Genomic DNA, 224208 nt, shown 5'->3' with positions numbered 1-224208 from the left:
AACGCGGCGCAAAGGCACATCCGTGACGGGGGCCGTCTGGACCCGGCGGTCGTCCTTCAAGAGCGCAGGGCAGGGTGCGGTCGCCCAGCCGTGGGATTGACGCCAAAAGTCCGCGCGCATAGGGGTGGCCGGGATGTCTGAGCACCTCGCGCGTGGGCCCCGACAGCACGGTTTCCCCGGCATAAAGCACCTGCACCCGGTCGCAGACCCGCGCGATAACCCCAAGGTCGTGGCTGACATAGACCATGGCCATGTTGCGTGCAGCAGCTAATTCTCTCAGTAATTCAAGGATATGTGCCTGCGTGGTGACGTCGAGGCCAGTGGTGGGCTCATCCAGCATTAGCGCATCGGGCTCACCGGCGAGGGCCATGGCTATGGCCACGCGCTGTTGCTGACCGCCAGATAGTTCATGCGGATAGCGGCGCAGAATTGCTTTGGGGTCTGGCAGCCGGACCTGAGTCAACAGATCCAAGGCGCGCTCGGCATGAGAACTCGTCGGCATGGAGCAATGCAGCTGCAATGCCTCGTGAATCTGTCGCCCGATGCGCAGGGTCGGGGTCAGCGCTTGACCTGAGTTTTGAGGAATGAGGCCAAGCTGACCGCCGCGAATCTTGGACAACTCGTGAGATGTACGAGCGAACATATCCGCCCCGTCATAGATCACCTCACCAGAAATTTTCTGCAGCCCGTGTTTGAGATAGCCCATGGCTGCAAGGGCCAAAGTGCTTTTGCCCGAGCCACTTTCGCCGACGATGCCAATACTTTCGCCGCGGCAAACGGTCAGATCGACCTCATGCAAGACCGGAAGAAGCGCCCCGGAGCGGCCCCGGAACCCGATACAAAGTTTGCGAATGTCGATCAGGGGGGGGCTGGTCATGTCACACCACCGCCTTGCGGCTCTGATCGAGGCCGAGAGTTTTCGCAAGAGCGTCTGCGGTCAGGTTGATGCCAATGATCAGGCTGGAGAGGGCCACAACTGGTGCGATTACGCCCCACGGGGCCAACGACATATAGACTCGCGCGTCCGAAACCATCAGCCCCCAGTCGGGACGTGGAGGGGCGACCCCAAAGCCGAGAAACGACAGGGCGGAGAAGCCTAGGAGCATCCAGGACCAACGCATCGCGCCCTCAACCAGCAGAGCATCGGCGACATTGGGCCAAAGTTCGCGGCGTACGATGTCCAAGGGGCGATGTCCCCGCGCTCGGGCGGCAGAAATGAAATCGCGGGCGACCACCTCATGCGCGGCTGCGCGGGCGACGCGGATCACGGGTATCCCAAAGAAAAACGCTAATGTGGGCATTAAGACCTCGCCGCCGCTGCCAAATACGGTGATGAGCACCAAGAGGGGCAGGATGCCGGGCAGGGCGAGGAAGGCATCGACGAGGCGCATGGCGACCTCATCCGTCCAGCCACCGCGCAGGCCGAGGTAGACTCCCAGAAGGCCGCCCCAGATCATCGCGATGGGGGTGGCGATGCCGGTGACCAAGAGAGCCTCGCGACCGCCTAAGAGCACGCGGGTCAGAACATCACGCCCGAGATGATCTGTGCCCAACCAATGCTCGGACGAGGGGCCAGAAAGTGTCTGAAGCGCGTTCATCTCTTTGTAATCAAAGGGAACTATCCAAGGACTGATGAACGCTAATAGAAGGTGACAGACGACCAGCGTGAACCCGATTGCCCCGGAAGGGCGCGCAATCATATTGCGCAAGATCGCGGCAGTGCGGGTCATCCCTGCCTCATGCGGTGGCTGCGCAGGCGGGGGTTGAGGGCGAGGCTGAGGATGTCGGCGATGAGGTTGATGGCGACGTAGGTCGCGGCCACGATCATGGTGATTGCCTGCACGACAGGCAGGTCGCGGCCTGAAATGGCATCCACCAACAACCGGCCAAGTCCCGGATAATTAAAGACAACTTCGACCACGACCACCCCACCCAAGAGCCAAGCAACGGTCAGGGCGATGATGTTGATGGCGGGCAGGAGGGCGTTGGGAAGGGCATGACGAAAGACGATCTGCCAGTAGGGAACACCTTTGAGGGTGGCCATCTGAACATAGTCGCTGGCCATGGCGTCGATCACCGAGGAGCGCACCATGCGCATGATATGGGCCACCATCAACATCGTCAAAACCACCGCCGCGAGGATGAATTCAGGAAAGAATTCAAGGGGTTGCGCATCAGCAGGGGTCAGGACAATGGCTGGAACCCAACCCAGCCAGATGGCGAAAATCAGGATCAGAAGGGTGGCGGCGACGAATTCGGGGATGGTCATGGCAAAGATCGCGCCGGTGGAAAACAGCAGGTCTATCCACGTGTCACGGCGCAGCCCGGCGACGGTACCAAGAAAAATAGACAAGGGAATTCCAACACTTAGCGCCCCTGCGGCCAAGAGAAAGGAGTTGCGCACGCGGTAGCCGACGAGGTCGGTGATGCTATCCTGACCATTGGCGGACAAACCGAAGTCACCCTGTAGGGCGGCGCCTGCCCAAGACAGGTAGCGGCTCAGGGCGGGGCTGTTTAACCCAATGATTTCACGACATTTTTCCAGAGCTTCGCCGTGGGCGTCGCGTTCAAGAATGGCGGTGCAGGCGTCGCCGGGCAAGGCCTCGACGCCGAGAAAGATGATCACCGAGACGAGCCAAACTGTGACAAGTCCAAGCGCCAACCGCTTGAAAATCATAGAAAACATCTGTCCTGTTCCCCTGAAACAGGTCACGGTCCCCTGCCTGTGCCTGAGCGCAGACTAGACCAGCGCCTGTGCCTGCGTCGAGCGTTTCTTGGGCTAGGGCGGTGTACATCCTGTGCCTTTTGTACGCGCGTTATGTACACAGGATCGGATGGGTTGGAATTTCTGTGGTTTTTGCAGGTTCAGAGCATGGATCGAGGCGTTTGGACCGGCCTGTCACATTTTCGAGTATGGGCTGTGAAGGGGGAGTGAACGGGAGGAGATCGAGGGATTCCCATCGTTGGGATACCGAGTTAGACGCCGAGGTATTGATCGGTGATCTCTGGTGTCAGGTCCGTAAAACCGCCCTGCCAGACGGTGCGTCCTTTTTCGAGGATCACGGCGCTGTCGGCGACGCGCCCGAGTTCGCGGATGGATTTGTCGATCACCAAGAGCGCCATACCGGTTTCGGATTTGAGGCGGGCCAATGCCGCCCAGATTTCCTGACGCACCACCGGGGCCAGCCCTTCGGTTGCCTCGTCGAGGATGAGGAGGCGGGGATTGGTCATCAGCGCCCGGCCAATCGCCAGCATCTGCTGTTCGCCGCCCGAGAGGGAGGCGGCGATTTGTTCCTGACGTTCGGCCAGACGCGGAAAGAGGCGGGTCACGGCGGCCATATCCCATGCGCCGGGGCGGGCGGCGGCGATCAGGTTCTCGCGCACGGTGAGGCTGGCAAAGCAGCGCCGCCCCTCGGGGACAAGGCCGATGCCCGCGCGCGCGGCGCGGTGGGCGGGCATACCGCTGAGGTCACGCCCGGCAAAACTGGCGGTGCCGCCGCTCTGGCGCAGGAGGCGGCAGATCACCTTGACGGTGGTGGATTTGCCCATGCCGTTGCGGCCCATGAGGGCAACAACCTCGCCCTCGCTGACAGAGAGGCTTACATCGAAGAGCGCCTGACTTGCGCCGTAAGAGGCGGTGATCTGGGTGAGGGACAGGAGCGTCATGGCGCGACCTCGTCGCTGTCGTCACCAAGATAGGCGCTGCGCACCTCGGGGTCGCGGCGGATCTCGTCCACGGTGCCGGTGGCGATGATCTGGCCGTAAACCAGCACGCTGATCCGGTCGGCGAGGGCAAAGACCGCGTCCATGTCATGCTCGACCAGCAGGATCGGGGCCTCGGCGCGCAATTTGTCGAGAAGCGCTGTCAGCGCGCGGGTACCATCCGCGCCAAGACCGGCCATCGGTTCATCCATGAGGAACGCGCGGGGGCGCAGGGTGAGGGCGATGGCCACCTCCAATTGGCGGCGTTGGCCGTGCGACAGCTCGGCGCAGCGGGTGTTGCGGGCGTCAATCAGGCCGACGGTATCCAAGGCCGCTTCGGCGCGGGCGCGCAGATCGGCGTCGCGCAAGACGGGGCGCAGAAAGCGCACCACATCGCCGCGTTGCCCAAGTGCGCCAAGGATGGCGTTTTGCAGCACGGTATAGTCCATCGGCAGGGCGGAAATCTGGAACGTGCGCGCCATGCCAAGCCGCGCGCGTGCGGCCGTATCAAGGGCGGTCACGTCCTGCCCGGCAAAGAGGATGCGGCCTGCATCGGGGCGGAGTGCGCCCGCAATCTGGGCGATGAGGGTGGATTTGCCCGCGCCATTGGGGCCGATCAGGGCGTGAATTTCGCCCAGTTTGAGATCGAGCGTGATGTCGCGACTGGCGGTGAGTGCGCCAAAGCTCTTGGTCAAACCGCGGATATCAAGAATGGGATCAGTCATGCGGCTGTCCCCGTCCGGCGAGGAGCCCGAAAAGCCCGCCGCGCGCGAAAAGCACGGTGCCAAGGAGGATGGCCCCGAGGTAGATGTGCCAATAGTCGCTAAGCCCGCCCAAGCTGTGTTCGAGCAGGATGAAGAGCGCGGCCCCGGCGACCGGGCCAAAGACGCGGCCGACACCGCCCAGGATCACGAAAACCATGATCTCGCCCGAGGTCTGCCAAGAGAACATCACCGGGCTGACAAAGCGGTTGAGATCGGCAAAGAGCGCGCCTGCAAGCCCGGTGATCGCCCCTGAGAGCGTGAAGGCGATGAGATAGAGGCGGTAGGGGCGTTGGCCAATCGCGGCAACGCGCGCCTCGTTCTGCCGCGCCGCGCCCAGCATCAGGCCAAAGTTTGAGCGGGCAAGGCGGGCGGTAAAGACAAGGATCAGCGCCAAAAGGCCATAGCAGAGCGCGAAGAACTGGATCGGGTCCATCGTGTTGAGACCCGGAAAGCCGTTGCGGACATAGATCGAGAGGCCATCCTCGCCGCCGTATGCGGGCCAAGAGATCGCGAAATAATAGAACATCTGCGAAAAGGCCAAGGTGATCATGATGAAATAGACCCCCGTGGTGCGCAGGGAGAGCGCGCCGACGGCGAGGGCGGCAAGGGCCGAGGTGAGCGTGGCGATGATCCAGATCACCGGCATGGATTTGGTGCCGGGAATTGTCAGGGGCCAGTCGGTGACGCTGGTGTAGGTCTGGGCGTGAAAGGCGAGGATGCCCATGGCATAGCCGCCCAGCCCGAAGAAGAGCGCGTGGCCAAAGCTCACCAGGCCGCCAAAGCCGAGGGCGATGTTGAGGCCGACACCGGCGATGGCGAGGATCACCGCGCGGGTGGTGAGGGTGATGAGGAAGGGCTCGTCCGTGGCCCAAGCCCAGAGCGGGATCAGCAAGAGGAGCGCCATGAGGGCGGCGTTGAGCGCGCGTTCGCGGGTCATGTCGCGGCCCCGAAGAGGCCACGGGGGCGAAAGATCAGAACGCCCGCCATGAGGATATAGATCGCCATCGAGGCGAGAGAGGCGCCGACCGAATTGGCCGCCGCCGGGTCCATGAAGGTGGCGAAGAAGGTTGGAAGAAGGGCGCGGCCCATTGTGTCGGTCAGACCCACGAGGAGCGCCCCGACAAAGGCCCCCTTGATCGAGCCGATGCCGCCGATCACGATGACGACGAAGGCGAGGATCAGCACCGGCTCGCCCATGCCCACCTGCACCGATTGAATGGCTCCGATCAGGGCGCCGGCAAGGCCCGCGAGCGCCGCGCCAAGGGCGAAGACCAGCGTGTAGAGCGCCGAGATGTTGACGCCGAGGGCGGCGATCATCTCGCGGTCATTCTCGCCTGCGCGGATGCGGATGCCGAGGCGGGTTTTAGAGATCATGGCAAAGAGGGCGGCGGCGATCACGAGGCCTGCGCCGATCATGGCAAGGCGGTAGCGCGAATAGTCGATGCCAAACGGCAGGCGCAGCGTGCCGGAGAGCCAGTCGGGCGTGTCAAGATAGAGCGGGAAAGAGCCAAAGACCCAGCGGGTGCCCTCGGAGAGGATGAGGATGAGGGCAAAGGTGGCCAGGACCTGATCGAGGTGGTCGCGGTCGTAGAGGCGGCGGATGACGAGAAGCTCGATCAGCACGCCTGCGAGCGCCGCAGCGGCAAGGCTGGCGGCGAGGGCCAAGAGGAACGAGCCGGTCAGCCCAGCGACCCAAGCGGCGGCAAAAGCACCGATCATGTAGAGCGAGCCATGCGCCAGATTGATCAGCCCCATCACGCCGAAGATGAGCGTGAGCCCGGCCGCCATCAGGAACAGCATCACCCCGAATTGCAGCCCGTTGAGGGCCTGTTCGATGAGCAGGACGGTGGGCATGGTGTGGGTCAGCCCTTGGGTTTGAGGCCGATGCGGCGGCCGATGCCATCGGGGCGGGGCAGGGCGGCATGCGCCTCGGCCATGGCAGCCACGCGGGCGGCGACATCCTCGGGCATGGGCACGACGCGCGGGCCGTTCAGATCCACATGCAGCGTCAGCCCCTCGCCGGTGGCGGCAATCCAGCCGTCGCTGTGATAGAGTTGCTGAAAGAAGTGAAAGCGTTTGCCGTCATGGTCGAGCAGATAAAAGCTGCTGCGCAACTGGTCGCCCAGTTTTACCTCGCGCAGATAGCGGATGTGGAACTCGGCGCTGAAGGTGGTGAGGTTGCGGGTGGCGCGGTAGGCGGGGCCAAAGCCCATTTCCTCGAACGCCTCATCGGCGCAGCGGTCAAAGAGCACGGTGTAATAGCCCATGTTCATATGACCGTTATAGTCGATCCAGCCCTCTTCGACCGGGTGGAAAGCGGAGAGGAAAGGCTGGGCGTCGGGCATTTGACCTCCGGGCGTTGGGGTTTGCGGGTCTTTTAGGGGATTTGCGGCGGCAAAGGCAATGGGATGGGGCGTCTGGCGGTTTCGTGATTTGGATTTCAGGGCGGCGTGCTTAGGTGTGAGGAAAGTTGGATCAGCAGGGGAGATGCGCGATGATCACACGGCGGAGCGTTTTGGCAGGGGCGGTTCTGGTCGCGGCGGGGGCCGGGGCCTATCTGGTCTGGGGACGGGGCGGGTTCGAGGAACTGGCGGCGGCCCCGGTTTTTGCCACGGAGGGTGTCGCGCTGGGCGGCACCGATCCGGTGGGGTATTTCAGCGAGGGGCGCCCGGTGGCGGGATCGCCTGCGCATAGCTTTGACTGGAATGGGGCGACATGGCATTTCGCCAGCGCCGAGAACCGCGACACCTTTGCCGCCGACCCCGCCCGCTACGCGCCGCAATATGGCGGGTTTTGCGCCTGGGCGGTGGCGGAGAAGGGCAAGCTCTACTCCACGCAGCCGGAGAATTGGGCGATTGTGGAGGGCAAGCTCTATCTCAACTTCAACGACGACATTCAGGAGAAGTGGCAAGCGGATGTGCCGGGGTTCATCGCCCGTGGGGATGAAAGGTGGCCTGAGGTGTTGAAGGGGGAGGGGTGAAGGGTGGGCATCAATCTGGTTGGATGCGGTACAGCACCAGTAGTCTAGACTGCGGTTCACTGGCTGGAGTAGCCTTTCGGTTTTCCGAAAGGCTAACTTGTGTATCATGCCAAAACAATTCCTTGCGGGGGAAAAGCTCACCGCTCGTAAGTTTTGGCTGCTGTGGCCTTGTACTACCTGAAAAACCCCAAGTGTACTTAGTCAACGGGTAGCTAGCACACTCTTAATATCGCTCGCAGCCGTTGATAAAGTGACGGAAACCCCTGCTGCCTCAAGCATATTGCGCGCCTCAATGTAAGCACTGTACCGACGACGATCCTCCGTTTCGGGCGCGCGTATCGGAAAGAGGACAGACCCACGAATTACCCCAGATTGCCGAAGTCTTCGAACAGCATAACTCCACTTGTTTCCGTGTTCGATGATGCTTTCTGGTCTCTCTTGCTTCAGAGATATTGGCTTAATTACGTCGTGGGCTGCGTCCCCCTGCATTTCCACGAATGGGAAACGAGCTTGGTAGACGCCGTCGCGAAGGCGCATCTCAGCGTAACGATCCGAAAGGCCTAGAAACTTCAGACTGCCACGAACTTCCTTCTCCATAATTTGCTCAACATATTGGGGTGTCGCAAAATCGCGATCTACATAATATCGATACAGCCGCTCTAATTCCGAGCTAGCATCTTTAGCTAAGACCATTCGAACTTCACTAAATCTAATCACTCCCTCTTTCTTTCGAGTAAGCTCATGGAGAAGAAGATTAGTAAGGCTCCGCTCCTCAAAGTTCAAAGCAAGCTGCTTGCGATCTCGCGTCGTCGCCGCCCTCATTCTCGTTAGTTCTTCGCAAAGATTTCTGACAGCGGACTGATAGACCTTTGGGTAAGCCTCGGCAAAGAATGCCGTAATTCTTCTGTATTTTTTTCTCTGAACCTTGAAATCGAAATAGTTCAGGCTTGGGGAGATCAGGACTATGCCGATATTCGCAAATTCACCGGTCTCACTAAACGGCGCGAAGCGTACGATGGTATACAGGAGCGTGTCCATGCTAAGCATTCCATCCATTCGGGTCACACAGCCGATCAAGCTGCGCATGCATTCCCTCAAAGTCCAGCTGAGCCTCGATACTCATCATTTCGTCACTATACAACCATTGTTCGGGTATTCCCTCAACGATCTCCTTCCAACCACTAAGTGCTGCTTGAAAAGATCGTGAGTAGTGAGTCCGCAATTCTGGGCTCGCCAAGATGCTCTCTAGGTCGTCCCTAAACACGTGGTTAGACCGGAGTACTTCAAGCGTAACTGTAGAATCGAAAGCCAAATTGTGATCGAGAACTACTAGGGTGTCTCGCTCTACGTCCCAGAAGAGATTAGGATTACCACCATATTCAGTAAGTACCCGGTCGCCGTTGCAAATCCAGTAGTCAAACGCAACGACGTCGCGTCGTGCAGGCAAGGGTACCTTTTGCGCTCGTGATAGGTCTATTTCCATCAAGCTGGGTACTCTCTTAGAGGCAAAGAGCACGCCGAACCCTAGATCGTTGCGCAGATCGCTTAGATCGCCAATATTGGGAATTCTCGGTAGCTTAGCCAACTCGAAGTCGGGGATTGGGAGCCCAAGAGCATGTCCCAAATGAGCGCAAACTAGCTCACTCACTAATCCCTGCGGCGTAAGGTTACGTCCCTTCACATAGTAAAACTCGCCATCGCTCAAGCGACATAATCGAGGTCGCGTCACCCCATCGCCCGCTATAGTGGTCGGCTCTATGATTATCAGCATTCGGTATCTGGTCTCACAATGCGACATAAATCTGCGCTGACGTAGGTAGCAGTTTAGACCACGCGCTTATAGGTAACAGTGTGATCTCATTGTCAGCATTTGTTTACAGAAATCGAAAAAGCAACGCCAGTCTGCCGGAGTTTCAACTAGCTCACAATAGGTTATGGCGACTGATTCTCCGTTCACCTTAACGCTTTGGAGTTTGATTAGCTTTCCTTTGAAAGACTAACTGCGATAAAGTCCGTTTGAGTTATGCAATATTGGCGTCTATACGCTATCCGCAGTTTACTACAAACGCAGAAACTCCGTCACATCCTGCGCTCACCACCATCATTCCCGCCTTACTAGTCTACCACTCACGCCCACGGACCCCGCCCCCTCCGCTCGCCTGCCATTTCGCGCAGGGCGCGGATGCGGTTGGCGGGGTTGGGGTGGGTGGAGAAGAGCCGGTCATGGGCATGGGCGTGCAGCGGGTTGATGATGAACATATGCGCCGTGGCGGGGTTGCGCTCGGCGGTGTCGTTGTCGATGCGCTGGGCCAGCCCTGAGATTTTCTCGAGCGCCGAGGCGAGCCAGAGCGGGTTGCCGCAGATGTCGGCACCGATGCGGTCGGCCTCGTATTCGCGGCTGCGGCTGATGGCCATTTGCACGAGACCTGCGGCCATGGGGGCGAGGATCATCAGCGCCAGCGTGCCAATCAGCCCCATGCCATTGTTGCGGTTGCCGCCGAAGAACATCGCGAAATTGGCGAGCATGGAGATGGCCCCTGCGAAGGTGGCGGTCACGGTCATGATGGTGGTGTCGTGGTTGCGGATATGGGCCAGCTCATGCGCCATGACGGCGGCGATTTCCTCGCGGCTGAGGTTGCGTAGGAGGCCGGTGGTGGCGGCGACGGCGGAATTGGCCGGGTTGCGCCCGGTGGCGAAGGCGTTGGGCTGATCATTGTCGAGGATATAGACCGCGGGGCGCGGCATGCCGGCGGCGTCGGCCATGTCATGCACCATCTGGGTGAGCGCCGCGCCTTCTGGCCCCGAGGCGGGGCGGGCGTTGTGCATGCGCAGCACCATGCGGTCGGAATTCCACCACGCAAAGGCGTTCATGGCAAGGGCAAACACCAAGGCGATCATCGCCCCGCCCATGCCGCCCAAAAGCGCGCCGATGCCCAGAAAGAGCGCGGTCATCGCCGCCATCAAAATGCCTGTGCGCAGATAGCCCATCGGATCATCCCCCGTGATATACCGAGGCAATATGGGGGTTTCTCGGAGGCTTGCAAGCGGGAGATCCTTGGATCCGGGGTGGGCATGCTGTTGAAAGGGGCTGGTCCCGCGCGGGCGAGCGGCTAGGATGCGGGCATGATCATTTCGCCCGGCCGCAATTATATCTTTGTGCATATCCCCAAGACCGGCGGCACCGCGCTGGCGCTGGCGCTGGAGGGGCGCGCGCAAGCGGAGGATATTCTGATCGGGGATACGCCCAAGGCGCACCGCAGGCGGGCGCGGCTGGCGGGCGTGCAAGCGCGCGGACGCTTGTGGAAACATGCGACACTGGCCGATATCGACGGGCTGGTGAGCGCCGAGACGGTGGCGGATGCGTTTACCTTTACACTGGTGCGCAACCCGTGGGATCGGATGGTAAGCTATTACCATTGGCTGCGCGGGCAGGATTTCGAGCATTCGGCGGTGGATCTGGCGAAAACCCATGATTTCGCGGGATTTCTGGCGGTGCCCGAGACACAGGCCGCACTGCGGGCCAACCCCGCACGACGCTATATGACGGCGGCGGATGGGCAGGAACAGTGCCGTCTCTATATCCGGCTGGAGCATTTGGAGGCGGATGCAGCCCCGCTCTGGGCGCATCTGGGATTTACGCTTGCGGTGGGGCGCGCCAATGCCTCGGAGCGGGGGCATTACCGCGACTATTACGGCAGCCGCGAGGTTGGGATCGTGGCGGAGTGCGCGGCTGAGGATATCGCGCGATTCGGCTATGAGTTCTGACGCGATGTGACAGTTCCGTGAGATTGCGAGCGTCGCATGTGCTAATCCGACAGCTTTGGCTGGGTTGTTCACCACGTCGCAACGGTGCCTTTTTCCTGCCTGAATCCGAGCAAAAACGGGTCATGTTAACCATGACTTAGTCACTCTATCGGAGTGTTGGACTGTCGGACAGGCAGGCCTATGGGTACAAGTTTGAGAGGGACCGGGACCGGGATGCTGGGCTGGATTGGCATGGGCGCAGGCAGGGCTGCCACGGAGCAGATGGCAGAGCCGTCTGGCGTGAGAAGCGGCCTTTTGAGCGGGACGCGGGTGGCCACGGGACATGGCTGGCGTCCGGTTCAAGCCCTCTGTACGGGAGATCTGGTCGTGACCTTTGATGCGGGTGTGCAGCCCCTCACCAGTGTTGTGCGGCATCCGCTCTGGACCGGCGAAAGCGCCTGTCCACCGCGATTTTGGCCGCTGGAGTTGTCGCGTGGGGTGCTGGGCAATCGCGCGCCGCTGCGGATCATGCCACATCAGGCGGTGATGATCGAGAGCGATCTGGCCGAGACACTCTGGGGCGATCCCTTTGCACTTTTGCCCGGTGCGGCGCTTGACGCGATGCCCGGTGTTGACCGGGTGCCGCCTGATCCGGGAGCGGAGGTGGTTCTATTGCAGTTCGAGACCGAGCAGGTGGTGTTTGCCGAGCATGGTCTGATGGTGCTGTGTCCGTCCTCACGCGATCTGCTGGCGTATGCGCTGGGCCCAGAGCAGGTGTCTTATGACGTCTTGTCCCTCGTCGAGGCGCGGGGGCTGGTGCTGGCCATGGCCCGGATCGGCGCGCTTGGGCATCCGGTGAGCGAGTCCTCAGAGCGCGGATATATGACGGTCTGAACGAAGCTGGGACGATTGGCCCTTGGCAGGCGGTGCGGCGCAGAGTTTGATGGGGGCAGACCACCGACGCCCGAGAGGAGGCCCGCCATGACCGATCCGCGCAGCTATGCAAGACCTGAGGGCGGATTGCCGTCGCAAAGCCAGCTCTTGAGCGACCGCGCGGTCTTTACCGAGGCCTATGCCGTGATCCCACGCGGGGTGATGCGGGATATTGTGACAAGCTATTTGCCGCATTGGGAGAAAACCCGCCTCTGGGTGATCGCGCGGCCAATGACCGGCTTTGCCGAGACTTTTTCGCATTATGTGGTGGAGGTGGCACCGGGAGGCGGCAGCACGCGCCCCGAGCCCGATGCGGAGGCGCAAGGCGTGCTCTTTGTGACGCAGGGGGCGGTGCGGCTGACGATTGGCGGCGCGGTCTATGACATGGGGCCGGGCGGCTATGCTTATCTGCCGCCGGGGTGCGATTGGCAGTTGGAGGGGCACGGGGATGTGCCGACGGTGTTTCACTGGATCCGCAAGGCCTATGAGGCGGTCGAGGGCATCGCGCCGCCGGAGGCCTTTGTCACCAATGAGCGGGAGGTTGCGCCGACGCCGATGCCCGATTGCGGTGGTGTCTGGGCCACGACGCGCTTTGTCGATCCGAGCGATATGCGGCATGACATGCATGTGACCATCGTGACCTTGCAGCCCGGTGGCGTCATCCCGTTTATGGAGACGCATGTGATGGAGCATGGGCTCTATGTGCTGGAGGGCAAGGCGGTCTACCGGCTCAACCGGGATTGGGTCGAGGTTGAAGCGGGCGATTACATGTGGCTACGCGCCTTTTGTCCGCAGGCCTGTTATGCGGGCGGGCCGGGGCCGTTTCGCTATCTGCTCTACAAGGATGTCAATCGGCATATGGCGCTGTGAAGCGGGGGCGCTGCCCCCGGATCCCCGGAGTATTGGCGGAACGGTGAGAGGCGGGCGCGGGCATATAATTTGATCAAATTATGTTTCGGGGCTGGTCTTTCCCAAAGCGGCGCAGCAATGTCAGGGGTGTTGACCTGTCTGCTGGGAGGGCACCATGTCTGAGGACCGCATTCGTATTGCCATCAACGGGTTTGGCCGGATTGGCCGCACCATCCTGCGTATCCTGATGCGCGAGGGGGTGGCGTTTGATCTGGTCTGCATCAACGATATCGAGCCGCTCGAGACCTGTGCCTATCTCTTTCAATATGACAGCGTGTTTGGTCCCTGGCCCGGCGTGGTCACAACGCGGCCCGGTGTTCTGGTGGTGGATGGGCAGGAGATTCCGTTTCATGCGGCGCGCGATCTGAGCACGCTGGATTTGAGTGGCGTCGATCTTGTGCTGGAATGCACCGGCATGGGTGGCACGCGCGCCGTGGCCGAGCGGGGCTTGCAGGCGGGGGCGCGGGCGGTTCTGGTCTCTGGTCCGTCGGCGGAGGCGGATGTGACGGTGGTGATCGGGGCCAATGAGTGCGATCTGGGCGATCACCGGATCATTTCAAATGCGTCCTGCACCACCAATGCGCTGGCCCCCTTGGCGCGGATCTTGGATGCGGCCTATGGCATTGTCAGCGGGCAGATGACGACGGTGCATTGCTATACCGGCAGTCAGCCCACGGTGGACAAGCCGCGCGATGCGCCCGAGCGCAGCCGTGCCGCCGCCCTGTCGATGGTGCCCACCACGACGAGCGCGCAGCATCAGACGGGGTTGGTTCTGCCCGGTCTCAAGGGGCGGATCGAGGCGCGGGCCATCCGGGTGCCGGTGGCGAGCGTGTCCTGCATTGATCTGGTGGTTCAATTGCGCGCGGATGTGACGGTGGAGGGGGTCAATTCCCATTTGCAAGAGGCGGCGGGGCGGCATGGCTGGCTGGGCTGGACCGAGGCACCGCTGGTGTCGTCAGACCTGCGCGCGCGCCCCGAGAGCCTGATCGTGGCAGGGCCGCAGACCTCGGTTTCGGTCGGCGGTTTGCTGCGGGTCTTTGGCTGGTATGACAATGAGTGGGGATTTTCCTGCCGCATGCTGGATATGGCGCGGCTGATCGGGCGGCGGGGCTAAACCGCCGCCCTTAGTTCATTTCCGCAAGCTGACGTTGGCAAATCCCATGGCGCGCAGGCGGTCGGCCCCGGCGTTGAGTTGCGATTGCGAGGCGAAGGGACCGGCCAGCACGAGGGTGAGCGCACGCCCGTCGCGGGTGACAGTACCGCGCCGCGCCGGAAGGCCGCTGCGCGCGATGCGCTGGGCCGCAGCCTGTGCCTGCGCGGGATCGGCAAAGAGACCGGCCTGCGCGTAGCGGTGGCTGGGCGTGCTCTGGCGTTCTGTGGCAGGCGTTGAGCGGGTCGAGACCGTGGCGCGGGGGGTGGGTTGAGGGGTCCGCTCTGCCAACTGCTGGCGTGTCATCGGGGCTGGGACATAGCGCCCTTGGGTGGCGACGGTGACACCGGCTGCGCGCTGCGCCTCAAAGCTCGTGTAGGGCGGTTGCAGGCCGGGATACTGGTGGATCACATCGGCCCCGGTGCGACGGTCAATGAGGCGCTGCGGCACGGTGTTGGTTCACATCACAAGCATCTGCTCGCGCCCCTCGAAGGTCTGATGCGCGCGGTAAGGATTGAGGCGGTCATCCTCCCACACCGGCTGCATGCCTTGGGGCACGGAGACCCCGGCCAAGCTGGCCTGCTGGCTGGCATAGACGCGGGCTGGGGCGATGCGGGTATAGGGCGGCACGGTTTCGGGCGTGGCCGGGGTGCCGGGACGGGGGGCTGCTGCGACGAGCGTGCGACTGGACGTGCTGCGGTTGGAATAGGTCACATGCGGCGACCCCTGCGGGCCGCACCGCACGGGCGAACCCTTGTGCTGCACTGTGTAGGCGGCGGAGACCCCGGTAAGATTGGCACAGGCGCTGCGTGCGGGATCGGGTTGGGTGACGCGGATCGCGCGGCTCGGTGATTGTGCTGGGGCGGGTGTTCTGATGGCTACCGGGCGCGGGTCAGCCTCGGGGCGCAGCGCATTGAGCGGGGCACCGGCGGCGACAGCCCGCGGAGCAGGAGCCTGAACGGCTGTAACGCGGCGCACAGGCTGGGCTGTGGCCACAGGTGCCGGTTGACGGATCACGCGCGGGGTGGGGGCGGAGGCCGGTGCCGCGGCGGTGGCGCGAGGCACTGGGGCCGGTTGGACGGGGGCCGTCGGTTGCGAGCGAGGTGCGGCCTGCGCTACGGGTTGAGCAGGGGCCGGGGCGGCCGCCTGAACGCTGGGCGCAAGGCTGGGCTGGAAGCCGCAGAGCTGATCGCGACCGCGGGTCATGCGTGGCACCCATGTGACATTGCCCGCAACGCCCGCGCGCACATAGACACACCCGGCGCTGTCGACATATTGCCGCCCCTGGTAGCTGGACGGGGGGAACTCTGCGGGTTCCGAAGCGCTGCGCAGGGTCTGTGCGGATAGGTCGCCCGCGCCAAGCAGGGCGACGGTCGAGGCCAGCATGGCAAGTCGTTGAAATCTCATTGTGCCCCCAAGATCAATTCAGGGCAGGTTGCCTTATTTTTGCTATTTAGTAAACAGTGATTGGCTTATTTAGTGCCAAACATGCGGTCACCCGCATCCCCTAGTCCGGGCAGAATATAACCCTTGTCATTCAAGCGCTTGTCGAGTGCTGCGGTGACGACGGGCACGTCGGGATGCGCCTCTTGCATGCGCGCCACGCCTTCGGGAGCGGCGAGAAGGCAGAGAAAGCGGATGTCGCGGGCGCCTGCCTCTTTGAGCATGGTCACGGCGGCGGCAGAGGAATTGCCGGTGGCCAGCATCGGATCAACCACGATCGAGAGGCGTTCGCCAAGCTGCTCGGGCACTTTGAAGTAGTATTTGACGGGCTGAAGCGTGGCCTCGTCACGGTAGAGCCCGACAAAGCCGACGCGGGCGGAGGGGATCAGTTCCAACATGCCGTCAAGCAGGCCATTGCCCGCGCGCAGGATCGAGATGAGTGCCAGTTTGCGCCCGGCAAGGACCGGCGCGTCCATTTCCATCAACGGCGTGTCGATGGCACGGGTGGTCATCGGCAATTCGCGGGTGATCTCATAGGCGAGAAGCTGGCTGATTTCGCGTAGAAGCTGGCGAAAGACGGCGGTGGAGGTTTCCTTTTGCCGCATCAGGGTCAGCTTGTGCTGCACGAGCGGGTGATCGACGATGGTGAGATTCGGAAACATGGCGGGCCTCTTGTGCTGCGGTGATGACCGTCATTCCAGAAAATGCGGTCAAGGGCAACGCCGTGGTTTGCGGTGTGCAATCGGGATTGCGCGGCCCGGCACGGCGGTGCAAGCTCGGGCTTGAAAAATAACGGGGGCATGGTATGAGCATGCCGTAGCGGTAGTTTAACATTAAACTATTTTTATCCGCAGGGAGATGAGGACCATGACCGACAGCCACAAGGAAGCCACCCGTCAGGCGGCGCTGGATTATCACGCGCTGCCCCGCCCCGGCAAACTGGAGATTCGGGCGACGAAACCGATGGCCAATGGCCGCGATCTGTCGCGCGCTTATAGTCCCGGCGTGGCGGAGGCCTGTCTGGAGATCAAGGCCGATCCGGCGGCGGCCTCGCTCTACACCACGCGCGGCAATCTGGTGGCGGTGGTAACGAATGGCTCTGCGGTGCTTGGTTTGGGCAATATCGGGGCATTGGCGTCCAAGCCGGTGATGGAGGGTAAGGCGGTTCTCTTCAAGAAATTCGCCAATATCGACTGCTTTGATATCGAAGTGAACGAGAGTGACCCGGAAAAGCTGGCGGCAATTGTCTGTTCGCTGGAGCCGACCTTTGGCGCGATCAATCTGGAGGACATCAAGGCGCCGGATTGTTTCATCGTTGAACGAATTTGCCGCGAGCGGATGAATATCCCCGTGTTCCATGACGATCAGCATGGCACGGCCATTGTGGTGGGCGCAGCGGCGACCAATGCGCTGCATGTGGCGGGCAAGACATTTGAAGAGATCAAGGTCGTCTCGACCGGCGGCGGGGCGGCGGGCATTGCCTGTCTCAACATGCTGCTGAAACTGGGTGTGAAGCGCGAGAATATCTGGCTCTGCGATGTGCATGGCGTCGTGCATGTGGGCCGTGAGATCGAGATGAACCCGGAAAAGGCGGCCTTTGCGCAGGTGACGGACCTGCGGACGCTGGGCGAGGTGATTGGCGGGGCGGATCTGTTCCTTGGGCTGTCGGGGCCCAATATCATGACGCCCGAGATGGTCACGGCAATGGCCAAGCGGCCCATCGTTTTTGCTCTGGCCAACCCGAACCCCGAGATCATGCCCGATCTGGCGCGCGCGGCGGTGCCGGATGCGATCATTGCCACGGGGCGGTCGGATTTCCCCAATCAGGTGAATAACGTGCTGTGTTTCCCGTTTATTTTCCGAGGCGCGCTCGACGTGGGCGCGACCGAGATCAATGACGCGATGCAGGTGGCCTGTGTGCAGGGGATCGCCGAATTGGCGCGCGCCTCGACCAGTGCAGAGGCGGCGGCGGCCTATCACGGTGAGCAGATGACATTCGGCGCGGATTATCTGATCCCCAAACCGTTTGATCCGCGCCTGTCGGGTGTTGTTTCGACCGCTGTGGCGCGGGCTGCGATGGAGAGCGGCGTGGCGGCGCGGCCGATGGCGGATCTGGAGGCCTATAAGGCGGGTCTGGACGCCAGCAAGTTTAAATCGGCGCTCCTGATGCGGCCAGTATTTCAGGCGGCGTCAACAGCGTCGCGGCGCATTGTCTTTGCCGAGGGCGAGGATGAGCGGGTCTTGCGCGCGGCGCAGGCGATTTTGGAGGAAACCACCGAACAGCCGATCCTGATCGGGCGTCCCGAGGTGATTGCGCGGCGGTGTGAGCGGGCGGGTCTCTCGATCCGGCCCGAGCGGGATTTCAACATCGTCAACCCGCAGGACGACCCGCGCTATCGCGACTATTGGGAAACCTATCACGGGCTTATGGCGCGCAAAGGCGTGACGCCGGATCTGGCGCGGGCGATCATGCGCACGAACACGACCGCGATTGGCGCGGTGATGGTGCATCGCAATGAGGCCGATAGCCTCATCTGTGGCACCTTTGGCGAATTCCGCTGGCACATGAAGTATGTCAATCAGGTGTTGCAAGATGAAAGCCGCCGCCCGCATGGTGCATTGAGCATGATGATCCTGGAAGATGGGCCGCTGTTCATTGCCGATACCCATGTGCGGGTGACGCCGAACGCGGCGCAACTGGCCGAGACCGCGATTGGTGCGGCGCGGCATGTGCGGCGGTTTGGGATCGCGCCCAAGGTGGCGTTCTGTTCGCAGTCCCTATTCGGCAATCAGCCGGATGAGGGGGCAGAACGGTTGCGGCAGGCGATTGCGCTCTTGGATGAGGCACCGCGTGATTTCGTCTATGAAGGCGAAATGACGATTGATGCGGCGCTTGATCCCGATCTGCGCGAGCGCCTCTTGCCGGGTAACCGGATGCAGGGGGCGGCAAACGTGCTCATCTTTGCCTATGCCGATGCTGCGTCGGGCGTGCGCAATATTCTCAAGATGAAGGCCGGGGGTCTGGAAGTGGGACCGATCCTGATGGGGATGGGCAACCGCGCGCATATCGTCACGCCGTCGATCACCGCGCGGGGGTTGCTCAACATGGCGGCCATTGCGGGGACGCCGGTGGCGCATTACGGGTAGAATCAGGGTTTGCAGATAAAATCTTTGCAGGTTTGCAAAGGTGGCAACATTTTACGCCAAGCTGAACAGAATAAGCCGCTTTGCAAAAATTTGCAGGGCGGTTTTTGTCTATTCTGCAAAATTTCTGCGGCCTTCTGTCCCGTGCCCCTGCATGATGCTTGCTCCAAGGCAGGGTGATCCGTAACACATATCCAACGGATCGGAGGAGGATACCATGGGATACACTGAGGTTTACGAGCGGTCGCTTGCAGATCCTGAAGGCTTTTGGATGGAGGCGGCGGAGGCGATTGATTGGGTGAAGAAGCCCAGCAAGGCGCTGTTTGACGAGGCGGCCCCGATTTATGAGTGGTACAAGGACGCTGAGGTCAACGCCTGCTGGAATGCCGTTGACCGGCATGTGGCGGCGGGGCGTGGCGCGCAGACCGCGATCATCCATGACAGCCCGGTGACGGGCATCAAGCAAAAGATCAACTATTCGCAATTGCGCAGCCGCGTGGCGCGGCTGGCCGGGGCGCTGCGGGCCCGGGGTGTGGAGAAGGGCGACCGCGTCATCATCTATATGCCGATGGTGCCCGAGGCATTGGAGGCGATGCTGGCTTGCGCGCGGCTGGGCGCGGTGCATTCGGTGGTGTTCGGCGGGTTTGCTGCGCATGAATTGGCGGTGCGGATCGACGATTGCACGCCCAAAGCCATTATCGGCGCGTCCTGCGGGATCGAACCGGGGCGGGTGGTGCATTACAAGCCGCTCCTCGATGGGGCGATTGAACAGGCCAAGCACAAGCCCGAATTTTGCGTGATTTTCCAGCGCGAGGAAGAGGTGGCCAAGCTGATCGAGGGGCGCGATTTCGATTGGCACGCGTTCCAATACGGTGTGGAACCGGCGGACTGTGTGCCGGTATCGGGGGATCATCCGGCCTATATTCTCTATACCTCTGGGACCACCGGCGCGCCCAAGGGCGTGGTGCGGGCCACGGCGGGGCATCTGGTGGCGCTCAACTGGTCGATGAAGAACATCTATAACGTGAATCCCGGCGAGGTGTTCTGGGCCGCGTCCGATGTGGGCTGGGTCGTGGGGCACAGCTATATCTGTTACGGGCCGCTGATCCATGGCAACACGACCATCGTGTTCGAGGGCAAGCCGGTGGGCACGCCGGATGCCGGCACGTTCTGGCGGGTGATTTCCGAGCATAAGGTGCGCAGTTTCTTTACCGCGCCGACAGCACTCCGGGCGATCAAGCGCGATGATCCCAAGGGGGAATTGATCGGGAATTACGACATTTCGCAATTGCGCGCGCTCTATCTGGCAGGGGAGCGGGCGGACCCCGATACGATCGAATGGGCGCAGAAGGTGATGCAGGTGCCGGTCTATGACCATTGGTGGCAGACTGAGACCGGCTGGGCGATTGCGGGGAATCCTGCGGGGATGCAGGCGCTGCCGGTCAAGATCGGATCGCCGACGGTGGCGATGCCGGGCTATGACGTGTGCATTCTGGACGAGGGCGGACATGAGGTGGCACCTGGCGCCTTGGGGGCTATTGCGGTGAAACTGCCGCTGCCGCCGGGGACATTGCCGACGCTGTGGAATGCCGAAGGCCGGTATCGCAAATCCTATCTGACCACCTTTCCCGGCTATTACGAGACCGGGGATGCCGGGATGAAGGACGAGGATGGATACCTCTGGATCATGGCGCGCACCGATGACGTGATCAACGTGGCGGGGCATCGTCTGAGCACTGGGGCGATGGAGGAGGTTCTGGCAGGGCACCCCGATGTGGCCGAATGTGCCGTGATCGGGGCTGCGGATGCGCTCAAAGGACAGACACCTGTGGGATTTCTCTGCCTGAACACCGGATCGGACCGGGATCGTGCCGAGGTGGTCCGCGAAGTCGTGACGCGGGTTCGTGATCAGATCGGGCCGGTGGCGGCCTTCAAGCTCGCGGTTGTGGTGGAGCGTTTGCCCAAGACCCGTTCAGGAAAAATCCTGCGCGGCATCATGGTCAAGATCGCGGATGGCCAAGACTATAAGATGCCAGCAACGATCGACGATCCATTGATTCTGGATGAGATCAAGAGCGCCTTGCAAAGCATTGGTTTGGCAAAATAATACGCTGAAAAATGAGGGTTCCGGAGGAAGCCGGAACCCTCATCCCCCAGAAGGGACATCTGGAAGAAATGCTGTCTGGCGCGGCGCACTCACAAACGCTAGGCCAGACAGCGAGACCGGTCAAAAATTGCCCGACATGAAGATCAGGCGGCACTAGACCGGTGCGTCCCGCCAAAAGGGTAAGGGATTGCGATATGAAAAGGGCTTGGGACACCCCTACACGCAGGACACATTCACTGTATTGCAGGGATTGCGTCAAGCTGCTGTGATGCATCTCACAGTGCCTAAAAAAAGAGAGGTCGCGTAGATGATTTCGAGAGCCGAACAAAGGCAGGCGACGGAGGAGCTGGTTGGGCTTCTGGAGCAGCATGGCCGGGCGGTGGAGTTCAAACGCGGTCAGATGATCTATACCACCGGGGCTGATGATACCTCGATGATGCTGATCACAAAGGGTCGGGTCGAGATCAGCCGAAGCTCCCTAGAGGGACGGCGGTCGATCCTGACGCATTTGGGACCGGGGGATATGCTGGGGGAATTGGCGGCGCTGGACGGTGGGCCGCGCAGTGCTGACGCGGTGGCGGCAACCGGGGTCCGGGGACGGGTTCTGGCGCGGCCGCAGGTGTTGCAGCTTTTGCAGGATCACCCGGACGCGGCGATTGATGTGATCGGCATGCTCTGTCGGAGGCTCCGCGAGACCTCTGGCATGTATACGGCGCATATGCTGGCGGATGGGCAGGCCCGTCTGGCGCGGCTCTTGTTGCATCTTTCGGAGAAATGGGGCGAGGTGTTGCCGGGGGGCAAGCTCCGGTTGGCCGAGCGGTTTTCTCAATCTGATCTGGGGGATCTGGTGGGCCTGTCGCGGGAAAGTGTGAACCGTCAGATCCGCGAGTGGGAGCAGGTCGGGCTGATCGAGCGGCAGGGCCAAGGGATTGTGCTCTGCGATCCTGCAGCCTTGGCGCAAGCGGCGGAGACGGCGGAATGAAACGGATTTTGGCGGTCCTGATATGGCTTATGGCCGGGCCGGGCGTGGCACAGGAGGATGGCATGCTGGACTACACCCCACCCCCCGCGGACAGTTGGCGCTATTTCAGCGATCAAGTGATGGGTGGCGTATCGACGGGGCGCGCAGAGGTCCAAGGCCCGGAGGGTGCGCGTTATGTGCGGCTTACGGGAGAGGTGAGCACCGCCAACCGGGGCGGGTTCATTCAGGTGCGCGGCGAACTCGAGACCCCCTTGCCGGAGGGCGCGCAGGGTGTCGTGGTGCGCGTCAGGGGAAATGGCGAGGGCTATTTCATCCATCTGCGCACACGGGGCACGATGTTGCCGTGGCAGTATTATCAGGCACCCATCCCAAGTGGTCTGGCCTGGCAAGAGGTCCGCGTGCCCTTTACGGCCTTTCGCGCCTCTGGGGCAATGTTAAGGGATGTGCCGCGTGCCGAGACGGTCAAGAGTCTTGCTGCGGTTGCCTATGGGCGGGATCATCAGGCCGATTTGTCGTTTCAGTGGATCGGGATCTATTGATCGCTTTTTTATGATTATCTGGGGATAACTCGGGGCTAAATGCCATCGAAAATCATATTATGTAAACTGTTCTCGCAGAAGCCGCTCTTCCAGCCCATGTCCGGGATCGAAGAGAATGCGATGTTTGATGCTGGTTTCTGAGCGGATTTCGACCCAGAGTACGTTCTCTACCCAGCGGCTGTCGGCATCGGCCATCACCGGCCGCTTGTCCGGATCGACCACGTCAAAACGGACCAAGGCCGTCTTGGGAAGGAGCGCGCCGCGCCAGCGGCGTGGGCGGAAAGCGGCCACCGCCGTCAGCGCCAGCACATCCGAGCCGATGGGCAAGATCGGGCCATGGGCACTGTAGTTGTAGGCGGTAGACCCGGCCGGCGTCGCGACGAGCGCGCCGTCGCAAACGAGTTCCTCCAGACGCAGCCGCCCGTCGATGGTGATGCGCAACTTGGCAGCTTGAGGGCCTGCGCGCAGGAGCGAGACCTCATTGATCGCCAGGGCCTCGTGCAGGGTGCCATCGCAGGATTCGGCGCGCATGGAGAGGGGGTTGATCACCTCTTCCGCCGCGGCGACGAGGCGGTCGATCAAGTCCGTCTCGCTGTATTCATTCATCAAAAACCCGACGGTGCCACGATTCATCCCGTAGACCGGAATGTCGAGCGCCTGAGTGCGGTGCAACGTGTGCAGCATGAACCCATCGCCGCCAAGCGCCACGATCACATCCGCCTCGACCTCGGGAACCTGTCCAAATCGGCCTGCAAGCGTGGCGCGCGCCGTCTGGGCGATGGGCATCTCGCTGGCGACAAAGGCGATCTTGCGGGGCATGGGGTGTCCTGTTTCCAAAAGGCGATGGCGTGCGGCGGATCGAACCACAATTCCCCTGCCAAGACCAGCCATGCCGGTGATACAGGTGAAATCGTCGCTTTACATTCTTTCAAACCGGACGAGTTTCCTTTAGGAAAATGACCAATTCACCAATTTTTGGAGTTGCCCCAATGCCCCATGACGGACACCAGCCTGTTGCAGATCAAGGCTTTTTCACCGAATCCCTGTCGTCGCGCGATCCCGACCTCTTTGGCGCGATCCGCTCTGAACTGGGTCGGCAGCGTGACGAGATCGAGCTGATCGCGTCCGAGAACATCGTCTCTGCCGCCGTGATGGAAGCGCAGGGCAGCGTGATGACCAACAAATACGCCGAAGGATATCCCGGCAAGCGCTATTACGGCGGCTGCCAATATGTTGATATCGCGGAAAATCTGGCGATTGAACGGGCTTGCGCGCTGTTTGGTTGTAGCTTTGCCAACGTCCAGCCGAATTCCGGCTCTCAGGCCAATCAGGGCGTGTTCACGGCCCTCTTGCAGCCGGGTGATACGATCCTTGGCATGAGTCTTGATGCGGGCGGCCACCTGACCCACGGGGCGGCGCCGAACCAATCGGGCAAATGGTTCAACGCCATTCAATACGGGGTACGCAAACAGGATAACCTGATTGATTATGATCAGGTGCAGGCGTTGGCGACCGAGCATCAGCCCAAGCTGATCATCGCGGGCGGTTCGGCCATTCCGCGGCAGATCAACTTTGCCCGGATGCGCGAGATTGCCGATAGCGTTGGGGCCTATCTGCTTGTGGATATGGCACATTTTGCCGGTCTGGTGGCCGCGAAAGAGCATCCGAGCCCGTTCCCGCATGCGCATGTGGCCACGACAACGACGCATAAGACGCTGCGCGGGCCGCGCGGTGGCATGATCCTGACCAATGACGAGGGGCTGGCCAAGAAATTCAACTCGGCGATCTTCCCCGGTATTCAGGGCGGGCCGCTGATGCATGTGATCGCGGCCAAGGCGGTGGCCTTTGGCGAGGCGCTGCGTCCTGAATTCAAGTCGTATATTCAACAGGTAATCCGCAACGCGCAGGCGCTGAGCGACCAGTTGATCAAGGGCGGTCTGGACACGGTCACGCATGGCACCGACACGCATGTGTTGCTGGTGGACCTGCGGCCCAAAGGCGTGAAGGGCAATGACACCGAAAAGGCACTGGGCCGGGCGCATATCACCTGCAACAAGAACGGCGTGCCGTTTGATCCGGAAAAACCCACTGTAACCAGTGGGATACGGCTTGGCTCTCCGGCGGGGACGACGCGCGGCTTTGGCGAGGCGGAATTCCGGCAGATCGCGGATTGGATCATCGAGGTGGTCGATGGGCTGGCGGCCAATGGCGCCGAGGGCAATGCTGCGGTCGAAGCCAAGGTGAAGGCCGAGGTCGAGGCGCTCTGCAAGCGGTTCCCGATCTATCCGAATCTCTGAATCCAGATCACGATCCTGCCCCGCGTGAACGATGGTTTGCGCGGGGTTTTTATTTGAAATTCAGATATTTGCAGTCTGTGTTTAAATCACACCTTGCCAGCGGAGCAAGGCGTAGATCAACCCGGCGAGGACCATCAGATTTAGTAGCATCCCGCCCACGAGGCGGAGGATGGCGGTTCTGCGCGCCTCTTCGGGGTTGAGGCCGTCGAGATGGCTGTGCAGGTCAATGAAGGCGGCATTGACCTGTGCCATGTCGAGAACGCGGGCGAGTTTGGGATGGGCCATCCAATCCTGTGCGCCCAAAATGACGGCTGCGGCGCGGCGCGGGCGGCGGGGTAAGCGCCGTCCAGCGTGACGCAACTGACGCTCAAGCGTGGGTCCACGCAGGCGCATCTTGTCGCTCAGAGCCTTTTGAAGCTCGGAGACTTTCCCTTGAAATTGTTGTGTATCAATCACTTGGGTGTTCCTTTTGATGTAGTTTAATGGGTCTGCGCCGCGCAAGCAATAGGGCTGGAATCCGGGCTGAGGGGGCGGTATTCAAAGGTATGTTGAACCTGATTGAACATGGCACGCCAACAGAGCGGCCGGGATTGGTGATTGTGCACGGGCTCTATGGGTCGGCGCGCAATTGGGGTGTGATCGCCAAGCGGCTGTCGGACAGTCGTCATGTGGTCGCCGTTGACATGAGGAACCATGGGTCAAGCCCTTGGTTTGAAACGCATTCCTATCAGGATATGGCAAATGATCTGGCTGAGGTGATCGCGAGCCTGACGGGGCCATATGATGTGCTGGGCCATTCCATGGGCGGCAAGGCGGCGATGGTGTTGGCGGTGACGCAACCGGTGTTGGTGAACCGGCTGATCGTGGCAGATATAGCGCCTGTCGCCTATGGGCATAGCCAGATGCAGTACATCGAGGCGATGAAATCCGTTGATCTGACCCATGTCGAGCGACGTTCGGATGCGGCGGCGCAATTGCAAGGCGTGGTGGATAATCCCGCCTTGGTGCCGTTCTTTCTTCAGGCGTTGGATGTGGCGGAGAAGCGGTGGTTGCTGAACCTCGACACGCTGGCGCGTGAGATGCCGAAGATCCTTGGGTTTCCTGATATATCAGGAACTTACGCGGGAAAGGTGATGTTTCTGACCGGGGCGGAGTCGGCGTATGTCACGCGAGAGCACCGTGACCGGATCAAGGCGCTGTTTCCAGCGGCGCAGTTCGCCAAGATCCCCGGCGCGGGTCATTGGCTGCATGCCGAGAAGCCGCGCGAGTTCGAGGCGGCGGTGCGGACCTGGCTGGGGTGAGTCGTACGGTTGTGCGGTCAAACCGTACGATCCAGACCTAGCGCAGCTCGTAAAGCTTTTTGGTGACGATATAGGTCACGGGAAAGGCCGCGATAAATCCCAGAAGGGCGGCGATCAGGATGGGATATAACGTGTCATATCCCATGGTAAGGGCGGCTATGACAGCCGAGCCGGACAGGGTGGAGCCGATGAAGAGATGCAGGATGAGGCCAAGGCGCAGCATGGGCAGACTTTCTATGATGTTGCTTTAACCTCATAGTAACGGTGACGTGTCTAGATGGCCTTGATCTGTGTCACAGGCTGGGTTCGGACATGAAAAAACCCGCCGGTGGATTGACCGGCGGGTTTCGGTAGGATGGTTCGCGGAAGCGACCGCTGTTATTCCTGTTGCCCCATGAACATGAGGAGGAACTGGAACATGTTGAGGAAGCTGATGTAGAGGCTCAGCGCTCCGTCATAGGCGGCCTTGTCCAGCCATTCCTGATCACCCTGAGCGGCATGCGCCACATAGGTGCTCTTGATCGACTGTGTGTAGAAGGCGGTGAGGCCTGCGAAGATCAAAAGGCCGATGGCCGAGATGGCGAACATGACAGCCGGGCTTTGCAGGAAGATGTTGATTACCATCACCACAATGAGACCGATCACGCCCATGATGAGGAACGATCCCCAGCCGGAGATGTCCTTTTTGGTGGTGTAGCCATAGAGCGACAGGCCCGCGAAGGCGATGGCGGTCACGATGAAGGTCTGCGCGATCGAAAAGCTGGTGAAAACCAGAAAGATCGAGCTCATCGAGATGCCGATCAGCGCCGCAAAGGCGAAGAAGCCAAGCTGCACGGCGGCAGCGGAGCCGCGCTGCAGGAGCGCGCCCCAGCCGAGAAAGATGAAGGCGAGCGGGGCCAGCATCACCACCCATTTGAGCGGCGAGAGGTAAAGAGCGGCGCCGAGGCCCGACAGCATCGTGCCGTTGGGCAATTGAGCGGCCGCAGCCGAGGGATCGGTCGTCACGGCAAGCCCCGCGATGGCCCATGCCGCCAGCGCAGTGATGAGCATGCCAACGGACATCGTGCCGTAGACCTTGTTCATGTGCGCGCGCAGGCCCGCGTCAATCTGGGCGGTGCGCGTGCCCGTCGCCGTCCGGATCGTGTTAAACTCTGCCATGTAACCCTCCGATATGTGAATGGCCGTCCCGGTTCCGGGACATTGCCAGTAATATCGGGTGCCACCCCCCACATTTCAAGCGTTTATGACTGTTTTCGACAGGTTTTCTGCGGGGGGCTGGCGTTGGCTGGTTGGCGGGGGTGTTTCTGGCTGTTTTGCGACGCGGTTTTGACCTGACGCGGTGGGTCGAAGCTGTGCATTTTTCGGGGTCTGGTCCGATCCTGCACGGCCGCGTCAAGCCTGTCCTCGGGGCCAGAGCGGCCCTGCTCAGCAATGCAGCCGACGGGGCAAATCCCAGAAGGCGCGGTCGGCTTCGCGCAAGGCCGCCTCGCGGGTCAGGCCAATGTCCCGAAGGGCTGCGTCGTCGAGGTAACGCAGGACGCGGCGCTGATGCCAAACCGCCAGCATATCCGCAAAACGCAGGCTCACTCTGGGGAGGGCGGCGCGAAGGGCGGGGGTGTTGCTGTGAAAGGTCATGGTTTTTCCTTTCCCTTTGGTGATGTGAGGGCGGGTTTGCATTTCTGATATTGATCTTTTGCCACGATTGGTTCAATTTTGAAAATGAATGTTTGATCATCATATCATCAAGGACTGTGATGAATGCGAAATCTGGATATCACGACATTGCGCTCTTTGGTCGCGGTCGCCGATCAAGGCGGCGTGACGCGGGCGGCGACCGCGTTGAACCTCACGCAATCGGCGGTGTCGATGCAAATCAAGCGGCTCGAAGAGATGCTGGATCTGACGCTGTTTGACCGGGCCAATCGGCGGGTCTCGCTGACTGCCTCGGGCGAGCAATTGGTGGGGTATGCGCGGCGGATGCTCGATCTCAATGATGAGGTGGTGGGACGCTTGACCGAAGAGACCTTTGAAGGGGAACTGGCGCTTGGGGTGCCGCATGACATCGTCTATCCGGTGGTGCCACGGGTTCTCAAGCAGTTCAACGCAGCCTATCCGCGGGTCAAGGTGAACCTGCGCTCGTCGAGCACGATCAAGCTGCGCGAAGCCTTGGCGCGGGGTGAGGTGGATGTGATCCTGACCACCGAAGAAGGTCTGGGCGAGGGAGGGGAGACGCTGACCGAAATGATGCTGCGCTGGACGGGGGCGCAGGCGGGTGTGTCGTGGAAACGTCGCCCGCTGCGGCTGGCGTTCTGTCGTCAATGCATTTTCCGGCCGATCGTGCTGCGCAAACTGGACGCGGCAGGCGTCGATTGGGAGATGGCCGTTGATTCCGAGGATGATCGCGCGGTCGAGGCGTTGGTGAGCGCCGATCTGGCGGTGGGCGCGTTGCTGGAGGACAGCATTCCGCCGCATCTCGAGGCGATCCATCCCGGCGGGGCGCTGCCTGAGCTCGGGGTGCAGAAGATCAATCTCTATGCGCGGGCGGGCCGTGACGAGGTGCGGTGTGCCTTGATGCGGATGCTGCGGCAGGGATTCGGGGCGCTGACGCCGCCGGTTCTCAGTCCAGTGTGATGACGACCTTGCCGGTGGATTTGCGCGTGCGCAGCAGATCGAGCGCCTCTGCGGTCTGTTCGAGCGGCAGCAGGTGCGAGACATGCGGGCTGAGGAGCCCTTGGGCATACCAGTCAAAGAGGGTCGCAAGGCTATTTGTCACCACCTCGGGACGGAATTTGAGATAGCCGCCCCAGTAGAGGCCCATCACGCTGATATTCTTGACCAAGAGGTGATTTGCGGGGATTTGCGGCACCTCGCCAGAGGCAAAGCCGATGGTGAGAATGCGGGCCTCGGGGTTGCAGGCGCGAAAGGCGGCCTTGAAGTGATCGCCACCGACCGGGTCATAGACCACATCGACGCCTCCCAAGACGCGGCACGTCTCGCGGATGTCCTGAGTCGCGGCGTCGATCAGGTGGTCGGCCCCAGCCCGTTTCGCCACGGCGAGTTTGTCTGCGCCGCGCGCGCAGGCGATGACACGCGCGCCCATTTGCTTGCCGATCTCGACTGCGGTCAGACCCACGCCCCCGGCGGCCCCCAGAACAAGCAGGGTCTCGCCCGGTTGCAGATGCGCCTTGTGATCCAGCGCGACATGGCTGGTGCCATAGGCCACCTGAAAGGCCGCGGCGTCGGCAAAGGTCATGCTGTCGGGCAGAGGCACGGCGCGGGCGGCCGGAAAACAGCCATACTCCGCCAACCCGCCCTGACCGGCGAAGACCGCGACGCGGGTGCCGGGAGCGGGGCCGCGCGTGTCAGGGCCGAGCGCCTCGACCGTGCCGGCCACCTCCATCCCGAGGGTGAAGGGGGGCTCTGGCGTGTCCTGATACGCGCCCTTGATCATCAAGAGATCCGCGAAATTGAGCCCGCAGGCGGCAATTCGCAGGGCAAGCTCGCCCGATTTCGGGAGCGGGCGTGGGAGGGTGGTCAGGGCTGGTTCTGCGCCTCGGGCGGGGATCTGATAAGCGCGCATGTCGGACCCTTGTGATTCTGGCGTTGCGGGGTAATTCTAAGCGGGTTGGTTAGACGAATTCGATTCGGGCTGTCAAATCGCCTGAGGTTTCAGGAGGCGCGACCGTATTTACCCTGTGCAATTGGGTAGGCGCCCGCTTAGATTGAGTTTCTTTCGTATAGGTCACGCAAATGGATAGCGATATTTCTTGAATTTTAACACCATCTTGGTAAGTTCTGCCACACGCCGCTGGGATGCGTGGCGTGATTTCCGAGATCCCGGTCCCGGTTTGTCAGAATTACGGTAAATCTCAGAGTAGTTAAAAAGGAACATTAAATGCCGCACCCCGTTGATGTGCACGTCGGAAAACGCATTCGTCACCGCCGCTGGCTGGTGGGAATGACCCAGCAGCAGCTGGCCGAGAGTGTGGGAATTAAATTTCAACAGATTCAGAAGTACGAAACCGGCGCGAACCGCGTCAGCGCGTCACGGCTTTGGGATATCGCAGAATCACTTGATGTGACGATCAGCTTTTTCTTTGAAGGGCTGGATCAGGATGGTGGTGTGGAGCGCGAGAAAAGCGATCCGGCACGTGCCGACCTGATGGGAGACAAGGAAGCGCTCGATCTGGTGCGGTCTTATTACGCCATTCCCGAGAACCAGCGCCGCCGCCTATTTGACCTTGCTCGGGTGTTGAGCGAGGTGGCTTGAGCCTGACCGGCCCAGGGTCTATCCCTCTGCGCATGCGGTAGGAAAGGCGGGCCGGAATGGACAAGACAGATATCGTCAGGACAGCCCATGCGGTGGCAGATGCCGCGCGCGGGGCTGTCCTGCCGTTTTTTCGCAGTGCCGATCTGACGGCGGAGAACAAGCTGCCCGAAGGGCGGTTCGATCCGGTGACGGAGGGCGACCGCGCAACCGAGCGGGCGATGCGCGAAGTTCTGGGGCGATTGCGTCCGCAGGATGGAATCCTTGGCGAAGAATATGGCGCGGTTGAGGGCACGAGCGGCCTGACCTGGGTGCTTGATCCGATTGACGGCACGCGGGCGTTCATGTCCGGGTCTCCGACCTGGGGCGTGTTGATCGCGGTGTCCGATGCGAGCGGCCCGATTTACGGCATCATCGACCAACCCTATATCGGCGAGCGGTTTGAGGGTGGTTGGGGCGCGGCGCGGATGACCGGGCCGATGGGCACACGGGATTTACGGGTGCTGGGCGCGCGGCCCTTGTCCGAGGCGATCGTCTTTACCACATTCCCGGAATTGGGCAGCCCGGCTGAGGCGGCAGGCTTTGCCGAAGTTGCAAGCCACGCGAAGTTGACGCGCTATGGGCTTGATTGCTATGCCTATTCTCTGGTTGCGGCGGGGCATGTTGATCTGGTGATCGAGGCCGGGCTGGCGCCGTATGACATTCAGGCGCCGATTGCGGTGATCGAGGCGGCGGGCGGCATTGTCACCGACTGGCAGGGCGGTCCGGCGCATCAGGGCGGGCGGGTGATTGCCGCCGCCGGGCGCGTGCAGCATGAGGCGGCGCTGGCGATACTGTCGCAGGTGGTGTGACGGAGGGGGATGCGCTCGCTTTCAAAATCGCCGGGGCGTGTTGCGCTCCATCGAAAACACGCCCGGGGCGATGTAACCCCGATCAGACGTAACCTGCTCCAGGCCGCGGGACGGCCCAGCGACCGCGCGGCTGGGTGCTGGCGCTGGACCCTTGCCGCCCACATATACCGCCTTGCCCGCCACCCAAACCCCCGCAATGGCGCGGTCGTCGCCCATCATGAGGGTGGGAAAGAGCGCCTCCCATAGGTCGTCCGCCCGCGCGCTGCGTTGGGCAATCGCGGGGGTTGAGGCGAGATCGAGGGCGACGAGGTCGGCCTCCATGCCGGGGGCTATATTGCCGATCTTTGACCCCATGTGCAGCGCTTCGGCTGAGCCTGCGGTGGCGAGCCAGAGAAGCTGGGCGGGGTGCAGCGCCGTGCCGGTCAATTGCCCGATTTCATAGGCGGCGGCCATGGTGCGCAGCATCGAAAAGGAGGAGCCGCCGCCGGTGTCGGTGGCCAGGCCGATGCGCTGGCCTTCGGCCTTGCGGGCTGCGAGGTCGAAAAGGCCCGAACCGATGAAGGTGTTGGAGGTCGGGCAATGGATCAGCGCCGCGCCCATCTCGCGCAGGCGGTCGCGCTCGCGCGCTTCAAGGTGGATGGCGTGGCCATAGAGCCCGCGCGCCCCCAAGAGGCCGTGCGATTCGTAGGTGTCGAGATAGTCGCGCGCCTCTGGGTAGAGGGATTTGACCCATGCAACCTCGTCGGTCTGTTCAGAGAGGTGGGTTTGCATCAGGCAATCGGGATATTCCGACCAGAGCGCGCCCAAGGCGGCGAGTTGCGCTGGTGTCGAGGTGGGCGAAAACCGGGGCGTGATGGCGTAAGAGAGCCGGTCCACCCCATGCCAGCGCGCGAGCAGCGTCTTGCTGTCATCATAGGCCGATTGCGCCGTGTCGCGCAGGCCGGGCGGCGCGTTGCGGTCCATGCAGGTCTTGCCCGCCACGGCGCGCAGGCCGCGCGTCTGGGCCGCCTCGAAAAAGGCGGTCACGCTGGCGGGGTGGATGGTGCAAAAGCTGGCGCAGGTGGTGGTGCCATGGGCGAGGGTCAGATCAAGATAGCGAGCCGCGATATCAGCGGCATAGGCGGGATCAGACAGGCGCATTTCCTCGGGGAAGGTATAGGTATTCAGCCAGTCGATCAGGCGTTTGCCCCAACTGGCGATGATCGCGGTCTGGGGGTAGTGCACATGCGCATCGACAAAACCTGCGGTGATCAGGTGATTGCCCATGTCGGTCCGGGCCGCGTCAGGCGCCTGCGCGTGCAGAGCCTGTGCGGTGCCGAGGGCGGTGATCCGGCCCTTCTCGATCAACAAGGCCTCGTGCAGACGGGCGGCATCAGTGGGGCCCCCGGCCTCGAAGGGCGAGCGGTCAAAGCTGAGGATGTGACCGGTGATCAGCGTTCTGGGCGGCATGTGACCCCTTTTGGTGACGGATTGCGCAAGCCGGAGGATAAGCGGGGACACGGTCGGGGTAAATCGGCCCATTGTGATTGTTTTCTGTAAAGCGGTTCTTTAATCCTGCCCGCGACTGTGACGGGCAAGGGGGCGATATGGCGGACGACGAGGACGATCTGGCCCCCGAGGCGGAACAGGAAGAGGATGATCAACCCCTAACGCGGTCTTTGATTGCGCGGATCATGTATGCGGTCGAAACGCAGGACCGCGAGATGCTCTGGGCCGAGATGGAGCCGCTGCACGCGGCTGATATCGCCGATCTTCTGGAGCAGAGCAACGCCTATGACCGGCGGCGGTTGATCGAGCTCTACGGGCAGGAGTTCGACGGGGATATCCTGTCGGAGCTGGACGAGTCGATCCGCGAAGAGGTGATGGGCCTCTTGACGCCGCAAGTGCTCGCCGATGCCGTGCGCGAGCTCGATTCGGATGACGTGGTCGATCTGGTCGAAGATCTGGAGGATCAGCAGCAAGAGGCGATTCTGAGCGTCCTTGAGGACAGCGACCGGATCGCGGTGCAGCAATCTCTGACCTTTCCGGAATATTCCGCTGGCCGTCTGATGCAGCGCGAAGTGGTGATGGCGCCGGAGCATTGGAGCGTCGGCGACGCGATTGACTACATGCGCCATGCCGAGGAATTGCCGGAACAGTTCTATCATATCGTTCTGGTCGATCCCCGGCTGCATCCGGTGGGCAATGTGACCCTCGGGCGGATCATGGCCTCGCGCCGGGATGTGCCGCTGAAGGACATTGTGGAAGAGACATTTCACACCATTCCGGTCACGCGCTATGACGGCGACGTGGCCTATATGTTCAACCAGTATCACCTGATTTCAGCGCCGGTGGTCGATGAGGACGGGCGGCTGGTGGGGGTCATCACCATTGATGACGCCATGGCCGTGCTGGATGAGGAGCATGAAGAGGATATCATGCGGCTGGCCGGGGTCGGCGAGGGCGGGATCAACGATTCGGTGATCGAGACCTCCAAGCAGCGGGTGCCGTGGCTGGCGGTTAACCTCGGGACGGCGATTCTGGCCTCGCTGGTGATTGCGCAATTTGAGTTGGCGATTTCGCAACTGGTGGCGCTGGCGGTCTTGATGCCGATTGTGGCCTCGATGGGGGGCAATGCCGGAACGCAGAGCCTGACCGTGGCTGTGCGCGCGCTGGCGACCAAGGATCTCACGGTATCAAACGTCTGGCGGGTGTTGCGCCGAGAAGTGCTGGTGGGGTTGATCAACGGGGTGATTTTCGCCCTGGTGATGGGTGCTGTCGGGATGATCTGGTTTGGCGGGCCGGAGCTGGGCTATGTGATTGCCGCCGCCATGGTGATCAATCTGGTGGTGGCCGGGCTGGCCGGGGCCGCGATTCCGGTTGTGATGGACAGATTGGGCTTTGACCCGGCGCTGGGCTCTGGCACATTTGTGACCACGGTGACGGATGTGGTGGGCTTTTTTGCATTTCTGGGGCTGGCAACGGTGTTTCTCTTATGAACGACCTGGCAGAGGTGAAGGCGGCGGCGCGCAAGGCAGCGTTTGCGCGGCGGGCCGAGGCGCATGCTGCGCGTCTGCCCGGTGTGGCAGCGCTCTTGTCGGGGGTATTGGCGGGTTATCGGGGGGTGGCTGTATCGGGCTATTTGCCGATCCGCAGCGAGATCGACCCGCGCGCCGCAATGGAAGAGGCGGCGACGCATGGGCCCGTCGTGGTGCCGGTGATCATGGGGGCGGGATTGCCGCTCCGGTTCTCGCGCTGGGTGCCGGGCTGCGCGCTGCGCGAGGGACCGTTTGGGGCCATGGTGCCGGAGGTGGATGATTTCGTCGAGCCGGAGATCCTGATCGTGCCGCTGGTGGCCTTTGATCGCAGCGGCGGGCGTTTGGGCTATGGCGGTGGCTTTTATGACCGCACGCTCGAGATGTTGCGCGCGCGGCGGGCAACGCTGGCGATCGGCTTTGCTTATGGTGCGCAGGAATCGGGGGGGCTTCCGCTGGAGCCGACCGATCAGCCACTTGATATGGTGGTGACAGAGGCTGAGGTGATCGCGTTTGGCCCAAGAGCATGAATATAACGCCCGTGTGGTCTGGACCGGCAACCGGGGCGAGGGCACGGCGCATTACAAGGGCTACGACCGGACGTGGAATGTGGAGACGCGCGGCAAGCCGGTGATCCAGTGCTCGAACGATCCGCTGCTGGGGGGCAATCCCGCGCTGCACAATCCGGAAGATATGTTGATATCGGCGCTGAGCGCCTGTCACATGCTGTGGTTCCTGCATCTGGCGAGTGACGCGGGCATTGCCGTACAATCCTATGAGGATGATCCCATTGCCATCGGGGAGACCGAGAGCACCGGGGCGAGCCGATTTCTGCGGGCCACGCTGCGGCCCCGGATCGCGGTGCCGGCGGGGACGGATCTGAGCCGGGCCGATGCGCTGCATGGGCAGGTGCATGCGGTCTGCTTTATCGCACGGTCGGTGAATTTTCCGGTGACCTACGCGGCGCGCTACCGGGTTCTGGCGTGAGTGGAATTGTCTGTGTCGGATTCGGGCTTGCGCGCAGATTGAGCGCGCGGTTAGGCTGATCCTGTCATGGTGCCATGCCGTCAGCATTACAGTGCTCTCGGGATGGAGAATTGGGAAGCCGGTGCAACTCCGGCGCTGCCCCCGCAACGGTAAGGGAGGGCGTTTCGGCGTTATGCCACTGGGCGACAATGCTCGGGAAGGTGCCGCGACGCGAGGGTCATCCGGCCCGCCATCCAAGCCCGGAAACCAGCCTTGGCGTGACGTCGAATCGCGGGGTGCGATGCGGGCGTGTGCGCCTCGGGCCGATGATCTGTGGCGCCATGTCCCTTGCCCCCCGCCCCATCCGGCCCGGGGTGTGGCCGGGGAGAGCAGCAAGATGACTTTTGTCCTGATCATGGATGGGCTGGAGAGCAGCCAAGCGACCGGGCCGCAGGCGATGCAGGCCGCGCGCATGGGTTTTTTGCAATGGGCCTGTGCAGTCGAGGGGCCGATTACGGCGCAGATGGCACGGGCGGCATTGGAGAGCCCGGCGGCACGGCAGGCTGAAAGTGCGGCAGCGCGTGCCTTTGTCGGGTTTTTACAGGAGGCCAGCCGGACGTGTCTGGCCTTGCCGATGCGGCGGGGCCGGGCACGGGTTCTTCACTGAGGCCGGTGGGGCGGACGGGCGCTGCGCGGTGGCGCTTCGCGCCTTGAGTCCGCGCTTGGGCGTTGGGACCAACGTCAGCAAGAGGCTAAGCCTTGCTTTTATCGTGCCGGTTCAAGGGAAACGCTGTCTTGCGTCCGCGCAATAAAAAACGGCGGCACCAGGGAGGAGGAGGGGTGCCGCCGTTTCCTATACGTCCGGCCCAGGGAGGAGGAGAGGGCCATTCGCAAAACGAAGGGACTGGATGGTCCCGATTTGACGGCCCCAGGCATCAGGGAGGAGGAGAGACGCCCGTGACCGTAACAGATACCCCAGGGAGGAGGAGGGGGGTATCTGATCTCTTATTACGACCGGTGGCCGTAAACTGTTTCATGTGCAACGCGAAGAATTTCACTACGGTGCAGGCCCAGATCGGCGAGGTCATGTGTGCTGAGTTGCGACAGCTCATTGACCGTGCGGCGATAAGTGCGGTAATTTGCGATACGCTGCATTGCAGCATAGACTGCGGCACTCAGATCCTCGCCGAGAACGGCGGCGGCAGAGCGGCGGATGTCAATCGAGGTAGCCATGTCTTCGGGTCCTTGCGGATTTTATCGTGTTCAAGTTCGGCGCTGTTCGTTTCGCCTTTGTTGATCCCAAGATACGCTTTTGCTGCGGCTGCACAATACCCCGCATAAGCAATGCTGCTATGCAGCAAATGCATAAGAAGAAAGTGACCTAAGGTTAAGCAAATGAAGCATTTTTTAGGCAGTTTAAAAACTGCTCTTGCCTTGGTTGCATAGAGCGGCGCTGATGTCGCCAATGGTAAAGGAACGAACATGACCGATATTCGCGCGGAACTCGAAGCGAGGCTTGACAGGCTGGAGTTGCCGGACGGCGGCAGTCTGATGTCACGGGACATGGTGCGCGCGTTGGTGGTCGAGGCGGGCGAGGTGCGCTTTGTCATCGAGGCGCCCAACCCCGAGATGGCCCGCAAAATGGAGCCGGTGCGCGCCGCCGCCGAGCGCGCCGCCATGAGCCTGCCAGGGGTCAGCCGTGCCACCGTGGTTCTGACGGCGCAGGCCGCGCCGCCCTCGCTCAAGCTGGGCCAGCATCCCAAAGGGGGCAATGCGTCGATCCGGCCCGAGGGGATTGCGACATTGCTCGCGGTGGCCAGTGGCAAGGGCGGTGTCGGCAAATCCACCGTGGCCTCTAACCTTGCGGTGGCGCTGGCGCGGCAGGGGCGGCGCGTGGGGTTGCTCGATGCCGATATTCATGGGCCAAGCCAGCCGCGCATGATGGGGCTGACAGGGCGACCGCAAAGCCCGGATGGCACACGGATCATTCCGCTGGAGGCGCATGGCGTCAAGGTGATGTCGATCGGGCTGATGCTCGACCCCGCCAAGGCGGTGATCTGGCGGGGGCCGATGCTGATGGGGGCGCTGCAACAGATGTTGGCGCAGGTGGACTGGGGCGATCTGGATGTGTTGATCGTCGATCTGCCGCCGGGCACGGGCGATGTGCAACTGACGCTGAGCCAGCGGGCGCGTCCCGATGGGGCGATCATCGTCTCGACGCCGCAGGATGTGGCGCTCCTCGATGCGCGCAAGGCGATGGATATGTTCCGCACGCTGGAGGTGCCGATTCTGGGCATGATCGAGAATATGTCCTTCTTCACATGTCCTGATTGCGGGCATGAGGCGCATGTCTTTGGGCATGGTGGGGTGCGCAGGGAGGCGGAGGGTCTTGGCCTGCCGCTGTTGGCAGCCTTGCCGATTGATCTGGAAACCCGGTCGGCAGGCGATGCGGGCTGTCCGGTGGCGGCGGGTGACAGCGCGGCGGCGCAGGCCTATGGCGCGTTGGCGCTGCGACTGATCCGCGAAGGCCGGGGCTGAGGGGCGGCCGGGGGCGTTGCCCCCGAGGCCGCCACGGTATGTCAGGCCAAATGAGGCGGGAGTCAGTCGCTGATCGGCGTGGCCACCAATCCGAGGCGACGGGCGCTGTCTAGGGAGAGCGTGTCACTGTCGAGACCGAGCGGGATCTGATAGCGCCGGATCGCCGCGCGGGTGCGCGGGTCCATACGGGCAGTGACGGGACCGCTGTAGAGGCTGCGTGCGGCGAGGGCGCGCTGCACCGAGGCGATGAAGTCAGGCGTCTGCACATCGGCGCAGGGGGTTTCATACCAAGTGGTCACGCGCTCTTGCAGGATGGCCTGCCGGGTGACGGTGGCATAGGTGGCGGGGCTCAGGATCTTGCCCGAGGCATCGGTTTCAGCGGGGGACAGCTGCACCTGTTCGGTGACGGTCTCGATCACTGCGGGCGTATCCTTTTTGCCCCAGCAGGTGCCGGGGGCGGCCCCCGGCGGGGCCTCTGCCCCGACGTTTGATCCGCTCGCGTTGGGGGCCACGGTCTGACACGCCGCGAGGGACAGGGCCAAGGCGAGGCATGAGAGTGTGGGGCGGATCATCTGCGGAGGGCCTCGTGGGCAATGTTCGCCTGAGTCTAGCCGGTTTGACCTGGGGGGGAAAGCGGGCTGTCGGGATCGGCCAGGAGGTCGAGCAGGGCCGAGATATCCTCGATCTCTTCGGCCACCACATGGGTCACACCGGCCTGTCGTTCCACCCGGCCGGTCACGCGCAGCATGCGTCCGGCGATGACCGCACGGCGAAACCGCTCGAACACCTTGCGCCAGATCACGACATTGACCACGCCGGTTTCATCCTCGAGCGTGACAAAGACCACACCGCGCGCTGTGCCGGGGCGTTGGCGCACCAGAACCAGACCCGCCACGGTGATGCGCGCGCCCGAGGCGACCTCTGACAGGCGGGCGGCGATGAGGGCGGAAGGTGGGCGGGGAATGGCGGGCATTAAACTTTTGACCATTCTTCGAGCTTATACAATAGTACTTAATTCAAGCGCTGTATAACATAAATAATCTTTATGCACACACTCTCAATAAAAATCCTATGTCGCAGGTTAGCGACTAAAGTACTTTAGTACATACGATTGTTTAGGAATGTAAAAGCGATAAGATCGTCAAGTTCGTGAGGCTGTGCGTTTCTCAGACTCCTTATATCCAGGGGTGCTGATGGCATCCTTTATTGAAAGTAAATTGCCTTTTAGCCTAAGCAGGCTGGAAAACTCTTCTAAAAAAACACCAGGTATTGTTTTGACTGTATCCATGTCAATGAAGATCGCAGGCGTATCACTACGAGAAATCAGGTCATCCATAGCGTTCTGATAGCTCCTGGCAATTTGAATCGCTTCAGCAAACCCATCGCCAAAATCGGCTTCTCGGTTAAAAATAGATCTTACAACTGCCAATGGATTTCGAACGCAGACGACAAAGACTGGATTACGCAAGGTGCTTATAAGTTCAGGAACATACTCTGTGGCGCGGGGCAGTTTAAAGCCCCAGCGAGTGTTCTGCTGATTTCTTCTTTTTATGAGTTCCTTATAAGCGGGGCGCTCCGGAAGTTGTACTTGCATGAGGAACTTTGCTGGAACGGCGTGCAGCATTTCCTTGTCTTCATAGTTGTGAGGTCCTAGGTCGTCTCCTATGAAATAGCCAAGATTGAAAAGGGTATAGCTAACTATCGAGGTGCCCCCCCTCGGTGCGCCGCAAACAACAAGAGTCTCCGATCCGATCCTCTTGTGCATCTCGTCCGGCTGAAGCACGAACATCGTCCGCAACGGCAGAATTTTGACATTCACTAGAGCTGATTGCATCATTAGATATCTACTTTGAGCTGTATGAAGTGTCGTCATACTTAGATACCAAGATGCTTTCAAGAAAGACCAAAACCACGAGCTTGTGATGGCCCCCGTAACAACGTTCAGAATAGCCGAGAAGTCTCGAATTCTTCTCTTTCTACTGAGCAAAATGGGCCCTCTAAGCTGAGGCCGGTTTTTCACGATTTGCGTCTGATCGCTCGAGGTTTCGCGCCCGGATCCCTATCGCCTTGGCCCGAAATTGCTCTATGGTGCGCGCACAGAGGCATTCCGATGCCAACGCCCTTTTCATTCAGACCACAGGCGCGCGCCGATGCCCGTTGTGACCTTTCATGTCGGCATGCCGAAATGCGCGACAACAACGATCCAGAGTTTTCTGGCGGAGCGGGCCGAGTGGTTGGCGGCACGGGGGGGGGCAGGTCTATGAGCACCATCCCGAGGACCGCACGCGCAATCAGGGCAATGCGGCGCAACTGGCTGCTTTTTGTGCGGCGCGCGATCTGGCGCGGATGGAGGCCCATCTGGGGTATTTCCTGAGGTCGGGGCGCGATGTGCTCTTGAGCAGCGAGATCCTGTTTGATTTGTGGCGTGAGGACGGGTTCGTGCCGCTGCGTGAGGCGGTCGCGCAGTTGGGCTATGACCTGCGGGTGGTGGTCTATCTCAAGCGGCAGGATCTATGGATCGAGAGCGATTTCAAACAGCATGTGAAGGGGCGGAGTGACTGGGTCGGACCGTTCGAGGACTTGCTCGAACGGCGCGTCACGCGGGGCACGTTGGATTATCACAAGCTCCTCATGCAGTGGGCGATGCAGGTGGGGCGGGAGGCGATGACCGTGGTGCCGCTCACCCCGTCGCAGCCGCAGGGCTATGCGATCGAGCGGTTTCTGGAGGTGATCGGGCTGGCACCGCCTGAGAGTGGTCTGGACATCCCGCGCCAGAATGTGAGCCCGCCCGCGGCGGTGATCGAGGCGGCCCGCCACATCAAGGCCGCGCTGATCGGGCAGGGTCTTGGGACCGAAGAGAGAGCCGCCGTGATGGCCGGGTTCTTTGCGGTGTCAGAGGCGCTGACGGGGGCGGAACGGGATGCCGGCGCTCTGAGTCCGGTCGAGCGGCGGGCGTTGCTGGACCGTTGTGCGCCGTCCAATGCTGCCTTGGCGCGCGCGTTTCTGGGGGGCGTTGCGCCGTTTGAGAACCCGGACCCGGATGCGAGCGTGGATTGGGTGCCTCTGTCGGAGCGGGCGCTGGATGTTCTATCCGGATGCGTGGCGCGGTCGCTGATACGTCGCGAGCCGGAGGCCGGGGGGCCATCGCTCTTGGGGCGGCTTTCGGGTTTCCTGCGACGCTGAGGACCGCGGCAATTCTGCAATTCTTTTCTGACGCAAGTGCAAATTGGGCTGGTCTCAGCCGGGGGCCTTGATTAGGTAGTCCGCAAAAGCGACGCAATGGAGTGAGCCCAGACATGGCTAAAATCACCTATATCGAGCATAATGGCACCCGGCATGAGGTCGAGGTGGCCAATGGCCTGACCGTGATGGAAGGCGCGCGCGACAACAATATCCCCGGCATCGAGGCCGATTGCGGCGGGGCCTGCGCCTGTTCCACCTGTCACGTCTATGTCGATCCGAGTTGGGTGGGCAAGCTGCCCGCCAAGGATGACATGGAAGAGGATATGCTCGATTTCGCCTATCAACCAGATCCTGAGCGGTCGCGGCTGACCTGTCAGTTGAAGGTGACGGACGCGCTGAATGGTCTGGTTGTGCAGATGCCGGAAAAGCAGATCTGATCTACCCGGGGCGGGCGCAACGCCCCCTACCGGCTGTCTCTCAGGGAGCGCGCCAACCAAAAGCGTCGATCCGGCGGTTATGGGCGCGGTGACGAGCGCGTGCGTGATCGCCTCAACGGCGGCTCTGTGTTGACGAGACCGTGATATGCGGCACCCAAGGGTGGATTGACGTAACATGTTGATCATCCTAGGATTCGGCGCATAAGAAGTGTTGCGAGTGGTGGCTGAATGCTTGGTTTGCTTTTGGTGGCGATGGGGGTTCTGGGCGCGTCCTTTGTCATCAGTGATGACAGTCACTCTGATACGGTTTCCAATGAGGTTCCGCCCGACGAGGACAACGTCGGAGAGGAAGTTCCCCCCATAACAATCCCTGAAGACCCTGACGAGGAAGAGCCGGTCGTAGATGGCCCACGCCAATTCGGCATGGTGGCGCTTTCACGTCAGCTTGAGGACGATGCAGGCACGCCGTTTGACGATGTGATCGCGATTGACAGCGGGTTCGCCCGAAATCCGTCAGGCGCAGGATTGGTGCCGGTTTTCAATTCCGTAGACGCCGGGGCGGGCAATGATCGCCTCTACGTATCCGGCGGCACGGGTATCGGGGGTGAGGGCGACGATACGATTTCACTGTTTGAGGGTCAGAGCCCCATTCAGTTTTCAGGCACCGAGTTCGAGGACTTGCCGGGAGTGCAGCCTGTTGCACTGGGGGGGGCTGGCAATGATCTGATCGAGACGTTCGTTGGGGGCGTTGGTGTGGTCGACGCGGGCGAGGGCAATGACACCGTTGATGTCTATTCAGACAGGTCCGGAGACGGTGTTGATGTGACCTTAGGCGATGGCGATGATCTCATCCGGTATTTTTCCAGTAGGAGCCCGGGCGGCGTGATTGCCCAACTGCATGATTTCAATCCGGCCGAAGACAGGATCGAGATCGTTCGGGATATTGCCGAGGGTTCGGTTCTTGGGGAGATGACCGGATTTGGAGTGACAATTACCCCCGGCACCGGGGAAGAGCCATCTGTTCTGGCGGTTACTGTCACTCATGCCGATCCCGCACTCCCTCCTGAGGTTTACCGCTATTTCGCTGAAGGGCTGGAGGCGACACAGGCGGACGAGATTCGGATCGGCTTTGTCGATGACTTGGGAGAGGAAGATGGGACGCTAATCGAACCTCTGCGCGACGGCAGCGATCTTGTGTTCACCCTTCGGTCCGAGGATTTGGCAACCCTTTCGGCGCAGACGCTTGACGTGTCCGGACAGGACGGAAATCCGCTCGCGGATATTACCCGTGTCGTGCTGAATATTGATGAGACTATAGAGGGCACATTCGAGGTTCACGATAGCGGACTCTTTATAAGGCATACGGGCTTTGGGGATGGGATCACCTCGCACTTCCGGCATGTCGTGTTTAGTCCGGCAGAGCTTGACGGGGCAACCGTGACCGAGGTGAAGCTGGCGGATGCGCCCTTTACGTTTTTGTCGATAGACGGACCCCCAGAGTACGTAGCGGATGGTCTGCTCGATCTTCCGCAATTCTTGGCACCAAACGTCGAAGTCGTTCGGTTATTCAGAGGTGAACGTCTTACGGATACGTTCCATCCCGAGAATGAGCGGAACACGGTCAATGATATAGAGATTGTGATCAACCGAGTGGCGCTTTCGTAGGCTGTGACCTCTGGAAACGTGGGATTTCGTTTCGGGTTGGCACCCGAGCAAATGCCCGCTTAGAGCACTGCGCGCTGCATGGTGATCGAGGTGGGGCGGTCATATCCGGGATGGGCGGTTTCGCCGGTTTTGACAAAGCCCATTTTGGCAAAGGCCCGGTGGTTTTCCACCAGTTCCACGCGGACCTGCAATTCCACCGCGTTGTGGCCGAGGGCACGGGCGCGGTCCATGGCGTGATCCACCAGCAGCGCAGCCAGACCTTGCCCGCGCCACGCTGCATCGACGGCGAGTTTGCCCAGATAGAGGCAATCTGATTTTGGGGTCAGGAAAACGCAGGCCACGGGTGGGGTACCGATGATCCAAACCTCGCCATCGCGGCAGTGCTGGTCGATGGTTTCTGCGGTCAGACGGTGCATGGAGGAGGGCGGGTCGATCCGGCCCTCCATCTGCGCAAAGCTGCGGCGGATGAGATCGAGGATCGCCTCGGCCTGCCCGCTGCCGGGTTGCACCCGGACCGGGGCCGTGTCGATGGTCATTTCAGCGCGCGCCAGCCGATGTCGCGGCGGCAAAAGCCCTCGGGCCAGTCGATGCGGTCGACCATGGCATAGGCGCGGTCTGCGGCCTCGCGCAGCGTGGTGCCACGGGCCGTGGCGGCCAGAACGCGTCCCCCCGTCGCGGTGATCTGCCCATCGGCGCGGGTGGTGCCTGCGTGAAAGACCATGTGAAAGCTGTCCTCGGGGCACGCCTCCAGCCCTTTGATCACGCTGCCTTTTTCGTAATCTCCGGGATAGCCCTGCGCGGCCAGAACGACCGTCAGGGCGTGATCCTCGGCCCAAGTGACGGAAATATCGCCCAACCGCCCTTCGGACGTGGCGAGCAGGAGGTCGAGCGCCTGCGCGCCCAAGCGCATCATCAGAACCTGACATTCGGGATCGCCAAAGCGGCAGTTGTATTCGACAAGTCGGGCTGCGCCGTCCTTGATCATAAGCCCGACGAAGAGCACGCCTTGATAGGGCGTGCCGCGCCGCGCCATTTCGGCCAAGGTGGGGCGGACGATCTGATCGAGCGCCTGTTGGGTCACGGCGTCGGTCATCACCGGCGCAGGGGAATAGGCCCCCATGCCGCCGGTATTGGGGCCGGTGTCGCCCTCGCCCACGCGCTTGTGGTCCTGTGCCGTGCCGATGGGCAGGGCGGTTTCGCCGTCGCAGAGGACGAAAAAGCTGGCCTCCTCACCGTCCATGAATTCCTCGATCACCACCTCTGCCCCGGCGTTGCCAAACTCGCCGCTGAACATGTCGTCAAGGGCGGCGAGGGCCTCCTCCTCGGTCATGGCGACGATCACGCCCTTGCCGGCGGCCAGACCGTCGGCCTTGACCACGATGGGGGCACCCTGGGCCGTGACATAGGCGCGGGCGGCGGCGAGCTCGGTGAAATGGGCATAGGCGGCGGTGGGCGCGTTTGCGGCGTCGCAGATGGCTTTGGTAAAGCTCTTGGAGGCCTCAAGCCGGGCGGCGGCGGCGGAGGGGCCAAAGACCAGCAACCCGGCGTCGCGCAGGCGGTCGGCCACGCCTGCGGCAAGCGGGGCCTCGGGGCCGATGATCACGAAATCAATCGCCTCTGCCTCGCAAAAGCCCGCGATGGCCCCGCCGTCGAGGATGTCTAGCGCGGCACATTCGGCAATTTCGGCGATGCCGGCATTGCCTGGCGCCACGATCAGCCGGTCGCATTTGGGGTTTTGCAGCACGGCCCATGCGAGCGCGTGTTCCCGCCCGCCCGATCCAAGGATGAGAATGTTCATGGCGGCAACTCCTGCTTGGCCTCGGTTGGTCCGCGTTCTAAGGTGGCGGGCAGCCAGACACAAGGCAGGAGGGGTGCGCGCATGTCCGATCTGATCGACGATCCCGAAGAGGGGGGCAATGCCCCGGAATTTTCCGTCTCGGACCTGTCGGGGGCGATCAAGCGGATGATCGAGGGCGAGTTTTCCCATGTCCGCGTGCGCGGCGAATTGGGGCGCATCTCGCGGCCCCGGTCGGGGCATATCTATCTGGATCTCAAGGACGATTCTGCGGTTCTGGCGGGGATCATCTGGAAGGGGGTGGCGACGCGATTGGCCGTGCAGCCCGAAGAGGGGATGGAAGTGGTCGCCACGGGGCGGCTGACCACCTTTCCCGGTCAATCGCGCTATCAGATCATCATCGAGGATATGAAACCGGCGGGCATGGGCGCGCTGATGGCGATGCTGGAAAAGCGCAAGGCGGCGCTGGCGGCCGAAGGGCTGTTCGCCCCGGAGCGCAAGCAGGCGCTGCCCTATCTGCCGGATATCATCGGGGTTGTGACCTCGCCCTCGGGTGCGGTGATCCGGGATATTCTGCACCGGCTGCGCGACCGTTTTCCGCGCAAGGTACTGATCTGGCCTGTGGCTGTGCAGGGTGACAAATGTGCTGTTGAGGTGGCGCGGGCGATCCGGGGGTTCAATGCGATGACGCCGGGTGGCGCGCTGCCGCGCCCCGATTTGATCATCGTGGCGCGGGGCGGTGGATCGGTCGAGGATCTCTGGGGCTTCAACGAGGAAATCGTGGTGCGGGCGGCGGCGGAAAGTGCGATTCCGCTGATTTCCGCGGTGGGCCATGAGACCGACACGACGCTGATTGATTTTGCATCTGACAAGCGCGCGCCCACGCCCACGGCGGCGGCGGAACTGGCGGTGCCGGTGCGGCTGGATTTGCTGGCCTGGGTCGAGGGGCAGGGCGCGCGGCTGAGCCATGCCCTCAGCCAAGGGGTGAGTTTGCGCGGTCAGCGGTTGCGCGATCTGGCGCGGGCCTTGCCGCGCGCGGAGGTGTTGCTTGACGCGCCACGGCAACGGCTGGATGCGTTGGGCGAGCGCCTGCCTGCGGCGCTGATCCGGTCGGTGCAGGTGCGGCGGGTGCATTTGTCGGAGACAGCGGGGGCGTTGCGCCCGGCGCTCTTGCGGCGTGCGGTCGAGGGGGATCAGCGGCGGTTGCAGGCGACGGCGGCGCGGCTCAATGTGCATGCGCTGAACCGCGATATTGCGCAGAAGCGGCGCGATCTGGACCGGGTTTCGGTGCGGTTTTCGGATGCGGCGGGGCGTCAGGTGCAAGGCTGGCAGGATCGGCTTGCGGCGTTGGACCGCTTGCGTGAGACGCTGGGATACAAGGCCACGCTCAAGCGCGGCTATGCAGTCGTGCGCGGCGATGGGGCGGTTGTGACGACACGCAAGGCTGCGGCGGGGGCGGCGGCGCTGGAGATCGAGTTTGCCGATGGGATGCTGGATGTGTCGGGCACCGGACCTGCGGTGTCAGTCCCGAAGGTCAAGCCCAAGACGCCGCCTGAGGGGCAGGGGAGTTTGTTTTGAGCCAGTGGACGCTCTGCGCTAACTTTCCATCCAGATTGTCACTGGCCCGTCATTGACCAAAGACACTTTCATATCCGCCCCGAACTGACCCAGTTTGGTGGGAATACGCTGCTCAGCAAACTGTTGTGCGAAATGCAGATAGAGCTGATGGCCGGTCTCCGGGTCCGCCGCCGTGGAAAAACCGGGCCGATTGCCGCGCGAGGTATCGGCAGCAAGCGTGAACTGGCTGATGACCAGAACGCTGCCGCCGATGTCGATCAAAGAGCGGTTCATCTTGCCCGCCTCATCGGGGAAGATCCGCAGCTTGGCAACCTTGGCCGCCAGCCGTTCCGCGTTGGCCTGCGTATCGCCCTGCATGGCGCAGACAAGGATCAAAAGACCCCGCCCGCATCGGCCAATGGTCTCGCCATCGACCGCGACGGAGGCCTCGGAAACACGTTGCAAAAGGGCGCGCATAAGGAACCTCCGGGGGCAGCGGCACTCAGCCGCGCAGATCGAGCACCTCGTCCAATCCCGCCCGGCTGGTGCGGAATTTATTGGCGGGGTGGTCCACATCGGGCAAGCCAAAGGAAATCGCGCAGAGAATCAGGCGGCTGTCAGGCAGGGCGAAATGCGTGCGGATCATCGGCGCATAGGCCGCGACGGAGGCCTGCGCAATGGTGGCGATGCCAAGCGCCGAAGCCGCCAGCATGAAGGCCGTGATAAAGCCGCCGGTGTCCATTGCGCCGTAAGCGCCGAGCGCCTTTTCGGAATGGATGAGCGCCACATGTGGCGCGCCAAAGAGGTGGTAATTCTGCATGGATTGTTCGGCGCGTGCGGCGCGGTCGTTGCGGGCGATGCCTGCGGCCTCGTAGAGTTGCAACCCGCACTCCATTCGTCGCGCGCCATGCGCCCCCGGATAGCTCTCGGGCCAAGGCAGGTCAGGGGCAGGGCGGTCACGTTGCACCGCGTCTAGCAGGGCTGCGCGAAAGCGGTCGGTTTCCGCGCCCTGCGTCACGGTGATCTGCCACGGCTGGGCGTTGCACCAAGAGGGCGCTCGGCCTGCGGCGGCGACGATCTGGCGGATTTTGTCCTCGGGCACCGGATCAGGCCGGAAGGCGCGACAGGAATGACGGGCGTGCAAAAGGTCGTTGAGTGTTTCGAGTCCGTCTGTCATTCAGCGATGTCCTTGCCCGGCCATGATATTCAAGGCACGCGGCCCTGAACGATGATCATAGGGCGAGTTTTGCGGGTTATCCATGCCCCAGCGGGCGAATTTCCGCTGGTCGTGCCCTATAATACGCCTTGTTCAAGGGCGATGACATAGCCCACAGCGCCCGCGATGATCGCGCCGAGGAGCACGGCGAATGTGATCTTCCAGAAGGACCATGGGCGCTCGCCCTGCACACGCCCGGTGCGACCGTTGACGACGAAGCGGTAGGTTTGGCCACGGTATTTATAGGCTGCGAGCCAGACGGGCAGCAGGATGTGTTTGAAGGTGACGGCGCTGATCTCGGTGTTGATTTCGTGGATTTGCTGGCGGTCGCCGCCGATGTCAAAGCGCACGTCGCGGGCGATGATCGCATCCATACGGGTGCGCGCCTCGGTGAAACCGATGTCCAGATCGACGCTATAGCCCTCGGCGCGGAAGCCTGCGAGGAATTCCGGGTTATAGGGTTCGAGAGCGGCCAGATCCCACGGCTCCAGCGCCTCGGTGAAGCGTTTGGGCAGGGATTTGGAGGCGAGCACGAGCATGTCATCAAAAAACCGCGAGACCCGGCCCGAGGCGGGAGTCCAGCGGATTTTGGGCACTTGCACCGTCTGGCGTTTGCCGTCGCGGATCACGGTTTGGGTGACGTAATAGACCGTGCCGCGTTCGCCCCGGTAGGAGGATTTGGTGTCGGCGTCGTAGGTCCAGTAGGGCACATAGATGCCCTGCATGCGGCGGCCCTTGCGGGCGTAATCCTGAAGCCCGTTCGGCGCGAACCAGAGGCGGCCGAGCCAGCCGGTCATGGCCTTTCGCGCGGTCGCCTCGTCGAGCGCGAAGGGCAGGAGCGCGCGAGGTTTGATATGGCGCTGGGTGCCGGTGTCGGTGACGACCGGCGAGGCACAGAAGGGGCATTCGGCGGCGTGGGTGTCGGAGCCAAGTTCAACCTGCGCGCCGCAACTGGTGCAGGTGGTGGTGCGGACCTCCTCCATCTCCTGCGCGGGGAGTTGATCGCGCAGAGCGCGGTCAAAGTCCAACTCCTTGATGCCGCCTTGCCAGGGAGCGTTGCCCGCAATCGGATGGATGTCGCCGCAGTGATCACAGATCAGGTGGTTCGCGCCGGGATCATAGCGGTAATCCGCACCACAGCTGACGCAGGGAAAGCGGTGCTGGGTTTCGGTCTCTGCTGGCTCGGGGGGGGGCGTATTTTGCATGGGGCTCATAGAATGGGATGCACGGCGCGTGGGGTAATGCGGCGCAATGCCCCATCACCCAGTGCAGTATGGCGCCAGAGGTTGAAGGTGGCGTGCAGCGCCGAGGCGGCCAGAAGTGCCAAGAGCAGTTTGCGCGCCTCGGGGCCGGGGAGGGATTGGCCAAGGGCCTCGGCGGCAAGAGCCAGAGCGCCCCACGCGAGCAGCGCATAGAGTGCGCGGTGCAGCCACGGGTGCAGGGTGCGAAACGCGCCATCGAGTTTTGGGCCCGGTCCGTTCAAGAGGCCAAACGCCAGCGCCAGCGCACACATGCTGAGCGCTGAGAGGCTGTAGGCGACGGAGAGCCAGATCGTGGCCCCGCCATCGCCCAGCACAAAGAGCAACAGCATCAGGTTGAGCCAGTGCAGCGTGATTGTGGCGCGGCGGCGCATGCGGTCACAGACCCGGCGGGGGCGGGGGCATCACGGTGAAGAGTTGTGCCAGTTCGGCCACGTCTTCGGCCCGTTTCCAGCCGTCCTGGCCTGCGGTCCAGACATGGCTTTCGCGGGTGAGCTTGCCGTCAGTAACCATCCGGCCCATGGATGCCTTGGAATAGGGGCCGTGGGTCTGGCCGTTTTCAGCGATGTGCCAGACGTGTTCAACGGGTGGTGGCGGGGGTGGGGTCTGGGCTGCGGCGGCCGGGGTGCCTTGGCGTGCGCCCCATGGCCCGTCCTGTGCGAGGTTCTGCGCCATGGCCATACCCATGCCCATGCCAAGCCCCGCGCCGATGCCTGCGCCGCCGGAGGGGTTCTTGGCCGCGGCGGTCATGGCCTCTGCGGCGGAATACTGGGTGAATTTGCCCAAATCGCCGGCGATGCCCATCGAGGTGCGTTTGTCGAGCGCGGCTTCGACCTCGGGGGGGAGCGAAATGTTTTCGATGTAGAACTCGGGGATTGTGAGGCCGTATTCCGCGACGATGGCGGAAATCTCGCCTGCGACCAGCTTGCCCAGATCGGCGGTGTTGGCGGCCATGTCCAGCACCGGGATGCCGGAGCCTGCGATAATCCGCGAAAATGCCTGCACGATGATGTTGCGGATCTGAAAGCTGATCTCATCCATGGTGAATTCGCCGTCGGTGCCGACGATTTCGGAGAGGAACTTGGCGGCGTCGGCCACGCGCACCGTGTAGGTGCCAAAGGCCCGGATGCGCGTGGGGCCGAATTCGGGATCGCGCAGCATGATGGGGTTCTTGGTGCCCCATTTGAGGTTGTTGAACCGGGTGGTCGAGACGAAATAGATCTCGGATTTGAAGGGGGATTTGAAGCCGTGATCCCAATGTTGCAAGGAGGTCATGATGGGCATGTTGTTGGTCTCGAGCATGTAGAGACCGGGGGTGAAGACATCGGCCAACTGCCCTTCGTGCACGAACACGGCGGCCTGCCCTTCGCGGACAGTGAGTTTCGCGCCGTATTTGATCTCGTGGCCTTCGCGCTCGAATCGCCAGACCATCGTGTCGCGGGTGTCGTCGGTCCAGTGGATGACGTCGATGAACTGGCCGGAGAGGAAATCGAAGATGGGCATCGGGATACTCCTGTAGTCGGGGATCAGACCGGCCCGCCAGACCGCGCATCGAGCAGACGGCGCAGGATGGGGCGGGCCTCGTCGGGGGACATGCCGGGTTTAAGATCGGGGTGATAGAGCAGCCAGAGCAGCTCTTCGTCATGGCTGGTGAGCAGGGCAAATTCGTCGTCGTCATTGAAGATCGAGGGGCGCGCGGCTGGGCTGTCATCGGCGAGGCCAAGTCCCTGTGCCAATTCTTCGTGAACGCAGGACTGGCGCATCAGAGGGGGATGTTCGGCGCGGATGAGGGCAATTGCGCGGCGATAGGTATGATCCGCGCCCTGACCGGAAAAGGCCACCACGAGGCAGTGAATCGAGCGCGGCATGTCGCGGAAGATGGCGAGGGTGCTGGGGCCGGCCTCGGGGGCGAGTTGGCGGATGCGGGCGAGCGTGGTGTCGCGGTCATCCTCGCCCACAAAGAGAACGTGGAAATTGGGGCTGCCCGCGCTGGTGCTGATCGGGTGGCGGGTGACGCGCGCCAGCCGCGCGGCATAATCGGCGACAAGACGGCGGTCTTCGGCACGCTGGTCCTCGGAGACGGACGCGCCGAATTCGACATTGATGCGGACTGGCCCCATCCATTTGCGCAGGCCTCCGGCGCGCCCGGTGGAGGGGCGATAGCCCGCGCCCTGCTGGTATTCGTCGTAAAACGCGATGCGCTCGAAATTGCGCAGGATGTCGGTGTCCGTAAAGGGCGTGTCTGGCCCGCCACCGTCACGGCGCAGGAGACCGCGGCTGAGAAGGTCCGTCTCGACGCGTTGGTAATAGGCGGCAAGCGCCTGACTGTCGGCGGAGGGGCCGGAGCCCGTGGTGGGCGGGAGCGCCGTGGGGCGCGCCGCCGGACGCGCCGACATCGAGGGGGCGGAGGGCATGTCGCAGGCGGCAAGCGCCGTCAGCGCCAGTCCCATGACCCCCCATTTCAAACGGACAGCGTGCATGCCTCTGACTTAGCTCTTGGGCACCGAGGTGCCTGCGGTATCGCCGATGCCGTCGCGGCGGGACTTGGCGGAGGCCAGCGTGTCGCGCAATTCGGCCTCCATCTTCTTGAGCTCTTCCTCGGCCTTGGCGCGTTTAGCCTTGCCCTCGTCGGCGATTTGCAGGCTCTCCTGAATGGTGCCGATGAGATCGGCATTGGCCTGCTTTACCGCCTCAATGTCGAACACGCCGCGTTCCATTTCCTGCCTGATCATCTTGTTGCTCTCGCGCAGGTTCTTGGCGTTGGCGGTCAGCAGTTCGTTGGTAAGGTCATTGGCGTCGCGCACCGCCGCCGCGGCCTCTGCCGAGCGCTGGATCGTGACGGCCTGTGCCAGTTGGGTTTCCCAGAGCGGCACGGTGTTGACGAGGGTCGAGTTGATCTTGGTCACGAGCGATTTGTCGTTCTCCTGCACCAGACGAATCGATGGCAGGGATTGCATCGTCACCTGACGGGTGAGTTTGAGATCATGCACCCGGCGTTCCAGATCGTCGCGGGCGGCGCGCAGATCGCGGAGTTCCTGCGCCTTCATCACCTGATCATTCTCTGGCGCGGCCTGAACGGCGGCCTCGGCGGCGGGGATGTCGTTGGTGTCGATATCCTTGAGCTTGGCCTCGCCCGCTGCGATGTAGAGGGCGAGTTCGTCGTAGAAGGCCAGTGTCTTCTCATAGAGCATGTCGAGGGATTTGATATCCTTCAGGAGCGTATGTTCATGCGCCAGAAGGTCATCGGTGATCTTGTCGATCTGGCCCTGTACCTGCTCGAACCGGGCTGTGAATTTGGCGAAGGGGGCGGCACGGCCCAGCAGTTTTTCCCACCACGACCGTTCGCGGCGCACGTCGAGTTCCGAGACGGCAAAGCCGCGAATCGTGGTGACGATGCCGCGCAGGCTGTCGCCTGCCGGTCCCACATCCTTGTTCCGCACGCCCTGCAGCATGGCTTGGGAAATCTCTTGCAATTCGGCCTGCGCGGCAGAGCCGAAGGACACGATCGACTGGGTGTCGTCCATGTCGATTTCAGCCATGCGGCGCGTGATTTCGGCGCTGGCGGGGGCGTCGGCCTGATCCAGTGTCACGATGGCATTGGCATCGGTGGGAACAGGGAGGATCGCGCGGTTGACGGCCTCGACATCCTTGAGGGCGGCTTCGGCCTTCTGACGGGTGGTCTCTGACATGTGATCGGTCCTTTTACGCTAAATCTTTGGGTTCAAGGTGGACGCCCTCGCGCTCGAGCCGGTCACGCAGCACTTCGATTTCGATATCGAGATCGGTGGTGCTGTCGAGCATCAGCGCACGGGTCTTGGCGGTGAAATTCTGTTCGAGATCGGACAGGAGCGCGAGGTATTTGTCGCGCGCCTGTGGGTTCGGGGCACGGGCGTGCAGGTCGGCGAACTTGACCGTCGCGTCGCGGGCGCCCATCAGGTAGACGCCCAGATATTTGCGCGCCGCCGTGAGATCGCGGGGGTCATCCTCGACCGTGCGCAGCATATCGCGCACGATGGTCTGGAACCGCTCGAGCCGGGTTTCCGCCTGCCGGTCGCCCGCGCGTTTGAGGGCGTCGGACATAGCGCGCAGATAATCCTCGGCCTGATCTACGACGCGGGCGACGCGGTCGCTCTGGAAGGTGTCGACGCCCTCCATGCCCTTGTCCTTAAGGGGGTCGAGGCCAAAGGCGAAGCTGTGCAGGACCGTGCCGAGGATGGCGTAAATGAGCGGCTCCAAGAGACCGCCGTTGCTGGCATAACCCGCTAGGCCAAGGCCCAGCCCGGTGAGACCGGAGGCAAAGATCTTGCGCGGGATGGCGGGACGGCGAGCGATCTTGCGGGCCTCATAAGCCTCTTGCGCCAGAATACCCTCGCGGGTGAGCCAAGCCGCCAAGAGGAGCGCGCCCAAGGCGCCAAGGTTCAGGGCAAGCTCGACCGGACCGGAGGTGAAGGCGCGGGCGGCCAGAGGCAGAGGTGCAAAAAACAAGAGGTTGACGCGCCCACCGGCACGGGTGCGTCGCGCGCCGCGAAATCCGCCAGCTTGGGGGGCCGGCGTGTCTTTGCCGTCGGGGCTATACTTGCCGCCAAAACGCTGCGCCATCACACGCCCCCCGTGGCGGCGACGAAGAGGGTCAGCGCCACCAGCAGGAAAAACGCCAGTTTCTGAAGTCCTGTGTCACTCATGGCGCCCCCGCGACCGGTTTCAGCTGTCTGAGCTTGAACTTAGGCGATGGGGGCCGGGCATGCTAGGGGGAAGATTTCCGTCAGCGGTGCAGGAGAGGGCGGGACAGGAGTATTTCGACCAGAAAAACACGCAAGCTCACACCCCGATGTCAGGGCCAAGGCACATCAGAGGGGCGTCTGAGCGTTTGACTTCGTAAAGCTCTGACATGCTTTGATCCCCGGAAAAACGCGCGATGAGGCCACGATCCGTGCGCTCAAAGCTCCAGCATTGCGGATCGGGGCGGTTGTCATAGACAAAACAGATCAGGCCGCTGTCTTCGTACCAGCGCCCGTCCTGACAATCGCCATCGAGAAAGGACCAGCGCACACGGCGGTCGGGCAGATATTCCTCGCCGCCATAGGGCGCGCCGCCAGCGCCATAATAAAAGGTCTGGCCACGCGTATAGGCATCAAATTCAGCGGCGGACATTTGTGCCGCAACCGGGTGGGCAAGGCCAGTGAGGGCCGCAAGAAGGATCAAGCCACGCATGGGCGTCAGCCTGCCAGATCGCGCACGGTGCCGCTAGGGGATTCGCGCCAGCCTGCGGCGCGAGGGTCCATGATGCGCCGCCAGAGCGGCGGGACGAGGGCCAGCACGGCCATCACCGGCAGCGACTGCGGCAGGATCGGCATGGTCTGGCGGTTGAGTTGCAGCGCGGGATAGGGGCGCTGGGGCGTGACATGGTGATCGGAATGGCGCGGTGCATTGAGCGTCATCGCCGCCGACATCACATGCGGTGCGTTCCAGGAATGCTGCGGGCCAACCGGCTCCAGACGGCCCTCGGGGGTGCGGGCGCGGTGCAGGCCGTAGTGTTGCACATAGTCGGACAGGAGGATCTGGATCTGCGCATAGCCCGCGATAAAGAAAAGTGCGGCCACACCAGAGGCGCCGAATTGGGCGGCGGTGACAAGGAGGAGGGCCAGAGCGCCGCCAAGATAGGCCGCATAGGGGTGTTGCCAAAGCGGGCGGTCGCCTTGGAGGCGCGACTCGGCGCGCAGTCCGGCGACGAAGCCGCCGGGCCAAGCACGCGCGGCGTAGCGGTAGAATCCTTCGCCGGGGCGGGCGCTGCTGGGGTCCTCGGCGCTTGCGACATGGATGTGGTGGACGCGCAGATGGGCGCTGGCGTGGTGGCCAAAGAGCAGCGAGGTATAGATGAGCCGCCCGAGGCGGCGTTTGGCGCGGGCGCTGCGGTGGATGAGGTCATGCGCCACGGGATGCGAGATCTGGCCGGTGGTGAGCCCTGCGGACATCGCCACCAAGGCGCGCTCCAGCGCGGTGAGATCGTTCTGACCCGAAACAGCCCAGAGGGACAGGGCCAATACCGCGAAATGCCCCAGGCCGAGGGCCACAAGGAGCCAGTCTGCGGCCGGAAATTCGGCGTCGGGATCAGGGTTGCCGGGCTGTCGGGCGATCAGGCGGTCGAGCGTAAAGACCATCACGGTGATATAGCCCAAGGCCAACCCGCCCCAGACACCGCCCCAGAGCGCGGCGCAGGCGGTGAGGATCAGCGGCAGACTGGCGGCGAGCGAAAAGAGCGGCATGGTGTGTTCCCGGTTTTGTCACAGTCTAATCCCGGGTAGAGGCCGCGCACAGGGTTTCCTTGCTGCACCCCGCCGCATTTCACGCGCCGATCAACGCGAATGGTGGTGCAAATGTCGTTTTTGAGGGCTCTGCCCCCAGCTCGGCCCGCTAGGTTCGGGCGCAACAGGGAAAGAGGATGATCGCAATGGCATTGGATGATCGCAAAGGCGTCTGGAAATCTGGGAACGGCAAAGGTCGTCGCACGCCAAAGGGTCGGCAGTTGGAGGATGGTGCTTGGGCTGAGGTTCAGGCGCTCTTGGGCGAGGGACCGCGGCGGCGCGACCTCTTGATCGAGTATCTGCACCTTATTCAGGACCAGTTCGGACATCTTTCTGCGGCGCATTTGCGGGCCTTGGCCGAAGAAATGCGTCTGTCCCAGGCCGAAGTTTATGAAGTTGCAAGTTTCTATGCGCATTTTGACGTGATCCGCGAAGGCGAGACCCCGCCGCCCGCGCTCACGATCCGGGTTTGCGATTCGCTGAGTTGCGAATTGGCCGGGGCGCAGGCTTTGAAATCGGCTCTGGAAGACGGGGTTGATCCGGGCCAAGTCCGCATTTTGCGCGCGCCCTGCATGGGGCGGTGTGATACTGCGCCGGTGGTCGAATTGGGCCACCATCATATCGACCACGCCACGCCCGAGAGTGTTCTTGCGGCGGTGGCGGCAGGCGATACCCACGCGCATGTGCCAGATTACGAGGGATTTGAGGCGTACCGTGCCGCAGGTGGTTATGCCACGCTGGCGGATCTGCGGGCCGTCGCCAATGCCGACGCAGAATTCGAGCGCGTGCAGCAGACGTTGCTTGATGCCGGGTTGCGGGGTCTGGGCGGGGCGGGTTTTCCGTCAGGGCGCAAATGGGGTTTTGTGCGGGCCGAGGCCGGTCCGCGTTATCTGGCCGTGAATGGCGATGAGGGCGAGCCGGGCACGTTCAAGGACCGCTATTACCTCGAGCGGCAGCCGCATCTTTTCCTTGAGGGGATGCTGATTGCCGCCTGGGCCGTGGCGGCGGAGCGGTGCTTTATCTATATGCGTGATGAATATCCGGCGGTGTTGGAGATTCTTGCGACCGAGATTGCCGCACTTGAAGCGGCGGGGCTGATCGCGGCTGGCTATGTCGAACTGCGCCGGGGCGCGGGTGCCTATATCTGCGGCGAAGAAAGCGCGATGATCGAATCGATCGAGGGCAACCGCGGTCTGCCGCGCCATCGGCCGCCGTTTGTGGCGCAAGTGGGCATTTTCAACCGCCCGACGCTGGTCAACAACGTCGAAACGCTGCTCTGGGTCACACGCATCCTGCGCGAAGGGCCAGAAATCCTGAATTCGGTCGAGCTTAATGGCCGCAAGGGTCTGCGCTCCTATTCGGTCTCGGGGCGCGTCAAGAACCCCGGCGTTCATCTGTTGCCCGCAGGCTCGACCATTACCGATATCATCGCGGCGGCGGGGGGCATGCTGGATGGCCATACGTTCAAGGCGTATCAGCCGGGCGGGCCGTCCTCGGGTCTCTTGCCTGCGGCGATGAACGATATTCCTCTCGATTTTGACACGTTGCAACCGCATGGCAGCTTTATCGGGTCGGCGGCGGTGGTCGTGCTCTCGGACCATGACCGGGCGCGGGATGCGGCGCTGAACATGCTGCGGTTCTTTGAGGATGAGAGCTGTGGGCAATGCACGCCGTGCCGGGTGGGCTGTGAAAAGGCGGTCAAGCTGATGCAGGCCGACACCTGGGATCAGCCACTCTTGGCAGAGCTGTGCACGGCGATGGCTGATGCGAGCATCTGCGGGCTGGGACAGGCTGCGCCCAATCCCATTCGCTTGACGATGAAGCATTTCGCCGACGAAATCTGAGCCAAGCGCAGGCTTCCATCTCCCTTCGATCCGCATTAGGTCAGGACTGACACGCGGATCGGAGGGCGCATGGCGTTTTTCTCGAAACTCAAGGAACGGTTGTTCAAATCCTCTTCCAAGCTCGAAGAGGGGTTGGAGGCGATTGTAGACGAGGGGCGCGTAGAGGAGCCGACACCCACGGTTCCCGCGCCCGACCCCGAGCCGGACCCGGCGCCGCCGGGGATTCCGCCGCGACCGCAGGAAGTGCCTGCGCCGCCGCCGCAGGAGGCCCCTGTCGATCCTGGTCCCCAAGAGGTGCCGCCCCTGCCGTCCGGGGGCGTTGCCCCGGCGGTGCCGATGGAAATCCCCGCTGACCTGCCCGAAGCCGCGCCGCGTGCCGGGTTTCTCGGGCGTATTCTGGGCCGGGGCGCAGGAGAGGTCGCGCCGCGCCGTGTGCTTGACGATGCGATGCTCGAGAGCCTTGAGGAATTGCTGATCGGTGCGGATATGGGCGTGGATACGGCGCTGCGCGTCACGGCGAATATGGCCGAGGGGCGCATGGGCAAGCGGCTCTCGACGCAGGAGATCAAGGAATTGCTGGCGCAGGAGATCGCGCGGATCATGGAGCCGGTGGCGCGCCCCATGCCGATTTACGCCAAACGTCCGCAGGTGGTGCTGGTGGTTGGCGTCAATGGCTCGGGCAAGACCACGACACTCGGCAAGCTCGCGGCACAGTTCAAATCGGCGGGCAAATCGGTGGTGATCGCTGCGGGGGACACGTTTCGCGCAGCCGCAGTCGAGCAGCTTCAGGTCTGGGGCGAGCGGGCGGGCGTGCCCGTGATGACCGCGCCTGAGGGATCGGACCCTGCCAGCCTCGCCTATGACGCGATGACCCGCGCCGAGGCGGAGGGGGCGGATCTCTTGATGATCGACACCGCCGGACGATTGCAGAATCGCGCCGACCTGATGGAGGAACTGGCCAAGATCGTGCGCGTGATCCGAAAGAAAGACCCAAGTGCGCCGCATAACACGTTGCTCGTGCTCGACGCCACGACCGGGCAAAATGCGCTGAGCCAGGTCGCGACATTCCAGAAACTCGCCGATGTCTCGGGGCTGATCATGACCAAGCTCGACGGCACCGCGCGGGGTGGTGTGTTGGTCGCGCTGGCGGATAAGTTCGGCCTGCCGATCCATGCCATCGGGGTGGGCGAGCAGATTGACGATCTGGCCCCGTTCGATCCGCAGGAGTTTGCAGCAGCTTTGACCGGCCTCGACGCGCGATGACGTTTAGGACGGTCCCGCGCCGACAGAGCGCGCCGCGTTACTTTTCGACCAGTCTGACCACATACAGCACCAGCAAAACGATGGCCGTTGCCATGGCTGCGAGGGGCATCTGTCCGGAGCCGCAGGCAAGACCGATGGCCCCTGCGAGCCACATCGACGCGCCGGTGGTGATGTTATGGACATGGCCCCGTGAGGTGAAAATGGTTCCGGCGGCCAGAAAGGCGACCCCGGCGGTCACGGCCTCTACCAGACGCAGGGGGTCGACGCGCAGGGCGTCTTGTGCCCCGAAAGAGAGGGTGGCCAATTGCTGGCTGACCAGAATGAAGAGGCAGGCCGCGATCGACACCAGCATATGCGTCCGCAGGCCTGCGGGCTTGTGTTTGCTTTCCCGCTCAGCCCCAATCGCCCCGCCAAGCACGAGTGCGGCAATCATCCGGGTTGCGGCGACCAATGGCGACACGGTGCTGAACGTGCCCGAAAGCTCTTGGAGAATGATGTCGATCATGAGTTGGTCGATGCCACCTTGCTGTACGTTTGTCTCAAAGTTTAGCATGATCCGCTCCGGTGATGCGAGACATGCGATATGAGTGCCTGGCTGATTTCGCTCGAGGGGACCGAGGCCGGTCACCATCTCGCGATGATGTTGGCATTGGCGGCGGCGCTCTTGCATGCGGTGTTTGGCGCGTTGCAGAAGGGGCGGCACGATCCCTGGCTCAGCCGGGGGGCGATAGATGCTAGCTATGCCGTCATGGCTGCGCCTTTGGCCCTCTTTGTCGTGCCTTGGCCCGAGGCGCATATGTGGCCGATCTTTGCGGGCGCGGTGGTGATCCATATTGGCTATAAGGTGTTGCAGGCGATGGCCTATACCAAGGGCGCCTATACCGTGGTTTACCCGGTGGTGCGGGGCACCGGGCCACTCTTCACCGTGATCGGGGCCTATGCGATTTTCGGAGAGGTGTTCACGCCGGTGCAATGGCTGGGCGTGGCGGTGCTCCTCTGTGGCATCTACGGGCTGGCGGTCTATAACCTGCGCACGCTCACGCTCAACCGCGATACCATGCCGCTGGCGCTGGGTCTGGCGGTGGCGACGGGGCTGTTCGTGGCGTTTTACACCACCTATGATGCCTATGGTATCCGGGCCGCCGCTGATCCGTTCACATTCCTGGCGTGGTTCTTTTTTCTCGACGGTCTAACGATCCCGCCGTTTGCCTATCTACGTTGGCGCAACCTGCCAGAGAGGCCAACGGTGGGACCGTTGATGCTTCGTGGGGTCGCGGGCGGGGTGGTGGCGTTCTTCTCTTTTGGGTCGATCATGCTGGCCACGCGCCTTGACAAGGTGGGCGAAGCGGCGGTGTTGCGCGAGACGTCGACGGTGTTCGCGGCTCTCATCGGGTGGCTGGTTCTCAAGGAAACGGTGGGACCGCGACGTATTGCGCTCATGGCCTTGATCGCCGCAGGGGCGGTCATAGTTGAGATGGGCGGCTGAATGCGGCACAAGCCGAAGGACAGACAGGAGCGATGATTGAGATGAATGACACGCAGCCGCCCAAATGGGCCAAGCCGGTGCTGGAATTTGGCCCGGTTCTGGGCTTCTTCGCCGCCTATCTCTGGCTGAAGGACCGGGTCTTTATGATTGGCGGCACAGAGTATGAGGGGTTCATTGTTGTCACGGCCGGGTTTATTCCGGTGTTCCTGATCTCGATGGGCCTTTTGTGGCGGCTGACGGGCCATCTGAGCCGGATGCAGGTGGTCACGGCGGTGCTGATCGTGGTGTTTGGCGGACTCAGCGTCTGGTTCAACGATCCACGGTTCTTCAAGATGAAACCGACGATGATCTATCTGCTGTTCGGTGGAGTGTTGGGATATGGGCTGATGCGTGGGCGCTCATATCTGCAATATGTGATGGAAGGGGTGATGCCGCTGACCGATGCCGGCTGGATGATTCTTACCCGCCGCTTGATGCTGTTTTTCTTTGGCTTGGCGGTGCTGAATGAGGCGATCTGGCGCACACAGACCGAAGAAATCTGGGTCTATTTCAAGACCTTTGGCCTGACGGCGGCAATATTTCTGTTCTTCATGGCGCAAGGCGCGCTGTTTCGGGATCATTCCTCTGAGGAGGACGACAAGAGCGCATAGATCCTGCGGCAGGGCGGTCCGGACAGGGCCGCCCCAAAAAGTGGGTCAGGCGTAGAACAGATCCTTGAAGACATGGTAAGCGATGTCTTCGCGGCGCAGACCCATACGGGCCAGTTCTGCGTCGGATTTCGCTTCGAGTGCCTCGATCCGGTTGCGCCGAGAGGTCACGGCAGCCTGTGCCTCGAGCCCGCGCACCAGTGCAGCCGTGAATCGCTTCCAGACTTCGCGCAGCGGCGATGCGGAAACGTTTGTTGTGATATTCGCCATTGGAAACCTCACTTGAATTGTGTTTGGTTTCCTCCCTGCCGTGAACATAGGTCAGTGGGGTTGACGTGACCACCACTGAAAAGGAATGGCCGGATTGCAACGGATGCATCCCGGCCTGATTCGTTCAGTCAGGTTTTACCTTGGTCGCGGGGACTGGCATCGCGGGCGGGGTTGACGGTGTGCGCGGACGCTTGGGCGATGTTGGTTCGGCAGGCGACGCGGTCGTGGCCGCCGGGGCAGGCTGAGGTGCTTGCGCTTTGACAGGCTGCGGTGCGGCTTTGGCCTCGGTCACCGGTTCCTTGACGGGCGCAGATGGCGTCGCAGTCTTGGGCGTCGGGGCAGGTGCCGCGACTGCTGCCTTTGGGGCGGCTGCCGGTGTCGGAGCCGGCGCCGGTGTCGGTGCGGTCACGGGCGTTGGGGTTTTGGCCACGGGGGCAGGGGCTACGGGGGCAGGGGCGGCTTTTGCCTCGGGAACTGGGGCGGGTTTCGGCGCTGCAACCACGGCTTGTTTCTTCGCGGCGGTCTTGGCCCGTTTGGCGGGACGCGGTTTTGCGGGGGATTTTGCCGCCTTTGCTTCTGATTTTGGCGCCTCTGTTTTGGCCGGAGCGGCAGGTATTGCGGCCTTGTCGGCCATCCCCCGCGCGAAGGGCCCCGCCTTTAAGGCAGCCTCGCCAAAGATCTGCGCCACGCGCAGCTGTTTTTCGATCATGTATCCGGTGAAGCGGATTCCGGCGGCGGAGAGTTTCAGCGGAAGGTCAGGAGCAAGCATGGTTTCGTCCCTTTCAACAGGTGCGCGCCTACGCTTAGCGCAGACGGATGACAGAATATAACGCGCGCATCGCTGCGTTGCAGCAATTTGACTGTAGGTCAAATCACAATCGTGGCGCTACGCGGATTTCTGCTTAAATTATCGCCATCCTGCCTGATTTCCGCGCTTATCGCCCGTGAATCAGCGTCTGAAACAATTTTGGATCGAGACTTTGCGCGGCAAAGGTCTCGCCCTCGGTCAGAACGCTGACGGCATCATGGCTGTGCAAGCTCTCTTGATGGCTGGCGATAATGCGGAAATCCCCGATGCGGGGATCGGAGAGCAACTGTTCACAAAAGAGGCGTGCCGCATCCTCGACAAAGATCGGATTGGCGGCGTTCAACTCGGCAAAGGCCTGTTCATCCTCTCGCTTGACCATCACTTGCGTCTCGGTTGGGACGGCGCGACGGGCCAATTCAATCAGATCCTCGAACCAGAGGCAGTCGTTTTCGATCAGCTCGACCGAAATCCTCGCAACCGAGCGCTGAGAATGGGGTGTCGCAAGCTGGCCGCGTGCAGAGCGCGCATGTTCGCTGAGTTCCAGCGAGCAGGGGCAGGTTGAGGAGTAGACGTAATCGAGATGCATGAACTTGCGCTTGATCCCGGCGGATTCGACCAGTTCCATTGCGATGTCGTAATATTGAAAGCCCTCCAGACCCGAGCGCAGCGAGCGCACCTTGGCCGGGTAGGAGAGGCGCATTTGCAGGCGCGCATCGACCGACTCGAGATCGGTGATGTAATCAGCCAAAGCGGCCTCCATCACCTCGGCGCTGAAGGTTTTTTCGGCATGTTTGTAGAAACTGCGCATGATCCGGGACATGTTGATGCCCTTTTTGCCCGCATCTAGGCTGACCGTGCCCGTGACCGAGGTCTCGAGCGTCAAGTCGCCATTGTCGCGGGTATGGTAACGGATCGGCAGGCGGAAATTGGAGATCCCCACATGTTGCAACTGCTGTCTCGTGCCGCGAATAAGCGACGCCGGGCCGTTTTGCAGGTCGGGCAGCGTGGCAAGATAGGCCGGATTGGTCGCGAAATCCTCGGGGTAGTCGCGCGCAAGAAGCGGGTAATTCGACAGCTCGCCCGAGGGCAGGAGCCGCGCGATTGCCGGGTCGAGATCGGCCACTTCTTCGGGGGAGGCAGCGCGTGCCCAATCCCGCAAAAGCGCAAGCGCTTCCTTAGCCTCGTCCCGATCCGGTGCAGGCTTCATCTCAGACGGATGCACATTCATCGCAAAACTTCCCTTCAGCTCTGCCAGACCCTTACATATAGCGTTTTGACAGGAATTGCTATTATCGTAGGGATTTACGCCAAATGCGGCAAAGCGGATCATTCAAGCCCCGGAAATAGCTGAAAAACTTTTCGCTCTCAGCCTGCGGCCTCCAAGGCATTGCGAATGTCGTCGATCAGATCCCCGCAATCTTCCAGCCCGACGCTCAATCGGACAAGGCCCGGTGTGATACCGAGCGCCGTCTTCTGGTCGGCAGGCAGGCGTTGGTGCGTGGTGGTGGCGGGGTGGGTCACGATGGATTTCGCATCGCCCAGATTGTTCGAGATGATCACGATGTCCAGCGCGTTGAGGAAGCGGAAGGCCGCCTCTTGCCCGCCCTTGAGGTCGAGCGCCAGAACCGTGCCGCCTTCGCCCATCTGCGCGCGCACCAGGGCGTGCTGAGGATGGTCAGACAGACCCGGATAGATCACCCGCGCCAGGCGCGCATCGCCCTGCAAGGCCTCGGCAATCGTCTGTGCGCTCGCGGCCTGTGCGCGCACGCGCAGGTCGATTGTCTCGAGCCCCTTGAGCATGACCCAAGCGGTGAAGGGCGACATCGAGCCGCCGGTGTGTTTCATGTAGGGTTCAACCGTGCCACGGATAAAATCGCGCGTGCCAAGGATCACCCCGCCCAGCGTGCGGCCTTGCCCGTCGATATGCTTGGTCGCGGAATAGATGACCACATCCGCGCCCTGTTCGATGGCGCGGGAAAACACCGGCGTGGCAAAGACATTGTCCACGAGCACAAGCGCGCCCGCTGCGTGGGCCAAATCCGCCACCGCGCGGATATCCACCACGTCGAGCGTGGGGTTAGAGATGGTCTCGAAGAATACCGCCTTGGTGCCGGGCCGGATGGCTGCGCGCCACTCCTCCAGATTGGTGCCGTCCACGAATGTGACCTCGACCCCAAAGCGGGTCAGGATTTCCTCGAGCACATAAAGACAGGAGCCGAAAAGGGCGCGGGCGGACACCACATGGTCGCCTGCGCGCAGCATCGACGTGAGCGCGCCCGAGACAGCCGCCATGCCGCTTGCGGTGGCAAAGGCATCCTCGGCGCCCTCGAGCGCTGCGATCCGGTCCTCGAACATCGCCACGGTGGGGTTGCCATAGCGGGCATAGATGAACTCATCCGCGCCCGCCTTGATGAACCGCGCCTCTGCCGCCTCGGCGGTGTCATAGACAAACCCTTGGGTGAGGAAGATCGCCTCGCTCACCTCGTTATACTGGCTGCGTCGCGTGCCGCCATGCACCAGTTTGGTGCGCTTTTGCCAAGTCTCGCTCATATCCAACCTCCGGGCAGCCCGCCCATGAAAAAAGCCCCGACGCGGTCAAGCGAAAGGGGCCTTTCATCCTGACCTTTTAGCGGTTTGTTTAACGTGGCCCGCAATCCGGTAACAAATCGCCACAGGCGCGCATTACTCCTGCGCGCGGGCGTCGTCAACTCTGTCACGCAGGTTTCATGCAAGCGTCACCTTAGCGACGTATGCGTCGGTTACCCCACACCCACAACATCTAGTGGGATGAGGGACATGCCGCTGATCCATGTGAATGCGGGGCCGATGGGCCCGATGGTGCATGACGGGCCGGGTGATCTCGGCTCTGTCCTGTCCGGTCTCACGGTGGGAGATGGCCCCGTGATCGTGATGGTGCATGGCTTCAAATACGCGCCCAACCACGCCACGGAATGCCCGCATCGCCATATTTTTTCGCTCGCACCGGAGCGCACCTGTTTCAAGGTGCGCAGTTGGCCTGCCGGGTTGGGATTTGGCGCGGGCGCGCCTGATGAAGGGTTGGGCATCGGGTTTGGCTGGCAGGCGCGTGGCCATATCTGGGGGGCCTATGCCGCAGCGGCTGAGGCGGGTCGCCACCTGGCGCAGGTGATTGAGATGTGTCGCGCCATTGCCCCGGAGCGGCCCGTTCACGCGGTGGCGCATTCGCTGGGCGCGCGGGTCGTCCTCTCGGCGCTGGGGCATTTGCAGGCGGGGGCGTTGAGCCGGGTGATCCTGTTGGCAGGGGCGGAATTTGGTCAGCGCGCGGCAGAGGCGCTCGACACGCCTGCGGGGCGCTGGGCGGAGGTGATCAACATCACCAGCCGCGAGAATGATTTTTACGATTTCCTGTTGGAATGTCTCATTGCCCCGCCCAAACGCGGGGACCGGAGTCTGGGCCTTGCGCTGCCCGGAGGCGCCAATGTGCTGAACCTGCAGATGGATCATTCCGGCACATTGGCGGCGCTGGAGCGTGCGGGATTTGCCATAGCGCCTGCAACAGCGCGCATCTGTCACTGGTCGCCCTATACTCGGCCCGGTGTCTTTGGCCTATATAACAGCCTGTTGCGCCGTGGCCCAGATTTGTCGCTTGGCGCGCTCCGGGCGGCGCTGCCTTGCGTAATCGAACCGCGCTGGTCGCGCCTTCTGACCCTGCCAGAGATACGCCTGCCCTTGCCAATGGGGCGCAAACCGTCATTCTGATCCGGGACAACGCTCAGGAGAATGACCGATGCCCGCCCCGATTGACCTCTATTACTGGCCCACGCCGAATGGCTGGAAAGTTTCCATCGCCCTCGAGGAAATGGAACTGCCGTATCGCTGTCACCTGATTGATATTGGTGCGGGCGATCAGCACGCCCCTGAGTATCTGAAAATCTCGCCCAACAATCGTATCCCCGCCATCACCGACCCCGAGGGGCCGGACGGCGCGCCGATCCATATTTTCGAATCCGGTGCGATCCTGCAATATCTGGCGCGCAAGACCGGGCAGTTTTATGGCGTGAGCATGCGCGACCACATCGCGGTCGATCAATGGCTGATGTGGCAGATGGGCGGTGTCGGGCCGATGGCCGGACAGGCGCATCATTTCCTGAAGTTCGCCAAGGACGATATCCCCTATGCCAAGGATCGCTACCGGGCGGAGGTGGCGCGGCTTTACGGTGTGCTCGACCGGCAATTGGCGCGGCATGACTTTGTTGCCGGTGATTTCTATTCCATCGCCGATATGGCGCTCTGGGGCTGGTGCTCGCTCTGGGAGGGGCAACAACAGACGCTGGAGGACAAGCCGCATTTCGCCCGCTGGCTCGAGCGTGTGGGGGCGCGGGAGGGGGTCCGGCGCGGGCGGGCATTACATGCCGACAAGCGACGTGATCCGACCGCGAAGCCGTGAGTCGCAGGCGGCTATTGGGGTGGGCGAGGCCGAGTTGATGGGAATGCTGCAATGCAGCAACACTTTGCGCGGCATTCAACAGGGCACGCGATTTTTGCGATCTGATGCGGTATCCTGTGCAGAGGGAGGGGACCTGTCTGATCCAAGAAAGGGAACCCCATGGCCGAAAGCGACCTGACAACCCGGTTCATGCCCGCCCAATGGCGGCGCGATCTGGATCTTTTTCTGGTGGAACGCGCCGCCGGGATGAATGGCTATCTCTTGGCGCGCCAGAGGCTTGCGAGTGTGGCCCATCTCCAGAGCCTGAGCGAGTCGGAACTGGCGAGCATGGGCCTGAGCCGCGGTGATATATCGAGCTTTGTGTTCGAGGACATTCTGCCGGAGTGAGAGGGCCGCGCAAGCGCTGATCCAGCTTGACAGTCTGAGTGGCAACGGCCAACTCTGCGCCTCATGTTCGATATGCGACCCGTGGGATATCTCGTTGGCCTGATGGTCATGGCCATGGGCCTGACCATGGCGTTGCCGCTTTTGGTGGATATCGCCGAAGGGCGGGAACATTGGCCGGTGTTTGCCGAGAGCATGATCGTGACCTGCCTGATGGGGGGGCTCGTGGCGGTGGCCTGCAAAAATTCGATGGATCAGGGGCTGACGATCCAACAGGCGTTTTTGCTGACCACGCTGGTCTGGGTGGCGCTGCCGCTTTTTGGCGCGCTACCGTTCATTCTAGGCGAGACCGATCTCGATTTCATCGACGCGTTTTTCGAGGCGATGTCAGGGATGACGACGACCGGCGCGACGGTGATTGCCGGGCTTGATACCCTGCCCAAGGGTCTCTTGCTCTGGCGGGGCATCCTGCAATGGCTGGGCGGTCTGGGGATCGTGATCGTGGCGCTGGTATTCCTGCCCGAGATGCGGGTGGGGGGGATGCAGTTCTTTCGCGCCGAGGGGTTTGATACCTTTGGCAAGGCGCTGCCGCGCACCATCGACATCTCGAAAGGGGTGCTCAACATTTATCTGGGGCTGACGGCGGTCTGCACACTGACGTATTTGACGCTGGGAATGGGGGCGTTCGATGCGACAGTGCATGCGTTGACCACCGTGTCCACTGGCGGTTTCTCGTCTTATGATGTGTCTTTCGGAGCGTTTCCAGGGGCCCCGCAATACGCCTGCGTTCTGTTTATGATCCTTGCCAGTCTGCCCTTTGTGCGAATGATGCAGGGGGTGCATGGCAATCTGGAACCGATCTATCGCGACACGCAGGTGCGCACCTATCTCCGGTGGCTGTTCTATGCGTTTGCTTTGGTGGCGGTCTATGATTTCCTGATGAATGGCCGGATGAGTGAAGAAAGCCTGCGGGAGCGGTTGTTCAACGTGGTCTCGATTTTCTCTGGCACCGGATATGGCGACGGCGACGTGACGGCCTGGGGCAATTTTCCGTTTGTTGTGTTGATCGCGGTTGGCGCGATTGGCGGCTGCACGGGGTCCACGGGCTGTTCCATCAAGATTTTCCGCTACCAGCTCATGTTGCGGGCTCTGGGGCAGCAGGCGCGTCGAATCTTCAACCCATCGAGTGTGATGGTGCTGCGCCATGAGGGGCGAAAGGTGGAAGATGAGGTTTTGCAATCGGTGATGCTCCTCTTCACCGTCTATATCCTGTCGCTGGGTTTCTTTTCGGTGGCTCTGGAACTCACGGGGTTGACCCTGATGGAATCGGTCACAGGGGCCTGGACCTCGATCTTCAACGTCGGTCCCGCCTTTGGTCAGAGTGTGGGGGCGACTGGATCGCTCTCGGCTTTTCCCGATGCGGCCAAGGTATTGATGATTCTTGCCATGTTGATGGGGCGGTTGGAGATTCTGGCCGTCATCGTGCTCATTCTGCCGTCATTCTGGCGTCCCTGATATTCTGACCTGATAAGGAGCCTGAGATGGCTGAGAAATCCGTTGAGTTTCGTGCGCAGGCACCCTTGGGGGCGCAGATCAGCCACATGCTGAAATCACGCGGCGTTGAGGTGATCTTTGGTATTCCGGGGGTGCATAATCAGGAAATGTATCGCGGGATCGAAGAGGCCGGGATCACGCATGTTTTGGCGCGGCATGAACAAGGCGCGGGGTTCATGGCCGATGGCTATGCGCGGGCCACGGGCCAGCCGGGGGTGGCCTATGTGATCACCGGGCCGGGGCTGTGCAATATCCTGACGCCGCTGGGGCAGGCGTGGTCGGACAGCGTGCCGGTGCTGGTGCTGTCGTCCTGTCTGGACGAGACGGCGGCGCAGCAAGGGCAGTTGCACCAGATGCGCGATCAGCGGGCGGCGGCGGGCTGTGTCTGTGAATGGAGCGAAGAGGCGCGGGATGCGGCCAGTGCCTATCGGTTGATCGACCGCGCCTTGGTCGAGTTTGCCACCCGGCGCGGGCGCCCCCGGCATATTCAGGTGCCGATTGCGGCGCTGGAGGGAATGGCCGAGGCCGCCCCGGCGGCGGTGCCGTTGGATCATACGCCAGCGCTGGCCGCTGAGGTGGCGGCGGAGGTGGCCGAGGCGCTGACGCACGCGCGCAAGCCGCTGCTCATTCTGGGCGGCGGGGCTGTGAAAAGTGCCGCGGACTGGCGCGAGATTGCCACTCGTCTGGGGGCTGCGACCTTTACCAGCTATGCCGGGCGCGGGATCATGGGGGCTCAAGCGCCGCTCGATTTCGGGGCCTATCTGGCGCGGCCTGACAGTGCGTCGGTCATCGCTGAGGCCGATCTTGTGCTGGTGGTGGGAAGCGAGCTGTCGCAGAACGATCTGTGGCGGGAAGATTTGGGGCATCGTGCGCCGCTCATCCGGGTGGATATCGACGCGAGCGTTCTGGGTGGGGCTGTATCGGGAGATCGCCGGATTCTCGCGGATGCGGGCGCGCTCGGGCGGGCGCTCTTGACGCTTGACCTCGGGTCTCGCGGCGGTTGGCGGGCTGAAGATATCGCGTCCGCGCGGGCGCGGTGGCGGGCCGAGAGCGATGCGGAGCGACCGGGGATTGCCAGCATTTGCGATACCTTGCGCGCAGCATTGCCCGAGGACACGATGATCTATTCGGACATGACGCAATTCGCCTATGTCGCCAAGGAGGTCTGGCCAATGACGCGGCCCGGTCACTGGCACCATCCCACCGGCTTTGGCACGCTGGGCTATGCGCTGCCGGCGGCGATTGGCGGGGCGATGGCGCGGCGGGGATTGCCTACGGTCGCAATCGCGGGCGATTACGGGTTTCAGTATACGGTGCAGGAGTTGGGCACGGCGGTCGAGCAGGGGCTCGCCCTGCCAATTCTGGTCTGGGACAATACCAAGCTGAAAGAGATCGAGGACAGCATGGTGCGCGCGCAGATCGCGCCCAATGCGGTCAAGGCGCATAATCCGGATTTCTGCGCCCTTGCGCGGGCTTACGGCGCTTATGCCGAGGCCCCGCAGAGTGCCACCGAGTTGCAAGAGGCGGTACAGGCGGCTCTGCGCGCGGACCGCCCCACGCTCATTCACATGACGCCAGTTCTGTCGGCGCGGGGTCAGTAAACATCTCCGCGACCGGTGACGGAAATATAGGCCGGACAGCCGGGCCGGGCGGTGTTGATGATGAGATACCAGACGGTTTCACCGGGTCGCCCCGTGCGGGAGTATTCGCACCCCGAGGGGTGGGTCCACCATTGGCCCTGATGGCCGGCGGGGGGCATGACGCTGCTTTTGCCGACCTTGATTTTAGTGGCGCGGCCGACTTTCTTTGAGACATCCGCCTGCGCGGCCCCGGTCAGACCGAGCGTAATGGCAGTGACAAGCGACAGGATGGTTCTCATGGTATGGGCTCCAATTGACGAGGGCGTTTGGCTGTTGCGGCCAAGACTGCTGTGTTTGGGTCTTGAGTTCACCGCCTCGCAGGGGCGCGTTGGCGTCAAGACCATGTCAAAAGAACGGCCCTCAATTAGAATTATTCCCAAAATCCGGGCTTTCTGGAGTCTGGCGTCGTGGATATTTCGTAAGGAATTGAATTTAATGTAATAGTATCAGGCGGGATGGGGCGACCTGGAGCGATAGATCGACCGCTGTCCGCCGTTTTTGTGGCGGGTTCAGACATGTCATGGCCGCAAGGCGCGGCTATGCGGCTGGTGCCCCTTAGGCTATCCGTCCGGTTGCTAAAACGAGGCTTAGCCGTGCTGTGCCGGGTGTTTTTGAGGTCACAACATCCGTGCCTTTCAGATCGCACTCTGCGGAATGGCACGCGTAATGCGCTCTGGTGGCGTCATTTCTCGACGTGCCGTGTGACGATGTGGTCTCTTTTGTGAAGGGCCAAGAAAAATCAATGCCTTGCAAGATTTAAATGGCAGCCCGTAGGGGAGTCGAACCCCTCTTTTCAGGTTGAAAACCTGACGTCCTAACCGATAGACGAACGGGCCATGCCTTGGCGTGACGCGTAACTAGGCAAAAGCGGCGGGGGGTGCAAGAGGGATTCTGCAAAAACTTGGTGCGGTTTTCAGAAAATTTCCTGAGCCTTGCGGCACATGCCGTTGATTGGCGTGTCTCAGGCTGGCGCGGCGTCTTCTAGGCGAAGTTGCACGGTTTGGCGCCCGCCCCAGGTGTTGATGTCCAACCGGCCCGCAAGATGAAAGCGCGCGCCGCCATGGGCCAGCAGGGCAGGTCCCAGCGGCCCATCGAGTGCGCCAAAGCAGATGGCGTCAAGGCTGGCACCCATGCCGTCACCAAAGCGCAGTTTGAGATGGGCACCGCTCAGGGCCTTGGCAAAGGTGATCTGGCAATCGGGAAAGACATAGCGGGGGCCGGACGCGCCTGCGCCAAAGGGACCGGCGGCTTCGATCCGCTCGACCAGTTCGACGGTGGCGGCACCGGGCATCAAGAGACCGTCGAGCCGCAGATCGGCGGGGCCGTTTTGGCCTGCGCCCTGTTTGGCAAGCAACTCCGAGAGCCGCGCCATGGCCGCCTCTAGCCGGTCGCGGGCCACTGTAAGACCCGCCGCCATCTTGTGCCCACCGCCCTTGATCAAGAGCCCTTCGCTGGCCAGTCGTTGAATGGCGGCTCCGAGATCCACGCCCGAGACGGAGCGACCAGAGCCTTTGCCTTCGTCGCCGTCCAGCCCGATGACGATCGCGGGGCGGTTTGATACTTCCTTGAGACGGCTGGCGACGATGCCGACAACGCCCGGATGCCAGCCTTCGCCTGCGGCCCAGACGAGGGGGGCATCCAGCCCGCGTTCCTCGGCCTGTGCAAGGGCCGCGGCGCGCACCAGTGCTTCGACGTCGCGTCGCTCGGTGTTGAGTTGATCCAGACGTTCGGCCATGGCGCGGGCCTCTGAGGCATTGTCACAGGCGAGGAGGCGTGCACCAAGGTCCGCCTTGCCGATCCGCCCCCCGGCATTGACACGTGGCCCCAGAAGAAAGCCCAAGTGATAGGCATTGGGCGCGGTGTCCATCCGGGCGACATCTGCCAGCGCGACAAGGCCCGGACGATCGCGGCGCGCCATGATACGCAGGCCTTGGCGTACAAACGCGCGATTGACGCCGATGAGCGGCGCCACATCGGCCACGGTGGCCAGTGCCACCAGATCGAGCATCGCCATAAGGTCCGGCCCCTGTGCGCCGCTCTCGCGCAGTTGACGACCGGCCTCGACCAGCATCAGAAAGACCACCCCGGCGGCGCAGAGATGCGCCAGATCGCCGCTCTCGTCCTGTCGGTTTGGATTGACCACGGCCAGTGCAGGGGGCAGCGTCTCACCGCCCAGATGGTGATCGAGCACGACCACATCAGCGCCCTTTGCGGCGGCAATGGCCTCATGGCTCAGGGTGCCGCAATCAACGCAGACGATCAGATCATGGCGCGACGCCAGATCGGTCATGGCAGGGACATTCGGGCCATAGCCCTCGTCGATGCGGTCGGGGATATAAAGGGTGGGGGTGGGCGCCTGCATCTGGCGCAGCCAGTCGATCAGCAGCGCGGCAGAGGTGCCGCCATCGACATCGTAATCGGCAAAGATCGCAATCCGTTCGCCAGCCTTGACGGCCTTGAGAAAGCGCGCGGCGGCGCTCTCCATATCGCGCAGGGACCGCGGATCGGGCAAGAGATCGCGGAGGGCGGGGCTGAGATAGGCTTCGGCATCTTCCTCTGCCACGCCCAGCCGCGCCAGCGTCTGGCAGAGCGGGCGGGGCAAGGTGGTCGTCTGTGCCATCGCCTCGGCAAGACGGTCGGTTTCCACGCCCGGACCAATCCAGCGGCGCCTGGTCAGCGACTGTTCAACTCCGAGAAAGGCCGGTCCCATACGCGCCTCCTCTCATTCGTCTGGCGTTAAATACCTCGGGGCTGCGGGGGCAGCGCCCGCGCCTCTTTTGTGTTCAGTCCCGCTTGCTGCGATAGATCATGCGCCGCACTGATCCGGTGCGCGAGCGCATCAGCAGGGTCTCGGTTTCGACATAGCCGGGACGACGTTTGACACCCGAGAGGATTGAGCCGTCGGTGACGCCAGTTGCGGCAAAGATCACATCGGATGTCACCATCTCGTCGCGGGAATAGATGCGGTCGAAATCGGTGATCCCGGCCTTGGCGGCGCGGGCGCGTTCATCTTCGTTGCGAAACACAAGACGGCCCCACATTTGCCCGCCCATGCATTTGAGCGCAGACGCGGCCAGCACGCCCTCGGGCGCGCCACCGGTGCCCATGTACATGTCGATGCCGGTGCGATCAGCTTCGGCGCAATGGATCACGCCCGCCACATCGCCATCGGGGATCAGGAACACGGCGGCCCCGGTGCTGCGCAATTCGTCGATCATTTCCTGATGGCGCGGGCGTTCCAGCACGCAGACGGTGATTTCGGACGGCCGGCAGCCGCGCGCGGCGGCCAGCGCCTCGACCCGCTCGCGGGGGCTCATGGCGAGGGAGACGACATTCTCGGGATAGCCCGGCCCGATGGCCAGCTTGTCCATATAGGTGTCCGGGGCATGCAGCAGCGTGCCGCGCGGGGCCATGGCGATGACGGTCAGGGCATTGGGCATGGCCTTGGCGGTCAGGGTGGTGCCTTCGAGCGGATCGAGGGCGATATCGACGCCGGGGCCGTCGCCGGTGCCAACTTCCTCGCCGATGAAGAGCATCGGGGCCTCGTCCCGCTCGCCTTCACCGATCACCACAACGCCCTTGATGGCCAGAATATTGAGTTGTTCGCGCATGGCATTGACGGCGGCCTGATCGGCGGCCTTTTCATCACCGCGCCCGATGAGGTCCGCACAGGCGAGTGCAGCCTGTTCGGCCACACGCGCGAGGCCGAGTGAGAGCATGCGGTCGTTGAAGGCGGTATCAGAGGTCATGGAACGGTCCTTGTAAATCGGGTCAAATCAGCATTAGCGCCGGTCTGTCTGGCGCACAAGTCTGGCGGGCGGGCCGCGTCAGACGGTTTCGATGCGCAGCGCCACCGGGTCGCCCGACAGAACGTCAAGGCGGCTGATGGCGCTCAGGGCTGTCTCCAGTGCGTCGCGCGTGGTCTTGTGGGTGACGATCAGAACCGGCGCTGTGGTGGCGTCATGGCGATACTGGCGCATGCGGTCGATGGAAATGCCTGCCTCGCCCAGACAGGTTGCGACTTTGGCCAAGGCGCCGGGTTTGTCGATCAGCGACATGCGCATGTAGTAGGGCGCGGGGGTGGCGCTTGCGGCCGTCTGACAGCGGGCGAGACTGGACGCGGGTTGACCGAAGGTCGGCAGACGAAAGCCGCGCGCGATGTCCATGACATCGCCCATCACGGCGCTCGCCGTGGGGCCCATGCCCGCGCCGGGACCACGCAGCACGATCTGCTCGACATTGTCGCCTTCGAGCACGACCATATTGGTGCCGCCTTCCAGTTGGCCAAGGGGGCTCGTATCGGGCACGAGGCAGGGCGACATGCGCTGTTCGAGGCCGCGCCCGGTCATCTGCGCCACACCTAAGAGCTTGATGCGATAGCCCATGTCGGCGGCGTGGCGAATATCCTCGATGGTGATTTTCTCGATTCCTTCCAGCGTCACACCGTCGAAATTCACCTGACAGCCAAAGGCGATGGATGCGAGCAGCGCAAGTTTGTGACCAGCGTCGATACCGCCCACATCAAGCGTCGGATCGGCCTCGAGATAGCCGAGTTTGGCGGCCTCGTCGAAGACCTCTGCGTAGGGCAGGCCTGCCGATTGCATGCGGGTCAGGATATAGTTGCAGGTGCCGTTCATGACGCCCATGACGCGGGTGATGTCATTGCCCGCCAGACCTTCGGTCAGCGCCTTGATGACGGGGATGCCGCCCGCGACAGCGGCCTCGAACCGGATCACGCAGCCTGCATTTTCGGCGGCCAGCGCCAGCGCCTGTCCGTGATGTGCGAGCATCGCCTTGTTGGCGGTGACGACATCCTTGCCAGCGCCGATCGCCGCCTCGGTCGCGGCCTTGGCGGGGCCATCCGAGCCGCCCATGAGTTCCAGAAACACATCCACATCGTCGCGTTTGGCAAGAGCCACGGGATCATCTTCCCAGGCGTAATCGCTGAGGGTGACGCCGCGATCCTTGTCACGGGTGCGGGCCGAGACAGCGGTGATGACCACGGGGCGACCGGCGCGGGCGGCCAGAAGATCGGCCTTTTGCCGGATGATCCGCACGACGCCGGTGCCGACCGTGCCCAATCCGGCGATGCCAAGGCGCAGGGGTGTGTTCATGGGGCTCTCCGATCGTCGCTGTGCAAGGATTGAGCCGCGATGTAACGGGTTCGGCGGTCCCTTGCAACGCGGCTTGCGGCGGTGGGTGCGTGGTTTTTCAGTTGGTGACGCCGGATTGCATGCGGCTTTGTGTCGTGGGGTCGACCACGCCACCCTTGAGCCGTTGCGCCCGTGCCCGCAACCCGGCGCTGCGTTGATCCAGATCCGAGGCGGTTTCGGGTGTGATCCGGTTCGTAGTGCCCTGGTCTGTGATCTGTTCAGCGGGGATCAGATCGGGATATGCGGCACTCCGTGTGCCGTTGCGCAGGGCGGCATCAAGAGGCAACAGATCACTACATCCGGCGATGAGGCTGGCGATCAAGGGCAGCGTGACGAGAGCGGGGCGTATGCGCATGCGGGCCGGAGTCCTTGTGCCGACAGGTGTCGCTGTCTTGCCATTCTTTAGGGGTAAAGGGCAAGCGGGGCTTTGATCTGAACAGATGTTCAGTTAAAGCCATGCTATGGCACGAACCCAAGGCTCTCATTCTGACATCACGGGACCGCGTGTGCGCGAGGCGGCTTTGCATCTCTTTGCGCGGCATGGCTATGCCGCGGTCTCGATGCGGCAGATTGCGGCAGCGGTGGGGGTGCAGGCGGGCGCGCTCTATAATTACACACCGGATAAGCAAACGCTGCTGTTTGACCTGATGCGCGGGCATATGGAGGACCTGCTGGTCGCCTGGGATGCGGCGGTGCCTATCGGCGACGCAATGGCGGCTCTGGAGGCGTTCACGCGGTTTCACATCCGCTTCAACACCAGCCGGGCGGATGCGGTCTTTGTCTCATACATGGAGTTACGCAATCTGGAGCCCGCGAATTTCGAAGTGATCGAGGGGCTGCGGCGGGACTATGAGACCCGGCTTGAGGCGGTGTTACGGCGGGGAACCGAGGCGGGCGTGATGGTGGTCGCCGAGCCACGGATCGCCAGCATGGCGCTGATTGCCATGCTGACGGGGGTCAATACCTGGTATCGCGAACAAGGGCGGTTGTCGCTCGCGGAGGTCGAGGCGGTGTATTGGGACATGGTGCGGCGGTCGGTGCTGGGATGAGGGGGGCGCTTGGTGCGCCAAGGGGCGCTCGAAACGCTCTTTGTCCACCCCCCCCCGCGCGGCTTGTCGCTTGGCGTAAAGGCCCCTTCGCCTTTCCCCCGCGTCTCACTTGATGAAAGACCCCTCGCGCAATTCGCGCATCGCCTGACGCAATTCGTCCTGCGTGTTCATCACGATGGGTCCGTGCCAGGCCACGGGCTCTTGGATCGGCGCGCCGGAGACCAGCAAGAACCGCACGCCCTCTTCTCCCGCCTGAACGGTGACCCTGTCGCCGGTGCCAAAGCGGATCAGCGTGCGGTCGCCGGAGTGGTCGCGGATGTGGACCTCTTGCCCCGCCACTTCCTTTTCCAGAAGGACGCCGGTCGGTTTCGAGGCATCGGCAAAGGCGCCAGCACCCTCGAACACATAGGCAAAGCTGCGCCGGTAGGTATCAACCGGAAAGGTCTTTCTGATCCCGGCAGGCACCGAGATGTCGAGATATTGCGGATCGGCGGCGATGCCGTCGACCGGGCCGCGCTGCCCCCAGAAATCCCCCACGATCACCCGCACACGGGTGCCGTCATCGTCCGTGATCTCGGGGATCTCCCCGGATTTCACGTCCTGATAACGGGGGGCGGTCATTTTTTGCGCAGCGGGCAAGTTGGCCCAGAGTTGAAAGCCGTGCATTTGCCCCTGCGCGTTGCCGCGTGGCATTTCCTGATGCAGGATGCCCGATCCGGCGGTCATCCATTGCACATCGCCCGCGCCCAAGCTGCCCTGATTGCCCAAGCTGTCGCCATGCGCGACCTCGCCTTGGAGCACATAGGTAATGGTTTCGATGCCGCGATGCGGATGCCACGGGAAACCCGCTGCATAGTGTGCAGGATCATCGTTGCGGAAATCGTCGAACAAGAGGAACGGATCGAGTTCGCTGGGGTCTTGAAAGCCGAAGGCGCGGTGCAGATGCACGCCCGCCCCTTCCAGAGTCGGGGTTGCTTGGCGGTGTTCCAAAACGGGTCTGATGGACATGATAGGTCTCCTTTGGGCTAACATATAGGAGCGGATCTGGCCGGTGGAACGGTCCGATCTGTTCACCTGTGAACCGCGGCTGTGCAATTTGCGTGCGCCCCTCTCGCCACGGGGAGCGATCCGGGGTAAAGGCGAGCGCAAAGGGAGAGATTGTATGCAGGATGACGAGGTATTGGCGGCGCTTGGGGCCTCCGCGGGTCGGCGGATGTTAGGCGTCGGCTCGGTCGCGGGTCTGGGGCTGACCCTGCTTTATCTGGCACTGGTGCAGTCGCCCAGCCTTGGCTGGCAGGTGTTTATGGTCGGGTTTGGTGGAACTTGCGTTTTTCTGGCAGAGCGGATGTGGCGCGCGACGGCGCAATGGCTTGTGCTGACGCGCGAAGGTTTGCGCGACAATACAGGGCGCATGATTGCCCCGATCGAGCATATTCGCTCGGTTGAGCGCGGCGTTTTCGCATTCAAACCGTCAAATGGATTCACGATCAAGCTCACGCAGAAAGCCCCGGCGGCTTGGCAGCCGGGGCTATGGTGGCGTACCGGGCGGAGTGTTGGCGTGGGAGGTGTCACCTCTGGTACGCCAGCGAAATTCATGGCCGAGCAGATCCATGAGCTTCTGACCAAACGGGCGCCATCCTGACGCGCCCAGGCGGTTCGGTGAGAGGCCCGGGCGCATGTGCTGTTGTCGGCTGCTGTTGTCGGCTGCAGGATCGCGCCTGAAGAGCAGCGCGGCTAAGTCAGACAGGGCCTTACGAGGCGGTGCAAACGCCCTCATAGCAGAGCTGAGCCGCAAAGCGGAGTGGCACGAACATGCGCGTCTTGATCTCTGTCCCTGCGGAGAGACCGGTTGTGACGACGGGATCGTATTCTGAAAGGGTCTCGACCAGAATGATTTCTTGGCCGTCGATCATGTTCGGAAGAGTAGCATGCGCGTTGCGGACATCATCGTCGCTCAACGGATTGAGCGACCCTGTGCCGCGTACTTCGGACCATCTGAGCTCGAATTCGTCGATACTGTTGTCTGCGTCAAAGTGGTAGCGGACCACTGTCACCCGCACCTGATTTGCACCCGTGTCATTGGTTATCAAGTCGAATAGCACCTTGACGTTGTTCATGTACGTCGCGTTGACGACTGCCGTTTCACGGGACAGCATATCGGCAACGGTGTAGGTCGCCTTTTCGCGCACACTCTGATAGCGGAACATCTCGTAATATTCATAGCTGAACGTGAGGCCCATGAAGAGGAATGGGAACATGACGACCGTTTCCATGGCCACCGTGCCACATTCACGCTGCCAGAAGCGGCGCAGGAAATTAAGAGCAGGACGCATACCCATCAGATTGGCTCCTGAACAAATGCGGTCGTCGCGATGAGTGCGGCTTGACCGCCGCTACCGTTGTTGATCAACTGGCTGCCCAAAACATTCGCCGGGAACAAGGGGTTGTATTTGAGGCAGGCGCGCAAAAGCATGAGTTCGTTCTGCTGGCCGGGTACGAATTCACGCACAGGTTTGGCGGGTTCGGCCTGATCCGTGCAATCGGCGCTCTGATCGAGGGCGCTGAAGTTGCGGATATCCGCAGGCCGCATTTCCAGCTGCAGGTTGCTTGCGCAATCGTTTATGATGATCGTGTTGTCGCAAATGATCTGTTTGATATCGTCGTGCTGAGGGGCCGTCCCGGTGCCGAGACGTACCTCGCGCACGGCCATATCCAGGCCCCGCTCGAGGAAGGTCGCGCGCATCGTGACAAATCCCAACTCGATCGAAAAGATCATGATCCCAAGGAAGAAGGGGGCCACCAGCACGAACTCAAGTGATGCGGTTCCACGTTCGTCGCGCCGGAACCGGCGGAGGATATCTTTGAATGCACGGGTCATTGGGTCAACCTCAATTGCTTCACATTGGCCGCGATGGCGCTGAAGGCACTGCCGATATTCACTGTAGTGGCATTGTAGTGATGGTTGATCGATGTGGCACATTTCTGGATCTTGTCAGCGCCGGTCGGCTGGCTGCCCATCTCGAAGGCAATGGTATAGATTACGATCCCGTTGGATTTGGCCGCGTCGCAAATGTCATCCAGACGCTCGTCCTTGTCGCTCCGGTCGATCGGATTGTTGAGGTAGTCGTTCCAAGGGCCCGTGCTGCCGGTTTTATTCCGGTAAAAGCGCGTCGACATGAGACCCCAAGCGGTTTCCCAGCTCAGACGCTCGCTGTCAATGAAGCCGGGCAGGGTCTCTTCATCGTAATTGTTGAATGTGGACCAAGAAACGTCGCCTCCGTCGGTGACGTTGAACATGCGGCTGTCCGAAGGGCGGCGCAGGTAATAGCTGACCTGTTCCTCACCTGTAGGGGCATATTCGCATGTGTACCCACTATAGTTGCAGTAGGCTTGGTATTGCGACCCATACCAACGGCGATGGTCATAGTTCCGCTGGAGGTAGAGGAACTGCATTTCTTCATAGGTAAGTTTGAAAAGATCCGAGTTCGGACCGCGATACGAGTTGCTGAAGCGGTAGGAATTGTCATTGGCCCCGTCACCCATCAGCACGATAACCTTGAGCGTGTCGCTCTGGTTGAAAACCGCTGGCATGTTGGTCAGCGCGGGTTCGACCAGCGAATAGGTCAGGATCGTCCCATCGTCTTGTGGCAACTGGACTTCTTCTTGCAGGCTCTGGACAACCGGTACGAAGGCAGGATCAAGGAGCGCCGCCGACCATTTGACGCCCTCGTCATTTGACGTACTGCCGCCCGCCTCGAGCGCGTTGATCTTGGCATGCAGGGCGGCTTTGGTGGTCGCATAGGGCAGGATATTGAAGTAATCCTGAGTATAGCAGGACTGGTAATAGGTATCGTCGAAGTCTGTCAGTGGTGTTGTCGTCAGATCGCGAAAAGTCGTGCCCTCGCGGGAGGTATAGATCAACTGATTATAGGCCGTATTGGGATTAATCGTGGTTGTGTCGAAATCATCGTCCTGCAGTTCGATGCAGGAGGAATACAAATGGGTTTTGTTGACCGTGAGCGCCTCGAAAATTTCTTTCGAGGGTGTCACGCCCCAACTGAACGGGACCACCGAGATCACCGCGTCATTCGGTTCCGTGCTGTCGAGAATGGAGTCGACGAACTTTATGGCGGCGGGCCTGAGCGCGTCGATGCGTGAGCCCATCATGGAACCCGACACGTCGAGCGCCATGGCAATTTCAAGTTTGGGGATCGTCACCTCGGCGGTGGAATTCCCGGCGGATTCCAGGGTATCGACCCCGGCGAGACGCATGAGATAGGTGTCGAGGGTCTGGGATGCGCGTGCTGTGACCTTGGACGAGTTGAGGCGGATATCAATATCGCCTTCCTGCTCGGCCGCAAGGTAGTCGGCCTGTCCGGATTTGTCGAAGTAGTCTTCGATCACGTCGCGCGCGGCTTCGTTGTTGAATGCGGTCGCCCCTGCGAGCACGGCCCGGTCCAGCGTGGCCTGTAGACTGGCGCGCGCCATTTCCTGACGCATGGTATCAAGGCCGATACCGCCCATCAGCAGAAACATCACAAAGATGAAGAAAGACAAGAGGGTTACAGTACCGTCTTCCTCTTGAAGGAACATCTCGGTGTGTTCGACAAGTCCGGTCGTCGCGTTTTCAACACGCGGCGTCATTCCTTTAATAGTGCTGCCTTCAATACGCATTTGAACACCTCATTGTGACGTCGCTGGCCGTAAGCCACGCAATGCACCAACGTCGTATATCCCGCTCTTCTATGGCCGAATTAAGGCAGGTTTCCGACGGAATCGCAGAAGTTAACCCCCTCAAATCAACAATATAAAGGTTGCTCTGCGATTGTTGGATTACTGGCGACAAAGGCGGGTGCGCGCCGTCATCCGGGTGACTTTCAAGCGATTGGCGATTCACGCGGGTGGACAAAATGGCCATAACCCTTAACCATGGCTTTGACGTTCGGATCATTTGTCCTCGCACGGAACAAGCGGTCCGGGTCGCAACAGGGAGAGGACACATGCACGTCAGCAAGGAACCGAGTTTTCGCGAGAGCGTGGATCTGATGTTCAACCGCGCGGTCGCGCTGATGGATTTGCCACCCGGTCTGGAAGAGAAAATCCGCGTGTGCAATGCCACCTACACGGTCAGGTTTGGTGTGCGACTACGCGGTCAGATTCATACATTCACAGGCTATCGCAGCGTTCATTCTGAGCACATGGAGCCGGTCAAGGGCGGTATCCGCTACGCCATGGGCGTCAATCAGGACGAGGTCGAGGCGCTCGCGGCGCTGATGACCTATAAATGCGCGCTTGTGGAGGCACCGTTTGGCGGCTCCAAGGGCGGTTTGCGAATTGATCCGCGCGAGTGGGAAGAGCATGAGCTGGAGCTGATCACCCGGCGGTTTGCCTATGAGCTGATCAAGCGCGACCTCATCAATCCTGCGCAGAACGTGCCCGCCCCCGACATGGGCACCGGCGAGCGCGAGATGGCGTGGATTGCCGACCAGTATAAACGCATGAACACAACCGATATCAACTATCGCGCCTGCGTGACCGGCAAGCCGATCAATGCGGGTGGTATTCAGGGCCGGGTCGAGGCGACGGGGCGGGGCGTGCAATATGCGCTTCAGGAATTCTTTCGCCATCCCGAGGATATTGCGGCGGCGCACCTCTCAGGCACACTCGAAGGCAAGCGGGTCATCGTGCAGGGGCTTGGCAATGTGGGCTATCACGCGGCCAAATTTCTGAGCGAAGAGGATGGTTGTCTGATCACCGGCATTATCGAGCGTGACGGCGCGCTGACGGATGACAAGGGGCTGAATGTCGAGGCGGTGCGCAATTGGATCGCAAAGCATGGGGGCGTCGATGGCTATCCTGAGGGCAAGTATGTCAAGGATGGCAGCAAGGTCCTGGAAAATGCCTGTGACATCCTCGTTCCGGCGGCCATGGAGGGGGTGATCAACCTCAGCAATGCCGCGCAGATCAAGGCGCCTTTGATCATCGAGGCCGCGAATGGCCCGGTGACTGCAGGGGCCGATGATATCCTGCGCCAGAAGGGCACGGTGATCATTCCGGACATGTATGCCAATGCAGGCGGTGTGACAGTGTCCTATTTCGAATGGGTCAAGAACCTGAGCCATATCCGTTTTGGCCGGATCGGGCGGCGACAGGAAGAGGCGCGGCATCAACTCTTGGTGACGGAATTGCAGCGGCTCAACCGGGGACTGGGGGATGCCTGGGAAATGTCGCCGGATTTCAAGCAGAAATACCTCAAGGGTGCTGGGGAGCTGGAGCTTGTTCGTTCGGGGCTCGATGACACGATGCGCACCGCGTATCAGTCGATGCGCGAGGTCTGGCACGGTCGTCAGGATGTGACGGATCTGCGCACAGCGGCCTATCTCGTGTCCATCGCCAAGGTCGCGGCGAGCTATCGCGCCATGGGGCTCTGAGGCCCGCGTCGCGCATGGGCCTGAAAATGGCGGGAAAGATGGCAGAGCTTCGGCTCTGCCATTGCTATTGATGGGCGAAGTTGGTTCAGTCGCGGCACAGCAGGATAAAGGGGTGGCGGATGCGGTTTTCGGGGCTGAAGGTTCTCAAGGAAGGCCTGACCGGCAACAAGGGCTGGCAGGCGCATTGGCGCGATGCCGCGCCCAAATCCGAGTATGATGTTGTCATCATCGGCGGTGGCGGGCATGGGCTGGCCACGGCCTATTATCTGGCAAAACGCCACGGGATCACCAATGTCGCGGTGCTGGAAAAGGGCTATCTGGGCGGTGGCAATGTGGGGCGCAACACCACCATCGTGCGCGCCAATTACTTCCTGCCGGGCAATTCGGAGTTCTACAGCCATTCCCTGAAGCTCTGGGAGGGGTTGGAGGAAGATCTGAATTACAACGTCATGCACAGCCAACGCGGACAGATCGTGCTGTTTCATTCAGACGGGCAGCGCGATGCGATTGCGCGGCGTGGCAATGCCATGATCAATCAGGGCGATGATGCCGAACTGCTGAGCGTGGCGCAGCTTAAACGTTTGGTTCCATATCTGGATTATGATCAGGCCCGGTTTCCAATTCATGGCGGACTGTTGCAGCGCCGGGCGGGCACAGCCCGGCATGATGCTGTTGCCTGGGGCTATGCGCGAGGCGCAAGCGACCGGGGTGTGGACCTGATCCAGAATTGCGAAGTGACGGGGATCAATGTTGAGGGCGGCCGCGTGCGCGGCGTGCAGACCACGCGTGGCACCATCCGGGCGAAAAAACTGGCGATTGTGGTGGCGGGGCGGTCCTCTCAGGTGGCGGCGATGGCGGGGATGCGCCTGCCGATCGAAAGCCATGTGTTGCAGGCCTTTGTCACAGAAGGGCTGAAGCCCTGCATCGACCATGTGATCAGTTTTGGCATGGGACATTTCTATATCAGCCAGTCGGACAAGGGCGGGCTCGTCTTTGGCGGTGATCTGGACATGTATGCGTCCTATGCGGCGCGCGGCAACCTGCCGATTGTCGAGCATGTGATGGAGGCGGGCATGACGCTGATGCCGATGATCGGCAATGCCCGCGTGCTGCGCAGTTGGGGCGGGATCATGGATATGTCGCCCGATGGCTCGCCCATCATCGACCATGCGGGCATCGAGGGGCTCTATCTCAATTGCGGCTGGTGCTATGGCGGGTTCAAGGCTGTGCCCGGTTCGGGGGATGCGATGGCGCATCTTATCGCGACGGACAGGCCGCATCCGGCGGCCACGGGATTCCGGCTGGATCGGTTCCGGACGGGCCGGGGGCTGATGGACGAAGAAGGCACCGGTGCGCAGCACAACCTGCATTGAGCGGCGCGGAAAGGGCAAGATATTGAGTATTTCTGGAACGATGAAAGCACGGGTGAGATGAGACTTGGCTGTCCGATCTGTGGCGAGCGGGATCGCCGCGAGTTCTATTATCAGGGGGCGGCTTTGACGCGGCCCGAAGGTGAGGCTTGGGCACCGGAGTGGGATGATTACATCCACAACCGCGAGAACCCGGCGGGCGTGACCCGTGATCTGTGGCAGCATGAACAGGGCTGTGGCGCGTGGTTGATCGTGACACGCAACACGGTCACGCATGAGGTTCTGGACGTCGCACTTGCAGCGGAGATCGGCGCATGAGGATCGAGGATAAGGGGCTGATCGACCGCAGGCGCCCGGTGAGTTTTCATTTCGACGGGCGTCGCTATGAGGGGTTCGCAGGCGACACGCTGGCCTCGGCGCTCTTGGCCAATGGCGTGCGGATGGTGGCGCGGTCCTTCAAATATCACCGCCCGCGCGGCGTTATGACTGCGGGCAGCGAGGAGCCGAATGCGTTGGTCACGGTCGGTCAAGGGGCGGGGCAGGAGCCGAACCTGCGCGCCACCACGGTTGAGTTGCGTGACGGGCTATGGGCGCGCAGTCAAAACCGGTGGCCCACGCTGGGGCTGGATGTGCTGGCGGTCAATGATCTCGCGGCCCCCTTTCTGGGCGCAGGGTTCTATTACAAGACCTTCATGTGGCCGAAGCGCTTTTGGGAGCGCGTCTATGAACCGATGATTCGCCGCGCGGCGGGACTGGGCGCACTCTCAGGGCAGGCGTCCGAGGATCGCTATGAGCGCGCCTATGCCCATTGCGATGTGCTTGTGATTGGCGGCGGGCCTGCTGGCCTGATGGCGGCGCGGGCGGCGGCCGAGGCGGGCGCAGATGTGATCCTGGCCGAAGAGGACACGCGGCTTGGCGGGCGTCTCTTGGCTGAGAGCGAAGAGGTCGATGGGCTGCTTGGTGTCGATTGGGTGGAGGAGATCGCGGCGGAGCTGGCGGCGATGCCGAATGTGCGGATCATGACGCGGACGGCGGTCACGGGGGCTTATGATGGGGGCACCTATGGCGCGCTCGAGCGGCTGGCTCCGGACGTGGTGGAGAGGCCGCATGCACCTGAGGGGTGTTTCTGGCGGATCGTGGCGCGACGCGCGGTGCTGGCGGCGGGCGCGTTGGAGCGGGCCATAGCCTTTCCCAATAATGACCGGCCCGGCGTGATGATGGCGGGGGCGGTGCGGGCCTATGTCAACCGCTGGGGCGTGGCACCGGGACAGAGCACGGTGGTGTTTGGCAACAATGACAGCGCGCATCGCACGGTGGCCGATTTGCAGGCGGCGGGGGTGCATGTTGCGGCGTTGATCGACGCGCGGTCCTATGCCCGGTGCGACCTCGACGTGCCCTTCTATCCAGGTGCGCAGATTTGCGGAACCTCAGGACGGCGTGCGTTGGAGGCCGTGCAGATTGCCATGCCCAAGGGTGAGGACAGAATTGCCGCCGATTGCCTCGCGATTTCGGGCGGATGGAATCCTTCGGTGCATCTGGCCTGCCATATGGGCGCGCGGCCCGTGTGGGATGCGGCTCGGCAGGCGTTCTTGCCGCCCGAGGGGGCGGTGCCGGGGATGCGCGTGGCAGGGGCGGCGACTGGCGTGTTTTCCACACGCACCTGTCTGGAGAGCGGACTGGCCGAGGGGGCGCGCGCGGCGGTGGAGCTTGGGTTTCATGCCCCGGATCTGGCTGCGCCGATGGCAGGCGATGCCGCCTATGACATTTTCCCGCTCTGGCAGGTGCCGGGCAAGGGCCGAGCCTGGCTCGATTTCCAGAACGATGTGACGGTCAAGGATGTGGTGCAGGCCGCAGCCGAGAACTTTCGCTCGGTCGAGCATATGAAGCGCTACACGACGCAGGGTATGGCACCGGATCAGGGCAAGAATTCCAACGTCGCCGCTTTGGCGGTGCTGGCAGACGCGACCGGGCAGGGCATTGCCGAGACCGGCACGACCACCTTTCGCCCGCCCTATGTGCCGGTGCCGATTGCGGCCTTGGGGGCGGGGGGCAAGGGCAAAGGCTTTGCCCCCGAGCGGCGTACCACGTCGCATGCCGAGAGCATCGCACGCGGTGCGCCGATGATCGAGGCGGGGCTATGGTATCGGCCCAGCTATTTCCCGCAGAAAGGCGAGAGCCATTGGCGGCAATCCTGCGACCGCGAGGTGACGATGGTGCGCGGATCGGTTGGCATCTGCGATGTGTCCACCCTTGGCAAGATCGACGTGCAAGGCCCGGATGCGGCACGGTTTCTCGATTTCGTCTACACCAACATGTTCTCCACGCTGAAGGTGGGCCGCGTGCGGTACGGCCTCATGCTGCGTGAGGACGGGCATGTGATGGATGACGGCACCTGCGCGCGCATAGGCGAGACCCATTTCGTAATGACCACCACTACGGCGGCGGCGGGGCAGGTTATGCGGCATCTGGAGTTTGTCTCTCAGGTGTTGCGGCCGGACTGGGACGTGCGGATCATCTCGGTCACCGAGCAATGGGCGCAATTCGCCGTGGCCGGACCGCAAGCGCGGGAGTTGCTGAATGCGGTGCTGGAGGCAGAGATTGACGACACCGGATTTCCCTATATGGCCTGCGGTGAGGTCCGTATAGGCGGGGTCGCGGCGCGGCTCTTTCGGATTTCGTTCTCGGGCGAGCATGCCTATGAAATTGCGGTGCCTGCGCGCTATGGGGCGGCTCTTTTTGCCGCGTTGGTCAAACGCGCCGAGGGGATGGGCGGCGGGGCTTACGGGCTTGAGGCGCTCAACGTGCTGCGGATCGAAAAGGGGTTCATCACCCATGCTGAAATCCATGGCCGCGTGACCGCGTTTGACATCGGGATGCAGGGAATGATGAGCACCAAGAAGGATTTCGTCGGCAAAGCGGCGGCATCGCGGGTCGGGTTGACCGAGGCGAGCCGTGAGCAATTGGTGGGTTTGAAACCGGTGGGCGCGGTCAAGGAATTGCTGGCGGGTGCACATATCTTTGACGAGGGAGCCGAGGCGGTGCGTGATACCGATCAGGGCTATGTCACGAGTGCCTGTTATTCGCCCAGCCTTGGCCATGTCATCGGAATGGGGTTTTTGAAGCGCGGACCGGTGCGGATTGGTGAGCGGGTGCGCGTTGTCGATCATCTGCGCAAGTCCGAGACAGTGTGCGAGGTCACGCCTCTGGTGGTATTTGATCCCGAAGGAGGGCGGCTGCGTGGCTGAATTCAAGGCACAAACCCCCTGTGCGGGGCTCTTGCCGGTGACGGTGGGGGGCTTGAACCTGAGCGAAGTCGCAGCGGGGCGGATCACGTCGCTGGCGCCTTATCGGGGATGCGAGGCGACCTTGTCCGAAGCGATGCAGGCTGCGCATGGTTTGGCATGGCCAGAGCCGGGACGCATGACGGGGGGCGCAGAGGTGCGGGCCATCTGGTTCGGGCGTGAAATGGCGTTGCTGATCGGTCCTGATCCGGTGAGCGGTTTGGCGGAGCACGCGGCGCTGAGCGATCAGTCGGACGCTTGGGCAGTTTTGCAGCTAGAGGGGCGGCAGGCGGGCGAGGTTCTGGCGCGGCTATGTCCGCTCGATCTGAGAGCATCGGTATTCGAGCCGGGGCATACCGCGCGAACCGAACTGGCGCATATGGCAGGATCGGTCAGCCGGATAGCGACGGATCTCTGGCAGGTCATGGTATTCCGCTCGATGGCGACAACCTTGGTCCATGACGTGGAAACCGCCATGCGACGGGCCGCAGCGCGGCACATTTCCCCTACGTGAGGCACTGACAAAGCGCTCAGAATATCCTAAGCACGTCGCGACTGATAGATATGAGGTGCGCGATGCGTGTGATCCTGATTGCTGCCCTGACCCTGTTGCCGGTAACGGCCGTTGCTGAGAATCCTATCTGTGCGCCCACTGGCGACATAGTCGGTCGTGCCGTGGAGGCGCGCAAGTCCGGTGAGGATGCGCCACATACGATCACGGCGATCAGTGCGGATATGGTGGGCGATCTGGCTGCCTATGAGCCTGCTGTTCAGCCCTTGGTCGATTGGGTCTATTCGCTGACCGAAGCGGAGATGGCCGAGGATGTGGCAGGAAGCTATGTAACCCAGTGCGAGGCGCAGTAAGCCCTCTGGACTCTGAGCTGCGCGCGCCCAATATAGGGGCATGAGCCTGCCCCCCGGATTTCTCGACGAATTGCAAAGCCGCCTCTCGCTCTCCCAAGTGGTCGGGCGCAAGGTGACGTGGGACAATCGCAAGTCCAATCTAGGCAAAGGCGACATGTGGGCACCATGCCCATTCCACCAAGAAAAAACCGCGTCTTTTCATGTGGATGACCGCAAGGGATTTTACTATTGCTTTGGCTGTCACGCCAAGGGGGACGCGATCGCGTTTGTCCGTGAGACCGAGAATGTCGATTTCATGGAGGCGGTGAAAATCCTTGCGGCTGAGGCGGGAATGCCGATGCCCGAGCGTGATCCACAGGCGCAGGCCAAGGCGGATCGGCGCGGGCAGTTGATTGAGGTGATGGAGCAGGCGGTCAAATATTTTGGCCTGCAATTGCGTAGCGGGGCCGGGGCTGCGGCGCGCGACTATCTCATGGGACGCACTCTGACTGAGGCGACGCAGGCACAGTTCGATATGGGTTTTGCCCCTGACGGCTGGCAAGGTCTGTGGGAGCATCTGACGGCCAAGGGCGTGCCGCCCGAGATGATCATGGCCTGCGGTCTTGCCAAAGACAGCACCAGGGGTGGCAAGCCCTATGACACATTCCGCAACCGGATAATGTTTCCGATCCGCGATGCGCGGGGGCGCTGCATTGCCTTTGGCGGGCGTGCGATGGACCCGAATAACAATGCCAAGTATCTGAATTCGCCGGAAACCGAACTCTTCGACAAGTCCCACACGCTCTACAATCACGGGCCTGCACGCGAGGCGGCGGGCAAGGGCCAGACCCTGATCGTGGCCGAGGGCTACATGGATGTGATCGCGCTGGTTGCAGCAGGATTCGGGGCGGCGGTGGCTCCTCTGGGCACGGCTGTGACCGAGCATCAATTGCAACTCATGTGGCGGATCAGCTCTGAGCCGGTGATTGCGTTGGATGGCGATACCGCCGGGCTGCGCGCAGCCTACCGGGTGATTGATCTGGCGCTGCCGCTCTTGGAAGCCGGGAAATCGCTGCGGTTCGCATTGATGCCCGAGGGAAAGGACCCGGACGATGTGCTGCGCTCGGAGGGGTCAAGCGCGGTTCAGGCGCATGTCGAGGGCGCATGGCCTATGGTGCAGCTCTTGTGGCAGCGCGAGACGGAAGGGCGCGATTTCGACAGCCCAGAGCGCAAGGCGGCGCTCGACAAGGTGCTGCGCGAGAAGATCATGATGATTCGCGATCCCTCGATCCGCAGCCACTACGGGCAGGCGATCAAGGACCTGCGCTGGCAACTTTTCAATCCGCGTCGCAGCGCCAGCAATTTCACGCCGCGTGCCCGTGGCGGCAAATGGCCACCACCGGAACCGGCGCGGGCGGTGACGAAATCCTCGATGCTGGTGGCTTCGGGCGCGGGCGGAGAGATTCACCTGCGAGAGGCGGTCATTCTGGCAACGCTGATCTGCTGCCCATCGGTCATGGCGCGGTTCGAGGCAGGGATCGAACAGCTGGAATGTCGCGACCCGGATCATGCGCGCCTGCGCGAGATCATCCTGCGGTATGCAAGTGGCGATGTGGAGGCTCTGCGCGAGCAGATCGAAGCCGAGATTGGTCTCGGACCCCTTGAAAAGTTGATGAGTTTGCCCCATGTCGCTTTGATCCCCCCGGTACGGCATCCCGGTGATGAGGATCTGGCAACCATGACCCTGAGTGAGGAGTTGGCCAAGCTCAAGGCGCAGCGTGGGTGGCTGGCAGAAGTATCCGAGGCCAGCCAAGATATCGACGGCCTAGCAGACGAAGCGCTGACATGGCGGCTGGGACAGGCGGCAGAGGCGCGTAATCGTGCAACACGCAGCCAGCAAGAGGACAGGGCAGAATACGATCTGGGCGAGAATGGAGCGCGGATCAAACGTGATGAGAAAGAACAGTTCAACGCCTTGCTCGGCAAGATAACCTTTTCTAAACCGGGACGATGACTGTTTTTCGTAAGGAAGTGCTGAAGAAATCGGAGTAGACGGGTGTGCGAATCAACATATCGCGCTATTGATTCGGGTCAACCGAATCACCTGTCCCGCCCATAGCTGAGGAGTCATTCATGGCCGCCAAAGATACCGACGATCAAAAGCCCGACGAGTCGGATACCGAGGTTTCGCTTGATATGAGCCAAGCGGCGGTCAAGCGGATGATCGCTGAGGCGCGTGAAAAGGGGTTCATCACCTATGACCAGCTGAACGAAGTTCTGCCGCCGGATCAGGTTTCGTCGGAGCAGATCGAGGATGTGATGTCGATGCTCTCGGAGATGGGTATCAACATCATCGAGGCTGAGGACGCAGAAGAGGAAGAAGGCCGCTCGACCGCGGTTGCAGAGATCGGGCGTCGGGGTGAGCTTACGCTGGGCTCTGGCAAGGAGGAGAAACTCGACCGAACCGACGACCCCGTGCGCATGTATCTGCGCGAGATGGGATCGGTCGAACTCTTGAGCCGCGAGGGCGAGATTGCCATCGCCAAGCGGATCGAGGCCGGGCGCAACACGATGATCGCGGGTCTCTGTGAAAGCCCGCTGACCTTTCAGGCGATTACAATCTGGCGCGACGAACTTTTGGGCGAAGACATTCTGTTGCGCGATGTGATCGACCTTGAGGCGACCTTTGGCACGCAACTGGGCGATGAGGATGCAGAGCCGGTGGTCGGCGCCGCCAATGTCACCAGCGCCCCCGGCAATCTGGGTCGAGACGACAACGAGCCCGATCTTGATGCCGATGGCAATCCGATTCATTCCGATGACGACGATGAAGAAGACGAACAGGCCAATATGAGCCTTGCCGCGATGGAGGCTGCTCTCAAGCCCCGTGTGCTTGAGACATTGGACCGTATCGCGGATGACTACGCCAAGCTCAGCGAGATGCAGGACAGCCGGATTTCCGCGACGCTGAACGAGGATGGCTCGTTCAGCCGCGAACAGGAGCAGACCTATCAGACCCTGCGCAGCGAGATCGTCGAACTGGTCAATGAGCTGCATCTCCACAACAACCGCATCGAGGCGCTGATTGATCAGCTCTACGGCATCAACCGCCGGATCATGCAAATCGACAGCGCCATGGTCAAACTGGCCGATCAGGCGCGTATCAACCGCTCTGAATTCATCGACGAGTATCGCGGGCGCGAGTTGGACCCCAACTGGTTGGACGCCATGGCGCGCAAAGCCGGGCGCGGTTGGCAGATGTTCATCGAGCGCAGCCCCGAGAAAGTGTCGGAACTGCGGGCCGATATGGCGCAGGTCGGCCAGTATGTCGGTCTTGATATCTCGGAATTCCGCCGGATCGTGCAGCAGGTGCAGAAGGGCGAGAAAGAGGCACGCCAAGCCAAGAAGGAAATGGTCGAAGCCAACCTGCGTCTGGTGATTTCGATTGCAAAGAAATACACCAACCGTGGCCTGCAATTCCTTGATCTCATTCAGGAAGGCAATATCGGCCTGATGAAGGCCGTGGACAAGTTCGAGTATCGCCGGGGCTATAAATTCAGCACCTATGCAACCTGGTGGATCCGTCAGGCGATCACGCGCAGCATCGCGGATCAGGCGCGCACCATCCGTATTCCGGTGCATATGATCGAGACAATCAACAAGCTGGTGCGCACGGGCCGTCAGATGCTGCACGAGATTGGCCGCGAACCGACGCCGGAAGAGCTGGCCGAAAAGCTGCAGATGCCGCTGGAAAAGGTCCGCAAGGTGATGAAGATCGCCAAGGAGCCGATTTCGCTCGAGACGCCGATTGGCGATGAGGAAGACAGCCAGCTTGGCGATTTCATTGAGGATAAAAACGTTATTCTTCCGTTGGATAGCGCCATTCAGGACAACCTCAAGGAAACCACGACGCGGGTTCTGTCGTCCCTCACGCCGCGGGAAGAGCGGGTTTTGCGGATGCGGTTCGGCATCGGCATGAACACCGATCACACGCTGGAAGAGGTGGGGCAACAGTTCTCTGTGACCCGCGAACGTATCCGTCAGATCGAGGCCAAGGCGCTGCGCAAGCTGAAGCATCCCAGCCGGAGCCGCAAGCTGCGGAGTTTCCTGGATCAGTAGGGTGGGTGCGAAATCACATTTTAAAACAGGGGGTTATGCGGTGCGCAATAAATGCGCACCCTACAGCGGAGAAATCTGGAGGCCAAATGTCGATCTTGTCGCGGTTGTTTGGGGGTAAGCCAAAGGCGGAACCCGATGTGCAGGCGGAAACATACAAGGATTTCCGTATCTTCCCGGCACCGCAGGCGGCCGAGGGCGGCTATCGGGTCGCGGCGCGGATCGAGAAGGACATCGCGGGCGAGGTGAAAGTGCATCAGCTTTTGCGGGCTGATACCATTGCCAGTCTGGACGAGGCCAATGCGTTTTGCGTGCGTAAGGCCAAGCAGGTCATCGACGAACAGGGCGATGCAATTTTCCGCTGAATGACGGCCTGATCGGATCATCCCTTTAGGTTTGGCTGTGTACAGCCTGTGCCATGTGTACGCGGGTTTTGTACGCAGGGCCGTGCGAGGTGATCCTGGCCTGTCCAACGGGCGGCCCGTTCACGGATTGGTTGGGTTTGGGCGCGTTCGGGCTGTTTACGATTGGGGCTGCGGTCTGCTGATCTCTGGGGGAGAGTTGCGAAATTCGTTACCTGAGCGTGCGTTGCCTGCGCCGTGATCTCCGCTAACCGCTTGCCCCTCAACTCACGCTGTCTTACAGAGGCTGTAACAAAGCAGAGGGAGGCACCCATGCGTCGTGTCGTGGTAACCGGTCTGGGGATTGTCTCCAGCATTGGCAACAACGCTTCTGAGGTTCTAGCCGCGCTCCGCGAGGGCCGGTCGGGCATCACCGCAAATGAGGCCATGGCCGAACATGGCTTTCGCAGTCGGGTGGCCGGGGCGATCAATCTTGATGTAGCCGAGCATGTGGACAAGCGCGCGCTGCGGTTCATGGGGGGCGGGGCGGCCTATGCCTATATCGCGATGGGGCAGGCCATCGCCGATGCGGGGCTAGAGGAAAAAGACGTAATCAACCCACGTACCGGGGTCGTCGCGGGATCGGGCGGGCCGTCCACAAGCGCCATGCTGACGGCGCATCAGGTGGCTCTGGAAACCGGATCGACCAAGCGGATCGGGCCGTTTGCCGTGCCCAAGACGATGTGTTCGACGATTTCGGCCAATCTGGCCACCTCCTACAAGATCAAGGGTCTCAACTATTCGATCACCTCGGCCTGTTCCACGAGCCTGCATTGCATCGGCCATGCCGCGGAGCAGATCATGTTCGGCAAGCAGGATGTGATGTTTGCGGGCGGGGGTGAGGAATTGGATTGGTCGCTGTCGTGTCTCTTTGATGCGATGGGGGCGATGTCGTCCAAGTATAACGACACGCCCGCGACCGCGAGCCGCGCCTTTGACGTGGGGCGCGACGGGTTTGTGATCTCTGCGGGGGGCGGCATTGTCGTGCTCGAGGAATTGGAGCGTGCGAAGGCGCGCGGGGCCAAGATCTATGCCGAAGTGACGGGCTATGGCGCGACGTCGGACGGGGCCGATATGGTTGCGCCCTCGGGCGAGGGCGGCGAACGGGCGATGCGGCTGGCTGTGGCGACGCTGCCCGAAGGGCGGCGCGTGAGCTATATCAACGCACATGGCACCTCGACGCCTGTGGGCGATGTGGGCGAGGTGGAGGCCGTGCGGCGGGTGTTTGGTCAGGGCAGCACGCCGCCGATCAGTTCCACCAAGTCGATGACGGGCCATTCCCAAGGGGCCACGGGCGCGCAGGAGGCGATTTATTGCCTCTTGATGCTGGAGAATGATTTCATTGCCCCGTCGATCAACGTGCAAACGCTTGATCCTGCGCTTGATCCGAAGGAGATTGCGACGGTGCGGGTGGACAAGGCCGGGCTGGATACGGTGATGACCAATTCCTTTGGCTTTGGTGGCACGAATGGCTCTATGCTGTTGAGCAAATATCACGGATGAGACGCAGATGACGAATGCAATGCAGGGCAAGCGCGGCCTGATCATGGGGGTGGCGAATGACCGCTCCATCGCTTGGGGGATCGCTCGTGCCATGCATGCGGCGGGGGCGGAGTTGGCCTTTTCCTATCAGGGCGAGAATTTTGCCAAGCGGGTGGAACCGCTCGCGGCGAGCGTTGGGTCTGACCTCTTGCTCGATGTGGATGTGACCAATGATGCCTCGCTTGATGCGGCGTTCGAGGCATTGGCGGTGCGGTGGCCGACGATTGATTTCGTGGTGCATGCCATTGCCTATTCCGACAAGTCGGAATTGACGGGGCGGTTTTTGAACACGAGCCGGGCCAATTTCAAGCATTCTCTGGAAATCTCGGCCTATTCGTTCATCGAGGTGGCGCGGCGGGCCTATCCGATGATGAAGGAGAATGGCGGCTGTTTGCTGACCTTGACCTATCAGGGGTCGAACAAGGTTGTGCCGAATTACAATGTGATGGGCGTGGCCAAGGCGGCGCTGGAATCCGCGACGCGCTATCTGGCGAATGATCTGGGGCCGGATGGGATCCGCGTCAATGCGATCAGTCCCGGACCGATGAAAACGCTGGCGGGGGCCGCGATCGGCGGCGCGCGCCGGACGTTTCGCCATACAGAGATCAATGCGCCGATGCGGGCCAATGCGACGCTGGACGCCATCGGCGGCACGGCGGTCTATCTGGCGTCCGATGCTGGCATGTGCACGAGCGGTGAGATCATCCATGTCGATGGCGGCTATCACGTTCTGGGCATGCCGCAGGCCGAGAACCTCTGATCCGGGCGCACGCCCCCACCAGTGGCAGGGGCGTGGCAATCCTCACAGGATGAAATCATCCGAGTCGAGTTGCGACAGGCTGAAATCGCGCAGGGTGAGTTCATGCGCGCCGAAGTCGAGGACGACATCGCTGCCAGAGACGCGCGCGGCAGTGAGCACATCATCGAAATCGTTGAGGCCGCTGATGCCGGTCAGGTCGATCTGATCATCGCCGGGTTCGAAATCGGTGATCACATCGCGCCCGAACTTGAACACAAAGGTGTCGGCCCCCACGCCGCCGGTCATCAGGTCATTGCCGTGGCCCCCGTCGATGAAATCATTGCCCTCGCCGCCCGAGAGCACATCCCGGCCGCCGCCGCCGCGCAGGATGTCATTGCCTTCGCCGCCAAAGAGGCGATCCGCGCCGGTGCCCGCGTTCATGACGTCGTCGCCTGAGCCACCCTCCATCAGGTCGTTGCCTGTGCCGCCCGACATGATGTCATTGCCTTCGCCACCGAACATCTGGTCATTGCCGGTGCCGCCCGTAAGAAGATCGTTGCCTTCGCCTGCGTCGATCGTGTCGTTGCCGTCGCCACCAAAGAGGCTGTCATCGCCGCTCTCGTCGCTCAGGCGGTCATTGCCGAGACCGCCAAAGAGCGCGTCCTCGCCCTTGCCGCCTGCGATGGTGTCATCGCCTGCGCCGCCCCTGAGCTGGTCGCCATCGTCATTGCCGTTGATGGCGTCATTGCCACTTCCACCCAAGAGTGTGTCATTGCCATCAAGCCCGACGATCTGATCCGCAAAGGCGGTGCCGATCAGGCGGTCTGCGCTGTCGGTTCCTGTGAGTTGTGCCATTGTCGTGGTCCCTTTGTTCATGCGCCGGAAATGGGCGCGATTGCATTCCCTGTCCCAAGTCGCAGTGACCGGGGATGTCAGGAGAACGCGTGGACGAGAGGTTTATTCCAGGGTGGCCCTGACTTTTGCCATAATCTTGCCATGGGAAATTGTGAGGTTTCGCGAATGACCCATGCGCGCCCTTTTTCTGACTCTGCCGAGACCAAAGCCGCGGCGCGTGCCCGACGGGCGCAGCGATGGGCATGGCTGACAGGCGTCTCATTGGTGGTCTGCGGTCTGATTGCGATATGGCAAGAGCCTGCTCTTGCCCCTGAGGTGCATGATGGTTTGCAGCGTCTGGTCGCTCTGGCCCAAGGCGTGATCGACGGTAATGAGACCGTCCGCGCCATGCTGGCCCGGTTGGATGGGGGAGTCGATGTGGCAAAGGACGCGGGGCTTGATCCGGTGACTGCGCTGCTGCTGCGGGTGCAGAATTAAGCGCTGTTCAGAACCATTGCCCCGGTTCCATCAGACCCAAATCCAGCAATTGCCGTGAGTGCCATTCGAAGGGGATCGAATTGTGCCATTTGAAGCTGTGGATGTCGAAGGTTGAGCCGGGATTGCGTTTGAGCGCCTTGGCGGTGCGAAAAGACACGATGGCGCTTGTCAGGTTGTGATGCCAAGGGCAGGCGTAGGTGTTGTATTCCTCGTCCGAGAAGCTGTGATCATCGCGCAGTCGCAATTCTGGTTTCGCACGGAAGAGGGCAATACGGTCGATCTTGCGGCGTTTGGCGGGGATATGTTCCTCGTACCGCCAGCGTAGGCCACCGTAGAAATCAAGCTGACGTTCCTTGGGGTGGTTGTGCTTGTCAACATCGGGACGGGCGAGCGCATAATAGCCGGACTTGTCCATATGGGCCGCCTCAAGACAGACGGCGTTTGGGTAGGTTTCCAGATCGTCGGCGTAGAGGTCGATCACATAGGTCAGCATCGCGTCGCGCCGTTCTTCGGTGTGAAAGGCCAGCATTTCACCGACGGTGCGTGTCTCGCAGAATGGGTAGAACAGATACTCGGCGTTATAGCAGTAATACATCCACAGGCCGGGGGCGGCGGCGATCAGGGCGTTGACCGCGTCGGTGAGGCTGTCGCCAGAGGCCAGATCGTGACGGATGCGGTGCAGGCCCGGGGCCTCGGTCACGTCTCGCGCCAGAGAAAACGTATCCGGCGCAAACAGCAGGACAGCGGCAAAGCCGGTGTCGAGGTGATGGCGCAGGGTGGAATTCAGCTCGGTTTCGTCCTCGGCGAACACCATGGCAATCGGACCCTTGGCGAGCGCCTTGCCGGGGGCGGCGAGAAAGGTCTTGAGATTGGGTGCGCTCATGCTTTGGTCTGCCTCTGATCCATGCTCGTCTTTTGATGGCAGACTCCGCCAAACGCTCAGGCATTGCAAGTGCCCACTGCTGTGATGTAGTCAGGCGACCTGAACCCAAAGGCGGAGGCCGGGCGCATGGCGGATGTGAAAAAGCTCTATATCAAGACCTATGGCTGTCAGATGAATGTCTATGACAGCGAGCGTATGGCCGAGGCTATGGGCGGCGCGGGCTATGTCGAGACGCAAGATCCGGCAGAGGCCGATATGATCCTGCTGAACACCTGTCATATCCGCGAAAAGGCTGCTGAGAAGGTCTATTCCGAACTGGGGCGGATGCGGCAATTCAAGGATGACAAGCCCGATCTCAAGATTGGCGTGACGGGCTGCGTGGCGCAGGCCGAGGGCGAAGAAATCATGCGTCGTCAACCATTGGTCGATCTGGTGGTGGGCCCGCAAAGCTATCACCGGCTGCCCGAGATGGAGGCGCAGGTGCGCGCGGGCGGCAAGGCGCTTGATACGGACTTTCCGCTGGAGGACAAGTTTGACAAGCTGCGCCACCGGCCCAAGGCGGCGCGTGGTCCGACGGCGTTCTTGACCGTGCAGGAGGGGTGCGACAAATTCTGCGCTTTTTGTGTTGTACCCTACACGCGCGGCTCTGAGGTCAGCCGCCCCGTGGCGCGGGTGCTGGAAGAGGCGCGTGATCTGGTCGAGCGGGGCGTGCGTGAGATCACGCTGCTAGGTCAGAACGTCAATGCCTATCACGGGGCGGGTGAGGGCGGAGACTGGGGCCTTGCGCAGCTCATCTGGGCGCTCAATGACATTGACGGGCTGGAGCGTATCCGCTTTACCACGAGCCATCCCAATGACATGGATGACGATCTGATCGCAGCGCATGGCGACTGTGCCAAGCTGATGCCCTATCTGCATTTGCCAGTGCAGTCGGGCAGCGACAGAATTCTGAAACGGATGAACCGCAGCCATACGGCCGAGAGCTATTTGCGGCTGATCGAGCGAATTAGGGCGGCGCGGCCCGATATCCTTATTTCGGGGGATTTCATCGTGGGCTTTCCCGAGGAGACCGAAGAAGATTTTCAGGCGACGCTGGATCTTATCGAGGCGGTGACCTATGGCTACGCGTTCTCGTTCAAATATTCCACCCGTCCGGGCACGCCCGCCGCGGAGCGGACGCAAGTGGCTGAAGCGGTCAAGACCGAGCGGCTGCAGCGTCTGCAAGACTTGATCGCCCGTCAGCAGCGCGCGGCACAGAATTCGATGGTCGGACGCACCGTTGGCGTGCTGTTTGAGAAGCCCGGCCGGATGCCCGGTCAGATGGTGGGCAAGTCCGATTATCTGCATGCCGTGCATGTGACCGGAGATGTTGCGGTCGGGGATCTGCGCCAAGTTGAAATCATCGAGAGTGGGCCGAACTCGCTGGCTGGGCGTCTGCTTTCGCATTGAAATTTCACTGATTTCCGCGCTTTAGGGACGGAATGTGGCGTAAGCGTGGCATTGTTTCCCCATTAGCCACAATATCTGGTGGAATTTGCTTCACTTTAGAGCAATTGTTGATACTATTCTTCCCTATTATAGGGTTGGGAGCTTTGTTTTGGGTATCCTGACCGCGGGGCAATAAAAGGACTGGGGTCGTGACGAAAATCATTTCGAGGACGCTGCGCGAACTGGTGCGGGGGGCAAGTGCCATTGCGCTCGGCATCGCGGTGATGGCGAGTGGCGCGTCTGCGCAACAGCAACGCACAGTTGTTGGGGAACGCTACATCCCTACCATCTGGGTGGACCCGGATGGATGCGAGCATTGGGTCATGGACGACGGGGCCGAAGGCTATATGAGCCCGCATGTCACGCGCCAAGGTATTCCGGTTTGTCGTGAGGCGAACCTCTGCGGCGTGGTGAATACCGATCAGCTCTTCGCTACGGATAGTGCGCGGATTGGCGCATCGGGGCAGCAACGGTTGCGTGAGTTTTTCCAGCAAGCGAATGCCGTGTCCTACACGATCGTCGGTCATACCGACAGCCGCGCCTCGGACGAATACAACATGGGTCTGTCTCTGCGCCGCGCCAATTCCGTTGCGGCAGTGGCCCGCGGTATCGGGTCCAGCATCGCGGATGTGCGCGGTTACGGTGAACGGATGCCCAAGGCGTCTAACAACACTGCCGAAGGCATGGCGCAGAATCGCCGTGTCGAAATCCTGTGCTGGCGCTGAGGGGGCTGAGCTATGAAAACCTATAAAATCGTGCTCGCCCTGCCCATGGTCGGACTTTTGGCGGCCTGTGACGCGGGTCCGGACAAGACCGTGGACCGGAACATTTTTGACCGGGGGCATCTGAGTCAGATGCAGGCTGGGATCTGGGTCGATCCGAATGGCTGTGATCACTGGATCATTGACGACGGTGTGGAAGGCTACCTGTCCCAGCGTCTGGACAAGTTTGGCAAGCCGGTTTGTTCCGGTATAGCCCCGCCGACCGTTGCGACCGGTAATTTCAAACAAGGCTCTACCAGTCTCATTGGCGATCCGATCTGATCCGGATCTGTGCCACTGCCAAGAAATCATACGGGCCCGGTGTGGCCCGTATTTTTTTCCGCCGGTTTCGGGTCATTTGAGGCTGGCTGCTTGCGCATGGTCCCGCATCTTGGCACTGTGTAAGGGAACCTTTGAGTCTGTGGGAGATTTGCTTGGGAAATAGCGCACCGCCCCCCGCCGCCGATATGGCCTCGATGCATGAGGCCGTACTCGACTTCCCCGATAACATGCTGCTGATCGACCTCTGCGGCGAATATGACCGAAATCTTGCCGAGATCGAGCGCAAGCTGGGTGTTCAGATCGTCCGGCGCGGCAACCACCTGTCCGTGTTGGGAGATGATGGCCCTGTGAAGGAGGCGGCGGGCGTTTTGCAGGCGCTCTATTCGCGGCTGGAAAGTGGGCGCGCTGTTGAGAGCGGCGACGTGGACCGTGAGTTGCGGATGGGCGGATCAGAGGTGGAGACCGGCGCGCTGACCGGTGATCAGCTGGAGATGTTCAAGAGCGGCCCGGTCGAGATCAAGACCCGCAAGAAATACGTGGAGCCCCGCACAGAGGCGCAGAAATCCTATGTGCGGTCGCTGTTTCAGCATGAGTTGGCTTTTGGTATCGGGCCTGCGGGCACTGGCAAGACCTATCTGGCCGTGGCCGTTGGGGTCAATATGTTCATCGAAGGGCATGTGGACCGGATCATCCTGAGCCGTCCGGCGGTCGAGGCGGGCGAAAAGCTGGGTTATTTGCCCGGCGACATGAAGGACAAGGTCGACCCTTATATGCAGCCGCTCTATGATGCGCTGAATGATTTCCTGCCCGGAAAACAGGTGCAAAAGCTGATCGAGGAAAAGAAGATCGAGATTGCGCCGCTGGCGTTCATGCGCGGGCGCACGCTGTCGAATGCCTTTGTTGTGTTGGATGAGGCGCAAAATGCGACCTCGATGCAGATGAAGATGTTTCTGACGCGTCTGGGCGAGGGCAGTCGGATGGTGATCACCGGCGACCGCACGCAGATCGACCTTCCGCGCGGTGTGCCGTCGGGGTTGGCGGATGCGGAGCGGTTGTTGACGCGCATTCCGCAGATCAGTTTCAACTATTTCACCTCCAAGGATGTCGTGCGGCATCCGCTGGTTGCCGCGATCATCGAGGCCTATGAGGCGGAAGGCTGATCCGGCATGCTGTGCGATGTGGTGATCGAGGACGACCGCTGGCAGGCGGCGGGACTGGAGCATTTGGCCGAACGCGCGGCGCGCGCAACGCTGGAGCATCTGAGCCTTGATCCTGAGGAGTGGGAAATCAGCGTCCTCGGATGTGACGATGCGCGGATCGCGGCGCTCAATGAGGATTTCCGCGACAAGCCGCAACCCACGAATGTGTTGAGTTGGCCAAGTGAGGAACGGGGAGCGGAGGAGGCAGGCGCACGGCCCGGTCTGCCGGTTTCCGGCCCTGATCCCGAACTCGGGGATATCGCCATTGCTTGGGACACCTGCCTGCGTGAAGCAGCAGAGGGCGATAAATCGCTTGCAGACCATGTGACGCACCTGATTGTGCATGCGGTGTTACATTTGCTGGGCTATGATCACCTGCGTGACCAAGATGCCACTCTGATGGAGACAACAGAAGTGGAGATACTTGGCAAACTGGGGGTTTCTGACCCATATTAGCGGTGTTGGGGCCTTGTGCCCTGTCACCTGGAAAGAGATGGATGGGCGAGAGTATAGACGGATCGTCTACGGCAGCGCAGAGCGCGCAGTCTGAAGACGAGAAGGATACCGAAGACTCGGGTGGATTTTTCCGCCGGATACTTGGGGTTTTTTCGACAACTGATGAAGCGGCTGAGGCCGAAGATCAGCATGCTGCTCCGGCAAACGGGGTGCCAGGCATGGGAAACCTGCGACATATGGCAGTCGAGGATGTGGCCATCCCCAAGGCTGACATTGTCTCGGTCCCTGATACAATCACAAAAGAGGATCTGGTGCATGTGTTCCGCGACAGCGGCATGTCACGCCTGCCGGTCTATGACGGCACGCTGGATACCCCGACCGGCATGATCCACCTCAAGGATTTTGCGCTCAAACACGGGTTTAACGGTGGCAGTGAGGCGTTTGTTCTCAATGACATGCTGCGACCCTTGCTCTTTGTGCCGCCCTCGATGCCGATTGGGGTGCTTTTGCAAAAGATGCAGGCGGAACGGCGGCATATGGCGCTGGTGATCGACGAATACGGCGGTGTCGACGGTCTGGTGACCATTGAGGACCTGATTGAGCAAGTCGTCGGCGAGATCGAGGACGAGCACGACATCGACGAGGGCCAATACTGGACGCTGGAAAGACCCGGCTGTTACGTGGCCTTGGCGAAAACGCCGCTGGAGGACTTTGAAGCCGAGATCGGTCAATCGCTGACCGAGTCGGATGAGATCGACGAGGAAGAGATCGACACGCTTGGGGGGTTGGTCTTTATGCTGTTGGGGCGTGTGCCGGTGCGCGGTGAGGTGATCGAGCATCCTGCGGGCCCGGTGATCGAGGTGATGGAGGCCGATCCGCGCCGGATCAAGCGGGTGCGCGTCCGCCTGCCAGAGGCGAAGAATGGCTGAAACAGGCCGCGCTGCGGTGCTTGCCTGTCGGATTGCGGTCCTGCCACGCCGCTGGCGCAGTCTTGTAGGGGGCGGGATCGGGGCTGTGGCAGCCCTTGGGCAGGCGCCGGTCGGTGCCTGGCCTCTGACCATCGTGGCGCTGGCGCTGGGTTTCGGCCTGTTCTTGCGGAGCGGGAGCTGGCGTCAAGCGGTCGGGCTGGGCTGGGCGCTTGGCACCGGGTATTTTCTGGTCTCGCTCAATTGGATCATAGAGCCGTTTCTGGTGGACGTGGCGCGGCACGGCTGGATGGCGCCCTTTGCGCTCTTGGGATTGGCGGGGGGACTAGCGCTCTTTTGGGCGGCGGGTCTTGCGCTTGGTCGGATCATGGGCGGTGGGGCCGTTGGGTTCATCGGTGGTCTGGGGCTGCTGGAACTGGCGCGCGGCTATGTTTTGACGGGGTTTCCCTGGGCGCAGCCGGGGCATGTGCTGATCGACACGCCGTTCTTGCATTGGGCCTCATATCTCGGCTCTGCCGGGCTGATGGCGCTGGTGCTTCTGGCGGCGGTGGCGCTCTGGCATGGGATAACGGGCGCGCGTGTTGGCTTGCTCGGGGTTGCGGGGCTCGCGGTTTTGTGGCCGATTGGTGCAGGTTTGACCCCAGAGGTCGCAGCGGGGCCGGATGCGGCCATCGTGCGGCTGATCCAGCCCAATGCGCCGCAGAATGAGAAATGGCGTCCCGACAAGATGCGCGAATTCTTTGACCGACAGGTGATGTTTTCGGCGGCAGGGGAGGTGCGGCCTGACCTGATTGTCTGGCCGGAAACGGCTGTGCCGGTGCTGCTTGAGAATGCAGCACAGACGCTTGAGGTGATTTCAGAGGCGGCGGGTGCTGTGCCGGTGGTCGTGGGCTTGCAACGCTACGATGCACAGCGGCTCTTTAATACACTGGCGTTGGTCGAGGCGGGGGGCCGTGTGACGGCCGTCTATGACAAGCATCATCTGGTGCCCTTTGGCGAATACATGCCGTATGGCGACCTCTTGGCGGACTGGGGCATTCACGGCATGGCCTCCAAGGATGGTCAGGGGTTTTCGCCCGGTCCGGGGGCGCAGGTGATCAACATGGGGACGCTTGGGCGGGCCTTGCCACTGATCTGCTATGAGGGGGTTTTCGCGCAGGATCTGCGATCGGCACCAGAGCGGGCGGATTTCATTCTGCTGATCACCAATGACGCCTGGTTCGGCAAGTTTTCTGGGCCTTATCAGCATCTTGCGCAGGCGCGGCTGCGTAGCGCGGAATTTGGCCTGCCGATGATCCGGGTCGCCAACACGGGTGTTTCGGCCATGATCGACGCCACGGGTCGGATCACCGAGGCGTTGCCCCTCGGGGAGGCGGGATGGCGGGATGCGGCCCTGCCACCTGCATTGCCGCCAACGGTTTACGCGCGGCTGGGTGATGCGCCGATGCTGGCGGTTTTCCTTGTTTTGCTGGGGTTGTCACGGGTTGGCCACAGGCGTGCAAGAGTGGTCAGATAGGCATTGACGCTGGCAATATGCGGGCGTAACCACGCTCTAATCCCCCACAACGGCTTCCTGGCGTGGCGGTGACATTCAATGGAGCATCTTCATGGCAAGACATAACTATCTTTTCACCTCCGAATCCGTTTCGGAGGGGCATCCGGATAAGGTCTGTGACCGGATTTCCGACGCGATCCTCGATGCGTTTCTGACCGAGGAGGCCAATGCGCGGGTTGCCTGCGAGACCTTTGCCACCACCAATTGCGTCGTTGTGGGGGGTGAGGTCGGTCTGACGGACAAATCCCGACTGGCGGATTTCATGGGGCGGATCGACGGAATCGTGCGCGACTGCGTGCGTGATATCGGCTATGAACAAGACGCGTTCCATTGGAACACCTTGAAATTGCACAATATGTTGCATGCGCAATCCGCGCATATCGCGCAGGGCGTGGATCGTGACGGGGCCGGGGATCAGGGTATCATGTTCGGCTATGCCGTTGATGAGACACCGGAATTCATGCCGGCCCCGATCCTCTATTCGCATGCGATCCTCAAGCGGTTGGCTGAAGTGCGCAAATCCGGGGCGGAGCCGACGCTGGGCCCGGATGCCAAATCGCAATTGACCCTGCGCTATGAGGGTGGTCGTCCGGTGGCGGTGACGCAGCTTGTGCTGTCGACGCAGCATGCGGATGAAAGCCAGACCAGCGACGATATTCGTGCAATTGTAGAGCCTTACATCCGCGAGGTGCTGCCTGCGGGCTGGCTGAGCGATGAGACCGAATGGCATGTGAACCCGACGGGCACCTTTGTGATTGGTGGACCGGATGGCGATGCGGGCCTGACAGGGCGCAAGATCATCGTGGATACCTACGGTGGGGCAGCCCCGCATGGCGGCGGCGCGTTTTCCGGCAAGGATCCGACAAAGGTAGACAGATCAGCGGCTTATGCGGCGCGCTATCTGGCGAAGAACGTCGTGGCGGCGGGTTTGGCGCAGAAATGCACCCTGCAACTGAGCTATGCGATTGGTGTGGCCAAGCCGTTGTCGATTTATGTCGATACCCACGGCACCGGGCAAGTGCATGAAACTGCTATAGAAAATGCAGTAGCGCAGTGTATGGACCTGACGCCGCGTGGCATCCGCGAGCATCTGGAATTGACGCGGCCAATCTATGCCCGTACCGCGGCCTATGGCCATTTCGGACGTGCACCGGAGGCTGATGGCGGCTTTAGCTGGGAGCGGACCGATCTGGTTGATGCTCTGAAAAAAGCTGTGTGATCAAAGGGCTGGCGCATGATCTTTATGCGCCAGTTTAACAGAGAATGAGCCAAGACAGACATCCGACAGGCGCGCCGTGGCGCAATTTCTATGGCCGGTTCAAGGGTAAGACCCTGCGGCCGAGCCAAGAGACCTATCTGGAAGAGGACTTGGCGAAATTGTCACCGGGGACCGTCGATTGGGACGTGAACCCCGAGCGGCAACCGATTGATCTAAAGTCACTTTTCGGGGATCGTGAGGTCTGGCTCGAGATCGGGTTTGGCGGTGGTGAGCATATGGTGCATCAGGCCGCGCAGAATCCGGAGGTTGGCATCATCGGTTGCGAGCCGTTCATCAACGGTGTGGCGATGCTCTTGGGGAAAATCCGGGCGGCGGAGGCGCAGAATGTTGCGGTTTATCCGGGTGATGTCCGAAATATGTTTGATGTTCTACCTGAGGCGTCGGTGTCGCGGGCGTTTCTCTTGTATCCTGACCCCTGGCCCAAAAAGCGCCATCACCGCAGGCGATTCGTCACGCAGGCGCATTTGGCTCCGCTCAGCAAAGTATTGAAAAAAGGCGCTATTTTCCGAGTTGCAACGGATATTCCGGATTATGTGCGGCAAACTCTGGAAGAGGTGCCGCGTGCCGGGTTCGAATGGCTGGCCGAGGGGCCTGCGGATTGGCGCGATCCTTGGGGTGATTGGATTTCCACGCGCTATGAGCAAAAGGCGCTGCGCGAAGGCCGGGTGCCGCATTACCTGACGTTTCGGCGGGTTTGAGCGGCGGCTCGTTCGGCGCGCAGGCCGCTATCGCCCCTTGGGGCGTGCTGTGCTGGATCGAAGCCATACCCGTCCCGGGCTTGACCCGGGACCTCGCTGCGGCGGGGTGGAGGCCCCGGCTCGGGGGCCGGGGCGATGTGGTCCCGATCAGAACAACGTGCTCTAGCGTCCCAGCCTGTCCCCCAACCGCCCCAGCATGTCGAGGCACTGCTGGAGCTGGTCGAGCGCCAGGTACTCGTCAGGTTTGTGGGCCTGATCAATGGAGCCGGGGCCGCAGACCACGGCGGACATGCCATAGCTCTGGAACAGCCCTGCCTCGGTGCCGAAGGGCACGAGGTCGGCGCCATTCGCGCCGGTGAGTTCCATCATAATGTCGCGCGCCTCGTTCACCTCTGTGGGTTCCAGCCCGTCAACCTCGCCGATGACTTGGGTGGTCACCGTGGCCTCGGGGCAAATCTCGCGCATGCGGGGGAGGAGCATTTCCTCGCAGTAGCGGCGCAGGTCTTCTTTGACAAAGAGAGCGTCGGCGGCCTGAACGGGGCGCATTTCCCATTCGATAATGGCGTTGGAGGCAATGACGTTATGGGCCACACCGCCCTTGAGCGAGCCGGTGTTGATCGTGGTCCAAGGCGGATCAAAGCGGCTGTCCTTGGGCGCGCGCGCGCGCAGGGCCTCTTTGAGTTCCAAAAGACGATTGACGTAGCGCACGGCGTATTCAACCGCATTGACGCCCCGGTCCGGGGCGGAGCCGTGGCCGGCTAGGCCGCAGAACTGGGTGGTGTATTCGTAGCAGCCCTTGTGACCCTCGATCACGCGCATCAAGGTGGGCTCGCCGATGATGGCGACGCCGGGGCGGATGCCGCGGGCGCGCAGGCTGTCCACAAGGGCCTGTGCGCCGAAACAGCCCACTTCCTCGTCATAGGTGAAGGCAAAGTGAATGGGGCGGTCGCGCACCCGCTCGGCGAAATAGGGGGCCATGGTGACGGCGGCAGCGATGAAGCCTTTCATGTCGCAGGTGCCGCGCCCGTAGAGATGCCCGTCATGTTCGGTCAGCTCGAAGGGGTCAGAGGCCCAATCCTGTTCGGCGACGGGCACCACATCGGAATGGCCAGAGAGCACGATGCCGCCATCGACCTCGGGGCCGATGGTGGCGAAGAGATTGGCCTTGTGGCCGATGTCGTCGTGAAAGATGTCCACCCGCGCCCCTGCGGAGTCCAAGCGGTGTCCGAGATAGGCGATCATGTCGAGATTGCTGAGTTCGGAGATCGTGGGAAAGGCGATCAATTCGCGCAGGAGGCCCACGGTATCGGAAAGTTGGGTCGTCACGGGTTATGATCCTGTGGTGGGGCGGGGTTTGAAACTGTGTGACTGTGTTGGTGTGAGACGTGCCCGTCAACCCCCTGTCCGGCTGAAAACGGCCTGAACATGCGTTTAACGTGTGCGGCGTGTTGCGTAAACGACTCCGCCGTGTGGTGCCGCGTGGCGAAATTGACTCGATCAGTCTATATCTATTGAAAATGGGCTTATTTTGATGGTCACGCCCTAAAAACATCTAGCGATAGTTGGGGAAGAAAGATAATTGTGAGGCAATAAAACAAATCGACACACCAAAGTGTCGAGTCCTGAGGTCAGAGTGGTGGTGTTATGAAAGCGATTGATTTTATCGCCCGTACGGGTGTGAGTGAAGCGCAGCGTGGTTCTCTTTCGGATCAAGGTGGCGTTACGGTCATCCCGGCCGGTCACGGACAAGAGATTTCCTTAAATCTGAGACAGATGGATATTCAGGGATTTTCCCGTGACGGGTCGAACCTTGTGATCACTCTGGCGGATGGTCGGGTTGTGCTGCTGGAGGGGTATTATTCCTCGGCGGGCGCGCCCGCGAGCCGGCTCTTCATCAGTGCCGATGGCTATCTCAATGAGGTGACGCTGAGCGAGGGTGGCGATGGGCTGGTCTATGCGCAATACGGGCCGACCGAGCAATGGGCCAAGTGGAGCCCGGATGAGGAGCTGATCTTTCTCGGGGGTAACGAGATTACCACACCGGGAGAGGAGGATGAGGTGTCGATGCTGGGGGCTGCGCTCTTGGGGGGCGGTGGTCTCTTGGGGGTGGGCGGCGTTGGCGCTGCGGGGCTTGCTACGGCGGCTGTGGTCGGCGGTGGCGGTGAAGGCGGCGGCGGCGGTGCTCGCCCGCGCATCGAGCCTAAAGTCAATGAAGATGGCACGATCAGCATTGGTGGGGACGCGAGCGATCCCTCGATCGCGATCACCGGCGATGCCGAGCCGGGGTCCGAGGTCGAGGTGACGATTGGCGATCAGACGGTCACCACCGAGGCGGATGATGAGGGCAAATGGGAGGTCGTCTTTGAGGGCGAGACCTTCCCCGAGGATGGCGAGCATGATGTGGTCGTCGTGGTGACGGAGCCCGATGGCACCGAGACCACGCTGGAGGGGCCGGTTGTCGTGATCGACACCACGCCGCCTGAGGTCGTGATCGAAGACGGTGTGGTCTCGACCGACGATATCGTCAATGCCGAGGATTACGCGGACGGGATCGAGATCACCGGAAACGGCGAGCCGGGGGCTGATATTTCCGTTGTGATCGAGGGCGTGACCGAGACCACGGTGATCGGTGAGGATGGTCAGTGGCAGGTGGTGTTCGACCCCGCCGATATTCCCGGTGGCGAGCGCGAGGTGGCGGTGGTGATCACCGCGACGGATGGCTTTGGCAATTCCACCGTGGTCACGGATGTGGTGGCGCTGGATACGGTGCCGCATCCCATTGCGATCAATTCCGGTGCGGTTGGCGGCGATGGTGTCGTCAATCTGGTGGAGGAGGCTGCGGGTGTTTCGATCACCGGCACGTCGACGGCTGGGGCCACGGTGACGGTCACGGTCGAGGGTGTGTCCCGTGAGGTGGTCGTGGGCGCGGATGGCACCTGGACAGCCGAATTTGATCCGGGCACGCTGCCCGGTGGGCAATATGAAACAGAGGTAACGGCGACCACGGTCGATGCGGCAGGCAATGCCAGCAGCACCAGTGGAACGTTCCGTGTCGATACCGAGGTGCGTGATTTCGGCATGACGGGCACGCCGGGTGGCGCGGATGGCGTGATCAACGCAGCCGAGCAGGGCGATGGCTTTACCATGAGCGGCACGGTTGAGCCGGGCTCGTCGGTCAAGCTTGCCTTTGGCACGGCGGTGGTGGATGCGGTCGTGGCGGCGGATGGCCGCTGGACGGCGAACTTTACCGGCGCGCAGATCGCAAGCGGCACCTATAGCGGCGATGTGGTGGCGGTGGCCACGGATGCGGCGGGCAACGTCAGCGAATTGCGCCAAGCGGTGAGCGTGGATACCGAGGCCGGTCTCTTGACGCTGAACGCAGGCGCGATTGCCGGTGACGGGGTGATCAACGGGGCCGAGGCGGACGCCGGGGTGCTGGTTACGGGCACGGCCGATGCCGGGGCGACGGTTGTCGTTAGCCTCGACGGGGTTGAGCATACGGTGCAGACGGATGGCACGGGCCGGTGGCAGAGCCGCTATGAGAGCGCCGAGATCACGCGCGGCACGCATGTGCCCGAGGTGAGCGCGCGCACGGTGGATGCGGCGGGCAATCCGACCGCGGTCGAGACGACGGTGCGGGTGGACACGCAGGTGGACAACCTCAGCCTCAGCGATCTCAACCTCGCGATCGGGGCGGATGGGCGCGATGTCATCAACAATGACATTGCCACCGGCGGGTTCAACGTGACCGGTACGATCGAGCCGGGCAGCCGGGTGTTTGTCACCATCGACGGGGTTCGGCACGAAGCGCAGGTGGCGGCCAATGGAACTTGGGTGGCCAATTTCGGCCCCAACGAGATTGCGTCCGGTGAGCGGGACGCGGCCCTGCGGGTGGATGTGACCGATGCGGCGGGCAATAGCGCCTTTCTAACCGATACGGTGCGGGTCGATACGCTGGTCAATGACCTGAGCCAAGATGGGCCGGTGACGCCGGACAATATCGTCAACATCTCTGAGGCGGCGGGAGGCGTGACCCTGACCGGGCAGGTCGAAGCGGGATCGAGCGCGGATGTGCGGATCTTTGACAAGACCTATCAGACGGTTGTGGATGCCAATGGCAACTGGTCGGTGACCCTGCCAAACGGGGATATCCCGCGGCAGGACGGTCAGGCCGCGATGGTGGTTTCTGCAACCGATTGGGCGGGCAATACCCGTGAGATCACCAGCAGTCTGACGCTGGATATGGTGGCACCCGAGACGCCGGGGATCGTGGGCTATTTCCGGCAGGGCGATGGTTATCGCAATGCGACGGTGGAAACCAGCACCGATGATGTGAGCATCCACCAAGTCGACACCGGTGGCAATGTGCGGGAATTGGCGCTGGGTGAGCAGGTCAACCCGTTTACCGGCGAGACGGATTACTTCTTTCTCAATGGGGCAGGGCAGGTTTCGCCGGTCCCGGATGGATCACAGCTGGTGGTGACGAGCACCGATGCCGGGGGCAATACCGCGAGCACCTATGTCGTGCTCGACGAGACCAGCACATCGGTTGTCAATATCGCCAATCCCAACCTCAGGGCCTTTGACATCGAGACGATTGATCTGCGGTTTGGGGATCAGGCGCAACTGAGCCTGACAGAAGCGCAGGTTCTGGCGCTCTCGGGCAATAGCGACACGGTTCTGGTTCAGGGGGGCGCGGATGACCGCGTCACGCTGACCGGGGCCGAGGCCACAGGCAATACGGTGATCGACGGTCAGAGCTTTGACATCTACACGCTGGGCAATGATGCCACGGTGGTGGTGGATGACGATATCCAGATCGTCACCTGATGACGGATAGAGACGCGCGCCCATGCTGGCGCGCGTTTCCAACGACAAGGCCGAAACGGTCGGAGGACTATGTATGGGGACTGTAACGAGGGGACTGTTGCTGGCGGGGGCCTGTCTGGCTATGGCAGGGTGTTTGCGCGATGGCGGCAGCGACGATGCCGAGGTGTCGCGGCTGGCGGCGGGTCCGGATCTGCGGCCCGATCAAGAGGCACGGGCCAAAGAGGCCGCGCAATCGGAAATCATCAGCGAGTTGCAGGCGCGGCGGTCGGTTCTGGTGACCGGCAGCAGTTTTGATCAGGTTGCGGGGTCGGTTCTGGCCGCCTATAGCCGCAGCGCCGAGGCGGATTTGCTGAGCGCGCGGCTGCGGGCCGAGGCGGCATCGAAGAACTGGTTGCCGCGCATCGGACCCAATCTCAGCCTGACCAGTCTGAGTGATATGGTCAGTCAGTTGATTGTCGAGCAGGTGCTCTATGACAATGGCCGCAAGAAGGCCGAGCGTGAGTTTGCCAAGGCCGATGTCGAGGTGGCCGCCGTGACGCTGGCCGAGGATGTGAACGGGCGGGTCTTTGAAGGGCTGTCGCTCTATCTTGATGCGTCGCAGGCGCGCGAGCGTCTGGCGGTGGAGCGGCGCACGCTGGAGGATATGAGCCGGTTCGAATGGATCATGTCGGAGCGGGTCAAGGGTGGCGTGTCGGATATGTCCGACCTCAATATCCTGCGCTCGCGTCTGGCGGAAATCCGTGAGGTGATGGCCGGGCAGCAAGAGGCTGAAGCTACGGCCATTGCCGAGTTGAACGCCATGGCGGCGCAGCCCCTGGGCGGGGTTACGGGCCTGTCGGAGGTGCCGGTTGATGCGGGGGCTGTCGCGGCGCTCGATGTGTTGCGCGCCATGGCCGAGGCCGAGCGCGACACCGCCGAGGCGGTGATGGCGCGGGCGGGCCTCTTGCCGGGGTTGACCGCCGGGGGGACGGTGGGCAATGGCGATACGAGTTTCGGGCTCAATCTGCGGTCCGAGCAATTGCTGGGTTTGGGCACCGGGGCGCAGTTGAAGGCTGCCGAGGCCGACAAGGAAGCCGCCAAGCGCCGCCGCGCGCAGGCCGATGAGGACAGCGACCGGGTGGTGCAGCGGCTGGAAGGGCAGTTGAGTGCCCTGTCACGGCAGGTGGGCGAGGCGAGCACGCTGCGCGACACGGCCAAGGCCAATCTTGATCTCTTTCAGGCGCAATATGATGCCGGACAGCGCGAGGTCATGGATGTGGTCGGTGTCTACGAGACCTTTGCCCAGAGGCAGGCACGCGCACTGGCGCTGAAATATGAACTGGCGCTGGCGCGGTTGCAATTGGCGCGGCACCTTGGTGTGCTGGCGGAGGGGAGCCGGATTTGACCAAGGCCCCCGTCGCCCTGACGATCACCACCGGCGTGCGCGGGGTTGAGGCGAGTGGCCCACAGCCCGCGCCGGCACGGTTCGGCGAGCGGGCTGTGGCGCGGGCGAAACTGGGCGTGACCTATGCCGCGCTCTTGGGGGTTGAGGCGGTCGAGCGCGATATTCTAGAGGCGATGATCGCGAGCAAGGCGGGCGGTGGCCCTGCCGATCAGCCGCAGCCGCGTGCGCTGGTGGATGGGCTGGAGGCGGCGGGGCTGATGGCGCGGGTCGAGCCGGTGGCGCAGCCGCATCCCGATCACTGGCCGGCGCTGGCGCAGATGACAAGCGGGCAATTCGTGCTGGTGCTGTCGCAGGCGGGCAACGTCTTGACGATCCATGACACGACCTGTGCCGATCAGCGCGCCGAGGTGGACTTGGCCGAGTTCGAGCCGGTCTTTACCGGCATAGTGGTGCGGGCCGAGGCGCCGGTGCAGAGCCTGAGCCGCGCGCATGACGCGCCCGAGGCCGCGCCGCATTGGTTCTGGAGCCAGTTTTCTGGATTTCAGCGGCATATCGCGGAGGTGGCGCTTGGGTCTTTCGTGGCTAATATTCTGGCGGTGGCGGTCGCGCTGTTCGCGCTTCAGGTCTATGACCGGGTGATTCCGCATCAATCCGAGGCGACGCTGTGGGTTCTGGCCGCAGGGGCGGGTCTGGCGCTGCTGATGGAAGCCGCGCTCAAGATCGCGCGGGCGCAGTTGATGGACGGGGCCGGGCGGCAAATCGAACTCAATGTGCAGCGTATTCTGATGGATCGTATTCTGGGCATGCGGTCCGAGATTGCCAGCAAGGGACCGTCGCAGATCTTTTCGGCGATGCGGGAATTCGGATCGGTGCGGGAGTTCTTTACCGCCTCCACCATCGGCACGCTCACGGATTTGCCGTTCATCGTGGTCTTTCTGGCGCTGGTGGCGTCGATTGCGGGCAATGTGGTCTGGGTTCTCATCTTGGGCGGGATCATCATGGTGCTGCCCGGCTTCCTGCTGCAAAAGCGGATGATGCGCCTGACCCATGAGATGCAAGGCGCGGGGGCGCGGGGCGCGCGGCTGTTGCATGAGGCGATTTTTGAGCTTGATACGCTCAAGACGCAGCGGGCCGAGGACCGGTTTCGCCGCATCTGGGGAGAGTTGACGGCGCTTCAGGCGATCAAGTCGAGCGAGCAGCGGCGGCTTGGATCGGTGCTGAGTTTCTGGGCGCAGGCGGTGCAGCAGGCGACCTATATCGTGGCGGTGATCCTTGGGGCCTATCTGGTCTTTGCGGGTGAATTCACCGTGGGCTCGATCATTGCCGTGGGGATTTTGACCAGCCGCACGCTCGGGCCGCTGACACAGCTATCGGGGACGCTGGCGCGGTGGGGGAATGTGAAATCGGCGCTGGCGGGGCTCGATGCGATTGCGCTGGCAGAGCAGGACGAGGCCGAGGGGCGCAGCTATTTGCGGCGGACGTCCCTGACCGGGGCCTATGAGCTGCGCGAGGTGCAGTTTGCCTATGACGCGGGGGGCGCGCCGGTTCTGGATATTCCGGGGTTGATCATTCAGCCCGGTCAGGTGGTGGCGGTGCTGGGCACCAACGGGTCGGGGAAATCGACCTTTCTCAAGCTCTTGTCGGGGCTTTACGCCCCAAGCCGGGGGCGGTTGATGCTGGATGGCACCGATATGGGGCAGATCGCGCCGCGCGATTTGCGCCGGATGATCGGCTATCTGGGGCAGGATGTGCGGCTCTTTACCGGCAGCCTGCGTGAGAACCTGAACCTAACCTTGCTGGAGCGCGATGACGCGCGGTTGATGCAGGCGTTGGAGTTTGCCGGGCTGGGGCCGTTTGTGCGCGGTCATCCCAAGGGGCTGGATCTGGAGATCCTTGACGGCGGTCAGGGGCTGAGCCAAGGGCAGCGGCAGTCGATCGGCTGGGCGCGGCTGTGGTTGCAGGACCCGGCGGTGTGTCTCTTGGACGAGCCGACGGCGGCGCTGGATCAGACGCTGGAGCGCACGCTGGTGAGCCGGCTTGAGACATGGCTCAAGGGGCGCACGGCGGTGATTGCGACGCACCGGATGCCAATTCTGAGCCTGACAAGCCGGACACTTATTCTGCAAGCCGGGCGCATGGCGGTGGACGGGCCGCGCGATCAGGTGCTGGCGCATCTGGCGCAGGCGGCGGGGACCGGGCCGGGAGGGGCATGACATGAGCGACGTGGGCGCGCGCAGCACCGCAAGCATTCTGGCAGAGTTGAACGGGCGCTTGCGCGGTCCGAGCCTGATGGTGTGGCTCTGTGCGGCGAGTGTCTGGATTTTCATCCTATGGGCGGCGTTGGCCTGGATCGACGAGATCGTGCGCGCGCCGGGCGAGTTCATTTCCACCTCGCGGCCGCAGATCATCCAGAACCTCGAGGGCGGGATTCTGGCGGAACTGTTGGTGCAGGAGGGCGATGTGGTGGCGCGTGGCGATGTTCTGGCGCGGCTGCACGATACGCGGTTCAATTCCGAAGTGGCGGATTTGCAGGATCAGATTGCGGGTCTTGAGGTGCGGCAATTGCGGCTGGAGGCGGAATTGGCGGGGCAGTTCGATTTCGCCGTGCCCGAGGCGGTTGTGACACGGGCGGGGGAAATGGTGGCCTCGGAGCGGGCGCTCTTGCGGGCGCGGCAGGAGGATTTCGTCAAGAGCAGTGAGGGCGCCAAACGCGTGATGCAGCAATCCGCCGAGGAAAAGCGGCTCTTGGAAGGGCTACTCGAGAAAAAGATCGTGGCCTTGATCGAAGTGACGCGCGCCCGCAAGGCGCATGCGGATGCCGAAAAGCGCTATGACGAGATCGTGACGCAAGCCGAGTTGGAGCGGGCCGAGGCCTATTCCGAGACCTTGAAGGAATTGGCGACCCTGCGCCAGACTCTGCGCGCCAGTCAGGATCAGCTCAACCGGACGGTGTTGCTGAGCCCGTTGCGCGGAGTGGTCAACAATCTGAGCGTGACGACGATTGGCGGCGTGGTGCGCCCCGGTGAGGAGATCCTGGAGATCATTCCGCTCGATGAGGAGATGTTTGTCGAGGCGCGGGTCGAGCCGCGCAATATCGCCAATATCCGGCGCGGGCAGGAGGCGACGATCAAGCTCACGGCTTATGATTACACGATCTATGGCACCCTGAAGGGGCGGGTTGATTTCATTTCCGCCGATACGTTCAAGGACGAGCGGGCGCGTGATCCCGATGGCGATCCGCATTACAAGGTGACGCTGCGCGTGGATATGGGGGCGCTGACGCCCCGGCAGGCGGGGATAGAGATCAGGCCCGGCATGCAGGCGGAGGTGGAATTGCACACCGGCGAAAAGACAGTGCTGCAATATCTGCTGAAACCGCTCTACAAGAGCCAGCAGGCGCTGCGCGAGCCGTAAGAGGCAAGGCGCGGCGGGCATGAAAAAGGCGGCGTTGGCAGGGGCCACGCCGCCTTTTGTGATGTCCTGCTTGGATCAGCCCTCGGCGGGTTTCGGTGCGGGGGCCGCTGCGGCGGGGATTGCCGGCTTGGGGGCAGATTTGTTACCGGTCAGGGGGTCGTCCTGACGCTGCACCGAGCCCTCGAAATGCGCGCCGCTCTCGATGGCGATGGTCTTGTGGATGATGTCGCCCTCAACCCGAGCGGTCGAGGTCAGACGCACCTTGAGGCCACGCACGCGGCCCACGATGCGGCCATTGATCACGACGTCATCGGCAATGACCTCACCTTTGATGGTGGCGCCTTCGCCCACTGTCAGCAGATGCGCGCGAATGTCGCCCTCGATCGAGCCTTCGACCTGGATGTCGCCGGTGGTCTTGAGATTGCCTGTCACGTGCAGGTCCGAAGACAGCACCGAGGCGGGCGGCTTGGCCTTGGGGGCCGATGCCTTGAATTCACTGTTCAGCGCGTCGGGCCGCGCCGAATCGAGCCGGTTCTCGGAGGCAGCCGGTTTGGCCTCTGCGGGCTTTTGCGCGGGTTCGTTGATTTTGCTCTTAGAAAACATTGTTTGCAGCCTTGATGTATATCATGGGGTTGACGGACTGGTCGCCGACGCGGACCTCGTAGTGTAGATGTGTGCCCGTAGAACGTCCAGAGTTGCCCATATCACCAATCCGGTCGCCGCGCGAGACCCTTTGCCCGACGTTGACGCGGATTTGCGAGAGGTGGGCATAGCGGGTTTCAATGCCGAAGGCGTGCTTGATCTTGATCAGGCGGCCATAGCCCGAGAGCCAGCCCGCATGGGTGACGACGCCATCGGCAGTGGAATAGATCGGCGTGCCCTGAGGGGCGGCGAAATCGGTGCCCTGATGCATCCGGCCCCAGCGCATGCCATAGCCGGATGTGAAGCGAAACGCGCTCTTGACGGGTAGGGCGAAGGGAGCCTTTTGCGCGGCGATGCGGTAGAGGTTGAGTTCGTCCATCCGGTTGAGGATGCGGTTGGCGCGCTCGGCATCGACCGAGGGTTCTTCGCCGCGGGTGGAGAAGGACAGGGGCATCAGCGGACCGCCCTGACCGGAATAGCCCCGGCGCACCGCATTGAGCAGCGTGTCGGTGTTGAGACCTGCGGCGCGGAACATCTTGTCGAGGGGTTCGACGGAGATCGCCATCGCATCCTCAAGTTGGCTGAAGATCTGGTCGTTCTGATCCTTGAGCAGGCGCAGTTGCGTTGTCATTTCATCGGCGTGCAAGAGCGCGTCCTGCGCATTGGCAATCGTCGTGTCGCGCTCTTCGGCTGCGTCCGAGAGGGCGGCGGTCAGAAAATCGACCGTCGCGTCCGTGCCCGTTTCAGTGCCGGTGCCGGCGCCGGTTGCGCCGTCGGTCTCCAAGGAGAGGGCCAATTGCTCGGCTTCTTGGCGGGCTGTTTCCCGCTCGGACATGGTGCGCCGCAGGGTGGTTTGGATCACCTCGATCCCGGTTTCCAATTCGCGGCGGCGGGTCTCAGAGGCCAGCAATTCGGATTGCATCAGCGAGATCTGTTCCAGCGCGAAGCTGAAGCGTTCCTGTGCGGCAATCGCCTCTTCGGCGCGTTTGTCGCGTTCGGAAGAGAGCGCATTGAGCCGGTTTTCATAGGTGCGCTGGTCGCGCTTGGCCTGTTCGCGGAAGTTGCCAGACCCGATGCTGTCCATCAGCAGAATTGACGTGGCGATGATCGACCATGCGACGATGGCCGCAGCCCCGGCAAAGGCGAAAAGTTGGGTAGAGGGGCGCAGGCGGATGAAACGTGTGTCGGTATCGGACCGCAAAAAAACCCGACGCTCGGGGAAATACCGTTCCAGAATGGAGTGAACTTTTATCGCAAGTCTTGTTCTCACGCGTCTTCTGCCCTTGTTGCCTCGGTCATCATCCGGCGCGTGGCTGCGATTATCCCAGCCGCCGTGTTGGAGTGTGCTTAGCCAGTGGTCGGGCTTTGGGCAAGATTTTTGACCAAACGGGTTCCAAGGCTTGGCTGTTTCCCGCTTGATTGGCGGAAAATCGCCGATAAATGGGAGAATATTTCAATCTCTGGTAGAATGCGCGTCGCTAAGCGGCCAGTAGAAATCCGGTGGCAAACCGGCTTCGGCGCGTTTCTCTTCGTTGAACGGGGGTTTCAATGAGCCGTGGAAGTAGCGGCGCACGAGGTCGTGGAAGGCGATCTTGGGGTCGAGATCGTGGCGACCGCAGAGAAAATGAAACCATTTGGACCCATAGGCAACATGATGCACCTCCTCGGCATAGATCACCTGCATGGCGGTGACGGCGCCGGTTTCGCCCGCGCGCTGGAAAATCTCGATCATGCCGGGGGTGACATCGAGGCCGCGCGCCTCGAGCACCATGGGCACGACAGCGAGGCGGCCCATGAAATCCTGCGCCGTATCCTCGGCGGCGCGCCACATGCCTGCGTGGGCAGGCAGGGCGCCGTAATGGCTGTTCAATGCTTCAAGACAGTCGCATATCAGGTTGAAATGTTTGGATTCTTCGTCTGCTGCCTTTACCCAGTCATCATAGAATCCGATGGGCATCGGGGTGTCGGCAAAGCGCGCGATGATGTCCCAATGCAGGTCCACGGCATTGAGTTCGATATGGGCCACGGCATGCAGGAGGGCGACGCGCCCCTTGTCCGAGCCGGGACGGCGGCGCGGCACGTCGCGCGGATCAAGCAATTCAGGGTGCTCGGGGCGGGCAGGACGCGGCGGCGGCGTGGCACGGCCCAAGGCAATGCCGTGCCCCGCCTCGCGCGCGGCGAACCACGTCGCGGCATGGGCCCGCGAGAGTGCTGTCTTGGCGCGGCCGTCGTGGGTCGAGAGCACCTCGACGGCCATTTCTGTCAGGGTGGGGTCGCTCACAGCGCCTTGACCGCGTCCAGCACCTCTTCGGCGTGGCCGGGCACTTTGACCTTGCGCCAGACGCGGGCGATGCGGCCCTCACCATCGATGAGGAAGGTCGAGCGCTCGATGCCAAAGAATTTCTTGCCATACATGCTTTTTTCCGTCCAGACCCCATATGCTTCACAGGTACCGGCATCCTCATCTGACAAAAGCGGGACCGAAAGCGCGTGTTTGTCCCGGAATTTCTCATGACTGGCGAGGCTGTCCTTGGAAATGCCGAGCACGGTGGCGCCGGCGGCGTCGAACTGATCCTTGAGGGCGGAGAAGGCCACCGCCTCTTTGGTGCAACCGGAGGTGTCATCACGGGGGTAGAAAAACAGCACAACAACGCCGGGGCGCAGGCCCGAGAGCGTTACAGTTTCACCGCCATCGCGCGGCAGCGTGAAATCGGGAGCGGTATCGGACATATCTGGCATGGGGTTTCCTCTGAGATGCAAAAATGTGAATTCCATATTAGGTCGCAAAAGGCGAGAATAAAGCCACGAGGCAGAAGAGATGCGCAAGACGCGTCCGAACGGATAGGATGAGCACGGAGCCGACACAAGAGCAGGGCGCGGCAGAGATGCCGCAGCCGACGAACGGGACGCCTGTGCGGCCCCGCACGCGTCGTCGTGTGCTGCGGCATCTCATGCAGTTCTGTTTTTCCTGTGCGGTCCTGCTGGTGGTTCTGGGCTTGATTGTCGCCGTGAACATCGGGGTGAACCTGCGGGCACCCGTTTGGCTGCAAGAGCGTATCGCAGAGCGGATTGATGCGAGCGTGCCGGGCTATCAGTTGCGGTTCGGCGAGATGTCGTTGGTGGTGGGTGAGGATCTTGTGCCGCGTGTGGCGCTGCGGGATGTGGCGCTGGCCAATCTTGACGGCGTGCCGCTGGTGACGCTGGGGTCGCTTGATGTGACGGTTGCACCGGAGCCGCTGTTGCGCGGAGAGGTGCAGCCGAGAACGGTCCGCCTGTCCGGTGCTCAATTGGGGTTGCGGCGGCTGGCGACCGGCGAGTTGTCGATTGTGTTGGGCGCGATGGGGCAGGGCGGCACGTTCAACGAGCAGCTTGATGCGCTCTTTGCGCGGCCTCAATTGGACGCGCTGCGGTTGGTCACGGCGGATAACCTGAGCTTGCGTTACGAGGATGCGCGGGCGGGCCGCGCGTGGAGCGCCGACGGTGGCCGGGTGGAGTTGACGCGCGCGGGCAACGGAATTTCGTTGCGCGGGGATGTGGCGCTGCTTGGTGCACGCGACTATGCCACCACGTTGGCGGTCAATTACGAGGGCCGGATCGGTAGCAAGGTCGCGGAGTTCGGCGCGACCTTTGAGGATATGCCAGCGAGCGATATTGCCGGGCAGTCGCCAGCGTTGGCCTGGCTTGGGGCGCTGGAGGCACCGATTTCGGGAGCTGTGCGCGCCGGAGTCGATGCCGAGGGGCGGCTTGGGCCGCTCAATGCCACCTTGCAGATCGGGGCGGGGGTGTTGCAGCCGACGCCCGCCACGGCCCCAATCAAGTTTCGCTCGGCGCGCAGTTATTTCACCTATGATCCAACGGTCCAGGAAATCCGGTTCACCGAGTTGTCGGTGGACAGCGCCTGGGGTCAGGTGCGGGCCGAGGGCACGGCGCGGCTGGTGGGGATGGAGGCCGGTTGGCCACGCGAGTTGCAGGCGCAGATCCGGGTGAGCGATGTGGTCGCGGACCCGGCCGACCTCTATCCAGAGCCGATCCGGTTCGAAGAGGCGCGGATGACGCTGCGGTTGCGGCTGGACCCGTTTGTCCTGACCTTGGGAGAGTTGAGCCTGAGTGATCAGGGGCAGAACCTGCGGGCGCGCGGCGAGGCGCGCGGCAGTGAGGAGGGATGGGACATCTCGCTTGAAGGGGCGATGGACGGGCTGTCTCCCGAGCGGTTGATGGCGCTCTGGCCGCGGGCGACCAAGACGAACACGCGCGAGTGGCTCGAGAAGAATGTGCGCCGCGCCGATCTGAGCCATATTCAGTTTGCCCTGCGGATGCAGCCGGACATGATGCCGGATTTCAGCCTCGGGTTCGATTTTGCGGATCTTGAGACGGTCTATGTGCGCGATGTACCGCCCATTACGGATGCCTCGGGGCGGGCGTCGCTGCATGACAACCGCTTTGTCATTCAGGCCGAGCGGGGGCATGTGGTGGCGGAAGAGGGTGGCCGGATCAACGTGGCGGGCACCAGTTTCATCATCCCCGATGTGCGGATCAAGGACGGCCCGGCGCAGGCCCTGATGCAGACCCGCAGCACGATCACGGCGGCCTTGTCGCTGCTCGATTCGCCGCCGTTCCGGTTCCTGCAAAAGGCGGGGCAGCCGGTGACGGTGGCAGAGGGGCAGGCGGCGTTGGACGGGGAGCTGATGTTCCTGCTCAAGAAGAAATTGACGACGGAGGAGGTGGCGTTTGACGTGACCGGAACCCTCAGCGACGTGCGCAGCGAGACGCTGGTCAAGGGGCGCGTTCTGGCGGCTGAGCGTTTGGCGGTCGAGGCGAGCAACCGGCATCTCGAGATCGGTGGCGCAGCGCAGGTGGGGGCCGTGCCGGTGCGCGGCAGTTGGGACATGGCCATCGGGAGCAACCCGCAAGGGGAGAGCCGGGTGCGGGGACAGATCGAGTTGTCACAGCGGTTTCTGGAGGAATTTGGCATCGGGCTGCCCCCCGGCAGCCTGTCGGGCGAGGGGCAAGGCGAGATAGAGATCGGCTTTGCCAAAGGGCAGCCCCCGGACTTTGCGCTGACATCCGATTTGGCGGGACTCGCGCTGCAGCTGCCGCAACTGGACTGGGCCTTGGGCCAAGGACAGCAAGGGCGGCTTGATGTGGTGGGCCGACTGGGGGCGCTGCCGGAGGTCACGGCGCTGAGCCTGAGCGGTGCCGGGCTTGAGGCGCAGGGGCGTGTAAGCCTGGACCCGGGCGGCGGTCTGGAGCGGGCCGAGTTCAGCCGGGTCACCTTGGGCAACTGGCTGGATGTGCCGGTGAGTTTGGTTGGGCGTGGCGCGGGGGTGACGCCGCGCGTCGAGGTTATGGGGGGCACGGTCGATTTGCGGCAAACCTCTTTGGGAGGGACGGGCGGCGGAGCGGGCGAGGGTGCGCGCGGTGGCGGTCCGGTTACATTGCGGCTGGAGCGGTTGCAGATTTCCGAAGGCATTGCCCTGACCGAGTTTCGTGCGAATTTGGACACCTCAGGTGGAACCAATGGCACATTCACCGGGCTTTTGAACGGGTTGGCCCCGGTCACTGGGCAGGTCGTGCCCATGTCGGGGCGCAGCGCGTTCCGGATCAGATCCAACGATGCCGGAGAGGTGTTGGCCGCGGCGGGCCTGCTGCGGCAGGCGCGCGAGGGGGTGTTGGAGTTGGTATTGACGCCTGCGCCGGAGCCGGGAAGCTATGATGGGGTGCTGGGGATTGATCAGATAAGGATCAAGGACGCCCCGGCGCTGGCGGCGCTCTTGAATACGATCAGCGTCGTGGGACTGCTGGAGCAGTTTTCCGGCAAGGGTCTGCATTTCGGGCGGGTCGATGCGCAGTTCCGCCTGACGCCGAACCGGTTGATCCTGCTGGAAGGCAGTGCGGTCGGTGCCTCGGTCGGGATTTCGATGGATGGGTATTACACCATGGCGAACAAGCAGATGGACATGCAGGGTGTGGTGTCGCCGGTCTATTTGCTCAATGGGATCGGTGAGGCCTTTACCCGGCCCGGTGAGGGGCTTATCGGGATGAACTACACGCTCAAGGGCCCCTCGACTGACCCGGTGGTGTCGGTCAATCCGCTCTCGGCGCTGGCACCGGGGTTTCTGCGCGAGTTGTTCCGCCGACCTGCGCCCACGGTGGGCACCGGACGGGCCGCGACCTCGGGGCAGATCAAGGGCGAAGCCGAGCGTGAGGCGCAGGACATTCACCAAAGACAGGACAGATGAAACTTTCAGATTTCGATTTTGACTTGCCCGAGGCGTTGATTGCGACGCGCCCCGCGAGGCCCCGGCGCGCCGCACGGTTGCTGGTGGCGGAGGGTGCGGCGATCACCGATGCGGGGGTGGCCGACCTTGGGCGGTGGCTGCGGACCGGTGACCGGCTGGTGCTGAACGACACGCGCGTGATCCCGGCGCGGCTGTCGGGGCTGCGCCATCGCTCTGGGGCGCAGGGGGACACGGCGGCCAAGATCGAGGTCACGCTGTTGGAGCCGGGGGCGGAGGGCACCTGGGGCGCGCTGATCAAGCCGCTGAAGAAGGTGAGCGTGGGCGAGGAGATTGTGTTCTCGGAGCGGTTGTCGGCGGTGCTCGAGGCCAAGGAAGAGGGGCAGGGGCGGCTGCGGTTCAACCTGCGGGCTGACGATTTCGACGCGGCGCTGGCTGAGGCGGGGGCGATGCCGCTGCCGCCCTATATCGCCGCGCGCCGTCCGGCTGATGATCAGGACAAGGTGGATTATCAGACTGTCTGGGCGCGGGCGCCGGGGGCGGTGGCGGCACCGACGGCCTCGTTGCATTTTGATGAGGCGCTCTTGGCGGAACTGGCGGCGATGGGGGTGGGGTTCACCCATGTCACGCTGCATGTGGGCGCGGGGACGTTTCTGCCGGTCAAGGTCGAGGATGTGACCTCGCACAAGATGCATGCCGAATGGGGCGAGGTGAGTGCCAAGGCCGCCGCAGAGATTGCCGCCACGCGCGCGGCGGGGGGGCGGATCATTCCGGTTGGCACCACTGCGCTGCGCCTGATCGAGACGGCGGCGCGGGCCACCGGCGAGATTGCGGCCTGGTCGGGGGATACGGATATCTTCATTTATCCCGGTTTCGAATTCCGTGTCACCGATGCGCTGATGACCAATTTCCATCTGCCGAAATCGACGTTGATGATGTTGGTGTCGGCGCTGATGGGGCAGGGCGTGATCGCCCGAATTTATGCGCATGCGGTGGCGGGGGGCTATCGCTTTTTCTCGTATGGCGATGCATCGCTGTTGATCCCGGCGGCAAAGCCTGACAGGCGGGGCGCTGAGGGGACAGGGTAAGTCGCCTTTGAAGTGCTGCAGGTGCGGGCATCTGGTAGGCTGGCGAGAGAAGACGAAGGAGAGGCGCGATGTTTCAGGTGCTGTCGGGGGCATGGGCCCTTTTGTTGGGCATGATGTTGTTGCAGGTCGGCAATGGCATGCAAGGCACGCTTCTCGGGGTGCGCGGCGCGCTCGAAGGGTTTTCGACCTATGAGATGTCGGTGGTTATGTCGTCCTATTTCGTGGGATTCCTGTTCGGTTCTCGGATGGCGCCTGAGATGATCCGTCGGGTCGGGCATGTGCGGGTGTTTGCCGCGCTGGGGTCAATGATTTCGGCGGTGCTGATCCTCTATCCGACGATTGCAGAGCCCTGGGCCTGGTCGATTGGCCGGGTGCTGATCGGATTCTGTTTCTCGGGGGTCTATGTGACCGCTGAAAGCTGGCTGAACAATTCCGCGACCAATGCGACGCGCGGCAAGGCGCTGTCACTCTATATGATCGTGCAGATGATCGGCATCGTCTCGGCGCAGGGGTTGATGGTGCTGGCGGACCCGTCCGGCTATGTGCTTTTCGTCATCCCGTCGGTTCTGGTGTCGCTGGCCTTTGCGCCGATTCTGCTGTCGGTCAGCCCGACGCCCGCCTTTGGCACGACCAAGCCATTGTCGCTGCGGCAGATCATGAAAATCTCGCCGCTGGGCTGTGTCGGGATGCTGCTGACGGGGGGGGTCTTTGCCGCCCAATTCGGCATGGCGGCGGTGTATGGCGCCGAGGCGGGCCTTAGCGTGGGGCAGACTTCGGCCTTTGTCGCGTCGTTTTACGTGGCTGCCGTCGTGGCGCAGTATCCGCTGGGCTGGCTGTCAGACCGGATGGACCGGCGCAAGCTGATTGCGGGCGTGTCGTTGGGAACGGGCATCGGGGCTGTGGTCGGCATGATGCTGGGGGATAACTACTGGTTCCTGTTGTTGGCCGGGTTCATCGTGGGGGGCACGTCGAACCCGCTCTATTCGCTACTGATTGCCTATACGAACGATTTTCTGGAGCATGATGACATGGCGGCAGCGGCGGGCGGCATGGTGTTCATCAACGGGCTGGGCGCGATTGCAGGGCCGTTGATGGTGGGCTGGATGATGGGAGTCATGGGGCCGGGCGGCTATTTCCTCTATATCGCGGTGCTGATGTTCGCGATGGTGGCCTATGCGATTTATCGGATGACGCAGCGCAAGGCCCCCGCAGTGCGCGAAACCGACCGGTATATGCCGGTTTCGCCCTCTTCTTCGCCAATGGCGGTGGAGTTTGCGCAAGAATATGCCATTGAAACTGCGCAAGAGGCGAAACAGGATTGAAATTAAGTAAATATGTCCCTTTTGTAGTAATATGTTACTGTGAAAGCGGGCTAAAAACCCGTTAACGTCACGAAACCATCATAGGACAATGAGGAGTCCCCCCTATGGTTACACCCGACGACGTGTTGCGGTTCTGGCTGGATGAGATCGGGCCGGGGGGCTGGTACAAGACCTCTGAGGCGCTGGACGCCAAGGTGACAGAGCGGTTTGAGGCCGCTTGGGAGAATGCCCGTGATGGGGCCTATGGTCTGTGGCTGACCTATCCGACCGGAATGTTGGCCTATGTGATCCTGACCGATCAGTTTCCGCGCAATATGTTCCGGGGCGAGGCGAAGGCCTTTGTCACCGATGCGCAGTCACTGGCGGCGGGCAAGGTCGCGATCAATCGCGGTTGGGATCTGCGGATTGATGAACCGGCGCGGCAATTCTTTTACCTGCCCTTGATGCATTCCGAGAACCTGTGTGATCAGGAGCGTTGCGTGCGGTTGATGTGCGAGCGGATGCCACAGCACGGGGCTGAGAACCTGACACATGCGCGGGCGCATCGCGAAGTGATCCGGCAATTCGGGCGATTTCCATATCGCAATGCGGCGCTGCAACGTCCGTCGACCGCGCTGGAGCGCGCGTTCGAGGCCGAGGGCGGGTATGGCGACACGCTGCGCAGGATCAAGCAGGTCGCCTGATCCGCGCCCCACTCTGCGCTCTCAATTGCTCGAAAGACACGGATGACGATTGTTTGTTCAATCGCTCAATCATGTCGCGTTGCGATTTGGTGGAAAATAGTTTAATGGCAAACTAAATTTTGAAAGGGAGGGCCGCATGGCATCGACGACCTATGACATGATCGTAATCGGGGCAGGTCCGGGCGGCTATGTGGCTGCGATCCGGGGCGCGCAACTGGGCCTCAAGGTGGCTATTGTCGAGCGCGAGCATATGGGGGGCATTTGTCTCAACTGGGGCTGTATCCCGACCAAGGCGATGCTGCGCTCCTCTGAGGTGTTCCACCTGATGCACCGGGCCAAGGAGTTCGGCCTGAGTGCCGAGGGGATCGGCTATGATCTCGATGCCGTGGTGAAACGCTCGCGCGGGGTGGCCAAGCAGCTGAGCGGTGGCGTCGCGCATCTGATGAAGAAGAACAAGGTGACGGTGGTGATGGGCGAGGCGACATTGCCCGCCAAGGGTAAGGTCAGCGTCAAGACCGACAAGGGCGTTGAGGAGTTGGAGGCCAAGCATATCATTCTGGCCACTGGTGCGCGGGCGCGTGAGTTGCCCGGGCTCGAGGCGGATGGCGATCTGGTGTGGACCTACAAGCACGCTCTGGTGCCGCCGCGTATGCCCAAGAAGCTGTTGGTGATCGGGTCGGGTGCCATCGGAATCGAATTTGCCAGTTTCTACAACACGCTGGGGAGCGAGACCACCGTGGTCGAGGTGATGGAGCGCATCCTGCCGGTGGAAGATGCCGAGATTTCCGCCTTTGCCAAGAAGGCGTTCACCAAGCAGAAGATGAAGATCATGGAAAAGGCCATGGTCAAGCAATTGGACCGGGGCAAGGGCAAAGTCACCGCGCATATCGAGGTCGGTGGCAAGGTCGAGAAACACGAGTTCGATACGGTGATTTCCGCCGTGGGGATTGTCGGCAATGTCGAGGGTCTGGGGCTGGAGGCGCTGGGCGTCAAGATCGACCGGACGCATGTGGTGACGGATGAGTATTGCCGCACCGGCGTTGAGGGGCTCTATGCGATTGGTGATATCGCGGGCGCGCCGTGGCTGGCGCATAAGGCGAGCCATGAGGGCGTGATGGTGGCCGAGTTGATCGCGGGCGGGCATCCGCACCCCGTCAAGCCCGAGAGCATCGCGGGCTGCACCTATTGCCATCCGCAGGTGGCGAGCGTGGGGCTGACCGAGGCGAAGGCCAAGGAAAAGGGCTATGCCGTCAAGGTGGGCCGGTTCCCGTTCATCGGCAATGGCAAGGCGATTGCGCTGGGCGAGGCCGAGGGCATGGTCAAGACAGTGTTTGATGCCAAGACTGGTGAGCTGCTTGGTGCGCATATGATCGGCGCCGAGGTGACGGAATTGATTCAGGGCTATGTGGTGGGTCGTCAGTTGGAGACCACGGAAGAGGATCTGATGAACACGGTCTTCCCGCATCCGACGCTGAGCGAGATGATGCATGAGAGCGTGCTGGACGCCTATGACCGGGTGATCCACATCTGAGATTGTCCGGGCGGCATGAACATAGCAGGCGCGTCTGACAAGGGTCGGGCGCGCCTGTTGCGTTCGGGGGCTGACCTTGGCCCCAAACGATGGACCGCGCGGTGCCTGTCCGCCCCACCGGACGGGCGCTGCGCGGCGGCGCGTGCCGCGCCTTGAGTCCGCGCTTTGGTGATCGGGGCCGATGTCGAGTCAAGGCCAATGGTCCCTGCCACAGCGATGGCGATATAGGTGATTTCAAGTTAGATATTTGCGCAGGGCGCTTGCTTGGCTAGGCTCGTGCATCAAGGGGAGGACCACAGGGATGCCGCAGAACGAGATCAAGCCGCTCGGGGTGCCGGAGATGGGCGCTGTCGGATTCAACATGCTGGGAGAGGCGCTGCGCCGGGGATGGGCGGATATGCGCCGCGCGCCGGGATATGCGGTGATCTTCGCCGGTGTCTATGTGCTGATCGGCTGGGGACTGGCCTGGATCACGCTGGTCACCGGCAAGAGCTATTGGTTGATCTTTGCCGCTGTGGGCTTTCCGTTGGTGGGGCCGTTCGCCGCTGTGGGGCTATATGAGGTAAGCCATCGGCTGAGCGAGGGGCGGGCGCTGGTGGCGTCCGAGATTTTCGGGGTGATCGCGCATCAGAGGCGGCGGCAATTGCCGTCGATCTGCGTCATCATCATCATGGTGTTCCTGTTCTGGTTCTTCCTTGCGCATATGATATTCGCGCTGTTCATGGGGCTGTCTACGATGACCAATGTATCTTCGTCTTTGGAGGTCTATTTCACGCCCGAGGGGATGAGCATGCTGGCGGTGGGAACAGGGGTGGGGGCCGTGTTTGCCCTCTTGCTCTACAGTCTGACGGTCGTGTCGCTGCCGCTGCTTTTGGACCGCGAGGTGGATTTTGTCACCGCAATGCTGACGAGCCTCACTGTTGTGATGGAGAACCCGCTGCCGATGCTGGCCTGGGGCGCGCTGGTGGCGGGGCTGACGTTCCTGGCGATGCTGCCCGCGTTTCTGGGGCTGTTTTTCGTGCTGCCGCTCCTGGGGCATGCGACGTGGCATCTGTACACGTTGATTTGCGAGGCGGGGGGCACTGCCCCCCGGACCCCCGCGAGTACTTGAGCCAAGAAAAGCACGGTGCGTTAGGCCTCGCGGCCATGAGCGACAAGGCGGGCGTGCAGGGATGCCGCCTCGGCCGCGCCTGCCTCCAGCGCAAAGACATAGGCATGGGTGAGGAAAAAGCAGGCGGCGTTGAGGTCGTTCGCCGTGTCGGCCGCCTGCGCATAGAGGGCGATCAGCGCCGCTTGATCGCCCGTCGCATGGGCGCGGATCATAGCGCTGTCGAGATCGGTCATTCCGCCGCGCGCGCCATGGCGCGATGCGTCTCGACGCGCCCAGCCACCCACGCGTGGAAGCAATGTGTGGGGCTGTCCATTACGGGTGAGAAGCGCCCGCCGTCGAAATAGGTGGCGTGGCGACCGCGCTGCATGCCCTGAACGACAAAGATATCCTCTTCGAACACGGTTTTCCAAAGCTGGGTGTTGCGCATGCGCAGACCGTCATCGGCGTTGGGGACCGAGTAATAGAGGTGGATATGTTCGACCGTGCGCTCGGTGCCTTTGGGTTCCAGAATGATGGCAAAGGCATGGTCGCGGTGCACGCCCAAGAGGACATTGGGATAGGCCGCAACGTATTCGGCCTGTTCATTCCATTTCGCGCCCACGTCGGCGAAATCGGGGAAGGTCTCGCCGTTCTCATTGGTGATCTGGCGATAGACCATGGTGCCCTGACCGGAATATTCGCCCGGCTTCTCGATGTGGTAGTGATCTTCGAGCCGGGAATAGCTGTTAAGGCCCGGGTGCACCCAAGGCAGGTGATAGCTCTCGCAGTAATTCTCGACTGCGAGTTTCCAGTTGGTTTGCACCTCAAGCGTAAAGCGGCTGTCGGGGCCGCCGTGATAGACCGGCAGATCGAATTCGCGCCAGCGGGCGATGAGATCGGCCATGGCCACCTCGAACGCCGGGGCGTCGCCCGAGACATTGATCCAGACCACATCGCGCCAGATATGGCTGCGAATCTCGGTCAGGCCCAACTCTTCGCGTTTGATGCTTTCGTGGGTATTATGGCCGGGCCCGCCGACATGCGGGGTCGACACCAACGCGCCCTTGGTCGAATAGCACCAGGAATGGTAGGGGCAGCGGATGGCCCCCTCGATCTTGCGCGGTTCCTCGACGAGGATCATGCCTCGGTGGCGGCAGATGTTCTGGAAAACGCGCACCTCTCCGTCCTTGTCGCGGATGAGGAGGAGCGGCATGCCGAGAAACTCCAGCGGCTTGGCGTCGCCCGGTTCCGGCACATCGGCGCCCACGGCAAGTCCTGCCCATTGGCTGAAAAGAAGCGCGTGCTTTTCTTCTGCAAACACGGCGGGGTCGATGTAATGGGCGTTGGGCAGGCCGTTGGCCTGCTCTACGGGCGTGCGGACATTCGACAGGTCGGTCAGAGCGGGCATTTGGCGTCTCCGGGGTTGGGGCTGGCGCTTACTCTGCCATAGCCCCGCGCCCGTACGCGCCTATCTGCGACGCGGCGCGTCAATCCCGCGACAAGCCGCCCGCTGCGACCTCTATCAGAGGCCGCGCGGCAGGGCGGCTACACCGGTGCGCGCCATTTCGACAAGGCCGAGAGGGCGCATCAGTTCGGCGAAAGCGTCGATCTTTTCGGGCGCGCCGGTGATCTCGAAGACAAAGCTGGTGAGCGTGCTGTCGACCGCATTGGCGCGGAAGATGTCGGCCAAGCGCAGTGCCTCGACGCGTTTGTCGCCGCTGCCCTCGACCTTGAGCAGCGCCAATTCGCGCGCGACGCTGGGGCCTTCGACGGTCAGGTCATTGACCTTGTGGACGGGCACGATGCGGCCAAGCTGCGCCTTGATCTGTTCGATCACCTGCGGCGTGCCAGTGGTGACGATTGTAATGCGCGAGGTGTGGCCGGTGTGATCCACCTCGGCCACCGTCAGGCTGTCGATATTATAGCCACGGCCCGAGAACAGGCCGATCACGCGGGCCAGAACGCCTGGCTCATTATCGACCAGCACCGCGAGCGTATGGGTTTCCTGCACATCCGAAAACGTCGGACGCAGGTTATAGGCGGAATGTTTGGACGAGCCTTTTTTGATTTGCAGAGCGGACATTATGCGGATTCCTTGTTGATCGGGCGTGGTCGGTGGTGGGGCAGACCCCGCGTCAAACCAGCACCGCGCCGCCCTCTTTGATGGCGTCCTTGGTGCTGGCCTCGCCCAAGAGCATCTTGTTGTGCGGCTCGCCCGACGGGATCATCGGGAAGCAGTTTTCGTGCTTTTCGACGAGGCAGTCAAAGATGACCGGCCCGTCGTGGTTGAGCATCTCCATAATCGCATCGTCGAGATCGGCGGGCTCATGGCAGCGGATGCCCTTGGCCCCGAAGGCCTCTGCCAGTTTCACGAAATCGGGCAGGGATTCCGACCAGCTTGACGAGTAGCGCTCGCCATGCAGCAATTGCTGCCATTGGCGGACCATGCCGAGGCGTTCGTTGTTGAGAATGAACTGTTTGACGGGCAGGTGGTATTGCATCGCCGTGCCCATTTCCTGCATGTTCATCAGCCACGACGCCTCGCCTGCGACATTGATGACGAGGGCCTCGGGGTGGGCGATCTGGACGCCGATGGAGGCCGGAAAGCCGTAGCCCATGGTGCCAAGCCCGCCGGAGGTCATCCAGCGGTTGGGATCGTTGAAGCCCAAATATTGCGCCGCCCACATCTGATGCTGGCCCACTTCGGTGCAGATATAGCGGTCGTGATCCTTGGTCAGCGCCTCGAGCCGGGCGAGGGCGTATTGCGGTTTGATCACCTTGCCTTTTTGGCTGAATTTGAGGCAGTCGACCTTTTGCCATTCGGTGATGCGGTCCCACCACTTGGCGATGCCTTCACGGTTGAGTTTGCCGCCGCGCGCCTTCCACACCTCGAGCACATCGGCCAGAACATTGGCGATATCGCCAACAATGGGGATATCGGCGCGGATCACCTTGTTGATCGACGAGGGGTCGATGTCGATATGCGCCTTGATGCTGTCGGGGCTAAAGGCATCGAGCCGCCCGGTGATCCGGTCGTCAAAGCGTGCGCCGATGTTGATCATCAGGTCACAGCCATGCATCGCCATATTGGCCTCGTAGAGACCGTGCATGCCGAGCATGCCAAGCCAATGCGGACCATTGGCGGGATAGGCGCCCAGACCCATCAGGGTCGATGTGGTGGGAATGCCGGTGGCCTCAACCAGTTCGCGCAGGAGGCGAGTGGCCTCTGGGCCCGAGTTGATGACGCCGCCGCCGGTGTAGAAGACCGGACGCTTGGCCTTTTCGAGGGCGGCCACCAGATCGGTGATGCCTTCGATATCGCCTTTCACCTGCGGTTGGTAATGCGAGACCCGCGCCTGTTTGGGGGCCGTATAGGTGGCCGAGGCGAATTGCACATCCTTGGGGATGTCGACCAGAACCGGGCCGGGGCGGCCAGTGGTCGCGACATGAAACGCCTGATGCAGCGTGTCGGCAAGGCGCGCGGTGTCGCTCACCAGCCAGTTGTGCTTGGTGCAGGGGCGGGTGATGCCGACGGTGTCGGCCTCTTGAAAGGCGTCATTGCCGATCATGAAGGTCGGCACCTGTCCGGTCAGAACCACCAGCGGAATGGAATCCATCAGCGCATCGGTGAGGCCCGTTACCGCATTGGTGGCACCGGGGCCGGAGGTGACAAGCACCACGCCCGGTTTGCCGGTGGAGCGCGCATAGCCTTCGGCGGCATGCACGGCGGCCTGTTCGTGGCGCACGAGGATGTGGCGAATATCATTTTGTTGAAAGATCTCGTCATAGATGGGTAGCACGGCACCGCCGGGATACCCGAATACGACATCCACGCCCTGATCCTTGAGGGCCTGGACCACCATTCTCGCTCCGGTCATCTGACGTGTCATGTGCTCGTGCTCCGTATATGACGTCAATTCAAGTCGCATAAAAAAGCCCCCGGTGGGAAACGGGGGCGCATGGGGGACCGATGAGGTTTCCGTTACCGGCCCATGCGCCATTTGCCTACGATGTTTCCTAGTGTGGTCACGCGGGCGACTCCTATGCTGCGTGGCGGCGACATTAGGTCCGGGTGCAGAGAGCGTCAAGCCGATTTGGTGGATAAAATGTCGCAAACCGGGATGAAATCTTTGCATTTATTGCGCGAAACTTGGTCTCGGCGTTTGAATCGCGGAAATGACGGGTGTTGGCGGGGTGATGGTTTGGGAATCGGCGTGGGCGTCTTGGCGTGAGGCCATGGAATTCATCTGGTTCCAAATACCTCGGGGTTTGGGCTGACCCCCGATCTGCCAGCATGGATCAGAGCCGGACGCCTGTGCCCTGCAACACCCCATGTTCCAGCGCATAGCGGGTGAGCCCGGCGGTCGATGCGATGCCGAGTTTGCGCTTGATGTTCTTGCGATGTGTCTCGACCGTGCGCACCGAGATATCGAGCGCCTGCGCCACGTCCTTGTTGGATTTGCCTTGGGCCAGTTGCAGCAGGATCGTCTGTTCGCGGTTGGTGAGTTGTTCGCGATCGGGGTTCTCATAGGGTTCGAGCGAGCCTTTGGCCCCGGTGCAGAGATAGCGCTGGCCGGTCATCACCGCGTCAATGGCGCGCTTGATCTCGTCGGTGGGCACATCCTTGAGCACATAACCCGCAGCACCGTGGCTGAGTGCCGAGGAGATATATTCGGGGCTGTCATGCATGCTGAGGATCAGGATGCGGGTGTCGGGGCGCTTTTCGAGGATGATCTCGGCTGTGGTCAGCCCGCCCAGCCCCGGCATGTTGAGGTCGAGCAGGATCACATCGGGATCAAGCGCCTCGACCCGGTCGATGATCGCCTGTCCGTTGCACAGGCTGGCGAGGATTTCGATATCGTCATAGCTTTCGAGGATGGACTGGATGCCTTCGGCGACCATCGGGTGGTCGTCCACGATCACGATCCGAATGGGGGCTCTGGTCATGCGCGGGCCTTTTCCTTTGGGTTGGGGCGTTCTTGGGGCGGCAAAAGGTGGGTGAGGGGGACGGTTGCCTCAATGGCGGTGCCGGTCTTGGTTGAGATCACCGCTAAAGTGCCGTCCAGTTGTTCGACTCGTTCCTGCATGTTGCGCAGGCCCAGACCGCCGCCGGGGGTGCCCGAGGGTTTGGCCTGATCAATGCCGCAGCCATTGTCGGCGATCCTCAGGGTGGCGCCGCGGGCATGGCCGCGCACATCAATGGTGACGCGGGTCGCGCCGGAATGGCGTTCAATGTTGGTAAAGGCTTCTTGCGCAACGCGGTAGAGAGCGATCTTTGCCTCGTTATCCAGTCGGTTGCGAAACACCACTGTGCTGAACTCGGTTGCGATGCCGGTGCGCTTGCCGAAGTCTTCGGCCAGCGTCTTGAGCGCGGGACCGAGGCCGAGGTCGTCCAGCACGGCGGGGCGAAGATCGCGGCTGATGCGGCGGACCTCTTGAATGGCACCCGAGAGGTGGGTGATGCCGCGTTCCAGCGTGTCGGCGGCGCGCGCATCGCCCGACGCGAGGCGGCGCTTGGCGGTATCAAGCGCATAGCGCACGCCGACGAGGATCTGGCTGATGCCGTCGTGCAATTCGCGTGCGACGCGGCCGCGCTCCTCTTCCTGTGCGTCAAACACGCGCTGGGTGAGTTTCTTGAGCTTGGCATCGGCGAGGCGGCGTTCACGGATATTGATGAAGAGGCCCGAGACGAAGACGAGCAAGAGCGCTGCCAGCATCGCGGCGCCTATGTAGAAGAAGGTGCGCTCCACCCGCGCCTCGACCTTTTCGCGCGAGGCGGTGACGGTGGCCACCACATCGTCGATGAACACGCCGGTGCCCACCGCCCATCGCCAGTCTTGCAGCCCAATCACATAGGTGACCATCTGAGCGCGCTCGCCGGTCGAGGGTTTGGGCCATTCGTAGCTGTGATAGCCGCCGCCGGTGCGGGCGAGGCGGATCAATTCATCGGTGATGGGTTGGCCGCCCTCATCCTCCAGCCCTGTCCAGTTGCGACCGATGAGTTCGGTATGTCTTGGGCTGACAAGGTTGGTGCCGTTATAATCGAAGACAAAGAAATAGCCGTCCTGCCCATAGAGCATGCCCGCGAGGATCTGGCTGACCTGTTCCATGGCGCGTTCGTCGTTGGGCGCCGCGCGCCCGTAGATGTTCACAAAGGCGGTGCGGGCGATGGAGAGGTAATTCTTGAGTTCGGCGCGCTTGGCCTCGATCAGCTGCGCCTCGAGCGTTTCGATCTCGCGTTCCGCAAGTTGGCGCGATTGCAGCGTGACCACGACCGATATTGCCAGTGCCGTGAGGATCAGCGGCAGGGTGGCGATCAGAAAGAGCTTTTGGCCATAATTGAGCCGAATGTGGGCGAAGAGGCGGTTCATGGATCAGCGATAGGGCGAAATGCGCGTCATATCCAGTCTTTCGCGCGTCAATGTTCGGGCGGGTGCCAGTCGGCGGGCGGCACATCTCGGCGGCGCAGGCGCAGCGCGAGGCCCAAGGCCACGCCAACCCCGATGGCGACGGTCAGGTCGGCCAGCACGGTCAGCACCAGCGTGAGCAGCAAAAGCATCCGGTCCGACGGACGGTCCGCCATATAGCTGCGCCATTTGTGCGGTTCGGACATGTTCCATGCAATCAGGATCAGCAGTCCCGCAAGGGCGGGCATGGCGAAATAGCCTGCGAGCGGGGCCGCGAGCAGCATCACGAGCAGGATCACCAGCGCATGAATTATGCCAGCCATCGGGGTCCTGCCGCCTGCCCCCACATTGGTGGCGGTGCGGGCAATCGCGCCAGTTGCTGGCAGGCCACCAAAGAGCGCGGAGCCGATATTAGCCACGCCATTGGCGATCACCTCGGCGTTGGGCTGGGATTTGTCGCCGATCATCCGGTCAGCCACCGCTGCCGACAAGAGCGATTCCACCCCCGCGAGAAAGGCGATGATGAGCGCAGAGGGCAGCAGGTCAATCATCCGCTGAAGGCTGAGTGCGGGCAAGGATGGCATGTTGGGTGTATTGGGCAGCGGGCCAAAGCGCGACAGCAGAGTGTCCACTGGCAGATGCCAGAGCGCCACGGCAGCGGATGTCAGCCCCACCGCCACGATCAGGCCCGGATACCGGGGAGCCGCGCGGCGCAGACCGACGATCAGCACCATGGTCACCAGCCCGATCAAGAGCGCCTGCGGGTTAAAGGTGTCGCGGGCATGCCAGAGCACCTCGATCTTTTCGAGAAATTCGGCTGGTAGGTTTTCGGTGGTGAGGCCGAGAAAGTCCTTGACCTGACTGGTGGCGATGATGATGGCGATGCCGATGGTAAAGCCGTTGATCACCGCGTCGGGGATATGGCGCACGAGGCTGCCTGCGCGCAATCGACCCGCGATCACAAGGATCACACCAGCCATCAGCGTTGCAAGGATGAGCCCATCCTGCCCGTGCTCGGCGATGACGCTGTAGACCACAACGATAAAGGCTCCGGTGGGTCCGCCGATCTGCACCCTGCTGCCGCCCAAGGCCGAGATCAGAAAGCCGCCGATGATGGCGGTGGTCAGTCCCGAGGCGGGGTCCGCACCCGAGGCAATCGCAATGGCGATGCTGAGCGGAAGCGCCACCATCGCCACGCTGATCCCGGCAAAGAGATCGGCGCGAAACAGCGCGGCGGTGTAGCCCGGCAGAGTGGAGAGAATTTTGGGTTTCATGCGCGAATCTCAACACCCGCACCGATCCCGTTTCAAGCACAAAGCGCGGGCTGCGTGCACAATTGCATGCAATGACCCCCGGCGCGGGGGCAAATCATCACGAAAAGTTTGAAATACCCCCCGGCTTCTACGCAGTAGTCGGTATTTGCAGATGCAAAACCCGTCGCTAAGGTCGGCCCACTACAGAGATCCGGGTGTCGTCAGAGAGGTGGCGGCACTGTCATAATAATGGGGAGGAAAACCAAATGGATCGTCGCTCTTTTCTGAAGAATACCGCTCTGGGTGGCGGGGCTGCCGCAGCCTCGACACTGGCAGCACCGCTCTATGCGCAGAGTGCGCGCACATTGACGATGGTCACCACATGGGGTCGCGGTCTTGCTGGGGTATTTGATGCGGCCCAACGCGCCGCCGACAATATCAACGGCATGGCCGATGGCAGCATTACGATCGACGTCAAGGGTGCGGGCGAGTTGGTGGGCGCGTTCGAGGTGTTCGATGCCGTGACCGCCGGTCAGGCGGATATGTATCACGGTGCGGATTACTATTTCGTGGGTCAGCATCCGGCCTATGCGTTCTTTACCTCGGTGCCCTTTGGCATGACCGCGCAGGAATTGGCGAATTGGTATTACCATGATGGCGGTGCCGCGTTCCATGACGAGCTTGGCCAGATCTTTGGCCTCAAATCCTTTCTTGCGGGCAACACGGGCGCGCAGGCCGGTGGCTGGTTCTCCAAGGAGATCGCGGGGCCGGAGGATTTCAACGGTCTCAAGTTCCGGATGCCCGGTCTTGGTGGCAAAGCGCTTGGCAAGCTGGGCGCATCGGTCCAGAACATTCCCGGCGCCGAAGTCTATCAGGCGCTGGCCTCGGGTGCGATTGACGGCACTGAGTGGATTGGCCCCTGGGCGGACGAAAAGGCTGGGTTCCAGGAAATCACCAAGTTCTACTACACCGCCGGTTTCCACGAGCCGGGTGCGGGCCTGTCGATCGGCATGAACCTTGAAGTTTTCGAGAGTCTGACCCCCGCGCAGCAAAAGATGGTCGAGATCGGCTGTGCTGAGGCGCATCAGTGGAACCTTGCGCAGTTCCTGTCCAACAACTCGTCCGCGTTGCAGCGTTTGCAATCGAACGGCGTCAAAACGCTCGAATTCCCTGACAGCGTCTGGGATGCGTTTGGTCAGGCCTCGGATGCCGTACATCAGGAGAACATGAGCGACGAGATCTACAAGCGCGTCTATGACAGCTACATGGCGTCGATGAAATCGTCTTCGGCCTGGATCAACAAGTCGGACGGTGCCTATACCGCACAGCGCGACCGCGTTCTGGGCTGATCCCCGCGACACTGACAGTGACAGGCCCCGGTGCTCGGGGCCTGTTCGCATCGCATGACGGGCCGCGCGGACCCGCGTATCCGCGCGTGAGGGGGACAAGATGCTGGACGCAGTTCTCTGGATTATCCAGAATATCGGCATGGCCTTTTACAACCTGGCCTATGCCATCAGCCATCCCGCAAGCTGGCTGGATTGGTCCAACAAGGAAGCGATCATGCGGGTCGTCTATTATGGCGGTTCGGTCGAATTCTTCTTTGTGGCGTTCGTGACCTTTCTGGTGCTCACCGGGGTGGGCCTGTGGAAAAACGGCTTTATGTGGGGCTGTGTGCGCGGGTTGGAGGGGCTGGCCAATACGGTCGGACGGTTTGCCGCCTGGGCGGGGCTCATCATGGTGATCCAGCAGATCATCATTGTGTTCATCCAGCGTATCTTTGCCCGTCCCGATCTGGTGATCGGCTTCGGCATCCCGCTGCAATTCGACGTCAGTTGGTATTCCGAAGAGCTCAAGCTCTATAATGCGCTGATTGTCACGCTCTGTGCCACCTATACCTTTGTTCAAGGCGGGCATGTGCGGGTGGACCTGATCTATGCGCCGGTCAGTCATTCCGCCAAGAAGGTGATCGACATGGCGGGCAGTCTCATTTTCATGATGCCGATGGCGGTGCTGACCTGGATGTATGGCTGGTTCTTCATGTGGCGGCATCTGATCGTGCCGAACCCTTCGGCCAGTGAGCCGCTGGATCGGCTCTTGATGAAATCCCGCGCATTGCGCTGGAATGTGGAAACCATCGGGTTCAGCCCCAACGGGTTCAACGGTTATTTCCTGTTCAAGGTGTTGTTGGTGCTCTTTGCCGGCATGGTGTTCCTGCATGCGATGGCGTTTTTCTGGCGCTCGTATCTGGAATTCAAGGAAGGCCCCGACAGTCTGGGCAAATACCTCGACCGCGACACGCTGGGCGAGGGTGAAGAAGCCTTTGAAGGCACACATTAAAGGGGCAGGGACCAATGTTATTCGGACTGGACGGGGTCGAGATCGGGCTGATCATCGTATTTCTGTGCCTCTTTGGGGGTATTCTATCGGGCTTTCCTGTGGCCTTTGCCATTGGCGGGGCGGGGGTTGTGGCGTTTGGCATCATTGCCGGGCTCGACAGCGCGGGGCTGCTTATCCATCAGGCCATCGACACGTCGAGCGAGGCGTATAATGCCATCGTGGCCAGCGGTGTGCGGCCCGATGCGGTGTCAGTTTTCCGATATCCGGATTTGCCGCGCGCGGCGCAGCCGGTGTTTCCGCTGGGCTGGGAAGTGGCGCTGGATCGCAACGTGTCTTTCCTTGTGAACCGGATCAACGAGCGCGTTCTGGCGGGGGCGTCAATCGAGACATTGTTGGCAGTTCTGATGTTCGTGATGATGGGGATCACGCTGGAACGCTCCAAGATCGCGAATGATCTCTTGACCACCATGGCGCGGGTGTTTGGCCCGCTGCCGGGCGGTCTTGCGGTGTCTGTCGTGGTGGTGGGCACCTTTCTTGCGGCCTCGACCGGGATCGTGGGGGCGACCGTGGTGACGATGGGCCTGTTGAGCCTGCCCACGATGCTGCGCGCGGGCTATAGCCCGCAATTGGCGACGGGGGTCATCGCGGCGTCGGGCACCTTGGGGCAGATCATTCCGCCCTCGATTGTCATCGTGCTCTTGGGCACGCTGGCAGGCGATCTCTATTCGGTGGCACAGGAGAACCGGGCGCTGTCGGTGGGATGCACCGATGCGCTGACCTATCTGGGCGAGCCTGCGGTGGTGTCGGTGGGGACGCTCTTTCAGGCGGCGCTCTTGCCGGGGATATTGCTGGCGGTGCTCTATGGGCTCTATGCCTTTGGCTATGCGCTGGTGAACCCATCCAAGGCACCGGCGGTCCAGGTCGCCGGTGGCGCGCGCGGCGAGGTGATCACCCGTGGTGAGGGGTTCACATGGTTCCTCGGTGTGCCGGTGGCCTTGATTGCCGGGGTGATGCTGCTTTCGACGCTGGGTGTGGTTGGCAGTCAAGGCCTGATTGTGGACAGTTTCAGCGATCAGGGCGAGGCCGCATCATTGCGCACCACTGTGAGCCCCGACTGTCAGGCGGCGATGATCGAGTTGCACGGTCAATCGAAATGGGATGCGGCGGTGGCTGAGCAACAGGAGATTGACGCCGCCGGTGGCGTGACCGCGAGCGTGCGCCTGACGCCCGAGGAAATCGCCGCGCTGCGCGTCCAGAAAGAGGCGGATGCCGCCCCCATCGGCACGGGCGTGGCGACATTGATGGTGATGTTCGCCCTCACCTTGGCGGTGGCGCGGGGCGTGGCGCCTTCGGCCAATCCGGCGCCGCTCTTGATCGGGGCGTTCGGAATTCTGCTCGGACTCTTGGTGGATATCACACTTATCCGACCGTCGACCTCAGCGGGGGTGACGGTGCTTTTGTTGCTCATCCCGCTGGCGATGGCCTGTTATGGCTGCGCCCATGGTGCGGTGCGGATGGCCAAGAACGAGCTCATCCGTGTTGTCTTTCCGCCGCTGGTTCTGATCGTGGCGGTGCTGGGGTCGATCCTGGGCGGGATCACCAACCCGACCCCGGCGGCGGCGCTGGGGGCAGGGGGGGCGATCATGCTCGCGGCCTATCGCAAGCTGCGTGATCAGGACCGGTCGCCCAAGATCATCATTCTGGCCACGCTGGCGGTGGTGCTGTCGATTCTGATCGGCATCAACTTTGATCTCAGGATCAATCAAGCAGGGGTCAGCTTTGAATCCTGGGTGGCGTTCTTCTTTGCCTACGCCGCCTATCTCTATGCGGTGTTCGGGCTCTTGTTCGCGTGCTGGGTGCTTTATACCGGTGGGGTGTTGACCCCGGTGGTGCGCGAAACGGCGAAGGTCACGAGCATGGTCTTTACCATCTTGATCGGCTCGCAACTCTTGAACCTCGTGGTCATCAGCTTTGGTGGCGAGCATTACATTCAAGAATTCCTCAAGAGCTTTGACAATGAGCTCAAGGTCTTTCTGATCGTCATGCTGGTGCTCTTTGTGCTCGGCTTCGTGCTCGATTTCCTCGAGATCATTTATATCGTGATCCCTATCGTGGGACCGGTGATCTATGGTGGCACCTTTGATCCGAAATGGGTGACGATCATGATTGCGGTCAATTTGCAGACCTCGTTCCTAACTCCACCCTTTGGTTTTGCGCTGTTTTATCTGCGCGGGGTGGCACCGAAGGAGGTTACGACGGGGCATATCTATCGCGGTGTGATTCCCTTCGTGCTGATCCAGCTTGGGGCGCTTGGCATTCTGTGGTTCTTTCCGACGATTGTCACGATTGTCCCGGCGTTGATGGCGAACTGACGCCCAGACCGATACGCGCCGAGCGCAGATGGGTTTTGACAGGTGTGGCCGCACAGGTCTGCACCTGTCAAACCGGTCACGGTTGCCTGGGATGAAGGTTTTGGGGGCGGATGAAACGGATCCTCTAAACAGTCGAAATTTAGCCTTGTAACTCTCCCACATGGGCGGCTATACGCGTCGGCGGAGCTGTGGCCGAGTGGTCGAAGGCGCTCCCCTGCTAAGGGAGTAGGCCCGGAAGGGTCTCGTGGGTTCGAATCCCATCGGCTCCGCCACTAATTCCGCTTAAGGTATTGGTGTCCTTTAAAAAAACCTTCCAAAAATAGTCATCCCACATTTGTTCCCGCCGGTGACGGTTGGCGCAATCGGGTCCCTCGCCGGGGCATGACATGACTCGCGTCAGTCATTGGGTTTTCGTTCTGTGATCCGTTCCCGCTGGCGTTCTCGGCTGATTTGGCTGTAGCTGTGCGGGATTGTCAGACCATCGGTGTGGCCAAGGCTTTGCGAATTGGCGACGAATTCGGCAACTGAAGTTGCGGTCTTCGCCGCGTGGCGCGCCAGCATGTGTCGGACCGCATGGGGACCGTAGGTGGGCAGGCTTGCTCGTGTGAAGGACTCGTTGACGATCGTGCGCACGGGCTCGGTACCTTGCCAAGGGCGGCGCGCGAAACCCGTCTTTTGGATCGCAAAATAACGGGGGGCTGTGTCCACCTTGGTAAAGTGTGCGGGACGGAACGGGTATCTGCGCGGAACGGGTCTTAGTTCGACCGGGCGAGGCCAGTCACGACCGCCTTTGCAAGGAGGGCCGACGCGGCGACGCCGTCGATCAGGGGCAACTGCGTCCGTGCCGACAGAGCCTCCTTGAGCGGGGCCATTCCGGCGCAGCCGAGCACGGCGCAAGCGGCGGCATCGTCGTGGCGGGCACGCTCGATCTCGGCGGCGATGCGGTCGATGGTGTCCGGCGCACCCGCGTCGATGGTCAGAACCGGCAGGCCGCTTGCCCGCACCGAAGCGCAGGACGCTGCAAACCCCTGCTCGCGGATGTTGTCCTCGATCACCGGGATCGAGACCGCCAGAGAGGTGACGACCGAGAACCTGAGCCCCAGCAATTGCGCCATCACATAGCTGGCCTGACCGATGCCCAAGACCGGGCAGCCGGCCATCGCGCGCGCTTCGCTGAGGCCGGTGTCGTCGAAACAGGCGATCACGATGGCCTCGGCCCCCTGCGACCGAGCGACGGGCAGGAGAGCCAAGAGACCGGGCACTGCGGCGTCCCCGTCAGCGCGGCCCTGAATGGCCGCCGGGCCGCTTGTGTTGGTCAATCCAAAGATGTCGGCCTCTGGCAGCGCCTTGCGTGCGGCGGCGACTATGCCCGTTGTCATGCCGACGGTTGCGTTGGGATTGATATAGGCCAGTTTCATATGCCTCTCCCCGCATCCGAGCCAAGCCGCGTGCGCCGTTTGCCCATGATCCACGCACCGAGCAGGAAGACCGCGATGATCGCAAAGGAGAACACTGTGGTGAGTGTGCCAAGCGCGTAGATCACCGGGGTGGTCACGTTGGTCGTCATCCCGAAGATTTCCAGCGGCAGGGTATTGTAGCTGCCTGCGGTCAGCAGGGTGCGTGCGAATTCGTCATAGCTCAGGGTAAAGCCAAAGAGTGCCACCCCGATCAGCGAGGGCCCGATGATCGGCAGCACCACATAGCGGAGGGTCTGCCACGCGGTTGCGCCCTGATCGCGGGCGGCCTCTTCATAGCTTTTGTCGAACCGGTTGAAGACGGCGAACATGATGAGCAAGCCAAAGGGCAAGGTCCAGGTCAGTTGCGCGCCGAACCCCGAGGTTGCCCAGTGAATGCGCAACCCCAATTGATTGAAGATCAACCCCACGCCAAGCGAGATCAGGATCGAGGGGATCACCAGTGCGGTGATGGCGGCGTAGAACAGAAGGCCCGATCCGGCAAACCGCTTGCGAAAGGCCAGCCCCGCCATGATCGACACCACCACCGTAGTGATCATCACCATCAGCCCCAAGGCGAAACTGCGGCGGAAAGCCCCCCAGATATCGCCCACGGCCTGTTCCTGAAACAGGTCTCGGAACCAGTGGAGCGAGAGGCCATTCATCGGAAAGGTCAGACCGCCCTGTGGGCCTTGGAAACTGAGGATGGCGATGGTCAGGATCGGGCCGTAGAGAAACAGCACGAAGAGGCCAAAAAAGGCGGCCAGTATGTAGAAGCTGCGGGGGCGGCGGTCCATCTCAGAGCTCCTTGCGAATGTTGACAAAGCGCAGCAGGATCGCGATCACCAGCAGCACGGTGCAGAGCAGCACAACGGCGGTCGCGGCGGCGGACGGGTATTGCAGCAGGGCGATATCGTTGGAAATCAGCCGCCCCACGTTGGCCCGCTGGCTGCCCGACATGAAGCGCACCGTGATGAAATCGCCCATGACCAGTGTCACGACAAAGATCGTGCCGATCATGATGCCGGGCTTGGTCAAGGGCAGGATCACATGCACCAGCGTCTGAAGACCGCTTGCGCCATTGTCGCGCGCCGCCTCGAGCAGGGATTTGTCGATCCGCATCATGGTGTTGAAAATCGGAACCACCATGAAGAGTGTGTAGAGATGCACAAACGCCAAGATCACCGAAAAATCGGAATACAAAAGCCACTCCAGCGGCGTGTCGATCACGCCCCAGGACAGGAGTGTCTGATTGGCAATGCCATTGCGGCCGAGGAAGGGTATCCATGAAATCATGCGGATGATGTTCGAGGTCCAGAACGGGATCGTGCAGATCAGAAAGAGCGCGATCTGCATCGTCAGGCTGCGCACGTGGAAGGCCAGGAAATAGGCCACGGTAAATCCGATGGCGAGGGTCAGCGCCCAGGTAATGAGGGCGTATTTCAGCGTCGCGCCGAACACCTGATAGGTCACGGCCGAGCCGAACAGAAACTCGTAGTTGTCGAACTGAAAGGCTGGGTAGATCGAAAACTCGGTTGCCCCCCAGAAACTGACGATCACGATCATGACGATGGGCGCCATCAGGAACGCCAATAGAACCGCTGTCAGGGGCGCCGCCTGAAGCCAGCCCAAAAGATGGCGGTTGGTCGTCATTGTGCCTGCTCTTTTCGCTGGGGTGTGACCATGGGGATGCGCGGTCTGGGGGGCGGTTGTCCCCCAGCCGGTTGCTGAATATCCGCGTGGCGGAAGGGCATCATGCGGCGATGAACTCGTTCCATTTGCGGACCATGTACTGGTTTTCGTCCATGACGGCATTCCAGCAGGCCACAGCCCCCATGCGGTCATTGAACGACCCGCCATCGCGCACCTCGCCCGCCTGCGCCAGCGCGTCGCCGGTGGGCGAGGTGATGACGTCGGTGGCGGGCTTGCCCTCGAACCAGTAGCCCCATTCATTCTCGGACATAAAGTCCTTGGAGGTTTCGGGCACCGCCGAATAATAGCCCTGGCGCATCAGATAGCCGCCGACCCAGCCCGAGAGATACCAGTTGATGTAGTCATAGGCCGCGTCCAGCTCCATGCCCGACAGCGACGAGGACAGGCCGATGCCACCGCCCCAGCTACGATAGCCTTCCTTGAGCGGTTGGTAGACGCAAGGAATGCCGCGCGACTTGACCGCTGTGATGGCGGGCGACCACATCGACTGGATCACCACCTCGCCGCTCGCCATCAGGTTCACGCTCTCGTCAAAGCTCTTCCAGAATGCGCGGAATTGGCCGTTCTTCTTGGCTTCGGTAAAGATCGCCATGGTCTTGTCGATCTCTTCGCGGGTCATGTTGCCTTTGTCGCCATACTGGACCTCTCCCATCGCCTCGCAGACCATGGCCATATCCATGATGCCGATGGATGAGATGTCGAGGATCGAGGCCTTGCCCTTGAACTCGGGGTTCAAAAGCTCTGTCCAGCTTTCGATCGGGCGGCCAATCAGGTCGGGGCGGATGCCCAGGGTGTCGGCATTGTAGATCGTCGGGATCAGGGTCATCCAGCCGGTTTCCCCACTGGCAAAGCTGGTGCTGCCGGGACCGTCCACAAAGCCCACCGTATGTGGCGCTGTGCCTTGGGCGATGGTCGATTCGGGTGTCAGCTTGCCCGTGCGGAAGATGCCGACGATCTTGTCGTAATTGGCGATCTTTGCTGTATCCATCGCCTGCAGGTTGCCGGTTGGCCAAACCTTCTTGCAGATCCAGTATTCGATATCGGCGATGTCAAAGCTGTCGGGCTGGGTGGCGGCGCGTTGGGTCACGCTGTCGCTGTCCAGCGCGGTCATCTCGAGCGTGAAGCCCAAGTCTTCCTTGACCTTGTTGGCCACGTCGTTGAGGTTCGACACCCCGGTGCCGAACTGGCGCAGCACGATGTCTTTGGTGTCCTGCGCCCAGAGCATCGGGGCGGGCAGGGCGGAGGCAGCCAGTGCTGCGCCCCCGGTCTTGAGCAGTGTGCGGCGGGTGTAACCGACCTTGGGTTTTGCCATTGTTCTCTTCCTCTCTGTCCAGTGGATCTAGGTCAAACGTAATTTGGCCTCTCAGGCCTCGAGGCGGTGCAACCGCTCTTTGTCCCAGCAGAGGTTGACGGCCTCACCGGGCGATTTCGGGGATTGAAAGAATTGTGCTTCGGGCAGCAGCGCCAGAACCTCTTCGCCGCTTTCGGTGGCTGCGGTGACAGAGACCGAGGCCCCCTGATATTCGACCGCGATCACCGTTGCGGGCATGCCCTCAGCCCCAAGCGAAACCGCGTCGGCGCGTATCGTGACCTTGCCGCCGGGCAAGGCGAGCACATTATGGCCGCCGATGAACCGCGCCACGAACTCGGTGCGCGGTTGCGCCCAGACCTCGCGCGCGGGCCCTGCCTGCGCGATCACCGCGTCGTGCATGACGACAATTTCGTCGGCAAGGGCGAGCGCCTCGTCCTGACCGTGGGTGACGTGGATAAAGGTGATGCCCAACTCGCGCTGGAGCTTTTTCAACTCGGTGCGCATCCGGATGCGCAGGAATGGGTCGAGTGCGGACAAAGGTTCATCCAGCAAGAGCACTTTTGGGTCCGTGATCAGCGCGCGTGCCAGCGCCACACGCTGCTGTTGGCCCCCCGAAAGCTGCGCAGGCAGCCTGTCGGCCAGATGCGTCATGTCCACCAGTTCGAGCAATTCATTGGCGCGGGCGTGGCGCGTCACCTTGTCCACGCCTTTCATGCGCAGGGAAAAGGCCACGTTGTCGCGCACCGACAGATGCGGGAAGAGCGCGTAGTTCTGAAACATCATGGCCGTGCCCCGCCGCGCCGGCGGCAATTGCGACACGTTCTGCCCATCCAGCAGGATTGCGCCTTCGCTGACGTCCTCATGCCCGGCGATCATCCGCAGGGTCGAGGATTTGCCACAGCCAGACGGCCCCAAGAGGCAGACATAACTGCCTTTGACAAACACGTGGTTCAGATCGCGCACGGCCACCGTGTCGCCGTAGCGCTTGGTCAGGTGAACCAGTTCAAGATCGTATCCCGTGCGCATCAGGGCCCCCGTGCCATCCGTCGGGATTACCCTGTGCTGGCCTTTTTGCTTTGCGGCAGCGTTTTTAAAGGCGTTGGGGGGCGAAAACTGGCGTCGCCTGTTTTATTGGCCGATGTGCGCGGGGCCTGCGTAAAAAATAGCACAACTTTGTATACAATTATGTCGGCAAACGGGAATCATACTGTCGCACTTGTCCCTTCCCATGCGAATCGGAAAAAGAGATAGTCAGGGGCGAATGGGTGATCCGGAAACCATGAACAAGATCGAAACCAGAGTGTGGACCAGCGATACGGTCGTCGCAGACCTTGAGCGCGCAATCCACGAACATCGTTTGCCCCCCGGCACCAAGCTGGGAGAGGACGAGTTGAGCGACGCCTATGGCATTAGCCGCACCATCGTGCGGGCGGCCTTGTTGGCCCTGTCTCACCGTCATCTGGTCGAATTGAAGCGCAATCGCGGTGCCTTTGTCGCGCAACCGTCGGTGCGAGAGGCGCGCGAGGTGTTCGAGGCACGATCATTGCTAGAACCCCGCACGGCACATTCCGCGGCCCTGCGAATGACTGATACGGACCTGACGCTCTTGCGGTCCAATATACGCAACGAGCACGCCGCTCTGGACGCCGGAGAGAACGGCCGCGCCCTGCTTCTCTCGGGTCAGTTTCACGTCGAAATCGCGCGCATTGCGGATCAGAGCACGATCGAGGCCTTTATTTCGCAGTTGATCTCGCGGTCCTCGCTGATCATTGCGCTGTATTGGCGCCGCCGCGCTGCGCTCTGCGAGACACAGGCGCATCACGCGCTTTTGGACGCCTTTGCCAACCGCGACGCTGCTCTGGCCGAGCAACTGATGAAGAGCCACCTGCTTGATCTCGTGGCCTCGCTGGATCTACGCAATGTCACCCAGCCGCCCATGTCCTTGCGCGAGGCTTTGCAGCGATGACGCATTTTCTCTGTCGCACCGCAACCTTGCCTGAGGTCGAGCGAATGCTTGATTGGGCGGCAGACGAAGGCTGGAATCCGGGGTGCGACGACGCGGCGGCCTTTTGTGCCGCCGATCCCCAAGGGTTCTTTGTGGCCGAGGTGGAGCGACAGCCGGTCGCCGCCATCTCTGTTGTGAACCATTCGGACAGTTACGCCTTTCTGGGGCTTTACCTCTGCCGCCCGGAATTTCGCGAGCAGGGGATCGGTTTCGCGCTCTGGCAGCACGCCATTGCGCATGCGGGCGGGCGGACCGTGGGCCTCGATGGTGTTCCCGCGCAAGAGGCCAATTATGCAAAGTCCGGTTTTGTGCTGGCGGATCGGACCCGTCGGCTGACCGGCACCTTTTCATTCGAGGCACTAACGTTGCCGCTGGCTGCGCAGGCGGATTTTGCCGCCCTTGCCCGTCTCGACAGGGCCGCGACTGGCGTGTCGCGAGAGCGATTTCTGAGCGCATGGCTGCGCAATGGACCCACGCGCCGGACCGTGCTGTTGCGTGAGGGCGCAGATGTCACCGGTTTCGCCACGGCGCGGCTGTGTGGGCAGGGCGTCAAGATCGGCCCGATTGTGGCCCCTGATGCCGCCGCCGCGCTGCATCTCGCGCATCAGGCCGCCGCCACTATGGCAGAGCCGTTGGCCATCATCGACGTCCCGGACAGATGTGTAGCCTTTGGCGCTTTGCTGCGGCAGAACGGATTTGTCGAAGGGTTCGCGACTGCCCGGATGTATCGTGGCGTTGAGCCCGAAATCGGCGACATGCTGCATGCCGTGGCGACGCTGGAACTGGGATAGCTCACCCGCTAGGATCGGGGGATCTCTCTAAGACGAGCGACGCCGCGCTGGCAACCACCCCACCGCCCACACACCAGTCTCGCTGGTCAGACGCCAGGGGACTGTAATAATCGGTCAAAAGAGGACCAAAACCTGAACAGAGCTAACCTAAATTAGCGGACTCAAAGAGGAGCAGGTCAGACCTGTACCTGATGTCTGTCAGATCGTCGCCGACTGCGGCAAGACATAGGGCATATCGGGAGGCGGCACGCTGACCGCGAGGTCGCAGTCGTAGACTCGCGAGATAGTGGCGCTGGTGATGACCTCATACGGAGACCCCTGTGCCACGATCCGTCCGTTCTGCATCATCACCACCTCATCCGCGAACATTGCTGTCAGGTTCAGGTCATGCATGACCGTGACCACGCCCCCGCCCTGATCCGCAAACGCGCGGGCGAGACGCATGACGGACAGCTGATGCCCGATGTCGAGGCTAGAGACGGGCTCATCGAGAAAGAGCCAGTTCGGCCCGTCTTGTCCGGTCGGTTCCCAGATCTGGGCCAGCACCCGCGCCAATTGCACGCGCTGTTGTTCGCCGCCCGATAGGTCCTGATAGAACCGCTCTGCCATATGGGCCAGGCCGACCCGGTTCAGGGCGCGGTGGGGCAGGTCTTTGCGGGTTGCCCAAGGTCCGGCGCGGTGGCCGACGTCTACCACCTCGCGCACGGTGAAGGGAAAGGCGAGGTGGGACGCCTGCGGCAAGACCCCCCGGCGCACAGCCAAGGCAGCGGCATTGCGCGGGCTGATCTGAATATCGCCCAGCGTGAGAACGCCTTGGGTCTCGATTTCGCCGATCAGGGCGCGCAGAAGCGTGGTTTTGCCGGAGCCGTTGGGTCCAACGATGGCAGTCAGAACACCGGGAGAGGCGGTAAGGTTGATATCCCGAAGTATGGATCTCCGCCCGAGCGTCACCGATAGGGTTTTAGCCCGCAGTATCATAGATCCACCAGTCCGCGCCGCCGCAGCAAAATCCATAGAAAAACCGGCGCGCCCAGAATGGCGGTGACGATTCCTATGGGTAATTCCGCGGGGGCAATGATCACTCGGCTGATGATATCCGCGCCGAGCAAAAGGCTTGCCCCCAGAAGGGCCGCGTTGATCAGGAGAGGGCCATGGTCGGGTCCGGTCGCCAGCCGCAGCAGATGTGGCACGACGATGCCGATAAAGCCAATCCCGCCCGAGACGGCCACCGCGCCGCCCGTTGCCGCCGCGACGGCGAGGATGGCCAGCGTCTTGACCCGTTGCACGGGAATGCCCAGATGCAGCGCCGTCGCTTCGCCAAAGGCCAGACCATTGAGGCCGCGCCCCAGAAGGAGCGCCCCCAGGAGGGCCGCAAGAATGATCGGGGTGGCAGTGGCCACCTTGGCCCATGTCGCCCCGGCGAGAGAGCCAAGCCCCCAGAATGTAAGGTCGCGCAATTGCTGATCGTCAGCGGCATAGACCAGAAGGCCCGAGACCGCGCCCGACAAGGCCCCGAGGGCGATCCCGGCCAGCAGCATGGTTGCCACCGACGTGCGGCCGCCACGCGTGGCGACGCCGTAGAGCAGAAGGACCGAGGCCCAGCCGCCGAAAAACGCCGCGATCGGTACAAGGAACGGTCCCAGACTGTCGCGCAAAGCGATGGGCAGCAGGCCGCCAAGAACAATCGCCGAGACAGCCCCAAGACCGGCACCGGCGCTTACCCCTACAATGCCCGGATCGGCCAGCGGATTGCGAAAGAGTCCCTGCATCACCGCGCCCGAAACCGCAAGTGCTGCGCCCACCAGCACGCCTAAGAGCACGCGGGGCAGGCGGACCTCCCAGAGGATTATGCTCTGGACGGGGTTATCCGCCAGCCCGGCACCGAATACCGACAAAAGAGAAACGCCTGACGCGCCTGTTTCAAGGCTGATGGCGCACGTCAGGAGCAGACCGAGACCCAGCCAGAGATGGGCGCGCCGCGCCAGTGTTCGGCGGTCGCAGCGATTGCTGTGGGGCAGAGTGTCAGCTTGGGTCACGGTCATCGTTTGTGGTCTCCGTGTGGCCGTAGAGGGCCGTGTTCAGGTCCAGCGCAGCCTTGGCCGTGCGCGGCCCGAAACCCAGCAGGTAGAGCCCGTTCATCCGCAGGACTGACTCGGCGGTTCCAGCAGGGGTGGTGCGGATTGCGGGTAGAGCGAAGAGCTGTTCGTCGAGGATGGCATGATCCCCCGTCCGGTCCATCATCAGGATCACGTCTGGTGCTGCCTCTGCCACGGCCTCATCCGTCATCGGCTTGTAGCCGTCAAAGCCTGTGACCGCGTTGATGCCGCCGGCCATTTCGATGATGGCTGCGGCCTGCGTATCGCGTCCTGACGCAAGGATGCGACCGCCTTGCAGGCTGAGGATGAAGAGCACGCGCTTGCGCGCGGCCTCGGGCGTCTGTGCTGTCCGCGCCGCCGCCGTGTCGAGTGCGGCGCGCGTCTCTGTCGCCAAAGCCTCGGCGCGCTCGGGCACGTCCAGCGCCGCGCCAACCGCGGTGATTTTGGCAAGGATCCCTTCCGCACTTTGCGCCTCGGGGATGCTGACAAATCGTACGCCCGATTGTGACAGAACCTCAATCGTCTCGGGCGGGCCAGCCCCCTCGATAGCGAGTATGAGCGTGGGCGCGACCGACAGCACGCCCTCGGGGCTGAGCGCGCGGGCATAGCCCACATCGGGCAATTCCGTAACCGTGGGTGGAAAGGTCGAGGTGGTATCGCGCGCAACCAGCCGATGCTCTTGCCCCAAGGCTTGCACGATTTCGGTCACTGATCCACCAATCGACAGCACTCGGTCGGTCTCCTGCGCCATGCTCGCGGAGGCCAAGGCAAAGAGCGCCACCTGTGCCATGAGCACGCGGCGTGTCAGGTTGAATTTGATCATGTCAACGCCTCCGCGTTTACCTCTTGCAGCCCCGGCAGGGCCTCGACCATCCGGGCAAAGGTGGCGCGGCTGTCGCGCCCCTCTTTGCCAAGCCCGAAGATTTGAAAGATAAGCGACCCCTGCGCGTCGAAGGCTTCGACTGAAATTGCTGCGCCGCGTTGCGTGGGTTTGTCCACGGCCCAGACTTCGGCCACATGATCCAGCCGCAGATGCAGGTTGAACCGCGCATCCATCACGTTCTGCCACGGCCCCATGGGTTTGAGGGCCACAATGGGGCCGGAATGAATCTGGATGCAGCCGCGATTGCCGACAAAGATCATCACCTCGGTGCCCGTCTCTGCGAGTTGGGTCAGCAGGGTATTCCCCGCCTCGGTGGCCAGCGCGCGCACAAACGGTGCGCCCGCGATGCGGTAGGCCCCAAGTCGGTTCATCCGCAGCTTGGACGTCAGGCGCAGGAATTGGTGGGTGTCGGTCATCCGCCGCCATTCCTCTCGCAGCACCTCGATCTTGTCGGGGTTGGATTTTGCGGCTTCGGGGGGCTTGCGCGGATCGACGGTCAAGGTCTCGGACTGGTCCGGAAGGGCCAGCGCCAGGCGCTGCGCCTCCCACGCGGCCAGTGATGAGCCGTCGCGCAAAAAAATCTTGTGCACCGCGTCACCCGCGGCATCGAACACTTGCAGGCTGCGGCGGGTGCCTGCATCGGTCTCGGTCGCGACCATGAAGGCATGGCACCAATGGCTTGGGAACATCCGCAGGTCGATATCCTCGGTCAGCACCATCGCCGCATGTTGACCGCTGTGGTAATTGTCATAACGCCCCACTTTTTCATGGACACAGCTCTCATTGCGCGTGAGGGCCATCACCTCGCCCAGCTGTTGCGCGGCGGCCATGACCTGATCGGGATGGGCGGTGATCGCCGTCGCGCCACGCCCGATGTGGGCGGCGTTCAACTGCGCCTCGCTGATGCCAAGGCGGTCCGCCTGATCGCGGCTGCGCAGTTTGGAGTTTTCGGCCTGAAAGGCACGAATTGCTTCGGGGGAAAGGGGAGCGGAGTCTGTCATGCCTGCCTCGTGTCGTGTTGAAATGGGCTGGCTGCATCGCGCATGCGGCGCGGACGTGGCTCTCAGCTGCGATCCAAGAAATCTGAATCACAATCTTGACTCTTTTACTCATAAAAGAATAAGGAACGCAAGACTGATCCGGAATAGATCGCTCATCCATTGAAACCAAATGAAAAAACCGTGCCAGCCTTTCGCAAGCACAACGGTGTGACAGCCATTGTCAATGAAACGAAAGGGACACGAGATGACATCGCGCACGCGCTGCATTTTACTAACGACAACCTGCCTGTGCATGGGGCTTGGCCATGGCTCTGCCAGTCTGGCGCAAGAGACACCTGGTCAAGAGGGATTTCTTGGGACACTCACGCTGGGAGAGAGCAAACGGACGGTGCAAACCGAAACCGCGACCCCGTCGACTGTGATCGACGAAGACGAAATTCGTGACCGTCAGGCCGGGTCGGTCGCCGAATTGCTGGTGACGGTGCCGTCCGTGGCTCTGCTCAACGGCGACACGGCGCAGGGGTCTGGCATCTCCATCCGTGGCTTTGGCTCCAATGAAACGTTCGGCACGGACCAGAAGGTGTTGATCCAGGTCGATGGCGCCACGCGCGGTTCCGAGGAACTTTACCGCATTGGAACCCAGCTCTTTACGGATCCGTTCCTCTTCAAGGAGGTCGAGGTGATCCGGGGCACAGTCGGGTCGTTCCAATATGGGTCTGGCGTGGTTGGCGGTGTGGTGCGGCTTGAAACCATCGACCCTGAGGATGTGACTGGGGGCGAGACCGGATTTGGCCTGCGTCAAACGCTGGAATTCCAGACCAATGGCAATGGTGTGACCTCCTCGAGCATCGGGGCCTGGCAGCCCACCGAGGATTTTGGGGTGCTGTTCAATTACGTCAGCCGCAGGCTTGGCTTTCCCGAGGATGGCAATGGCGCTGTCATCAATCCGCTGCGGGAACGGATCGATGATCCGTCATGGTTGGTCAAGGCAAAGTACCGCTTTGGCGAGGACAAGGCCCATTCCATCGAGGCCAGCTATCAGGATACCCAAAGCTCGCAATTCGACGTGCCGTATGACAGTTTTGGCAATCTCACGTTCTTTGGCAATGTCGACCGGGAAGTCGAGAGTCAGACCAGTATCCTCAAATACAATTTCAACCCGCTCAATGATCTGGTCGATCTGACACTGCAGTATTCGCATGTCGATGAGTCGATCCTTCAGGATGCGGTCTCTTGTCCGGGTAGCCCGCCCGCCCCGATAACCATCTGTTCGGCGCTGCTGAATGCGGACCACGATTACGAGACCACCACGCTCACGCTCAAGAACACGTCACTGTTTGATACCGGCGCGCTGCGCCATGATCTGACAGCGGGGATCGAGCATATCAACCGCGCGCGCGTCGATGCCTTTGCGGCACCGGGTGGTGAGGACAATCGCTGGGCCATCTTTGCGGTGGACGAGATCGACATTGGTCGCGCCTGGACCCTGACGCCCGCCATTCGGTACGAGACATCGAAGGTCGAGGGCGACACGGCCCCCAATGATGGTCGCTTTTCCGAGGATGCGCTGATGGGGGGGCTGTCGGTGCGTTATGCGTTCAACAACGGTTTGGCGGTCTTTGGCAGCGCCGCCTATACCGAGGTTTTGCCGATCATCGACGATCTGGAATTTCCAAGCCGCATGACCCAAAGCGAGAAGTCGCGCACCTATGAGGTCGGGTTTTCCTATGACCGTCGCGGGCTCTTGCGTGAGAATGACGCGCTCGCCCTCAAGGTCACCTATTTCGACAGTGAGCTTTGGGATGTGAATTCCTTTGTCGACACCACCCCGGCGCAGAACCCGCTGGATGAGATTCAGACCCAAGGTCTCGAGTTCGAGGCGTCCTATGCGATGGAGAACGGGTTTTACGTCGATCTCAACGCCACCGTCGCAGAAGGCGAAGAGGTGGATGCCCTGGGCGGCGTGCGCGATTGGCGCAACCTTGCGGCCAACAACCTGCGCGCCTCTGTGGGTAAGGTGTTTGATGACACCTATGACCTGAGTTGGGAAGTTGTGAGTGCCGACTCCATCACCGTCAACGGGGTGCGTGATGACGGCTATACGGTACATAACCTGCGGGCCACCATCGCGCCCAAGCGAGGGGTCTGGGATGGCACCGAATTCCGGGTGGGGATCGAGAACCTGTTTGACGCGCAATTCACGCCAAATCTTGCGACACGACCCTCGCCGGGGCGCAATTTCAAGCTGACACTCGCCAAGACCTTTTGAACAAGACCCATCGAAACTGACATTCCAAGGCGGCTCTCTGCGATCAGGGAGGCGCCTTGCGCTTTGTCGCGAGGACATCCCCGGATGCCGGAGTTCGCATAGGCGCGGGCCTCGGGCGTCAGGAATACCTATGGCTTCGCGGGGTTCTTGGTGTGCGCGGCGCCGGGCCCAGCAGCTTATGTCACATCTCAATGGATCAGGGCATCTGCTCCGGCTGCCAAGGAGACGAGAATTGTCGCAGTCAGCAGGACCGAGAGGCCGCCAAGAAAGAGTCCGGCGCAGGTGACCAGCCCGTCGCGCTCGACGATGCCGACCCCGACGATGAAGAGCGACACCGCCGGAAACCATCCGCTGAGCGGGACTGGCAGAAAGAGCGCAAAGGCGATGATGAAGAGGAGCGCACCAAGGGGGCGCTCGTTCTGGCGTGAAAAAAGCCGCGTGTACCGTGGTTTCAGGATGCGTTCGAGCCTGCGGGTCACGGGTCTGAGGCGCAGAACAGCACGTCGCAGCATGGGGTGATCAAGCCTGAGGCGCCCGAGCGGACCGGGAAGTTTCACATGCGGATAGCCGAGAACCATCTGGCCCGTGGTGACCAAAAGAGGCAAGGCGGTCAGAAGGGTGGTTCCGGGCGGCAGTGGCAAAAGAGTCACGAGCGAAAACACCACAATAGCCCAACCAAAAGAGGTCTCACCAAGGGCGGTCAGCAACGTGCCCAAGGTCAATGTCCCCGCGCGGTGCTGCGCACGCGAGTTTCGCAAGATCGGTAGGGACAAGGATGGTCGTTTTCGCTTGCCTTGACGTCCTGGCATGATGCGCCTTTCAGAATCCTGTGACGGATATCAGGTGTCGCGTGAGCAACTTCAATCGTGTATCTCTCTCTAACCGCGAAACATGACGAAGAAACATGGCAATAGGGCCAGCCCTCTGCGAATCTTTCATCGCTATCTCCAAAGTCTGACCCAGATGATCCAGAAATCGCACGACGGTCCCATGGGGCTGATTTCAGACACCAAACGCAACACGGGCCGATCCATCCTGATAGTCTCAGGCGAGTTCTGACAACGCGGCGATAAAGCTGGAAAACAGCTCTCCTTGTGAGCTCACCCGCAGTTTGGCGTAGATGTTGCGGCGGTGGATACGCACGGTGCCCGGTGAAATGCCCAAGGCGCGGCCGGTGGCATCGGCGGAATGGCCCTTGAGCACATATTCCACGACCTCGGCCTCGCGCGGAGTCAGAAGGTTGCGGCCAAGGCTTTGAAACGCATCCTCGATCAGTTGCGGCAGGCGGGGACCGTCTGTCTCGGGCCGCGCCGCAAATTGGGTGATCAGGCCGCCCCACTGTTTCTGGGCGATGGCCGCGACAAAGGGAAAGGCCGCTTCAAGATCGCGGAACTCGCGGGCGGAAAAGACCTTGTGTTCCCGCATGGCGGAAATCACCACGCTGACCCCGTCGCCGATTTCGACGATAAAGCCTATTTCTTCGGCAAGTCCGGTCTGGATATAATAATTGCGAAAATATTCCGCCTGATAGAACCGATCCGGTGCCAGATCGCGCAGCCGTGCCAGACGTGGTGTCGTCGGGGATGCGGCGTTGAGGTAAAAGGGATCAAGAAGATAGGGCCCTTCCTGATAGTCGTCGACCATCACCTTGCGCTTGGCTGCCGGGAAATCATCATGCAGATCAAGAGGTTTGTGGTCGCGGTAATAGGCAAAGATCACGGTGAATTCATAAGGCACAATGCTGCGCAGCGCCGAGGTGAGCGCCGGGGCAAAACCGGGCGTGCCAAGCGCCGAGACCGCGCGCGCACTGGTTTCGAACCAATCTGAAATCTGCGTTTTCGTCGTCATCTATGCTCTTTATGATATATACAACCGTCCGCGATTTTCTTACCGTTTTGAGAATATATGGCATAGGCGCAGGGGCGCGGCAACACGAGAGGACCGGCATGCTGGATGCGAATGCCGAGGCGGGGATCAGGATGGGCGCGAGCCGGGAACAGGGGACGCACAGCACACAGGGCCATCCCTCGGACGAGGATTGCGTCGCCGAGTTCGTCGGGGCCACCAAGCGATTTGGCGCTGTGCTGGCGGCGGACCGGATCAACCTGCGCATCCGGCGCGGGGAATTCCTGTCGTTCCTTGGCCCCTCTGGCTGTGGCAAGACCACGGCGCTGCGGATGCTGGCCGGGTTCGAGAGCCCGAGCGACGGCATGGTGCGGATCGACGGTCAGGATGTCAGCCGCGTGCCCGCCTATGCGCGCCCGGTGAACATGGTGTTTCAGCACTACGCTCTTTTTCCGCATATGACCGTGGCGCAGAACATCGGCTATGGGTTGCGGCAGGTGCGGCCCAAGCTGGCGAAATCCGAGATTGCGGCGCGGGTCGATGCGGCCTTGGCCAAGGTGCGGCTGGAGGCGTTTGGCGCGCGGCGCACATGGGAATTGTCGGGCGGGCAACAGCAGCGGGTGGCCTTGGCGCGCGCGATCATCAACGAACCCAAGCTCTTGTTGCTGGACGAGCCGATGGCGGCGCTCGACGCCAAGCTGCGCGGCGAGATGCAGCGCGAATTGCTCGATCTGCAACGCAGCCTTGGCATCACCTTTGTTCTGGTCACACATGATCAGGAAGAGGCGCTGTCGATGTCGGATCGTATCTGCATCATGGGGGCAGGGCGCATCGTGCAGGTGGGCACGCCGCAGGATCTCTATGATCGGCCACGCAATCGCTATGTGGCGGATTTCGTGGGCAAGGCGAATATCCTGAGCGGAGAGATTCTATCGCGGCAGGCGGGTCTGGCGCGCATCGCCTTGGCGGGGGGCGCACAGGTGCTGGTGCCCGATACGGCGGGGGATACGCGACGTCATGTCGATGTCGCGGTGCGCCCCGAGGCGTTGCGCCTTGCCGTGGCAGGCGAGGCACCGGGCGAGGATGCGATGCTGCGGGCGCGGATCACCCATCGCACCTTTTTGGGGGATCATACCGAATATCTGTTGCTGGCCGAGGACATCGGCCCGTTTCAGGTCAATGTTCCGCGACAGGCCGAAAGAGCCATGGGCGGGCAGGGGGTGGGCGATCAGGTCCATATCCTCTGGACGGCGGGCACGGGTCTGATCCTGGCTGCCGAAGAGTGACGGATGACAACTGCACCAAGTTCAACAAGGGAAACACGACGATGACACAGGATAACACGACGATTTCGCGCAAGAAATTCATCGAGGAACTGCGCCGCTACGAAAAGGGCTCGATCAGCCGGCGGCAGTTTCTGGGCACCACGGGTCTTGGCACTGCGATGGCGGTGCTGGGCGGGGCCTTGCCCGGTCTTCTGCCGGGGCGCGCCATGGCGCAGGATCTGGGCGACCGCGTGGTTCTGGCGACCTGGCCCAATTACCACGACGCGGCCAATTTTGACCTCTTCGCCCAAGAAACCGGCGTTTTCTCGCAGGTCAATGTCTTTGGCTCGAACGAGGAAATGCTGGCCAAGATTCAGGCGGGTGGCTCGGGTTGGGATGTGTTCGTTCCCACCAACTATGCCATTTCGACCTATGTCGAGGCCGCTCTGATCGAGCCTCTGGACCTTACAAAACTGCCCAATTACGATCCCGCCGCGTTTGACGCGCGCTTTGCCGATGCGGGCACGATTGATGGCAAGGTCTATGCCGTGCCGAAAAACTGGGGCACCACGGGCATTGCCTCGAACACCGCCAAGACCGGCGGTGTGGTGGATAGCTGGAAGACCTTCTTTGACGGGGCCAAGGATCAGTTCGACGGGCGCGTCATGGTGCATGACTATCAGCTGACCACCATCGGCAATGCGCTGGCCTATTTCGGCTATAGCTTCAACTCGGTCGATCCGGCGGAATTGGCCGAGGCCGAAAAGCTGCTGATCGAGGTCAAGCCGCATCTCTTTGCGATTTCCTCGGACTATCAGCCTGCAATGCGCAACGGCGATGCTTGGGTTACGATGTGCTGGACAGGGGATGGCAAGCAACTCAATACCGACCTGCCCGAAATCGCCTTTGCCTTGGGCAAGGAGGGGGGAGAAATCTGGTCGGATTACTATGCCATCCCGGTCGGCGCACCGCACCGCGAGGCGGCCTATGCGCTGATTAACTATCTGCTCGATCCCGAGGTCAACGCGCGTGAGGCGTTGGCGCACGGCTATCCGGTGGCGGATGCGCGCACCAATGCGCTCTTGCCAGAGGATTTGCTGAACGATCCGATCCTCTATCCGGCGGCAGAGGCGCTCAATGCGCTGGAATTTGGCGCAGCGGTCACATTGACCGATCCCAACCGCGCCGAGTTGATGGCCCGGTTCAAATCGGCCTGATCGGGGAAAGAGGGCGATGGTCATGACAAGGACACGGGCGCGTGCGCTGCTGCTGATGCCGGCGGGCATCTGGTATGGCGTGCTGCTCTTGTTCCCTCTGGCTGTCGTCCTCGTCTTTTCCTTTGGCGAGCGGAACCCCATTGGTGGCTATGCGCCGGGATTTACGTTGGAGCAATATGCTAACCTGCCCGCGCGGTTTGCCGCGTTTCGCAACACGCTGACGCTGGCACCCTTAGGCACGCTGGCGGCGTTGATCATCGCCTATCCGCTGGCGTATTATCTGGCATTGAAGGTCACGGCACGCTGGAAGACGACGCTGCTCATTCTGGTGATCGTGCCGTTCTGGACCTCGATCCTGATCCGGTCCTATGCGTGGATTTACCTGCTTGGGGGCAATGGCATACCCGCGCTGCTGGAGGCGGTGGGGCTGGGCGATATTCGTCTGATCAACACGCCTTTTGCGGTGCTGGTGGGGATTGTCTATGGCTATCTGCCGCTGATGGTCTTTCCGATTTATGTGGCGCTGGAAAAGCTGGATCGCAGCCTGTTGGAGGCGGCGGCAGATCTCGGCACACCGCCTTGGCGCAGTTTCCTGCAGATCACGCTGCCTTTGTCGATGCCAGGGGTTCTGACAGGCTCGATGCTGGTCTTTATCCTGCTCACCGGCGAATTCCTGATCCCCGCCATTCTGGGCGGCGGCAAGGTGTTCTTTGTCGGCAATGCGCTGGTTGATCTCTTTTTGCAGTCGCGCAACTGGGCGTTTGGATCGGCAGTGGCGGTGGCGCTGATCGTGATCATGCTGATCGTTGTGGCCCTCTATAGCCGGGCTGTCCGGCGGTTCGGCGCGGGCCGCGACGATGTCGGGCTGATGTGAGGATGTCATGAGAGCCTATGCCATTGCCGTCTTTGCGTTTCTCTATCTGCCCATCGGAATCATTGCGCTGTTCTCTTTCTCTGCCGGGCGGTCGGCGAGTTCGATGCAGGGGTTCTCAACCGAATGGTATGGCCGCGCGCTCAGCAATCCCTTTGTGATGGAGGCGCTCTGGACCTCGATCAAGGTCGCATTTCTTTCGGCGGTGCTGGCGACGGTGGTGGGCACCATGGCGGCGCTTGCCCTAACAGGCATGCGGGGGCGGATGCGGGTGTTTTTCGACACACTGGTTCAGGTCGCGGTAATGATCCCCGGCATCGTGATCGGCATTGCCACGCTGATCGCGCTGGTGACAGTGTTTGATCTGGTCAATCCGTGGCTTGAGGCGTTGAGCGGGCGCAGGCTGTCTCTGGGCATGGGATCGCTCATTGGGTTGCATGGCATGTTCACCATGTCTCTGGTGGTTCTGCTGGTGCGCGGGCGGTTGGAGAGTTTTGACCGCGCGCAGATCGAGGCATCGAGCGATCTGGGGGCGGGTCCGGTCGCGACCTTTGTGCAAGTGACGCTGCCACAGATCGCCCCGGCGGTTCTGGCGGGGTTCCTTCTGGCCTTCACCTTCAGCTTTGACGATTTCATCATGGCCTTCTTTGTCGCGGGGTCCGAGACGACCCTGCCGATCTATATCTTTTCGTCGATCCGCCGGGGGGTGACGCCCGAAATCAATGCAATTGGAACGATGGTTATGGTCGCATCGCTGACGCTCTTGATCATCGCGCAGGTTCTGTTGCGGCCCGGCGTGGCGCGGGCCGGGCGCTGACCGGATGCAGGAGACAGGCATGCTCAAGGATCGTATCGCGCTGGTGACGGCGGCAGGGTCGGGGATTGGCCGGGCGGGGGCCATTGCCATGGCGCGCGAGGGGGCGGTGGTCATTGTCACCGATCTTGATGGCGGATTGGCACAGGAGACCTTGGCGCAGATCGAGGCGGCAGGTGGGCGGGGGGCGGCCTTTGCGCTTGATGTGACAGAGGATGCCGCTTGTGCCGCGATGGTCGCGCAGGTGGTTGCGGACTGGGGGCGGATCGACATTCTGCACAGCCACGCGGGCATCCAGATACCGGGGCGCGCCGAGGATGTGACGCCCGCGCAGATGGATGCGGCATGGGCGCTGAATGTGCGGGCGCATTTCGTTTTGGCGCGGGCGGTGATTGCGCCAATGCGCGCGCAGGGCGGCGGATCGGTGATCGTGACCGCGTCAAACTCGGGCTGCCAGTATGATCGGGGCATGGTGTCCTATGCCACGACCAAACATGCCGCCGTGGCGATGGTCAAACAGATGGCGGTGGATTACGCAGGCGATAGCATCCGCTTCAATGCGCTTTGTCCCGGCTTTGTCGACACGCCTTTCAACGCCGGGTTCGAGATACAGATGGGCGGGCGCAAGGCGCTCGAATCCTATGTTGCAGGGTCAATTCCGATGGGACGATGGGCCAGCGTCGAGGAAATCGCACATGGAATCGTCTATCTGGCCTCGGCACGGTCGAGCTTTGTGACCGGACTGGCGCTTGTGATCGACGGCGGAGAGATGCTTTAGGCGGCAGTTTGCTGGGACCGTGTTAAAAGTCATCGGTGATCCCCGAACCTCTGATTTCCAATGTCAGATATTCAAGCTATTTCAGAAATATGGATATCGTTCTTGTCACCACAATCATTGCATCGCTGTTCTTGGTGATTGCCGCTGCTGAGCCTTTGGCTGCGCGTCTCAGGCTGCCCTATACCGTGATTTTAGCCTGTCTGGGCATGATGATAGGCGTTGCGTCCATCTTTTTCCTGCGCACCGAGTTGACCGATGCGCTCAATCCGGTGGCCGAAGCGATTCTGGGCCTGCCGATCCGCTCAAACGTTTTCCTCTATGTGTTCCTGCCGACGCTGCTGTTTCAGGTGACGCTGGGGGTCAATCCGCGGCGGATGATGGATGATTGGGTGCCTATTCTGGTGCTGGCGGTTGTCGCGGTTGTGGTGGCGACGCTGGCGGTCGGCTATGCACTGGCTTGGGCGAGTGCGCTGCCGCTGGTAGTCTGTTTGCTGATCGGCGCGATTGTCAGCACGACGGACCCTTCGGCTGTGGTGGGGATATTCCGCTCGATTTCGGCACCGCGACGACTGGCGCGCATCATTGAGGGCGAGAGCCTGTTGAACGATGCGGCCGCGATTGCGCTGTTTGGTCTCTTTATGGGGTTTGTCATGCTGGGCGTGCCGGACCCCAGCTTTCAGGATGCCCTGTCGCAATTTCCGGTGCTGATTGCGGGCGGCGCGCTGGCAGGCTGGGTGGCCGCCCGCATTGCGGTGCGGATTATGGCACTGATGGCGCGGTATGAGTTGGCGGTGATTTCGGTCTCTGTGGCATTGCCCTATCTGGCCTATATCGGCGCGGAACAGAGCATCGGGGCCTCGGGGGTTATCGCGGTTGTGGCAGCGGGGCTGACCCTCAATCTGACGGGTCCGGCGCGCCTGCCGCCTGCGGTCTGGGGCAACCTGCGCGAGGTATGGGACCTCTTGGCGCATTGGGCCGGGGCGCTCATCTTTATTCTCGCGGCGCTGCTTATCCCTCGGCTGCTCGAAGAGGTGCGGGCGGGAGATTTCATTCTGATCGCGGTGGTGATTGCAGCGGCGGTGGCGGCGCGCGCGGTGATACTCTTTGGGCTGATGCCGATCCTGAGCAAGTTCAAGCTGTCGCCGCTGGTCGAGCGACCGTATCGCGTCGCCATTCTTTGGGGCGGGCTACGAGGTGCAGTCACGCTGGCGCTCGCGCTGGCGGTCACCGAGAGTTTCCGGGTGCCCCCCGAAGTCAAGCGGCTCGTGGGTATTCTCGCCACCGGCTTTACTCTCTTTACGCTGCTTGTGCAGGGGACGACGTTGCGCTGGGTGATTGGGCGGCTCGGGCTGGATCGGCTGTCGCCGCTTGATCAGGCGCTCAGCAATCAGGTGATCGCGGTGGCCTTGCAAACTGTGCGGGAAGACGTGGCGCGGACGGCCGAGAATTACGAATTGACGCGCGAGACGGTGCGGTCCGAGGCCAAGCGTTTTGCTGCGCGACTGGACGGTGCCGTACAAACCGCTGAGGCGGACCGTGAAATTCAGGACCGCGACCGGATCACACTGGGGTTGATCGCGCTGGCAGGGGCAGAACGAGACACAATTCTTGCGCGGTTCCGAGAACAGGCGATTTCGGCCCGCCTATCGGAACAGATCCTGACCGAAGCTGATCGATTGATCGAGGCGGCACGGTCTGGTGGGCGGACTGGCTATCAGCGGGCCGCCCGGCGCAGCCTGCGCTATGGCCGAGGCTTTCGGGCGGCGGTGATCCTGAACAACCGGTTGCGGATTTCAAGGCCTTTGGCGCTGATGACGGCGGATCGGTTCGAAGTGCTCTTGTCTCAACGCCTGATCCTGCGTGATCTGAGCGGATTCATCGACGGGCGCATTCGGCGCATTCACGGCAAGCGGGTGGCCGACCTCTTGCACGAGTTGCTGGGGCGGCGTCAGGAGGCGGTGGAAACTGCGCTGGAGGGGTTGCGGCTCCAGTATCCCGGTTATGCGGAGGAATTGGAGCGACGGTTCATTCGACGCACCGCGCTACGTCTGGAGGAGCGGGAATACGGGATGCTGCGCGAAGACGGCCTGATCGGCGCGGAATTGCATGTGGCGCTGATGCAGGACATCGCGGCGCGCAGATTGAGTGAAGAACAACGACCCAAGCTGGACGTGGCAGTGCAGAAAGCGGAACTTGTCCGGCAATTTCCTCTCTTTGCCGATCTGGACGAGCGCAGCCTGCGACAGCTCACGCGCGCCTTGCGCACGCGGTATGTCAATGATGGGGATGTGATCCTCCGCAAGGATTCGCCCGCGCGCAGCGTGTTTTTCATTGCGTCGGGCGCTGTGGAATTGGCGGTTGCCGGTCAGACATGGCGCTTGGGTCGCGGCGAGATGTTTGGACAGATGGCGATCCTGATGCAGAAGCCGCGCCGCACTGGGGCAACGGCGATTTCCTCCTCTACGCTGTTGGTGCTGGACGAGGCCCGTTTCCGGCGGTTGCTCAAACGCAGTGCGGGCTTGCAGGAGGCCGTGCGTCAAAGTGCCAAGGCGCGTGGTGTGAAGACCGAGTCCTTCATCATTCCAGAGTTGATCGCCACGCAAGACTAAGAGGATGGCAGGCCGGGCTCTGTTGCATTGCGGCGAAAATGGCTTGGCATCTGGGAGCAAGGTCGTTAAACGCCGCTTGTAATCGCATGGACCCCGGGTGCAAGCCCCGGGTGGCTCTTCCGGCCGCCTATCCGCCGGATCATTGAACCCTATCAAGATGCACAATCGGGCCGGGCTTCGGCTGGCCGGATCGGGACGGATTTCACATGATTTCAATAGATGCCTATCGGGCGCAATGGTTTGGCAATATCCGGGGCGATCTGCTCTCGGGGTTAGTGGTTGCGCTTGCGCTGATCCCCGAGGCGATTGCCTTTTCGATCATCGCAGGCGTGGACCCCAAGGTGGGGCTCTATGCCAGTTTCTCGATCGCTGTGATCACGGCGATCACCGGCGGGCGGCCCGGCATGATCTCGGCGGCGACGGCGGCGACGGCGGTGCTGATGGTAACGCTGGTCAGGGATTACGGGCTGGAATACCTGCTCGCGGCGACGGTGCTTGCCGGGCTTATTCAGATCGGCATGGGCGTGCTGCGGCTGGGGTTTGTGATGCGATATGTTTCGAAATCGGTGATGACCGGCTTCGTCAACGCCCTCGCTATCCTGATTTTCATGGCGCAATTGCCGGAGTTGGACCCAAGAGCGGTGTCATGGATCACCTATGTTCTGGTCGCGGCGGGGCTGGGGATCATTTACCTCTTCCCGCTTCTGACCAAGGCTGTGCCCTCGCCGCTGGTCACGATCATCGTGTTGACAGCACTCACGCTGGCGCTTGGCCTTGATGTGCGCACGGTGGGCGACATGGGCGCGCTGCCCGACACATTGCCGGTGTTCCTGATCCCCGACATTCCGCTGACGTCTGAAACGCTGATGATCATCCTGCCTTATTCGGTGGCGGTGGCGATCGTGGGGCTGCTCGAGAGCCTGATGACACAGAACATCGTGGACGATCTGACCGACACGAAATCGAACCGGAGCCAAGAAATGATCGGGCAGGGGATTGCCAATAGCGCCACCGGATTCATCGGCGGCATGGCGGGCTGCGCGATGATCGGGCAGTCGATCATCAACGTCAAGTCGGGCGGGCGTGGGCGGCTGTCGAGTTTTGTGGCGGGTCTGTTCCTGCTGATCCTTGTGGTGGGCTTGGGCGATGTGGTCAGCCTCATTCCGATGGCGGCGCTTGTGGCGATCATGATCATGGTCTCGATCGGCACGTTTTCATGGTCGTCGATCCGCAATCTGCGAGAGCATCCGCGCTCGTCCTCGATCGTGATGATCGCAACGGTGGTGACGGTGGTCTATACCCACAACCTCGCCATTGGCGTGCTGGTGGGGGTGCTCTTGTCGGGCATCTTCTTTGCCGGCAAGATCGCGCAGCTTTTCCGGGTTACGTCAGAGATTTCAAAGGATGGGCGCGAACGCATTTACCGGGTCGAGGGGCAGCTTTTCTATGGCTCCGTCGAGGATTTCATGAATGCCTTTGATTTCCGTGAGGCGCTTGAGAAGGTCGTGATCGACGTAAGCGCGGCGCATATCTGGGATATTTCCTCGGTGCAGGCACTCGACATGGCGGTGTTGAAATTCCGCCGCGACGGGGCCGAAGTGGAAATCCGGGGCATGAACGCTGCCTCCGAGACCATCGTGGACAGGCTGGCGGAACATGACAAGCCGGGGGCCATCGACAAGTTGATGGCGCATTGAGGGAGGAGAGCGACATGACAGACAAGATCATCGCCTTGGTCGATGGCTCGATCTATTCGGCCTCGGTCTGCGAACATGCGGCGTGGATTGCTGCGCGCACCGGCGCGCCGGTGGAGCTCTTGCATGTGTTGGGGCGGCGCGAGGGGGCAGAGACCACTGACCTCTCGGGGTCGATCCGGCTGGGCGCGCGCACGGCGCTGCTCGAGGAACTGGCAGCCTTGGACGCGCAGCGCGCCAAGTTGGTGGCGCACCGGGGGCGGGCCATTCTGGACGATGCGCGCGCCCTCTTGGAGGGGGCGGGCGTGACCGACGTAACCACGCGGTTGCGCCATGGCGATATCGTCGAGACGGTCGCCGAGGTCGAACAGGAGGCGCGCGTGATCCTGATCGGCAAGCGCGGCGAGGCGGCGGATTTCGCCAAGGGACATCTGGGATCGAACATCGAGCGGATTGTGCGCGCCTGTCACAAGCCGGTCTTTGTCGCGGCCCGCGCTTTTCGGCCCATCGAGAAGGTGTTGCTGGCCTATGACGGGGGCACATCTGCGATGAAAGCGGTGGATCACATCGCGCGCAGCCCGCTCTTTGCGGGGCTGAGGGTGCATGTGGTCACGGTGGGCGCGGCCACGCCCGAGGTCAAGAAGGGGCTGGAGGATGCCCGTGCGCTCTTGGCGGCAGCGGGGATCGTGGCCGAGACTGGGGTGATCGCCGGGCAGCCCGAAACCGCGCTTGGCAAGCTGGTGGACGAGGCGGGTTTCGACATGGTGGTGATGGGCGCCTATGGCCACAGCCGCATCCGCAGCCTGATCATCGGTTCAACCACGACCGAGATGGTGCGGTCCTGCAAGGTGCCGGTGGTATTGCTGCGCTGAATGGGTCTGACAGGCTGAACCCGGGTCGAGGGTCAAACGGTCGTTAGCGCCCCAATATCTCGAAATGCGCCTCGGTGGGCACGCAGGCGGCACCGTTGATCGGCAGGATGTCTTGCGGGCAGGCCGACATTGCCACCACGCAATCCATCACCGCGCGCAGCACGACATAATCGCCCGGCTTGCTGAGGGGCGTGCCCCAAGAGGTGTGGCCTGCAGGATCAACGGGGATATTCATCCACAGATTCAGCGGGCTGGGTGTCTCGGGGCTGCTGAGGCCCAATTGGCGCAGGGCGGCGTGCAGGTTGTCAGTGCAGTTGTCGTGATAGTCGGTGCAGCCCAGAAGGCCGTAGCGGTAATCATCGCAGGCGGCAATCAACGTATCGTGCCGGCCCGGTGAGCTGTCCTCTTCAAACATCAGGATCGGGCGGCGGCGGTTGGTCACAAGCGCATCGCCTGCGCTTGGAAAGATGCGGCCCAAGGTGGGGCGGATATGCTCCATCGACATGAATTCGCTCATGTCGTCGGCGCTGAAGGCCCAGGTATCCACCACCTGCGCGCCATGGGTGTTTACGATGCGAATAGCCTCTCCGGCGCTCAATCGCGTGGCCTTGCCGCGACGCGCAGGGATCGTGTGGAGGGTGGGGGACATGGGTGGGCCTTTCCTGTCAGTTTGATGGGCAGGCTAGCAGGTTCCCACTCAGAGCCAAGGCTGATTTACAGAGCTGCGTGCAAACCCTCTTGCGCGCGCGGAACCGCTTGGGTATGACGCGCAACACGGGTGATTAGCTCAGTTGGTAGAGCGCTTCGTTTACACCGAAGATGTCGGGAGTTCGAGTCTCTCATCACCCACCATCCCAACCTCTTGATCTTGCTAATTTATTGAATGTAATAGCTTATATGGATTCAACTGGTCTGTTGAGTCGGTGCATCAGAGTTGTGCGACACCTTGATCCTATCAAGGTGAATGGCGGTAATAGGCGTTGGTTTAGCTTTCCTTTAGGCATCTGAGAGCGCCTGACGGGTATTTGAGGATATTTTTAGATTAACGCGGTTTCAGTGTGGATTACGATCGCCGTGAGTTTTCCTAGGCTCTGTCTCCAATATGCGTCGCGCTGAGAGTGAGCGCTTTAGATACATATCGGACCAGTAGAGCGCGTGTTTGAACCTCACGACCACGCCTCTTGTGCGGTACATTTGCAAAGCGGGATATGCGGGATGAGCGATCACGTCTTCCCTCGGGATAGTTTCGGTTTATCTCTTCTGAAGAACCTCAGAAGGACAGGCATTTCATGACCGAACCGATCATCGCGCAAAAGGCTCTGGCCCTGCAAATCATGCTCTCGGTCTTGGGCTTTCACGGCATCAAATGGCTCGAGAATATCGGCTCCGTCTTCATCATCGGCGCGCTGATTTACATGTTCACCTCTGTCATCGGCAAATATGGCGATGAAATCAGCACCAATCTGATCAATGTCGAGGGCACATGGGGGGCGCCGTTCTGGGGGGCGACCATGCTCTTTCTGGGCATCTACGCCACGATGATGCTCAACGTCTCGGACTACAGCCGCGAATTGCGGCAGGATGTCGGGCGGGTGCGCCAAGTGGTGATCTATGCCAACTCGATCCTGCCTGCGACGCTCTTTATGGGCCTGATCGGCCTAATGGTCTCGAGTGCGACGGGTGAGGTTGATCCGATCCGCGTCTTCTCGAACGCGGTCGATAACAAGCTCTTGCTGGTCGTCACGCTCCTCTTCATCGCCTTTGCGCAGGTCACGACCAACATTCTCAACAATGTCGTGCCGCCCGCCTATGCGCTGATGGATGTGTTCAAGCTGAGCTACAAGACCTCTGCCGTGATCGTCGGTCTCTTGGCCTTTGCCACTTTCCCTTGGGAACTGGTCAAGAACGAATCCGCGGCTGGTCTCAATCTCTTCATCCAGACCTATAGCGCCTTCTTGGGTCCGATTTTTGCGATCCTCGTGGTGGATTACTATGTGCTGCGCCGCCAGACGCTCGATCTTGAGAAACTCTATGACGAGAGCGGCGATTACGCGGGCTACAACCCCGCCGCCCTGATCGCCATGGCGGTGGGCGTGGTCGCGGCGCTGACCTTCTCGGCGGTCTCCTGGTATGCCAGCCTGATCCCGGCGGGTGTCACCTATTACGTGCTGATGCGGCACCTGCCCGCCGCGCGCCGGTTCCTCGACCGCTGAGGCACCCCAGGCGAGGGCAGGGGGCCACGTGCCCCCTGTCCCTGCGTTTCTTTCCAAACCAAGATCCCCGGAGTTGACGATATGACCCGCTATCCCCGAGATTTGCGCGGCTACGGCCCCCAGACGCCCGATCCGAACTGGCCCGGCGGGGCGCGCATTGCGGTGCAATTCGTGCTCAACTACGAAGAAGGCGGCGAGAATTGCCTCCTGCATGGCGATGCCGCGTCAGAGGCGTTCTTGTCGGATATTCCGGGCGCCGCCCCTTGGCCCGGTCAGCGTCACTGGAACATGGAGTCGGTCTACGACTATGGCGCGCGCGCCGGGTTCTGGCGTCTGCACCGCCTCTTTACCGGGATGGACATCCCGCTCACCATTTACGGCGTCGCCTCTGCCCTCGCGCGCAGCCCCGAACAGGTGGCCGCGATGCAGGAGGCCGGCTGGGAAATCGCCAGCCACGGCCTGAAATGGATCGAACACAAGGATATGCCCGAGGCCGAGGAACGCGCCGCCATCGCCGAGGCGGTGCGCCTGCATGCCGAGGTCACGGGCACCCGCCCGCGCGGCTGGTATACCGGCCGGTGCAGCGTCAATACCGTGCGGCTCGTGGCCGAAGAGGGCGGTTTCGACTATATCTCGGATTGCTATGACGATGACCTGCCGCATTGGCGCAACTACGGCACGCGCGACCAGTTGATGATCCCCTACACGCTCGAATGTAACGACATGCGCTTTGCCGCCTCGCCCGGTTGGGTGACGGGCACGGATTTCGAATCCTATCTGACCGACACCTTTGACACGCTCTATGCCGAGGGGCAGGCGGGCGCGCCCAAGATGATGACCGTGGGCCTGCATTGCCGCCTCATTGGCCGCCCCGGCAAGATCGCAGGCGTGCGCCGGTTTCTGGACCACGTTCAGCGCCACGAGGGCGCATGGTGCCCACGCCGGATCGACATTGCCGCGCATTGGGCAAAAACCCATCCGCACCGCCGGTTTGAGCGCCCAAGCCAGATGGACCACCCCCGCTTTGCCCAAGTGTTCGCCCCGCTGCTCCCCGCCCCGTGGATCGCGGACCGCGCATGGCAGCTAGAGCTTGGCCCCGCCCATGACAGCGCGGTGGGGCTGCTCAGCGCCTTTGTCCGCGTGCTGCGACAGGCCACCCCGGCAGAGCGCGGTGCCCTCACCCCCGCGCAGCTTGAGGCCGACACCCTACCGCGCTTGCAGGCGCTCTTGCCATGACCGGCGCAGCATTAATCGCCGAGCCCCTGACCGCCGCCGCCTTTGCCCCTTACGGCGATATGCTCGCGGTGGATGGCCCCCCCGACCGGATGATCAACGCGGGCCTCTGCGGGCGCTTCCATGATCGCGCCCGGCTCGAATTTCTGGACGGGCGCGCCGGGATCAGCCTCTTTGATGCCGAGGCCCGGCATCTGCCCTATACGCTCGACCTGATGGAGCGGCACCCAATGGGGTCTCAGGCGTTCATCCCGCTCGACGGCGTGCCGATGCTGCTCTGCGTGGCCGAGGATGCCGATGGCCGCCCCGCGCGCCCGTGCGCCTTCCTCAGCCTGCCGGGGCAGGGGGTCAATCTTCTGCGCAATGTCTGGCACGGGGTTCTGGCCCCCATCGGGCGCGCCGGGCGCTATGCCGTGATCGACCGGATCGGCCCTGGCGACAATCTCGAAGAATTTCATTTTGACCAGCCCCTCACCGTAGAAGGACCGCGCCCATGACCTCGCGCAGCTATTACGCCCCCCAAGGCGGCCTGCCGCCGCAAACCCAGCTTCTGACCGGCCGCGCCGCCTTTACCGAGGCCTATGCCGTCATCCCGCGCGGCACCATGAGCGACATCGTAACGAGCTATCTGCCCTTCTGGGACAAGGCGCGCTTTTGGGTTCTGGCGCGACCGCTCTCGGGCTTTGCCGAAACCTTCTCGCAATATATCGCCGAGGTGCAGCCGGGCGGCGGCTCGGACCACCCCGAGACAGAAGAGGGCGTCGAGGCGGCGCTCTTCGTCGTGACAGGCACGTTGCGCCTCAGCATCGACGGGCAGGCGCAGGACATGGCCGAGGGCGGCTTTGCCTATATCCCACCGGGCACCGCTTGGACGCTGCGCAATACAGCCGACACACCCGTCAAATTCCACTGGATACGCAAGGCCTATCAGGCGGTCGCCGGTCTCGATCATCCCCCCATCATGGTGGTCAATGAAAACGACATCGCGCCTGTCCCCATGCCCGACACCAACGGCGGCTGGGCCACGACCCGCTTCATGGACCCCGCCGACCTGCGTCACGACATGCATGTGACGGTCGTCACCTTTCAGCCCGGCGCGGTGATCCCCTTTGCCGAAACGCATGTGATGGAACACGGGCTTTACGTGCTGGAGGGCAAGGCAGTCTACCGCCTCAATCAGGATTGGGTCGAGGTCGAGGCTGGCGATTTCATGTGGCTGCGCGCCTTCTGCCCGCAGGCCTGCTACGCGGGCGGTCCGGGGCCGTTTCGCTATCTGCTCTACAAGGATGTGAACCGGCATATGGCGCTGTGAAGCGGGGGCGCTGCCCCCGGACCCCCGAGGTATTTCGGGCCAGATGAAACGTCACGAAAATCAAGAATTCGATCGGTCAGGGAGGAAAAAATGACAGCAATCGAACAGGGGCACGTGCCCAAGGGCAATACCATGGACCCCGAGGGCAATACCCTCAACCCGGTCGGCGCGAATGAAAAGACATGGGGATGGTTCGCTATCTTCAACGTCTGGGCCAATGACGTGCAGTCGCTCTTTGGCTACTCGCTCGTCGCGTCGCTCTTCATCTCGTATGGGGTCAGCGGCTGGACCGCCTTTGCCGCCCTTATCGCGGCGGGGCTCTTTACCATGTGGATGGTCAATCTCTCGGGGGCTGCGGGCGAGAAATACGGCATCCCCTACCCGGTGCTGGCGCGCGCCAGCCTTGGCACCAGCGGCGCGAAACTGCCCGCGATCCTGCGCGCCACGGTGGCGGTGTTCTGGTACGGCGTGCAGGTCTATTTCGCCTCGACGGCGGTGGCCCTTCTGATCCGCTCGATCACCGGGGCCAGCGGCGGCGCGGAAATCCTTGGCCTCACCGGCATCGACTGGCTGTCGTTCTTCATCGTCTGGGCCTTTCATATCGTCATCTTCTGGCGCGGCATGAACTGGGTCGAAACCTTTCTCAACATCGCCGGCCCCTTCGTCTATCTGGTGATGATCGGCCTTGTCATCGTGCTCTGGCAACGCTCTGACGGGCAGCTTCTGTCCGCCGCAGGCACGATCTTTGCCAATCCGGATGCAACCTTTGCCAGTGAACTCAACGGGTTTGTCGCCATCGTCGGCACCATGGTGGCCTATTTCGCCGCCGTGATGATCAACTTCAGCGACTTTTCCCGCTATGCCAAGGACAAGCCGACCATGCTCTTGGGTAACCTCACCGGATTGCCCTTCAACATGATCCTCTTCTCGGCTCTGGCGCTTCTGACCACGGCCGGGGCCGCGGTGGTCTTTGGCGAGGAGATCACCAACCCGAGCGAGATTGTCGAGCGCACCGACTCTGTGCTTTTGGGGATTATCGCGGCGATCACCTTCTTTGCCGCGACCGTCGGCATCAACCTTGTCGCTAATTTCATCCCGGCGGTGAACGGCATCGCCAACCTCGCTCCCGGCAAGATCAGCTTTCGTCAGGCTGGGCTGATTACTTCGTTTTTCGCACTCATCATCGGTGGGCTCTGGACCAGTTTCATCAGCGAATTCGGGATCAGCGGTTTCGTCAACACGCTCGGTGCCACGCTGGCCCCGATCTTTGGCATCATGATCGTGGATTACTATGTCCATCGCAAAGGCCATCTCGACCTTGACGACCTCTACGACATGCAGGGCGGGCGCTATCACTACCAAAAGGGCTGGAACCGTACGGCAGTCACGGCCTTCGGTCTGGCCGCTGTGTTCTCGGTGTCAACGGTTTGGGTTCCCTGGTTCGGGTTCCTGTCCGGTTATAACTGGGTCATTGGCGCGGTTCTTGGTGGGATGATCTACTTGTTCTTGAAGAAAGGGAGGGTCAACGTCTGACCGAATGTGACCTTTGGACCGGCAGACGGAATGACACCCCTGCCGGTCTCCGAGTCTGATGTGTATTCTAGTGGGGCTATATCATTGGAGGGGACTGGGTCGCCGGTCTTTCAATCTCACACAGCGCAGCGCGGGCGCGACCGACGTGGAAGGCTTTCATGCAAAATGAGGCCAAACGGTCATCAAATCTGGATGGTCTGTCGATGGCGAGGGCGTTACCACGACTGCCTACGACCATCGACCCTGAGAACCCGCAGATCAAACAAACCGATTTCGTGAATGACGTGCAGCCAATGGGGAGTCCCATCGGGTGGTCGAATTGAATGGGTAGTGCATGATCAGCCTGCGCTGCGCCAAGCACGTTGGGAGTGGATCACGCGCCGCGAGCCAAGGGTGCGGCAAGACCCTCGCAGACTGGTCCTTATCGGCGAGACGGCCGTGAAAACGACCCTGACCCGCCCGCTTGATCCTATTGGCGTCTCGCAAGGCGTCTAGGCCATCTGGGGTGCAATGGTAGCGGAGGAGGGACTCGAACCCCCGACACGCGGATTATGATTCCGCTGCTCTAACCAACTGAGCTACTCCGCCAGACCGTGGCGGTTGGTATGACAGCACGTCGCGTGCGTCAAGGGCGAAAATGCCAGTTCTGACTGGTCTTGTGGTGCCGCGTCCTTTGTCCCATGATCCGGGGCATGATGGGCCCAGATAACGCAATTCTTGATGAGATTGGCCGGATCATCGGGCCCGACTATGTCGTGACCGGAAGGGATGCCGCGCCATGGTCGCAGGATTGGTCAGGGTTGACTCACTGGCAGCCTTTGGCTGTCGTGCGGCCTGCAACAACGAGCGAAGTGGCTGCGATTGTTCGATTGGCCAATGTGCGGCGATTGCCAATCATACCGGTTTCGGGAAACACCAATCTGGTCAAGGGAACGATGGCGGAAGGGGCGCTGATGCTGTCGCTCGACAGGATGTCGGCGATCCGCGAAATTCGGGCCGAAGCGCGGGTGGCAGTCGTTGAGGCGGGGGTGATCCTGTCCCGTCTGCACGAGGCTGCGGCGGTTCACGACCTGATCTTTCCGCTCAGTTTCGGGGCGCGTGGTTCGGCTATGGTGGGGGGCGTGCTCTCGACCAACGCGGGGGGCTCGAATGTCCTGCGCTATGGCAACACGCGCGATTTGTGTCTGGGGCTGGAGGTGGTGACGCCCACCGGAGACGTGATGAATTTGATGAGTGCCCTGCACAAGAACAACTCCGGTTATGATCTTCGCCATCTGATGATCGGAGCCGAAGGAACGCTCGGGATCATCACGGCGGCGGTGCTCAAGCTTTTTCCGCGCCCAAGGGTCTATGCCACGGCGATGGTGGCTGTGCCGTCGGTTGGGGCGGCCCTGAGCCTGCTGAACCGATTGCAGGATGAGACGGGCGGCGCAGTTGAGGCTTTTGAATACATGCCGCGCACATTCATGGCGGCGTTGTTGCAGCGGTTTCCCGAGATGCGGCTCCCGCTTGAAAAATCATATGATATCAATGTCTTGGTCGAACTCGGAGCGCGGGCGCCGCGCGATGTGACGCCGGATGCGGCGGGTGAGGTGCCGATCTGTGCCCATCTCGAGACGGTTCTGGCGGGATTTTACGAGGAGGGGCTGATTCTCGATGCCGTCGTGGCGCAGAGTGAGGCGCAGCGGGCGGAAATCTGGGCCCGGCGCGAGGCTTCGGCGCAGATCCTGCGGGTGCGCAAGCCGGTGGTTGAGAATGACATCGCGGTGGCGACAGATCGGATGGAAGAGCTGATCGCGCGCATTCAAAGTGTCAGCCAAGCGATTGATCCGGATATAGAAAACACTGGTGTCGCTCATCTCGGGGATGGCAATCTGCACTATGTCGGCTGGCCCTCGCAGGATGATCCGGCGCTCTGTCGGGCGGTGCAAGAGGCGGTGGAGCGCGAAGTGATCGCGCTCGGCGGAAGTTTTTCGGCGGAACATGGCATCGGCTTGTCGAAACTGCCCGCAATGGCGGCGCATAAGGACCCTGCCGCCCTCGCAATGATGCGCGCGATCAAGGCGGCGGTGGACCCAAACGGGATCATGAACCCTGGAAAACTAATCCCGGATCAATAGGTTAGCTGCGCCAATCAAAGAATCCCGGACCTGCCTGTGCGAGCAGTTTGCCGGCCATGGCGCGCCCAAGGTCGGCGCCGTCTTCGATCGGAGCGGATTGATCGTCTGTCAGGCTCTCGCTGCCGTCGGGGCGCAGAATTTCGCCGCGAAGACGCAGCGTACTGCCGTTGAGTTCGGCCAGACCGGCAATCGGTGTCTCGCAGGAGCCATCAAGGGCTGCGAGAAAAGCACGTTCTGCAACAAGGCGTTGGCCGGTTTCCTTATGGTGAATTGCGGTCAGCATTTCGGCGGCACGGGTGTCATCGGCGCGGCGTTCGATGCCGATGGCCCCTTGAGCCACGGCGGGCAGCATCACTTCGGGGTCAATGGCACCAGTGGCCACCTCGGATCGGCCAAGACGGTTGAGCCCGGCCATCGCGAGGAAGGTGCAGGTTGCCACTCCGTCAGCCAATTTCTTTAATCTTGTCTGGACGTTACCGCGAAACTCGACCACTTGGAGATGCGGGTAGGCGACCAGCACTTGCGCTTTGCGCCGCAAGGAGGAGGTGCCGACCAAGGCCCCGGCGGGCAGGTCGGCGAGTGACCCGACCAAGGGCGAGACGAAGGCGTCACGCACGTCTTCGCGTGGCAGGTAGGTGTCGAGGAGCAGACCCTCGGGTTGCAGGACGGGCATGTCCTTCATCGAGTGGACGGCAATGTCGATGTCGCCGATCAGGAGCGCCTGTTCGATCTCTCGGGTGAAGAGGCCCTTGCCACCGATTTCCTTGAGCGGACGGTCAATGATCTGATCGCCTGTTGTCTTTATGACAACGATTTCAAAGGCTTCTTCGGGCAAGTCAAATGCCGCCCCCAGACGCGTGCGCGTCTCAAAGGCCTGGGCAAGCGCCAAGGGCGATCCGCGGGTGCCGATCTTGAGCGGGTGGGACGGGGTGGGTAAATTGCGTGTCATACCGCAGGTTTAGACGTGACAAAGCGACGTGGCAAGCGCCTGGCGCTTGACATCTTGGGGTGTCAAGGCGACCACAGTCAAAACGGAGGACATGATGCCCGCGCAAAAGACCATTCTGAGAGCCCTCGCCGGGGAAACCCTGCCCACGCCGCCCATCTGGATGATGCGGCAGGCGGGGCGCTATTTGCCGGAGTATCGGGCGACACGAGAGCAGGCGGGAGATTTCCTTTCTTTGTGTTATAACAGTGACTTGGCGACCGAAGTTACATTGCAACCGATCCGCAGATACGGGTTTGACGCGGCGATTCTCTTTGCCGATATTCTGCTCTTGCCACAGGCGCTTGGGGCGGATTTGTGGTTTGTGACGGGGGAAGGACCACGGCTCTCGACCATTACGGATCGGGCGGGGCTGGAAAAACTCAAACCCGTGGACGAGATTCATGAGACGTTAAATCCTGTCTACCAGACGGTGCGCAACCTTGCCGGGGCCTTGCCCAAGGAGACGACGCTGATTGGATTCGCAGGTGCGCCCTGGACGGTGGCGACCTATATGATCGCCGGACGCGGCACCCCGGATCAGGGGCCGGCGCACGCGCTCAAGGCTGAAAACAAAGAGGTTTTTGAAGGGATCATCGACCGGCTGACGGCAGGAACGATCGAGTATCTCTCGGCGCAGATCGAGGCCGGGGCGGAGGTGATCAAGCTCTTTGACAGCTGGGCCGGATCGCTGAAAGGTGACGATTTCGAAAACTACGCGGTCGCACCCGCGAAACGGATCATTTCCGAGCTGAAGGCGCGGCATCCGGGGATTCCGATCATCGCCTTTCCGCGGGAGGCCGGGGATAACTATATGGGATTTCACGCAAAAACCGGCGCTGATTGTGTGGCGGTGGATGATTCGGTCAGTGCTGCCTGGGCGGCGGAGAACGTGCAAAAGGATGGCTGCGTTCAGGGAAATCTCAAGTCTTCCCATATGGTTACGGGGGGTGAGGCGCTGGTGCGCGAGACCCGCAAGATTGTCGAGGCGTTCCAGAATGGCCCGCATATTTTCAACCTTGGTCATGGCATCACGCCCGATGCGGACCCTGACAATGTGCAGGTGATGATTGACGCGGTCCGGGGGGCCTGAGGGTACAGGGTGTACGTTTTGTACGCGGGTTTTGTACACAAGGCGGCGACGCGGAGGACCGCGCCGCATTGGCACCGCGCGGCAACCTGATCTTAACCTTTGGCGGGCAGTGTGGGCGCATGTCGGGCTGAAAGGATCGAGCCATGCGAGAGAGATCGAACGTCGTCCCACGTCCAAGCGCCAAAAGCGACCGAAGGCGATGTCGCGGCTGAGCGCGCCAAGCCGGGGGACCGGTCACAGTCTGGGGATCGGAGGACCTGCCGATGAACAGACATTACCGCGACATCCGCAAGATCGACCCGAGCCGGGGTATGATGCTGGGCGATGGCACGCCCAATGATGCCGACCGGGTGGAAATCGGGCCCACGCAACTGGCCTATGGGGAATGGGCGGCGGCGGGGCTGGAATTGCCGGACCTGCCGACGATGCGGCAGTTTCGCTGGGAGCGGCTGACGGCAGCGATTGTGGCGCGGGACTATGGCGGGCTCTTGATGTTCGATCCGCTCAATATCCGCTATGCGACCGACAGCACCAATATGCAGCTGTGGAACACGCATAATCCGTTTCGGGCCGTGCTGCTCTGTGCCGACGGCTATATGGTGATCTGGGACTACAAGAACTCGCCGTTTCTGTCGCGGTTCAACCCGCTGGTGCGCGAGGCGCGGTCGGGGGCGGATCTGTTCTATTTCGACCGGGGCGACAAAGTGGATGTGGCCGCCGATGTCTTTGCCCGTGATGTGGCGGCGCTCTTGGCGGAGCATAGCCCCGGCAACCGGCGGTTGGCGGTGGACAAGGTGATGCTGCACGGGCTGCGCGCGCTCGAGGCGCAGGGGCTGGAAATCATGGAGGGCGAGGAGGTCACGGAAAAGACCCGCGCGATCAAGGGGCCGGATGAGATCAAGGCGATGCGCTGTGCCAGCCATGCCTGCGAGGCGGCGGTGGCGGAGATGGAGCGGTTTGCGCGGACTGCTGTGCCCGGTGGCGGGATAAGCGAGGATGACATCTGGGCGGTGCTGCATGCCGAGAATATCCGGCGCGGCGGTGAATGGATCGAAACCCGGTTGCTGAGCAGCGGGCCGCGCACGAACCCGTGGTTTCAGGAATGCGGACCGCGGATCGTGCAAAATAACGAGATCGTGGCCTTTGATACCGATTTGATCGGCAGTTATGGAATTTGCGTCGATATCAGCCGCACCTGGTGGATTGGTGACGCGCGCCCGCGTCCCGATATGGTGGCTGCGATGCAGCATGCTCAGGAGCATATTCAGGCGAATATGGCGATGCTGCGCCCCGGTGTGACGATCCCTGAGTTGATCGCGGGCTGTCATCGGCTGGAGGAGAAATATCAGACCCAGAAATACGGCTGCATGATGCATGGCGTGGGGCTGTGTGATGAGTGGCCGCTGGTGGCCTATGCGGACAAGGCCGTGGCGGGCGCGTTCGACTATGCGCTTGAGCCGGGTATGGTGCTCTGTGTCGAGGCGCTGGTGAGCGAGGTCGGCAATGATTTCTCGATCAAGCTGGAGGATCAGGTTCTCATCACCGAGGATGGCTATGAGAACCTGACGCGCTATCCGCTCGATGCGGCGTTGATGGGCGCGGCTTAGCGGGGCTGTTCCGCGCCTGCCCAATGGGAGCGCATGACATTGCCGTGCCAGTCCTCGGATGCCGGGGGCTGGGTATGGGCCGTTGGCGCCTGTGGTGCGGGGGCCAGTGCCGCAATGACCAAGGCCGCAAGCAGGATGACGGCGATGGGGGCGGCTGACGGGGCCTTGGAGCTGCGGGCAGGCGCGTAGGGGGGGCAAAGGTCGTGGGACATGATCCGATCCTTTCTGTCCGGGATGACTGGACCCAGGATAGGCGGAGTATAACAATTCATAAAACGAATTTATGATGGGTTATTCATGACGTTTCTTGATGGGTTTGGGCCGGTGCGACGCTCAGACCTGCTGGCAGGGACTCGAGGGTCGGATCGTAAGCATAGGCGCGATTGCGGCCCTCGTGCTTGGCGCGATAGAGGGCGCGGTCGGCCTGTTGCAATGCGGTGTCGAGTGTGCCGCCGGGGGGCAGAAGCGCCACGCCAAAGCTGGCGGTAAGGGTCAGGCTCCGCGTGCCCAGAAACACCGGGCTTTGCCGGGTGCGGTGGGCGAGGCGGCGGGCGGCGGCGTGACCATCGGCAAGGGTCGTGTTCTGCATCACGATCACGAATTCTTCGCCGCCGAGGCGCGCGACGAGGTCGATCGCGCGGCAATTGCCGGTGAGGATCGCCGCGAATTGGCGCAGAGCGAGATCGCCTGCGGCATGGCCGTGGCGGTCATTGAAGCCCTTGAAATGATCGATATCGGCGAGGATCACGGCGCAGGGGCGATCGGGACAGGCAGGCGCGGTGGCAAAGAGGCTGCTGCGGCTGCGCACGCCGGTGAGCGGGTCATGGTGCAGCGCATGTTCAAGCTGCGTCGCGCGGTGGTGGGCGGTCTGCAGGCGTTGGCCGATGACATAGGCAAGCGGGGCCGCGAGCATGAGCGCCATGAGCGCGTCGGGCATGAGCGTGCGTGCCGCGAGATCGGGCGGCAGAACGAGGCCGCGCAAGAGCGCGCCGCCCGCCAGCACCGTTAGGCAGATCAGCGCCACGAAGCGCCGCACGTCGCCCAGAGTTTCAATCTGCCAATTCATCTGCCACTCTCCCGCAATCCCTGTCTCAGGATCGCGCGGAGCGGTTAATGAGTGGTGGCTTTTGGTGGCGGTAAAGCCCAGAGAATGGGCAGGGTTTTAGGCAAATGCGTGAATATCTCACCTTCGCGTGACAGGTGGCCGGTCAGGGTGGCGATGCCTGCCGGACCTGCCTAGGGTTGAGGGTGACAGAATAAAGGAGGTGATATGCCCACCGAACGCCTGACATTCGCGGGCCATGGCGGCCATGACCTAGTGGCGCGGCTCGATCTGCCGGAGGGGCCACATCTGGCGACGGCGCTCTTTGCGCATTGTTTTACCTGCTCCAAGGATATTCCCGCGGCGCGTCGGATCGCGGCGCGACTGGCGGGGGCGGGGATTGCGGTGCTGCGGTTCGATTTCACCGGGCTCGGGCATTCGGGGGGCGAGTTCGAGAACACCTCGTTCAGTTCGAATGTCGAGGATCTGGAGCGTGCGGCGGCGGCGCTCGCGGCACGCGGCATGGCGCCGGGGTTGCTGATCGGGCATAGTCTGGGAGGGGCCGCCGTCTTGGCTGCGGCGGGGCAGATCAAGAGTGCGCGGGCGGTTGTGACCATCGGCGCGCCGTATGACCCCGGACATGTGACGCAAAATTTCGGCGCAGCGCTGGAACGGATCGAGGCGGAGGGCGTGGCCGAGGTCCGGCTGGGGGGGCGGGATATTCGCATTGGGCGCGGTTTTGTCGAGGATGTGCGCGCCGAGGTGTTGGGCCCCAAGATTGCGGGTTTGCACAGGGCCCTATTGGTGTTGCACGCGCCGCGCGATGCCGTGGTGGGGATCGAGAATGCGTCAGAGATTTTCCGCGCGGCGAAGCATCCCAAGAGTTTTGTCACGCTCGATGGGGCGGATCATCTGATCACCGGCCCGGAGGATGCCGAATATGCGGCGCAGGTGATTGCCGCCTGGGCACCGCGCTATCTGGATATGCGCGTCCCGGCGCCGCCGCCCGGCGCACCGGAAGGCGTGGTGCGGGTGAGCGAGGCAGATAGCGACGGGTTTTTGCAGGACATCAATTCTGGTCCGACGCATCATGCCTATGCCGATGAGCCGATTGCCTATGGGGGCACGGATCGCGGCATGTCGCCGTACGGGTTTCTGGCGGCGGGGTTGGGGGCCTGCACCTCGATGACGATCCGGATGTATGCGCGGCGCAAAGGCTGGATTCTGGATCATGTGAGTGTCGATGTGTGTCACGACAAGGTGCATGCGCAGGATGCCGATGCCCGTGCCGATGCCAAGGCGGACAAGTTCACGCGGGTCATTCGGCTGGAGGGGGATCTCAGCGAGGATCAGCGCGCTAAATTGCTCGAGATCGCGGACAGATGCCCGGTGCATCGGACGCTGGAACGGTCGTCGCAGGTGGAAACGCGGCTGGAGGAGGCGTAGGGGGCTTGGCCGGTTTTGCCTCGCCCGCCCATGGCTGGAGGTCCACAGGCGGGAGAGGTGCTGAGCCTCTGGCTCAAATCCGCAGGAACGGTTGGGCGAGGCGGGGAATAAGCGCGCGAAAGCGCAAGGGCGCATCCGTTGCGGCAAGACAGATACAATCGGCACCGATATCCGCGACCGGCGTGTGATCGAGATCCTCATTGGCAATCTCGATGTCGCCGGGGCCGAAATAATCCACCGAGTCGGAAAACGCCCCTTGTAGCACCAGCGTGAGTTCGGTGCCGCGATGGCCGTGGTCGGGCACGGCTGCGCCAGCAGGAATAAAGAGCAGACGTGCCGTGGCATCGCGAGAGGTGGGCAGGATCGCCTGTTTCACCCCCATGCCGACGGGCCGCCAGCGCACGGCATCAAGATCGCCGCCGATGTAGTCGCGCAGCGGTGCGGGAAAGAGGCCGGGCGCGGGGCGCGCGGGCGATGTCACCGTCTGCGGTGGCGCATTGCGTATCCGGGCCATGGTTGCGGCGAGACTGTCCTGAGCCAAGGCCGCCGTTTCGGAGGTCTCGATCAGCGCGCCACCGAGACTGTCAAAACTGCCGAGCCGTGCGCGGCACTCGTCGCACATGGAGATATGCGTGGCGACCGTCAGGTTGAACGCCTCTGGCAAGCTGCCGGCGGAATAGGCCATCAAAAGCGCGTCGCTGAGGTGGTGGGTGATCTGTTTTCTGGTCATGGCATACACTTTACTTCATTGTGTGGCGCAAGCGGTCGAGCGCCAGTCTGATGCGGGATTTGATCGTGCCGAGAGGCAGGCCGGTTTGCGCTGCAATCTCGGAGTGGCTGAGATCGCTGAAATAAGCCTTTTCGATCAACTCGCGTTGTTTCTGGGGAAGCGCGGCAATCGCCTCGCTCAATTGGTCGCTTTCTTGTTGCAGGGCGAGCGTATCGGCCTGATCTGGTTCCGGGTCCTGTCCCCAAGGCAAATCCTCGGGTTCGGGGCGTTTTTGTTTGCGCAGCGCATCGATTTTGCGGTTGCGCGCGATGGTAAAGATCCACGTCGCCGCAGAGGCACGGGATGGATCAAAGAGATGCGCCTTTTGCCAGAGCGCGGCCATCGCCTCTTGGGTGCATTCTTCGGCCAGCGTAGCATCGGCACCCGAGCGCATCAGGAACGCCTTGACCCTTGGGGCGAAATGCCCAAAGAGCCGGGCAAAGGCGGCCTCGTCCTGAGTCTCGCGGATGGCCGCGATGCAAGCCACCCAATCCGTGTTTTCCCGCTCACATGTCGTTGTCACCTTGGCCGGTCCTGCCCGTTTCATTGTTGTCGCAGACCTCTTAACACGGGTGACAAGCACCGGCGAGGGGTCAGGGTCACGCAGGAGGACGGCTTCGTTCAGCATGAAAGATTTACGATGAAAGTGCGGGGTTGGATCACCTCTCGTCACAAATAAACCGCGTTTTGTTTCCAGACTCATTGTAATCCGTTCGAGGTGACGGTGCGTATTGCAAACACGAGCACAAATTAGCAGGTTAAATGCTTCATGCCATTTGAGACAGGCGCCGCGGCGCGCAAGAAAATTGCCGTGATCGGTGCAGGTATCACGGGTATGGGGGCCGCAGAACGTCTTGCGGATGGGCATCATGTGGTGGTCTTCGAGGCCGAGCCGCGATTGGGTGGGCACGCGCGCACGATTGTGGCGGGCAAGCGCGGGGATCAGCCGGTCGATACCGGCTTTATCGTGTTCAACTATGCGACCTATCCCAACCTCAACGCGCTCTTTGAGCGTCTGGATGTGCCGGTTGCGCCAAGTACAATGAGTTTTGGGGCGTCGTTCCGGGGCGGGGCTTTGGAATATGGTCTGCAAGGGGCGGGGGCGTTTTTCGCTCAGCGCCGAAATTTGATGAACCCGGCGCATTGGATGATGTTGCGGGATATTTTCCGGTTCAACGAAGGGGCGTTGGAGGCCTGCAAGGAGCCGGGGCTGACCATGGAGGGGCTCATCACCAAGATGAAGTTGGGCCGCTCGTTCCGCGACTATTACCTCACGCCCTTTTCGGGGGCGATCTGGTCGATGCCGGTGGAGCAGGTGCTGGGGTTTCCGGCGCAGGCGCTGGTGACGTTTTTCAAGCAGCATGGATTGCTGGGCTACAGCGAGCAGCATCAGTGGTATACGGTTGTGGGTGGATCGGTTGCCTATGTCAGCCTGCTGGAGCGGTCGTTGCGCTCCAAGGGTGCCGAGATCCGGTTGAGCGCGCCAATCGCGGGCATCCGGCGCCTCGCACAGGGTGTGGAGGTACGGGCTGAGGGCGGCGACTGGGAGGAGTTTGACGACGTGGTGATTGCGGCGCATAGCGACGACGCACTGCGGCTGCTCTTGGATGCGGATGAGATCGAGCGCGGCAGCGTGGGGGCGATTGCCTATCAGCCCAATGACATCATCCTGCATGCGGACACCAGCGTGATGCCACGGCGTCGGGCGGTCTGGTCGTCGTGGAATTACACCGAGGCAAAGGTCAAGCGGGCGGGGCAGATTGATTTGACCTATTGGATGAACAGCCTGCAACCGATCCCCGAAGACGATCCGCATTTCGTCACGCTCAACACCACGCGGCCCATACGGGACGAGTTGATCTATGATCAGGTGACGCTGCGCCATCCGGTCTATGATCTGGAGGCGGTGACGGCACAAGCCCGCGTGCGGGCGATGAACGGGCGGCGCAACACTTGGTTTTGTGGGGCATGGATGCGGAATGGGTTTCACGAGGACGGGTTGGCAAGTGGTCTTGAGGTGGCCGAAGCGATTTATGCGCGCGCCGCCTCGGCTGTGGCGGCGGAATGAGGCGGATCGACCATATCGCGGGCCATACCTGGCATGGGCGCAAGGGCGGGATCGAGAACGCCTTTCGCTATGGGATCGACTATGTGCTGCTGGATGCCGAGACCGAGGCTTCGGCACCGCGTTTGTTCGGGCGCAATCGGCGGGGTGTCGCCTCGGTCTGGGATGCAGATCACGGCGGGGTGCCGGGGCAGGGGCGTGGCGCGGTGTGGGTGCGGGAGGTGTTGGCCGAGCGGCAGATACCACCGCCTGCGCGGATCGAGCTGCTGGCACAGCCGCGTATTCTGGGACATGTGTTCAACCCGGTGAGTTTCTGGATTTGTCGCGATGCGGCCGGTCAGGTGCCGGTGATCATCGCCGAGGTCAGCAATACCTATGGGGATCGCCATTCCTATCTGTGTCACCGCGATGACATGGGGCCGATCACGGCGCAGGACCGGTTGCAGGCAAAGAAGGTCTTTCATGTCTCGCCGTTCCTGCGGATCGAGGGCGGGTATGAATTCCGGTTCGATCTGCGCGAGGACCGGATCGGCATCTGGATTGATTTCAGCGGTGGCCATGGCGGGGTGATCGCGACGCTGGTGGGGCAGCGTCGGAGGTTGACCAATTGGGGGCTGCTGCGCGCCATGCTGCGGCGGCCCTTCGGGTCGCGGCGGGTGCTGGGCCTGATTCATTGGCAGGCGTTCAAGCTGTGGTGGAAGGGCGCGCGGTTTCAGAGTCGCCCGGTGCCGCCCGCCGATGAGGTGAGCCGGTGAGTGCGGTTTTCGCCGGGACCGTGGCGCAGGTTGCGCCGCGTCTGCCGGGCTATGCGCTCTTTGGGGCAATGCTCGCGGCGGCGGGGTTGCCGCTCTATATTCACGCGCCGAAGTTCTATGTGGACGAATATGGCGTGTCACTGGGCGCGCTGGGGGCGGTGCTCTTTGCGCTGCGGCTGATTGACGTGGTGCAAGACCCGTTACTCGGGCGGTTGTCGGATCGGTTGCGCGCGCATCGTGCGATGAGCGTCTGGGTCGCGGTTGCGGTGATGGCGGCGGCGATGCTGGGCCTGTTCGCGGTGGTGCCGCCTGTTGCACCGCTCTGGTGGTTTGCGGCGATGCTGGTGCTGGTGTTTTCGGCCTTCAGCTATCTCACGATCTGTTTTTATGCGCAGGGCGTGGCCACGGCGGCGGGGCTGCCGGGGCAGGGGCATTTGCGGCTGGCGCGGTGGCGGGAAACCGGCGCGCTCTTGGGGATTTGTGCGGCGGCGGTGGCGCCGGTGGTTTTGGGTGGCTTTGGCGGTTTTGCCCTTGGCTTTGCGATTTTGTCGGGGCTGGCGGGTTTGGCCATGGTTGGGCAATGGCAGGATTGCGGAGGCGTGCCGGGCACAGGCTTTGGCCCGGTGCTGCGCGATGCCGTGGCGCGGCGGTTGCTGATGGTGGCCATGGTCAATGCAGCCCCCGTGGCGGTGAGTTCGACGCTGTTCCTGTTCTTTGTCGAGAGCCGGTTGCAAGCGCCGGGATGGGAAGGGCCATTTCTCTTGCTGTTTTTCCTGTCGGCGGCAGCGGCGGCGCCGGTCTGGGGGGCCTTGGCTGAGCGGTTTGGGGCCAAGCGGATGCTCTTGGGAGGCATGGTCCTGTCGATTGCCGCCTTTGCCGGGGCGGTCATGCTCGGGGCGGGTGATCTCTGGGCCTTTGGCGTGATCTGCGTGGCCTCCGGGGCGGCGATGGGGGCGGATATGACGCTTTTGCCCGCGCTCTTCGCGCGGCGGATGGCGCAGGTCTCGCCGGGGGCGGCGGAGGGGTTTGGTCTCTGGTCCTTTGTGTCGAAATTCACGCTGGCGCTGGCGGCTGTGGCGCTCTTGCCACTGCTGGAAGCGGGCGGGTTCGAGGCGGGGCAGGCCAATCCGGGTGAGGCGCTGATGCTGCTGAGCCTGCTCTATGGAGCTGTGCCGTGTGTGTTGAAACTTTTGGCCATTGCGCTCTTGGCCCGAACACCGATTGAGGAAGGGAGCTGATCCGATGGAGGCTTTGGGATGGATAGGGCTGGGGGCGGCGGTGATGCTGGCGCTGGTGCTGCTCAAGGAGCGGCTTGCGGGGTTCGGCGCGCAGGTTCCAGAGGATTACGCGGGGCAGGGGCCGCAGTTTGATCTGCGCGAGCATCTGCGCGGTGCGATCAAATGCGAGGGCGTGATCTATGGTCCGCTCGGGCGGGTCGCGTCGCGGTTCACGGGTGATTTCGAGGCAAGCTGGCAGGGCAATCGCGGGGTGATGCGCGAGCATTTCGACTATGACAGCGGTAATTCTCAGGACCGTGAGTGGCGTCTGGAACTTGGCAATGACGGAAGCATTCGGGCAGAGGCCGACGATTTGGTCGGCACCGGTGCCGGACGGCAGCTGGGGGCGGCGGCGCGGCTTTGTTACCGAATTCGCTTGCCCAAGGAGGCGGGCGGTCATGTGCTGAGCGTGACCGACTGGATGTACTTGGCCCCGAATGGCGTGGTGGTCAATCGCAGTCAGTTCCGCAAGTTCGGGATCAAGGTGGCGGAACTGGTGGCGGTGATGCGCCGGGTGGAGGCATGATGGACTGGCGCGGCAAACGGTATTGGCTGGTGGGGGCCAGCGAGGGTCTGGGTGCCGCGCTCGCGCAGAAGATCAGCGCGGCAGGGGCCGAGGTGATCGTATCGGCGCGGAGTGCCGAGCGGCTTGACGCGGTTGTGGCGGGCCTGCCGGGGCGGGCCAGTGCGGTGCCGGTCGATGTGCGCGATGACGCGAGCGTGGCCGAAGCGGCGCGCGCGGTGGGACAAATCGACGGGTTGGTGTGGCTGGCGGGTGTCTATTGGCCGATGCCCGCGACCGAGTGGAACCCCGAGGACGCGGTCGCCATGGCGGATGTGAATTTCACCGGCGCGGTGCGGGTCATTGGCGCGGTTTTGCCCGACATGGTGGCGCGGGACGCGGGCCATGTGGTGTTGACCGGATCGCTCTCGGGCTTTCGTGGATTGCCGGGGGCGATTGGCTATGCGGCGTCCAAGGCGGGCGTCATGTCTCTGGCCGAGTCGATGCGCGCTGATCTGTGGCGCAGCGGCGTACGGGTGCAACTGGCCAATCCCGGTTTCATCAAGACGCGGCTGACGGACAAGAACCAATTTCGCATGCCCTTTATCATGACGCCTGAGGCGGCGGCGCAGGAGATGTTCGAATTGATGTGCGACGAGGCGGCATTTCAGCGGCATTTCCCGCGATTTTTCAGCTATGTCTTTCGTTTGTCACGGTTTTTACCGGATTGGGCCTATTACCGACTGTTTGCGTGAGATCAAGGACGGGTGGCTGCGCGCCCGTCATTCCTGTGCTAAGATACGCGCAACAGGAGGGCGGTCCGATGTTGGACATCACGGTACATAAAATCGCGCAGGTGGTTCTGATGGCGCGCGAGCTTGATCGGGCGGAGGGCGAATTGCGCGCCTTTATCGAGCGGTTGAGCGAGGATGAACAGGCCAGTCTGGTCGCCGTGATGTGGATCGGCCGGGGCAGTTTCGAGGTTGAGGAACTGGAAGAGGCGAAACGGACGGCAGAGGAAGAGGCGACGACGCCCTGTGCGGATTACCTCTTGGGCACGCCACATCTGTCGGATCATCTGGAAAACGGTCTGGAGGCGCTCGGTCTGTCGGCGTCGGATGATGAGGATGAGTTGATCCGGGGCGGCTGAGGGTTTCGACGTGGGGTCGGATTGATCCTGCTCGCGCTTGGCCCTATAGGCGGGGGACACGCGATGGAAACCCGAGGAGATGCCCATGTCGAATGCTGCCCTGGAAACCGCAATCGAGGCCGCCTGGGAGGCGCGCGATACGATCACGCCTGCAACCGGAGGCGAGACCCGCGAGGCGATTGAGGAGACGCTCAATGCGCTCGATAGCGGGGCGTTGCGGGTGGCTGAACGGCAGGCGGATGGTCAGTGGCATGTGAACCAATGGGCCAAGAAGGCGGTGCTCTTGGGCTTTCGCATCAAGGATATGGAAATCCATGCCGGCGGGCCGCAGGGCGCGGGCTGGTGGGACAAGGTGGACAGCAAGTTCAAGGGCTGGGGCGATGCCGAGTGGCGCGACGCCGGGTTTCGGGCCGTGCCGAACTGCGTCGTGCGCAAATCGGCCTATATCGCGCCGGGCGTGGTTTTGATGCCGTCCTTTGTCAATCTGGGCGCCTATGTGGACAGCGGCACGATGGTGGATACCTGGGCCACGGTGGGGTCATGTGCGCAGATTGGCAAGAATGTGCATTTGTCGGGTGGTGTGGGTATTGGCGGCGTTCTGGAGCCGATGCAGGCCGGGCCGACGATCATCGAGGACAATTGTTTCATCGGCGCGCGCTCTGAGGTGGTTGAGGGCTGTATCGTGCGTGAAGGCTCGGTTCTGGGAATGGGGGTCTTCATCGGGAAATCCACCAAGATCGTCGATCGCGAGACCGGGGCCGTGATGTATGGCGAAGTGCCGCCCTATTCGGTGGTGGTCGCAGGAAGCATGCCGTCGAAGAACGGGATCAACCTATACTGTGCGGTGATCGTCAAGCGGGTGGACGCGCAGACGCGGTCCAAAACCGGGATCAACGAGTTGCTCAGGGATTGAGGCGAGGTTTGAGACGCAGCCCGCACGACTAGCACCGCAGGTGCAGCGCGATCGCCAGACCGCCCCCCGGTCTGGCGATTTTGCAATGTGCTGCGGCGCGTGGGGGCATACGGATTTTACGGGGATAAAGCACGTTGCGTCTGATCGGGGTCACATTGCCCCGACCCTCGAGCCTGGGGCCTCTACACTGCCTTGGCGAGGTCCCGGGTCAAGCCCGGGACGGGTGTGGTTTCGATGGGCGCGACAGGCCCTAAACGGACAGTTCCCGCCGTTCTATCGCAAAACCGCGGTCTGGCCATCGTGCGGCACGGCAAGCGGACCCAAGGCGCGGCCATCCCAAAAGAAAAACCCCGCCGGTTGGGCGGGGTTTTGATCTCTCAGCCAAGGCTGATCGCGGCTCAGCCCTGACGGGCTTTGAAACGCGGCTGGGTCTTGTTGATGACGTAGACGCGGCCTTTGCGGCGCACGACACGGCAATCCCGATGCCGGTTCTTGAGCGAGCGGAGCGAATTACGAACCTTCATGGTCGTCTCCTCGGTTGTCGCGGCGCGGGCCAGCGCCTGGGGTTGCGGGCGTCCCGGCACGTGCGGGACAGTGAATTCATGGTGGGCGATACAAGGTTCGAACTTGTGACCCCTTCGATGTCAACGAAGTGCTCTACCACTGAGCTAATCGCCCATGAATGCCAGCCGATCGCCTGCCCCAAAAAGAGGGGCGCGGAAATCCGCGCCGGTTCGGTGGTCTATAAAAGGAGTCGGAGAGGGGATCAAGGGCTTTTAGAACACCAATTTCAGTCTATTATCACGGGTGAAAGGATCACGCATGCCCAAGGTCGCCTATCACCTCACGCATCCCGAACGGCGGACCACGGCTGTGGTGTTCGCCTCGCCGCACAGCGGGCGGGATTACCCGTGGACGTTTTTGCGGCGCACCACGCTCAACGAGCATTCGGTGCGGTCCTCGGAGGATGCTTTCGTCGATCAACTGTTCGAGTCGGCACCGCTCTATGGCGCGCCGCTGCTCAAAGCGGGCGCGCCGCGGGCCTATGTGGATCTCAACCGAAGCTGTGATGAGTTGGACCCGGCGCTGATCGACGGTGTGTCGCGGCAGGGGCATAATCCGCGCGTGGCCTCGGGACTTGGGGTCATCCCGCGCGTCGTGGCGAATGGGCAGGCGATCTATTCCGGCAAGCTGAGCATGGCCGAGGCAGAGCACCGGATCGAGCATTACTGGAAGCCCTATCACATGGCGCTGCAAGGGCAGTTGGATCAGGCGCATCTGATGTTCGGTCAGTCCATTCTGATAGATTGCCATTCGATGCCGCATGAGGCGATGGATGCGGTGGCGCGGCGCGGTGTGCGGCGGCCTGAGATCGTTCTGGGGGATCGGTTCGGAGCGGCGGCGGATGGGGCGGTGATGGACAGGATCGAGGCGGCCTTTGCCGATGCCGGGCTGGTGGTCACGCGCAACACGCCCTTTGCCGGGGCCTATATGACGCAAGCCTATGGTCGGCCTGCGCGCGCGCGGCATGCGGTGCAGGTAGAGATTGATCGCGCGCTCTATATGAACGAGCGGTTGATCCGCCCGAATGGAAATTTTGAAGCGTTCCGCAGCCTGCTCTCGGGCGTGATCCGCGACATCGCCGAGATCGGGCGCGCCGAGGCGCTTCCTTTGGCGGCGGAGTAGGGTTCAGCGCAGGGACCGCCCTTTGACGATTGCATCTGGCCCGAATTTGGCACGAATCGCGTCTCGGGCACGTTCTGCGCCTGCGCGCTGAACGGCCTGCGGGTCCAGCAAGTCACCTGAACGATCTGCGCCGATCTCTGACCCGAGGTCAGACAGGCCCACGCCGATCAGCCGGTAGGCGGTCCCCGGTGGCACTTGATCTAGGAGCGCGCGGGCGGTGCGGTAGAGCGTATCGGCAAGCTGGGTGGCATCGCGCAGGGCGTGGCGGCGAGTCAGCAGCTTGTGATCGGTGCGCTTGAGTTTGAGCGTGACCACGCGGCCTGCGAGGCTGCGCGCCTTGGCGCGATCGGCCACCTTTTCCGCGAGCCGCCAGATATGGCCGTCGAGCAGGTCAATGTCGCGGGTGTCCTCAAAGAATGTGGTCTCATTCGAGATGGATTTGACCGGGGCATTGGCCGAGACGCGGCGGCGATCCTCTCCGCGCGCCAGATGCCAGAGCCGGTCGCCCATGGAGCCAAAGCGCGCGTTGAGATCACGGCGGTCCCATCGCAGGAGATCGGCAAAGCTACGGATGCCTGCGTCATTCAGTGCTGTGAGGGTGGACTGACCCACGCCCCAGATCAGGCTGACGGGGCGGTCGCGCAGGAAATCGGCGGTCTCGGCGGCCCCGATCACCGCAAAGCCATGGGGTTTGTCGAGGTCCGAGGCGATCTTGGCGAGAAACTTGTTATGGCTGAGGCCGATGGAGCCGGTCAGGCCCAACTCGTCGCGCATCCGCTTGATGAGGCGGGCCAGCATCACGGCGGGCGGGGCGCCATGCAGGCGCGCGGTGCCGGTAAGATCGAGAAACGCCTCGTCGAGCGAGAGCGGTTCCACGTCGGGGGTGAGATCGAGCATCATGGCGCGGATGGCGCGCGAGGCCTCGGCATAGACCTGCATGCGGGGTTTGATCACCACCGCCTCGGGGCAGAGTTTGAGCGCCTGAAACATCGGCATGGCAGAGCGCACGCCCTTGATGCGGGCGATATAGCAGGCGGTCGAGACCACGCCGCGCCGCCCGCCACCGATGATCAGCGGCTTGTCGGCAAGCTCGGGATTGTCGCGCTTTTCGACGCTTGCGTAGAAGGCATCGCAATCCATATGGGCGATGGAGAGGTCAAAGAGTTCGGGATGGGACACGATGCGGGGGCTGCCGCAGGCGGGGCAGCGGCGGGCAGTGTCGAATCGGGTGAGGCAATCGCGGCAGAGGCTGGGCATGATGGGGGGAGTGTAGGGCTCGGGTATGGGGGCGCGCAAGTTGGAGGATATCGGGTCGTCACCCGCGCGGCGGCGCGTACCGCGCCTTGTTCCGCGCGGGGGTACGTGCTGCGCGGCATCTCATTGCCAATAAAAAACCCGGACGCGGCGCATCCGGGCTTCTTCATTGGGTTTAGCCCCCGCTCAGAGCAGGGATTTGACCTTGTCTGCCACGGCCTCGGCGGTGATGCCGAATTCCTTGAAGAGCGTGGGGGCAGGGGCGGAGGCCCCGAAATCATGCATGCCGACAAAGCCGCCCTTTTCGCGGCGGCCGCGTTCGCCGTAGAGCCAGCGGTCCCAGCCAAAGCGGATGGCGGCCTCGACCGCGACGCGCACCGGGCCTGCGGGCAGGACGCGTTTGCGGTAGCTGTCATCTTGTTCCTCGAAGAGTTCCCAGCAAGGCATGGAGACAACGCGGGTGCCGATGCCTTCGGCCTGAAGAAGATCGCGGGCCTTCATGGCGATTTCAACCTCGGAGCCTGTGGCCATCAGAATCGCTTGGCGCTTGCCCTCTGCATCGGCCAGCACATAGGCGCCTTGGGCGGTCAGGTTCTTGGCCTTATGCTCGCGCCGCAGGGTGGGCAGGGACTGGCGGGTGAGCGACAGGACCGAGGGCGTTTCCTTGGAGGTCAGCGCCAGTTCCCAGGCCTCGGCGGTCTCGACCGTATCGCAGGGGCGGAAGACCCAGGTGTTGGGCGTGGCGCGGCTGATTGCCAGATGCTCGACCGGCTGGTGGGTCGGGCCATCCTCGCCCAGACCGATGCTGTCATGGGTCATCACGAACACGGTCGGGATTTTCATCAGCGCGGCCAGACGCATGGCCGGGCGGGCGTAATCGGTAAAGCACATGAAGGTGCCGCCATAGGGGCGGATGCCGCCATGCAGCGCCATGCCGTTCATCGCGGCGGCCATGCCATGTTCGCGGATGCCCCAATGGATGTAGCGGCCTGCGCGGTTGTCCACGTCAAACACGGTCATATCGCCCGAGCGGGTGTTGTTGGAGCCCGAGAGATCGGCAGAGCCGCCCACGGTTTCTTGCAGGATCGGGTTGACCACCTCCAGCACCATTTCGGAGGATTGGCGCGTGGCCACTTTGGGGGCCTCGGCGCTGATCTGTTTTTTCAGGGCGCGGATGCGGGCCGAAAGTTTGGTGGGCATGTCGCGGTTGAAGATGCGGGCAATCTCGGCCTGACGGGCCGGTGATGTCGCGGAGAGCCGCTTGGCCCATGCGGCATAGGTGCTGGCCCCGCGCTTGCCGATGGCCTCCCATGCGGATTTGACATCGGCGGGGATTTCGAAGGGGCCGTTTGCCCAGCCATAGGCGTCTTTGGCGGCGGTCAGTTGCTCTGGGTTGGTCAGCGCGCCGTGGCCCTTGGAGGTGTCCTGTGCGGCGTGGCCAAGGGCGATATGGGTCTTGCAGGCGATCATCGTGGGTTGATCGGTGGTCTTGGCCTCGGTCAGGGCCGCGTCGATGGCTGCGGGATCGTGCCCGTCAATCTCGATCACATGCCAGCCGGAGGCCCGGAAGCGCGCCACCTGATCAGTGCGGTCGGCAAGGTCAACGGCGCCGTCGATGGTGATGCTGTTGTTGTCCCAGAGCACGATGAGGCGCGACAGCTGGTGGCGGCCAGCAAGGCCGATGGCCTCATGGCTGATGCCTTCCATCAGGCAGCCGTCGCCGGCGATCACATAGGTGTAGTGATCCATCAGCTTGGTGCCGAAGCGGGCGCGCAGCATTTCCTCGGCCATGGCAAAGCCGACGGCATTGGTGATGCCCTGACCAAGCGGGCCGGTTGTGGTCTCGATTCCGGTGGCGTGGCCGTATTCCGGGTGACCTGCGGTTTTCGCGCCCCACTGGCGGAAATTGCGGATCTGATCGAGCGTCATGTCGGCGTAGCCGGTCAGATGCAGCAGGGAATAGAGCAGCATCGAGCCATGTCCTGCCGAGAGGATAAAGCGGTCGCGGTCGGGCCAGTTGGGATTGCTGGGATCAAACTTGAGATGCTTTTCAAACAGCACGGTCGCGACATCGGCCATGCCCATCGGCATGCCGGAATGGCCGGAATTTGCGGCGGCGACGGCGTCGAGGGTCAGCGCGCGGATGGCGGTGGCCTTTTTCCAATGATCGGGGTTGGCAGAGCGGAGGGCAGCGATATCCACGGGGGTGACATCCTTTGAATGGGGCAATGACTGCGCGTTGCATACCAGCCCGGTGCAGAAGTTCAAGCGCGAGGCGGTGCATCAGGGGCTTTGAGCGGGATTGGGGGCGCATTTCAGTGATGGTTTCATTAGACTTGATCAAAACCCACCCAGTGTGCGATTCGTGGGACATAGGGGCAATACAAGTGAGGACCTCCGAGGATGAGTCAGATAGACGAGTTGCAGGCACGGATCACGGCGGCATTGGACCGCATCGCGCAGGGGCTGGAGGGCCGCCCCACAGCGGCGGGTGATCTTGAATATCTTGGCAAGCTGCATGAGCAGATCGAGGAAGAGCGGTTGGCCAATGCGCAGTTGCAGGAGCGGATCAAGGCGTTGCACAGCAAGCTGGACGCGGCGGAGGGCGCGCAGGCCGAAAGCCTGCGCAAGCTGGATGCGGACCTACAGTCACTGCGCAAGGCCAATCAGCAGTTGCGTGACAACAATCAAGCGCTGCGCGACGCCAATGCGGCAGGTGTGGCCGAGCCGCATCTGATCAACAAATCCATGATGGCTGAGTTGGAGGGGCTGCGTGCCGCCCGCACCGCTGACCGTGGCGAGGTGGAGGCGGTGCTGGGGGCCTTGGGGCAGGTGATTGCCGAGGCTGACGCAGAAACAGACCAGAACGACAAAACGGAGACATCGGATGCCTGAGGTTCAGATCGAGATCGGGGGGCGCAATTTCGAAGTGGCCTGTCAGGCGGGTGAGGAGCATTACCTGCATGCCGCTGCCAAGATGCTGGATGAGGAGGCCGCCGTGTTGGCGGCGCAGATCGGGCGTATCCCCGAGCCGCGCATGTTGCTCATGGCGGGTTTGATGCTGGCTGACAAAACCGCCGGGTTGCAGGACAAGCTGCGCGAGGCCGAGGATCGGCTGGCCGAGAAAGAAGCGGAGCTGGATCAGTTGCGCAATGCGCCTGGCCCAGAGGCGCAACGGATCGAAGTGCCGGTGGTGCCGGATGCTGTGGTGGACACGCTGGCCGAGATCGCCGCGCGCGCCGAAGCGCTGGCCGAGACTGTGGACGGTGCGCGGGCGGGCTAAGGCACCTGTCACACAGACTATAGGGGCGTGCTATGAAGCTGATCCTGGGACTCGTTCTGGTGGGGATTGTGGCGGTGCTGGCCTTTGTTCGTCTGGCCCCGTCAGACCCGGCGCGCTGGCATCAGATGCGGGACAGCGTCACCAATCGCGATCTGGACGGTGGCGCGATGCGGGAGGTGACGGGGGATCTGGCCGCGCTCGATGCGGTCATTCGCGCCACGCCGCGCACAGAGGTTTTGGCCGGGGATGTGGCGCAGGGGATGATCACCTATGTTACCCGCTCGCGGGTCTTTGGGTTTCCCGACTATACCACGGTGCGGCAGACGGGCGAGAGGCTTGAGATTTACGGGCGTCTGCGCTTTGGCAAGTCAGATCTGGGGGTGAACGCCGCCCGTATCGACGGCTGGTTGCAGCGATTGGGGCAGGCTGGAGGATAAGCATCCGTCCGAAATCTTGCGCCACATCGGCACGTTGAGCGACATCTGGCATTGCGCCATGAACATATTGCCATCGACCTGCAGGCAGATTGTCTCGCCCATCTCGACGCGCGCGCCGCTCTTGTCTGTGCAATAACATTCCACGGTCTTGCGCCCGATGGTGGCATCGGCGAGCGCCGGGGAGGCGCAGATCAGCAAGAGGGGCAACACCGCTTTCATGCGATGATTCTAGCACAGGTGACGCCCCTTGACCAAGTCACAAGGATGGGACAGAGGATCATTCCCATGGTACCCTTGGACAGATTGCAACAAATCGCGGAGCGCTTTGACTTTGTCGAGGCGCAGATGATGCAGGGCGGTGGCGATATTGCCCGCCTTGGCCGCGAATATTCCGAATTGCGCCCGCTGGTCGAGGAGATCCGCGCCTATCGTCAGATCCTGACCGATATCGAGGGTGCGCGGGCAATGCTGGGTGATCCCGAGATGCGCGATTTGGCGCGTGACGAGTTGGAGGTGCTGGAGGCGCGGCTGCCGGGGATGGAAGCAGCGCTGCAACTGGCGCTCTTGCCACGTGACGAGGCGGATGCGCGGCCTGCGATCCTTGAAATCCGGCCCGGAACCGGGGGCGAGGAGGCGGCGCTTTTTGCGGCCGACCTCATGCGGATGTATCAGCGCTATGCCGAGGCACGCGGCTGGGTGTTCGACGTGATCGAGGAGCAGCAGAGCGAGTTGGGCGGCATCCGCGAATTGGTTGTGCATATCAAGGGTGACGGGGTTTTCGCCCGGCTCAAGTTCGAATCCGGCGTGCACCGGGTGCAGCGCGTGCCCGAGACCGAGAGCGGCGGGCGTATCCATACCTCTGCGGCGACGGTGGCGGTGCTGCCCGAGGCGGAGGATGTGGATATTCAGATCAATGCCAACGACTTGCGAATCGATACGATGCGCTCTTCCGGGGCCGGAGGACAGCATGTGAACACGACCGATTCGGCGGTGCGGATCACGCATATCCCGAGCGGGATTGTGGTGACGAGTTCCGAGAAATCGCAGCATCGCAACCGTGAGATCGCCATGCAGGTGCTGAAATCACGACTTTTTGACATGGAGCGTAGCCGTGTGGACAGCGAACGCTCTGCCAATCGCGCGGCGCAGGTGGGATCGGGGGATCGCTCCGAGCGCATTCGCACCTATAATTTCCCTCAAGGCCGGATGACCGATCATCGGATCAACCTCACGCTCTACAAGTTGGAGCAGGTGATGGGCGGTGATCTGGATGAGGTGATCGACGCGCTGACGGCGGATGCGCAGGCCACTTTGCTGGCCGAAATGTCGTGACCCTGCGCGAGGCGTTGCTGCGGGCTGTGCGGCGGCTGGAGGCGGCGGGCATTGAGGACGCTGCGGGCGATGCGCGGGCGCTCTTGGCGGGGGCCGTAGGGATTGGGCGCGACCGGCTGACGCTGCATCTGGGCGATGAATTGGAGCCGGGGGCCGAGGCGCGTTTTGAGGCGATGATCGCGCGGCGGATGGCGCGGGCGCCGGTTTCCAAGATCCTTGGGCGGCGGGTGTTTTGGGGGCGGGAGTTTGAGGTGACAGCCGATGTGCTCGATCCGCGCCCCGAGACGGAATGCCTGATCGCCGAGGCGTTGGCCGGGCCCAAGCCTTTGACTTTGCTCGATCTTGGCACAGGAAGCGGCATTTTGGCGGTGACCTTGCTGGCGGAATGGCCGGGGGTAACGGGCGTGGCCCTGGACCTTTCGGCGGAGGCGCTCGATGTGGCGGCGCGCAATGCTGCGCGGCATGGGGTGCGGGATCGGCTATCGCTCTGCCACTCTGACTGGTTCGCACAGATCACGGGTGCGTTTGATCTCATTGTGTCGAACCCGCCCTACATCGGGCGTGATGAGATGGTCGGGCTCATGCCCGAAGTGCGCGACCACGATCCGCGCATGGCCTTGACCGATGAGGGCGACGGGCTGACGGCGTATCGGGTGATTGCGGGCGGGGCGGGAGCGCATCTGAACCCCGGTGGGCGGCTGATGGTTGAGATCGGCTGGACGCAGGGGGCGGCGGTGGCCGATCTCTTGCGCGCTGCGGGATTCGAGGCGGTGGCGGTGCTGCCCGATCTGGAGGGGCGCGACCGGGTGGTGTGTGGAGACTGGCCCGAGACTTCACGCAGAAATGAGCCATAATTGGCAAGAATCGCGGAAATAATCCGCTTTGCTCTTGTGTGACCGGGCGGCGCGTGCTTATTGGGGAGCAGTCAAGACGGAGGATGCCCATTCGGGCGGTCCCGCTTGACACCAAGCCAGAACATGTCCGATCCGGTTTCATTCGGCGCAAGGGGCGCCAGTCGGGTCAAGCGACAATTTGAGCATAGGGCTGGACAGCACCATATGAGATCATCGAAGTCACGTCAGCGGAACAAGCCGAACCGCAACCGCACCGTCGGGAATGTCGTCAACCGTGTGTTTGACAGCTCCGGTCCCGAGGGCAAGGTTCGCGGCACACCGCAGCAGATCATCGAGAAATACAACCAGCTTGCGCGCGATGCGCAACTGTCGGGCGACCGGGTGGCGACCGAGAATTTCCAGCAGCATGCCGAGCATTATCTGCGTCTTTTGGGGGAAGCCCAAAAGGAACAGGATGCGCGGCGTGAAGAGCAGGAACGCTTTAACCGGGATCGTCAGACCGACCGCGACCGTGAGCGTGGCGATCGTCCGGCGGGGCGTGAAGCAGATGAAGGCGACCGGCCTCAGCCCTATGAGCCTGCCGCCTTGTCGCAGCCTGACGTGATCGGTGGCTTTGAGGATCGCGATAGCGGTCTGGTCGAAACGCCCGAGAGCAAACCGCAGGCCGAGCCGGTGCGCAGATCCGAGCCGTCGCGCCGCCATGCGCCTGCGCCTGCGCCTGCGCCGGAAGCTGTGGCGGAGCAACCCGCTGAGCAAGGGTCCGACACGGGTGCTGAGAAAGCTGCGCCGAAACGTCCGCGCAAGCCGCGCGCCAAGCGTCCGCCCAAGTCTGAGGATAACGGATCCTCAGGAGATGGCGGTGGAGAGTCTGCGACCAAGGCTGCGGAGTAATCCCGTGGTCTGATCCGGTGGCGCGGCACTTGCCGCCCGGTTGGATTTGAGTATTTGAAGACCGATGAAAGAGGGGGCTTGCCGGTGGCGGGCCCCATTCTGTGACACCAGATCGAGAGTGCCGATGCCGACCGACCGCCCGCAGCCTGCCTTTGTGCTCGTGCGCCCGCAGATGGGTGAAAACATCGGAGCGGCGGCGCGGGCGATGTGGAATTTCGGCCTCGACCGGATGCGGATCGTGGCACCGCGCGATGGCTGGCCCAATGAGCGGGCTGTGGCGATGGCGAGCGGGGCCGGGCGATTGCTTGACGAGGCGCTCTTGGTCGATAGCACCGCGGATGCGGTGGCGGATTGTTCCTTTGTGCTGGCGACGACGGCACGGGCGCGTGGGCTGACCAAGCCAGTGCTGAGCCCCGAGCGCGCCATGATGTTGGCGGCGGAGAAGATTGCGGCGGGCGAAAAGGTGGCTGTGCTCTTTGGCCCGGAACGCGCAGGGTTGGAGAATGATGATATCGCCCGCGCCAATGCGATCATCAACGTGCCGGTGAATCCGGAGTTTGCCAGTCTCAACCTTGGGCAATGCGTGTTGCTCACAGCCTATGAATGGCAGCGTGCGGCGGGGCAGGTGGTGCTTGAGCGGGTCGATCTGGCCAAGACCGACTGGGCCGCGCAGATCGAGGTCGAAGCCTTGGCGGCGCATTATGAGGAACGGCTGGAGGAGGCCGGGTTCTTTTTTCCCGAGCACAAGGCCGGGAGCATGAAAACCAACCTACGCAATATGTGGAGCCGGATGCCGATGACGCGGGCCGATGTGCAGACCTTGCACGGGGTGATGCGGCAGATGGTCCGCTGGAAGGCGCGTGGTTGAAGCAGGCGGGGACGCGCTCTAGTGTCTCGCAGGGCCAAGGGACAAGAGGCGTAAGCATGACCGGAAAACGCAGCATTTTCGAAGAGGTGGGACAGACAGGGGCCGTGAAGCCCGTGCCGCAAGGCGGCATGATCGACACGGGCCGCCGCGGTGCGCGCGGCGCGATCCGGGTTTGGCTGATGGTGCTCTTTGCGCTGGTGGTGGTCATGATCGCGGTGGGCGGGCTGACGCGGCTCACTGACAGTGGTCTCAGCATCACGGAATGGAAGCCCGTGACGGGGGCGCTGCCGCCGATGACCGAGGCGCATTGGATGGAAGAGTTCGACAAATACCGCGCCATTCCGCAATATGAGTTGATGAACAAGGGCATGACCCTATCGGAATTCCAAGTCATCTATTGGTGGGAATGGGGGCACCGGCAATTGGGCCGTTTGATCGGGCTTGTCTGGGCCTTGGGATTCTTTGGGTTTTTGCTGGCGCGGCAGATTCCTAAAGGTTGGACCGGGCGTCTGTTAGTGCTGGGCGCACTGGGCGGCGCGCAAGGCGCGATTGGCTGGTGGATGGTCTCCTCTGGTCTGACGGGTGACATGGTGGCGGTGGCCTCTTACCGGCTGGCCACGCATCTGGGGTTGGCCTTTGTCATTCTGGGGGTGATTGCCTGGTTCGTGTTCCTGCTGGGGCGTGAGGAGCGGGAGTTGATGCAGGCGCGGCGGGGGCGGGAGGCGAAGCTCTACAGCCTCTCGACGGGGCTCATGCATTTTGCGTTTCTGCAAATCCTGCTGGGGGCGCTGGTGGCGGGGATTGACGCTGGCCGCAGCTATACCGACTGGCCGCTGATGGCGGGGGGATTTCTGCCGCCCGATATGATGGACTTGCAGCCTCTGTGGCGAAACCTTTTTGAGAACCCCGGCACGGTGCAATTCATTCACCGGATGAGCGGCTATCTCTTGCTGATCTTTGCCGTGGTGGTTTGGCTGCGCGGGCGCAAGAGTGCGCATGTGCAGACGCGAAGTGCCTTTACCGCCGCATTTGCCGTGCTGCTGCTGCAGATCGTTCTGGGCATTATGACGGTGCTTTATATCGCGCCCTGGCAATTGGCGATTGCGCATCAATTCGTGGCGGTGGTGCTCTGGGTGTTGATCCTGCGGGCGCGGTTCCTGAGCCAGTATCCGCGCGCCACATCGATTAGGGGAACCTGAGCATGAGCGCCTATGACGATCTGATGGCGCGCGAGCGCGAGACGCAGGCCTTGGCGCAGGTGGCCGGGCGGCTGGGCTGGGATCAGGAAACCATGATGCCGCGCGGTGCCGCCGATCAGCGCGCCGAGGAGTCCGGTGCTATGCAGGCGGTGCTGCATGCGCGGCGGGTGGACCCGGCGCGCGGCGCGTTGCTGGTCGAGGCGGAGGGGGAGGCGACCGCGCCTGTGCCGCGAGCGCAGTTGCGACATATCCGGCGGGATTATGAGCGGGCGGTCAAGGTGCCGGGCGATCTGGCGGTGGCGCTGGCGCGGTTGACGAGCCGGGCGCAGGGGCAATGGGCCGAGGCGCGGGCAGTGGATGACTATGCCGCCTTTGCCCCGGTTCTGTCCGAGGTGGTGCGCCTCAAGCGCGAGGAGGCGGCGGCACTGTCAGCGGGCGGCGCGCTCTATGATGCGCTGCTGGAGGATTATGAGCCGGGGATGGGCGCGGCCAAGCTCGATGCGATGTTTGCTGAAATGCGGCCGCGTCTGGTGGCGCTGCGCGCGGCGGCGCTGGAGGCGGCGTGGCCCAAGCTTGAGCGCAGATTTGACCGTGCCGCGCAACTGGCGCTGTCGCAGAAGCTGGCGCAGGTGTTCGGCTATGACCTGAGCCGGGGGCGGCTTGATCTGGCGGTGCATCCCTTCAGTTCCGGCAGCGGCGATGATGTGCGGATCACCACGCGGGTGAGCGAGGTGGACCCATTCAACTGTTTCTATTCCACGATCCACGAGGTCGGACATGCCTGCTACGAGCAGGGGATTGATCCCGCCTATCGCCTGACGCCTTTGGGTCAGGGGGTGTCGATGGGCGTGCATGAGAGCCAGAGCCGGATTTACGAGAACCAGTTGGGGCGCAGCCGGGCATTCTGCGGCTGGCTCTATGGGCAGATGCGCGATGCCTTTGGCGCGTTCGGAATTGCCGATGAAGACGGCTTTTACCGCGCTGTGAACCGGGTGCATCGTGGCTATATCCGGACCGAGGCAGATGAGGTGCAATACAATCTGCATGTCATGCTGCGCTATGATCTCGAGCGGGCGTTGATGGCCGGGGATTTGGCCGTGACCGATCTTGAGGCGGCGTGGAATGATCGCTTTGCCGCTGATTTCGGAACGCCGGTGGATCGCGCGTCCAATGGTGTGTTGCAGGATGTGCATTGGTCGGTGGGTCTGTTCGGGTATTTCCCGACCTATAGTCTGGGCAATGTCTATGCTGGGTGCCTGCATGCCGCGTTGCGCGACGCCGTGCCGGGGCTCGATGCGCAATTGGCGCAAGGTGATCTGCAAGAGGCAACGGCGTGGCTGCGCGACACTGTGCAGCAGCATGGCGGGCTATACGAGCCGGCTGAGGTCATTGCGCGCGCCTGTGGGGCAGCACCGCAGGCAGAGCCGCTCTTGGCCTATCTGGAGGAGAAGTTTGGTGCGTTCGCCGGGTGACGTTTACTGATTGACGCTGGCTTCGGGGTGGTCTTCGATCTGTTCGATCCACTGCGCGAGGACGCTGCGCAGGAGCGCCACGTCGCGGGTCTCGATTGCCTCGGACAGGGATTTGAGGGCCTTGGCGAGTTCGATTTCCGACAGATGGCCCTCTTGGGCGCGCAGGATCTTGGGGTGTGGCGTGGTCAGCATGTCGGAGCCGATCAGCAGTTCCTCATAGAGCTTTTCACCGGGGCGCAGGCCGGTGATGCGAATCTCGATGTCTCCGTGTGGATTTAGCGCGTCACGTACGGTGAGACCCGAACCTTCGATCATCTTGCGGGCCACGTCGCGCACGGCGATGGGTTTGCCCATGTCGAGCACAAAGACATCGCCGCCGCGGGCAAAAGAGCCTGCCAATAGAACCAAGCGCGCCGCCTCTGGGATGGTCATGAAATAGCGAGTGACGTCGGCGTGGGTCAGCGTCACAGGCCCGCCGCGCGCAATTTGTTCCGCAAAGAGCGGGATGACAGAGCCTGAAGAGCCCAACACATTGCCAAAACGCACCATGGAGAAGCGGGTGGTTTTGCTCCGGGTTGCCAGATCCTGCACGATCATTTCGGCAAAGCGCTTGGAGGCGCCCATCACGCTGACGGGGCGCACGGCCTTGTCTGTCGAGACGAGGATAAAGCGTTCGACCCCGGCATCGCGTGCGGCATGGGCCACGATCCGAGTGCCGATCACATTGTTGCGCATGCCTTCAATCGCGTTCGCTTCGACCATGGGCACGTGTTTGTAGGCGGCGGCGTGCAGCACAATCTCGACCTTGCGCGCGCGCATCAGGACATTGACGACCGATTTCTCGCAAACCGAGCCAAGTATCGGGGTGATCCGCATCAGCGGTGCGAGGCTGCGCAATTCGCGGTCGATCTCGAAGAGGGCGTGTTCGCTGTGATCAAAGAGGATCAGATGGCCGGGCTCGTAGGCGATCACTTGGCGGCAGAGTTCCGAGCCGATCGAGCCACCGGCGCCGGTGACGAGCACGCAGCGCCCCTTGTAGCTGTCACGTGAGCCGGGAAGTTTGTCGTCGAGCCCGTCGCGGCCGAGGAGATCGTTGATGTCAACCGGGCGGCTCTTGTAGAGGGTGCGGACGTCGTTGGAGATCAGATCCGCAAAGGAGGGCAGAGCGTGGACCTCGCAGCCATGTTCTGCAATGCGGCGCGAGAGCAAAGCGCGCTTGGCCGGGGGGGCGCTTGGCATGGCGAGGATGACGCGCTGAATGTCGTAGCGTTTGATCAGATCTGGCAGATCGGACGATTTGAAAACCTTGAGTCCCGCAATGGTCAGGGATTGAAGGCGCGGTTCGTCGTCAACGAAGGCCATTGGCAAGACTTCGTCATCCGTAGCCAATGCGCTGGCGAGTTGTTGTCCGGTTTGACCGGCCCCATAGATCAGCACCCGCAGACGGCGATTGCCATTGCGGTAGATGCGCAGCAGGGCCATGCGCAGCACGAGGCGCGCGGTGACGGACAAGATGAGAAAAATCATGCCGCTGACGATATAGAGCGTGGCCGGGGCCGCGGCGCCGCCCGGAAGAAACGAACCGGCGACGCCGCTTCCCGTCATGGCAAGTGCCACCCAACCCGAGTTGAGCATGCCTTGCATTTCGTAGGATTTCAGCTTGACTTTGTGCAGCCCGAAATAGGTTGCCACCGCTGCGGCAACGCACATCATCACGAGAAGTTCGCTGAGAATTGTATCTCCCGCTGCGGCGAGAGAGGACGGTCCGAGGATGATAGCACGCGCCGCGAGGTACGAGAGGGTCACGATCAGCATATCGAGCGTCAGAAAGAACGTCTGTTTCTGACCTTGTTTCAGCGTCGTGACAGTTCGATAGAGCACTGCGCTTACCCCCATTATTCGGCTTTTTCGTTTTAGGCGCTTGGCGCAGTAATACAAATCCCAATCACTGGCTTGTTACATGTGTTAACCCCAAAACTGAGCAAGTTTTAGCCGACTCGCGTAACATATGTGCAAGAGGTGTGACGAATCCTTTGAAATCAACCCCGTCCGAGGCGGCCTGCCCTGCGACGGTAAAAGACCCGAATCACAGTCTGGCAGATTAAACGCAGGTCGTAGCACAGGCTCTGGTGGCGCGACCAAATCAGATCCAGCCTTGCCTTGCGGGGAATGCAACGGGTCACATAGGTGGTCTCTCCGGTCTCGTGGCTGGTACAGGCGGAGAGCAGCTTTTCTTCGGTTCGGTGGTAAATCAGCGTCGCGAGCCCGGTCACACCGGGGCGTTTCTCGAGCACCTTGGCATAGAGGTCGGGGCAGGCTTCGACATAGCAGCGCAGGGGGGGGCGTGGTCCGACAAAGCTCATGTCCCCGCGCAGCACATTGAGAAGCTGTGGCAATTCATCGAGGCGGTAGGCGCGAAGGCGTCTGCCCAAGGCGGTGACACGATGCTGCTTGTAGCCGCACGAGACGCCGGCGTCGTTCTCGACCACCCGCATGGTGCGGAATTTCCAAAGGCAAAACGGTGTCTCCGGTGTCCGCATCCGCTCGGACAAGTACAACACGGGGCGTCCGTCGATCAAAGCTATGAGGAGGGCAACGACGAGGATGACCGGAGCCAGCAGCAGGATCAGCAAAAGCGCAAATCCAATGTCGAAGGCCCTCTTGGCTGGGGTCATGCTGCGGTCTCCAGGGTGTGCCAGTCGTCGATCATCTGTTGGGCTGTATCTCTGAGATATAGAAACGGGATCAAACCGGCAAGTCGGGTGCCGTCGAGGCTTACGGTCTGCACGGCGGTTTCCGGAGCGTCTTGCCAGATCACGGGACGCCCGGCAGCCTTGGCCAGAGCCTGCATGGTTACGGGCGTGGGCGATGTGACATTGAGCGTATCAGGAAGCCGATCGGGCGGCAGGCTTGCGAGTGCCATCAAGACCTTGGCCAGATCGCCTGGAGCGATGTAGCTGCGGCGCGGGCCGGTGCCATCGGCAAAGCGGTCAAGCCGGACCGGGCTGTCGTGCAGCCGCAGGGCAGGGGCAAGGCTGTCGGCCCCCACAACATTCGCAAGCCGCAGGCAGCAGTGCCGCGTCGGGCCGGTGGGCAAGGCACGCACCGCGTCTTCCATCGCCAGTTTGGAATGACCATAGGCATTGGCGGGCGCCGGTCTATCGGTTTCGTGCAGCGCGTGGCCAGGGCCGTAGACTGCGGCGGACGAGAAATGCAGCACGCGCCGCGCTCCGCAGGCAGCGGCCAGATCGGCGCTGTGGTGGACGAGGTCGATATTGGCTGAAAGATCCTCTGGCGTGCCGGACACCCGGCCCCAAAGCGCAATGACGGTATCGCAATCGGGCAAAGTTGCAAGACGAGCACCGGGAGCCCAAAGGATATCAGCGGGCTTGCGGCGCGACAGCCAGACAATCCGGGGGGCGTCAAGATCGCGCCACGCGGCCCGCAACAGTCCGGCAATTCGGCCTGATGCGCCGGTCACGAGCAGAGATGGTCCTAAGTGCTTTTCGGCCAAGATGCAGCGCTGCCTGTTGCTAAAGGTCAGATTCCGATTGTCTAGCACGCCGTGGGCGGGGTAGGAACCGATGCAATGCTAAACAGACGGGGGAGTCGGAGAGTGACGCGCACAATCAGGATTTTCCTTGGGGTTCTCATGTTTGCCGCTCTGGCGTCGTGCAGTTTGCCTCGGGGGGCCGCCCTGCAAAGCGAGGTTCTCGCCGAAAGTGACAGAAAATCCCCCACGTTTCAGGTGGTGGAGGTCACGCGCCGGTCCACGCCCGCCCTCGCGCTATGGCCTGCGTCCGGATGGAAGGGGCATTACCGTTGGCTATCCGCAAGCCGTGGCCCTGATTCTTCGATCATTCAAACCGGTGATACGCTTCAAATCGTGATTTGGGACAATCAGGAAAATTCCTTGTTGGCCAGTCAGGAGTCGCGGTCGACGGCCGTTCCCCCAATGACGGTGTCGCCGTCTGGATCGGTGTTCATGCCCTATCTCGGTGAGATTAATGTACGCGGAATGACCGAATCCGAAGCGCGTGAGACGTTGCAAACGCGCATGCTCGAGATTGCGCCCTCGGCGCAGGTGCAGCTGAGCGTCAAGCCGGGGCGCAACAATGCGGTTGATGTGGTGGGCGGTGTTTCGGCTCCCGGAAATTATCCGCTGGAGTCGCGCAATACGCGGGTCATGAGCGTGCTGGCGCAGGCTGGAGGCGTGTCTCCGGCGATGAAAAATCCTCTGGTCGTGTTGCAACGTGGCTCTGAAGTCTATGAAACCCGCGCGGAGACGCTGTTTGCCGATCCCGGTCGCAACGCGCTGATCCGGGGGGGCGATCAGATCGTCGTGACCGAAGATGACCGCAGCTTTAACGTGTTGGGTGCTGCAGGCAGCCAGAAGGTGATCCCCTTCGAGGAGGAAACCATAACCGCGATGGAGGCAATATCGTCCATGGGCGGGTTGAGTGCGGCGCGTGCCGATCCCAAAGGATTGCTGGTGCTGCGCGAATATGAACGGCGGCATCTCAACCCCGACAAGCCGGGTCCGGACATGCCTCAGGTAATTTTCTCGCTGGATCTGACCAATGCTGATGGCCTGTTTGCCGCGCGGCAATTCCAGATCAATCCCGGCGACACGCTGCTTGCAACCGAATCGCCGGTTACGCGGGTGCAGACCATACTTGGCCTGTTTGGAACGATCGTTGGATTCGGTGCGACCGCAAACAATCTGGCGAACTAGCCCCAATCTCACGTCAGAATGGCCTGCGGGATGACGAGGGGCGCTGCCCCCATGCCCCTGAGGTATCTTAAGCCCGACGAGGCCGCTCCGCAGGTGCGATCCGATCGGGTGGCGAGCCTGACGCTTTAGACAAGTGACATGCGTTCAGCGCGCTCTGCGTCTGGAAACGGACGGTAGAGGGCAAAGCGGGCCTGAGCAATCTGGGCATGGACACGCTCATGCAGCACCGTCGTTGTCTCGTCCTGTGCGCCGGTGAGCCGAAAGGCGCGGTCCAGTTGGGCGAGATCGGTAACCTCTATCTCGAGCAGGAAATCACCATAGGCATCGGCCGCAAGGTTCAGCTTGCGACGGCAGAGGCGCCAACGTCCAATGCTTCCGTGGGTGTGAAGATGGGTCATCCAAGCCTCAAGCGCGGCGGCAAAGCCCAACGCCTTGGCATCCTGTTTGAGGTCAATCATGCAGCAATAGAGGTTCATCGGCAGGCATCCCGGTATCCTGTGGCACCCTGCCGAGTTTGCACGGGATGTGTTTAGACCGAGTTAAGCCCTGAGCGGCCGTCACAGATTGGCGAAGATATTCTCGACTTCCGGTTCGTCCACGGCTGTTTTGGAGCGATTCGGACCTGTGGTGACGGCGAGTGCGTTCCGGATTTCCTTTTGGATCGGTCTCTTAGCTGTCAGGATCGGGCCTATGCGGTGGGGTTCAATCGCCTTTCGCACAAATACGCGGCGCACACGCGCACGATGGACGAAGACAGAGGCCCGGCGCAATTCCCGGCGTCCCAGCGAGGCGTAGCTGAGGAATACCCCCGCTGCGAGCGCCAAGTCCCGCCAGAAACCCGAGAGGCTTTCCGGCGTCAACAGCCAAAAGTTCTGGATGAGGCTCGAGAACAGGATCAAGGCGACAAGGGTGCGGGCGATGCGGCGCAGTTGAAACCCTGCCATAAAGCTGATGCTGAGGCAGAGCAGGACCATCGAACCGACGAAACGCGCGACGCTCTGAGGCAGGAAAAAGGAGAATAGCGCCCCGACGTCAAAGCCTGTCACGAACCCGAGCGCGAGGGCCATGAAGTAGGACCCCATCACGATGCGCATCAAGTTCAGTCCGGTTGGGCCAATTCGGTAGCGAAAGTTTCTGGTCATATGCAGCATCCGCTCGGTCAGAGAAGAGGAACTGGTCTACACTCGCACAAACAAGCCGCACATGGGCGACCTTCTATTCATCGCAAAAGTTGCAAGAATTGGGCCAAAACGTGGTCGTGCACGATAAAAGGTCGCACCGAGGGTTAAAGTCAACCCTCGGCGGTTTCGTCCTCATCGGCTTGTTCGGCGATCCAAGCGACCGAAACGACCTCTTCTCCGGCGCCGGTGTTGAACACTTTGACCCCGCCCGCGCTGCGCGAGCGGAAGGAAATGCCCATGACAGGCACACGGATCGACTGACCCTTGGAGGTCGCGAGCATGATCTGATCCTCGAGCGTCACCGGGAAGGAGGCGACGACCGTGCCACCGCGCATGCCCTTGTCCATCGCCTGCACGCCCATGCCACCGCGCCCGCGCACCGGGTAGTCGTGGCTGGAGCTGAGCTTGCCCGTGCCGCGTGTGGTGATGGTCAGGATCAGGTTTTCAGCCGATTGCATTTCCTCGAAGCGCTCGGGGCTGACGGCGGCATCGGCGTTTCCTTCGTCATCGGCGGCTGCGTCCTCATCCGCGCCAGCCAGTTGCCGGCGCATCTTGAGATAGGCGGCGCGCTCATCTGCGGAGGCGTCGAAATGGCTGATCACCGACATCGACACGACGCGGTCGTTGCCTAACAGGCGGATGCCGCGCACACCGGTGGATTTGCGGCCCTTGAAGACCCGCACCTCGGTCGTGGGGAAGCGGATGGCGCGGCCGGAATCGGTTACGAGCATGACGTCATCCTGGGGTCCGCAGATGCGCGCGTTGACCAGCTCGACGCCCTCGGGCAGGTCCATCGCGATCTTGCCATTGCGCATGACATTGGTGAAATCCGAGAGCGCATTCCGGCGCACGTCGCCTGCCGAGGTGGCAAAGACGATCTGCAAATCTTCCCAATCTTCCTCGGGGCGGTCCACCGGCATGATCGCGGCGATGGAAACGCCTGTGGGAATCGGCAGGATATTGACGATGGCCTTGCCCTTGGAGGTCCGGCCCCCGAGCGGCAAACGCCATGTCTTGAGCTTGTAAACCATACCGCCGGTGGTGAAGAACAGAAGCTGCGTGTGGGTATTGGCGACAAAGAGCGTGGTGACCACGTCTTCATCCTTGGTGGCCATGCCCGACAGTCCTTTGCCGCCGCGTTTTTGAGCGCGGAAATCGGCAAGGGCCGTGCGTTTGATATAACCGCCGCTGGTGACGGTCACGACCATATCCTCGCGCTCGATGAGGTCTTCGTCCTCCATGTCGCCGGACCAGTCGACAATCTGGGTGCGGCGCGGGACGGCAAAGAGCTCGCGCACCTCGCGCAGTTCGTCCGAGATGATCTGCATGATCCGCTCGCGGCTGGCGAGAATGGCGAGGTATTCCTTGATCTTGCCAGCGAGGTCTTGCAGCTCGTCGGTGACTTCCTTGACGCCAAGTTGCGTCAGGCGTTGCAGGCGCAGATCGAGAATGGCGCGGGCCTGAACCTCGGAGAGATTATAGGTGCCGTCGTCGTTGGCTGGGTGACTTGGATCGTCAATCAGCGCGATATAGGGCAGGATTTCGCCTGCGGGCCAACGGCGTTCCATCAGCTTGGTGCGGGCTTCGGCGGCGTCGGCGGAGGCGCGGATCGTGGCCACGACCTCGTCGACGTTGGAGACAGCGACTGCCAGACCGCAGAGCACATGCGCGCGTTCGCGGGCGCGGCGGAGTTCAAAGGCAGTGCGGCGTGCGACAACTTCCTCGCGGAACACGATGAAGAGGGACAGGAAGCGGTGCAGCGTCAACTGCTCGGGCTTACCACCATTGAGGGCCAGCATGTTGCAGCCGAAATAGGTCTGCATCGGGGTGAAGCGGAAAAGCTGGTTCAGCACCACCTCGGCGGTGGCATCTCGCTTGAGTTCGATCACCACACGCACGCCGTTGCGGTCGGATTCGTCCTGCACATGGGCGATGCCTTCGATCCGCTTGTCGCGGGCGGCCTCGGCGATGCGCTCGATCATCGTCGCCTTGTTCACCTGATAGGGGATTTCGTCGATGACGATGGCGTAGCGGTCCTTGCGGATCTCCTCGACGCGGGTCTTGGCGCGAATGATGACAGAGCCGCGTCCCTCGAGATAGGCCTTGCGCGCGCCGGAGCGGCCGAGCATCAGCCCGCCGGTGGGAAAATCGGGCCCGGGGATATATTGGATGAGGTCTTCGCTCTCGAGATCGGGGTTCTCGATCAGCGCCAGCGTGGCATCAATCACCTCGCCCAGATTGTGCGGCGGGATGTTGGTGGCCATGCCCACGGCGATACCGCCCGCGCCATTGACCAGCATGTTCGGAAAACGCGCGGGCAAGACGGTGGGCTCTCTGTCCTTGCCGTCGTAATTGTCCTGGAAGTTGACGGTGTCTTTTTCGATGTCGGCCAAGAGATAGGCGGCCGGTTTGTCCATCCGCACTTCGGTATAGCGCATGGCGGCGGCGTTATCGCCATCCATCGAGCCGAAATTGCCCTGCCCGTCGAGGAGCGGCAAGGACATCGAGAAATCCTGCGCCATGCGCACCAGCGCGTCATAGATCGCGGAATCGCCATGCGGGTGGTATTTGCCCATCACGTCGCCCACCGCGCGGGCTGATTTGCGGTACGGCTTGTCGTGGGTATTGCCGCCCTCATGCATGGCATAGAGAATGCGCCGATGCACCGGTTTCAGGCCGTCGCGCAGGTCAGGAATCGCGCGGCTGACGATCACGCTCATGGCGTAATCGAGGTAAGACGTTTTCATCTCATGGGTGATGGACACCGACGGGCCGCTGTATGCGGGGCGTTCTGGTGGGGTTTCATCCATGTTTTCAGGGGGTTGAGGCGTATCGCTCACGTTTTGTACCGTCCTGTGATCATTCTCTATATCTTGTTGAGCGGACTATATCAGAGGCAGGATATAGGGTGCAATGGGGCTGGGCCCTAGCATGTGTCAGCCGGGCAGGTAGAGTGCTAACACACTGTTTTAATTGAAAAGTAATTTCATTCAGGCATCATGGTTCTATGAGGTAGTGACAGGAGCAGAAAATGCCAACTTCCGAAACCGAATTGATGCTGAAAGGATATGGGCTGACCACGGCGGAGTTCTTTTACCGGATGCCCGATTACCGGAATGTGCTGAACAGCTATGTCTGGCAGGACTATGATCTGGCACCGGACCACCCGCGGCTGTTCGAGTTCATCGAATTCTGGCAGCGAGAGATCGAGGGACCGCTTCATTCGGTGCGTTTCACGCATCGCAAGCTGATCGCCCCCGGTGAGTGGCGCAATGTCGTGGGCGAATTCACGCTGCATTGAAGGTGGGTCGCGCTTGAAGCGCGCGCCTGCCCGTGATCTTGTCGAGGGCCGTCGCTTCTGATCCAGAGGATAGCCTGATGACTGCCCCGCAAACGATGATCCTCGGCGTGCTCGCGCTGACCATGGGACTGTTTCTCTGGGGGCGGCTGCGCCATGATGTGGTGGCGCTGTCGTCTTTGATGGCCTGTGTGGTCACAGGGCTGGTGCCAGCCGCCGACGCGTTCGCCGGGTTCGGGCATCCGGCGGTGATCACCGTCGCCTGTGTGCTGGTGCTGAGCCAAGGGTTGCAGAATACCGGCGCGGTGGATGCCTTGACCCGCGCGGTGCTGCCGCGTCAGGCCGGACGATTTGTCAGTATGATCGCATTGCTGGGTCTCGGCGCGGCGCTCTCTGGGTTTATGAACAATGTGGGTGCGATGGCGCTCCTGATGCCGGTGGCGATGCAACTGGCCAAGCGGTTGGGGTTGCCGCCGGGGCTGGTGTTGATGCCTTTGGCCTTTGGCACGATTTTGGGGGGCATGATGACGCTGGTCGGCACGCCGCCCAACCTGATCGTTTCAGGGTTTCGTCAGGAGACCGGGCGTGGGCCCTTTGGGATGTTCGATTTCGCGCCGGTTGGTGTGACTGTGGCTGTGCTCGGGATCGCGGCGATTGCCGCTATTGGCTGGCGGTTGGTGCCCCGGCGCACCTCTGCGCGCGCATCGGAATTCGACGCAGGTGCCTATATGACCGAGGTGCGCGTGGGTGACAAGAGCAAGGCAATCGGTCTGACGCTGCGGGCCTTTGAGCGCGACGTCGAAAGTTCGGACGCGCAGATCGTGGCATTGGTGCGCAACGATGTACGCTTGCTTGCGCCGCACGGTGGGCGAATAATCAGGGAGCATGATGTTCTCGTCCTGGAGGCCGATGTCGAGGCCTTGGCGGAAACGCTTTCGGTGTTCGATCTGACCTTGGAGGCGGACATCAAGAAGGCCAAGGAGCCAAAGGCGGAGGAGGCTGAAACCGAAACCGACGCGGAGGCGACCGAAGACCCCGGTTCACTGGATGAGCGCGACACGGTGTTGCGCGAATTGGCGGTGCTGCCGTCAGCGTCAATTGTCGGGATGTCTGCCAGCGACCTGCATCTGCGCACGCGATATGGGCTCAATCTTTTGGCGGTGGCGCGCGGGGGGCAGGCACCGCGCGCGCGCCTGCGCTCGATCAAGCTGAAATCGGGAGATCTCCTGTTGATGCAGGGACCGGCCGAATCCTTGTCGGAGTTCATCCATGACACGGGCTGTGTACCGCTGGGCGAGCGGGAGTTGCGCCTGCCAAGCCGACGGATGGCGATCACGGCGGCGGGTATCATGGGCGTGGCGGTTGTGCTGGTGACCTTTGGCGTTCTGCCTGCGGCGGCGAGTTTCGCGCTGGGCGTTCTGGCCTCGATGCTGTTTCGCACAGTGCCGCCCCGTCAGGTCTATACGGCGATTGACTGGCCCGTGATCGTGTTGCTGGCCGCGCTTATCCCCGTGGCGGGCGCGATGCAGAGCACGGGAGCCGCGAATTTGCTGGCGGAGTTTTTGGTGACCCACGTCGCGCAGGGGCAGGCCATAGCAGCCTTGGCGGTGATCCTGATCACCACGATGTTCCTGTCTGATGTGATGAACAACGCCGCGACCGCCGCGGTGATGTGTCCGATCGCACTTGGGATTTCCGCGTCGCTTGGCGTTAGCCCGGACAGTTTCCTGATGGCGGTGGCCATTGGGGCGTCTTGTGCGTTTCTGACGCCCATCGGGCATCAGAACAACACGCTGATCCTTGGCCCCGGCGGATTTCGCTTTGGCGATTACTGGAAATTGGGATTGCCGTTGGAAATTCTGGTCGTGGCGATCAGCTTGCCGCTCTTGCTGATCGTCTGGCCGCTCTGACGCCGCACAAGCCTTGTGGCTTGTGCGGCGTCAGTGTGCGATCCGGTTAGGGGATGATGCGGGTGTATTTCATGCCTTCGAGCGATGCACCGGCCAGAGCGCCGGCCTGTCCAAAGACCACGGCCACAACCGGGCTGGTCGAGGTTGTGGTTTCGGCGCGCATGTTTTCGCCCTTGTCGTTGAAGACATATTCGACGTCCGCGCCCGCAGCCCAACCCGACGAGCGGCGGAACTGTTCCAATGCGCCTTCGGTCATGAAGAACAACACATGCGCGAATTGCTGTGCCCCGATCTGAAGACCAATGCTGCCTTTGGTCGCCGAGTAGTAATCGACCGTGATGTTGTTGATCCGGAGCGCGCCGCGGCCAAAGCCGCCGCCGACGATCAGACCCGCTTCTGTCATCAGGGGCATGATCAGCATGCCATTGGATTTATCAGCAAGCGCGCGGGTGCCGGGGTATTGCGCATACATATGGGTGAGGGTGGAATCAACCCGCGCGTCAATCGTCGAGGCGCCGGTGCTGCCAACGCCGTTGCCACAGGCCGCAAGCAGCGGCGTGCCGGCCATCAGGCCCAAGGTAAAAGTCCGTCTTGAGAGAATGCTCATGGGTTTGCCTGTTTGTTGCCTCAGGGTGCCGGTCTTTTGTCACATACCGGTCTGACACCGATTATAGGGGTAAGGTGGTCTTATGTCACCATAGATTGCGTTCATGCGCGGGATACTGCGCGCTCAGGTTAGCCTTTTGACAAGATACGGGCCACCGCTGGTGCAAAATAGCTCAAGACCCCGTCGCACCCTGCGCGTTTGAAGCACATCAGGCTCTCGAGCATGGCACGGTCGCGGTCGATCCAGCCGTTCTGAGCGGCGGCCATGATCATCGCGTATTCGCCCGACACCTGATAGGCAAAGGTGGGCGCGCCAAAGGTTTCCTTGGCCCGTCGGCAGATGTCGAGATAGGGCATGCCCGGCTTGACCATCACCATATCCGCGCCCTCACGCAGGTCACGCTCGATGAGGCGCAGCGCCTCGTCGGTGTTGGCGGGGTTCATCTGATAGGTTTTCTTGTCGCCCTTGAGCGCATTTGCGGCCCCCACGGCATCGCGGAACGGGCCGTAGAAGGCGCTCGCGTATTTGGCGGCGTAGGACATGATCATCACATTATGGTGACCATGCGCCTCAAGCGCTGTGCGAATGGCACCGACGCGTCCGTCCATCATATCCGACGGGCCGATGATATCGACGCCCGCCTCGGCCTGAGACAGCGCCTGTTTGACCAGAGCCTCGACCGTGGCGTCATTGACGATCTCGCCATCCACGACAAAGCCGTCGTGGCCGGTGTCCGAATAGGGATCGAGGGCCACATCGGTCATCACCGAGAGGCCTGGTACCGCCGCCTTGATCGCACGAGTGGCACGATTGCTCAGGTTTTCGGGGTTCCAGGCCTCTGCGCAATCGGCGGTGCGGTTCTCGGCTGATGTGTAAGGAAAAAGGCAAATGGCCGGTATACCGAGGTCAGCGGCCTCTTGGGCGGCCTCGACCACGCGGTCGATGGAACGGCGCATCACGCCGGGCATGGAGGGCACCGGTTCTTCGATGCCTTCGCCATCACGCACGAATACTGGCCAGATGAGATCACCGACCGACAGCGTGTTTTCCGCCACCAAGGCGCGGATGCTAGGGGTCGCGCGGGTGCGGCGCAGGCGGGTGGCGGGAAAGGCAGCTTGGGTCGGGCGCATGGGCGGTCTTTCTGGCTGGGTCAACCCTAACTGAGTGGCATGGAAATTCACGCATCTCAAGGGTAGGAATTGCCGCGCACCGGCGCTAAGAGAAGCGATGATACGGCGAGAGGGGACCGGCCTTGGACTGGTACGACACTGTTTTCGAATTGATTGACATGCGGTCCTTTAGCAACCTTTGGTATTGGATCGCTTTGGCTGTGACGTGGTCCTCGGCCAGCCATTGGGTATTAGGCGTGCCATGGGACATGGCCATTCGGGCCCGCAAGGGCCGGAGTGCGCAGGCGATAACGGATTTCGAAGATATGGTCCGGATCAATATCAACCGCATCCTCTATGTCGCACGGGAATCGGGTTTGTTGATGGTGGGCATCACCGCGTTCCTGATGACGATGCTGGTGCTTTTGGGGTTTGTGTATCACAACGAATTCGCCCAAGCCCTATTTTTGCTGGGCTTTCCGCTCTTGATTGTCGGTGTTCTGTCTGTGTGGGTGGCACAACGCATCACTGTCCGGGAACTGAATGGCGAGGCCTTGATCAAACGGTTGCAGACGCATCGCTTTTTCATCCAGTTGATTGGCATGTTCTCGATATTCGTGACTGCGATGTGGGGCATGTATCAGAACATGAGTGCCAATATTCTGGGATGAATCCGCTCGTCGTTCGGGCACATGCACAGCCTGCTGACCGAGCGCAAGGAACAGGAACACCATGACCAAAGCGCAGCATATCACCGTGGGCGGCGCGCCCGAAGGCTTTGACGCGAGGCTGATCCTGGCTGAAGTGGCCAAGACCGGTGCGCCGGTCCTGCATGTCGCGCGCGATGACAAGCGGATGGCGGCGATGCAGGCGGCCTTGCGATTCTTTGCGCCTGATATGCCGGTGATGACCTTTCCGGGCTGGGATTGCCTGCCCTATGACCGGGTGTCGCCCAATGCCGATATTTCGGCCACGCGGATGGCGACCTTGGCGGGATTGGTGCATGGCGGGCCGTCGCAATTTGTGCTGTTGACCACGCTGAATGCCGCGTCGCAGCGGGTGCCTGCCCGCGACGTGCTGCGCGGTGCGGCCTTTGTCGCGGCGGTGGGCGAGCGGATCGACGACAAGGCGTTGCGCGATTTTCTGGTGCGGATGGGGTTTACGCAGGCGCCCACGGTGACGGAGCCGGGGGATTACGCGCTGCGCGGCGGGATCATCGACATCTATCCGCCGGGCGAGGGCGGGCCGGTGCGGCTTGATCTCTTTGGCGATGTTCTGGACGGCATACGCCGCTTCGATCCGGCCACGCAGCGCACCACCGAGAAGCTGGATCGGGTGGAGTTGGCGCCGGTGTCCGAGGTCATTCTGGACGAGGAGGCGATCCGCCGCTTTCGTCAGAATTACCGGATCGAGTTTGGCGCGGCGGGCACGGATGATCCGCTTTACGAGGCGGTAAGTGCGGGGCGCAAACACGCGGGTGTCGAGCATTGGTTGCCGTTCTTTCACGAGCGGCTGGAGGGGCTCTTTGAGTATCTGCCCGGCGCCACGATCACGCTCGATGAGCAGGTGACACCGCAGCGGTTAGCGCGTTGGGACAGTATTGCGGATCAATACGAGACGCGGCATCTGGCGCTGAGTCAGAAATCGCGGGGCGATACGGTTTACAAGCCGGTGCAGCCGGGTTTGCTCTATTTTGACGATGCAGCCTGGAGCGCGGCGGTGGCTGACCGGCGTGTGTTGCAGTTTGCAGCCTTGCCGCAGGCGACAGGCTTGGGCGTAATCGACGCGGGCGGGCGGATCGGGCGCAATTTCGCGCCCGAGCGTCAGCAGGAAAATATAAATCTTTTCAGTGCCCTGAAGGATCATATTCGCGCAAAACTTGAACGAGGTCCGGTGCTGTTGGCCTCGTATTCCGCGGGCGCGCGCGAGCGACTTGAGGGTCTGCTTGAGGACGAAGGGTTGATTGGCGCGGTGAGTGTCAGCACGGCCAAAGGTGTCGGCAAGCATGGGCTTCATCTGGCGGTCTGGCCGCTGGAGAACGGATTTGAGGCGCCGGACCTGACGGTGATCGCCGAACAGGATGTGCTGGGTGAGCGGCTGATCCGTGCGCCGCGCCGGCGGCGGGCCGACAATTTCCTGACCGAGGCGCAAAGCCTGAGCATCGGCGATCTGGTGGTGCATGTGGACCACGGCATCGGGCGGTATCTGGGGCTCGAGGTGGTCACAGCCGCCGGGGCAGCGCATGAATGCCTCGTGCTCGAATATGCCGAAAGCTCCAAGCTTTATCTGCCGGTCGAGAATATCGAGCTTTTGTCGAAATACGGGCATGAGGAGGGTTTGCTCGACCGTCTGGGCGGCGGCGCGTGGCAGGCCAAGAAGGCGCGGCTCAAGGAGCGTATCCGCGAGATGGCGGATCGTCTGATCCGGGTGGCGGCCGAGCGCGCGTTGCGGCGCGCGCCCGTAATTGAGCCCGAGCATCACGCCTGGGAGGCCTTTGCCGCGCGGTTCCCCTATCAGGAGACCGATGATCAGTTGCACGCCATCGAGGATGTGCTGAACGATCTGGGATCGGGCACGCCGATGGATCGGTTGATCTGTGGCGATGTCGGATTTGGCAAGACCGAGGTGGCGATGCGCGCGGCGTTTGCCGCTGCGATGACGGGTCTACAGGTGGCGGTGATCGCACCCACCACGTTGCTTGCCCGGCAACATTATCAAGAGTTTGCGTCGCGCTTTCGGGGGTTTCCAGTCAATGTTCGCCCCTTGTCGCGGTTTGTCTCGGCAGGTGATGCCGCCAAGACCCGCGATGCCATGGCGCGCGGCGAGGCGGATATTGTCGTGGGCACGCATGCCCTCTTGGCCAAGGGGATCAGGTTCAAGAACCTTGGGCTGCTCATCATCGACGAGGAACAGCGCTTTGGCGTTGCGCATAAGGAGCGGTTGAAGCAACTGCGTTCTGATGTGCATGTGCTGACGCTGACCGCGACGCCCATTCCGCGCACGCTGCAACTGTCGCTGTCGGGGGTGCGCGATCTGTCGATCATCGGCACGCCGCCGGTGGATCGTCTGGCAATCCGCACCTATGTGAGCGAGTTCGATAGCGTGACCGTGCGCGAGGCGCTCTTGCGTGAGCATTATAGGGGCGGGCAATCGTTTTATGTGGTGCCGCGCATCAGTGACCTGCCGGAGATCGAGGATTTCCTGAAAACGCAGGTGCCAGAGGTCACATATGTCATCGCGCATGGGCAGATGGCGGCGGGGGAACTCGACGACCGGATGAACGCGTTTTACGATGGCAAATACGATGTGCTGCTGGCGACGACGATTGTCGAATCGGGGCTCGATATTCCCACTGCCAACACGATGATCATTCACCGCGCGGATATGTTCGGCCTCAGCCAGCTCTATCAGATCCGGGGTCGCGTGGGCCGCTCCAAGACGCGCGCCTATGCGTATCTCACGACCAAGCCACGCGTGCCGCTGACGCCGGGGGCGGAAAAGCGGCTGCGGGTGCTGGGCAGTCTCGACACATTGGGGGCGGGTTTCACGCTGGCAAGCCAAGACCTCGATATTCGCGGGGCGGGCAATCTGCTGGGCGAGGAACAGTCCGGGCAGATGCGTGATGTGGGATATGAACTGTATCAGTCCATGCTGGAAGAGGCGATTGCCAAGATCAGATCGGGCCAGATGGAAGGGCTGTCGGAAGCCGACGAGCAATGGGCACCACAGATCAATCTGGGCGTGCCGGTTCTGATCCCCGAGGACTATGTGCCCGATCTCGACGTGCGTCTGGGGCTCTATCGCCGCCTGAGCGGGTTGGAGACCAAGGTGGAGTTGGAAGGCTTTGCCGCCGAGTTGATCGACCGCTTCGGCAAACTGCCGCGCGAGGTCAACATGCTGATGCTGGTGGTGCGGATCAAGGCGATGTGCAAACGCGCCGGCATTTCCAAGCTTGATGGCGGGCCGAAAGGGGCGACGATCCAGTTTCACAATGACAAGTTCGCCTCGCCGCGCGGGCTGGTCGAGTTCATCAATGACGAGCGGGGGCTGGCCAAGGTGCGTGACAACAAGATCGTCGTGCGTCGCGACTGGAAGGGCGAGACCGACCGCATCAAAGGCGCCTTTGGCATAGCTCGCGATCTGGCGGAAAAGGTTGTGGCAGAGGCCAAGCGCGCCAAGGGATGAGAGCGGGGTGGGGGCGCTGCCCCCGTCCCGGATGACATCCGAGACTCCCCCGAGGTATTTCGGCCAGATGACGGCGCGGGCGTTTAGCCTGCGATGGATGCCTGGTAGATGTCGTCAATGGATTTCGCAATGGTGGCGTTGAAGGCTTCGTCCGATTGCTGCGCCGAGAGACCTTCGGTCAGGGCGCGGCTGAAGCTGGCGATGACGCCGCTGTTGCGGGACAGGCGCGCGTTGGCCTCCTCCCGGCTATAGCCGCCCGAGAGCGCCACGACGCGCAGCACGCGGGGGTGATTGACGAGGCTTTCGTAGAGGTTCGGCGTTTCGGGCAGGGTGAGTTTGAGCATCACCTCCTGATCCGCGGGCAGCAGGTCAAGCTGCGCGAGGATGGCGGCGCGCAGCAGGGTTTCGGCCTCGGCCTTGTCGGCGATGGAGATGGTCACTTCGGGTTCGATAATCGGCACGAGGCCGTGACCGAGAATCTGCTGGCCGACCTCGAATTGCTGGGCCACTACGGCCTCGATGCCCGCAGGGTTGGCGGCGTCGATCACCGAACGCATTTTGGTGCCGAAAATCCCCGACTTGACCGCGCGTTCCAGCAGCGGATCGAGATCGGGCATGGGTTTCATCAGCTTGACGCCATCGGTGTCACCGGCGAGCCCCTTGTCGACCTTGAGGAACGGGACGACGCCGCGATCCTGCCAGAGGAAGGTGGGCGAGGGTTTGCCGCCGATGTCGCGGTCCATGGTCATCTCAAAGAGGATGGCCCCCAGAACCTTGTCGCCGGTGAAGTCCGGGGCCTGGGCGATGCGGGCGCGCATGGCATGGACCAGATCAAACATTTCCGCCTCGGAGCTGTAGGCGCTCTCTTCAATCCCGTAGAGGCGCAGCGCCTTGGGGGTGGAGCCGCCGGACTGGTCGAGGGCGGCGATAAAGCCCTGTCCTGCACGGAGTTTGTTGGCCTGTTCGGTCTTGCTCATTTGGGACACCCTTGAAGGACTACACGGTTTCGCGTCCTCATAGGCGAGGGGCGCGGGCCTTGCAATCGTGGTGGCGCTAACAGGCGGGGTCTCAGGCCTTGAGTGCTGCAACGCCAGGCAAATCCTTGCCTTCCATCCATTCGAGGAAAGCGCCGCCTGCGGTCGAGATATAGGTGAAATCCTCGGCGGCACCGGATTTGTTGAGGGCGGCCACGGTATCGCCGCCCCCTGCGACGGAGATGAGTTTTCCCGCGCGGCTGAGGCTCGCGGCGTGAGAGGCGGCGGCGTTGGTGGCGGTGTCAAAGGGCGCTATTTCAAATGCGCCAAGTGGGCCGTTCCAGATCAGCGTCTTGGCGGCATCGAGCGTGGCGATGATGCGCGCCACGGCCTGCGGGCCGGCATCAAGGATCATGGCGTCGGGCGGGCAGGCATGGGCACCCACCACCTCATGCGGGGCACCGGCGGCGAAGTCGCGCGCGACAACGACATCGGCGGGCAGCAGGATCTTGCAGCCCGCCGCCCCCGCCTTGAGCATGATCTCGCGGGCGGTATCGGTCATGTCATGTTCGCAGAGCGATTTGCCCACTTCGAGCCCCATGGCGGCAAGGAAGGTATTGGCCATGCCACCGCCGATGATGAGGCTGTCCACGCGTGCCACGAGATTGCCCAAGAGGTCGAGCTTGGTCGAGACCTTGGCACCGCCGACAACGGCCACAACCGGGCGTTTGGGGGTGCCAAGGGCCGCCTCGAGCGCCTGCAATTCGGCCTGCATCAGGCGGCCTGCGCAAGAGGGCAGGTGGTGCGCCAAGCCTGTCGTCGAGGCATGGGCGCGGTGGGCGGCGGAAAAGGCATCGTTGCAATAGACATCGCCAAGCTGTGCCAGACGCGCGGCAAAGGCGGGATCATTCGCCTCTTCGCCGGGGTGAAAGCGGATGTTTTCAAGGAGCAGCACGTCAGAGGCGAGCGCCTCGTCAGTGAGGTTTTCGGCCCCCTCCAGCGTTTCGATCAGCCGCACCTTGCGGCCCAAGGCGGCCTCGAGGGCGGGCACGGTCACGCGCAGCGACATGTCCAGCACAACCTTGCCCTTGGGACGTCCGAAATGGGCCAGAAGGATGGGCCGCCCGCCCTTGGCGAGAATATCGGTGACGGTGGGCGCGATGCGGTCGATCCGGGTGGCGTCTGTCACAAGGCCATTCTCGACCGGCACATTGATATCGACCCGCACCAGAACGCGCTTGCCGTTCAGATCCATGTCGTCAAGGGTTTTCCAGCTCATGCGATACGCCTCCCGAAACTTTGTCGCGCTTCTATTGGCGCGGGTCTTTGCCAGCGTCAACCTCTGCGCTTGGCAATCGCGCGGGAACCGCCTAGGTATCGAGGCATATTTTATCAAGGAGAGCCTCATGGCCGAGATCAAGGACCCCGAAAACACCATTCTGATGGAGCTGAAAGGTGGCACTGTCACCATCGAGCTATTGCCCGCCATCGCACCGGGCCATTGCGAACGGATGAAGGAACTGGCCCGCGCCGGGCACTATGACAACGTGGTCTTTCACCGGGTGATCGACGGGTTCATGGCGCAGACCGGCGATGTGCAGCATGGCAATACGGAAAAGGATTACCAGCCGCGCAGAGCCGGAACGGGGGGCAGCGACCTGCCCGATCTCAAGGCTGAGTTTTCCAAGATCCCGCATGATCGCGGCACGCTTGGGGCGGCCCGTAGCCAGAGCCCGAATTCGGCCAACAGCCAGTTCTTCATCAACTTCAGCGACAACCATTTCCTGAATGGGCAATACACGGTCTATGGCCGCGTGATCGCGGGGATGGAGCATGTCGATGCCATCACGCGCGGCGAGCCGCCCGCGAACCCGGACCGGATGATCAGCGTCAAGGTGGCCTCTGATGTATAAACTTGCGTTTGTTTTGAGCCTGATGGCTGGTCCTGCATTGGCGACCGGGCTGGAAATCGAGATTGCGGGCGAGGCCAATGGCACCGTCAAGATCGACCTCTTTGAGGATATTGCGCCGGGGCATGTCGAGCAAATCACCGCGCTGGCCACGGCGGGAGCTTATGATGGGGTCGTGTTTCATCGGGTGATCGACGGCTTTATGGCGCAGACTGGCGACGTTCAGTTCGGCAAGCTGGAGGGCGGCGATATGGGCCGCGCCGGCATGGGCGGCAGTGACCGGCCCGATCTCAAGGCTGAATTCTCGGACGAGCGGTTTTTGCGCGGTGTGGTCGGCATGGCGCGCAGCCAAGACCCTGACAGCGGCAACAGCCAGTTCTTTATCATGTTCGACGCGGGCGAGTTCCTGAACGGGCAATATACCGTGGTTGGTCAGGTCACCGAAGGCATGGAGATCGTGGATGCGATCAAGCGTGGCAACGGGCCGAATGGTGCCGTTGTCGGTCAGCCGGATGTGATGGCACGGGTCACGGTGACCGAATAGACATGGCTGTTGGGTCCGACAGTCCCGTCATCACCCCTGCGCCATTGGCCGAAGGTGTTTGGGGGCTGACGGGCGGATCAGTACAGTGGCGCGGCGGCGTTGCGATGCCGCTGCGCACCGTTGTGATTGAGTTGCCCTCAGACGATCTCTGGGTGCATGCGCCGGGGGCGCTGCCCGCTACTTTGCGGGACTGGCTGGCAGCGCGGGGGCAGGTGGCGCATATTGTCGTGCCGCATGCGCCGGTCCTGCCGCATCTGCCTGACTGGCAGGCGGCCTATCCAGGTGCGAGGGTCTGGCGCGGGGCAGAGGTGAAAACCGCCTCGTGGTGTCGGCAGATCAAGCCGCTTGTCCTGGAGGGTGCGCAGACCGAGGTGGTCTTCCTGCATCAGGCCAGCCGCTCGGCGATCTTGTCACGGCTGATCATCGCGGTGGATACCGCGCCGCTGCCGGCGTGGGTGCGCCCGTTGATCTGGCTGGCCGGGATTGATGACAGCGACGGCAAGCCGCCCTTGGGGTTGGCGCAGCGTTTGGGCGGGCGCAAGGCGGTCGGAGATCTGGTGGAACAGGTGCTGGATTGGGGGCCGGAGCGGCTGATCCTCACGCATGGACGGTGTTACACGCGCGATGCGGGCGGCGAGGTGAAACGCGCCTTTCGCCGACTGATGCGGGACCGGCTGTGGGACCGCGCGCTGAATGAGGCACGGCGCGGCTGACGCGGTGTCACAATCGCGTGGGGTGGGCTGGTTTGACGCCCCGGCGGCCTGCATCTTGGGGCATGATGCACGCCATGACAGGAGCCGCCATGCCCCGTTTCCTTGCCCTGCTGACATCCCTGATGCTGATTGCCTCGCTCGCTCATGCCGATCCCCGGTCGTGGCGCGCGGAATGGCCCGACACGAATTTCGACAAGACCGCTGTGCGCGACTGGTCCGAGATCCTGTCGGGCGGGCCGCCCAAGGATGGTATCCCTGCCATTACCGGGCCGAAATATCGCAAGGCCTCGTCTGAGCGGCGGATTGCGGGCACAGAACCGGTGATCACGCTGGAAATCCCCGGCACGCAGGCCCGCGCCTATCCGATCCGATACCTGACCTGGCATGAGATCGTGAATGACACCGTGGGGGGCGTGCCAGTGGCGGTCACATTCTGCCCCTTGTGCAATTCCGGCATGACATTCGACCGGCGCACGGCGCGGGGGGTGCTGACATTTGGCGTGTCGGGCAAGCTGCGCCATTCGGATATGGTGATGTATGACCGCGAGACCCAAAGCTGGTGGCAGCAGGCGATCGGTGAGGCGATTGTGGGCGATCTGACCGGCACCAAGCTGAAACAGATGCCAAGCTGGATGGAAAGCTGGGATCAATTCCGCGCGCGCAATCCGGATGGGTTGGTGATGGAGGAACCGGAGTACAATCGCTCTTATGGGCGCAATCCCTATCAGGGCTATGATACATCGGCGCGGCCCTTTCTGTATAATGGCGAGGACCCGCCGCATGGTATTCCGCCGCTGGAACGGGTTGTGCGGGTGGGTGAAAGGGCGTGGCCCTTGACGCGGGTGCGCTCCGAAGGGAGGGTGACGGAGGCTGGGGTCAGTATCTCTTGGGAAAAGGGTCAGGCCTCGGCGCTGGATCACGGCACGATTGCCAAGGGGCGCGACGTGGGCACCGTGCGGGTGCGCGACGGGCAGGGGCGCGATGTGCCGCATGATGTGATGTTCGCCTTTGCGTTTCATGCGTTCTGGCCCAAGGGGGTGTGGATGGTGCGGTGAGGGGAGGTGCATGATCCGCTGAGATGCCGCGCGGTCGCTGGTCCGCGGGACGGCCCAGCGATCCGCGCGGCACCTTCGGTGCTATTCGCGCGGGGGGCGTTTGGGGGGATGAGGTCCTCGGGTCAAGCCCGAGGATGACGGGGTAAAACGATACGCTGCGCTTGACTTCTGCGTCTCCGCCCTCCATATGCGGATCAACCGACGTTTCCTGCCGCGTGAGCAGCATTGCCCGAGATGGGCGTATCTTATGAAATGTCGCGGATGATCCCAAAATCACGCGTGGGGCCAAACACCTGTCAGAGTGCAGGGGGCATTCGGCTCTTTGGCTGCTGGTTGGTGCAACCACGACGACCGGGCGGTGATATTCACCGTCTGCGATGGGCTGCGGGATGTCCTCGCGCCCCGAAAGGATACGACTTGAATCTCTTTGACGAAATGGGCCTGCCTGCGGCCCTCGTGCGCAAGCTTGCAAACGAAGGCATCACCGAGCCGACCCCGATTCAGACCCATGCGATCCCGCATGCGCTCAACGGGTTTGACGTGCTCGGCCTCGCACAGACCGGGACCGGCAAGACGATGGCCTTTGGCCTGCCGCTGATCACCCGCCTGATGGAAGAGCCGGGCAAACCTGCGCCGAAAACGATCCGCAGCCTGATCCTTGCCCCAACCCGCGAACTCGCAGGTCAGATCCGCGACTCGCTATTGCCGCTGGTCAAGGACAGTCCGATAAAAATCGGTCTTGTGGTGGGCGGTGCCTCGATCAATCCGCAGATCAAACGGTTGGAGCAGGGTATCGACATTCTGGTGGCGACACCCGGCCGCTTGCTTGACCTCATTGACCGCCGCGCCGTGCGGCTGGATGCCGCGCGTTTTCTGGTGCTGGACGAGGGCGATCAGATGCTCGATCTGGGCTTTATCCATGCGCTGCGCCGCATTGCGGGTCTGTTGGCCGCTGAGCGCCAGACCATGATGTTTTCCGCCACCATGCCCAAGCAGATGGAAGAGCTCGCGGGCAGCTATCTGCGGAACCCGAAACGGGTTCAGGTCAGCCCTCCGGGTAAGGCTGCGGACAAGGTCACGCAAGAGGTGCATTTCATCGCCAAGGCGTCCAAGCCTGATCTGCTGATCGAGCTGTTGGGCAAGCACAAGAGCGAATTGGCGCTGGTCTTTGGTCGCACCAAACACGGGTCGGACAAGTTGGCCAAGCGCTTGGAGCAGGCCGGATTCGCAGTCGCGACGATTCATGGCAACAAGAGCCAAGGCCAGCGCGAGCGCGCCCTCAAGGCGTTCCGCGATGGTCAGGTCAAAATTCTGGTTGCCACTGATGTGGCGGCGCGTGGTCTGGATATTCCGGATGTGAAACACGTCTATAACTATGAGTTGCCCAATGTGCCTGATAACTATGTCCACCGGATCGGCCGCACGGCGCGCGCCGGCAAGGACGGGGCGGCGATTGCATTCTGT

Annotated in this window: 211 protein-coding genes, 5 tRNA genes, 1 pseudogene, 3 riboswitches and 1 other annotated feature (2 of these 221 running past the window's edge); of the genes and pseudogenes, 117 read left to right on the top strand and 100 right to left on the bottom strand. The window is 62.1% G+C overall.

Annotated features, from left to right (window positions below):
• From ACSSVY_RS06435 to ACSSVY_RS06400, 8 genes are all read right to left on the bottom strand, one after another.
• Nucleotides 1-877, bottom strand: the 5' end (the start) of a protein-coding gene (locus tag ACSSVY_RS06435; protein WP_454268580.1) for a dipeptide ABC transporter ATP-binding protein. Its footprint begins 1160 nt before the window's first position; 877 of the gene's 2037 nt are visible here — the first part of the coding sequence; the start codon lies at nucleotides 875-877; the stop codon falls past the left edge of the window.
• 1 nt (nucleotide 878) lies between these two features.
• Nucleotides 879-1730 carry an ABC transporter permease gene (locus tag ACSSVY_RS06430; RefSeq protein ID WP_454268579.1) on the bottom strand — a complete coding sequence of 284 codons (852 nt, stop codon included), beginning with the start codon at nucleotides 1728-1730 and terminating at the stop codon, nucleotides 879-881.
• Entirely contained in the window at nucleotides 1727-2686 is a 960-nt protein-coding gene (locus ACSSVY_RS06425; RefSeq protein ID WP_454268578.1) for an ABC transporter permease, read from the bottom strand. The genes ACSSVY_RS06430 and ACSSVY_RS06425 overlap by 4 nt, the downstream gene beginning before the upstream one ends.
• Before the next feature lie 290 nt (nucleotides 2687-2976).
• Nucleotides 2977-3666, bottom strand: a complete 690-nt coding sequence (locus tag ACSSVY_RS06420; protein WP_454268577.1) for an ABC transporter ATP-binding protein — start codon at nucleotides 3664-3666, stop codon at nucleotides 2977-2979.
• Nucleotides 3663-4427 (bottom strand): ABC transporter ATP-binding protein, encoded by a 765-nt coding sequence (locus ACSSVY_RS06415; protein ID WP_454268576.1) that lies wholly within the window; start codon nucleotides 4425-4427, stop codon nucleotides 3663-3665. The genes ACSSVY_RS06420 and ACSSVY_RS06415 overlap by 4 nt, the downstream gene beginning before the upstream one ends.
• Entirely contained in the window at nucleotides 4420-5403 is a 984-nt protein-coding gene (locus ACSSVY_RS06410) for a branched-chain amino acid ABC transporter permease (protein WP_454268575.1), read from the bottom strand. The genes ACSSVY_RS06415 and ACSSVY_RS06410 overlap by 8 nt, the downstream gene beginning before the upstream one ends.
• Nucleotides 5400-6320 (bottom strand): branched-chain amino acid ABC transporter permease, encoded by a 921-nt coding sequence (locus ACSSVY_RS06405; protein WP_454268574.1) that lies wholly within the window; start codon nucleotides 6318-6320, stop codon nucleotides 5400-5402. The genes ACSSVY_RS06410 and ACSSVY_RS06405 overlap by 4 nt, the downstream gene beginning before the upstream one ends.
• An 8-nt stretch (nucleotides 6321-6328) precedes the next feature.
• Entirely contained in the window at nucleotides 6329-6811 is a 483-nt protein-coding gene (locus ACSSVY_RS06400; protein ID WP_454268573.1) for a thioesterase family protein, read from the bottom strand.
• Nucleotides 6812-6960: 149 nt separating this feature from the next.
• Here ACSSVY_RS06400 and ACSSVY_RS06395 point away from each other — a divergent pair, with 149 nt between their 5' ends.
• Nucleotides 6961-7446 carry a YHS domain-containing (seleno)protein gene (locus ACSSVY_RS06395; RefSeq protein WP_454268572.1) on the top strand — a complete coding sequence of 162 codons (486 nt, stop codon included), beginning with the start codon at nucleotides 6961-6963 and terminating at the stop codon, nucleotides 7444-7446.
• 201 nt (nucleotides 7447-7647) lie between these two features.
• Here the strand turns inward: ACSSVY_RS06395 and ACSSVY_RS06390 are convergent, their stop codons facing one another.
• From ACSSVY_RS06390 to htpX, 3 genes are all read right to left on the bottom strand, one after another.
• The gene (locus ACSSVY_RS06390) at nucleotides 7648-8484 is read right to left on the bottom strand and encodes a DUF3037 domain-containing protein (RefSeq protein ID WP_454268571.1); all 837 of its coding nucleotides are present in this window, start codon (nucleotides 8482-8484) and stop codon (nucleotides 7648-7650) included.
• A gap of 1 nt (nucleotide 8485) precedes the next feature.
• A complete protein-coding gene (locus ACSSVY_RS06385; protein ID WP_454268570.1) occupies nucleotides 8486-9217 on the bottom strand; it encodes a HipA family kinase in 732 nt (243 codons plus the stop codon).
• A gap of 356 nt (nucleotides 9218-9573) precedes the next feature.
• Nucleotides 9574-10434 carry a zinc metalloprotease HtpX gene (gene htpX / locus ACSSVY_RS06380; RefSeq protein ID WP_454268569.1) on the bottom strand — a complete coding sequence of 287 codons (861 nt, stop codon included), beginning with the start codon at nucleotides 10432-10434 and terminating at the stop codon, nucleotides 9574-9576.
• 135 nt (nucleotides 10435-10569) lie between these two features.
• On the opposite strand from htpX, the gene ACSSVY_RS06375 reads away from it, so the two are divergent.
• The 4 genes from ACSSVY_RS06375 to ACSSVY_RS06360 all read left to right on the top strand — a co-directional run bounded on the left by ACSSVY_RS06375 (nucleotide 10570) and on the right by ACSSVY_RS06360 (nucleotide 14146).
• Nucleotides 10570-11211: a sulfotransferase family 2 domain-containing protein gene (locus tag ACSSVY_RS06375; protein ID WP_454268568.1), complete on the top strand. Its 642-nt coding sequence runs from the start codon at nucleotides 10570-10572 to the stop codon at nucleotides 11209-11211.
• Between the two features lie 213 nt (nucleotides 11212-11424).
• Nucleotides 11425-12084: a Hint domain-containing protein gene (locus tag ACSSVY_RS06370; RefSeq protein WP_454268567.1), complete on the top strand. Its 660-nt coding sequence runs from the start codon at nucleotides 11425-11427 to the stop codon at nucleotides 12082-12084.
• An 87-nt stretch (nucleotides 12085-12171) separates the two neighbouring features.
• Complete coding sequence (locus ACSSVY_RS06365; protein ID WP_454268566.1) at nucleotides 12172-12993, top strand: bifunctional allantoicase/(S)-ureidoglycine aminohydrolase; 822 nt, start codon at nucleotides 12172-12174, stop codon at nucleotides 12991-12993.
• Between the two features lie 154 nt (nucleotides 12994-13147).
• Nucleotides 13148-14146 (top strand): type I glyceraldehyde-3-phosphate dehydrogenase, encoded by a 999-nt coding sequence (locus ACSSVY_RS06360; protein ID WP_454268565.1) that lies wholly within the window; start codon nucleotides 13148-13150, stop codon nucleotides 14144-14146.
• A gap of 15 nt (nucleotides 14147-14161) precedes the next feature.
• Here ACSSVY_RS06360 and ACSSVY_RS06355 read toward each other — a convergent pair whose 3' ends face one another.
• From ACSSVY_RS06355 to upp, 3 genes are all read right to left on the bottom strand, one after another.
• Entirely contained in the window at nucleotides 14162-14632 is a 471-nt protein-coding gene (locus ACSSVY_RS06355) for an SPOR domain-containing protein (RefSeq protein WP_454268564.1), read from the bottom strand.
• 9 nt (nucleotides 14633-14641) lie between these two features.
• Nucleotides 14642-15589: a hypothetical protein gene (locus tag ACSSVY_RS06350; RefSeq protein ID WP_454268563.1), complete on the bottom strand. Its 948-nt coding sequence runs from the start codon at nucleotides 15587-15589 to the stop codon at nucleotides 14642-14644.
• 65 nt (nucleotides 15590-15654) lie between these two features.
• Nucleotides 15655-16287, bottom strand: coding sequence for a uracil phosphoribosyltransferase (gene upp, locus ACSSVY_RS06345; protein ID WP_009818173.1), 633 nt, complete (start codon nucleotides 16285-16287; stop codon nucleotides 15655-15657).
• Nucleotides 16288-16492: 205 nt separating this feature from the next.
• On the opposite strand from upp, the gene ACSSVY_RS06340 reads away from it, so the two are divergent.
• The 4 genes from ACSSVY_RS06340 (at nucleotide 16493) to ACSSVY_RS06325 (ending at nucleotide 22397) form a co-directional block, all read left to right on the top strand.
• Entirely contained in the window at nucleotides 16493-18772 is a 2280-nt protein-coding gene (locus tag ACSSVY_RS06340; RefSeq protein ID WP_454268562.1) for an NADP-dependent malic enzyme, read from the top strand.
• Nucleotides 18773-18986: 214 nt separating this feature from the next.
• Complete coding sequence (gene prpE / locus ACSSVY_RS06335) at nucleotides 18987-20876, top strand: propionate-CoA ligase PrpE (RefSeq protein WP_454268561.1); 1890 nt, start codon at nucleotides 18987-18989, stop codon at nucleotides 20874-20876.
• 307 nt (nucleotides 20877-21183) lie between these two features.
• Entirely contained in the window at nucleotides 21184-21858 is a 675-nt protein-coding gene (locus ACSSVY_RS06330; protein WP_454268560.1) for a Crp/Fnr family transcriptional regulator, read from the top strand.
• Nucleotides 21855-22397, top strand: coding sequence for a CIA30 family protein (locus tag ACSSVY_RS06325; RefSeq protein WP_454268559.1), 543 nt, complete (start codon nucleotides 21855-21857; stop codon nucleotides 22395-22397). The genes ACSSVY_RS06330 and ACSSVY_RS06325 overlap by 4 nt, the downstream gene beginning before the upstream one ends.
• A 57-nt stretch (nucleotides 22398-22454) precedes the next feature.
• On the opposite strand, the gene ACSSVY_RS06320 is transcribed toward ACSSVY_RS06325, so the two are convergent.
• Nucleotides 22455-23216 (bottom strand): NAD kinase, encoded by a 762-nt coding sequence (locus ACSSVY_RS06320; RefSeq protein ID WP_454268558.1) that lies wholly within the window; start codon nucleotides 23214-23216, stop codon nucleotides 22455-22457.
• A gap of 170 nt (nucleotides 23217-23386) precedes the next feature.
• Between ACSSVY_RS06320 and glyA the strand changes: the two genes are divergently transcribed.
• Nucleotides 23387-24694: a serine hydroxymethyltransferase gene (gene glyA, locus ACSSVY_RS06315; protein ID WP_454268557.1), complete on the top strand. Its 1308-nt coding sequence runs from the start codon at nucleotides 23387-23389 to the stop codon at nucleotides 24692-24694.
• A gap of 81 nt (nucleotides 24695-24775) precedes the next feature.
• Here glyA and ACSSVY_RS06310 read toward each other — a convergent pair whose 3' ends face one another.
• A complete protein-coding gene (locus ACSSVY_RS06310; RefSeq protein ID WP_454268556.1) occupies nucleotides 24776-25150 on the bottom strand; it encodes a hypothetical protein in 375 nt (124 codons plus the stop codon).
• Between the two features lie 89 nt (nucleotides 25151-25239).
• Here ACSSVY_RS06310 and ACSSVY_RS06305 point away from each other — a divergent pair, with 89 nt between their 5' ends.
• On the top strand, nucleotides 25240-25995 hold the full coding sequence (locus ACSSVY_RS06305; RefSeq protein ID WP_454268555.1) for an alpha/beta fold hydrolase: 756 nt from the start codon (nucleotides 25240-25242) through the stop codon (nucleotides 25993-25995).
• Nucleotides 25996-26032: 37 nt separating this feature from the next.
• On the opposite strand, the gene ACSSVY_RS06300 is transcribed toward ACSSVY_RS06305, so the two are convergent.
• From ACSSVY_RS06300 to ACSSVY_RS06290, 3 genes are all read right to left on the bottom strand, one after another.
• A complete protein-coding gene (locus tag ACSSVY_RS06300) occupies nucleotides 26033-26218 on the bottom strand; it encodes a hypothetical protein (protein ID WP_009818182.1) in 186 nt (61 codons plus the stop codon).
• A 155-nt stretch (nucleotides 26219-26373) separates the two neighbouring features.
• Complete coding sequence (locus tag ACSSVY_RS06295) at nucleotides 26374-27153, bottom strand: Bax inhibitor-1/YccA family protein (protein ID WP_454268552.1); 780 nt, start codon at nucleotides 27151-27153, stop codon at nucleotides 26374-26376.
• Nucleotides 27154-27420: 267 nt separating this feature from the next.
• Entirely contained in the window at nucleotides 27421-27630 is a 210-nt protein-coding gene (locus tag ACSSVY_RS06290) for a DUF1127 domain-containing protein (RefSeq protein WP_454268551.1), read from the bottom strand.
• A gap of 123 nt (nucleotides 27631-27753) precedes the next feature.
• Here ACSSVY_RS06290 and ACSSVY_RS06285 point away from each other — a divergent pair, with 123 nt between their 5' ends.
• Nucleotides 27754-28626 carry a LysR family transcriptional regulator gene (locus ACSSVY_RS06285; RefSeq protein WP_454268550.1) on the top strand — a complete coding sequence of 291 codons (873 nt, stop codon included), beginning with the start codon at nucleotides 27754-27756 and terminating at the stop codon, nucleotides 28624-28626.
• Here the strand turns inward: ACSSVY_RS06285 and ACSSVY_RS06280 are convergent.
• A complete protein-coding gene (locus ACSSVY_RS06280) occupies nucleotides 28613-29575 on the bottom strand; it encodes an NADPH:quinone oxidoreductase family protein (RefSeq protein ID WP_454268549.1) in 963 nt (320 codons plus the stop codon). The two genes, ACSSVY_RS06285 and ACSSVY_RS06280, sit on opposite strands and share 14 nt — an antisense overlap.
• Nucleotides 29576-29890: 315 nt before the next feature.
• Here ACSSVY_RS06280 and ACSSVY_RS06275 point away from each other — a divergent pair, with 315 nt between their 5' ends.
• Both ACSSVY_RS06275 and ACSSVY_RS06270 read left to right on the top strand, forming a co-directional pair.
• The gene (locus ACSSVY_RS06275) at nucleotides 29891-30265 is read left to right on the top strand and encodes a helix-turn-helix domain-containing protein (RefSeq protein ID WP_454268548.1); all 375 of its coding nucleotides are present in this window, start codon (nucleotides 29891-29893) and stop codon (nucleotides 30263-30265) included.
• 56 nt (nucleotides 30266-30321) lie between these two features.
• On the top strand, nucleotides 30322-31113 hold the full coding sequence (locus ACSSVY_RS06270) for an inositol monophosphatase family protein (RefSeq protein WP_454268547.1): 792 nt from the start codon (nucleotides 30322-30324) through the stop codon (nucleotides 31111-31113).
• A 21-nt stretch (nucleotides 31114-31134) separates the two neighbouring features.
• On the opposite strand, the gene guaD is transcribed toward ACSSVY_RS06270, so the two are convergent.
• Nucleotides 31135-32562, bottom strand: a complete 1428-nt coding sequence (gene guaD, locus ACSSVY_RS06265; RefSeq protein ID WP_454268546.1) for a guanine deaminase — start codon at nucleotides 32560-32562, stop codon at nucleotides 31135-31137.
• Nucleotides 32563-32699: 137 nt separating this feature from the next.
• Between guaD and mgtE the strand changes: the two genes are divergently transcribed.
• The 4 genes from mgtE to ACSSVY_RS06245 all read left to right on the top strand — a co-directional run bounded on the left by mgtE (nucleotide 32700) and on the right by ACSSVY_RS06245 (nucleotide 35760).
• A complete protein-coding gene (mgtE, locus tag ACSSVY_RS06260) occupies nucleotides 32700-34091 on the top strand; it encodes a magnesium transporter (protein WP_454268544.1) in 1392 nt (463 codons plus the stop codon).
• Nucleotides 34088-34657 (top strand): 5-formyltetrahydrofolate cyclo-ligase, encoded by a 570-nt coding sequence (locus ACSSVY_RS06255; protein ID WP_454268543.1) that lies wholly within the window; start codon nucleotides 34088-34090, stop codon nucleotides 34655-34657. Before mgtE ends, ACSSVY_RS06255 begins: the two co-directional genes overlap by 4 nt.
• The gene (locus ACSSVY_RS06250) at nucleotides 34641-35114 is read left to right on the top strand and encodes an OsmC family protein (RefSeq protein WP_454268542.1); all 474 of its coding nucleotides are present in this window, start codon (nucleotides 34641-34643) and stop codon (nucleotides 35112-35114) included. The genes ACSSVY_RS06255 and ACSSVY_RS06250 overlap by 17 nt, the downstream gene beginning before the upstream one ends.
• A 50-nt stretch (nucleotides 35115-35164) precedes the next feature.
• Nucleotides 35165-35383: riboswitch (cobalamin riboswitch) on the top strand.
• 107 nt (nucleotides 35384-35490) lie between these two features.
• Nucleotides 35491-35760: a hypothetical protein gene (locus ACSSVY_RS06245; RefSeq protein ID WP_454268541.1), complete on the top strand. Its 270-nt coding sequence runs from the start codon at nucleotides 35491-35493 to the stop codon at nucleotides 35758-35760.
• 341 nt (nucleotides 35761-36101) lie between these two features.
• On the opposite strand, the gene ACSSVY_RS06240 is transcribed toward ACSSVY_RS06245, so the two are convergent.
• Nucleotides 36102-36326, bottom strand: a complete 225-nt coding sequence (locus tag ACSSVY_RS06240; protein WP_454268540.1) for a DUF1127 domain-containing protein — start codon at nucleotides 36324-36326, stop codon at nucleotides 36102-36104.
• 249 nt (nucleotides 36327-36575) lie between these two features.
• Here ACSSVY_RS06240 and ACSSVY_RS06235 point away from each other — a divergent pair, with 249 nt between their 5' ends.
• Nucleotides 36576-37631 (top strand): Mrp/NBP35 family ATP-binding protein, encoded by a 1056-nt coding sequence (locus ACSSVY_RS06235; RefSeq protein WP_454268539.1) that lies wholly within the window; start codon nucleotides 36576-36578, stop codon nucleotides 37629-37631.
• Between the two features lie 62 nt (nucleotides 37632-37693).
• On the opposite strand, the gene ACSSVY_RS06230 is transcribed toward ACSSVY_RS06235, so the two are convergent.
• From ACSSVY_RS06230 to ACSSVY_RS06220, 3 genes are all read right to left on the bottom strand, one after another.
• A complete protein-coding gene (locus tag ACSSVY_RS06230; protein WP_454268538.1) occupies nucleotides 37694-38203 on the bottom strand; it encodes a peptidoglycan-binding domain-containing protein in 510 nt (169 codons plus the stop codon).
• Nucleotides 38204-38238: 35 nt separating this feature from the next.
• Nucleotides 38239-38604: an OB-fold nucleic acid binding domain-containing protein gene (locus ACSSVY_RS06225; RefSeq protein WP_454268537.1), complete on the bottom strand. Its 366-nt coding sequence runs from the start codon at nucleotides 38602-38604 to the stop codon at nucleotides 38239-38241.
• 168 nt (nucleotides 38605-38772) lie between these two features.
• Nucleotides 38773-39504 carry a hypothetical protein gene (locus ACSSVY_RS06220; protein ID WP_454268536.1) on the bottom strand — a complete coding sequence of 244 codons (732 nt, stop codon included), beginning with the start codon at nucleotides 39502-39504 and terminating at the stop codon, nucleotides 38773-38775.
• 296 nt (nucleotides 39505-39800) lie between these two features.
• Between ACSSVY_RS06220 and ACSSVY_RS06215 the strand changes: the two genes are divergently transcribed.
• The 3 genes from ACSSVY_RS06215 to ACSSVY_RS06205 all read left to right on the top strand — a co-directional run bounded on the left by ACSSVY_RS06215 (nucleotide 39801) and on the right by ACSSVY_RS06205 (nucleotide 42916).
• Entirely contained in the window at nucleotides 39801-40814 is a 1014-nt protein-coding gene (locus tag ACSSVY_RS06215) for a hypothetical protein (protein ID WP_454268535.1), read from the top strand.
• Nucleotides 40815-40927: 113 nt separating this feature from the next.
• Nucleotides 40928-41251, top strand: coding sequence for a 2Fe-2S iron-sulfur cluster-binding protein (locus ACSSVY_RS06210; protein WP_009818199.1), 324 nt, complete (start codon nucleotides 40928-40930; stop codon nucleotides 41249-41251).
• 228 nt (nucleotides 41252-41479) lie between these two features.
• Entirely contained in the window at nucleotides 41480-42916 is a 1437-nt protein-coding gene (locus tag ACSSVY_RS06205; RefSeq protein WP_454268534.1) for a hypothetical protein, read from the top strand.
• A gap of 59 nt (nucleotides 42917-42975) precedes the next feature.
• Here the strand turns inward: ACSSVY_RS06205 and ACSSVY_RS06200 are convergent, their stop codons facing one another.
• Nucleotides 42976-43452, bottom strand: coding sequence for a GNAT family N-acetyltransferase (locus ACSSVY_RS06200; RefSeq protein WP_454268533.1), 477 nt, complete (start codon nucleotides 43450-43452; stop codon nucleotides 42976-42978).
• Nucleotides 43449-44714 carry a phosphoribosylamine--glycine ligase gene (gene purD / locus ACSSVY_RS06195; protein WP_454268532.1) on the bottom strand — a complete coding sequence of 422 codons (1266 nt, stop codon included), beginning with the start codon at nucleotides 44712-44714 and terminating at the stop codon, nucleotides 43449-43451. Before purD ends, ACSSVY_RS06200 begins: the two co-directional genes overlap by 4 nt.
• A gap of 81 nt (nucleotides 44715-44795) precedes the next feature.
• On the opposite strand from purD, the gene xseA reads away from it, so the two are divergent.
• Nucleotides 44796-46289, top strand: a complete 1494-nt coding sequence (gene xseA / locus ACSSVY_RS06190) for an exodeoxyribonuclease VII large subunit (RefSeq protein ID WP_454268531.1) — start codon at nucleotides 44796-44798, stop codon at nucleotides 46287-46289.
• A gap of 18 nt (nucleotides 46290-46307) precedes the next feature.
• Here the strand turns inward: xseA and dtd are convergent, their stop codons facing one another.
• The 10 genes from dtd to ACSSVY_RS06140 all read right to left on the bottom strand — a co-directional run bounded on the left by dtd (nucleotide 46308) and on the right by ACSSVY_RS06140 (nucleotide 55006).
• Nucleotides 46308-46745 (bottom strand): D-aminoacyl-tRNA deacylase, encoded by a 438-nt coding sequence (dtd, locus tag ACSSVY_RS06185; protein ID WP_454268530.1) that lies wholly within the window; start codon nucleotides 46743-46745, stop codon nucleotides 46308-46310.
• Between the two features lie 25 nt (nucleotides 46746-46770).
• Entirely contained in the window at nucleotides 46771-47445 is a 675-nt protein-coding gene (locus ACSSVY_RS06180; RefSeq protein ID WP_454268529.1) for a nitroreductase, read from the bottom strand.
• A 116-nt stretch (nucleotides 47446-47561) separates the two neighbouring features.
• The gene (locus ACSSVY_RS06175) at nucleotides 47562-48689 is read right to left on the bottom strand and encodes a primosomal protein N' (replication factor Y) - superfamily II helicase (RefSeq protein ID WP_454268600.1); all 1128 of its coding nucleotides are present in this window, start codon (nucleotides 48687-48689) and stop codon (nucleotides 47562-47564) included.
• A 5-nt stretch (nucleotides 48690-48694) separates the two neighbouring features.
• Nucleotides 48695-49117, bottom strand: a complete 423-nt coding sequence (locus tag ACSSVY_RS06170; RefSeq protein WP_454268528.1) for a hypothetical protein — start codon at nucleotides 49115-49117, stop codon at nucleotides 48695-48697.
• A gap of 4 nt (nucleotides 49118-49121) precedes the next feature.
• Nucleotides 49122-50246, bottom strand: coding sequence for an SPFH domain-containing protein (locus ACSSVY_RS06165; protein ID WP_454268527.1), 1125 nt, complete (start codon nucleotides 50244-50246; stop codon nucleotides 49122-49124).
• Nucleotides 50247-50269: 23 nt separating this feature from the next.
• Nucleotides 50270-51193, bottom strand: coding sequence for a DUF2927 domain-containing protein (locus ACSSVY_RS06160; RefSeq protein ID WP_454268526.1), 924 nt, complete (start codon nucleotides 51191-51193; stop codon nucleotides 50270-50272).
• A gap of 39 nt (nucleotides 51194-51232) precedes the next feature.
• Nucleotides 51233-52432, bottom strand: a complete 1200-nt coding sequence (locus ACSSVY_RS06155) for a toxic anion resistance protein (RefSeq protein WP_454268525.1) — start codon at nucleotides 52430-52432, stop codon at nucleotides 51233-51235.
• 13 nt (nucleotides 52433-52445) lie between these two features.
• Complete coding sequence (locus ACSSVY_RS06150) at nucleotides 52446-53342, bottom strand: 5-bromo-4-chloroindolyl phosphate hydrolysis family protein (RefSeq protein ID WP_454268524.1); 897 nt, start codon at nucleotides 53340-53342, stop codon at nucleotides 52446-52448.
• Nucleotides 53343-53561: 219 nt separating this feature from the next.
• A complete protein-coding gene (locus ACSSVY_RS06145; RefSeq protein WP_454268523.1) occupies nucleotides 53562-53954 on the bottom strand; it encodes a hypothetical protein in 393 nt (130 codons plus the stop codon).
• Nucleotides 53955-53959: 5 nt separating this feature from the next.
• On the bottom strand, nucleotides 53960-55006 hold the full coding sequence (locus ACSSVY_RS06140) for an alkane 1-monooxygenase (protein WP_454268522.1): 1047 nt from the start codon (nucleotides 55004-55006) through the stop codon (nucleotides 53960-53962).
• A 185-nt stretch (nucleotides 55007-55191) separates the two neighbouring features.
• Here ACSSVY_RS06140 and ACSSVY_RS06135 point away from each other — a divergent pair, with 185 nt between their 5' ends.
• Together ACSSVY_RS06135 and ftsY are read left to right on the top strand one after the other, a co-directional pair.
• Nucleotides 55192-56889: an NAD(P)H-dependent oxidoreductase subunit E gene (locus ACSSVY_RS06135; RefSeq protein ID WP_454268521.1), complete on the top strand. Its 1698-nt coding sequence runs from the start codon at nucleotides 55192-55194 to the stop codon at nucleotides 56887-56889.
• A 69-nt stretch (nucleotides 56890-56958) separates the two neighbouring features.
• Entirely contained in the window at nucleotides 56959-58152 is a 1194-nt protein-coding gene (ftsY, locus tag ACSSVY_RS06130) for a signal recognition particle-docking protein FtsY (RefSeq protein WP_454268520.1), read from the top strand.
• Between the two features lie 37 nt (nucleotides 58153-58189).
• Here the strand turns inward: ftsY and ACSSVY_RS06125 are convergent, their stop codons facing one another.
• Nucleotides 58190-58657 carry an MgtC/SapB family protein gene (locus tag ACSSVY_RS06125; RefSeq protein ID WP_454268599.1) on the bottom strand — a complete coding sequence of 156 codons (468 nt, stop codon included), beginning with the start codon at nucleotides 58655-58657 and terminating at the stop codon, nucleotides 58190-58192.
• Between the two features lie 78 nt (nucleotides 58658-58735).
• Between ACSSVY_RS06125 and ACSSVY_RS06120 the strand changes: the two genes are divergently transcribed.
• Both ACSSVY_RS06120 and ACSSVY_RS06115 read left to right on the top strand, forming a co-directional pair.
• Nucleotides 58736-59638 carry an EamA family transporter gene (locus ACSSVY_RS06120; RefSeq protein WP_454268519.1) on the top strand — a complete coding sequence of 301 codons (903 nt, stop codon included), beginning with the start codon at nucleotides 58736-58738 and terminating at the stop codon, nucleotides 59636-59638.
• Between the two features lie 32 nt (nucleotides 59639-59670).
• Nucleotides 59671-60288, top strand: coding sequence for an inner membrane-spanning protein YciB (locus tag ACSSVY_RS06115; protein WP_454268518.1), 618 nt, complete (start codon nucleotides 59671-59673; stop codon nucleotides 60286-60288).
• A 45-nt stretch (nucleotides 60289-60333) separates the two neighbouring features.
• Here ACSSVY_RS06115 and ACSSVY_RS06110 read toward each other — a convergent pair whose 3' ends face one another.
• The 4 genes from ACSSVY_RS06110 to metZ form a co-directional block, all read right to left on the bottom strand.
• The gene (locus ACSSVY_RS06110; RefSeq protein WP_454268517.1) at nucleotides 60334-60555 is read right to left on the bottom strand and encodes a hypothetical protein; all 222 of its coding nucleotides are present in this window, start codon (nucleotides 60553-60555) and stop codon (nucleotides 60334-60336) included.
• 124 nt (nucleotides 60556-60679) lie between these two features.
• Nucleotides 60680-61324 (bottom strand): hypothetical protein, encoded by a 645-nt coding sequence (locus ACSSVY_RS06105; RefSeq protein ID WP_454268516.1) that lies wholly within the window; start codon nucleotides 61322-61324, stop codon nucleotides 60680-60682.
• A 166-nt stretch (nucleotides 61325-61490) separates the two neighbouring features.
• The gene (folE2, locus tag ACSSVY_RS06100; RefSeq protein ID WP_040651460.1) at nucleotides 61491-62591 is read right to left on the bottom strand and encodes a GTP cyclohydrolase FolE2; all 1101 of its coding nucleotides are present in this window, start codon (nucleotides 62589-62591) and stop codon (nucleotides 61491-61493) included.
• A 137-nt stretch (nucleotides 62592-62728) separates the two neighbouring features.
• The gene (gene metZ / locus ACSSVY_RS06095; protein WP_454268515.1) at nucleotides 62729-63913 is read right to left on the bottom strand and encodes an O-succinylhomoserine sulfhydrylase; all 1185 of its coding nucleotides are present in this window, start codon (nucleotides 63911-63913) and stop codon (nucleotides 62729-62731) included.
• 56 nt (nucleotides 63914-63969) lie between these two features.
• A riboswitch (SAM riboswitch) is annotated at nucleotides 63970-64046 on the bottom strand.
• Nucleotides 64047-64159: 113 nt separating this feature from the next.
• On the opposite strand from metZ, the gene ACSSVY_RS06090 reads away from it, so the two are divergent.
• The 5 genes from ACSSVY_RS06090 (at nucleotide 64160) to ACSSVY_RS06070 (ending at nucleotide 69328) form a co-directional block, all read left to right on the top strand.
• Nucleotides 64160-65101, top strand: coding sequence for a hypothetical protein (locus tag ACSSVY_RS06090; RefSeq protein ID WP_454268514.1), 942 nt, complete (start codon nucleotides 64160-64162; stop codon nucleotides 65099-65101).
• Nucleotides 65102-65129: 28 nt separating this feature from the next.
• Nucleotides 65130-65789, top strand: coding sequence for a glutathione S-transferase N-terminal domain-containing protein (locus tag ACSSVY_RS06085; RefSeq protein WP_454268513.1), 660 nt, complete (start codon nucleotides 65130-65132; stop codon nucleotides 65787-65789).
• A 159-nt stretch (nucleotides 65790-65948) separates the two neighbouring features.
• Nucleotides 65949-66176, top strand: a complete 228-nt coding sequence (locus ACSSVY_RS06080) for a DUF1127 domain-containing protein (RefSeq protein WP_454268512.1) — start codon at nucleotides 65949-65951, stop codon at nucleotides 66174-66176.
• Nucleotides 66177-66239: 63 nt separating this feature from the next.
• Nucleotides 66240-67688, top strand: a complete 1449-nt coding sequence (locus ACSSVY_RS06075) for a TrkH family potassium uptake protein (RefSeq protein ID WP_454268511.1) — start codon at nucleotides 66240-66242, stop codon at nucleotides 67686-67688.
• Between the two features lie 26 nt (nucleotides 67689-67714).
• Nucleotides 67715-69328: a thiamine pyrophosphate-binding protein gene (locus tag ACSSVY_RS06070; protein WP_454268510.1), complete on the top strand. Its 1614-nt coding sequence runs from the start codon at nucleotides 67715-67717 to the stop codon at nucleotides 69326-69328.
• Here ACSSVY_RS06070 and ACSSVY_RS06065 read toward each other — a convergent pair.
• The 6 genes from ACSSVY_RS06065 to ACSSVY_RS06040 all read right to left on the bottom strand — a co-directional run bounded on the left by ACSSVY_RS06065 (nucleotide 69322) and on the right by ACSSVY_RS06040 (nucleotide 74875).
• Entirely contained in the window at nucleotides 69322-69606 is a 285-nt protein-coding gene (locus ACSSVY_RS06065; protein WP_454268509.1) for a hypothetical protein, read from the bottom strand. The genes ACSSVY_RS06070 and ACSSVY_RS06065 overlap by 7 nt on opposite strands.
• Before the next feature lie 522 nt (nucleotides 69607-70128).
• Nucleotides 70129-70203: transfer RNA gene (locus ACSSVY_RS06060), tRNA-Glu, on the bottom strand.
• Between the two features lie 125 nt (nucleotides 70204-70328).
• Nucleotides 70329-72077 (bottom strand): single-stranded-DNA-specific exonuclease RecJ, encoded by a 1749-nt coding sequence (gene recJ / locus ACSSVY_RS06055; protein WP_454268508.1) that lies wholly within the window; start codon nucleotides 72075-72077, stop codon nucleotides 70329-70331.
• Between the two features lie 73 nt (nucleotides 72078-72150).
• Nucleotides 72151-73116 (bottom strand): class II fructose-bisphosphatase, encoded by a 966-nt coding sequence (glpX, locus tag ACSSVY_RS06050; RefSeq protein WP_296628249.1) that lies wholly within the window; start codon nucleotides 73114-73116, stop codon nucleotides 72151-72153.
• A 78-nt stretch (nucleotides 73117-73194) separates the two neighbouring features.
• Nucleotides 73195-74481: a homoserine dehydrogenase gene (locus ACSSVY_RS06045; protein WP_454268507.1), complete on the bottom strand. Its 1287-nt coding sequence runs from the start codon at nucleotides 74479-74481 to the stop codon at nucleotides 73195-73197.
• A 97-nt stretch (nucleotides 74482-74578) separates the two neighbouring features.
• Nucleotides 74579-74875 carry a hypothetical protein gene (locus tag ACSSVY_RS06040; RefSeq protein ID WP_454268506.1) on the bottom strand — a complete coding sequence of 99 codons (297 nt, stop codon included), beginning with the start codon at nucleotides 74873-74875 and terminating at the stop codon, nucleotides 74579-74581.
• 106 nt (nucleotides 74876-74981) lie between these two features.
• On the opposite strand from ACSSVY_RS06040, the gene ACSSVY_RS06035 reads away from it, so the two are divergent.
• A complete protein-coding gene (locus ACSSVY_RS06035) occupies nucleotides 74982-75569 on the top strand; it encodes a TetR family transcriptional regulator (protein WP_454268505.1) in 588 nt (195 codons plus the stop codon).
• 105 nt (nucleotides 75570-75674) lie between these two features.
• On the opposite strand, the gene ACSSVY_RS06030 is transcribed toward ACSSVY_RS06035, so the two are convergent.
• A complete protein-coding gene (locus ACSSVY_RS06030) occupies nucleotides 75675-76577 on the bottom strand; it encodes a pirin family protein (protein ID WP_454268504.1) in 903 nt (300 codons plus the stop codon).
• Nucleotides 76578-76731: 154 nt separating this feature from the next.
• Between ACSSVY_RS06030 and ACSSVY_RS06025 the strand changes: the two genes are divergently transcribed.
• Nucleotides 76732-77211: a hypothetical protein gene (locus tag ACSSVY_RS06025; protein WP_454268503.1), complete on the top strand. Its 480-nt coding sequence runs from the start codon at nucleotides 76732-76734 to the stop codon at nucleotides 77209-77211.
• Between the two features lie 109 nt (nucleotides 77212-77320).
• Here ACSSVY_RS06025 and ACSSVY_RS06020 read toward each other — a convergent pair whose 3' ends face one another.
• Genes ACSSVY_RS06020 through ACSSVY_RS06010 form a run of 3 tightly spaced genes read right to left on the bottom strand, consistent with a single transcriptional unit; the run spans nucleotide 77321 to nucleotide 80213 of the window.
• Nucleotides 77321-77908, bottom strand: a complete 588-nt coding sequence (locus tag ACSSVY_RS06020) for a TadE/TadG family type IV pilus assembly protein (RefSeq protein WP_454268502.1) — start codon at nucleotides 77906-77908, stop codon at nucleotides 77321-77323.
• Nucleotides 77908-78447 carry a TadE/TadG family type IV pilus assembly protein gene (locus ACSSVY_RS06015; protein WP_454268501.1) on the bottom strand — a complete coding sequence of 180 codons (540 nt, stop codon included), beginning with the start codon at nucleotides 78445-78447 and terminating at the stop codon, nucleotides 77908-77910. Before ACSSVY_RS06015 ends, ACSSVY_RS06020 begins: the two co-directional genes overlap by 1 nt.
• A complete protein-coding gene (locus tag ACSSVY_RS06010; protein ID WP_454268500.1) occupies nucleotides 78444-80213 on the bottom strand; it encodes a pilus assembly protein TadG-related protein in 1770 nt (589 codons plus the stop codon). Before ACSSVY_RS06010 ends, ACSSVY_RS06015 begins: the two co-directional genes overlap by 4 nt.
• A 356-nt stretch (nucleotides 80214-80569) precedes the next feature.
• Between ACSSVY_RS06010 and ACSSVY_RS06005 the strand changes: the two genes are divergently transcribed.
• From ACSSVY_RS06005 to ACSSVY_RS05955, 11 genes are all read left to right on the top strand, one after another.
• A complete protein-coding gene (locus ACSSVY_RS06005) occupies nucleotides 80570-82000 on the top strand; it encodes a Glu/Leu/Phe/Val family dehydrogenase (protein WP_297778961.1) in 1431 nt (476 codons plus the stop codon).
• A 119-nt stretch (nucleotides 82001-82119) separates the two neighbouring features.
• On the top strand, nucleotides 82120-83373 hold the full coding sequence (locus tag ACSSVY_RS06000; RefSeq protein WP_454268499.1) for a sarcosine oxidase subunit beta family protein: 1254 nt from the start codon (nucleotides 82120-82122) through the stop codon (nucleotides 83371-83373).
• A 57-nt stretch (nucleotides 83374-83430) separates the two neighbouring features.
• Nucleotides 83431-83688: a sarcosine oxidase subunit delta gene (locus ACSSVY_RS05995; protein WP_454268498.1), complete on the top strand. Its 258-nt coding sequence runs from the start codon at nucleotides 83431-83433 to the stop codon at nucleotides 83686-83688.
• Entirely contained in the window at nucleotides 83685-86615 is a 2931-nt protein-coding gene (locus tag ACSSVY_RS05990) for a sarcosine oxidase subunit alpha family protein (RefSeq protein ID WP_454268497.1), read from the top strand. The genes ACSSVY_RS05995 and ACSSVY_RS05990 overlap by 4 nt, the downstream gene beginning before the upstream one ends.
• On the top strand, nucleotides 86608-87165 hold the full coding sequence (locus tag ACSSVY_RS05985) for a sarcosine oxidase subunit gamma (protein WP_454268496.1): 558 nt from the start codon (nucleotides 86608-86610) through the stop codon (nucleotides 87163-87165). The genes ACSSVY_RS05990 and ACSSVY_RS05985 overlap by 8 nt, the downstream gene beginning before the upstream one ends.
• A gap of 62 nt (nucleotides 87166-87227) precedes the next feature.
• Nucleotides 87228-87515 (top strand): DNA primase, encoded by a 288-nt coding sequence (locus ACSSVY_RS05980; RefSeq protein WP_454268494.1) that lies wholly within the window; start codon nucleotides 87228-87230, stop codon nucleotides 87513-87515.
• Nucleotides 87516-87555: 40 nt separating this feature from the next.
• Nucleotides 87556-89508: a DNA primase gene (dnaG, locus tag ACSSVY_RS05975; protein ID WP_454268493.1), complete on the top strand. Its 1953-nt coding sequence runs from the start codon at nucleotides 87556-87558 to the stop codon at nucleotides 89506-89508.
• 119 nt (nucleotides 89509-89627) lie between these two features.
• A complete protein-coding gene (gene rpoD, locus ACSSVY_RS05970; protein ID WP_454268492.1) occupies nucleotides 89628-91613 on the top strand; it encodes an RNA polymerase sigma factor RpoD in 1986 nt (661 codons plus the stop codon).
• A gap of 86 nt (nucleotides 91614-91699) precedes the next feature.
• Nucleotides 91700-91975 carry an HlyU family transcriptional regulator gene (locus tag ACSSVY_RS05965; protein WP_454268491.1) on the top strand — a complete coding sequence of 92 codons (276 nt, stop codon included), beginning with the start codon at nucleotides 91700-91702 and terminating at the stop codon, nucleotides 91973-91975.
• 309 nt (nucleotides 91976-92284) lie between these two features.
• Nucleotides 92285-93514: a beta-ketoacyl-ACP synthase I gene (fabB, locus tag ACSSVY_RS05960; protein ID WP_454268490.1), complete on the top strand. Its 1230-nt coding sequence runs from the start codon at nucleotides 92285-92287 to the stop codon at nucleotides 93512-93514.
• Nucleotides 93515-93521: 7 nt separating this feature from the next.
• The gene (locus ACSSVY_RS05955) at nucleotides 93522-94313 is read left to right on the top strand and encodes an enoyl-ACP reductase FabI (RefSeq protein ID WP_454268489.1); all 792 of its coding nucleotides are present in this window, start codon (nucleotides 93522-93524) and stop codon (nucleotides 94311-94313) included.
• Between the two features lie 42 nt (nucleotides 94314-94355).
• Here the strand turns inward: ACSSVY_RS05955 and ACSSVY_RS05950 are convergent, their stop codons facing one another.
• Complete coding sequence (locus ACSSVY_RS05950; RefSeq protein ID WP_454268488.1) at nucleotides 94356-95147, bottom strand: calcium-binding protein; 792 nt, start codon at nucleotides 95145-95147, stop codon at nucleotides 94356-94358.
• Between the two features lie 165 nt (nucleotides 95148-95312).
• On the opposite strand from ACSSVY_RS05950, the gene ACSSVY_RS05945 reads away from it, so the two are divergent.
• Nucleotides 95313-95624 (top strand): hypothetical protein, encoded by a 312-nt coding sequence (locus ACSSVY_RS05945; RefSeq protein ID WP_454268487.1) that lies wholly within the window; start codon nucleotides 95313-95315, stop codon nucleotides 95622-95624.
• Between the two features lie 7 nt (nucleotides 95625-95631).
• On the opposite strand, the gene ACSSVY_RS05940 is transcribed toward ACSSVY_RS05945, so the two are convergent.
• Nucleotides 95632-96507, bottom strand: a complete 876-nt coding sequence (locus ACSSVY_RS05940) for a glycosyltransferase family 2 protein (protein WP_454268486.1) — start codon at nucleotides 96505-96507, stop codon at nucleotides 95632-95634.
• A 126-nt stretch (nucleotides 96508-96633) separates the two neighbouring features.
• Here ACSSVY_RS05940 and miaB point away from each other — a divergent pair, with 126 nt between their 5' ends.
• The 9 genes from miaB to trmB all read left to right on the top strand — a co-directional run bounded on the left by miaB (nucleotide 96634) and on the right by trmB (nucleotide 105151).
• A complete protein-coding gene (gene miaB, locus ACSSVY_RS05935) occupies nucleotides 96634-97956 on the top strand; it encodes a tRNA (N6-isopentenyl adenosine(37)-C2)-methylthiotransferase MiaB (protein ID WP_454268485.1) in 1323 nt (440 codons plus the stop codon).
• A gap of 188 nt (nucleotides 97957-98144) precedes the next feature.
• Entirely contained in the window at nucleotides 98145-98720 is a 576-nt protein-coding gene (locus ACSSVY_RS05930) for an OmpA family protein (RefSeq protein ID WP_454268484.1), read from the top strand.
• Between the two features lie 12 nt (nucleotides 98721-98732).
• Entirely contained in the window at nucleotides 98733-99038 is a 306-nt protein-coding gene (locus tag ACSSVY_RS05925; protein WP_454268483.1) for a hypothetical protein, read from the top strand.
• Nucleotides 99039-99223: 185 nt separating this feature from the next.
• Nucleotides 99224-100198, top strand: a complete 975-nt coding sequence (locus ACSSVY_RS05920) for a PhoH family protein (RefSeq protein ID WP_454268598.1) — start codon at nucleotides 99224-99226, stop codon at nucleotides 100196-100198.
• Between the two features lie 6 nt (nucleotides 100199-100204).
• Complete coding sequence (ybeY, locus tag ACSSVY_RS05915) at nucleotides 100205-100693, top strand: rRNA maturation RNase YbeY (RefSeq protein WP_454268482.1); 489 nt, start codon at nucleotides 100205-100207, stop codon at nucleotides 100691-100693.
• Nucleotides 100694-100734: 41 nt separating this feature from the next.
• Nucleotides 100735-101622, top strand: a complete 888-nt coding sequence (locus ACSSVY_RS05910; protein WP_454268481.1) for a CBS domain-containing protein — start codon at nucleotides 100735-100737, stop codon at nucleotides 101620-101622.
• Nucleotides 101615-103135, top strand: a complete 1521-nt coding sequence (gene lnt / locus ACSSVY_RS05905; RefSeq protein ID WP_454268480.1) for an apolipoprotein N-acyltransferase — start codon at nucleotides 101615-101617, stop codon at nucleotides 103133-103135. The genes ACSSVY_RS05910 and lnt overlap by 8 nt, the downstream gene beginning before the upstream one ends.
• Nucleotides 103136-103173: 38 nt before the next feature.
• Nucleotides 103174-103221: riboswitch (SAM-SAH riboswitch) on the top strand.
• 5 nt (nucleotides 103222-103226) lie between these two features.
• Nucleotides 103227-104393: a methionine adenosyltransferase gene (gene metK / locus ACSSVY_RS05900; RefSeq protein ID WP_454268479.1), complete on the top strand. Its 1167-nt coding sequence runs from the start codon at nucleotides 103227-103229 to the stop codon at nucleotides 104391-104393.
• A gap of 44 nt (nucleotides 104394-104437) precedes the next feature.
• Nucleotides 104438-105151, top strand: coding sequence for a tRNA (guanine(46)-N(7))-methyltransferase TrmB (gene trmB / locus ACSSVY_RS05895; protein WP_454268478.1), 714 nt, complete (start codon nucleotides 104438-104440; stop codon nucleotides 105149-105151).
• A gap of 162 nt (nucleotides 105152-105313) precedes the next feature.
• Here trmB and argE read toward each other — a convergent pair whose 3' ends face one another.
• Nucleotides 105314-106477 carry an acetylornithine deacetylase gene (gene argE / locus ACSSVY_RS05890; RefSeq protein WP_454268477.1) on the bottom strand — a complete coding sequence of 388 codons (1164 nt, stop codon included), beginning with the start codon at nucleotides 106475-106477 and terminating at the stop codon, nucleotides 105314-105316.
• A gap of 318 nt (nucleotides 106478-106795) precedes the next feature.
• Between argE and ACSSVY_RS05885 the strand changes: the two genes are divergently transcribed.
• The 4 genes from ACSSVY_RS05885 to ACSSVY_RS05870 are packed head-to-tail and all read left to right on the top strand — an operon-like array spanning nucleotide 106796 to nucleotide 114779.
• Entirely contained in the window at nucleotides 106796-109981 is a 3186-nt protein-coding gene (locus ACSSVY_RS05885; RefSeq protein ID WP_454268476.1) for an Ig-like domain-containing protein, read from the top strand.
• 22 nt (nucleotides 109982-110003) lie between these two features.
• Nucleotides 110004-111365 carry a TolC family protein gene (locus tag ACSSVY_RS05880; RefSeq protein WP_454268475.1) on the top strand — a complete coding sequence of 454 codons (1362 nt, stop codon included), beginning with the start codon at nucleotides 110004-110006 and terminating at the stop codon, nucleotides 111363-111365.
• A complete protein-coding gene (locus ACSSVY_RS05875; RefSeq protein WP_454268474.1) occupies nucleotides 111362-113578 on the top strand; it encodes an ATP-binding cassette domain-containing protein in 2217 nt (738 codons plus the stop codon). The genes ACSSVY_RS05880 and ACSSVY_RS05875 overlap by 4 nt, the downstream gene beginning before the upstream one ends.
• Nucleotide 113579: 1 nt before the next feature.
• On the top strand, nucleotides 113580-114779 hold the full coding sequence (locus tag ACSSVY_RS05870; RefSeq protein ID WP_454268473.1) for an HlyD family type I secretion periplasmic adaptor subunit: 1200 nt from the start codon (nucleotides 113580-113582) through the stop codon (nucleotides 114777-114779).
• A gap of 75 nt (nucleotides 114780-114854) precedes the next feature.
• On the opposite strand, the gene ACSSVY_RS05865 is transcribed toward ACSSVY_RS05870, so the two are convergent.
• The 4 genes from ACSSVY_RS05865 to ACSSVY_RS05850 all read right to left on the bottom strand — a co-directional run bounded on the left by ACSSVY_RS05865 (nucleotide 114855) and on the right by ACSSVY_RS05850 (nucleotide 118160).
• Nucleotides 114855-115382 (bottom strand): bactofilin family protein, encoded by a 528-nt coding sequence (locus tag ACSSVY_RS05865; protein WP_454268472.1) that lies wholly within the window; start codon nucleotides 115380-115382, stop codon nucleotides 114855-114857.
• Nucleotides 115372-116691: a DUF5930 domain-containing protein gene (locus ACSSVY_RS05860; protein ID WP_454268471.1), complete on the bottom strand. Its 1320-nt coding sequence runs from the start codon at nucleotides 116689-116691 to the stop codon at nucleotides 115372-115374. Before ACSSVY_RS05860 ends, ACSSVY_RS05865 begins: the two co-directional genes overlap by 11 nt.
• Before the next feature lie 183 nt (nucleotides 116692-116874).
• Nucleotides 116875-117678, bottom strand: a complete 804-nt coding sequence (locus ACSSVY_RS05855) for a ferritin-like domain-containing protein (RefSeq protein WP_454268597.1) — start codon at nucleotides 117676-117678, stop codon at nucleotides 116875-116877.
• Between the two features lie 20 nt (nucleotides 117679-117698).
• Nucleotides 117699-118160 carry a peroxiredoxin gene (locus ACSSVY_RS05850; protein ID WP_454268470.1) on the bottom strand — a complete coding sequence of 154 codons (462 nt, stop codon included), beginning with the start codon at nucleotides 118158-118160 and terminating at the stop codon, nucleotides 117699-117701.
• Nucleotides 118161-118267: 107 nt separating this feature from the next.
• Here ACSSVY_RS05850 and ACSSVY_RS05845 point away from each other — a divergent pair, with 107 nt between their 5' ends.
• The 6 genes from ACSSVY_RS05845 to ACSSVY_RS05820 all read left to right on the top strand — a co-directional run bounded on the left by ACSSVY_RS05845 (nucleotide 118268) and on the right by ACSSVY_RS05820 (nucleotide 127392).
• On the top strand, nucleotides 118268-121660 hold the full coding sequence (locus tag ACSSVY_RS05845; protein WP_454268469.1) for a YhdP family protein: 3393 nt from the start codon (nucleotides 118268-118270) through the stop codon (nucleotides 121658-121660).
• A complete protein-coding gene (gene queA, locus ACSSVY_RS05840) occupies nucleotides 121657-122745 on the top strand; it encodes a tRNA preQ1(34) S-adenosylmethionine ribosyltransferase-isomerase QueA (protein ID WP_454268468.1) in 1089 nt (362 codons plus the stop codon). The genes ACSSVY_RS05845 and queA overlap by 4 nt, the downstream gene beginning before the upstream one ends.
• Before the next feature lie 68 nt (nucleotides 122746-122813).
• A complete protein-coding gene (locus tag ACSSVY_RS05835) occupies nucleotides 122814-124067 on the top strand; it encodes an MFS transporter (RefSeq protein ID WP_454268467.1) in 1254 nt (417 codons plus the stop codon).
• A 104-nt stretch (nucleotides 124068-124171) separates the two neighbouring features.
• Nucleotides 124172-124750 (top strand): DUF924 family protein, encoded by a 579-nt coding sequence (locus tag ACSSVY_RS05830; protein ID WP_454268466.1) that lies wholly within the window; start codon nucleotides 124172-124174, stop codon nucleotides 124748-124750.
• A gap of 136 nt (nucleotides 124751-124886) precedes the next feature.
• Entirely contained in the window at nucleotides 124887-126281 is a 1395-nt protein-coding gene (gene lpdA, locus ACSSVY_RS05825) for a dihydrolipoyl dehydrogenase (RefSeq protein ID WP_454268465.1), read from the top strand.
• 301 nt (nucleotides 126282-126582) lie between these two features.
• A complete protein-coding gene (locus ACSSVY_RS05820; RefSeq protein ID WP_454268464.1) occupies nucleotides 126583-127392 on the top strand; it encodes a DUF2189 domain-containing protein in 810 nt (269 codons plus the stop codon).
• A 20-nt stretch (nucleotides 127393-127412) separates the two neighbouring features.
• On the opposite strand, the gene ACSSVY_RS05815 is transcribed toward ACSSVY_RS05820, so the two are convergent.
• The 7 genes from ACSSVY_RS05815 to ACSSVY_RS05785 form a co-directional block, all read right to left on the bottom strand.
• Nucleotides 127413-127625 (bottom strand): hypothetical protein, encoded by a 213-nt coding sequence (locus ACSSVY_RS05815; RefSeq protein ID WP_454268463.1) that lies wholly within the window; start codon nucleotides 127623-127625, stop codon nucleotides 127413-127415.
• The gene (locus ACSSVY_RS05810) at nucleotides 127622-128779 is read right to left on the bottom strand and encodes an aromatic ring-hydroxylating oxygenase subunit alpha (RefSeq protein ID WP_454268462.1); all 1158 of its coding nucleotides are present in this window, start codon (nucleotides 128777-128779) and stop codon (nucleotides 127622-127624) included. Before ACSSVY_RS05810 ends, ACSSVY_RS05815 begins: the two co-directional genes overlap by 4 nt.
• A 114-nt stretch (nucleotides 128780-128893) precedes the next feature.
• Entirely contained in the window at nucleotides 128894-129454 is a 561-nt protein-coding gene (ilvN, locus tag ACSSVY_RS05805; RefSeq protein WP_454268461.1) for an acetolactate synthase small subunit, read from the bottom strand.
• A 52-nt stretch (nucleotides 129455-129506) separates the two neighbouring features.
• Nucleotides 129507-131261 (bottom strand): acetolactate synthase 3 large subunit, encoded by a 1755-nt coding sequence (locus tag ACSSVY_RS05800; RefSeq protein ID WP_454268460.1) that lies wholly within the window; start codon nucleotides 131259-131261, stop codon nucleotides 129507-129509.
• A 409-nt stretch (nucleotides 131262-131670) separates the two neighbouring features.
• On the bottom strand, nucleotides 131671-132318 hold the full coding sequence (locus tag ACSSVY_RS05795) for a response regulator (protein ID WP_454268459.1): 648 nt from the start codon (nucleotides 132316-132318) through the stop codon (nucleotides 131671-131673).
• Nucleotides 132315-133742 (bottom strand): cache domain-containing protein, encoded by a 1428-nt coding sequence (locus ACSSVY_RS05790; protein WP_454268458.1) that lies wholly within the window; start codon nucleotides 133740-133742, stop codon nucleotides 132315-132317. The genes ACSSVY_RS05795 and ACSSVY_RS05790 overlap by 4 nt, the downstream gene beginning before the upstream one ends.
• Nucleotides 133743-133789: 47 nt before the next feature.
• Nucleotides 133790-135052, bottom strand: a complete 1263-nt coding sequence (locus ACSSVY_RS05785) for a SulP family inorganic anion transporter (protein ID WP_454268457.1) — start codon at nucleotides 135050-135052, stop codon at nucleotides 133790-133792.
• Between the two features lie 245 nt (nucleotides 135053-135297).
• Here ACSSVY_RS05785 and ACSSVY_RS05780 point away from each other — a divergent pair, with 245 nt between their 5' ends.
• The 4 genes from ACSSVY_RS05780 (at nucleotide 135298) to ACSSVY_RS05765 (ending at nucleotide 140015) form a co-directional block, all read left to right on the top strand.
• Nucleotides 135298-136380 (top strand): TRAP transporter substrate-binding protein, encoded by a 1083-nt coding sequence (locus ACSSVY_RS05780; RefSeq protein ID WP_454268456.1) that lies wholly within the window; start codon nucleotides 135298-135300, stop codon nucleotides 136378-136380.
• A 100-nt stretch (nucleotides 136381-136480) separates the two neighbouring features.
• Nucleotides 136481-137371 carry a TRAP transporter small permease subunit gene (locus ACSSVY_RS05775; RefSeq protein WP_454268455.1) on the top strand — a complete coding sequence of 297 codons (891 nt, stop codon included), beginning with the start codon at nucleotides 136481-136483 and terminating at the stop codon, nucleotides 137369-137371.
• A gap of 14 nt (nucleotides 137372-137385) precedes the next feature.
• A complete protein-coding gene (locus ACSSVY_RS05770; protein WP_454268454.1) occupies nucleotides 137386-139743 on the top strand; it encodes a TRAP transporter large permease in 2358 nt (785 codons plus the stop codon).
• 182 nt (nucleotides 139744-139925) lie between these two features.
• A tRNA-Ser gene (locus ACSSVY_RS05765) sits at nucleotides 139926-140015 on the top strand.
• A gap of 124 nt (nucleotides 140016-140139) precedes the next feature.
• On the opposite strand, the gene ACSSVY_RS05760 is transcribed toward ACSSVY_RS05765, so the two are convergent.
• The 6 genes from ACSSVY_RS05760 to ACSSVY_RS05735 all read right to left on the bottom strand — a co-directional run bounded on the left by ACSSVY_RS05760 (nucleotide 140140) and on the right by ACSSVY_RS05735 (nucleotide 145248).
• Nucleotides 140140-140376 (bottom strand): hypothetical protein, encoded by a 237-nt coding sequence (locus ACSSVY_RS05760; protein ID WP_454268453.1) that lies wholly within the window; start codon nucleotides 140374-140376, stop codon nucleotides 140140-140142.
• 122 nt (nucleotides 140377-140498) lie between these two features.
• Nucleotides 140499-141161: an aspartate/glutamate racemase family protein gene (locus ACSSVY_RS05755; RefSeq protein ID WP_454268452.1), complete on the bottom strand. Its 663-nt coding sequence runs from the start codon at nucleotides 141159-141161 to the stop codon at nucleotides 140499-140501.
• The gene (locus tag ACSSVY_RS05750; RefSeq protein ID WP_454268451.1) at nucleotides 141158-141994 is read right to left on the bottom strand and encodes an ABC transporter permease; all 837 of its coding nucleotides are present in this window, start codon (nucleotides 141992-141994) and stop codon (nucleotides 141158-141160) included. The genes ACSSVY_RS05755 and ACSSVY_RS05750 overlap by 4 nt, the downstream gene beginning before the upstream one ends.
• Nucleotide 141995: 1 nt before the next feature.
• The gene (locus tag ACSSVY_RS05745) at nucleotides 141996-142850 is read right to left on the bottom strand and encodes an ABC transporter permease (protein WP_454268450.1); all 855 of its coding nucleotides are present in this window, start codon (nucleotides 142848-142850) and stop codon (nucleotides 141996-141998) included.
• A gap of 100 nt (nucleotides 142851-142950) precedes the next feature.
• Entirely contained in the window at nucleotides 142951-144222 is a 1272-nt protein-coding gene (locus ACSSVY_RS05740) for an ABC transporter substrate-binding protein (RefSeq protein ID WP_454268449.1), read from the bottom strand.
• 51 nt (nucleotides 144223-144273) lie between these two features.
• On the bottom strand, nucleotides 144274-145248 hold the full coding sequence (locus ACSSVY_RS05735) for an ABC transporter ATP-binding protein (RefSeq protein WP_296628309.1): 975 nt from the start codon (nucleotides 145246-145248) through the stop codon (nucleotides 144274-144276).
• A 253-nt stretch (nucleotides 145249-145501) separates the two neighbouring features.
• Between ACSSVY_RS05735 and ACSSVY_RS05730 the strand changes: the two genes are divergently transcribed.
• Both ACSSVY_RS05730 and ACSSVY_RS05725 read left to right on the top strand, forming a co-directional pair.
• A complete protein-coding gene (locus ACSSVY_RS05730; protein WP_454268596.1) occupies nucleotides 145502-146188 on the top strand; it encodes a GntR family transcriptional regulator in 687 nt (228 codons plus the stop codon).
• Complete coding sequence (locus ACSSVY_RS05725) at nucleotides 146185-147018, top strand: GNAT family N-acetyltransferase (protein WP_454268448.1); 834 nt, start codon at nucleotides 146185-146187, stop codon at nucleotides 147016-147018. The genes ACSSVY_RS05730 and ACSSVY_RS05725 overlap by 4 nt, the downstream gene beginning before the upstream one ends.
• 198 nt (nucleotides 147019-147216) lie before the next feature.
• Here ACSSVY_RS05725 and ACSSVY_RS05720 read toward each other — a convergent pair whose 3' ends face one another.
• The 4 genes from ACSSVY_RS05720 to ACSSVY_RS05705 are packed head-to-tail and all read right to left on the bottom strand — an operon-like array spanning nucleotide 147217 to nucleotide 150998.
• Nucleotides 147217-147996 carry a heme ABC transporter ATP-binding protein gene (locus ACSSVY_RS05720; RefSeq protein ID WP_454268447.1) on the bottom strand — a complete coding sequence of 260 codons (780 nt, stop codon included), beginning with the start codon at nucleotides 147994-147996 and terminating at the stop codon, nucleotides 147217-147219.
• Nucleotides 147993-149060: a FecCD family ABC transporter permease gene (locus tag ACSSVY_RS05715; protein WP_454268446.1), complete on the bottom strand. Its 1068-nt coding sequence runs from the start codon at nucleotides 149058-149060 to the stop codon at nucleotides 147993-147995. The genes ACSSVY_RS05720 and ACSSVY_RS05715 overlap by 4 nt, the downstream gene beginning before the upstream one ends.
• Nucleotides 149041-149937, bottom strand: coding sequence for a heme/hemin ABC transporter substrate-binding protein (locus tag ACSSVY_RS05710; protein ID WP_454268445.1), 897 nt, complete (start codon nucleotides 149935-149937; stop codon nucleotides 149041-149043). Before ACSSVY_RS05710 ends, ACSSVY_RS05715 begins: the two co-directional genes overlap by 20 nt.
• The gene (locus ACSSVY_RS05705; RefSeq protein ID WP_454268444.1) at nucleotides 149934-150998 is read right to left on the bottom strand and encodes a hemin-degrading factor; all 1065 of its coding nucleotides are present in this window, start codon (nucleotides 150996-150998) and stop codon (nucleotides 149934-149936) included. Before ACSSVY_RS05705 ends, ACSSVY_RS05710 begins: the two co-directional genes overlap by 4 nt.
• Before the next feature lie 292 nt (nucleotides 150999-151290).
• Here ACSSVY_RS05705 and ACSSVY_RS05700 point away from each other — a divergent pair, with 292 nt between their 5' ends.
• Complete coding sequence (locus tag ACSSVY_RS05700; RefSeq protein ID WP_454268595.1) at nucleotides 151291-153267, top strand: TonB-dependent receptor domain-containing protein; 1977 nt, start codon at nucleotides 151291-151293, stop codon at nucleotides 153265-153267.
• 188 nt (nucleotides 153268-153455) lie between these two features.
• On the opposite strand, the gene ACSSVY_RS05695 is transcribed toward ACSSVY_RS05700, so the two are convergent.
• Nucleotides 153456-154040: an exopolysaccharide biosynthesis protein gene (locus ACSSVY_RS05695; RefSeq protein ID WP_254656421.1), complete on the bottom strand. Its 585-nt coding sequence runs from the start codon at nucleotides 154038-154040 to the stop codon at nucleotides 153456-153458.
• Between the two features lie 271 nt (nucleotides 154041-154311).
• Complete coding sequence (locus ACSSVY_RS05690) at nucleotides 154312-155115, bottom strand: response regulator transcription factor (RefSeq protein WP_454268443.1); 804 nt, start codon at nucleotides 155113-155115, stop codon at nucleotides 154312-154314.
• Nucleotides 155116-155213: 98 nt separating this feature from the next.
• Here ACSSVY_RS05690 and ACSSVY_RS05685 point away from each other — a divergent pair, with 98 nt between their 5' ends.
• The 8 genes from ACSSVY_RS05685 to ACSSVY_RS05650 all read left to right on the top strand — a co-directional run bounded on the left by ACSSVY_RS05685 (nucleotide 155214) and on the right by ACSSVY_RS05650 (nucleotide 165232).
• On the top strand, nucleotides 155214-156398 hold the full coding sequence (locus ACSSVY_RS05685) for an ABC transporter ATP-binding protein (RefSeq protein ID WP_454268442.1): 1185 nt from the start codon (nucleotides 155214-155216) through the stop codon (nucleotides 156396-156398).
• A 41-nt stretch (nucleotides 156399-156439) separates the two neighbouring features.
• On the top strand, nucleotides 156440-157594 hold the full coding sequence (locus ACSSVY_RS05680) for an ABC transporter substrate-binding protein (RefSeq protein WP_454268441.1): 1155 nt from the start codon (nucleotides 156440-156442) through the stop codon (nucleotides 157592-157594).
• 16 nt (nucleotides 157595-157610) lie between these two features.
• Entirely contained in the window at nucleotides 157611-158468 is an 858-nt protein-coding gene (locus tag ACSSVY_RS05675) for an ABC transporter permease (protein ID WP_454268440.1), read from the top strand.
• Nucleotides 158469-158475: 7 nt separating this feature from the next.
• Nucleotides 158476-159282 (top strand): ABC transporter permease, encoded by an 807-nt coding sequence (locus ACSSVY_RS05670; protein WP_454268439.1) that lies wholly within the window; start codon nucleotides 158476-158478, stop codon nucleotides 159280-159282.
• A 4-nt stretch (nucleotides 159283-159286) separates the two neighbouring features.
• The gene (locus ACSSVY_RS05665) at nucleotides 159287-160057 is read left to right on the top strand and encodes an SDR family NAD(P)-dependent oxidoreductase (RefSeq protein WP_454268438.1); all 771 of its coding nucleotides are present in this window, start codon (nucleotides 159287-159289) and stop codon (nucleotides 160055-160057) included.
• Nucleotides 160058-160146: 89 nt separating this feature from the next.
• Nucleotides 160147-162666 (top strand): cation:proton antiporter domain-containing protein, encoded by a 2520-nt coding sequence (locus ACSSVY_RS05660; protein ID WP_454268437.1) that lies wholly within the window; start codon nucleotides 160147-160149, stop codon nucleotides 162664-162666.
• Nucleotides 162667-162751: 85 nt separating this feature from the next.
• Nucleotides 162752-162810, top strand: a sequence feature (sul1 is cis-regulatory element that is thought to sense ions involved in sulfur or methionine metabolism; They are found in Alphaproteobacteria).
• A gap of 62 nt (nucleotides 162811-162872) precedes the next feature.
• Complete coding sequence (locus ACSSVY_RS05655; protein ID WP_454268436.1) at nucleotides 162873-164363, top strand: SulP family inorganic anion transporter; 1491 nt, start codon at nucleotides 162873-162875, stop codon at nucleotides 164361-164363.
• A 14-nt stretch (nucleotides 164364-164377) separates the two neighbouring features.
• Nucleotides 164378-165232 (top strand): universal stress protein, encoded by an 855-nt coding sequence (locus ACSSVY_RS05650; protein WP_454268435.1) that lies wholly within the window; start codon nucleotides 164378-164380, stop codon nucleotides 165230-165232.
• A gap of 43 nt (nucleotides 165233-165275) precedes the next feature.
• Here the strand turns inward: ACSSVY_RS05650 and ACSSVY_RS05645 are convergent, their stop codons facing one another.
• On the bottom strand, nucleotides 165276-165881 hold the full coding sequence (locus ACSSVY_RS05645; protein ID WP_454268434.1) for a DUF1989 domain-containing protein: 606 nt from the start codon (nucleotides 165879-165881) through the stop codon (nucleotides 165276-165278).
• Nucleotides 165882-166008: 127 nt separating this feature from the next.
• Between ACSSVY_RS05645 and ACSSVY_RS05640 the strand changes: the two genes are divergently transcribed.
• The 6 genes and pseudogenes from ACSSVY_RS05640 to ACSSVY_RS05615 all read left to right on the top strand — a co-directional run bounded on the left by ACSSVY_RS05640 (nucleotide 166009) and on the right by ACSSVY_RS05615 (nucleotide 171523).
• Nucleotides 166009-166084 (top strand) — tRNA-Val (locus ACSSVY_RS05640).
• A 437-nt stretch (nucleotides 166085-166521) separates the two neighbouring features.
• The gene (locus ACSSVY_RS05635) at nucleotides 166522-167445 is read left to right on the top strand and encodes an NCS1 family transporter (protein WP_454268433.1); all 924 of its coding nucleotides are present in this window, start codon (nucleotides 166522-166524) and stop codon (nucleotides 167443-167445) included.
• Between the two features lie 81 nt (nucleotides 167446-167526).
• Nucleotides 167527-168615 (top strand): annotated as a pseudogene (puuE, locus tag ACSSVY_RS05630) (allantoinase PuuE); the annotation flags it as partial.
• A gap of 62 nt (nucleotides 168616-168677) precedes the next feature.
• On the top strand, nucleotides 168678-169175 hold the full coding sequence (locus ACSSVY_RS05625) for an ureidoglycolate lyase (protein ID WP_454268432.1): 498 nt from the start codon (nucleotides 168678-168680) through the stop codon (nucleotides 169173-169175).
• Nucleotides 169172-169990: a bifunctional allantoicase/(S)-ureidoglycine aminohydrolase gene (locus ACSSVY_RS05620; RefSeq protein WP_454268431.1), complete on the top strand. Its 819-nt coding sequence runs from the start codon at nucleotides 169172-169174 to the stop codon at nucleotides 169988-169990. The genes ACSSVY_RS05625 and ACSSVY_RS05620 overlap by 4 nt, the downstream gene beginning before the upstream one ends.
• A 90-nt stretch (nucleotides 169991-170080) precedes the next feature.
• Nucleotides 170081-171523, top strand: coding sequence for an NCS1 family nucleobase:cation symporter-1 (locus tag ACSSVY_RS05615; RefSeq protein ID WP_454268430.1), 1443 nt, complete (start codon nucleotides 170081-170083; stop codon nucleotides 171521-171523).
• Between the two features lie 511 nt (nucleotides 171524-172034).
• On the opposite strand, the gene ACSSVY_RS05610 is transcribed toward ACSSVY_RS05615, so the two are convergent.
• Nucleotides 172035-172111: transfer RNA gene (locus ACSSVY_RS05610), tRNA-Met, on the bottom strand.
• A gap of 104 nt (nucleotides 172112-172215) precedes the next feature.
• Here ACSSVY_RS05610 and ACSSVY_RS05605 point away from each other — a divergent pair.
• A complete protein-coding gene (locus ACSSVY_RS05605) occupies nucleotides 172216-173643 on the top strand; it encodes an FAD-binding oxidoreductase (protein WP_454268429.1) in 1428 nt (475 codons plus the stop codon).
• A gap of 1 nt (nucleotide 173644) precedes the next feature.
• Here the strand turns inward: ACSSVY_RS05605 and hemC are convergent, their stop codons facing one another.
• Complete coding sequence (gene hemC, locus ACSSVY_RS05600) at nucleotides 173645-174592, bottom strand: hydroxymethylbilane synthase (protein WP_454268428.1); 948 nt, start codon at nucleotides 174590-174592, stop codon at nucleotides 173645-173647.
• Nucleotides 174593-174686: 94 nt separating this feature from the next.
• On the opposite strand from hemC, the gene hemE reads away from it, so the two are divergent.
• Together hemE and dddP are read left to right on the top strand one after the other, a co-directional pair.
• Nucleotides 174687-175721: a uroporphyrinogen decarboxylase gene (gene hemE, locus ACSSVY_RS05595; RefSeq protein ID WP_454268427.1), complete on the top strand. Its 1035-nt coding sequence runs from the start codon at nucleotides 174687-174689 to the stop codon at nucleotides 175719-175721.
• A gap of 263 nt (nucleotides 175722-175984) precedes the next feature.
• Entirely contained in the window at nucleotides 175985-177328 is a 1344-nt protein-coding gene (dddP, locus tag ACSSVY_RS05590; RefSeq protein ID WP_454268426.1) for a dimethylsulfonioproprionate lyase DddP, read from the top strand.
• Here the strand turns inward: dddP and ACSSVY_RS05585 are convergent.
• Together ACSSVY_RS05585 and ACSSVY_RS05580 are read right to left on the bottom strand one after the other, a co-directional pair.
• Nucleotides 177325-177540, bottom strand: coding sequence for a hypothetical protein (locus ACSSVY_RS05585; RefSeq protein ID WP_454268425.1), 216 nt, complete (start codon nucleotides 177538-177540; stop codon nucleotides 177325-177327). The genes dddP and ACSSVY_RS05585 overlap by 4 nt on opposite strands.
• A gap of 83 nt (nucleotides 177541-177623) precedes the next feature.
• On the bottom strand, nucleotides 177624-178394 hold the full coding sequence (locus tag ACSSVY_RS05580) for a GGDEF domain-containing protein (protein WP_454268424.1): 771 nt from the start codon (nucleotides 178392-178394) through the stop codon (nucleotides 177624-177626).
• A gap of 204 nt (nucleotides 178395-178598) precedes the next feature.
• Between ACSSVY_RS05580 and ACSSVY_RS05575 the strand changes: the two genes are divergently transcribed.
• A complete protein-coding gene (locus tag ACSSVY_RS05575) occupies nucleotides 178599-179816 on the top strand; it encodes a bifunctional alpha/beta hydrolase/OsmC family protein (protein WP_454268423.1) in 1218 nt (405 codons plus the stop codon).
• 73 nt (nucleotides 179817-179889) lie between these two features.
• Here the strand turns inward: ACSSVY_RS05575 and ACSSVY_RS05570 are convergent, their stop codons facing one another.
• Complete coding sequence (locus ACSSVY_RS05570; protein WP_454268422.1) at nucleotides 179890-180546, bottom strand: ChrR family anti-sigma-E factor; 657 nt, start codon at nucleotides 180544-180546, stop codon at nucleotides 179890-179892.
• Between the two features lie 10 nt (nucleotides 180547-180556).
• Nucleotides 180557-181132, bottom strand: coding sequence for a sigma-70 family RNA polymerase sigma factor (locus tag ACSSVY_RS05565; RefSeq protein WP_454268421.1), 576 nt, complete (start codon nucleotides 181130-181132; stop codon nucleotides 180557-180559).
• A gap of 222 nt (nucleotides 181133-181354) precedes the next feature.
• Between ACSSVY_RS05565 and ACSSVY_RS05560 the strand changes: the two genes are divergently transcribed.
• The 7 genes from ACSSVY_RS05560 (at nucleotide 181355) to dapD (ending at nucleotide 187247) form a co-directional block, all read left to right on the top strand.
• Nucleotides 181355-182653, top strand: coding sequence for an NAD(P)/FAD-dependent oxidoreductase (locus tag ACSSVY_RS05560; RefSeq protein WP_454268420.1), 1299 nt, complete (start codon nucleotides 181355-181357; stop codon nucleotides 182651-182653).
• Complete coding sequence (locus ACSSVY_RS05555) at nucleotides 182650-183405, top strand: DUF1365 domain-containing protein (RefSeq protein ID WP_454268419.1); 756 nt, start codon at nucleotides 182650-182652, stop codon at nucleotides 183403-183405. The genes ACSSVY_RS05560 and ACSSVY_RS05555 overlap by 4 nt, the downstream gene beginning before the upstream one ends.
• A complete protein-coding gene (locus tag ACSSVY_RS05550; protein WP_454268418.1) occupies nucleotides 183402-184643 on the top strand; it encodes an MFS transporter in 1242 nt (413 codons plus the stop codon). Before ACSSVY_RS05555 ends, ACSSVY_RS05550 begins: the two co-directional genes overlap by 4 nt.
• 4 nt (nucleotides 184644-184647) lie before the next feature.
• Nucleotides 184648-185208, top strand: a complete 561-nt coding sequence (locus tag ACSSVY_RS05545; protein WP_454268417.1) for a DUF3833 family protein — start codon at nucleotides 184648-184650, stop codon at nucleotides 185206-185208.
• Entirely contained in the window at nucleotides 185205-185939 is a 735-nt protein-coding gene (locus ACSSVY_RS05540) for an SDR family NAD(P)-dependent oxidoreductase (protein WP_454268416.1), read from the top strand. The genes ACSSVY_RS05545 and ACSSVY_RS05540 overlap by 4 nt, the downstream gene beginning before the upstream one ends.
• Nucleotides 185940-186007: 68 nt before the next feature.
• Nucleotides 186008-186334: a DUF3775 domain-containing protein gene (locus ACSSVY_RS05535; RefSeq protein ID WP_454268415.1), complete on the top strand. Its 327-nt coding sequence runs from the start codon at nucleotides 186008-186010 to the stop codon at nucleotides 186332-186334.
• An 85-nt stretch (nucleotides 186335-186419) separates the two neighbouring features.
• On the top strand, nucleotides 186420-187247 hold the full coding sequence (gene dapD / locus ACSSVY_RS05530; RefSeq protein WP_009818343.1) for a 2,3,4,5-tetrahydropyridine-2,6-dicarboxylate N-succinyltransferase: 828 nt from the start codon (nucleotides 186420-186422) through the stop codon (nucleotides 187245-187247).
• Nucleotides 187248-187645: 398 nt separating this feature from the next.
• On the opposite strand, the gene ykgO is transcribed toward dapD, so the two are convergent.
• On the bottom strand, nucleotides 187646-187771 hold the full coding sequence (gene ykgO / locus ACSSVY_RS05525; RefSeq protein WP_008282420.1) for a type B 50S ribosomal protein L36: 126 nt from the start codon (nucleotides 187769-187771) through the stop codon (nucleotides 187646-187648).
• 79 nt (nucleotides 187772-187850) lie between these two features.
• Nucleotides 187851-187925, bottom strand: a tRNA-Val gene (locus ACSSVY_RS05520).
• 144 nt (nucleotides 187926-188069) lie between these two features.
• On the opposite strand from ACSSVY_RS05520, the gene ACSSVY_RS05515 reads away from it, so the two are divergent.
• Nucleotides 188070-188933 carry an N-formylglutamate amidohydrolase gene (locus ACSSVY_RS05515; RefSeq protein ID WP_454268414.1) on the top strand — a complete coding sequence of 288 codons (864 nt, stop codon included), beginning with the start codon at nucleotides 188070-188072 and terminating at the stop codon, nucleotides 188931-188933.
• Between the two features lie 3 nt (nucleotides 188934-188936).
• Here the strand turns inward: ACSSVY_RS05515 and ACSSVY_RS05510 are convergent, their stop codons facing one another.
• Nucleotides 188937-190190 (bottom strand): DNA polymerase IV, encoded by a 1254-nt coding sequence (locus ACSSVY_RS05510; RefSeq protein WP_454268413.1) that lies wholly within the window; start codon nucleotides 190188-190190, stop codon nucleotides 188937-188939.
• Nucleotides 190191-190373: 183 nt separating this feature from the next.
• Nucleotides 190374-192389: a transketolase gene (tkt, locus tag ACSSVY_RS05505; RefSeq protein ID WP_454268412.1), complete on the bottom strand. Its 2016-nt coding sequence runs from the start codon at nucleotides 192387-192389 to the stop codon at nucleotides 190374-190376.
• A 201-nt stretch (nucleotides 192390-192590) separates the two neighbouring features.
• Here tkt and ACSSVY_RS05500 point away from each other — a divergent pair, with 201 nt between their 5' ends.
• The 3 genes from ACSSVY_RS05500 to ACSSVY_RS05490 are packed head-to-tail and all read left to right on the top strand — an operon-like array spanning nucleotide 192591 to nucleotide 193907.
• A complete protein-coding gene (locus tag ACSSVY_RS05500; RefSeq protein ID WP_454268411.1) occupies nucleotides 192591-193082 on the top strand; it encodes a hypothetical protein in 492 nt (163 codons plus the stop codon).
• Entirely contained in the window at nucleotides 193075-193470 is a 396-nt protein-coding gene (locus ACSSVY_RS05495) for a cell division protein ZapA (protein ID WP_454268410.1), read from the top strand. Before ACSSVY_RS05500 ends, ACSSVY_RS05495 begins: the two co-directional genes overlap by 8 nt.
• Nucleotides 193471-193502: 32 nt before the next feature.
• A complete protein-coding gene (locus tag ACSSVY_RS05490) occupies nucleotides 193503-193907 on the top strand; it encodes a DUF1499 domain-containing protein (protein ID WP_454268409.1) in 405 nt (134 codons plus the stop codon).
• Here the strand turns inward: ACSSVY_RS05490 and ACSSVY_RS05485 are convergent.
• Nucleotides 193839-194126: a hypothetical protein gene (locus tag ACSSVY_RS05485; RefSeq protein ID WP_454268408.1), complete on the bottom strand. Its 288-nt coding sequence runs from the start codon at nucleotides 194124-194126 to the stop codon at nucleotides 193839-193841. The genes ACSSVY_RS05490 and ACSSVY_RS05485 overlap by 69 nt on opposite strands.
• 66 nt (nucleotides 194127-194192) lie before the next feature.
• Between ACSSVY_RS05485 and prfA the strand changes: the two genes are divergently transcribed.
• The 6 genes from prfA to ACSSVY_RS05455 all read left to right on the top strand — a co-directional run bounded on the left by prfA (nucleotide 194193) and on the right by ACSSVY_RS05455 (nucleotide 200523).
• On the top strand, nucleotides 194193-195239 hold the full coding sequence (prfA, locus tag ACSSVY_RS05480; protein WP_454268407.1) for a peptide chain release factor 1: 1047 nt from the start codon (nucleotides 194193-194195) through the stop codon (nucleotides 195237-195239).
• Nucleotides 195236-196093: a peptide chain release factor N(5)-glutamine methyltransferase gene (gene prmC / locus ACSSVY_RS05475; RefSeq protein WP_454268406.1), complete on the top strand. Its 858-nt coding sequence runs from the start codon at nucleotides 195236-195238 to the stop codon at nucleotides 196091-196093. Before prfA ends, prmC begins: the two co-directional genes overlap by 4 nt.
• 204 nt (nucleotides 196094-196297) lie before the next feature.
• Nucleotides 196298-196984: a DUF4167 domain-containing protein gene (locus ACSSVY_RS05470; protein WP_454268405.1), complete on the top strand. Its 687-nt coding sequence runs from the start codon at nucleotides 196298-196300 to the stop codon at nucleotides 196982-196984.
• Between the two features lie 124 nt (nucleotides 196985-197108).
• Nucleotides 197109-197852, top strand: a complete 744-nt coding sequence (locus ACSSVY_RS05465; protein WP_454268404.1) for an RNA methyltransferase — start codon at nucleotides 197109-197111, stop codon at nucleotides 197850-197852.
• Nucleotides 197853-197908: 56 nt separating this feature from the next.
• A complete protein-coding gene (gene ctaA / locus ACSSVY_RS05460; protein WP_454268403.1) occupies nucleotides 197909-199051 on the top strand; it encodes a heme A synthase in 1143 nt (380 codons plus the stop codon).
• A 2-nt stretch (nucleotides 199052-199053) separates the two neighbouring features.
• Entirely contained in the window at nucleotides 199054-200523 is a 1470-nt protein-coding gene (locus ACSSVY_RS05455; protein WP_454268402.1) for a carboxypeptidase M32, read from the top strand.
• A 3-nt stretch (nucleotides 200524-200526) separates the two neighbouring features.
• Here ACSSVY_RS05455 and ACSSVY_RS05450 read toward each other — a convergent pair whose 3' ends face one another.
• The 3 genes from ACSSVY_RS05450 to ACSSVY_RS05440 all read right to left on the bottom strand — a co-directional run bounded on the left by ACSSVY_RS05450 (nucleotide 200527) and on the right by ACSSVY_RS05440 (nucleotide 204004).
• Nucleotides 200527-202419, bottom strand: a complete 1893-nt coding sequence (locus ACSSVY_RS05450) for a polysaccharide biosynthesis protein (protein ID WP_454268401.1) — start codon at nucleotides 202417-202419, stop codon at nucleotides 200527-200529.
• A 143-nt stretch (nucleotides 202420-202562) separates the two neighbouring features.
• A complete protein-coding gene (locus ACSSVY_RS05445) occupies nucleotides 202563-203198 on the bottom strand; it encodes a sugar transferase (protein WP_454268400.1) in 636 nt (211 codons plus the stop codon).
• Nucleotides 203195-204004, bottom strand: a complete 810-nt coding sequence (locus ACSSVY_RS05440; protein ID WP_454268399.1) for an NAD-dependent epimerase/dehydratase family protein — start codon at nucleotides 204002-204004, stop codon at nucleotides 203195-203197. Before ACSSVY_RS05440 ends, ACSSVY_RS05445 begins: the two co-directional genes overlap by 4 nt.
• A gap of 108 nt (nucleotides 204005-204112) precedes the next feature.
• On the opposite strand from ACSSVY_RS05440, the gene ACSSVY_RS05435 reads away from it, so the two are divergent.
• Nucleotides 204113-205258, top strand: a complete 1146-nt coding sequence (locus ACSSVY_RS05435) for a polysaccharide biosynthesis/export family protein (RefSeq protein WP_454268398.1) — start codon at nucleotides 204113-204115, stop codon at nucleotides 205256-205258.
• A 125-nt stretch (nucleotides 205259-205383) separates the two neighbouring features.
• On the opposite strand, the gene ACSSVY_RS05430 is transcribed toward ACSSVY_RS05435, so the two are convergent.
• From ACSSVY_RS05430 to gyrA, 3 genes are all read right to left on the bottom strand, one after another.
• Nucleotides 205384-205734 (bottom strand): DUF6614 family protein, encoded by a 351-nt coding sequence (locus ACSSVY_RS05430; RefSeq protein ID WP_454268397.1) that lies wholly within the window; start codon nucleotides 205732-205734, stop codon nucleotides 205384-205386.
• A gap of 81 nt (nucleotides 205735-205815) precedes the next feature.
• Entirely contained in the window at nucleotides 205816-206400 is a 585-nt protein-coding gene (locus ACSSVY_RS05425; RefSeq protein WP_454268396.1) for a hypothetical protein, read from the bottom strand.
• A 149-nt stretch (nucleotides 206401-206549) separates the two neighbouring features.
• On the bottom strand, nucleotides 206550-209249 hold the full coding sequence (gene gyrA, locus ACSSVY_RS05420) for a DNA gyrase subunit A (protein ID WP_454268594.1): 2700 nt from the start codon (nucleotides 209247-209249) through the stop codon (nucleotides 206550-206552).
• A 221-nt stretch (nucleotides 209250-209470) separates the two neighbouring features.
• On the opposite strand from gyrA, the gene ACSSVY_RS05415 reads away from it, so the two are divergent.
• On the top strand, nucleotides 209471-209740 hold the full coding sequence (locus ACSSVY_RS05415; protein ID WP_009818366.1) for an usg protein: 270 nt from the start codon (nucleotides 209471-209473) through the stop codon (nucleotides 209738-209740).
• A gap of 77 nt (nucleotides 209741-209817) precedes the next feature.
• Nucleotides 209818-211647, top strand: coding sequence for an SLC13 family permease (locus ACSSVY_RS05410; protein WP_454268395.1), 1830 nt, complete (start codon nucleotides 209818-209820; stop codon nucleotides 211645-211647).
• 46 nt (nucleotides 211648-211693) lie between these two features.
• Here the strand turns inward: ACSSVY_RS05410 and ACSSVY_RS05405 are convergent, their stop codons facing one another.
• Nucleotides 211694-212254, bottom strand: a complete 561-nt coding sequence (locus ACSSVY_RS05405) for a lipid-binding SYLF domain-containing protein (RefSeq protein ID WP_454268394.1) — start codon at nucleotides 212252-212254, stop codon at nucleotides 211694-211696.
• A gap of 128 nt (nucleotides 212255-212382) precedes the next feature.
• Nucleotides 212383-213384: a porphobilinogen synthase gene (gene hemB, locus ACSSVY_RS05400; protein WP_454268393.1), complete on the bottom strand. Its 1002-nt coding sequence runs from the start codon at nucleotides 213382-213384 to the stop codon at nucleotides 212383-212385.
• A gap of 122 nt (nucleotides 213385-213506) precedes the next feature.
• Here hemB and ACSSVY_RS05395 point away from each other — a divergent pair, with 122 nt between their 5' ends.
• On the top strand, nucleotides 213507-214034 hold the full coding sequence (locus ACSSVY_RS05395; protein WP_454268392.1) for a component of SufBCD complex: 528 nt from the start codon (nucleotides 213507-213509) through the stop codon (nucleotides 214032-214034).
• Between the two features lie 61 nt (nucleotides 214035-214095).
• Nucleotides 214096-217548: a transcription-repair coupling factor gene (mfd, locus tag ACSSVY_RS05390; RefSeq protein ID WP_454268391.1), complete on the top strand. Its 3453-nt coding sequence runs from the start codon at nucleotides 214096-214098 to the stop codon at nucleotides 217546-217548.
• Nucleotides 217549-217631: 83 nt separating this feature from the next.
• Here mfd and ACSSVY_RS05385 read toward each other — a convergent pair whose 3' ends face one another.
• Nucleotides 217632-218525 (bottom strand): fructose bisphosphate aldolase, encoded by an 894-nt coding sequence (locus ACSSVY_RS05385; protein WP_454268390.1) that lies wholly within the window; start codon nucleotides 218523-218525, stop codon nucleotides 217632-217634.
• A gap of 91 nt (nucleotides 218526-218616) precedes the next feature.
• Nucleotides 218617-219801, bottom strand: coding sequence for a phosphoglycerate kinase (locus ACSSVY_RS05380; RefSeq protein ID WP_454268389.1), 1185 nt, complete (start codon nucleotides 219799-219801; stop codon nucleotides 218617-218619).
• A gap of 127 nt (nucleotides 219802-219928) precedes the next feature.
• Between ACSSVY_RS05380 and ACSSVY_RS05375 the strand changes: the two genes are divergently transcribed.
• The 5 genes from ACSSVY_RS05375 to ACSSVY_RS05355 all read left to right on the top strand — a co-directional run.
• Entirely contained in the window at nucleotides 219929-220435 is a 507-nt protein-coding gene (locus tag ACSSVY_RS05375; protein WP_454268388.1) for a peptidylprolyl isomerase, read from the top strand.
• On the top strand, nucleotides 220428-220976 hold the full coding sequence (locus ACSSVY_RS05370) for a peptidylprolyl isomerase (RefSeq protein ID WP_454268387.1): 549 nt from the start codon (nucleotides 220428-220430) through the stop codon (nucleotides 220974-220976). Before ACSSVY_RS05375 ends, ACSSVY_RS05370 begins: the two co-directional genes overlap by 8 nt.
• A 2-nt stretch (nucleotides 220977-220978) precedes the next feature.
• Entirely contained in the window at nucleotides 220979-221689 is a 711-nt protein-coding gene (locus ACSSVY_RS05365) for a hypothetical protein (RefSeq protein WP_454268386.1), read from the top strand.
• An 89-nt stretch (nucleotides 221690-221778) separates the two neighbouring features.
• Nucleotides 221779-222744, top strand: coding sequence for a DUF3179 domain-containing protein (locus ACSSVY_RS05360; protein ID WP_454268385.1), 966 nt, complete (start codon nucleotides 221779-221781; stop codon nucleotides 222742-222744).
• Between the two features lie 417 nt (nucleotides 222745-223161).
• A protein-coding gene (locus ACSSVY_RS05355) for a DEAD/DEAH box helicase (protein ID WP_454268384.1) crosses the window boundary here: on the top strand, nucleotides 223162-224208 show its 5' portion. It continues 270 nt past the right edge of the window; 1047 of the gene's 1317 nt are visible here — the first part of the coding sequence; it begins with the start codon at nucleotides 223162-223164; its stop codon lies off the right edge, out of view.

The organism is Roseovarius sp. MBR-51, from assembly GCF_053628575.1.
The sequence above is the reverse complement of the archived record's forward strand: the minus strand, read 5'-3'. Positions and strand labels throughout refer to the sequence as shown.

Excerpts from the sequence above, each read along its gene's own strand:
- ACSSVY_RS06365 (WP_454268566.1), top strand. The coding sequence starts at position 12,172 with ATGACCGATCCGCGCAGCTATGCAAGACCTGAGGGCGGATTGCCGTCG.
- ACSSVY_RS05565 (WP_454268421.1), bottom strand. The coding sequence starts at position 181,132 with ATGAAACGGGCAGGACCGGCCAAGGTGACAACGACATGTGAGCGGGAA.
- ACSSVY_RS06035 (WP_454268505.1), top strand. The coding sequence starts at position 74,982 with ATGGCACGAACCCAAGGCTCTCATTCTGACATCACGGGACCGCGTGTG.
- ACSSVY_RS05635 (WP_454268433.1), top strand. The coding sequence starts at position 166,522 with ATGACCGAACCGATCATCGCGCAAAAGGCTCTGGCCCTGCAAATCATG.
- gyrA (WP_454268594.1), bottom strand. The coding sequence starts at position 209,249 with ATGGATGAAACCCCACCAGAACGCCCCGCATACAGCGGCCCGTCGGTG.
- ACSSVY_RS06275 (WP_454268548.1), top strand. The coding sequence starts at position 29,891 with ATGCCGCACCCCGTTGATGTGCACGTCGGAAAACGCATTCGTCACCGC.
- ACSSVY_RS05620 (WP_454268431.1), top strand. The coding sequence starts at position 169,172 with ATGACCTCGCGCAGCTATTACGCCCCCCAAGGCGGCCTGCCGCCGCAA.
- ACSSVY_RS05870 (WP_454268473.1), top strand. The coding sequence starts at position 113,580 with ATGAGCGACGTGGGCGCGCGCAGCACCGCAAGCATTCTGGCAGAGTTG.
- ACSSVY_RS05820 (WP_454268464.1), top strand. The coding sequence starts at position 126,583 with ATGCCGCAGAACGAGATCAAGCCGCTCGGGGTGCCGGAGATGGGCGCT.
- ACSSVY_RS05510 (WP_454268413.1), bottom strand. The coding sequence starts at position 190,190 with ATGCCCAGCCTCTGCCGCGATTGCCTCACCCGATTCGACACTGCCCGC.
- ACSSVY_RS05785 (WP_454268457.1), bottom strand. The coding sequence starts at position 135,052 with ATGAAACCCAAAATTCTCTCCACTCTGCCGGGCTACACCGCCGCGCTG.
- ACSSVY_RS06110 (WP_454268517.1), bottom strand. The coding sequence starts at position 60,555 with ATGGCGAATATCACAACAAACGTTTCCGCATCGCCGCTGCGCGAAGTC.
- ACSSVY_RS06090 (WP_454268514.1), top strand. The coding sequence starts at position 64,160 with ATGCCGCTGATCCATGTGAATGCGGGGCCGATGGGCCCGATGGTGCAT.
- ACSSVY_RS06430 (WP_454268579.1), bottom strand. The coding sequence starts at position 1,730 with ATGACCCGCACTGCCGCGATCTTGCGCAATATGATTGCGCGCCCTTCC.
- ACSSVY_RS05945 (WP_454268487.1), top strand. The coding sequence starts at position 95,313 with ATGACCCATGCGCGCCCTTTTTCTGACTCTGCCGAGACCAAAGCCGCG.
- ACSSVY_RS05425 (WP_454268396.1), bottom strand. The coding sequence starts at position 206,400 with ATGACCAGAAACTTTCGCTACCGAATTGGCCCAACCGGACTGAACTTG.
- miaB (WP_454268485.1), top strand. The coding sequence starts at position 96,634 with ATGGCGGATGTGAAAAAGCTCTATATCAAGACCTATGGCTGTCAGATG.
- ACSSVY_RS05855 (WP_454268597.1), bottom strand. The coding sequence starts at position 117,678 with ATGGCCGTCGAGGTGCTCTCGACCCACGACGGCCGCGCCAAGACAGCA.
- ACSSVY_RS05410 (WP_454268395.1), top strand. The coding sequence starts at position 209,818 with ATGACTGCCCCGCAAACGATGATCCTCGGCGTGCTCGCGCTGACCATG.
- ACSSVY_RS05795 (WP_454268459.1), bottom strand. The coding sequence starts at position 132,318 with ATGACCAGAGCCCCCATTCGGATCGTGATCGTGGACGACCACCCGATG.
- ACSSVY_RS06215 (WP_454268535.1), top strand. The coding sequence starts at position 39,801 with ATGTCGGCATGCCGAAATGCGCGACAACAACGATCCAGAGTTTTCTGG.
- ACSSVY_RS06305 (WP_454268555.1), top strand. The coding sequence starts at position 25,240 with ATGTTGAACCTGATTGAACATGGCACGCCAACAGAGCGGCCGGGATTG.
- ACSSVY_RS06125 (WP_454268599.1), bottom strand. The coding sequence starts at position 58,657 with ATGATCGACATCATTCTCCAAGAGCTTTCGGGCACGTTCAGCACCGTG.
- ACSSVY_RS05545 (WP_454268417.1), top strand. The coding sequence starts at position 184,648 with ATGGAGGCTTTGGGATGGATAGGGCTGGGGGCGGCGGTGATGCTGGCG.
- ACSSVY_RS05790 (WP_454268458.1), bottom strand. The coding sequence starts at position 133,742 with ATGAACCGCCTCTTCGCCCACATTCGGCTCAATTATGGCCAAAAGCTC.
- ACSSVY_RS05965 (WP_454268491.1), top strand. The coding sequence starts at position 91,700 with ATGTCGATCTTGTCGCGGTTGTTTGGGGGTAAGCCAAAGGCGGAACCC.
- ACSSVY_RS05955 (WP_454268489.1), top strand. The coding sequence starts at position 93,522 with ATGACGAATGCAATGCAGGGCAAGCGCGGCCTGATCATGGGGGTGGCG.
- ACSSVY_RS05885 (WP_454268476.1), top strand. The coding sequence starts at position 106,796 with ATGAAAGCGATTGATTTTATCGCCCGTACGGGTGTGAGTGAAGCGCAG.
- ACSSVY_RS05685 (WP_454268442.1), top strand. The coding sequence starts at position 155,214 with ATGCTGGATGCGAATGCCGAGGCGGGGATCAGGATGGGCGCGAGCCGG.
- ACSSVY_RS05500 (WP_454268411.1), top strand. The coding sequence starts at position 192,591 with ATGAGTCAGATAGACGAGTTGCAGGCACGGATCACGGCGGCATTGGAC.
- ACSSVY_RS06155 (WP_454268525.1), bottom strand. The coding sequence starts at position 52,432 with ATGTCAGAGACCACCCGTCAGAAGGCCGAAGCCGCCCTCAAGGATGTC.
- ACSSVY_RS06420 (WP_454268577.1), bottom strand. The coding sequence starts at position 3,666 with ATGACGCTCCTGTCCCTCACCCAGATCACCGCCTCTTACGGCGCAAGT.
- ACSSVY_RS05775 (WP_454268455.1), top strand. The coding sequence starts at position 136,481 with ATGCTGGACGCAGTTCTCTGGATTATCCAGAATATCGGCATGGCCTTT.
- ACSSVY_RS05415 (WP_009818366.1), top strand. The coding sequence starts at position 209,471 with ATGCCAACTTCCGAAACCGAATTGATGCTGAAAGGATATGGGCTGACC.
- ybeY (WP_454268482.1), top strand. The coding sequence starts at position 100,205 with ATGCTGTGCGATGTGGTGATCGAGGACGACCGCTGGCAGGCGGCGGGA.
- upp (WP_009818173.1), bottom strand. The coding sequence starts at position 16,287 with ATGTTTCCGAATCTCACCATCGTCGATCACCCGCTCGTGCAGCACAAG.
- ACSSVY_RS05485 (WP_454268408.1), bottom strand. The coding sequence starts at position 194,126 with ATGAAAGCGGTGTTGCCCCTCTTGCTGATCTGCGCCTCCCCGGCGCTC.
- ACSSVY_RS05370 (WP_454268387.1), top strand. The coding sequence starts at position 220,428 with ATGTATAAACTTGCGTTTGTTTTGAGCCTGATGGCTGGTCCTGCATTG.
- ACSSVY_RS06000 (WP_454268499.1), top strand. The coding sequence starts at position 82,120 with ATGCGGTTTTCGGGGCTGAAGGTTCTCAAGGAAGGCCTGACCGGCAAC.
- ACSSVY_RS06415 (WP_454268576.1), bottom strand. The coding sequence starts at position 4,427 with ATGACTGATCCCATTCTTGATATCCGCGGTTTGACCAAGAGCTTTGGC.
- ACSSVY_RS05880 (WP_454268475.1), top strand. The coding sequence starts at position 110,004 with ATGCTGGCGCGCGTTTCCAACGACAAGGCCGAAACGGTCGGAGGACTA.
- ACSSVY_RS06165 (WP_454268527.1), bottom strand. The coding sequence starts at position 50,246 with ATGCCCATCTTCGATTTCCTCTCCGGCCAGTTCATCGACGTCATCCAC.
- ACSSVY_RS06290 (WP_454268551.1), bottom strand. The coding sequence starts at position 27,630 with ATGACCTTTCACAGCAACACCCCCGCCCTTCGCGCCGCCCTCCCCAGA.
- ACSSVY_RS06150 (WP_454268524.1), bottom strand. The coding sequence starts at position 53,342 with ATGGCGCAGCGTTTTGGCGGCAAGTATAGCCCCGACGGCAAAGACACG.
- ACSSVY_RS06390 (WP_454268571.1), bottom strand. The coding sequence starts at position 8,484 with ATGGACACGCTCCTGTATACCATCGTACGCTTCGCGCCGTTTAGTGAG.
- ACSSVY_RS05645 (WP_454268434.1), bottom strand. The coding sequence starts at position 165,881 with ATGTCCCCCACCCTCCACACGATCCCTGCGCGTCGCGGCAAGGCCACG.
- ACSSVY_RS06330 (WP_454268560.1), top strand. The coding sequence starts at position 21,184 with ATGATTTCGAGAGCCGAACAAAGGCAGGCGACGGAGGAGCTGGTTGGG.
- dddP (WP_454268426.1), top strand. The coding sequence starts at position 175,985 with ATGAACAGACATTACCGCGACATCCGCAAGATCGACCCGAGCCGGGGT.
- ACSSVY_RS05435 (WP_454268398.1), top strand. The coding sequence starts at position 204,113 with ATGCTAAACAGACGGGGGAGTCGGAGAGTGACGCGCACAATCAGGATT.
- ACSSVY_RS05675 (WP_454268440.1), top strand. The coding sequence starts at position 157,611 with ATGGTCATGACAAGGACACGGGCGCGTGCGCTGCTGCTGATGCCGGCG.
- ACSSVY_RS05490 (WP_454268409.1), top strand. The coding sequence starts at position 193,503 with ATGAAGCTGATCCTGGGACTCGTTCTGGTGGGGATTGTGGCGGTGCTG.
- metK (WP_454268479.1), top strand. The coding sequence starts at position 103,227 with ATGGCAAGACATAACTATCTTTTCACCTCCGAATCCGTTTCGGAGGGG.
- ACSSVY_RS06280 (WP_454268549.1), bottom strand. The coding sequence starts at position 29,575 with ATGCGCGCTTATCAGATCCCCGCCCGAGGCGCAGAACCAGCCCTGACC.
- ACSSVY_RS05570 (WP_454268422.1), bottom strand. The coding sequence starts at position 180,546 with ATGACCAGAAAACAGATCACCCACCACCTCAGCGACGCGCTTTTGATG.
- ACSSVY_RS06240 (WP_454268540.1), bottom strand. The coding sequence starts at position 36,326 with ATGGCTACCTCGATTGACATCCGCCGCTCTGCCGCCGCCGTTCTCGGC.
- ACSSVY_RS05665 (WP_454268438.1), top strand. The coding sequence starts at position 159,287 with ATGCAGGAGACAGGCATGCTCAAGGATCGTATCGCGCTGGTGACGGCG.
- ACSSVY_RS05535 (WP_454268415.1), top strand. The coding sequence starts at position 186,008 with ATGTTGGACATCACGGTACATAAAATCGCGCAGGTGGTTCTGATGGCG.
- ACSSVY_RS05625 (WP_454268432.1), top strand. The coding sequence starts at position 168,678 with ATGACCGGCGCAGCATTAATCGCCGAGCCCCTGACCGCCGCCGCCTTT.
- ACSSVY_RS05995 (WP_454268498.1), top strand. The coding sequence starts at position 83,431 with ATGAGACTTGGCTGTCCGATCTGTGGCGAGCGGGATCGCCGCGAGTTC.
- ACSSVY_RS06235 (WP_454268539.1), top strand. The coding sequence starts at position 36,576 with ATGACCGATATTCGCGCGGAACTCGAAGCGAGGCTTGACAGGCTGGAG.
- ACSSVY_RS06140 (WP_454268522.1), bottom strand. The coding sequence starts at position 55,006 with ATGCCGCTCTTTTCGCTCGCCGCCAGTCTGCCGCTGATCCTCACCGCC.
- ACSSVY_RS05725 (WP_454268448.1), top strand. The coding sequence starts at position 146,185 with ATGACGCATTTTCTCTGTCGCACCGCAACCTTGCCTGAGGTCGAGCGA.
- ACSSVY_RS05705 (WP_454268444.1), bottom strand. The coding sequence starts at position 150,998 with ATGACAGACTCCGCTCCCCTTTCCCCCGAAGCAATTCGTGCCTTTCAG.
- ACSSVY_RS06255 (WP_454268543.1), top strand. The coding sequence starts at position 34,088 with ATGAACGACCTGGCAGAGGTGAAGGCGGCGGCGCGCAAGGCAGCGTTT.
- ACSSVY_RS05575 (WP_454268423.1), top strand. The coding sequence starts at position 178,599 with ATGCCCACCGAACGCCTGACATTCGCGGGCCATGGCGGCCATGACCTA.
- ACSSVY_RS05585 (WP_454268425.1), bottom strand. The coding sequence starts at position 177,540 with ATGTCCCACGACCTTTGCCCCCCCTACGCGCCTGCCCGCAGCTCCAAG.
- ACSSVY_RS05940 (WP_454268486.1), bottom strand. The coding sequence starts at position 96,507 with ATGAGCGCACCCAATCTCAAGACCTTTCTCGCCGCCCCCGGCAAGGCG.
- ACSSVY_RS05800 (WP_454268460.1), bottom strand. The coding sequence starts at position 131,261 with ATGACACGTCAGATGACCGGAGCGAGAATGGTGGTCCAGGCCCTCAAG.
- ACSSVY_RS06065 (WP_454268509.1), bottom strand. The coding sequence starts at position 69,606 with ATGAGAACCATCCTGTCGCTTGTCACTGCCATTACGCTCGGTCTGACC.
- lnt (WP_454268480.1), top strand. The coding sequence starts at position 101,615 with ATGGCTGAAACAGGCCGCGCTGCGGTGCTTGCCTGTCGGATTGCGGTC.
- glpX (WP_296628249.1), bottom strand. The coding sequence starts at position 73,116 with ATGACCTCTGATACCGCCTTCAACGACCGCATGCTCTCACTCGGCCTC.
- ACSSVY_RS06220 (WP_454268536.1), bottom strand. The coding sequence starts at position 39,504 with ATGACGACACTTCATACAGCTCAAAGTAGATATCTAATGATGCAATCA.
- ACSSVY_RS06225 (WP_454268537.1), bottom strand. The coding sequence starts at position 38,604 with ATGCCCGCCATTCCCCGCCCACCTTCCGCCCTCATCGCCGCCCGCCTG.
- ACSSVY_RS06010 (WP_454268500.1), bottom strand. The coding sequence starts at position 80,213 with ATGACGCCGCGTGTTGAAAACGCGACGACCGGACTTGTCGAACACACC.
- ACSSVY_RS06020 (WP_454268502.1), bottom strand. The coding sequence starts at position 77,908 with ATGGGTATGCGTCCTGCTCTTAATTTCCTGCGCCGCTTCTGGCAGCGT.
- ykgO (WP_008282420.1), bottom strand. The coding sequence starts at position 187,771 with ATGAAGGTTCGTAATTCGCTCCGCTCGCTCAAGAACCGGCATCGGGAT.
- ACSSVY_RS06040 (WP_454268506.1), bottom strand. The coding sequence starts at position 74,875 with ATGCGCATACGCCCCGCTCTCGTCACGCTGCCCTTGATCGCCAGCCTC.
- ACSSVY_RS06070 (WP_454268510.1), top strand. The coding sequence starts at position 67,715 with ATGGCTGAGAAATCCGTTGAGTTTCGTGCGCAGGCACCCTTGGGGGCG.
- ACSSVY_RS05745 (WP_454268450.1), bottom strand. The coding sequence starts at position 142,850 with ATGACGACCAACCGCCATCTTTTGGGCTGGCTTCAGGCGGCGCCCCTG.
- mgtE (WP_454268544.1), top strand. The coding sequence starts at position 32,700 with ATGGCGGACGACGAGGACGATCTGGCCCCCGAGGCGGAACAGGAAGAG.
- ACSSVY_RS05430 (WP_454268397.1), bottom strand. The coding sequence starts at position 205,734 with ATGAACCTCTATTGCTGCATGATTGACCTCAAACAGGATGCCAAGGCG.
- ACSSVY_RS06075 (WP_454268511.1), top strand. The coding sequence starts at position 66,240 with ATGTTCGATATGCGACCCGTGGGATATCTCGTTGGCCTGATGGTCATG.
- ACSSVY_RS05990 (WP_454268497.1), top strand. The coding sequence starts at position 83,685 with ATGAGGATCGAGGATAAGGGGCTGATCGACCGCAGGCGCCCGGTGAGT.
- ACSSVY_RS06045 (WP_454268507.1), bottom strand. The coding sequence starts at position 74,481 with ATGAACACACCCCTGCGCCTTGGCATCGCCGGATTGGGCACGGTCGGC.
- ACSSVY_RS05670 (WP_454268439.1), top strand. The coding sequence starts at position 158,476 with ATGAGAGCCTATGCCATTGCCGTCTTTGCGTTTCTCTATCTGCCCATC.
- ACSSVY_RS05560 (WP_454268420.1), top strand. The coding sequence starts at position 181,355 with ATGCCATTTGAGACAGGCGCCGCGGCGCGCAAGAAAATTGCCGTGATC.
- ACSSVY_RS05700 (WP_454268595.1), top strand. The coding sequence starts at position 151,291 with ATGGGGCTTGGCCATGGCTCTGCCAGTCTGGCGCAAGAGACACCTGGT.
- metZ (WP_454268515.1), bottom strand. The coding sequence starts at position 63,913 with ATGAGCGAGACTTGGCAAAAGCGCACCAAACTGGTGCATGGCGGCACG.
- ACSSVY_RS05735 (WP_296628309.1), bottom strand. The coding sequence starts at position 145,248 with ATGCGCACGGGATACGATCTTGAACTGGTTCACCTGACCAAGCGCTAC.
- ACSSVY_RS05450 (WP_454268401.1), bottom strand. The coding sequence starts at position 202,419 with ATGGGGGTAAGCGCAGTGCTCTATCGAACTGTCACGACGCTGAAACAA.
- ctaA (WP_454268403.1), top strand. The coding sequence starts at position 197,909 with ATGACCGGAAAACGCAGCATTTTCGAAGAGGTGGGACAGACAGGGGCC.
- ACSSVY_RS06405 (WP_454268574.1), bottom strand. The coding sequence starts at position 6,320 with ATGCCCACCGTCCTGCTCATCGAACAGGCCCTCAACGGGCTGCAATTC.
- xseA (WP_454268531.1), top strand. The coding sequence starts at position 44,796 with ATGTCCGATCTGATCGACGATCCCGAAGAGGGGGGCAATGCCCCGGAA.
- ACSSVY_RS06205 (WP_454268534.1), top strand. The coding sequence starts at position 41,480 with ATGCTTGGTTTGCTTTTGGTGGCGATGGGGGTTCTGGGCGCGTCCTTT.
- ACSSVY_RS05615 (WP_454268430.1), top strand. The coding sequence starts at position 170,081 with ATGACAGCAATCGAACAGGGGCACGTGCCCAAGGGCAATACCATGGAC.
- ACSSVY_RS05980 (WP_454268494.1), top strand. The coding sequence starts at position 87,228 with ATGCGTGTGATCCTGATTGCTGCCCTGACCCTGTTGCCGGTAACGGCC.
- htpX (WP_454268569.1), bottom strand. The coding sequence starts at position 10,434 with ATGGGCTATCTGCGCACAGGCATTTTGATGGCGGCGATGACCGCGCTC.
- ACSSVY_RS06295 (WP_454268552.1), bottom strand. The coding sequence starts at position 27,153 with ATGGCAGAGTTTAACACGATCCGGACGGCGACGGGCACGCGCACCGCC.
- ACSSVY_RS05920 (WP_454268598.1), top strand. The coding sequence starts at position 99,224 with ATGGCCTCGATGCATGAGGCCGTACTCGACTTCCCCGATAACATGCTG.
- guaD (WP_454268546.1), bottom strand. The coding sequence starts at position 32,562 with ATGCCGCCCAGAACGCTGATCACCGGTCACATCCTCAGCTTTGACCGC.
- hemE (WP_454268427.1), top strand. The coding sequence starts at position 174,687 with ATGCCCGCGCAAAAGACCATTCTGAGAGCCCTCGCCGGGGAAACCCTG.
- ACSSVY_RS06115 (WP_454268518.1), top strand. The coding sequence starts at position 59,671 with ATGATTGAGATGAATGACACGCAGCCGCCCAAATGGGCCAAGCCGGTG.
- ACSSVY_RS05655 (WP_454268436.1), top strand. The coding sequence starts at position 162,873 with ATGATTTCAATAGATGCCTATCGGGCGCAATGGTTTGGCAATATCCGG.
- ACSSVY_RS06370 (WP_454268567.1), top strand. The coding sequence starts at position 11,425 with ATGCTGGGCTGGATTGGCATGGGCGCAGGCAGGGCTGCCACGGAGCAG.
- hemC (WP_454268428.1), bottom strand. The coding sequence starts at position 174,592 with ATGACACGCAATTTACCCACCCCGTCCCACCCGCTCAAGATCGGCACC.
- ACSSVY_RS06230 (WP_454268538.1), bottom strand. The coding sequence starts at position 38,203 with ATGATCCGCCCCACACTCTCATGCCTCGCCTTGGCCCTGTCCCTCGCG.
- ACSSVY_RS05680 (WP_454268441.1), top strand. The coding sequence starts at position 156,440 with ATGACACAGGATAACACGACGATTTCGCGCAAGAAATTCATCGAGGAA.
- ACSSVY_RS06030 (WP_454268504.1), bottom strand. The coding sequence starts at position 76,577 with ATGTCCATCAGACCCGTTTTGGAACACCGCCAAGCAACCCCGACTCTG.
- ACSSVY_RS05845 (WP_454268469.1), top strand. The coding sequence starts at position 118,268 with ATGAGCACGGAGCCGACACAAGAGCAGGGCGCGGCAGAGATGCCGCAG.
- ACSSVY_RS06015 (WP_454268501.1), bottom strand. The coding sequence starts at position 78,447 with ATGACCCGTGCATTCAAAGATATCCTCCGCCGGTTCCGGCGCGACGAA.
- ACSSVY_RS05465 (WP_454268404.1), top strand. The coding sequence starts at position 197,109 with ATGCCGACCGACCGCCCGCAGCCTGCCTTTGTGCTCGTGCGCCCGCAG.
- ACSSVY_RS05730 (WP_454268596.1), top strand. The coding sequence starts at position 145,502 with ATGAACAAGATCGAAACCAGAGTGTGGACCAGCGATACGGTCGTCGCA.
- recJ (WP_454268508.1), bottom strand. The coding sequence starts at position 72,077 with ATGGGACCGGCCTTTCTCGGAGTTGAACAGTCGCTGACCAGGCGCCGC.
- ACSSVY_RS06320 (WP_454268558.1), bottom strand. The coding sequence starts at position 23,216 with ATGCCCCGCAAGATCGCCTTTGTCGCCAGCGAGATGCCCATCGCCCAG.
- purD (WP_454268532.1), bottom strand. The coding sequence starts at position 44,714 with ATGAACATTCTCATCCTTGGATCGGGCGGGCGGGAACACGCGCTCGCA.
- ACSSVY_RS05380 (WP_454268389.1), bottom strand. The coding sequence starts at position 219,801 with ATGAGCTGGAAAACCCTTGACGACATGGATCTGAACGGCAAGCGCGTT.
- ACSSVY_RS06400 (WP_454268573.1), bottom strand. The coding sequence starts at position 6,811 with ATGCCCGACGCCCAGCCTTTCCTCTCCGCTTTCCACCCGGTCGAAGAG.
- ACSSVY_RS05830 (WP_454268466.1), top strand. The coding sequence starts at position 124,172 with ATGGTTACACCCGACGACGTGTTGCGGTTCTGGCTGGATGAGATCGGG.
- ACSSVY_RS06375 (WP_454268568.1), top strand. The coding sequence starts at position 10,570 with ATGATCATTTCGCCCGGCCGCAATTATATCTTTGTGCATATCCCCAAG.
- ACSSVY_RS05740 (WP_454268449.1), bottom strand. The coding sequence starts at position 144,222 with ATGGCAAAACCCAAGGTCGGTTACACCCGCCGCACACTGCTCAAGACC.
- glyA (WP_454268557.1), top strand. The coding sequence starts at position 23,387 with ATGCCCCATGACGGACACCAGCCTGTTGCAGATCAAGGCTTTTTCACC.
- ACSSVY_RS05715 (WP_454268446.1), bottom strand. The coding sequence starts at position 149,060 with ATGACCGTGACCCAAGCTGACACTCTGCCCCACAGCAATCGCTGCGAC.
- lpdA (WP_454268465.1), top strand. The coding sequence starts at position 124,887 with ATGGCATCGACGACCTATGACATGATCGTAATCGGGGCAGGTCCGGGC.
- ACSSVY_RS06135 (WP_454268521.1), top strand. The coding sequence starts at position 55,192 with ATGGCATTGGATGATCGCAAAGGCGTCTGGAAATCTGGGAACGGCAAA.
- ACSSVY_RS06360 (WP_454268565.1), top strand. The coding sequence starts at position 13,148 with ATGTCTGAGGACCGCATTCGTATTGCCATCAACGGGTTTGGCCGGATT.
- ACSSVY_RS05660 (WP_454268437.1), top strand. The coding sequence starts at position 160,147 with ATGGATATCGTTCTTGTCACCACAATCATTGCATCGCTGTTCTTGGTG.
- dtd (WP_454268530.1), bottom strand. The coding sequence starts at position 46,745 with ATGCGCGCCCTTTTGCAACGTGTTTCCGAGGCCTCCGTCGCGGTCGAT.
- ACSSVY_RS06325 (WP_454268559.1), top strand. The coding sequence starts at position 21,855 with ATGAAACGGATTTTGGCGGTCCTGATATGGCTTATGGCCGGGCCGGGC.
- ACSSVY_RS05835 (WP_454268467.1), top strand. The coding sequence starts at position 122,814 with ATGTTTCAGGTGCTGTCGGGGGCATGGGCCCTTTTGTTGGGCATGATG.
- ACSSVY_RS06120 (WP_454268519.1), top strand. The coding sequence starts at position 58,736 with ATGAGTGCCTGGCTGATTTCGCTCGAGGGGACCGAGGCCGGTCACCAT.
- dapD (WP_009818343.1), top strand. The coding sequence starts at position 186,420 with ATGTCGAATGCTGCCCTGGAAACCGCAATCGAGGCCGCCTGGGAGGCG.
- ACSSVY_RS05770 (WP_454268454.1), top strand. The coding sequence starts at position 137,386 with ATGTTATTCGGACTGGACGGGGTCGAGATCGGGCTGATCATCGTATTT.
- ACSSVY_RS06025 (WP_454268503.1), top strand. The coding sequence starts at position 76,732 with ATGCAGGATGACGAGGTATTGGCGGCGCTTGGGGCCTCCGCGGGTCGG.
- prfA (WP_454268407.1), top strand. The coding sequence starts at position 194,193 with ATGGTACCCTTGGACAGATTGCAACAAATCGCGGAGCGCTTTGACTTT.
- mfd (WP_454268391.1), top strand. The coding sequence starts at position 214,096 with ATGACCAAAGCGCAGCATATCACCGTGGGCGGCGCGCCCGAAGGCTTT.
- ACSSVY_RS05365 (WP_454268386.1), top strand. The coding sequence starts at position 220,979 with ATGGCTGTTGGGTCCGACAGTCCCGTCATCACCCCTGCGCCATTGGCC.
- ACSSVY_RS06210 (WP_009818199.1), top strand. The coding sequence starts at position 40,928 with ATGGCTAAAATCACCTATATCGAGCATAATGGCACCCGGCATGAGGTC.
- ACSSVY_RS05375 (WP_454268388.1), top strand. The coding sequence starts at position 219,929 with ATGGCCGAGATCAAGGACCCCGAAAACACCATTCTGATGGAGCTGAAA.
- ACSSVY_RS05720 (WP_454268447.1), bottom strand. The coding sequence starts at position 147,996 with ATGATACTGCGGGCTAAAACCCTATCGGTGACGCTCGGGCGGAGATCC.
- ACSSVY_RS06300 (WP_009818182.1), bottom strand. The coding sequence starts at position 26,218 with ATGCTGCGCCTTGGCCTCATCCTGCATCTCTTCATCGGCTCCACCCTG.
- ACSSVY_RS05865 (WP_454268472.1), bottom strand. The coding sequence starts at position 115,382 with ATGTTTTCTAAGAGCAAAATCAACGAACCCGCGCAAAAGCCCGCAGAG.
- ACSSVY_RS06005 (WP_297778961.1), top strand. The coding sequence starts at position 80,570 with ATGCACGTCAGCAAGGAACCGAGTTTTCGCGAGAGCGTGGATCTGATG.
- ACSSVY_RS05445 (WP_454268400.1), bottom strand. The coding sequence starts at position 203,198 with ATGACCCCAGCCAAGAGGGCCTTCGACATTGGATTTGCGCTTTTGCTG.
- ilvN (WP_454268461.1), bottom strand. The coding sequence starts at position 129,454 with ATGTCCGCTCTGCAAATCAAAAAAGGCTCGTCCAAACATTCCGCCTAT.
- ACSSVY_RS06160 (WP_454268526.1), bottom strand. The coding sequence starts at position 51,193 with ATGGGACTGGCGCTGACGGCGCTTGCCGCCTGCGACATGCCCTCCGCC.
- ACSSVY_RS05750 (WP_454268451.1), bottom strand. The coding sequence starts at position 141,994 with ATGGACCGCCGCCCCCGCAGCTTCTACATACTGGCCGCCTTTTTTGGC.
- ACSSVY_RS06395 (WP_454268572.1), top strand. The coding sequence starts at position 6,961 with ATGATCACACGGCGGAGCGTTTTGGCAGGGGCGGTTCTGGTCGCGGCG.
- ACSSVY_RS05605 (WP_454268429.1), top strand. The coding sequence starts at position 172,216 with ATGATGGGCCCAGATAACGCAATTCTTGATGAGATTGGCCGGATCATC.
- queA (WP_454268468.1), top strand. The coding sequence starts at position 121,657 with ATGAAACTTTCAGATTTCGATTTTGACTTGCCCGAGGCGTTGATTGCG.
- hemB (WP_454268393.1), bottom strand. The coding sequence starts at position 213,384 with ATGCGCCCGACCCAAGCTGCCTTTCCCGCCACCCGCCTGCGCCGCACC.
- ACSSVY_RS05950 (WP_454268488.1), bottom strand. The coding sequence starts at position 95,147 with ATGGCACAACTCACAGGAACCGACAGCGCAGACCGCCTGATCGGCACC.
- ftsY (WP_454268520.1), top strand. The coding sequence starts at position 56,959 with ATGGCGTTTTTCTCGAAACTCAAGGAACGGTTGTTCAAATCCTCTTCC.
- dnaG (WP_454268493.1), top strand. The coding sequence starts at position 87,556 with ATGAGCCTGCCCCCCGGATTTCTCGACGAATTGCAAAGCCGCCTCTCG.
- ACSSVY_RS05470 (WP_454268405.1), top strand. The coding sequence starts at position 196,298 with ATGAGATCATCGAAGTCACGTCAGCGGAACAAGCCGAACCGCAACCGC.
- ACSSVY_RS05360 (WP_454268385.1), top strand. The coding sequence starts at position 221,779 with ATGCCCCGTTTCCTTGCCCTGCTGACATCCCTGATGCTGATTGCCTCG.
- prpE (WP_454268561.1), top strand. The coding sequence starts at position 18,987 with ATGGGATACACTGAGGTTTACGAGCGGTCGCTTGCAGATCCTGAAGGC.
- ACSSVY_RS05925 (WP_454268483.1), top strand. The coding sequence starts at position 98,733 with ATGAAAACCTATAAAATCGTGCTCGCCCTGCCCATGGTCGGACTTTTG.
- ACSSVY_RS05650 (WP_454268435.1), top strand. The coding sequence starts at position 164,378 with ATGACAGACAAGATCATCGCCTTGGTCGATGGCTCGATCTATTCGGCC.
- trmB (WP_454268478.1), top strand. The coding sequence starts at position 104,438 with ATGAGCCAAGACAGACATCCGACAGGCGCGCCGTGGCGCAATTTCTAT.
- ACSSVY_RS06085 (WP_454268513.1), top strand. The coding sequence starts at position 65,130 with ATGCCCGCCCCGATTGACCTCTATTACTGGCCCACGCCGAATGGCTGG.
- ACSSVY_RS06180 (WP_454268529.1), bottom strand. The coding sequence starts at position 47,445 with ATGACAGACGGACTCGAAACACTCAACGACCTTTTGCACGCCCGTCAT.
- ACSSVY_RS05455 (WP_454268402.1), top strand. The coding sequence starts at position 199,054 with ATGAGCGCCTATGACGATCTGATGGCGCGCGAGCGCGAGACGCAGGCC.
- ACSSVY_RS06080 (WP_454268512.1), top strand. The coding sequence starts at position 65,949 with ATGGCCGAAAGCGACCTGACAACCCGGTTCATGCCCGCCCAATGGCGG.
- ACSSVY_RS06145 (WP_454268523.1), bottom strand. The coding sequence starts at position 53,954 with ATGCGTGGCTTGATCCTTCTTGCGGCCCTCACTGGCCTTGCCCACCCG.
- fabB (WP_454268490.1), top strand. The coding sequence starts at position 92,285 with ATGCGTCGTGTCGTGGTAACCGGTCTGGGGATTGTCTCCAGCATTGGC.
- ACSSVY_RS06270 (WP_454268547.1), top strand. The coding sequence starts at position 30,322 with ATGGACAAGACAGATATCGTCAGGACAGCCCATGCGGTGGCAGATGCC.
- ACSSVY_RS06425 (WP_454268578.1), bottom strand. The coding sequence starts at position 2,686 with ATGTTTTCTATGATTTTCAAGCGGTTGGCGCTTGGACTTGTCACAGTT.
- ACSSVY_RS05810 (WP_454268462.1), bottom strand. The coding sequence starts at position 128,779 with ATGCCCGCTCTGACCGACCTGTCGAATGTCCGCACGCCCGTAGAGCAG.
- ACSSVY_RS06410 (WP_454268575.1), bottom strand. The coding sequence starts at position 5,403 with ATGACCCGCGAACGCGCGCTCAACGCCGCCCTCATGGCGCTCCTCTTG.
- ACSSVY_RS05755 (WP_454268452.1), bottom strand. The coding sequence starts at position 141,161 with ATGAAACTGGCCTATATCAATCCCAACGCAACCGTCGGCATGACAACG.
- ACSSVY_RS06385 (WP_454268570.1), bottom strand. The coding sequence starts at position 9,217 with ATGCTGATAATCATAGAGCCGACCACTATAGCGGGCGATGGGGTGACG.
- ACSSVY_RS05515 (WP_454268414.1), top strand. The coding sequence starts at position 188,070 with ATGCCCAAGGTCGCCTATCACCTCACGCATCCCGAACGGCGGACCACG.
- ACSSVY_RS05780 (WP_454268456.1), top strand. The coding sequence starts at position 135,298 with ATGGATCGTCGCTCTTTTCTGAAGAATACCGCTCTGGGTGGCGGGGCT.
- ACSSVY_RS05580 (WP_454268424.1), bottom strand. The coding sequence starts at position 178,394 with ATGAATTGGCAGATTGAAACTCTGGGCGACGTGCGGCGCTTCGTGGCG.
- folE2 (WP_040651460.1), bottom strand. The coding sequence starts at position 62,591 with ATGAATGTGCATCCGTCTGAGATGAAGCCTGCACCGGATCGGGACGAG.
- ACSSVY_RS06170 (WP_454268528.1), bottom strand. The coding sequence starts at position 49,117 with ATGCGCCGCCGCGCCACAATCACGCTGCACTGGCTCAACCTGATGCTG.
- ACSSVY_RS05540 (WP_454268416.1), top strand. The coding sequence starts at position 185,205 with ATGATGGACTGGCGCGGCAAACGGTATTGGCTGGTGGGGGCCAGCGAG.
- ACSSVY_RS06340 (WP_454268562.1), top strand. The coding sequence starts at position 16,493 with ATGACCGACAGCCACAAGGAAGCCACCCGTCAGGCGGCGCTGGATTAT.
- ACSSVY_RS06350 (WP_454268563.1), bottom strand. The coding sequence starts at position 15,589 with ATGAGATTTCAACGACTTGCCATGCTGGCCTCGACCGTCGCCCTGCTT.
- ACSSVY_RS05405 (WP_454268394.1), bottom strand. The coding sequence starts at position 212,254 with ATGAGCATTCTCTCAAGACGGACTTTTACCTTGGGCCTGATGGCCGGC.
- ACSSVY_RS05495 (WP_454268410.1), top strand. The coding sequence starts at position 193,075 with ATGCCTGAGGTTCAGATCGAGATCGGGGGGCGCAATTTCGAAGTGGCC.
- ACSSVY_RS06245 (WP_454268541.1), top strand. The coding sequence starts at position 35,491 with ATGACTTTTGTCCTGATCATGGATGGGCTGGAGAGCAGCCAAGCGACC.
- ACSSVY_RS06200 (WP_454268533.1), bottom strand. The coding sequence starts at position 43,452 with ATGACCATCGACACGGCCCCGGTCCGGGTGCAACCCGGCAGCGGGCAG.
- ACSSVY_RS05910 (WP_454268481.1), top strand. The coding sequence starts at position 100,735 with ATGGGCGAGAGTATAGACGGATCGTCTACGGCAGCGCAGAGCGCGCAG.
- ACSSVY_RS05815 (WP_454268463.1), bottom strand. The coding sequence starts at position 127,625 with ATGACCGATCTCGACAGCGCTATGATCCGCGCCCATGCGACGGGCGAT.
- ACSSVY_RS05555 (WP_454268419.1), top strand. The coding sequence starts at position 182,650 with ATGAGGCGGATCGACCATATCGCGGGCCATACCTGGCATGGGCGCAAG.
- ACSSVY_RS05850 (WP_454268470.1), bottom strand. The coding sequence starts at position 118,160 with ATGCCAGATATGTCCGATACCGCTCCCGATTTCACGCTGCCGCGCGAT.
- ACSSVY_RS05710 (WP_454268445.1), bottom strand. The coding sequence starts at position 149,937 with ATGATCAAATTCAACCTGACACGCCGCGTGCTCATGGCACAGGTGGCG.
- ACSSVY_RS05385 (WP_454268390.1), bottom strand. The coding sequence starts at position 218,525 with ATGAGCAAGACCGAACAGGCCAACAAACTCCGTGCAGGACAGGGCTTT.
- ACSSVY_RS06285 (WP_454268550.1), top strand. The coding sequence starts at position 27,754 with ATGCGAAATCTGGATATCACGACATTGCGCTCTTTGGTCGCGGTCGCC.
- rpoD (WP_454268492.1), top strand. The coding sequence starts at position 89,628 with ATGGCCGCCAAAGATACCGACGATCAAAAGCCCGACGAGTCGGATACC.
- ACSSVY_RS06105 (WP_454268516.1), bottom strand. The coding sequence starts at position 61,324 with ATGCTTGCTCCTGACCTTCCGCTGAAACTCTCCGCCGCCGGAATCCGC.
- ACSSVY_RS06175 (WP_454268600.1), bottom strand. The coding sequence starts at position 48,689 with ATGCAAAATACGCCCCCCCCCGAGCCAGCAGAGACCGAAACCCAGCAC.
- ACSSVY_RS05690 (WP_454268443.1), bottom strand. The coding sequence starts at position 155,115 with ATGACGACGAAAACGCAGATTTCAGATTGGTTCGAAACCAGTGCGCGC.